At 57.1% G+C, this 168070-nt stretch carries 150 protein-coding genes and 14 pseudogenes (1 of these 164 running past the window's edge); 65 read left to right on the forward strand and 99 right to left on the reverse strand.

Annotation, left to right across the window (positions count from 1 at the left end; all coding sequences use genetic code 11):
• From ACXPVS_RS11220 to ACXPVS_RS11240, 5 genes and pseudogenes are all read right to left on the reverse strand, one after another.
• Nucleotides 1-208: the 5' portion of an aspartate aminotransferase family protein gene (locus tag ACXPVS_RS11220; RefSeq protein WP_458509992.1), read on the reverse strand. The gene continues 1073 nt to the left of window position 1, outside the view; the window shows 208 of its 1281 coding nt (coding positions 1-208); its start codon is at nt 206-208; its stop codon lies off the left edge, out of view.
• Nucleotides 201-1526, reverse strand: a complete 1326-nt coding sequence (locus ACXPVS_RS11225) for an amino acid permease (RefSeq protein ID WP_458509993.1) — start codon at nt 1524-1526, stop codon at nt 201-203. Before ACXPVS_RS11225 ends, ACXPVS_RS11220 begins: the two co-directional genes overlap by 8 nt.
• 303 nt (nt 1527-1829) lie before the next feature.
• Entirely contained in the window at nt 1830-2594 is a 765-nt protein-coding gene (locus tag ACXPVS_RS11230) for a methyl-accepting chemotaxis protein (protein ID WP_372241542.1), read from the reverse strand.
• A gap of 90 nt (nt 2595-2684) precedes the next feature.
• Nucleotides 2685-3956: pseudogene (locus ACXPVS_RS11235) on the reverse strand (HAMP domain-containing protein); the annotation flags it as partial.
• A gap of 53 nt (nt 3957-4009) precedes the next feature.
• Nucleotides 4010-5332 (reverse strand): hypothetical protein, encoded by a 1323-nt coding sequence (locus ACXPVS_RS11240; protein WP_458509994.1) that lies wholly within the window; start codon nt 5330-5332, stop codon nt 4010-4012.
• Nucleotides 5333-5610: 278 nt separating this feature from the next.
• Between ACXPVS_RS11240 and ACXPVS_RS11245 the strand changes: the two genes are divergently transcribed.
• Together ACXPVS_RS11245 and ACXPVS_RS11250 are read left to right on the forward strand one after the other, a co-directional pair.
• Nucleotides 5611-6000 carry a c-type cytochrome gene (locus ACXPVS_RS11245; protein WP_111449658.1) on the forward strand — a complete coding sequence of 130 codons (390 nt, stop codon included), beginning with the start codon at nt 5611-5613 and terminating at the stop codon, nt 5998-6000.
• Between the two features lie 47 nt (nt 6001-6047).
• Nucleotides 6048-7538, forward strand: a complete 1491-nt coding sequence (locus ACXPVS_RS11250; RefSeq protein WP_458509995.1) for an aldehyde dehydrogenase family protein — start codon at nt 6048-6050, stop codon at nt 7536-7538.
• 559 nt (nt 7539-8097) lie between these two features.
• Here the strand turns inward: ACXPVS_RS11250 and ACXPVS_RS11255 are convergent.
• Nucleotides 8098-8298 (reverse strand): hypothetical protein, encoded by a 201-nt coding sequence (locus ACXPVS_RS11255; RefSeq protein ID WP_458509996.1) that lies wholly within the window; start codon nt 8296-8298, stop codon nt 8098-8100.
• 191 nt (nt 8299-8489) lie between these two features.
• On the opposite strand from ACXPVS_RS11255, the gene ACXPVS_RS11260 reads away from it, so the two are divergent.
• Nucleotides 8490-8666 (forward strand): hypothetical protein, encoded by a 177-nt coding sequence (locus ACXPVS_RS11260; RefSeq protein ID WP_458509997.1) that lies wholly within the window; start codon nt 8490-8492, stop codon nt 8664-8666.
• Here ACXPVS_RS11260 and ACXPVS_RS11265 read toward each other — a convergent pair.
• From ACXPVS_RS11265 to ACXPVS_RS11300, 8 genes and pseudogenes are all read right to left on the reverse strand, one after another.
• On the reverse strand, nt 8663-8947 hold the full coding sequence (locus ACXPVS_RS11265; protein WP_458509998.1) for a hypothetical protein: 285 nt from the start codon (nt 8945-8947) through the stop codon (nt 8663-8665). The genes ACXPVS_RS11260 and ACXPVS_RS11265 overlap by 4 nt on opposite strands.
• Before the next feature lie 229 nt (nt 8948-9176).
• Entirely contained in the window at nt 9177-9407 is a 231-nt protein-coding gene (locus ACXPVS_RS11270; RefSeq protein WP_007946177.1) for a hypothetical protein, read from the reverse strand.
• Between the two features lie 125 nt (nt 9408-9532).
• The gene (locus tag ACXPVS_RS11275; protein WP_458509999.1) at nt 9533-9754 is read right to left on the reverse strand and encodes a hypothetical protein; all 222 of its coding nucleotides are present in this window, start codon (nt 9752-9754) and stop codon (nt 9533-9535) included.
• A 72-nt stretch (nt 9755-9826) separates the two neighbouring features.
• Nucleotides 9827-10738, reverse strand: a pseudogene (locus ACXPVS_RS11280) (DNA topoisomerase IB).
• 76 nt (nt 10739-10814) lie between these two features.
• Nucleotides 10815-11894 carry a molybdenum ABC transporter ATP-binding protein gene (gene modC, locus ACXPVS_RS11285; protein ID WP_458510000.1) on the reverse strand — a complete coding sequence of 360 codons (1080 nt, stop codon included), beginning with the start codon at nt 11892-11894 and terminating at the stop codon, nt 10815-10817.
• A gap of 3 nt (nt 11895-11897) precedes the next feature.
• Entirely contained in the window at nt 11898-12578 is a 681-nt protein-coding gene (modB, locus tag ACXPVS_RS11290) for a molybdate ABC transporter permease subunit (protein ID WP_458510001.1), read from the reverse strand.
• Nucleotides 12579-13346, reverse strand: a complete 768-nt coding sequence (modA, locus tag ACXPVS_RS11295; RefSeq protein WP_458510002.1) for a molybdate ABC transporter substrate-binding protein — start codon at nt 13344-13346, stop codon at nt 12579-12581. It abuts the gene before it with no gap.
• A 118-nt stretch (nt 13347-13464) separates the two neighbouring features.
• The gene (locus tag ACXPVS_RS11300) at nt 13465-14529 is read right to left on the reverse strand and encodes an NAD(P)H-dependent flavin oxidoreductase (protein ID WP_458510003.1); all 1065 of its coding nucleotides are present in this window, start codon (nt 14527-14529) and stop codon (nt 13465-13467) included.
• A gap of 189 nt (nt 14530-14718) precedes the next feature.
• Between ACXPVS_RS11300 and acuI the strand changes: the two genes are divergently transcribed.
• Together acuI and ACXPVS_RS11310 are read left to right on the forward strand one after the other, a co-directional pair.
• The gene (gene acuI, locus ACXPVS_RS11305) at nt 14719-15702 is read left to right on the forward strand and encodes an acrylyl-CoA reductase (NADPH) (RefSeq protein ID WP_458510004.1); all 984 of its coding nucleotides are present in this window, start codon (nt 14719-14721) and stop codon (nt 15700-15702) included.
• Between the two features lie 48 nt (nt 15703-15750).
• Nucleotides 15751-16024: pseudogene (locus tag ACXPVS_RS11310) on the forward strand (GyrI-like domain-containing protein); the annotation flags it as partial.
• Here ACXPVS_RS11310 and ada read toward each other — a convergent pair.
• The 6 genes and pseudogenes from ada to ACXPVS_RS11340 all read right to left on the reverse strand — a co-directional run bounded on the left by ada (nt 15988) and on the right by ACXPVS_RS11340 (nt 18825).
• Nucleotides 15988-17061, reverse strand: coding sequence for a bifunctional DNA-binding transcriptional regulator/O6-methylguanine-DNA methyltransferase Ada (gene ada, locus ACXPVS_RS11315; protein ID WP_458510127.1), 1074 nt, complete (start codon nt 17059-17061; stop codon nt 15988-15990). The pseudogene ACXPVS_RS11310 and the gene ada sit on opposite strands and share 37 nt — an antisense overlap.
• 87 nt (nt 17062-17148) lie before the next feature.
• Nucleotides 17149-17814: a DNA oxidative demethylase AlkB gene (gene alkB, locus ACXPVS_RS11320; RefSeq protein WP_458510005.1), complete on the reverse strand. Its 666-nt coding sequence runs from the start codon at nt 17812-17814 to the stop codon at nt 17149-17151.
• A 4-nt stretch (nt 17815-17818) separates the two neighbouring features.
• Nucleotides 17819-18038, reverse strand: a pseudogene (locus ACXPVS_RS11325) (2OG-Fe(II) oxygenase); the annotation flags it as partial.
• The gene (locus tag ACXPVS_RS11330) at nt 17990-18190 is read right to left on the reverse strand and encodes a hypothetical protein (RefSeq protein ID WP_458510134.1); all 201 of its coding nucleotides are present in this window, start codon (nt 18188-18190) and stop codon (nt 17990-17992) included. The pseudogene ACXPVS_RS11325 and the gene ACXPVS_RS11330, both read right to left, overlap by 49 nt.
• Nucleotides 18191-18316: 126 nt before the next feature.
• Complete coding sequence (locus ACXPVS_RS11335) at nt 18317-18487, reverse strand: hypothetical protein (protein ID WP_458510006.1); 171 nt, start codon at nt 18485-18487, stop codon at nt 18317-18319.
• A gap of 35 nt (nt 18488-18522) precedes the next feature.
• Complete coding sequence (locus tag ACXPVS_RS11340) at nt 18523-18825, reverse strand: DUF1883 domain-containing protein (RefSeq protein WP_309675837.1); 303 nt, start codon at nt 18823-18825, stop codon at nt 18523-18525.
• Between the two features lie 212 nt (nt 18826-19037).
• Between ACXPVS_RS11340 and ACXPVS_RS11345 the strand changes: the two genes are divergently transcribed.
• A complete protein-coding gene (locus ACXPVS_RS11345) occupies nt 19038-19394 on the forward strand; it encodes a hypothetical protein (protein ID WP_458510007.1) in 357 nt (118 codons plus the stop codon).
• Nucleotides 19395-19466: 72 nt separating this feature from the next.
• Nucleotides 19467-19697, forward strand: a complete 231-nt coding sequence (locus ACXPVS_RS11350; RefSeq protein WP_008155098.1) for a hypothetical protein — start codon at nt 19467-19469, stop codon at nt 19695-19697.
• Nucleotides 19698-19708: 11 nt separating this feature from the next.
• On the opposite strand, the gene ACXPVS_RS11355 is transcribed toward ACXPVS_RS11350, so the two are convergent.
• Both ACXPVS_RS11355 and ACXPVS_RS11360 read right to left on the reverse strand, forming a co-directional pair.
• Complete coding sequence (locus tag ACXPVS_RS11355) at nt 19709-19990, reverse strand: hypothetical protein (RefSeq protein ID WP_458510008.1); 282 nt, start codon at nt 19988-19990, stop codon at nt 19709-19711.
• 139 nt (nt 19991-20129) lie between these two features.
• A complete protein-coding gene (locus ACXPVS_RS11360; protein WP_458510009.1) occupies nt 20130-20318 on the reverse strand; it encodes a hypothetical protein in 189 nt (62 codons plus the stop codon).
• Between the two features lie 265 nt (nt 20319-20583).
• On the opposite strand from ACXPVS_RS11360, the gene galU reads away from it, so the two are divergent.
• Nucleotides 20584-21423, forward strand: coding sequence for a UTP--glucose-1-phosphate uridylyltransferase GalU (gene galU / locus ACXPVS_RS11365; protein WP_458510010.1), 840 nt, complete (start codon nt 20584-20586; stop codon nt 21421-21423).
• A gap of 129 nt (nt 21424-21552) precedes the next feature.
• The gene (gorA, locus tag ACXPVS_RS11370; protein ID WP_458510011.1) at nt 21553-22911 is read left to right on the forward strand and encodes a glutathione-disulfide reductase; all 1359 of its coding nucleotides are present in this window, start codon (nt 21553-21555) and stop codon (nt 22909-22911) included.
• On the opposite strand, the gene ACXPVS_RS11375 is transcribed toward gorA, so the two are convergent.
• Complete coding sequence (locus ACXPVS_RS11375) at nt 22908-23927, reverse strand: DNA-binding protein (RefSeq protein WP_458510012.1); 1020 nt, start codon at nt 23925-23927, stop codon at nt 22908-22910. The two genes, gorA and ACXPVS_RS11375, sit on opposite strands and share 4 nt — an antisense overlap.
• Before the next feature lie 178 nt (nt 23928-24105).
• Between ACXPVS_RS11375 and ACXPVS_RS11380 the strand changes: the two genes are divergently transcribed.
• The 3 genes from ACXPVS_RS11380 (at nt 24106) to ahpF (ending at nt 27444) form a co-directional block, all read left to right on the forward strand.
• Nucleotides 24106-25050: a site-specific integrase gene (locus ACXPVS_RS11380; RefSeq protein ID WP_458510013.1), complete on the forward strand. Its 945-nt coding sequence runs from the start codon at nt 24106-24108 to the stop codon at nt 25048-25050.
• A 145-nt stretch (nt 25051-25195) separates the two neighbouring features.
• Nucleotides 25196-25759: an alkyl hydroperoxide reductase subunit C gene (gene ahpC / locus ACXPVS_RS11385; protein WP_458510014.1), complete on the forward strand. Its 564-nt coding sequence runs from the start codon at nt 25196-25198 to the stop codon at nt 25757-25759.
• A gap of 122 nt (nt 25760-25881) precedes the next feature.
• A complete protein-coding gene (gene ahpF, locus ACXPVS_RS11390) occupies nt 25882-27444 on the forward strand; it encodes an alkyl hydroperoxide reductase subunit F (RefSeq protein ID WP_458510015.1) in 1563 nt (520 codons plus the stop codon).
• Nucleotides 27445-27514: 70 nt separating this feature from the next.
• On the opposite strand, the gene gloA is transcribed toward ahpF, so the two are convergent.
• A complete protein-coding gene (gloA, locus tag ACXPVS_RS11395) occupies nt 27515-28036 on the reverse strand; it encodes a lactoylglutathione lyase (RefSeq protein ID WP_458510016.1) in 522 nt (173 codons plus the stop codon).
• Nucleotides 28037-28181: 145 nt separating this feature from the next.
• Here gloA and ACXPVS_RS11400 point away from each other — a divergent pair, with 145 nt between their 5' ends.
• Nucleotides 28182-28706, forward strand: a complete 525-nt coding sequence (locus tag ACXPVS_RS11400; protein WP_458510128.1) for a DUF4946 domain-containing protein — start codon at nt 28182-28184, stop codon at nt 28704-28706.
• Between the two features lie 174 nt (nt 28707-28880).
• Here ACXPVS_RS11400 and ACXPVS_RS11405 read toward each other — a convergent pair whose 3' ends face one another.
• Nucleotides 28881-29246 (reverse strand): histone-like nucleoid-structuring protein, MvaT/MvaU family, encoded by a 366-nt coding sequence (locus tag ACXPVS_RS11405; protein WP_458510017.1) that lies wholly within the window; start codon nt 29244-29246, stop codon nt 28881-28883.
• Nucleotides 29247-29519: 273 nt separating this feature from the next.
• Nucleotides 29520-29666 (reverse strand): annotated as a pseudogene (locus tag ACXPVS_RS11410) (CSS-motif domain-containing protein); the annotation flags it as partial.
• Between the two features lie 44 nt (nt 29667-29710).
• On the opposite strand from ACXPVS_RS11410, the pseudogene ACXPVS_RS11415 reads away from it, so the two are divergent.
• Nucleotides 29711-30016: pseudogene (locus ACXPVS_RS11415) on the forward strand (EamA family transporter); the annotation flags it as partial.
• Nucleotides 30017-30268: 252 nt separating this feature from the next.
• Nucleotides 30269-31345 (forward strand): 4-hydroxyphenylpyruvate dioxygenase, encoded by a 1077-nt coding sequence (hppD, locus tag ACXPVS_RS11420; RefSeq protein WP_458510018.1) that lies wholly within the window; start codon nt 30269-30271, stop codon nt 31343-31345.
• A 58-nt stretch (nt 31346-31403) separates the two neighbouring features.
• On the opposite strand, the gene rarD is transcribed toward hppD, so the two are convergent.
• Together rarD and ACXPVS_RS11430 are read right to left on the reverse strand one after the other, a co-directional pair.
• The gene (gene rarD, locus ACXPVS_RS11425; protein WP_458510019.1) at nt 31404-32285 is read right to left on the reverse strand and encodes an EamA family transporter RarD; all 882 of its coding nucleotides are present in this window, start codon (nt 32283-32285) and stop codon (nt 31404-31406) included.
• A gap of 118 nt (nt 32286-32403) precedes the next feature.
• Nucleotides 32404-33417, reverse strand: a complete 1014-nt coding sequence (locus ACXPVS_RS11430; RefSeq protein ID WP_458510020.1) for an aldo/keto reductase — start codon at nt 33415-33417, stop codon at nt 32404-32406.
• A gap of 289 nt (nt 33418-33706) precedes the next feature.
• On the opposite strand from ACXPVS_RS11430, the gene ACXPVS_RS11435 reads away from it, so the two are divergent.
• The 3 genes from ACXPVS_RS11435 (at nt 33707) to ACXPVS_RS11445 (ending at nt 37447) form a co-directional block, all read left to right on the forward strand.
• A complete protein-coding gene (locus tag ACXPVS_RS11435; RefSeq protein WP_458510021.1) occupies nt 33707-34834 on the forward strand; it encodes a sugar diacid recognition domain-containing protein in 1128 nt (375 codons plus the stop codon).
• A 124-nt stretch (nt 34835-34958) separates the two neighbouring features.
• A complete protein-coding gene (locus tag ACXPVS_RS11440) occupies nt 34959-36107 on the forward strand; it encodes a glycerate kinase (protein WP_458510022.1) in 1149 nt (382 codons plus the stop codon).
• A gap of 152 nt (nt 36108-36259) precedes the next feature.
• Nucleotides 36260-37447 carry a pyridoxal phosphate-dependent aminotransferase gene (locus ACXPVS_RS11445; protein ID WP_458510023.1) on the forward strand — a complete coding sequence of 396 codons (1188 nt, stop codon included), beginning with the start codon at nt 36260-36262 and terminating at the stop codon, nt 37445-37447.
• A 20-nt stretch (nt 37448-37467) separates the two neighbouring features.
• Here the strand turns inward: ACXPVS_RS11445 and ACXPVS_RS11450 are convergent.
• Nucleotides 37468-37782 (reverse strand): annotated as a pseudogene (locus ACXPVS_RS11450) (NAD(P)-dependent oxidoreductase); the annotation flags it as partial.
• 58 nt (nt 37783-37840) lie between these two features.
• On the opposite strand from ACXPVS_RS11450, the gene ACXPVS_RS11455 reads away from it, so the two are divergent.
• Both ACXPVS_RS11455 and ACXPVS_RS11460 read left to right on the forward strand, forming a co-directional pair.
• Nucleotides 37841-38149, forward strand: a complete 309-nt coding sequence (locus tag ACXPVS_RS11455; protein WP_458510024.1) for a hypothetical protein — start codon at nt 37841-37843, stop codon at nt 38147-38149.
• 54 nt (nt 38150-38203) lie between these two features.
• Nucleotides 38204-38857 carry a DUF2931 family protein gene (locus ACXPVS_RS11460; RefSeq protein WP_458510025.1) on the forward strand — a complete coding sequence of 218 codons (654 nt, stop codon included), beginning with the start codon at nt 38204-38206 and terminating at the stop codon, nt 38855-38857.
• A gap of 357 nt (nt 38858-39214) precedes the next feature.
• Here the strand turns inward: ACXPVS_RS11460 and ACXPVS_RS11465 are convergent.
• Nucleotides 39215-39754 (reverse strand): annotated as a pseudogene (locus tag ACXPVS_RS11465) (MFS transporter); the annotation flags it as partial.
• Nucleotides 39755-39812: 58 nt separating this feature from the next.
• Between ACXPVS_RS11465 and ACXPVS_RS11470 the strand changes: the two are divergent.
• Nucleotides 39813-40211, forward strand: coding sequence for a hypothetical protein (locus ACXPVS_RS11470; protein ID WP_458510026.1), 399 nt, complete (start codon nt 39813-39815; stop codon nt 40209-40211).
• A 680-nt stretch (nt 40212-40891) separates the two neighbouring features.
• On the opposite strand, the gene ACXPVS_RS11475 is transcribed toward ACXPVS_RS11470, so the two are convergent.
• Nucleotides 40892-41671 carry a substrate-binding domain-containing protein gene (locus ACXPVS_RS11475; RefSeq protein ID WP_458510027.1) on the reverse strand — a complete coding sequence of 260 codons (780 nt, stop codon included), beginning with the start codon at nt 41669-41671 and terminating at the stop codon, nt 40892-40894.
• 238 nt (nt 41672-41909) lie between these two features.
• On the opposite strand from ACXPVS_RS11475, the gene ACXPVS_RS11480 reads away from it, so the two are divergent.
• Nucleotides 41910-44741, forward strand: coding sequence for a hypothetical protein (locus ACXPVS_RS11480; RefSeq protein WP_458510028.1), 2832 nt, complete (start codon nt 41910-41912; stop codon nt 44739-44741).
• Between the two features lie 230 nt (nt 44742-44971).
• Nucleotides 44972-47449, forward strand: coding sequence for an autotransporter outer membrane beta-barrel domain-containing protein (locus ACXPVS_RS11485; RefSeq protein ID WP_458510029.1), 2478 nt, complete (start codon nt 44972-44974; stop codon nt 47447-47449).
• 207 nt (nt 47450-47656) lie between these two features.
• On the opposite strand, the gene ACXPVS_RS11490 is transcribed toward ACXPVS_RS11485, so the two are convergent.
• Nucleotides 47657-50749, reverse strand: coding sequence for a multidrug efflux RND transporter permease subunit (locus ACXPVS_RS11490; RefSeq protein ID WP_458510030.1), 3093 nt, complete (start codon nt 50747-50749; stop codon nt 47657-47659).
• A 15-nt stretch (nt 50750-50764) separates the two neighbouring features.
• Nucleotides 50765-51922, reverse strand: coding sequence for an efflux RND transporter periplasmic adaptor subunit (locus tag ACXPVS_RS11495; RefSeq protein WP_458510031.1), 1158 nt, complete (start codon nt 51920-51922; stop codon nt 50765-50767).
• Nucleotides 51923-52143: 221 nt separating this feature from the next.
• Between ACXPVS_RS11495 and ACXPVS_RS11500 the strand changes: the two genes are divergently transcribed.
• Together ACXPVS_RS11500 and ACXPVS_RS11505 are read left to right on the forward strand one after the other, a co-directional pair.
• The gene (locus tag ACXPVS_RS11500) at nt 52144-52845 is read left to right on the forward strand and encodes a response regulator transcription factor (protein WP_008155184.1); all 702 of its coding nucleotides are present in this window, start codon (nt 52144-52146) and stop codon (nt 52843-52845) included.
• Nucleotides 52846-52849: 4 nt separating this feature from the next.
• On the forward strand, nt 52850-54151 hold the full coding sequence (locus tag ACXPVS_RS11505; RefSeq protein ID WP_458510032.1) for an ATP-binding protein: 1302 nt from the start codon (nt 52850-52852) through the stop codon (nt 54149-54151).
• Between the two features lie 90 nt (nt 54152-54241).
• On the opposite strand, the gene ACXPVS_RS11510 is transcribed toward ACXPVS_RS11505, so the two are convergent.
• From ACXPVS_RS11510 to ACXPVS_RS11575, 14 genes and pseudogenes are all read right to left on the reverse strand, one after another.
• A complete protein-coding gene (locus ACXPVS_RS11510; RefSeq protein ID WP_458510033.1) occupies nt 54242-55018 on the reverse strand; it encodes an anti-sigma factor family protein in 777 nt (258 codons plus the stop codon).
• Nucleotides 55015-55512, reverse strand: a complete 498-nt coding sequence (locus tag ACXPVS_RS11515; protein WP_458510129.1) for an RNA polymerase sigma factor — start codon at nt 55510-55512, stop codon at nt 55015-55017. The genes ACXPVS_RS11510 and ACXPVS_RS11515 overlap by 4 nt, the downstream gene beginning before the upstream one ends.
• 54 nt (nt 55513-55566) lie before the next feature.
• Nucleotides 55567-56103, reverse strand: coding sequence for a tetratricopeptide repeat protein (locus ACXPVS_RS11520; protein ID WP_458510034.1), 537 nt, complete (start codon nt 56101-56103; stop codon nt 55567-55569).
• 266 nt (nt 56104-56369) lie between these two features.
• Nucleotides 56370-57395, reverse strand: coding sequence for an alpha/beta fold hydrolase (locus tag ACXPVS_RS11525; protein WP_458510035.1), 1026 nt, complete (start codon nt 57393-57395; stop codon nt 56370-56372).
• An 85-nt stretch (nt 57396-57480) separates the two neighbouring features.
• On the reverse strand, nt 57481-57915 hold the full coding sequence (locus ACXPVS_RS11530; protein WP_458510036.1) for a YqaA family protein: 435 nt from the start codon (nt 57913-57915) through the stop codon (nt 57481-57483).
• Nucleotides 57915-58361 carry a DUF411 domain-containing protein gene (locus ACXPVS_RS11535; protein ID WP_458510037.1) on the reverse strand — a complete coding sequence of 149 codons (447 nt, stop codon included), beginning with the start codon at nt 58359-58361 and terminating at the stop codon, nt 57915-57917. The genes ACXPVS_RS11530 and ACXPVS_RS11535 overlap by 1 nt, the downstream gene beginning before the upstream one ends.
• Before the next feature lie 204 nt (nt 58362-58565).
• Nucleotides 58566-59093: pseudogene (locus tag ACXPVS_RS11540) on the reverse strand (methyl-accepting chemotaxis protein); the annotation flags it as partial.
• 333 nt (nt 59094-59426) lie between these two features.
• Nucleotides 59427-60557 (reverse strand): annotated as a pseudogene (locus ACXPVS_RS11545) (HAMP domain-containing protein); the annotation flags it as partial.
• Nucleotides 60558-60740: 183 nt separating this feature from the next.
• Nucleotides 60741-61766 carry a GNAT family N-acetyltransferase gene (locus ACXPVS_RS11550; RefSeq protein WP_458510130.1) on the reverse strand — a complete coding sequence of 342 codons (1026 nt, stop codon included), beginning with the start codon at nt 61764-61766 and terminating at the stop codon, nt 60741-60743.
• A complete protein-coding gene (locus ACXPVS_RS11555) occupies nt 61766-63055 on the reverse strand; it encodes an AMP-binding protein (RefSeq protein ID WP_458510038.1) in 1290 nt (429 codons plus the stop codon). Before ACXPVS_RS11555 ends, ACXPVS_RS11550 begins: the two co-directional genes overlap by 1 nt.
• A gap of 65 nt (nt 63056-63120) precedes the next feature.
• A complete protein-coding gene (locus tag ACXPVS_RS11560; protein ID WP_458510039.1) occupies nt 63121-65523 on the reverse strand; it encodes an acyl-CoA reductase in 2403 nt (800 codons plus the stop codon).
• A 1-nt stretch (nt 65524) separates the two neighbouring features.
• Entirely contained in the window at nt 65525-66655 is a 1131-nt protein-coding gene (locus ACXPVS_RS11565) for a LuxE/PaaK family acyltransferase (RefSeq protein ID WP_458510040.1), read from the reverse strand.
• Between the two features lie 21 nt (nt 66656-66676).
• Nucleotides 66677-67918, reverse strand: coding sequence for an MFS transporter (locus ACXPVS_RS11570; RefSeq protein ID WP_458510041.1), 1242 nt, complete (start codon nt 67916-67918; stop codon nt 66677-66679).
• A 251-nt stretch (nt 67919-68169) separates the two neighbouring features.
• On the reverse strand, nt 68170-68298 hold the full coding sequence (locus ACXPVS_RS11575) for a hypothetical protein (RefSeq protein WP_458510042.1): 129 nt from the start codon (nt 68296-68298) through the stop codon (nt 68170-68172).
• 150 nt (nt 68299-68448) lie between these two features.
• On the opposite strand from ACXPVS_RS11575, the gene ACXPVS_RS11580 reads away from it, so the two are divergent.
• A complete protein-coding gene (locus ACXPVS_RS11580; RefSeq protein ID WP_458510043.1) occupies nt 68449-68637 on the forward strand; it encodes a hypothetical protein in 189 nt (62 codons plus the stop codon).
• A gap of 19 nt (nt 68638-68656) precedes the next feature.
• On the opposite strand, the gene ACXPVS_RS11585 is transcribed toward ACXPVS_RS11580, so the two are convergent.
• On the reverse strand, nt 68657-69028 hold the full coding sequence (locus ACXPVS_RS11585) for a fe2+ zn2+ uptake regulation protein (protein WP_458510044.1): 372 nt from the start codon (nt 69026-69028) through the stop codon (nt 68657-68659).
• Nucleotides 69029-69272: 244 nt separating this feature from the next.
• On the opposite strand from ACXPVS_RS11585, the gene pvdQ reads away from it, so the two are divergent.
• Nucleotides 69273-71618 carry a bifunctional acylase PvdQ gene (gene pvdQ / locus ACXPVS_RS11590; RefSeq protein WP_458510045.1) on the forward strand — a complete coding sequence of 782 codons (2346 nt, stop codon included), beginning with the start codon at nt 69273-69275 and terminating at the stop codon, nt 71616-71618.
• Between the two features lie 55 nt (nt 71619-71673).
• On the opposite strand, the gene ACXPVS_RS11595 is transcribed toward pvdQ, so the two are convergent.
• On the reverse strand, nt 71674-72675 hold the full coding sequence (locus tag ACXPVS_RS11595) for a FecR family protein (RefSeq protein WP_458510046.1): 1002 nt from the start codon (nt 72673-72675) through the stop codon (nt 71674-71676).
• Between the two features lie 98 nt (nt 72676-72773).
• A complete protein-coding gene (locus ACXPVS_RS11600) occupies nt 72774-77597 on the reverse strand; it encodes a dermonecrotic toxin domain-containing protein (RefSeq protein WP_458510047.1) in 4824 nt (1607 codons plus the stop codon).
• Between the two features lie 231 nt (nt 77598-77828).
• Between ACXPVS_RS11600 and ACXPVS_RS11605 the strand changes: the two genes are divergently transcribed.
• Nucleotides 77829-78869: an Ldh family oxidoreductase gene (locus ACXPVS_RS11605; RefSeq protein ID WP_458510048.1), complete on the forward strand. Its 1041-nt coding sequence runs from the start codon at nt 77829-77831 to the stop codon at nt 78867-78869.
• Nucleotides 78870-78949: 80 nt separating this feature from the next.
• Here ACXPVS_RS11605 and ACXPVS_RS11610 read toward each other — a convergent pair whose 3' ends face one another.
• Nucleotides 78950-79267 carry a DUF883 family protein gene (locus tag ACXPVS_RS11610; protein ID WP_458510049.1) on the reverse strand — a complete coding sequence of 106 codons (318 nt, stop codon included), beginning with the start codon at nt 79265-79267 and terminating at the stop codon, nt 78950-78952.
• Nucleotides 79268-79432: 165 nt separating this feature from the next.
• Here ACXPVS_RS11610 and ACXPVS_RS11615 point away from each other — a divergent pair, with 165 nt between their 5' ends.
• Entirely contained in the window at nt 79433-79684 is a 252-nt protein-coding gene (locus ACXPVS_RS11615; RefSeq protein ID WP_008155229.1) for a hypothetical protein, read from the forward strand.
• On the opposite strand, the gene ACXPVS_RS11620 is transcribed toward ACXPVS_RS11615, so the two are convergent.
• On the reverse strand, nt 79659-80444 hold the full coding sequence (locus ACXPVS_RS11620; RefSeq protein ID WP_458510050.1) for a LysR family transcriptional regulator: 786 nt from the start codon (nt 80442-80444) through the stop codon (nt 79659-79661). The genes ACXPVS_RS11615 and ACXPVS_RS11620 overlap by 26 nt on opposite strands.
• Nucleotides 80445-80529: 85 nt before the next feature.
• On the opposite strand from ACXPVS_RS11620, the gene ACXPVS_RS11625 reads away from it, so the two are divergent.
• On the forward strand, nt 80530-81453 hold the full coding sequence (locus tag ACXPVS_RS11625) for a carbon-nitrogen hydrolase family protein (protein ID WP_458510051.1): 924 nt from the start codon (nt 80530-80532) through the stop codon (nt 81451-81453).
• 49 nt (nt 81454-81502) lie between these two features.
• On the opposite strand, the gene ACXPVS_RS11630 is transcribed toward ACXPVS_RS11625, so the two are convergent.
• From ACXPVS_RS11630 to ACXPVS_RS11640, 3 genes are all read right to left on the reverse strand, one after another.
• Nucleotides 81503-81976 (reverse strand): LEA type 2 family protein, encoded by a 474-nt coding sequence (locus tag ACXPVS_RS11630; protein ID WP_458510052.1) that lies wholly within the window; start codon nt 81974-81976, stop codon nt 81503-81505.
• Between the two features lie 57 nt (nt 81977-82033).
• A complete protein-coding gene (locus ACXPVS_RS11635; RefSeq protein WP_458510053.1) occupies nt 82034-83506 on the reverse strand; it encodes a nucleobase:cation symporter-2 family protein in 1473 nt (490 codons plus the stop codon).
• 121 nt (nt 83507-83627) lie between these two features.
• Nucleotides 83628-84521 (reverse strand): LysR family transcriptional regulator, encoded by an 894-nt coding sequence (locus ACXPVS_RS11640; RefSeq protein ID WP_458510054.1) that lies wholly within the window; start codon nt 84519-84521, stop codon nt 83628-83630.
• A 102-nt stretch (nt 84522-84623) separates the two neighbouring features.
• Here ACXPVS_RS11640 and ACXPVS_RS11645 point away from each other — a divergent pair, with 102 nt between their 5' ends.
• The 5 genes from ACXPVS_RS11645 (at nt 84624) to ACXPVS_RS11665 (ending at nt 89291) form a co-directional block, all read left to right on the forward strand.
• Nucleotides 84624-85715, forward strand: a complete 1092-nt coding sequence (locus tag ACXPVS_RS11645) for a polyamine ABC transporter substrate-binding protein (protein ID WP_458510055.1) — start codon at nt 84624-84626, stop codon at nt 85713-85715.
• Nucleotides 85716-85728: 13 nt separating this feature from the next.
• Nucleotides 85729-86688 (forward strand): agmatinase, encoded by a 960-nt coding sequence (gene speB / locus ACXPVS_RS11650; protein WP_458510056.1) that lies wholly within the window; start codon nt 85729-85731, stop codon nt 86686-86688.
• Between the two features lie 281 nt (nt 86689-86969).
• Complete coding sequence (gene zapE, locus ACXPVS_RS11655) at nt 86970-88088, forward strand: cell division protein ZapE (protein ID WP_458510057.1); 1119 nt, start codon at nt 86970-86972, stop codon at nt 88086-88088.
• Between the two features lie 16 nt (nt 88089-88104).
• Complete coding sequence (locus ACXPVS_RS11660) at nt 88105-88686, forward strand: DinB family protein (protein ID WP_458510058.1); 582 nt, start codon at nt 88105-88107, stop codon at nt 88684-88686.
• A 113-nt stretch (nt 88687-88799) separates the two neighbouring features.
• Complete coding sequence (locus tag ACXPVS_RS11665; RefSeq protein ID WP_458510059.1) at nt 88800-89291, forward strand: GNAT family N-acetyltransferase; 492 nt, start codon at nt 88800-88802, stop codon at nt 89289-89291.
• Between the two features lie 48 nt (nt 89292-89339).
• Here ACXPVS_RS11665 and ACXPVS_RS11670 read toward each other — a convergent pair whose 3' ends face one another.
• The 4 genes from ACXPVS_RS11670 to ACXPVS_RS11685 form a co-directional block, all read right to left on the reverse strand.
• The gene (locus ACXPVS_RS11670) at nt 89340-89543 is read right to left on the reverse strand and encodes a hypothetical protein (RefSeq protein WP_458510060.1); all 204 of its coding nucleotides are present in this window, start codon (nt 89541-89543) and stop codon (nt 89340-89342) included.
• 96 nt (nt 89544-89639) lie between these two features.
• Complete coding sequence (locus ACXPVS_RS11675; RefSeq protein WP_458510061.1) at nt 89640-91877, reverse strand: TonB-dependent siderophore receptor; 2238 nt, start codon at nt 91875-91877, stop codon at nt 89640-89642.
• A 168-nt stretch (nt 91878-92045) separates the two neighbouring features.
• Nucleotides 92046-93791 carry a phosphoethanolamine transferase CptA gene (locus ACXPVS_RS11680; protein WP_458510062.1) on the reverse strand — a complete coding sequence of 582 codons (1746 nt, stop codon included), beginning with the start codon at nt 93789-93791 and terminating at the stop codon, nt 92046-92048.
• A gap of 202 nt (nt 93792-93993) precedes the next feature.
• A complete protein-coding gene (locus ACXPVS_RS11685; protein ID WP_458510063.1) occupies nt 93994-94176 on the reverse strand; it encodes a DUF6026 family protein in 183 nt (60 codons plus the stop codon).
• Nucleotides 94177-94447: 271 nt separating this feature from the next.
• Between ACXPVS_RS11685 and gnd the strand changes: the two genes are divergently transcribed.
• The 3 genes from gnd to ACXPVS_RS11700 are packed head-to-tail and all read left to right on the forward strand — an operon-like array spanning nt 94448 to nt 97766.
• Nucleotides 94448-95428, forward strand: a complete 981-nt coding sequence (gnd, locus tag ACXPVS_RS11690) for a phosphogluconate dehydrogenase (NAD(+)-dependent, decarboxylating) (protein ID WP_458510064.1) — start codon at nt 94448-94450, stop codon at nt 95426-95428.
• Nucleotides 95425-96948 carry a glucose-6-phosphate dehydrogenase gene (gene zwf / locus ACXPVS_RS11695; RefSeq protein WP_458510065.1) on the forward strand — a complete coding sequence of 508 codons (1524 nt, stop codon included), beginning with the start codon at nt 95425-95427 and terminating at the stop codon, nt 96946-96948. The genes gnd and zwf overlap by 4 nt, the downstream gene beginning before the upstream one ends.
• Nucleotides 96945-97766 carry an HAD family hydrolase gene (locus tag ACXPVS_RS11700; protein ID WP_458510066.1) on the forward strand — a complete coding sequence of 274 codons (822 nt, stop codon included), beginning with the start codon at nt 96945-96947 and terminating at the stop codon, nt 97764-97766. The genes zwf and ACXPVS_RS11700 overlap by 4 nt, the downstream gene beginning before the upstream one ends.
• Nucleotides 97767-97817: 51 nt before the next feature.
• Here ACXPVS_RS11700 and nhaB read toward each other — a convergent pair whose 3' ends face one another.
• The 3 genes from nhaB to ACXPVS_RS11715 all read right to left on the reverse strand — a co-directional run bounded on the left by nhaB (nt 97818) and on the right by ACXPVS_RS11715 (nt 101196).
• On the reverse strand, nt 97818-99320 hold the full coding sequence (gene nhaB, locus ACXPVS_RS11705) for a sodium/proton antiporter NhaB (protein WP_458510067.1): 1503 nt from the start codon (nt 99318-99320) through the stop codon (nt 97818-97820).
• A gap of 78 nt (nt 99321-99398) precedes the next feature.
• The gene (locus ACXPVS_RS11710) at nt 99399-100688 is read right to left on the reverse strand and encodes a hypothetical protein (RefSeq protein ID WP_458510068.1); all 1290 of its coding nucleotides are present in this window, start codon (nt 100686-100688) and stop codon (nt 99399-99401) included.
• A 238-nt stretch (nt 100689-100926) separates the two neighbouring features.
• Nucleotides 100927-101196: a hypothetical protein gene (locus tag ACXPVS_RS11715; protein ID WP_458510069.1), complete on the reverse strand. Its 270-nt coding sequence runs from the start codon at nt 101194-101196 to the stop codon at nt 100927-100929.
• Between the two features lie 342 nt (nt 101197-101538).
• Here ACXPVS_RS11715 and ACXPVS_RS11720 point away from each other — a divergent pair, with 342 nt between their 5' ends.
• Entirely contained in the window at nt 101539-102864 is a 1326-nt protein-coding gene (locus ACXPVS_RS11720) for a sigma 54-interacting transcriptional regulator (RefSeq protein ID WP_458510070.1), read from the forward strand.
• 80 nt (nt 102865-102944) lie between these two features.
• On the opposite strand, the gene ACXPVS_RS11725 is transcribed toward ACXPVS_RS11720, so the two are convergent.
• The 9 genes from ACXPVS_RS11725 to ACXPVS_RS11765 all read right to left on the reverse strand — a co-directional run bounded on the left by ACXPVS_RS11725 (nt 102945) and on the right by ACXPVS_RS11765 (nt 111430).
• Nucleotides 102945-104225: a hypothetical protein gene (locus ACXPVS_RS11725; RefSeq protein ID WP_458510071.1), complete on the reverse strand. Its 1281-nt coding sequence runs from the start codon at nt 104223-104225 to the stop codon at nt 102945-102947.
• Nucleotides 104226-104271: 46 nt separating this feature from the next.
• Nucleotides 104272-105018, reverse strand: coding sequence for a hypothetical protein (locus ACXPVS_RS11730; protein WP_458510072.1), 747 nt, complete (start codon nt 105016-105018; stop codon nt 104272-104274).
• Nucleotides 105019-105052: 34 nt separating this feature from the next.
• Complete coding sequence (locus ACXPVS_RS11735; protein WP_458510131.1) at nt 105053-105733, reverse strand: C39 family peptidase; 681 nt, start codon at nt 105731-105733, stop codon at nt 105053-105055.
• A gap of 62 nt (nt 105734-105795) precedes the next feature.
• A complete protein-coding gene (locus tag ACXPVS_RS11740; protein ID WP_458510073.1) occupies nt 105796-107217 on the reverse strand; it encodes a heme utilization protein in 1422 nt (473 codons plus the stop codon).
• Nucleotides 107218-107268: 51 nt separating this feature from the next.
• Nucleotides 107269-107841: an adhesin gene (locus ACXPVS_RS11745; protein ID WP_458510074.1), complete on the reverse strand. Its 573-nt coding sequence runs from the start codon at nt 107839-107841 to the stop codon at nt 107269-107271.
• Nucleotide 107842: 1 nt separating this feature from the next.
• Nucleotides 107843-108280 carry a hypothetical protein gene (locus tag ACXPVS_RS11750; RefSeq protein ID WP_458510075.1) on the reverse strand — a complete coding sequence of 146 codons (438 nt, stop codon included), beginning with the start codon at nt 108278-108280 and terminating at the stop codon, nt 107843-107845.
• A 332-nt stretch (nt 108281-108612) separates the two neighbouring features.
• Nucleotides 108613-109137 carry an AAA family ATPase gene (locus ACXPVS_RS11755; protein ID WP_458510076.1) on the reverse strand — a complete coding sequence of 175 codons (525 nt, stop codon included), beginning with the start codon at nt 109135-109137 and terminating at the stop codon, nt 108613-108615.
• On the reverse strand, nt 109134-109697 hold the full coding sequence (pnuC, locus tag ACXPVS_RS11760) for a nicotinamide riboside transporter PnuC (RefSeq protein ID WP_458510077.1): 564 nt from the start codon (nt 109695-109697) through the stop codon (nt 109134-109136). The genes ACXPVS_RS11755 and pnuC overlap by 4 nt, the downstream gene beginning before the upstream one ends.
• 98 nt (nt 109698-109795) lie before the next feature.
• Nucleotides 109796-111430: a methyl-accepting chemotaxis protein gene (locus ACXPVS_RS11765; protein ID WP_458510078.1), complete on the reverse strand. Its 1635-nt coding sequence runs from the start codon at nt 111428-111430 to the stop codon at nt 109796-109798.
• Between the two features lie 291 nt (nt 111431-111721).
• Here ACXPVS_RS11765 and ACXPVS_RS11770 point away from each other — a divergent pair, with 291 nt between their 5' ends.
• On the forward strand, nt 111722-112552 hold the full coding sequence (locus ACXPVS_RS11770) for an undecaprenyl-diphosphate phosphatase (protein WP_458510079.1): 831 nt from the start codon (nt 111722-111724) through the stop codon (nt 112550-112552).
• Entirely contained in the window at nt 112549-112977 is a 429-nt protein-coding gene (locus ACXPVS_RS11775; RefSeq protein ID WP_458510080.1) for a DUF1294 domain-containing protein, read from the forward strand. The genes ACXPVS_RS11770 and ACXPVS_RS11775 overlap by 4 nt, the downstream gene beginning before the upstream one ends.
• Here the strand turns inward: ACXPVS_RS11775 and ACXPVS_RS11780 are convergent.
• Nucleotides 112974-113333, reverse strand: a complete 360-nt coding sequence (locus ACXPVS_RS11780; protein ID WP_458510081.1) for an MmcQ/YjbR family DNA-binding protein — start codon at nt 113331-113333, stop codon at nt 112974-112976. The two genes, ACXPVS_RS11775 and ACXPVS_RS11780, sit on opposite strands and share 4 nt — an antisense overlap.
• Complete coding sequence (locus ACXPVS_RS11785) at nt 113330-114238, reverse strand: LysR substrate-binding domain-containing protein (protein WP_458510082.1); 909 nt, start codon at nt 114236-114238, stop codon at nt 113330-113332. Before ACXPVS_RS11785 ends, ACXPVS_RS11780 begins: the two co-directional genes overlap by 4 nt.
• Nucleotides 114239-114367: 129 nt before the next feature.
• Between ACXPVS_RS11785 and ACXPVS_RS11790 the strand changes: the two genes are divergently transcribed.
• On the forward strand, nt 114368-114979 hold the full coding sequence (locus tag ACXPVS_RS11790) for an FMN-dependent NADH-azoreductase (RefSeq protein WP_458510083.1): 612 nt from the start codon (nt 114368-114370) through the stop codon (nt 114977-114979).
• A gap of 314 nt (nt 114980-115293) precedes the next feature.
• On the opposite strand, the gene ACXPVS_RS11795 is transcribed toward ACXPVS_RS11790, so the two are convergent.
• Nucleotides 115294-116883: an ABC-F family ATPase gene (locus ACXPVS_RS11795; RefSeq protein ID WP_458510084.1), complete on the reverse strand. Its 1590-nt coding sequence runs from the start codon at nt 116881-116883 to the stop codon at nt 115294-115296.
• A 432-nt stretch (nt 116884-117315) separates the two neighbouring features.
• Here ACXPVS_RS11795 and lpxO point away from each other — a divergent pair, with 432 nt between their 5' ends.
• The gene (gene lpxO / locus ACXPVS_RS11800; protein WP_458510085.1) at nt 117316-118215 is read left to right on the forward strand and encodes a lipid A hydroxylase LpxO; all 900 of its coding nucleotides are present in this window, start codon (nt 117316-117318) and stop codon (nt 118213-118215) included.
• Nucleotides 118216-118298: 83 nt separating this feature from the next.
• Here lpxO and ACXPVS_RS11805 read toward each other — a convergent pair.
• Nucleotides 118299-118765, reverse strand: a pseudogene (locus ACXPVS_RS11805) (Ku protein).
• A gap of 203 nt (nt 118766-118968) precedes the next feature.
• On the opposite strand from ACXPVS_RS11805, the gene ACXPVS_RS11810 reads away from it, so the two are divergent.
• Both ACXPVS_RS11810 and ACXPVS_RS11815 read left to right on the forward strand, forming a co-directional pair.
• Complete coding sequence (locus ACXPVS_RS11810) at nt 118969-119325, forward strand: hypothetical protein (protein WP_458510086.1); 357 nt, start codon at nt 118969-118971, stop codon at nt 119323-119325.
• A 50-nt stretch (nt 119326-119375) separates the two neighbouring features.
• The gene (locus tag ACXPVS_RS11815; protein WP_458510087.1) at nt 119376-120527 is read left to right on the forward strand and encodes a PQQ-dependent sugar dehydrogenase; all 1152 of its coding nucleotides are present in this window, start codon (nt 119376-119378) and stop codon (nt 120525-120527) included.
• Between the two features lie 22 nt (nt 120528-120549).
• Here ACXPVS_RS11815 and ACXPVS_RS11820 read toward each other — a convergent pair whose 3' ends face one another.
• Nucleotides 120550-120885, reverse strand: a complete 336-nt coding sequence (locus ACXPVS_RS11820; protein WP_458510088.1) for a DUF2834 domain-containing protein — start codon at nt 120883-120885, stop codon at nt 120550-120552.
• Nucleotides 120886-121133: 248 nt separating this feature from the next.
• Here ACXPVS_RS11820 and ilvA point away from each other — a divergent pair.
• Nucleotides 121134-122129: pseudogene (gene ilvA / locus ACXPVS_RS11825) on the forward strand (threonine ammonia-lyase, biosynthetic); the annotation flags it as partial.
• Between the two features lie 108 nt (nt 122130-122237).
• Here ilvA and eco read toward each other — a convergent pair.
• On the reverse strand, nt 122238-122720 hold the full coding sequence (gene eco, locus ACXPVS_RS11830; protein ID WP_458510089.1) for a serine protease inhibitor ecotin: 483 nt from the start codon (nt 122718-122720) through the stop codon (nt 122238-122240).
• 305 nt (nt 122721-123025) lie between these two features.
• Here eco and ACXPVS_RS11835 point away from each other — a divergent pair, with 305 nt between their 5' ends.
• Entirely contained in the window at nt 123026-123295 is a 270-nt protein-coding gene (locus ACXPVS_RS11835; protein WP_123365031.1) for a DUF1652 domain-containing protein, read from the forward strand.
• Here the strand turns inward: ACXPVS_RS11835 and ACXPVS_RS11840 are convergent.
• Entirely contained in the window at nt 123292-123600 is a 309-nt protein-coding gene (locus ACXPVS_RS11840) for a hypothetical protein (protein ID WP_458510090.1), read from the reverse strand. The genes ACXPVS_RS11835 and ACXPVS_RS11840 overlap by 4 nt on opposite strands.
• Nucleotides 123582-123851 carry a DUF2790 domain-containing protein gene (locus ACXPVS_RS11845; protein WP_458510091.1) on the reverse strand — a complete coding sequence of 90 codons (270 nt, stop codon included), beginning with the start codon at nt 123849-123851 and terminating at the stop codon, nt 123582-123584. The genes ACXPVS_RS11840 and ACXPVS_RS11845 overlap by 19 nt, the downstream gene beginning before the upstream one ends.
• A 241-nt stretch (nt 123852-124092) precedes the next feature.
• Between ACXPVS_RS11845 and ACXPVS_RS11850 the strand changes: the two are divergent.
• Nucleotides 124093-124354: pseudogene (locus tag ACXPVS_RS11850) on the forward strand (hypothetical protein).
• Between the two features lie 81 nt (nt 124355-124435).
• Here the strand turns inward: ACXPVS_RS11850 and ACXPVS_RS11855 are convergent.
• From ACXPVS_RS11855 to ACXPVS_RS11925, 15 genes are all read right to left on the reverse strand, one after another.
• Nucleotides 124436-126565 (reverse strand): lipase family protein, encoded by a 2130-nt coding sequence (locus ACXPVS_RS11855; protein ID WP_458510092.1) that lies wholly within the window; start codon nt 126563-126565, stop codon nt 124436-124438.
• A gap of 12 nt (nt 126566-126577) precedes the next feature.
• On the reverse strand, nt 126578-127372 hold the full coding sequence (locus ACXPVS_RS11860) for a hypothetical protein (RefSeq protein WP_458510093.1): 795 nt from the start codon (nt 127370-127372) through the stop codon (nt 126578-126580).
• A 10-nt stretch (nt 127373-127382) separates the two neighbouring features.
• Nucleotides 127383-128162, reverse strand: a complete 780-nt coding sequence (locus tag ACXPVS_RS11865) for a hypothetical protein (RefSeq protein ID WP_458510094.1) — start codon at nt 128160-128162, stop codon at nt 127383-127385.
• Entirely contained in the window at nt 128155-129006 is an 852-nt protein-coding gene (locus ACXPVS_RS11870) for a DUF4123 domain-containing protein (protein WP_458510095.1), read from the reverse strand. The genes ACXPVS_RS11865 and ACXPVS_RS11870 overlap by 8 nt, the downstream gene beginning before the upstream one ends.
• Nucleotides 129003-131075: a type VI secretion system Vgr family protein gene (locus ACXPVS_RS11875; protein ID WP_458510096.1), complete on the reverse strand. Its 2073-nt coding sequence runs from the start codon at nt 131073-131075 to the stop codon at nt 129003-129005. Before ACXPVS_RS11875 ends, ACXPVS_RS11870 begins: the two co-directional genes overlap by 4 nt.
• A 371-nt stretch (nt 131076-131446) precedes the next feature.
• Nucleotides 131447-132391, reverse strand: a complete 945-nt coding sequence (locus tag ACXPVS_RS11880; protein ID WP_458510097.1) for a carbohydrate kinase family protein — start codon at nt 132389-132391, stop codon at nt 131447-131449.
• A 13-nt stretch (nt 132392-132404) separates the two neighbouring features.
• Nucleotides 132405-133901, reverse strand: coding sequence for a xylulokinase (xylB, locus tag ACXPVS_RS11885; RefSeq protein ID WP_458510098.1), 1497 nt, complete (start codon nt 133899-133901; stop codon nt 132405-132407).
• 85 nt (nt 133902-133986) lie between these two features.
• A complete protein-coding gene (locus ACXPVS_RS11890) occupies nt 133987-135459 on the reverse strand; it encodes a mannitol dehydrogenase family protein (RefSeq protein ID WP_458510099.1) in 1473 nt (490 codons plus the stop codon).
• Between the two features lie 15 nt (nt 135460-135474).
• Nucleotides 135475-136578 (reverse strand): ABC transporter ATP-binding protein, encoded by a 1104-nt coding sequence (locus ACXPVS_RS11895; protein WP_458510100.1) that lies wholly within the window; start codon nt 136576-136578, stop codon nt 135475-135477.
• A 33-nt stretch (nt 136579-136611) separates the two neighbouring features.
• Nucleotides 136612-137442: a carbohydrate ABC transporter permease gene (locus tag ACXPVS_RS11900; RefSeq protein ID WP_458510101.1), complete on the reverse strand. Its 831-nt coding sequence runs from the start codon at nt 137440-137442 to the stop codon at nt 136612-136614.
• A 10-nt stretch (nt 137443-137452) separates the two neighbouring features.
• The gene (locus ACXPVS_RS11905; protein WP_458510132.1) at nt 137453-138352 is read right to left on the reverse strand and encodes a carbohydrate ABC transporter permease; all 900 of its coding nucleotides are present in this window, start codon (nt 138350-138352) and stop codon (nt 137453-137455) included.
• Between the two features lie 107 nt (nt 138353-138459).
• Entirely contained in the window at nt 138460-139770 is a 1311-nt protein-coding gene (locus tag ACXPVS_RS11910) for an ABC transporter substrate-binding protein (protein ID WP_458510102.1), read from the reverse strand.
• A 227-nt stretch (nt 139771-139997) separates the two neighbouring features.
• On the reverse strand, nt 139998-140903 hold the full coding sequence (locus ACXPVS_RS11915; RefSeq protein WP_458510103.1) for an AraC family transcriptional regulator: 906 nt from the start codon (nt 140901-140903) through the stop codon (nt 139998-140000).
• Between the two features lie 124 nt (nt 140904-141027).
• A complete protein-coding gene (locus ACXPVS_RS11920; RefSeq protein ID WP_458510104.1) occupies nt 141028-141891 on the reverse strand; it encodes a phospholipase in 864 nt (287 codons plus the stop codon).
• 147 nt (nt 141892-142038) lie between these two features.
• On the reverse strand, nt 142039-143334 hold the full coding sequence (locus ACXPVS_RS11925) for a glycosyltransferase (protein WP_458510105.1): 1296 nt from the start codon (nt 143332-143334) through the stop codon (nt 142039-142041).
• A gap of 318 nt (nt 143335-143652) precedes the next feature.
• On the opposite strand from ACXPVS_RS11925, the gene ACXPVS_RS11930 reads away from it, so the two are divergent.
• A complete protein-coding gene (locus ACXPVS_RS11930; RefSeq protein ID WP_458510106.1) occupies nt 143653-145998 on the forward strand; it encodes a hypothetical protein in 2346 nt (781 codons plus the stop codon).
• An 18-nt stretch (nt 145999-146016) separates the two neighbouring features.
• Here ACXPVS_RS11930 and ACXPVS_RS11935 read toward each other — a convergent pair whose 3' ends face one another.
• The gene (locus tag ACXPVS_RS11935; RefSeq protein ID WP_458510107.1) at nt 146017-146382 is read right to left on the reverse strand and encodes a response regulator; all 366 of its coding nucleotides are present in this window, start codon (nt 146380-146382) and stop codon (nt 146017-146019) included.
• 259 nt (nt 146383-146641) lie between these two features.
• Between ACXPVS_RS11935 and ACXPVS_RS11940 the strand changes: the two genes are divergently transcribed.
• The 5 genes from ACXPVS_RS11940 (at nt 146642) to ACXPVS_RS11960 (ending at nt 153186) form a co-directional block, all read left to right on the forward strand.
• Nucleotides 146642-150133 (forward strand): response regulator, encoded by a 3492-nt coding sequence (locus ACXPVS_RS11940; RefSeq protein ID WP_458510108.1) that lies wholly within the window; start codon nt 146642-146644, stop codon nt 150131-150133.
• Entirely contained in the window at nt 150133-150966 is an 834-nt protein-coding gene (locus ACXPVS_RS11945) for a CheR family methyltransferase (RefSeq protein ID WP_458510109.1), read from the forward strand. Before ACXPVS_RS11940 ends, ACXPVS_RS11945 begins: the two co-directional genes overlap by 1 nt.
• The gene (locus ACXPVS_RS11950; protein ID WP_458510110.1) at nt 150963-151556 is read left to right on the forward strand and encodes a chemotaxis protein CheB; all 594 of its coding nucleotides are present in this window, start codon (nt 150963-150965) and stop codon (nt 151554-151556) included. Before ACXPVS_RS11945 ends, ACXPVS_RS11950 begins: the two co-directional genes overlap by 4 nt.
• Nucleotides 151550-152731, forward strand: coding sequence for a hybrid sensor histidine kinase/response regulator (locus tag ACXPVS_RS11955; protein ID WP_458510111.1), 1182 nt, complete (start codon nt 151550-151552; stop codon nt 152729-152731). Before ACXPVS_RS11950 ends, ACXPVS_RS11955 begins: the two co-directional genes overlap by 7 nt.
• A 77-nt stretch (nt 152732-152808) precedes the next feature.
• Nucleotides 152809-153186, forward strand: a complete 378-nt coding sequence (locus ACXPVS_RS11960) for a response regulator (RefSeq protein ID WP_458510112.1) — start codon at nt 152809-152811, stop codon at nt 153184-153186.
• 39 nt (nt 153187-153225) lie between these two features.
• Here ACXPVS_RS11960 and ACXPVS_RS11965 read toward each other — a convergent pair whose 3' ends face one another.
• From ACXPVS_RS11965 to ACXPVS_RS11980, 4 genes are all read right to left on the reverse strand, one after another.
• A complete protein-coding gene (locus ACXPVS_RS11965; protein WP_458510113.1) occupies nt 153226-154158 on the reverse strand; it encodes a halovibrin HvnA in 933 nt (310 codons plus the stop codon).
• A gap of 170 nt (nt 154159-154328) precedes the next feature.
• Entirely contained in the window at nt 154329-155981 is a 1653-nt protein-coding gene (locus ACXPVS_RS11970; protein ID WP_458510133.1) for a response regulator, read from the reverse strand.
• Nucleotides 155982-155995: 14 nt separating this feature from the next.
• Complete coding sequence (locus ACXPVS_RS11975; protein WP_458510114.1) at nt 155996-157498, reverse strand: ATPase domain-containing protein; 1503 nt, start codon at nt 157496-157498, stop codon at nt 155996-155998.
• A gap of 116 nt (nt 157499-157614) precedes the next feature.
• Nucleotides 157615-158670 carry a tetratricopeptide repeat protein gene (locus tag ACXPVS_RS11980; RefSeq protein WP_458510115.1) on the reverse strand — a complete coding sequence of 352 codons (1056 nt, stop codon included), beginning with the start codon at nt 158668-158670 and terminating at the stop codon, nt 157615-157617.
• Nucleotides 158671-158792: 122 nt separating this feature from the next.
• Between ACXPVS_RS11980 and ACXPVS_RS11985 the strand changes: the two genes are divergently transcribed.
• The 11 genes and pseudogenes from ACXPVS_RS11985 (at nt 158793) to ACXPVS_RS12035 (ending at nt 167774) form a co-directional block, all read left to right on the forward strand.
• Nucleotides 158793-158927, forward strand: a complete 135-nt coding sequence (locus ACXPVS_RS11985; protein ID WP_458510135.1) for a hypothetical protein — start codon at nt 158793-158795, stop codon at nt 158925-158927.
• Between the two features lie 43 nt (nt 158928-158970).
• Nucleotides 158971-159562, forward strand: a pseudogene (locus ACXPVS_RS11990) (HlyD family secretion protein); the annotation flags it as partial.
• Between the two features lie 315 nt (nt 159563-159877).
• The gene (locus ACXPVS_RS11995) at nt 159878-160321 is read left to right on the forward strand and encodes a phage/plasmid replication domain-containing protein (protein ID WP_458510116.1); all 444 of its coding nucleotides are present in this window, start codon (nt 159878-159880) and stop codon (nt 160319-160321) included.
• A 244-nt stretch (nt 160322-160565) separates the two neighbouring features.
• Nucleotides 160566-160823 (forward strand): hypothetical protein, encoded by a 258-nt coding sequence (locus ACXPVS_RS12000; RefSeq protein WP_458510117.1) that lies wholly within the window; start codon nt 160566-160568, stop codon nt 160821-160823.
• 9 nt (nt 160824-160832) lie between these two features.
• On the forward strand, nt 160833-161120 hold the full coding sequence (locus ACXPVS_RS12005; RefSeq protein WP_458510118.1) for a propanediol utilization protein: 288 nt from the start codon (nt 160833-160835) through the stop codon (nt 161118-161120).
• Nucleotides 161121-161360: 240 nt separating this feature from the next.
• Complete coding sequence (locus tag ACXPVS_RS12010; protein ID WP_458510119.1) at nt 161361-161621, forward strand: hypothetical protein; 261 nt, start codon at nt 161361-161363, stop codon at nt 161619-161621.
• Between the two features lie 2 nt (nt 161622-161623).
• Nucleotides 161624-162832, forward strand: coding sequence for a hypothetical protein (locus ACXPVS_RS12015; protein WP_458510120.1), 1209 nt, complete (start codon nt 161624-161626; stop codon nt 162830-162832).
• Nucleotides 162833-163150 (forward strand): DUF5455 family protein, encoded by a 318-nt coding sequence (locus tag ACXPVS_RS12020; RefSeq protein ID WP_458510121.1) that lies wholly within the window; start codon nt 162833-162835, stop codon nt 163148-163150.
• Between the two features lie 3 nt (nt 163151-163153).
• Nucleotides 163154-164236 (forward strand): zonular occludens toxin domain-containing protein, encoded by a 1083-nt coding sequence (locus ACXPVS_RS12025; protein ID WP_458510122.1) that lies wholly within the window; start codon nt 163154-163156, stop codon nt 164234-164236.
• Nucleotides 164237-164239: 3 nt separating this feature from the next.
• Nucleotides 164240-165568 carry a type II secretion system protein GspD gene (locus tag ACXPVS_RS12030; RefSeq protein ID WP_458510123.1) on the forward strand — a complete coding sequence of 443 codons (1329 nt, stop codon included), beginning with the start codon at nt 164240-164242 and terminating at the stop codon, nt 165566-165568.
• 913 nt (nt 165569-166481) lie between these two features.
• The gene (locus ACXPVS_RS12035; RefSeq protein ID WP_458510124.1) at nt 166482-167774 is read left to right on the forward strand and encodes a tyrosine-type recombinase/integrase; all 1293 of its coding nucleotides are present in this window, start codon (nt 166482-166484) and stop codon (nt 167772-167774) included.
• The last annotated feature ends 296 nt before the right edge of the window (nt 167775-168070 follow it).

A 168070-nucleotide genomic window follows, 5' to 3' on the forward strand; every position in this document is an offset into this window, starting at 1 on the left:
TGGCCTGGCGGTGCATCGCTTCCACCACGTGAGGGTTGCAGTGGCCGACGCAAGGTACGTTGTTATAGACGTCGAGGTAGCGCCGACCGTCAACATCGAACAGCCAGACACCTTCACCGCGCACCAGGTGCAATGGCTTGTCGTAGAACAACGGTGAGGCGCTGCCGAGTACGCGGTGGCGGCGCTGCAAAAGCGTGTCTTCAGGCATGGTCTTGAACCTCGAGTACGGTGGTGCGGCCTTGCAGTCGGGCACGCAGCAGGAAGTTGAAAATACACAGGGCGAAGGTCACCGCGAGGGCGATCAGCATCAGTTGGTCGAGTTGGAAGCAGGCTGCGATCACCACCAGCGTCAGGGCCAGGCCTAGCCAGGCAATCACCTTGCCACCCGCCAGACGGAACGGACGCGGCAGATCCGGTTGGCTGCTTTTAATGCGCAGATAGGCGCCGAAAATGAACAGGTAGCAAACGTTGAGCAGCAGCACGACCGCGAGCATCACGGTCGCCGGTTCGACCGCTGACATCGGCAGGCCAATCACACCAATCAACAGCAGCGCCGAGAATGGAGTGCCGCGCTTGCCGGTTTTCCCCAGACACTGCGGGAACAAGCCATCGCGGGCCATGGCGAACAGCTGCCGGGAGGCGGCGTACACCAACGAGAAGAACGTAGCGATCAGCCCGAACACCGCGCCGCAGCCAATCACCTTCGCCAACCACGAGGCTTCGCCGTAGGCGTTGGTGCTGGTCATCGCGGCGTACAGCGGATCACCGGCCGACCCCACCAGCTCGACGCCGCCCGCGCCCGGTGCGCAGACCAAAACGACCAGCGCCGTCACCAGCAAAGTGCCGATGGCCGCGAGAATGCCGCGCGGCATGCTGCGAGCAGGATTGTCCGCCTCTTCGGCAGCCGAGCCGATTTGCTCAACGGTAATGAACAACCAGATGGCGAACGGAACACAGGCGAAGATGCCACCGAAACTGATCACTGGCGCTGAGTTAGCAGAAGGCATCTTCAACAGGTTGGTCAGCTCGACATGCGGCGCCATGGCCACGCCAAAGATGAGCAGGGCGACGACCGCGATGACGCCAGCGATCATGGTCAACCCCATGGCTTCACCGACGCCGCGCAGGTGGATGCCGATAATGACCGCGAACAAAGCGATTTTTACCGGCCAGCCGCCGAGGCCAAAAATCGACTCGGTATAGGCGCAAATGAAGGTCGCCGCCGCGCCAGTGCTGAAGGTCAGTGCCACCGCACACGCTACGCCCACCAGGTAGCCCACGAATGGTCCGAACGCGCTTTGTGCATAGACGAACACGCCGCCGGCACTCGGCAGCGCGGTCGACAGTTCTGCTACGCATAACGCCAGACCGCCGCAGAGCAAGGCCATCAACAATGTGGCGATCAACATGTTCAGCCAGCCGCCCGCCATCAGCCCAAAATTCCAGCCGGAAAACTGCCCGGCCACCACCAACGCAATTCCGAGGCCGGCGATTTTTGGCCAACCCAACGCATTTTTCTTAAGCACAGAAGTCTCCTGCGACCCTAAGGTCGATTTATTGTTTTTGGGGGTAGAAGAGGTCGGTTTTGATACTACGCGCGGCGGGCGGAGTGGCTTGTTTGCGCGCATGCCATCTGGTTGCGTGTGGGTGCCAGATTTGGCGTATTAGAGGAGAGCAGCGACACCGCGTTATCGTTCTTCGTCGCAATGCCGCCCGGAGCCGGCGCGCTCCCACAATGGATCTCCAGTGAACACAAAATTTGTGGTCGACAGACATCAAATGTGGGAGCGAGCCTGCTCGCGAAAGCGGTGTGTCAGGCAACGCCAATCTCAGATACGAAAACTCCCCACCAACTGATTAAGCCGATCAGCCTGCCGCTCCAGTTCTGTGCAAGCCTGCAACGTCGAATGCAGGTTTTCCACCCCTTGCTGATTCAGTGTGTTGATTTCAGTAATGTCCACGTTCAAAGCCTCGACCACCGCGGTCTGTTCTTCAGTCGCTGCCGCGACAGACTGGTTAACGCTGTCGATCTCACCGATACGCTGGGTCACGCTGCCCAACCGTTTACCGGCAAGGTTGGCGATGCTGACGCTTTCCTCGCTGTGCTGCTGGCTCTCGGTCATGGTGGTGACCGAGTCGCGCGCGCCCACTTGCAGCTCTTCAATCATCTGCTGAATCTCCAGTGCCGACGTTTGGGTGCGCCCGGCCAGGCTGCGCACTTCGTCGGCGACCACCGCAAAGCCCCGGCCCGCTTCGCCTGCCCGCGCCGCTTCGATGGCCGCGTTGAGGGCCAGCAGGTTGGTCTGTTGAGAGATGCCTTTGATTACTTCCAGGATCTGCCCGATGTTCACGGTTTTATCGTTCAGCACTTCGATGTTGACGCACGATGCGCTGATTTTTCCGGACAGTTCGTTCATCACTTGAATCGTGCGCTCAACCACCTGACGCCCGTCTTCGGCTTGTTGCCGTGCGGCAGAGGCCTGCTGTGAGGCATTGGACGCATTACTCGCTATTTCCTGCGCGGCGGCACCCAGCTCGTTGATGGCAGCGGCGACACTGTTGGTGCGGGTCGATTGTTCGTCGAAGTTGCTCATCGACGAGTTGGAGGTCAGCAGCACGCGCTTGGCCACTTCATTTACGCCAATCGCCGCCGAAGACACCTCGCGGATCGACTGGTGAATACGCTCGACAAAGCGGTTGAAGGCGGTCGCCAGTTGGCCGATCTCATCCCGGGATTGCACCTCAAGGCGCCGAGTCAAATCGCCTTCGCCCAGGGAGATATCTTCCATGACCCGGGTCAACACTTGCAGCGGCCGGGTGATGCGAAACGCCGTGTACCAGATCAACAGCAAGCCGAGCAGGGCGGAGCCGCCACCCAACAGCAGTTCCAGCGCCGTGCTTTGCACGCCTTGTGCATCGAGCTCCTTTTGCAGCGTGATGACCGGTGCCAGTAGCACCTCCTGCGGCACACCCACCAGTACGCCCCATGACGCAGCGCCGGCAATCGGTGCCAACGGTTCGAGCACTTTGATTTGCTGCTGATCGACAAACACTTTCGGTTGCCCCTGACGCAACGTGTCCAACACCTCGGCACTGTCCAACGGTTGGCCGAGGCGACTGGCGTCCTGGCTGTTGGCCGAAATCACCCCGCGCGGGCTGATGATGCTGATCTGCCCATGGCCATCGAACAGTTGATGCGCGCTGGCTTCGCTGTTTTGTTGCAGGGCGGCGAGGTTGATGTCGAGGCCGACCACGGCGATGACTTTGTCATTGTCCATCAGCGGAAAAGCGATGCTGGTGACCAGTTTGCGGCTGCCGGACGCTTCATCAAAATAGGGTTCCAGCACGCAAGCCTGACGGGTATCGCGAGCGCAGGTGTAGAAAGCGTTATACGGGGCGCCGCTGGGGCCGGGAGAGGTGTTGGCGAGCAGCGCTTCGTCGCCGATCACCGCTTGCAGTTCGCCGGGTTTGCTTTGTACCCAATAGAGGGAAAAACGGCCGGTCTCGTTGCTGCCCGTGGCGGCCTGGTCGACGAAACTGGCGTCGGCGCCGTCCAGTGCGTTGGGCTCGAAAATGACATAAAGCCCGAGCAGGTCGGGCTTGTCGATCAGGGCCTGGTGAAGCTGTGTACTCAGCTCCTGCCGCAGTTGTTGGCGGGTCAGAATGCCTTTATGTTGCAGTTGCCTTAAGTAGAGCAAATAGCGCGACAACCCCTGGCCGAACTCATGAGTCTGCATGAAGGTACGCTGCACCTGCATGGCCTGCACTTTGCCGAGGGCTTGCATGTGTTCCTTGGCGGCATCGGCCAGCATTTCGCTGCTGGCACGAGCTACTTGCTGGCTGCTTTGATGCGTTTGATAGAGCGACAAGCCCATCAGCAAACCCACCACCAACAGCAGGCATAGGCCGGCAAGCAGGGCGATCTTGCTCTGGATCGTCAGGAATTTTTTGTGCATTGGAAAGGCCTTTTTCCATAGGGACAGTGGATGCGCCACTGCCCCGGTCTGGCTTAGAACGTGGTGGCAAACACCACTTGGCTGTAGAGGTTCTTGTCGTTGCTGCCCAGCTGGGTGCCGCCTTCTTCGGCGCTCTTGTCCGGTTGGTAGAGGCCGATCAGCGGCATCACGGTCAGGTGCTCGTTGACGTGCCATTCGGCATACAGGTCGACTTCGTGACCGTCGGTATTGCCCAAGCTGCGGTCGATGGTGTCGTAGTTGAAATACATCGCGCCCACCGTCAGGTTTTCCAGAGGCGAGACTTTCAGTGTGACGTTCTGGATGCGCGAGTTGGTGTTGAACGGGCCTGCGTAGTTACCGGCGACTTCACCCTGGAACCAAGTGCCGTAACCGCGGCTGAAACCGTAGAACAGGGTGTCGTAGCCTTCCGAGAACCGGCTGAAGCGATAGCTGACATACGGCGTCCAGGCGACGTCGGCAAAGGTCCAGCCGGCTTCCAGGTACCAGGCATCTTCGGTAGCGGTGTGGGGTTTGTCCTGCTTGGCGTATTCGCCGGAGAGGAACAGGTTTTTCACCCCTGCGTTGCCTGTCGCGCGCAGGCTGTAGGTCTTCATGCCGTCGCGCTCAAGTTGCGCAGGGGAGGCGAATTGCTCGTCGACATCGGTGCTGTCGATGTAGGTCAAACCAACCGTGCCAGCTTCAGCGACGTGTTCAAGCGTGCCGACGTACATTTCGGTCTTGGCCTGGGCGCGATTGTCTGATTTCAACCACATCAGGTCGCCGCGCCAGCCTTCCTTGCCACCCAGACGCAACACGGCGGTCTCGTCAAACGCTTTGCGCGCGGCCAGCCAGTAGGCGCCTCCACGGTTGAATTCGCCGTCGGCCAGGCCTTTGCCCAAGTTGAGCGCGTCGCCATTAATCAGGAAACCGTCACCGACCACAATGTTCTGGCGGCCGAAGGACAGGTCCACGCCGTCTTCACCGAGCACATCAAAAAGTTTGCCCGAACGCCAGCCGAGGTAGGCGTCTTCGAACTTGGTGGTGCGTTCCGAACCGTCGCTGAAGCCCGCGGCATCGCCGTCGCCCCAGGTGCCGGAACTGAGCAGGTTCGCCGCGCCATACGCGGTGCCCACACCGGCGAGGCCTTTGTCGAAGCTCAGGCCATATTTGATGTAGCCCTCGCGCCACGACGACGAACCTTGGTCGAGGCGGCCGGACAGCGCGTAGTTTTCCTGGCTGTGGAAAACACCCAATACCGCTTCCAGGGTAGCGTTCAGGTGACTGTCGTCATCGGCATAGAGTTCGTAGGCGCCAGCCTGGCCGGCACTGATCATCAGCGCGAGAGTCGAGAGACGAAGCAAGGGGGACTTGAGCATATGTGGCATCCGTTCTTGTTCTTGAGCGCAGGTTTGCGGTCTTTTTCGATACTACGGCCCGGAACTTTTTCGCCCTTTTGTGTGGTTGCCAAAAAGTTGGCTGTGCTTGCCAGATTGGCCCGTTTGGCAGCCCTGGCAACACGACTGGCACGCAGGACAAAACCTGCGTGCCGACGACCATCGACAATCCGTACTAACCCCACCGATGCGATGCTGTATCGGTACTTTCAGTGTTGGCGCTCGTTTGACGAGCGCGCGGATTCCAAGGTCGTTTTCTTATGTTTACCTCCCTGCGATTACCCCTCATGGGTTTGCTCTCATTCACCCTGACGCACACCGCGCTGGCGGCCGAGTGCACACCCGATCAGGGCCATGGCGCCCAGGTCTTCGCCAATGAATGCGGTGTTTGTCATTCGGTGAGCAAGGGGATGGCGGGGATGATGGGGCCTAACCTGGCGGGTGTGGTCGGGCGTAAATCCGGTTCGCTGGAAGGCTTCAACTACTCCCAGGCCATGCGCAACAAAGACATCAATTGGCAAGCCGAAAACATCGCGCAACTCATCGCTCAACCCCAGGCCTTTGTGCCGGGGACCTACATGCCCTACATGGGGCTGGCTTCTGCAGACGATCGCCAGGCGGTCGTGTGTTTCCTTAAAGAACAACAGTAATCAGCCGGTTTTCTGGCTGAACAACTCGTCTGAACGAAAGGTGAATTATGAGCAACGTTGAAATTCTGCCGCAGGTGGCTGCATTCCTCGACCGCCGTCATGGCTGTTTCATCGACGGTCAGTGGGTGTTCGCTGAAGGGCAAAGCATTGCCGTGGTCAACCCTGCTACCGGGCAAACCCTCTGCGAAACACTGGATGCGCCGCTGGAAGTGGTCGAGCGCGCGGTGCAGTCATCCCATGCCGCCTTCAAGTCCGGCGTGTGGTCCGGTTTGCGCCCGGCGGACCGCGAACGCATTCTGCTGAACTTCACCCGCCTGGTTGAGGAACATGCTGAAGAGTTGGCCCAGTTGGAAACCTTGAGCCAGGGCAAGTCGATCAACATGGCGCGTGCGCTTGATCTGAACGCCACCGTGGAGTTCATGCGTTACATGTCCGGCTGGGCCACCAAGATCGAAGGGCAAACCTTTGATGTGTCAATCCCGCTGCCACCAGGTGCGAAGTTCACCGCCTTCACCAAGCGTGAACCGGTGGGTGTAGTGGTCGGGATTGTGCCGTGGAATTTTCCGCTGCTGATCGCCACCTGGAAGCTGATGCCGGCGCTGGCCACCGGTTGCACGGTGATCATCAAACCGGCGATGGAAACCCCGTTGACCGCCATGCGTCTGGCTGAATTGGCCATTGAGGCTGGCATTCCTGCGGGCGTATTCAACGTCGTGACCGGTGGTGGCGCCTCGGTAGGCGGCGCGCTGACGGCGCACCCGCTGGTAAGCAAAGTGTCCTTCACCGGCTCCACCGCTGTGGGCAAAAGTGTCGGCGTTGCGTGCATGGAAAACATGACGCGTTTTGCCCTGGAGTTGGGTGGCAAAAACCCGATGATCATTCTCGAAGATGCCGACATCGAAAAAGCCATTCAGGGCGCGATCCTGGGTGGCCTGCTGAACAACGGCCAGGTATGCGCAGCGGCCTCGCGCTTCTATGTGCATCGCTCGATCTACGACAAGTTTGTCGAAGGTCTCGCGGCAGCGGTATCGGCCATGCCGATCGGTGCGGGTATGAACTGCGACGCAGCGATCAACCCGCTGGTGTCGCGCAAGCAACAACAAAGCGTACTCAAGCACATCGAGCTGGCTCGCAGCGAAGGCGCGCGCGTGGTCTCGGGCGGTGAGTTGCTGGAAGGCGACGGCTTCTATGTGCAGCCGACCATTCTGGCCGATATCGACCACAGCATGGCGGTGGCCCGTGAGGAGGTGTTTGGTCCGGTGCTGGGCGTGATGGCGTTTGATGATGAAGACGCGGTGATCGCCCTGGCCAACGACAATCGTTACGGCTTGGCCGCCAGTCTGTGGACCAACGACTTGAGCAAAGCCATGAACATGGTGCCGCGTATCGAAGCGGGTACCGTTTGGGTCAACGCTCACGTACTGCTCGACCCTGCGATGCCGTTTGGTGGCGTTAAACAATCCGGTATGGGCCGTGAGTTCGGTCGCGCGGTAATTGAGGCTTACACCGAGCTGAAATCGGTGTGCATCGCGCACTGATTTAGCCGGCCTTGGAAGTGACACTTACGGCCCCAGCAACGGGGCTGTATACGGTGGTTCAGGCTAAAAATTGCCTACCCGAGATCGGAGTCTGCACTTGGTGTAGGGGCTTAGGTTTATTCCATTTTTGTTCTTGAGATACCCTTCGAACGAGTCCAGAATTGAGCCCATTCCTGCTTCAGGAATAAATGAAACCCTTTAGATTTCAATAGGTCGGACGCTAGATGCGAGTCTCGTTTCCCGCTCCAAATGTTGCTCCATGGAGGTTTGACTGAATTCTACGAGGAACGAAAAAACGATCGGGATATTTTCGTCTACTCGGTGCCCCGCCGCGTTCCAGTCGTACCATTGGAAAAGCCCAATGAGGGTACACATAGAGATAGAGAAAATTTCGAACTCAAAATTTTCCTTTATTTTCAGCGACAAAGAGGAAGGTTCGATTCCGGCTTCGGCACCATCTAAAATCAAGGGTTTGCGGGCGAAAGCTGATGCAAACCCTTGTTTGTTTCTGGCTTGCTGTTTTAAGCCCGTGGCAGTTATTGACCCCGGCCGCTAGCCGCTAGCCGCTAGCCGCTGAATTAGCGCCGCGTCGATCTTCGCCAGAAGGGTTGCCGGTATCGACAAGCCTTCTCTCGACCAAGACATTTTGAAGGGCCTGTCGGGCTGCCGGATCGAGCTGATGCTCTCGTTCTTTGAGTTCAAGCAAGATAGGGCTGGACCAAGTGCGATAGGTTTTCTCAGCGATACGAATAGGTGTCATCTGTCTCCTCCTTGATCAAGACCCGCCAATGCAGCCGGCGCCATTTCGATTCGATAGAACACTAGTCGAGAAATCTGTTTGCCGCCGAAAAATGGCAGGGTGCCGAGGGCTCGTTGCTGGTGCCGTTATTGGGTTCGTGAGCGAGTGTGGACTTGCCCCTACAACGCTGGACACCAACGTCTTTTGCGTCGATGAGGCCCGTTGACACCGTTTTTGACCGCCTGATCGGTGACGGCCTGAACTGTTTCGAGCGCGCCGGGGGACAGCGAATTCTAGCCGAAGCCTTCAAGCGCATGCCGTTGCTGGAAATCCTAGCGCCAGCGGCCGGATCGAGTGAATTCGATTCAGCCGCCGATGCTGTCAGCTAAACGAAAGGCTGGCCGGTGAAACCACGAGGCAATCGTTGCAGTCCTTCCATGGCGGTGAGCCGTTCGACCCAGGCCGCACGCCAGTCATTGGCAGTGTGCGTAACTTTGGCTTTGCGTGCGGCGCGGCGTGCAGCGTTGCGCTGGTCTTTGCGCGCATCCTTGAACGCGTCGGTGTTTCGGCAGCTTCTGCATTTCACCCGGGTTAGTTCGCTGGTTGAAATGAGCTTGCTACCTTTGTGACCGCAGGCCAGATGCCCGCCGACTTTGAAGTGAGTAACCATCAGACGCCTCCTTCGTGACGTGTAGTTGTTTGACCTCCATCGTACGGTGACGTTCGTTGCCGACGTAATGGGCCAAAAAAGGGCCCGCATGCGGGCGGGTCAGGGGAATTCTTCAAAAGAGCTGGGGGATGTAACAGGAAGCGCTCAGGCAAGGGCGCACCCGGTGACGATAAGGTCGCCGTTTATGCGTCCTGAATCAGGCCGTGTCCTTGAGGATGTCCAGATCGAATCATCTGAACCGCGGCAGGGGCGGGTCGACAGGTTTGAGCGACGACAGCGTATTGCGAATCAGTGGCGTGTCCTTCTCGATGTCGTTCAGACGATCACGGATTCTTAGAGCTGTCGGGTGCCCGCCTTGATGATCGACCCAGTCGGCAATTTCCTTGCATGCCGCTGCCAGTCGAGCCTGACGGGAGTCGAGCAGGGTGAGCAGTGTGGTGATGGACTCTTTTTCGGACATGGCAAACACCTCCGTTCAAGAAACCTGTAACTAGCAGCAAAAAGCCCGCAGGGGGCGAGCTGTCTGCCGATGGGGTCGCTAATCCTTCAGCTTTTTCAGTATAGACCCGTGAAAGGCAGGTAGCTTCAGCCTCCTCGGACCGTCACGTGCGACCTGGCATTCAACTGCCGGCATTCACGTCGGGCGTCTTCTTCACGGTCGTAACCGTCACCGATGAAGCCACGGGTCCGAGTATCGGCGATGCGATACCAGACGGCGGCATCGGGTGGTGGATGGTTGGTATCTCCCGCTCGGCGGCCATAGATGATGATCTTGTTGCAACGCTTCACAACGAAAATGTCTTCCATGGCGTCACCGCAGCTAATTCAGGTTCACATCAACTATAGAAGCCATTTGCAGTCGTGCAAAAAATAGACGGGTCAGTTCGTCGCTTCAACGGTTGCGATCATCTTCTCCAAAACCACCGCAAGCCCCATTTCCTCCGCCTTCAGCCCTTTACGCGCTCGATGGCTGGGCAGTTCAGCCAACTCACCCCCCCAAAAAAAATCAAGCACCGCCGGGTGGATGTAGCACTTGCGGCAGACTGCCGGAGTGTTACCCAATTGTTTGGCAACATTCTTGACCATCTCCACCACATGCCGCTTTGCATCCGGCTCGGGCTCCCACTGCAGTTCCCGCAAAAGCGCCAACGCCAACGCGCTGCCGGCCCAGGTGCGGGAGTCCTTGGCCGTGAAGTCGGCGCCGGTGAGGGTCTGTAGGTAGGCGTTGACATCGGAGGAACTGACGGTGTGTCGATCACCGTTTTCATCCAGGTACTGAAACAGGATCGCGTTGCCGTTGACCTCAACGTGACGGTTGCGCAGGGTGGTCAAGCCGTAGGATCGGTTTTCCCGAGCGTACCGGGTGCTGCCGACCCGGATCAGCGTTGCATCAAGCAAGGTGATGACCGTGGCCATGACTTTGTCGCGACTGAAGTCGGGAGCCGCCAATAGCGTTTCAAGCTGTTTGCGCCGTTTCGGCAGCGCCAGCCCAAAGTCCTGCAAACGTGAGTACTTGTTGGCATCACGCACTTCTCGCCAGCGCGGATGATAACGGTATTGCTTGCGACCTCAGGCGTCACGGCCGGTGGCTTGCAGATGGTCGCGCGGGTCTGCGCAGATCCACATATCGGTGTAGGCCGGGGGCACGGCGAGGGCATTGATGCGTTTGATCTCGTCTTGATCGGTGATGCGTTGACCCTGGGGGTCGAAGTAGCAGAACTTGCCGCTCTGGGTGTCATCGACGTAATGCAGGTCGGATGGCAGCACATCGGGCAGCGCGATATCGGGCATGGCAGTAGTCCTTTGGCGACGGACCGGGGGCCGTTACAGCCATTGACCGCACGCCGTTGCAGTCGTGCCAGCGGTTTTATGCCAGCACCGCCACCGCCTTGATTTGTGCCCAGAGTTGCTGGCCGGGGTGCACGGCCAACTGGTCCCGGGAGTAACGGGTGATCCGCGCCAGCAGCGGTGTGCCGCCCGCGTCCAGACGGATCAGCACGTGGGCGGCGTTGTCGGCGCCCATTTCACTGATCACGGTAACCGGCAGGCGATTGAGGATGCTGCTTTGCTCGATGCTTTGCAGGCTCAGGCTGACATCCCGCGCCTGAACCTTGCAGCGCAGTGCCTGACCCGGCGTCATCGTTGAGTGAGCCACCCGAATATTCAGGGTGGTATTCGGCAGTTGCAGGGTCAGCAACTGATAGTCAGGGTCATAGGCACTGACGTGCCCCTCGATCACCACGCCGGCGTCGTCGCCCAGCGCCAAGGGCAGGTCGAGACGGGCCAGCGTTTCGCCAATAGCGCCGCTGGCCAGCGCCTTGCCATTGCTGAGCAGAACGAGGTGATCGGCCAAGCGCGCGACTTCATCCTGTGAGTGGCTGACGTACAGCACCGGGATGTCCAGCTCATCATGCAGTCGTTGCAGGTAAGGCAGGATTTCGTTTTTACGCTGGCTATCCAGCGCCGCCAGCGGCTCGTCCATCAGCAACAGTTTCGGGCTGGTGAGCAGTGCGCGCGCGATGCCGACCCGCTGCCGTTCACCGCCGGAAAGGTGCGACGGATGGCGATCCAGCAAATGGCCGATCCCGAGCAGTTCAGTCGCGTGAGCCATGTCCACCCGGCGCTGTTGACGAGGAATGCGTTTGAGGCCGAACTCCAGGTTGGCCAGCACCGACAGATGGGAAAACAGGCTGGCTTCCTGGAAGACGTAACCCAGCGCACGTTTGTGTGGTGGTACGAAAATTTTCTTGTCGCTGTCCTGCCAGACTTCATCGTTGATCTGGATGAATCCCTGTTCAGCCTTTTCCAGGCCCGCGATGCAGCGCAGGCAGGTGGTCTTGCCTGAACCGGAATGACCGTAAAGTGCAGTGACTCCGCGACCGGGCAATTGCAGATCCACCTCCAGGGCGAACCCTGAATACTTTAGTTTCAGGCGCGTATGAATCATCGATCAGCTCCAGCCCGCTTGGGTTCTACGGCTGGAGTAGAGCGCCAGCAAGACTACAAAGGAGAACACTAGCATCGCCCCGGCGAGCCAATGGGCCTGGGCGTATTCCATGGCTTCGACGTGATCGTAGATCTGCACCGAGACCACCCGAGTCTTGTCGGGAATGTTGCCGCCGATCATCAGCACCACGCCGAACTCACCGACGGTGTGGGCAAAGCCGAGAATGGCGGCGGTGATGAAACCGGGGCGGGCCAGCGGCAGGATCACGCTAAAAAACGTGTCCCAGGGATTGGCGCGTAAGGTCGCGGCCACTTCCAGAGGGCGAGTGCCGATGGAGGAAAAAGCATTTTGCAGTGGCTGGACCACGAATGGCATCGAGTAGAGCACTGAGCCGATGACTAGCCCTGCAAAACTGAAGGTGAGGGTGCCGAGCCCCAGTGATTGGGTGAAGTGGCCGATAAACCCGTTAGGCCCGAGCGCGAGCAACAGATAAAAGCCAATCACCGTCGGCGGCAGCACCAGGGGCAGGGCGACGATCGCCCCGACGGGGCCGCGCAACCACGAGCGGGTGCGCGACAGCCATAACGCAATCGGAGTGCCGATGATGAGTAGGATGACCGTCGTCAGTGACGCCAGTTTCAAGGTCAGCCAGATGGCGGAAAAGTCGGCACTCGATAGCGTCATTTAGAGTTGGTAACCGTAGGATTTGATGACGGCGGCCGCTTTCGGACCTTTGAGGTAGTCAACCAGCGCCTTGGCGGCCGGATTGTCCTCGCCTTTGTTGAGGATCACCGCGTCTTGTTTGATGGGCTCGTGCATGTTGGCAGGAACGATCCAGGCCGAACCGCTGGTGACTTTGCCGTCTTTGTAGATCTGCGACAAGCCCACAAAACCCAGTTCGGCATTGCCGGTGGAGACGAATTGGTAGGCCTGGGTGATGTTCTGGCCTTCAACGATCTTGGCTTTGACCTTGTCGGTCAGGTCCAGCTTGGCGAGCACCTGAGTGGCGGCCAGGCCATAAGGCGCGGTTTTCGGGTTGGCGATGGACAGGTGCTGGTATTCGTACTTCTTTAGCACGTCGCCCTTGGCATCGACATAACCTTCCTTGGCCGACCACAGCGCCAGGGTGCCGATGGCGTAGGTGAAGCGCGAGCCCTTGACCGTGTCGCCTTCGGTTTCGAGTTTTTGCGGGGTGGTGTCATCCGCCGAAAGGAACACTTCGAACGGTGCGCCGTTCTTGATCTGGGTATAGAACTGGCCGGTTGCACCATAGGCGGCGATCAGTTTATGCCCGGTGTCTTTTTCAAAATCAGCGGCGATCACCTGAATGGGTGCAGTGAAGTTGGCGGCGACGGCAACCTGGACTTCGTCCGCCTGGGCGGACCCGAAAGCGAACACTGCGAGCAGGGTTGCCAGGCAGGTGGGGGCAAAACGTGAGGCACGAATGCTCATGAAAGGGCTCCGTTGTAGGCAAGTGCAGCGAGGGGAGTAAACGCTATATAGCAGAATATATAGCGAAATGCCTGCAAACGGAACGTCTTGGATGCGCCGTGTGTTACACGGCCATGCGTTACTGACGAACCAACTTGGCCAATCCTTCCTCAGCCAGGCGCCGAGTCAGTTCAGCCGTGGTCATTTCAACGCCCAGCGTGAATGCCTGACCCGCCCAGAGGTTGCTGAATTCCGCTTCTCCCTTGGCCCGCAATGGCATCAGCGCACCACCCGCCAGCGGAAAGGCCGGTGCTTTGGCGCTCATGGGTCCGAGTTCGCGCATCACCCTGTTGAGAATTCCACGCGCCGGGCGTCCGGTGAAAATGTTGGTGACGGCTGTCTGACTTTCCTTGGCGGTGCGTAACGCCTTGTGATGAGACGCGCTGACCTTGGCCTCTGGCGTGAACAAATACGCCGTGCCCACTTGCACCGCCGAAGCCCCCAACAGGAACGCTGCCGCGACGCCTCGTGCATCGGCTATACCGCCGGCAGCAATCACCGGTACTTTCACGGCATCAACGATCTGGGGCACCAACGCAAAGACCCCCACCTGGCTGCTCAGATCATCACTGAGAAACATGCCCCGATGGCCACCGGCTTCATACCCCATGGCAATGATTGCGTCACAACCGTGCTGCTCGAGCCAAATGGCCTCTTCCACCGTGGTGGCTGAGGAGAGCACTTTCGCGCCAGTGGCTTTCACGCGGTCCAGCAGGGACTTTTCCGGCAGGCCGAAGTGGAAACTCACGACTTCGGGGCGAAACTCTTCGATCACTTCGCAGGCCGCGTTATCGAAGGGCGCTCGATTGGACACCGGCGTCGGGGCGTCGAAATCCACGCCAAGTTCCCGGTAGTAGGGCTCCAGCAGATTCTTCCAGTCTCCAGCGCGTTGCTCATCGGCGGCGGGGGGCTGATGGCAGAAGTAGTTGACGTTAATTGGGCGCTGAGTGTGTTTTCGAATCGTTTTCAGCTCCGCGCGCAACTGATCGATGCTCAACATGGCGGCAGGCATCGAGCCCAGGCCGCCGGCATTACTGGCTGCGATAACCATGGTCGAATGGGTCGCGCCGGCCATGGGCGCCTGGATGATCGGCAGCTCAATGCCAAGCAAGTCAAGAATACGGGTGTCTGGCCATTTGCTCATTTGAAGGGTTCTCCGGCGTCATAACAGGGCAGGGACGGTAGAGCCGGATTTGTAGCAGCATTGATGGGCGCGGGGCCAGTCGAGTTTTCAGTTTGTATGCAGCTATTGGCTTAAAGTCGAGTACGGTGAAATGTTGCCATGTGTTATTTCAATTGCACCACAACTGAGTGATTCCAATAGGAGACAGCGATGTTTCAAGGCATTTTGATCGACAAAGATGACAGCGGTTACCGGGCCACACTGCAACAGATCAATGACGATCAACTGCCCGAAGGCGATGTGACTGTGCGGGTGGCGTACAGCACGTTGAACTTCAAGGATGGCCTGGCGATCACCGGCAGCAGCCCGGTGGTGCGAAAATTCCCGATGGTGCCGGGTATCGATCTGGCAGGCACTGTCGAAGTCAGTGGCCATCCGGACTACAAGGTCGGTGATCAGGTCGTACTCAATGGCTGGGGAGTTGGTGAAGGACATTGGGGCGGACTGGCGCAGAAGGCTCGTTTGAATGGCGACTGGCTGATTCCGCTTCCCAAGGCGTTCACCGCGGCGCAAGCGATGGCCATCGGCACGGCGGGTTACACGGCGATGCTGAGCATCCTGGCGTTGGAACATAATGGCGTGACGCCCGATCAGGGCGAAGTATTGGTCACCGGCGCCAATGGCGGTGTAGGCAGTTTCGCCATTGCCCTGTTGAGCAAGCTCGGTTATCGGGTGGTCGCGTCCACCGGTCGCACCTCCGAGCACGAATACCTCAAGCAATTAGGCGCCAGCGAAATTATCGACCGCGCTTTGCTGTCCGAACCGGGTAGGCCCTTGGCCAAGGAACGTTGGGCGGCGGTCATCGACTCGGTTGGCAGCCACACGTTGGCCAACGCTTGTGCCAGCACGAAGGCCAATGGCACCGTCGCCGCGTGTGGTCTGGCGCAAGGCATGGACTTTCCTGCTTCAGTTGCCCCGTTCATTTTGCGCGGCGTGACCTTGGCCGGGATCAACAGCGTGACTCAACCCAAAGCCAAGCGGATACTGGCCTGGAATCGTCTGGCCAAGGATCTCGACTTCACCTTGTTGCCGCTGATCAGCCACGAAATCGGCTTGAGCGAAGTGATCGAGGCCGCGCCGCGTCTGCTCGCCGGTCAATTGCGTGGGCGGGTGGTGGTCGACGTCGATCGTTGACAGTTTCACCATAAATCAAACGGACAAATTATAGAGACAAGGGCTATCGCCATGGGCCACTTCGATGTGACCGCGGGGGTGGCGGTCATCGCGCCCTTCGAGGACTTTCCGCAGATTCAGGTGGAGGGAGGCGATTACCTAGTGATCAGCGCCAAAGGGGTGATGCCGACAGCGTCATTCAGACGTGGGGCCTGATCTGGGCCTACTTTTAAGGACAACCCGCACGTTCGCCACAGACTTCGAGGTCGATACCCGCCCGAATTCAGTGTCGGTCTATATCGGCATTCAGGACTCAGACGGGTTTTCGCGTTCAAGCAACTGACGCTTGCGCTCCACACCCCAGCGATAGCCCGACAGGTTGCCGTCGCTGCGCACCACGCGGTGGCACGGAATCGCCACCGCCAGGTTGTTCGCGCCGCAGGCTTGAGCCACGGCGCGCATCGCTTTTGGCGCGCCGATTCGTTGAGCAATATCGGCGTAGCTGGCGGTGCAACCGACGGGAATCTCCCGCAGGGCGTTCCAGACCCGTTCTTGAAAAGCGGTGCCACGAACATCCAGCGGCAAGTCCAGTCCAAGGGCCGGCGCTTCGATAAAACCAACGACCTTGGCGATCAGTTGCTCGAACGTGTGATCGGCGCCAATCAGATTCGCCCGTCGAAACTTGTCCTGCAGATCGCAGACCAGTTGGTGCGGATCATCGCCCAGCAAGATCGCGCAAACACCCCGTTCACTCTGCGCCACCAGAATCGCCCCCAGGGAACATTGGCCGACAGCAAAACGAATGTCGTTGTTCTGACCGGCGGCGCGGTAATCACCGGGTTTCATGCCCAATAGCTGATCGGCGACTTCATAGAAACGGCTGTTGGAGTTGAAGCCGGCGTCATACAGCGCGTTGGTCACCGAGTCTCCGTCCGCGAGACGCTCACGGACCCTGCGTGAACGATGGGCCGTGGCGTAACCCTTGGGCGTCAGACCGGTCACCGCTTTGAACACCCGATGGAAGTGAAAGCTACTCAGGCCCGCAGTAGAAGCCAGCTCGCTCAGAACAGGCAGATTCTCCGCGGTTTCGATCTGGCGGCAAGCGGCGGCCACCGTCGCGGCATGTTGTGCGGCGACGTCGCTTTGATCTTTCGCGGTGCGTTTACTGGGGCGATAACCCGCCGCCTGGGCCTGTTCGGCAGTGTCGAAGAACTCGACATTCTGCGGTTTCGGCAAACGCGCCAGGCTGCTGGGGCGGCAGTAAATGCCGGTGGTTTTCACTGCATACACAAACTGTCCGTCTGCCTGGGGATCACGCGCGACGACGGCGGCCCAGCGAGGGTCGTTCTCGGTGGCGATCGTTGTCGAATGGCTTGTCATGGCTTCATGTCCGTTGATTCGTTTCATGCAGATTAACCAGCCGACGGGGCCGCTGCACCCCGGGTCTTGCGGTCGAATTCGAAGGCTTCATCCGGCGGTACGAAAGGTGAAGTTGATCCGTTGTTCGCCCAGTCGCGGGTGTTGGCCGTCCTTGATCGGCAAGACCCCGTGATACCGCAAGCGATCCACGCCACCCCAGACCACGATGTCGCCATGCAACAGCGGCACTCGTTGGCTTTTATCGCTGCGTTCGAAACCGCCGAACAGGAACATTGCCGGCAATCCCAGGGACACTGAAACAATGGGCGCGGCGTAGGAGACTTCGTCTTTGTCCTGGTGTAACGACATCTTGGCTCCGGGAACATAACGGTTGATCAGGCAGGAATCAGGCATGAAATCCGCAAACCCCGCTTGCCGCGCCGCCGCTTGCGCCAATTCTAGAAACACCTCGGACATTGTCGGCCAGGGTTTTCCGGTCAGCGGATCATGGCGGGTATAGCGATAGCCGCTGCGGTCGGTGGTCCAGCCCAGCGCGCCGCAACTGCTCAAGGCGACCGACATGGTAAAGCCCCCGGGCGTGATCATCTGCCGAAACGGTGCCGCCGCCAGAACTGCGTCCAGTGCGGGCAGCAACTGATCCAGCCAGGGCAGGGCAAAGCCTCTGAGGACGCAGGACTGTTCGCCGATACGATCGAGCCTGAGTTGCTGCTCGGGTTCCGCGTCGGCAAACAAGTCGAAGGTGATTGGGTTCATGGGGTCATGACGCGTCGTGAAAGATGCTTCCAAGGGTATGCCGTTTTCCACGGTGCCGGCGACTCACGCAGGGTCACTCGGTAATAGCCACGAAGGACTTTGACCGGTCGTTGGTTGACGGCAAGGATCAGCCCGTCACCTTTCTTTAGGCCGATGAACTGAGGGCGCGACTGCGTCAGCACGAACTCGCCACCAGTGAAATCGTCGTCTGGCTCTGACAGCAACCTGATAATTGCGTGCTGCTTGAGCATGACCAGTCCATCGTTGCCAGATCATCATCGATCAGCAGTGCGCACAGACCCTCGGTGCTGAACGCGAGCAGCAAGACGCCAAGGCTGGAAGTGCCGCTGATGAAGCGAATCGAAGAAGTAGACATGTTCTGACTCCTTAACCAACGGTTGAGGTGGCCAGTCTAGGGAGCGGGGATTTGGTTAACATTCCGGCGCTTGCGGTTGAGTTCCAGAGGCGGGAGCAGACGTCCATGTTGTCGCTCCGGATCCCGTTACAACGCTTTGCTGACGCTTATTTCGCTGATGACGTCTTCGCTCGAACCATGAAGAGCATCGAGCGCGGCCTTGGCTTCTGCTTCGGTGCCGTTTTCAAGTTGGGCAAATTCGAAGCGACGCTCACCATTGAGTTTGTATTTGATGACGTACTTGGTCGTTTGGGCCACGGTGATACCTGCTTGTCTTCGTGTTTGGGTGTCGCTCAGCTCAGTTTCGTGCTGGAGCGGCGGATGATCTTGATGGTGTGAGTCAGGGTCGGTATGCGAGTTACGCTGATCGGCCGACGGTTGACCGTGTCGATGGTGATGTTCCAGAAACCGGTGCTCGGTGCAGTAATCCGGGCAGGGAAAGTGTCGAATGCGCCACCATGGTAAGTGTGGCGACCGCCATTCTTGAAGCTGCGGAAATTGGCGTCGTTCATCAAGCGGATATTGCATGTTTGGGAGCATTGAATGACGACGATGTCGTCTTCGTTGAGGTGCTCGCGCTGGTGGATAAATTTCATGGGGCGCCTCCAGAAGGGCTTTTTCTACAAAATCAAAACGATAGCATGTGCGATTGGCGCAGTTTATCAGCCCGAACGGGTTATTATCCGGTCGTCGAGGTCTGCGTTGGCAATTAAAAACAGTTCTACGGAATTTTATGAGCGATAAACGCATCAAGCCTCGGAGAAAAACAGCATTTGTACTGTCGGAATGTCTTTATCGGAGGTGTTGTATGAACTGGGGTGTGCTGTTCCTGCCTGTGGCGATAGCGATGAGTGGTTGTGCGAGTGTCTCGGAGATCAATGAGTCGCTGCCGACCATGAACGTGATTTCAGGCAAGAAGCCTCATGAGTACGCGCAATGCTTGACCGAGAAACTCGCCAGCAGCCGGGGAGCCTTGCAAGTCGAGCCGCACAAGGACGGTGTGCGAGTCATCGTGCCGCAGAAGTTCTCCTCGGGGCCGGCCGCGGTATTTGATATCGAAGACCGCTCCACTGGCAGCAGCATCAAGTTGCATGAGCGTATCTCCAATGTGCCGTTGCGCCCCATGGATGTACGCAATGCTGCTACTGCGTGCATTTCCGGCTGATAGACTGTCGCGCGTCAGCACCGATGCCGCCAAAGCAGCGCTTTGGCGGCATTGTCATTTCTGGAGTCGAGCATGAAGCGAGAGCAGGTAAGGGAGCGCCATGCAGAGGGTCACATCTCTGCCACCCACGTGATTCAGAATCCGGCGAATCCGGGAGAATGGATCGTGTTTTTCAAGAAAAGCGCCGGGCGCAGCTATTTTCTGGTGGATGAAAACGATGAAGTCGAATCCTTCAGTAGCCTCGATGAATTGATCGAGACGGTGCGCGGCCTTGGGATCAAATTCGCCGAAATTCACATGTAGGGCAGGGCGCCTTACTTGCAGACCACTACGACGTTGCGGTTCTTGTAGTTGCCGACGTTGACACCCAGGGTCTTGTCGCTTTCCCTGGTCGAAGGCGTTTTGTCGGTACCGACGATTCGATAGCCGGTGCCGGCGCAAGAGGCATCGGCTTTTTCGTAGCAAGTCGCCCAGGAATTGGCTTCCCCGGAGCAGTCGATGGCCAGGCCTTGCTCGCCGTTATTCAGGTAGGTCGTTTCGGAAGTGGCGCAGCCGCTCATGCTCAGTGCCGCGATCAGTGGCAAAAATTTATTCATGTTGTTGTCGTCATCAGAGTGAAAGGTCTGAGCCTGTGACAGCGCTGGTATCAAAAGGTTATAGCGAATGGCCACTTGGTTGCAGGCAATCACAAAAAAGCCCTGCGCAAGGCAGGGCTTAGTCAAGATCGGGTTCAGATCAAGTCTTGTCTTTGCCGCGGCGTTTGACGGTTGGGTGTTCAAGTTGCAATACGGACGCCACTTCAATCGCCGACGCTTCGGTAGGGAAAGGCCCGGCGATATTTTCGCCGCCTGCGCTGTCTACCCACCACAGGCCGTCTTTTGCCTGATTGATCAGGTACCCGTTGACGCTTTTTGCTTCCGACATCTATCTGCCTCGTTGACTGGTTCAATCACGCAATGATAGCGCCAAATGAACTCAGCGGGGGCTGATGGTGTACGGTGGAGCGATTCGCGGACGTGCAGATCTGGCGGTCTGTGCTATCTATAAAGGCGCGGAGCTATATCGGGAACTATCCGCGAGAATATTTCTCTATGATGGCATCGGTTAGCCAGCGCGGAGCATTGTAAGGTGCACGCCGCCTGATTAGACTGCGCCGAAACTCGTACACACAGCCCTATCAAGGACTTATATGATCAAGAAATGCTTGTTCCCAGCAGCCGGTTACGGTACTCGCTTCCTGCCAGCGACTAAAGCCATGCCCAAAGAAATGCTGCCGGTGGTAAACAAGCCACTGATCCAGTACGGCGTCGAAGAAGCATTGGACGCTGGGTTGACCGAAATCTCCATCGTCACCGGTCGCGGCAAACGCGCACTGGAAGACCACTTTGACATCAGTTATGAGCTGGAAAACCAGATCAAGGGCACCGACAAGGAAAAATACCTGGTCGGTATCCGCAAGCTGTTGGACGAGTGCTCGTTCTCCTACACCCGTCAGACCGAAATGAAAGGCTTGGGCCACGCGATCCTGACTGGTCGCCCACTGATCGGTGACGAACCGTTCGCGGTAGTGCTGGCGGACGACTTGTGCGTCAACCTCGAAGGCGACGGCGTCCTGACCCAGATGGTCAAGCTGTACGAGCAGTACCGTTGCACCATCGTTGCGATCCAGGAAGTGGATCCGCAGGAAACCAACAAGTACGGTGTGATCTCCGGCGAGCTGATCGCTGATGATTTGTACCGCGTTCGCAACATGGTCGAAAAACCAGCCCCGGAAGACGCACCGTCGAACCTGGCGATCATCGGTCGTTACATCCTGACGCCAGATATTTTCGAGCTGATCAAACAAACCGATCCAGGCAAAGGCGGCGAGATTCAAATCACCGACGCCCTGATGAAGCAGGCGAAAAACGGTTGCGTGATTGCCTACAAGTTCAAGGGCAAGCGTTTTGACTGCGGTGGCGCTGAAGGCTACATCGAGGCCACTAACTTCTGCTTCGAAAACTTCTACAAGACTGGCAAAGCCTACTGATAGCGCCTGCCCCACTTGTATTGAAAGCCACCTTCGGGTGGCTTTTTCATTTTCCGTCCCCATATCGTTTGCAGCGCTTGCCCAACGGATGTCTGCGGGTATGCTTGTGGACTGCCGAGGAGATTGAAAATGGCCTACGATTTTGACCTTTATGTGATTGGCGCCGGTTCCGGCGGTGTGCGGGCTGCGCGTTTTGCCGCCGGTTTCGGCGCGAAAGTAGCGGTGGCCGAGAGCCGATACCTGGGTGGTACCTGTGTGAATGTCGGCTGTGTGCCGAAGAAGCTGCTGGTCTACGGCGCGCACTTCGCTGAAGACTTCGAGCAGTCGCAAGGTTTTGGCTGGACGCTGGGCGAAGCGAAGTTCGATTGGGCGACGCTGATCGCCAACAAGGATCGCGAGATCAATCGCCTGAACGGTATCTATCGCAATCTGCTGGTTAGCAGTGGCGTGACCTTGCATGAAGGTCACGCCAAAATCGTTGATCCGCACCAGGTCGAGATCAATGGCGAGCGCTACACCGCCAAAAACATACTGATTGCTACTGGTGGATGGCCACATATTCCGGAAATTCCGGGGCACGAACATGCAATCAGTTCCAATCAGGTGTTCTTCCTCAAAGAACTGCCCAAGCGAGTTCTGGTCGTAGGGGGTGGTTACATCGCCGTTGAATTCGCCGGGATCTTCCACGGTCTGGGCGCTGACACCACGTTGCTTTATCGCGGAGAGTTGTTCCTGCGCGGCTTCGACGGTGCGGTGCGCAAACACCTGCAGGAAGAGCTGACGAAGCGCGGCGTGGACCTGCAATTCAACGCCGACATCGAACGTATCGACAAGCAGCCCGATGGCAGCCTGAAGGTGGCCCTCAAGGACGGTCGTGAGCTGGAAGCGGATTGTGTGTTCTACGCCACCGGTCGACGTCCGATGCTCGACAATCTTGGGCTGGAAAACACCGACGTCAAACTCGACAAGAAAGGTTTCGTCGAGGTCGACGAGCAGTATCAGACTGCTGAGCCGTCGATCCTGGCGCTTGGCGATGTGATCGGTCGGATTCAGTTGACGCCGGTGGCGTTGGCGGAAGGCATGGCCGTGGCGCGACGTCTGTTCAAGCCTGAGCAGTATCGCCCGGTCGATTACAAGATGATCCCGACCGCAGTATTCAGCTTGCCGAACATCGGCACGGTCGGTTTCACTGAGGAAGAGGCACGGGCGGCCGGTCACGATGTGGCGATCTTCGAAAGCCGCTTCCGCCCAATGAAGCTGACCCTGACCGAATGCCAGGAGCGCACCCTGATGAAACTGGTGGTGGACGCCAAGACCGACAAGGTTCTGGGTTGTCACATGGTCGGTCCGGAGGCCGGGGAAATTGTGCAGGGCTTGGCGATCGCCCTGAAAGCGGGTGCCACCAAGCGCGATTTCGATGAAACCATCGGCGTGCACCCAACTGCCGCCGAAGAGTTTGTCACCATGCGCACGCCTGTAGCGGATTAATCGTTCTTTCCGGGCTCTGATGCGTCTGGCGCTGTCGCAATGACGGCCGCCAGGCGCAGGCTCTCATCGAGGCTCGCCTGAGTCTTGAGCCGCTCAATTTCCAGCGCTTTGTTTATCTGCGACAGCTCATCGATGCTCTGTTTCAGCGACTGGTTTTCCAGCAGGGCAGCGCGCAAGCTTTCCTGGAGGAGGGTGCGTTCGCTGTCAATACGGTTGACCTGTTCCAGTAGTTGATCCTGTCGAGCGTTGGTTTGCTTGAGTTGATCCTGCAGCAGGCTCAACTCTCTCAGAGTGCCACGGTTCTCCGTTAACAAGCGCTCGTTGTCACGGTGCAGTTGCGTGATCTCATCCTGACGCACCAATGCGCTTTGCTGGGCCTGGCGCAGCTCCATCTGAATCTGCTGCACCTGACTTTCGTGGCGGCGTTGTTCCTGCTCGCGCTGTTCTTTTACAGCGTTGCGATAGTGTTCCAGGGCATCGCGAGCGTGCAGGTGCTTTTCTTCCAGTGAGCGAATCTGCTCATCCTTGTCTTGCAAGCGTAATTCGAAATCGGCCAGCGCCTGGTTCAGCCCGGCGTTACGGGTTTGTTCGGTCTGCAGCATGGCGAGGGTTACTTGCAGAGCCTCGGACTCTTGAGTCAGTGCCAGGCTTTGAATCTCGTACTGCTGCTGCAGTTGCGTGTTGGCTTGTTGGGTTTCATGCAACTGCGTATCCAGCTGTTTTTTTTGCTGGTCGAATTGCTCGCGGGCCCGATCGATGGGCTGCTGAGCCTGCTCCTTGAGTCTTTGTGCCAGTCGTGAGACCAGCCCCGCCAACTCGTCGTCAATGGGTTCTGGCAGCACTTCGGCGCGCACGGGCCCGTCATCCAGCTCCTTCAAGTAGCGATGAATCGTGGTTTTCGAGCCCGTGTTGCCCATTTCGATCCGTACCGCATCAATGCTGGGGTTTTCGCCGCGAGCCAAAATTGCCAAGCGTGCTGCCTGGACCACTGCTTTATTTACACCGCCACGAGCCATGAGTTCTCCTACGATTTCGTACTGTGGTACATGCCACTTAGGTACACAATGTACCACGCTAAACAAAAACTTAAAATGCGATACTTAGTCATGCGGGATATACTGGTATTACCCCGTGTGATGAGCCCTGTGGCGCGATCTCACCCGCCAAAGCGGTACGTTTTAGAGAGTTGAGCCCATGACTGAGTTGGATCGTTACCTGCAAGCGGCCACCCGCGATAACACCCGTCGCAGCTACCGGGCGGCTATCGAGCATTTCGAAGTCATTTGGGGCGGCTTTCTACCGGCGACCAGCGACAGCGTGGCGCGCTACCTCGTCGCTCAGGCGGGTGTGCTGTCGATCAATACCTTGAAGTTGCGTTTGTCAGCGCTGGCGCAATGGCACAACAGTCAGGGTTTTCCTGATCCCACCAAGGCGCCGGTGGTGCGCAAGGTCTTCAAGGGCATTCGCGCGCTGCACCCGGCTCAAGAAAAACAGGCCGAGCCTTTACAGCTTCAACATCTGGAGCAAGTGGTTGCCTGGCTGGAGCAAGAAGCGCAAACCGCAAAATCCGAACACGATCAACCGGCCCTGTTGCGGGCCAGGCGCGACAGAGCGTTGATCCTGTTGGGCTTCTGGCGCGGTTTTCGTAGCGACGAGTTGTGCCGGTTGCAAATTGAGCACGTGCAAGCGGCGGCCGGCTCAGGCATTACGCTCTATTTGCCGCGAACCAAGAGTGACCGCGAAAACCTCGGCAAGACTTACCAGACGCCAGCGTTGCAGCACCTGTGCCCGGTGCAGGCGTACATCGACTGGATTACCGAAGCCGCGCTGGTCCGTGGGCCGGTATTCCGGGGCATCGACCGTTGGGGTCATCTGAGCGAGGAGGGGCTGCACGCCAACAGCGTGATCCCTTTACTGCGCCAAGCGCTGGAGCGCGCCGGCATTCCGGCCGAGCACTACACCAGTCACTCCTTGCGGCGCGGCTTTGCCACCTGGGCCCATCAGAGCGGGTGGGACTTGAAGTCGTTGATGAGTTACGTGGGTTGGAAGGATATGAAGTCCGCCATGCGCTATGTTGAAGCCAGCCCGTTTCTCGGGATGACACCGCTCGCGGAAAAAACCATTGGCGCTGCTAAGTAAGTTTTCTTCTATTAATACGTTCAGCTAATAGCGAAAACCAATGAGCAGCATGAGCTTTGCCAATGAGCCATCCGGCAATCGAGTCGGTAGGATTCACTCCATCAACTTCTCAACCAAACTTTTTAATCCTGACGGAGAGTCATCGATGCCTATCATCAACAGCCAAGTTAAACCGTTCAAAGCTGACGCCTTCAAGAATGGCGACTTCGTAAAAGTGTCGGACGCTGACCTGAAAGGCAAGTGGTCTGTCGTGTTCTTCTACCCTGCCGACTTCACCTTCGTCTGCCCGACCGAACTGGAAGACCTGGCTGACAACTACGGCGCGTTTCAGAAGCTGGGCGTCGAGATCTACAGCGTTTCAACCGATACCCACTTTGCTCACGCTGCCTGGCACAACACTTCGCCAGCCATCGGCAAAATCCAGTACACCATGATTGGCGACCCGACTCACGCCATCTCCCGCAACTTCGACGTACTGATCGAAGAAGCAGGTCTGGCTGACCGTGGCACCTTCGTGATCAACCCTGAAGGCCAGATCAAAATCGTCGAACTGAACGACGGCGGTGTGGGTCGTGACGCTTCCGAGTTGCTGCGCAAAATCAAGGCTGCACAGTACGTCGCTGCTCACCCAGGCGAGGTTTGCCCGGCCAAGTGGAAAGAAGGCGAGTCCACTCTGGCTCCGTCCCTGGACCTGGTCGGCAAGATCTAAGTCTGTGGATCGCATCATCAGGGTGGGTTTGCGCACCTAAGTAAGCTGCAACCGCCCTCAAAAACGCCCGGGCGAGATTCGCTCGGGCGTTTTTTTACGAATTCAAAAAGGAAATCGCCCGTATGTTGGACGCCAATCTTAAAGCCCAGTTGAAGTCGTACCTGGAACGGGTCACCCAGCCGATCGAGATCATTGTATCCCTCGACGACGGTGCGAAATCCCAGGAAATGCTCGCATTGCTCAAAGATGTTGCCAGTCTTTCCAGCCAAATTACCTTGCTCGACAACGGTGAAGATGCGCGTAAACCATCGTTTTCGATCAACCGCCCGGGTGCCGATATCAGCCTGCGTTTCGCCGGCATCCCGATGGGCCACGAATTCACATCCCTGGTGCTGGCCCTGCTACAAGTTGGCGGTCACCCTTCGAAGGCCAGCGTTGAAGTGATCGAACAGATCCGCTCGCTCAAAGGCGAGTTCAACTTCGAGACTTACTTCTCGCTGTCCTGCCAGAACTGCCCGGACGTGGTTCAGGCATTGAATCTGATGGCCGTGCTCAACCCGAACATCCGCCACGTCGCCATTGACGGCGCTCTGTTCCAGGCCGAAGTCGATGACCGTCAAATCATGGCCGTGCCAAGCGTTTACTTGAACGGCGTGAACTTCGGTCAGGGTCGTATGGGCCTTGAAGAAATCCTCGCCAAGATCGACACCGGCGGTATCGAGCGTCAGGCCGAGAAGATCAGCGCCAAAGAGGCCTTCGACGTACTGGTCATCGGCGGTGGCCCGGCCGGTGCTTCGGCCGCGATCTATGCTGCCCGCAAAGGCATTCGTACCGGTGTCGCGGCTGAACGTTTTGGCGGCCAGGTACTTGACACCATGGCCATCGAGAACTTCATCTCCGTGCAGGAGACCGAAGGACCGAAACTGGCAGTGGCACTGGAAGAGCACGTCAAACAATACGACGTCGACATCATGAATCTGCAGCGCGCCGACAAGTTGGTGCCGGGCAAGAACGGCGAGTTGCACGAAGTCCACTTCGCCAGCGGCGCGACCCTGAAAGCCAAAGCTGTGATTCTGGCGACCGGTGCGCGGTGGCGTGAAATGAACGTCCCGGGTGAGCAACAATACCGCAACAAAGGTGTGGCGTACTGCCCGCACTGCGACGGTCCGCTGTTCAAAGGCAAGCGCGTGGCGGTGATTGGTGGCGGTAACTCCGGCGTTGAAGCGGCCATCGACCTGGCGGGCATTGTGTCCCACGTAACACTGCTGGAGTTCGATGTGCAGCTGCGTGCCGATGCGGTTTTGCAGCGCAAGTTGCACAGCCTGCCGAACGTCACCGTGATCACCAGTGCGCAAACCACTGAAGTGCTGGGTGACGGCCAGAAGGTCAACGGCTTGCGTTACAAGGATCGTCAGTCGGACGAGTTACGTACCGTCGAGCTGGAAGGGATTTTCGTGCAGATCGGTTTGCTGCCCAACACCGATTGGCTCAAAGGCACCATCGAGTTGTCGCCTCGCGGTGAGATCATCGTCGATGCCCGTGGTGAAACGTCAATGCCGGGAGTGTTCGCTGCCGGTGACGTGACGACTGTGCCGTACAAGCAGATTGTGATTGCGGTGGGCGAGGGCGCCAAGGCTTCCTTGAGCGCATTCGATCACTTGATCCGCACCTCGGCTCCGGCCTAAAACCCGCCGCTGAAAACACAAAAAACCCATGAGCGATCATGGGTTTTTTTGTGCCTGAAACGGGTCGTTTTTACAGCGGTGCAGGCTGGATGATCTCAACCCAGTACGCATCCGGGTCTTTGATAAAGGCCAGGCTCTTCATGCGGCCGTCATTCAGGCGTTTCTGGAAGTCGCAGCCCAGCGCTTCGAAGCGCTCGCACGCAGCGACGATGTCCGGCACCGAGATGCAGATGTGGCCAAAACCGCGCGGGTCGGTGTTGCCGTTGTGGTAAGCGAAATCCGCATCGTTCTCGGTGCCGTGGTTATGGGTCAGTTCGAGAATGCCGGGGATTGACTTCATCCATTCAGTGCGGGCAGCAGCGTCGGCCGGGATCTGGTTTTTATCGACCAGCGCCAGGAAGTAAAGGCTGAACTCGGCTTCCGGGAAGTCGCGCTTTTCCACCAGCGAGAAACCCAAAATACGCGTGTAGAAATCCAGGGATCTAGTGATGTCCTTGACCCGCAGCATGGTGTGGTTGAAGACGAATTTCTGGGTGGCGGTGTCAGGCTGGGCAGTCACGCCTGGGAAGGTGTTCAATTCGTGCAGGCTCATGGGCCCTCCGGAAGATAAGTGGGGCTAACGAATGGCGACAATGATACGCAAGGGCTCTGACATCACCAAACCCAATGCGTCGGCTATTGCCTGACAGGCGGGCGAGGCTCAGACTTTACGGTTCAATCCGTGAGTGTTCATTGCAATGATTCGTTTGTGTAAATCGATGATTATCCTGATCTGCGTGCTTTCAGGTGTTAACAGCGCTGATGCAGGCGAGCCAATCATGACCTGGCCCAACGGCTGGGAGGTCGAAGCAGTCCTGCAAGATGACGCCAGCGCCCAAGTGTCTCGCCAGCGTGCGGTGAAAAACGATCAGGACGGCACGCCGATGATGGTGATGGAGTTGACCATGACTCAGGTGGAAAGTGATCATCAGGTGAACCTGCAAGGCGTGTTGCTGGAGATGCGCAAGTCGGTGCAGAAGGACTTCTTTCAAGGCGGTTATCAAAGTGTCTGCAACAAGATTCACCCGGCGACCTTGAGCCGTTTATCGGCGCTGGAAACTACCTGCACGATCACGCAGAACGGAAGGCATGTGCTCTCTCAAACATTGGTTGCCGCCGTGGATGGCGATAAGGCCTATGTTCTTTCCTACGCGGGGCAGGCTGAGGTTTATAAGGCAAGTCAGGATGAAATAGAGGCTGCCCGTAATAGCTTGAAACTTTAGTTAAAGATTTCAATGGCTGCCGGTTTCAGCGCATTCGGAAATTTTTAGATACCAAAGGGATTAAGCATAAAGTTACTCGGCAAGTAGCGAGTTAATCGACGCCAATCGCTGCATTTAGAAGGCATCCATGAAAAAGCCCTGCATTGGCAGGGCTTTTTTTGTCACCGTGAGTGCTTAGCCACGCAGCCAGGAATCAACGGTAGCTGCACCGTATTGTTCCTTCCACGTTTTCAGGCCGCGGTGGTTGCCACCCTTGGTTTCAATCAGTTCACCGGTGTGCGGGTTATGATAAACCTTGACCACGCGAGCGCGGCGGGTTTTAGGCGCTGTTGCCTGTTGCAGGCCGGACTTTGCCGGGTTCGGATCGAGAATGGCGATGATGTCGCGCAGGCTCTTGCCGTAGGTTTTCATCAGCCCCTGGAGCTTTTCTTCGAATTCGATTTCTTTCTTGAGCCCGGCATCATTCTTCAGGGTTTCCAGCTGCTTGAGCTGCTCTTGAAGGGCTTTTTCAGCTGCGCGAAATTCAGCGAGTCTGGACAATATCTTTACTCCAATAGTGTGTTTGGCTGATACCAACCGCAAACAAAGCTATAAGCCAAGCGCCTTGAAGCGACTCGGTGATAATGGCTCACCTGCCAATCTAGCGCAGGCATGAAAAATTGTAGTAGTTAATTGACCAAGAGTAAATCATGTCTTTTTCTTCATGTAACAACAGTCATTTTTTGATTCAAATGGGGGCACGACCTCCTTGCCTCGTCGTTTAGCGTCGTTAGTTAATGGTGACTTAATGCGTTCATGAAATCTGCGCCGGGCATTGGCCGACCGAACAGATAACCTTGCAAGAAGTTCACGCCGTGGGGCGGTTTGACATCATTGCAGTTTTTGGCCAGCCAGCGGCAGCAGCTCCTGAGCTGCTTGGGCAGTGTTGTCGAGCATCAATTCGAATTGACTAACAACTTTCGGATGCCCCGGTTTGCCTGGCTGTGTGTTTGGCTGGGGCGCTTATTCGCGGTGAGTTAAGTGTTACTGCACTCGCTGGCCTCTGACCAAAGCAATGGATGAGCCTGATGTACCTGGGCGTATTGGGTTCGGCGCTGGCCTATATCGGCTATTACGACGGCATTCGCAAAATCGGCGCGGCGCGTTCAGGCGTGTTCGTCGCCCTGAACCCGCTGACTGTGGTGATCCTCGGTGCGCTGTTGTTAGGCGAGCAGTTGACCCTGGCGAAGTGCCTGGGAGGAGGGCTGATCCTCGCGGGGATTTTCCTGTGCAACAAAGCCCTTGCGCGGGCAGGGGAAAAGGGGATTTGATACAGAAGGCGGACAAACCTATTTACGCTGTGTAGAATCGGGTTACGCATATAAGAATAATCGTCTTCTGGCAGCAGAAGCCTCGCCCACAAGAGCCTTGGGTCGACAATGAAGAGTTTTGGGTTTCAATTGATCTACGGTGACTTCCTCGCCCGCAGCGTGCGGGGCATCTCCTGCGCGCCACCCGCCGGTCTCAGCATTGCTAGCAACTAACGATTCGTTAATTGACAAGAAAATGATGAGGCGCCAACCATGGCAGATTTATACGAAAACCCAATGGGCCTGATGGGCTTTGAATTCATCGAGCTCGCATCGCCGACCCCGAACACTCTCGAGCCGATCTTCGAGATCATGGGCTTCACCAAGGTCGCGACCCATCGCTCCAAAGACGTGCACCTGTATCGCCAGGGCCAGATCAACCTGATCCTCAACAACGAACCCCACAGCGTCGCTTCGTACTTCGCGGCCGAGCACGGTCCGTCGGTGTGCGGCATGGCATTCCGCGTCAAGAATGCCCAGCAGGCGTTTGCCCGGGCCCTGGAACTGGGTGCCCAGCCGATTCACATCGAAACCGGCCCGATGGAACTGAACCTGCCAGCGATCAAAGGCATCGGCGGCGCGCCGCTGTACCTGATCGACCGTTTTGGCGAAGGCAGCTCGATCTACGACATCGACTTCGTATTTATCGAAGGCGTTGACCGCAACCCGGTCGGGGCTGGCCTGAAAATCATCGACCACCTGACCCACAACGTGTATCGCGGTCGCATGGCCTACTGGGCCAACTTCTACGAGAAGCTGTTTAACTTCCGCGAGATCCGTTACTTCGACATCAAGGGCGAATACACCGGTCTGACCTCCAAGGCCATGACCGCGCCGGACGGCATGATCCGCATCCCGCTGAACGAAGAGTCGTCCAAAGGCGCCGGGCAGATCGAAGAGTTTCTGATGCAGTTCAACGGCGAGGGCATCCAGCACGTTGCCTTCCTCAGCGATGACCTGATCAAGACCTGGGATCACCTGAAAAGCATCGGCATGCGCTTTATGACTGCACCGCCGGAAACCTATTACGAGATGCTCGAAGGTCGTTTGCCGAACCACGGTGAGCCGGTTGATCAACTGCAGTCGCGCGGCATTCTGCTGGATGGTTCGTCCGACTCGGGCGGCAGGCGTCTGCTGTTGCAGATCTTCTCGGAAACCCTGATGGGCCCGGTGTTCTTCGAATTCATCCAGCGTAAAGGCGACGATGGTTTCGGCGAAGGTAACTTCAAGGCGTTGTTCGAATCCATCGAGCGCGACCAGGTTCGTCGTGGCGTGCTCTCCACCGACTAAACCGCTACCGCTGTAAAACTGTGGGAGCGAGCTTGCTCCCACATTGTTTTGCGCAGCCTTAAGGTCTGCGTTGCCGGACCAGATGTTTAAACCCTTCGAACACCAGCACCACCACCGCCAACCAAATAGGGATGTAGGTCAGCCACTCACCGGGCTTGATGCTTTCCCCCAGCAGCAACGCGACGCCGAGCAACAGCACCGGCTCGACATAACTCAACAACCCGAACAGGCTGAACGGCAGCAGTCGGCTGGCGATGATGTAAGCCACCAGCGCCGAAGCACTGATCACGCCCAGTACGGGGATCAGCAGCGATAGCCATGGGTATTGATCGAACACGGCGAAACCCTGATCACCGCCCTGAACGAACCAGAACGCCACGGGCAACATCAAGGCCATGTCCATCCACAAACCGCCGAGGTTGTCGGTCCCTAGTCGCTTGCGCAGGATGAAGTAGAGCGGATAACCGATGACGACCAGTAAGGTTGCCCAGGAAAAACCGCCGACTTGATACAGCTCGTTGAGCACGCCGAGGGAAGCAAAAAATACGGCAACCTTTTGCAGGTAAGACAGTCGCTCGCCATAGGCAAACCGCCCGGTCAGCACCATAGACAGCGGCAACAGGAAGTAGCCCAGGGACACGTCGAGGCTATAACCGTTGAGCGGCGCCCACATGAACAGCCAGAGTTGCAGGCCAAGCAGCGTCGCGGAAAGGATCAGGCCAGCGAGCAATTTCGGTTGGTCAGCCAGACGCCGAGAAAGGGCGGCCACACGTTTCCACTCATTGGAGACCACCATGAACACGGTCATGCATGGCAGGGTCAGCAGCATTCGCCAACCGAAGATTTCCACGCCGCTCAAAGGTGTGAGCAACGACGTGTAGTAATACATGACGGCAAACAGCACCGAGGCCGAAACCGATAGAACGATACCTTTAGACAAACTGTCCTCGCGAAGTTGAACGTGGAGCGGGCACAGAGGATACGTGGTTTTCGAACTGAATATTGATCAACTGAACCTGATCGTTCCCACGCAGGGTGGAAACGATCAAACGATCATCTCAAGCCAAATACGGTTTACGCCCCGAGACAAAATGGCTCACATCATTAAACCCCGGCGTCGACGCATGCCCCGGTGTCACCAGCGAATCAACAAATGCTTCATCCTCCGCCGTAATCTCCACTGCCTGCGCCTTAGTGTAGGCATCCCATTGTTCTTCGGTACGCGGTCCAACGATGGCCGAGGTCACGGCGCTGTTGTTCAGCACCCAGGCGATGGCGAACTCCACGATGCCCACGCCGCGGCCCTGGGTGTACTGCTGGATCTGCTGAGCAATGCGCAGGGACTCGACGCGCCATTCGGTTTCCAGAATGCGTTTATCTGCGCGGCCGGCTCGGCTGTTGGCGTCGGGCTTCACGTCCGGCGCGTATTTACCGCTGAGCACGCCGCGCGCCAGCGGACTGTAAGGCACCACGCCCAGGCCATAGTTTTGCGCTGCGGTGATCTGCTCGGTTTCCGCCTGACGGTTGACGATGTTGTACAGCGGCTGACTGATCACCGGTCGGTCAACGCCCAATTGGTCGGCCACACGAATCACCTCGGCAATGCGCCAGCCGCGGTAGTTCGACAAACCCCAATAGCGAATCTTGCCCTGGCGGATCAAATCGCCGATGGCCGACACCGTGACTTCCAGCGGTGTGTTGTGGTCTTCGCGGTGCAGGTAATAGATGTCGAGATAATCGGTGCTCAGGCGCGTCAGGCTTGCGTCGATGCCATTGAACAGGTGCTTGCGGTTCAGGCCGCTGCGGTTCGGAACGCCGTCCACGGGACCGAAACCGACCTTGGTCGCCAGCACCCATTCGTGGCGGTTGCCGGCAATCGCCTCGCCGACGATCTCTTCGGAGCGGCCGTTGGTGTAAACGTCCGCGGTGTCGATGAAATTGATGCCCTGGTCCCAGGCCTTGTCGATGATCCGCAGGGAATCTTCGGTGCTGGTCTGTTCGCCGAACATCATGGTGCCCAGGGTCAGGGTCGACACTTGTAAACCCGAATGACCCAGCGTGCGGTAGCTCATGACGAAATCCTTTTTCCGGTAAGAAAGGCTCAATCAGATACCAGAATGGTGGCGCGGGGCAAACGGAAATATCGAACACCCCGAGACGATGGCCCGGCTAGCCGCGAGGCTCTGTGCCATGGCGGGCGCTCTCTTTATTATGATTTTTTGCGATGCAAGGGTAACGTTGACCGCCCGGTGAGTTTCGGCCACTGCTTGGGTCATGGTCTTTGTGCCTGAGCACGGGGTTTGCAACCAAGGCCTGTGCGGGTGAACAATCCGCTCCATCACGCTTTCAAGGATCCCCGCTATGTTCGAACTCGATCACGACCTGGCCCAGGACATCGTCGACCGGGCGATGGCTATCCTGCCGTACAACGTCAATGTCATGGACAGCCAGGGCCTGATTCTTGGCAGCGGCGAACCGGAGCGGGTCAACACCCGGCATGAAGGCGCGCAACTGGTGCTGGCCAACGGTCGGGTAGTGGAGATCGACGCCCAAACGGCGCTTCATTTGAAAGGCGTACAGCCGGGCATCAACCTGCCGCTGTTGCTCGATCAGCGTTTGATTGGCGTGCTGGGCATCACCGGTGAGCCTGCGCAATTGCGCACCTACGCCGAACTGGTGCGGATGACCGCCGAGATGCTGGTCGGCCAGCGCAATCAGCAGACCGAACAGCAATGGCGGCGCCAGCGTTGCGACGATCTGCTGGCGTTGCTGCTCAGCGAAGCCGGGGATTCGCAGCGGTTGATCGACGAAGCGCAACAACTGGGGCTAAAGCCGCAGCTGTCGCGGGTGCCGTATTTGTTCGAGTTAGGGATGGAACACGGTCCGGGGCAAACCGTCGAAGCGCTCAGCGCCTGGCTGACTTCGCGTTACCCGGACAGTTGGTGCGTGAGTTCGGCCAAGCCATCGTTACTCTGGTGCCGACCGGCGGCGCAGGCGATCGAGAATGAGCGACTGCTGGAAAAACTCGACGGCCTCGGCTGGAACATTCTGCGCATCGCCGTGGGCGGGCAGGCCGATGGGCTGTCGGGATTGCGTTGCTGCTATCGACGTGTTGGCGACTTGCTGGCGTATGGACGTGATGTGTTGCCGCGTTCGAGGTTGCTGACGCTCAATCGGTATCGGCTACCGGTGATGCTCTGGCGTCACCGCAATGACGACGCGCTGGACGAATTGCTCAAACCGCTGCGAAAAGTCATCGCCAAGGACGGCAATGGTCAACTGCTGGCGACCCTGCGCAGCTGGTGCGATCACGATGGTCAGAGCCAGGCGTGTGCTGATGCGCTGGGCATTCACCGCAATAGCCTGCGTTATCGGATGGAACGGATTGCCGAGCTCAGTGGTGTTGATCCGCTAAGTCTGGACGGGATGCTGGCTCTTTATCTCGGCGTCCAACTCCTCCCGCAAACTGACGCGCCCACAACGCTGTAGCTAGATCTGAAAACACGGACTTTGTGGAAATGAACAATAAACACCACACCGACTTGTGCAGCGGACCGGCGTTATTGTTCTTGCCTGCTGGCAGCATGGAGCGCATTGGAACAGGAGAATTCGCATGAAAATAGTCATCGCCCCCGATTCGTTCAAGGACAGCCTGAGTGCCCAGGGTGTGGCTGATGCCATTGCTCTGGGATGGACGCAGGTTTGGCCGGATGCGATCCTGGTCAAATGCCCGATGGCGGACGGCGGGGAGGGGACCGTTGAGTCGATTCTGGCAGCGTCTGAGGGCGAACTGCGCCGGACCCCTGTTCGTGGGCCGCTCGGGGCAACGGTTGTGGCCGCTTGGGGCTGGCTGCCCCAGAGCCACACCGCGATCATCGAAATGGCCGAGGCCAGTGGCCTGCAACAGGTTCCGCCGGGCAAGCGTGATGCCTGCATCAGCAGTACATTTGGCACTGGCGAGTTAATCCGCGCGGCGCTCGATGCCGGGGCGCGGCGGGTCATTCTTGCGATCGGCGGCAGCGCCACCAACGACGGCGGGGCGGGTGCAATGCAAGCCTTGGGCGTCAAACTGCTGGACGCTCAGGGCCAGATACTGGCACCGGGCGGTTTGGCCCTCGCGCAACTAGCGCGCATCGATATGAGTGAAATTGATCCGCGTCTGGCCGAGGTGCAATTTGATATCGCCGCCGACGTCAATAATCCACTGTGCGGCCCTCATGGTGCTTCAGCGATTTTCGGTCCGCAAAAAGGGGCATCACCCGAGCAAGTCCAACAACTGGATCGTGCGCTCGGGCACTTTGCCGAACGGTGCGCTCAGGTCCTGAACAAAGATGTACGTGACGAACCGGGTAGCGGTGCGGCAGGCGGCCTGGGGTTTGCTGCCAAGGCGTTTCTGGGCGCGCAGTTCAAGGCCGGGGTCGACGTGGTCGCCGAACTGGTCGGCCTGGACGATGCGGTCAAGGGTGCCGATCTGGTGATCACCGGTGAAGGTCGTTTCGATGCTCAGACCCTACGTGGCAAGACGCCGTTTGGTGTGGCGCGTATTGCTCGCCAGCACGGCGTGCCGGTGATCGTCCTCGCCGGAACACTGGGCGAGGGTTATCAGGCGCTGTACGAACATGGCATCGATGCCGCGTTTGCCTTGGCCAGTGGACCGATGACGCTGGAGCAGGCGTGTGCCGAGGCACCGCGGTTGTTGCGGGAGCGGGCGAGTGATGTTGCGCGGGTTTGGCGAGTGGCCGCTCGTACGAATCACCTGTAGATACTGGCCTCCCAGTCTGCCGCTGGCGCCAATCAGACCAGCGCCGCCACTCACGAACTGTCTTGCCTGGCCGTGGATTTAAATGCCATGGTGGCGCGTTTCGTGATTTGAGATAGGGTTGAGGTTTGGAACCCGCGCGACTGGAGAAGTACATGCGCTATTCAGCCTTGACCAAACGAATTGCCGGTGACGGCGCAGCGGCCTGGCAGATTCATGACCGAGCACTGGAATTACTCGAGCAGGGCGTTGATGTGCTGCTGCTATCGATCGGTGATCCCGACTTCGATACCCCCAAGCCCATCGTTCAAGCGTGCATCGATAGCTTGTTGGCCGGTGACACCCACTACCCGCCAGTACGGGGCAGTCGGGGGTTGCGCGATAGCATTGCCAACCGCCATCGACGTCGCAGTGGTCAAGCGGTGGATGCCGATCATGTGATCGTGCTGCCGGGCGCGCAATGTGCGGTGTATTCAGTCGTGCAATGCCTGCTCGATCCGGGCGATGAAGTGATCGTCGCCGAGCCGATGTACGTGACCTATGAAGGCGTGTTCGGTGCCTGCGCAGCCAAAGTGGTGCCGGTGGCGGTGCGCCCCGAGAACGGCTTTCGGGTCGATCCGGCGGATGTCGCAGCGCTGATCACGCCGAAAACCCGCGCCATCGTGCTCAACAGTCCGAACAATCCATCCGGCGCCAGTTTGCCGCTGATGGTCTGGCAAGAATTGGCATCGCTGTGTGTTCGTCACGACTTGTGGCTGATCAGCGACGAGGTCTACAGCGATCTGTTGTACGAAGGCGAACACATCAGTCCGGCGAGCCTGCCGGGCATGGCCGAGCGCACCGCGACCATCAATAGCCTGTCAAAATCCCACGCCATGAGCGGTTGGCGCGTGGGCTGGGTGATCGGGCCAAAACCCCTGGCCGAACACTTGGTGCACCTGTCGTTATGCATGCTGTTTGGTATTCCGGATTTCATTCAGAACGCCGCGCAATTGGCACTGGATGAGAATCTGCCGGAAGTGGCGCAGATGCGCGAGGAGTATCGCCAGCGTCGCGACCTGGTGTGCGAGAGCCTGAGTGATTGCCCCGGCATCCGGCCGATCCGGCCCGATGGCGGGATGTTCGTGATGATCGATGTACGCCAGACCGGGTTGTGTGCCCAGCGTTTTGCCGAGCGGCTGCTGGAAGGTTATGGCGTGTCAGTGCTGGCGGGTGAAGCGTTCGGCCCGAGTGCGGCGGGGCATATTCGGCTGGGGTTGGTGGTGAATCAGTTGAAGCTGGCGGATGCGTGCCAGCGGATTGCGTTGTGTGCGGCGGACCTTCTGGAGTCGCGTCGGGCCTGATTCGGTAGGCTGATCGTTCCCGCGCACGTGGCCATCGCCTCCCGCGTCTCATGCGTCGCCGAGCCAATGTGCGGCATCGCCACCACGTTGTTCAACTGCAACAGCGGCGAGTCAGCGTTCAACGGCTCGCGCTCGAACACATCCAGCCCCGCAGCGCGAATCTGCCCCTCACGCAAGGCCAGGATCAGCGCCGCCTCGTCCACCACCTTGCCCGGTGAAATGTTGATGAAAATGGTTCCTGGGCGCATCAGGGCGAATTGTTTAGCGCCGATCAGCCCTTCGGTTTCAGCGGTCAGCGGCAATGTCAGGCAAACGAAATCGGCCTGCTGCCACAGCTGGACGTGGGAAGTGCCATATCGCGCCACAGACAAGGACAACCGCAACCGAGCCAATATGAAATACGTTTATGCTGCTGTCAGCAGCCAGCGCGAAGGCCGCCGCGATTTGTCTTTGGTTTACTATCGAATCATGCGCGAACTTGCCGCCGCAAATGGCGTACCATTTGGCGAAATTGACGAAGGCGAACCCCGTCTTGCGCTACCCGCGGAACTCATCTCGATCTCGGAAAAATTGATGGCCTACGCGCAGGGCATAAGCAAAACGTCTGGGCTGAGCTCTCAAGAGGAGAGTTGCTATTCCAGCGGAATGTTCATATCTCCGATAACTGGAACGCCGCTAAAAATCGAAATAATAGCGATCTGAATATCGTCTTCATTAATCGACCAGACGAAAACTCTGTGCGCACGGTGCATCCGAATGAGTAATTTTATACGCGTCGCTCTTGTCGTTTTTCTGCTCTGTGGCTGCACATTTGCTAGCAGCAGCTCAATGCCTTACAAAGCATGGACTCTGGGGTTCTCGGCTCCTGACTACATGGAGGTCTGGATCGAAACAGCCGATGTCGTCGACATTCAGGACCATGTGTTTCCACGTGCGGCGAGTGGCATCGCGTCAATGCAAGCGCCTCCCAACAACGCCGGCAATCCACGTGGTTGGCCGAAAAGAGGGCCTGCTGGAGGCGGAAAACGTGTGACAGGGGCGGACTTGCCCCAACAGATCTATGTCCGCTGGCAGTCGCTGGCCGAACCGCAAACCTACCTGATGGTGATTAAAATCCCCGAGGCGACTCGGGAGATCATGCGCAAGGGCGAAAAAGTTTTCTGTGCATTTGATGGGAAATGGATCACTGGTTATCGTGATTCAATCGGCATAAGACTGGTCCCCGGAGGAATCGCCAGAGTCTGGGTAGGCGGTCCTTGCATGACACCGATCGAGGTGACGACGGTAAAAGCCGTGATTGATCCACGCGGCCCGTATGAAGGTAAGTCTGGCGGTGAGTACGACTCACTCTCTGATGTGTCCAAAGCCTATGTCGAGAAGTTTGGTGTGCCGTACGACTCTTGGAAGTAGGTCAGTGCTGGCCCTTTAAGTATCCTGGATGCGAAGGGCTAGCACGTCACACATCTTCCCTTTGAACACGGGCCTCAGTAGGTATCGAACAGTTCGGAAGTGGGGCTGACGAAGCTATGCCAGACTCTCGGCGTCGAGGCTGTCGATCAGCGTCACCTCGGTGCGCTCATGCAGGCGAGCAACAATGCCCGAGTTTACCGCGCGAGTGGACGACCGCTTAATCACGTGAACTGCGCAAAATAAATGGAAAATAGTTAGAAGCATTAAGCTATTGAATTATATGGAAAAAAAGCTAACTGTTATCTAGGGTCCAGAACTGTTGGAAGCAATCAAAAGCGGTGGCCAGACAAAGCGTTAGCGCTTCTGCAATTTGTCTGAGCCCCAGGACACCAGCAACATGCCGATCACCGCTGCCAGATACGGCAGCGCGGAGAGCCAACCGGCCTCGATCAAGTGCATTTGCGCCCCGGCCTTGAGGATCGACGGCAGCCAAAGCACAAAACCGTAGACACCAATGCTCCGGCAGAAAAACTGCAAGGCGAGGATGATCACTTTCGGCGAGCGGAAGGCTTCGGCGTAGTTCTTCACCGCTTTGATGCCAACCTGCTCGGCAGCCAGAGCGCTTTGCAGGTCCTGCTTCTTTTGATCGGTCAGCCACTTGGCTTGAGCCGGACGATCATCGGCCAGACGCCACCAGATAAACGCCCAAAGCACCGCCGGCAACCCTTCGATGATGAACATTCAGCGCCAGCTGAACTGCTGCACCAGATAGCCCCATACCACCGACATCCAAAGCATGGTCACGGGGTTGCCGAGGATCAGGAACGTATTGGCCCGCGAGCGTTCGGCACGGGTGAACCCGTGACACAGGTACACCAGCGTCGCCGGCATCACCGCGCCAGCGCATTTCCAACACATCGAACAACGCCATAAAGCATTGTTTGCCGACCGAGGCGTGTATCTCAAACGTTCAGTCAGCGGCACCTGGTTTGCCGATTACTATGACCTGGACACTCGGCACTGGTTAACCGAACTGGCCACTGGTTGCCTGACCGCCCAATGCATTCGTGCCCAGGGCGCCGAACAGTACGCCGACTACGTGCGGGCAGCCGATGGCGGCGCACTGACACAACTGTTTCGCGCCTGGACGCCCTCGCTCGATGCGGGCATTAACAACACCACTCGCTTGGGCGAGCTGATGGCCGCACTGGCCGCTGAGAATATCGCGGCTACCCATCAGGCACTTGCGCCACTGACTGCGCCGATTTTGGATGACCTCGCGAGCATGGCCCGAAACGCCCATAGCCCATGTCCAAGTGAGCATGGAACGAGTGTCCAAATGATCGTGGGCTGAGTGTCCAAGTGTCGTGGAATCCGCACGATTTCTGATTCGCTCAGCAGCGGCCCCAACCTTGACGCTGTTTGGTGGGGTGATTGGTGGATTGTCATTTAGCGCCGCCCTAAACGAATACAAGTCACTGCAACTACAACTGGAAAGCAGCCAGACGCATATCGATCCATGGTTGGAGATGCGCAAGACTGTCGTTGCGGGCCAGGTAACGGCCTATGGGGCTCAAGCGCTATTAGGCTTTGGTCAGACGGCGAGAGCCTTGGCGGGCTTAGTGGAAGTGGAGGCGGCGATCATGCGCTACTCGCTATGCATGGGCCCGCTCAACTGGGTCATTGCCGCACTGGGCGTGCTGTACCTGATCTCCTGGTTCTTTCAGCAAACCCCACTGCAAAACTTCCTCAACTTCTGCTGCTGGTCAAAAGCTCGAGCAGGCAATCTAGAGCCTATCGCGGCCAAGGCTCAACAAGACGAACTCAACCAACTGTACGGCATCCTGTATACCCCCCGCGTCAGAGCAGAAAGCAGCTCGGTGATGAGCCGTTCCAATGGCCCTTCCGGGCTGACCTCCGTAAGTGCCATCAATAGTCTGACCATTGACTTGCCTGGGGCCGAACCGGGCAGGGCCTACCTGGAACTGAGCCTGATCGGTGATCCGGTGGATACCCAAGGCTGCCGCGACTTGATCAAAAACAGCCCGACCAACAACTACCAACCGCCTCGCCCTTGGCGGGATATGGCACCTCATTGGCTGCCCGGCAGTACCTGTCGCTGGGCGCCCGCAACTTTATCGTCGACCCACGCACTATCAACTTCGCTGAAAAATCCAGGGTTCGAACTGGCCCGTCATCACCGCGCAAACGCTTGAGCAAACACTCGTGCGCACGGGCGCCAATTTCGGCCGTCGGCTGGGCGAGGGCGGTGATGCCGCTGCCTACCAGCGGATACCAATCCAGGTCATCGAAGGCAATCAGGCCGACGTTCTCGAACAGATTGCACTTCAATTCTCGCAATGAATGGGTGCTGGCCAACGCGGCGATGCCGTTGGCGCAGAACAGCGCTTTCGGGCCAGGGCCTGGCGTTTCGAGAAAGGTTTTCAGTTTAGCGGTCAGTTCACTGCCGGTTTCTAAGAGGGTGCCGCGCAGGGTCGGGCGTTGTTCAATCTGCGCCTCGAAGCTGCTGACCCTCTCAATCCGTGAACTGATGCCGTCATAGGGTTCTGTGACCAGCAGCACGTCGCGATGATGGCCGAGGGTGTTCACGATCAAGCCTTCGATGTTGTAGGCGCGCAGCAGGGTAGCCCAACTCGGCAATCGCCTGCGCGAGGCAGTGGCGTGGGAGAGCAGGGCACGGTCGTCGCCGATGAAGCGCGAGACGCTGGCCTTGGAGACCTTGGAGACCTTGGCGCGTTCGGCGACGTCGAGCATGGTCACGCGGCTGCGTTGGGCGGCAGAGAAATCGCTCACGGAATTAGTCTGCTTATGGTTTGAAACCGGTTTCAGAAGACGGCAGTTACTTTGGCTGCGTCAAGTCAAAATGTTTCCGACAACGGGCTAGACCCCCGGCGTATCCGACAGGCGGTAGGCAAACCTGTCAGATATGACAGTAGCCAACTTCAATGTACAAGCGCCTAATTTCCTCAACTGAACTGCAAACAAATACGCTAAAACCTTTCGATGTTCCGTATTCGTCGGTGATACAGAAATGAACTTGGTGCCTTTTAATCAACGACCCAACAGAGCCATAGGACCACTGGCACTGCCGCTTTCAGTGGAGGGCGTCAATGATAGTGATCCGGCAGGACATGTCTCCCACGAGATTCTTCTTAAGGGCACCCGTATCGTCATTCCTTATTGGGTCGACCCGGTGCCAAATGATGAACTCTGGGTGATGTTGCGTCAGAATCGCGTGGAAAACAGGCTTTACACCGTTTTTTATAAAAGTCCACTAAACGTTACTTTTTTATATTTCGATCTGACGTCACAACACTTGGCCGCTGACGGCATTGCATTCGTGTATTACAAAGTCTGGAAAGGGTCGGGTGGGACTGATGACCCCTCGCCAGAACGACAACTGACCATTGATCACTCGCCACTGTTAGTGTTGTTAGAACCTCGGTTTCGGCATGCCACACTTTGGGGGTATCTGAATAACAATACGAAACCTCCTTTGACAAGTGGCGCTACTGTTGTCATTCCCGCTTTCACGAACATTGCGGTGCCCGGAGACGTCGCAAAAATTCACTGGCGAGGATACTCGTCCCTGAACGGTAGTGCACCAGAAGTGCCTGGAACCTATGGTGTCTGGGATAAGACTCTCTCCGCTGCCGACATAACGAACGGATTTGATCATGTTGTGCCGTACCAGCCCCACATACGCCAATTATTTGATAATGACTCGGCGACGGTTATCTGCCAACTACTCCGGGGCGGGCGCCTTATTGCAGAGTCAACAAAAGCTTTGGTGAAAATCGACCAAGTAGTACCTGGTGAAAGTGGCCCGTCCGGGCTTAATGAAGGAGAAAGGGAAATGACTGCTCAACAAAAGGTGATATTTAAAGCTAGGGCTAACCCTCCACTATTCGGCGAGAGGATTAATGGTATTTATGCAACAGCCATTTCGGTGGATACGCTAACTGACGATTTCATTCCAAAGAGTCAGCTGGATACCGGGAAAGTCATTATCAAGTTGGCTTCCTTTGCACAGCCACTCGACGGTGATGAATGTGATATTTGGGCTGCTGTCGAGGGCGAACAGCTCAAGCAAATAGGTTTCAAGGTGCTTGGCCCGGTCGCTGGTCGTCCTGACCCTTTCTTGATTGAGCTGGACAAAGCGCTTTTGCCGGACTTGCCTCAGCCTGCTGGACCAACGGCGTATACAGTGCAAGTCCTGGTCTACAGGGACGGCGCCGGTAACGACGACCCTTCGAATGAAATCAGGCTCGTCATTGATGAAAAGCCGCCGTTCGGGCTCAAGTTTCCGACGAAAAGACTGACCCCACCAACGCCCGCCCCGGCTTTCACCAATGCGCCGACGGATTCGCAAAGGACCGTCAACGAAGCCTGGATGCAGTTGCCCGCAAATGCGAATGCAGAGCTGGTTTTTGGCATCGCTTATGCGAATCGTCGTATTGATGATGAGCTGGAGCTCCATCTGGTTTCAGGTGGCGTGGATATCGTTGTGTATACAGGCGCGGTTCCGGTTGATGGCTCAGTTTCCGTGCCCAACACTGAGCTGCGCAAACTCCAGAACGGCCGGGTTATGGCTCATTTTTTCTGGACGGACCATGTCGGAAACCGAAGCGTAAGTTCCGCTCCCGCCCCCCTCCTGACACTGGGTCTTGCATTGGACCCGATTTTGCGTAAGGCGCCGCTGGTGCCGGCGACTGACCCCAATGCCACCACCACGATTTATCTGGATAACTTCCTTGCAACAGGCAACATACAGGCGATCGTCGAACGCTCATTCATCGAAAACCTGGAACCAGGCGATGGCATACAGATCTACGTCGAAGATGCTACAGACCCTACGAATTTCAAAATGCTGGGCCCTGTCCCTATCACTAACGTGGATGTGCCATTCACCCTTGACTATCAGGCTTCTTTCAAAGATCTCTTTGGCGCGTATGAAGAAGCCATGGAGTTCAAAATATGGTCAGAGGTTGTTCGTGGAGCCGATACCTTTGCATCGCCAGAGTTATTTTTCTGGGCGGATTTGTATCCGGCAGGAGGGCTGTTTCCGGAACTGCCTGAAGATGTAAACCCGGCCTTTGCCTTGCCTGTAGTCACCGGTGCCTCCAATACACCGAATGACTTACAACCGGGTGATCGCGACAATCCAGGGAAAATCGAAGTAACGCTGGCACTGACGGATCCGCCGCTTAATTCGACTGAAACCGCCAAGTTTTACCTGAACGGCAAACCGGTAGGCGAGGTTTCACCGTTCAGTGACATTAATACGTTTAGTCATGAGATCACCGCTGCGGATATCGCGGCACTGCCGACACCGAGCGTACCTGCCTACTGGACACGCCAGAAGACGGGCATAGACAAGAATGTCATCAAGTCCAGTTCAGAAACCGTACTTGTCAGTGGCAAGAGAATCGATTTGCTCGCGCCGACCATCCGGATCCGTAACCCTTTAAAGGATCAGATGGACTGCTTCGCAATGAACAATGCGATGACTAACTGGCAGGTGGCAATCGGTATTCCAAAAGATGCAATCAATTTGCCGCAGGGTATCGTGATCACCGTGCACTTTGAAGCGTACAGCGATGAGGCGGGAAGTAATTTGATCCCGAATACGGCGGATTCCCAGCCATATACCATCCTGGCCCCCGGCACGGCGGATGTTGCAGGTGTTGGCAATGCAGCCATCTTCAAGCTTGCACAACCTAAACGGGGCGCGGAGGCCTGGGCCAAGTATTGGTACACGGTAAATATCGGGGGCGTTCAAACTTCGATTCCGATCATCAAAAAACTGGACACCATCACCTCGAGTGCCGAGTACTGCGACCGAACGCCTGTTCCGGCCTGAGTCGTAAGGGAAGTACATCGCGGGAGAGGTGTTTTGCTCCCGCGTATTCATTAGTCTCTGACGACTGGCAGTTATATTTCTCTTCACGTTTGCAGATAGATCCTACTGAACCGAGGATAACTCCTACATCTTGCCGAGAGATTGCTGATTAGTCTGTAGGACGTTTTTGGGGCGATTTTTTCTGTTTACCAAAAAGTCGCTTTTGGATTTGTTCGCTGTGCGGAGTTTTAATGCCTCTACCCTCTCGTTTCAACCAATGCGCAACTACTGGATACTTGCTTGCTGCGATTGTCCTCGGTACACCCACCGTGTATGCCAGAACACTGCTTCCCGGTGAGAGTTGGACCGTCACCAATCCATCGGCTCCGGAGGCGTGGACGGTTTCGCAGGGCGGAACGCTGACGATCAATAACGCAAGCACACTGTCAATTACTTCACAAGACGCCAACATCATTTTCAACGGTGGCCAGAGTGAGCGAATCGAGGCTCGTGACAACTCCAAGCTTTCGTTGTCAGGTGCAACTGTCAACAGCTCGACCGGCAGGGGGGGGGTATCACTCAGCGACAGTTCTGCGACCATCGACAAGTCAACGATTACCAGCACCAACAGTTTCGGGCTTTTGTTAGGACGAAACATCAATACCTCTGCGTCCTCCAGCGCGTCGGTGACCGGCAACAGCGTGATCACGGGGGCAGCCGGTGGCGCGAATGCCGTGGGTTTTGCGGTATTGAATCTCGCAAACTCAGAGGTTCGTGGCACGGGCGCCACCAGTTACGGTGTGCAGTTGGGCGGCGCAACGCTGAAGGCCGTCAGCAGCACCATCGCCGGAGTGCAGGATGGTCTGCAAATTGTCACCGATAACACAGGCGTCAATGCCAGCACCGTTACGCTCGACGGCACCCGTGTGACGGGCGGTACAGGCTCGGCGATTGTGCTCGGTTCTTCCGGGGACGCTGGCACGGTTGCCACCGTCAATGTGCTGGGTAATTCAGAGCTGCTCGGCGGCAACGGCACACTGTTGCAGGCGACCAATCGCTCCACCGCCAATTTAAACGTCGATGCCAGTATGTTGCGCGGCAATGTCATTGCCGATACGGGCAGCACCGTCGCGCTGTCGATGCAAAACTCAGCGTCCATCGATGGCAATCTTCAAAACGTTACGCGGATAAATCTCGACTCGCGCAGTCAATTGAACGGCAATGTGCTGGCCGTTGCAGGCACCAGTGCCACGGTCAACCTCAACAACGGTTCTACGATCAACGGCAATATTGAGAATGTCGCCAGCGTGCTGCTGGACAACGGGTCGGTAGTGACCGGCCAGATCAACAATTCCGGCAACCTCAATATCAACAACGCCGCGCAGTGGGTAATGACCGGCGGCAGTAACGTGCAACGCCTCGCCCTGAATGACGGCGTGGTTCGCATGGGTACCAACGAGCAGTTCCAACAATTGAACGTGGGTGATCTTTCCGGTAGGGGAACGTTTGTGATGGGCACCGATCTGGGCAACGGTGACACCGACTTCTTGAACGTCACCGGCAATGCGAGCGGGCAACATCAACTGCAGATCAGCGCGACCGGTACGACACCTGTCACGTCTGAAGCGGTGAAGGTCGGTAATATTGCTGCTGGCGACGCGAGCTTCACGCTGGGCGGTCGTGAAACCGTGGACGCAGGTACGTTTGTGTACCGATTGGCCAAAGAAGGTCAGGGTTTGTACCTGAATCCAGATAAGGAAACGGTCAGTACCTCAAGTAATACTGCGTTGGCCCTGGCTGGGAGTGCGCGCAGTGTGCTGAATGCTGAAGGGGCCATGCTTAGCGACCAACTGGGGGACCGGAGCCTGAGCGTACGACCGCAAGCCTCGATGCGCTCGATGAACGACCGCTCGGTGAAGAACCTCAGCAACAGTGTCTGGGTTCGTACTTATGGCAACCAGTACAACGTTGGTAACGCCTATGGAGATGGCTACACCCAGAATCAGACCGGAATTACGGGAGGGGCCGACACAACAGTGGATCTTGTTGGGAGGTCGTGGGTGCTGGGCGGATTCGTCGGAACAAGCCATACCAAAATGGACCTCAAATACGGCTCCAGCGCCACCGTCGACAGCCTGAATGCCGGTGTTTACGGCAGCACGTTCGATGTTCAAAGCGGTGTATTCGTCAATGTCATGGCCAAGGTCAATCAGTTCGATAACAAGGCTAAGGTCACCATGAGTGATGGCACTCGGGCCAAGGGTGACTACAAGGCCTTGGGCGCCAGTGGGTCGGTGGCCGTGGGCAAGCATATCCATCTCAAGGATGATTATTTTGTCGAGCCTCAAGTACAGGTCTCAACGGGGGTCATCCAAAGCAAGAGCTACAGGCTCGACAATGGGCTCGAAGTCAAAGCCGATACCATGCGTTCCTTGCAAGGCAAGGTGGGTGTTCGTGGCGGGCGTGTCATCACTCTCGACAACGGCGGCCTTCTAGAACCGAGTCTGTCCACAGCGGTCAATCATGAGTTTGTGAAAACCAACGAGGTCAAGATCAACGACGACAGCTTCGATGATGATCGCGCCAGCAGTTCTATCGAATATGGCGCCGGCTTGAAGTGGACACCGGCGCAACGCAACTGGCAGGTTTCCGGCCAAGTGGGTGGCAGCAAAGGTACAACGGTTAGTCAGGATTGGAACGGTAGCTTGAGGCTGAGTTACTTCTTCTAATCGAGGGAGTGTCTTGCGGTCATTCAATACAAAAATGCCCCGAATGTGTCGGGGCATTTTTGTACCTGTTGTGCTGGCGCCGTGCGTCAAGTCAACGTGAGAAACCACCTGCCAGCGACAGGCAAACCGTCGAGGATGGTCTGGCGCACGATTTTCATGCTGCACCTGCAAGACGGATGACCGACGTATTTAACGCCCCCCCCGACTTCATCCATGGCGTTTTTTTACCAGTTTCATCACCACCACAAAAAACACCGGCACAAACACCACCGCCAGCGTCGCCGTGATCATCCCGCCGATCACCCCGGTGCCGATAGCTTGCTGGCTCGCGGAGCTGGCCCCGGTGGCGATCGCCAGTGGCACCACGCCGAGGATGAACGCCAGCGACGTCATGACAATCGGCCGCAGTCGCAGACGTGCGGCTTGCAGCGTGGCGTCGATCAGGTCGTGGCCTTCGTCGTACAGGCTCTTGGCGAATTCGATGATCAGGATCGCGTTCTTCGCCGACAAGCCGATGATGGTGATCAGCCCGACCTTGAAGAACACGTCGTTGGGCATTTCGCGCAAGGTCACGGCCAGTACCGCGCCGAGCATGCCAAGCGGCACTACCAGCAGCACCGAGGTCGGAATCGACCAACTCTCATACAGCGCCGCCAGGCACAGGAACACGATCAACAGCGACAGCCCGAGCAGAATGGGCGCCTGACTGCCGGACAAGCGTTCCTGCAACGATAACCCGGTCCACTCTTGGCCCAATCCCGCTGGCCCTTGTGCCACCAAACGTTCGATTTCCGCCATGGCTTCGCCGGTACTGTGACCGGGCGACGGTTCGCCGGAAATGCTGATCGCTGGGTAGCCGTTGTAGCGAGTCAATTGCGCCGGCCCCTGAGTCCATTTGGCCTGGACGAAGGCCGACAGAGGCACCATTTTTCCGCTGCTGTTGCGCACGTGAATCTTCAGCAGGTCGGCAACCTGACTGCGCTGATCGCCTTCCGCCTGAACCACCACGCGCTGCATCCGCCCCTGATTGGGGAAGTCGTTGATGTAGGCCGAACCGACGGCAGTGGACAGCACATTGCCAATGTCGGCAAAGGAAACACCCAGCGCGTTGGCCTGTTTACGGTCGACTTCAAGTTGCACCTGCGGTGCTTCGGCCAGGGCGCTTTCGCGCACGTTCATCAGGATCGGACTTTTCTCGGCGCCAGCGAGCAATTCGCTGCGCGCCTGCATCAGCGTGGCATGGCCAAGACCGCCACGGTCCTGTAAGCGGAACTCGAAACCGCTGGAGGTGCCCAAACCGTCAACCGGCGGCGGCAGTACTGCAAACGCCACGGCGTCCTTGATCTGACTCAACGCGATGTTGGCGCGGTCGGCAATGGAGCTGGCCGAGTCGTCGCTTCCCCGGTCAGACCAGTCTTTGAGCGTGGTAAACGCCAACGCGGCGTTCTGGCCGCTGCCGGAGAAGCTGAAACCGAGAATTACCGTGCTGTCGCCGACGCCGGGTTCAGTCGCGTTGTGCGCTTCGATTTGTTCAACGACTTGCACTGTTCGGTTCTTGCTCGCGCCCGGTGGCAGTTGAATGTCGGTGATGGTGTAACCCTGATCCTCCACCGGCAGAAACGAGGAGGGCAGTCGACTGAAACACACGCCTAATCCGATCAGTAGCACGCCGTAGATCAGCAGGTAACGGCCAGTGCGTTTCAGCGCATAGGCGACCCAGCCCTGATAACGCTCGGTCAGTTGCTCGAAACGCCGGTTGAACCAGCCAAAGAACCCGCGCTTCTCGTGATGTTCGCCCATGGCAATCGGCTTGAGCAGCGTCGCGCACAACGCCGGGGTCAAGGTCAGGGCGAGGAACGCCGAGAACAGAATCGAAGTCGCCATCGACAAAGAGAACTGCTGGTAAATCACCCCGACCGACCCCTGCATGAACGCCATCGGAATGAACACCGCGACCAGCACCAACGTGATCCCGATGATTGCCCCGGTGATCTGCTTCATCGCCTTGCGCGTTGCCTCTTTGGGCGACAGGCCTTCGGTGGCCATGATTCGCTCGACGTTCTCCACCACCACAATCGCGTCATCCACCAGGATGCCGATCGCCAATACCATGCCGAACATGGTCAGCACGTTGATCGAGAAACCTAGGGCCAGCATGGTCGCAAAGGTGCCCATCAGCGCCACCGGCACCACCAGGGTCGGAATCAGCGTGTAGCGGATGTTTTGCAGGAACAGGAACATTACCGCAAACACCAGCAACATTGCCTCGCCGAGGGTGTAAACCACTTTGGTAATCGAGACTTTGACGAAAGGCGAGGTGTCATACGGGATCTTGTATTCCACGCCAGCCGGGAAATAGCGCGCCAGTTCGTCCATCTTCGCCCGCACCAACGTGGCAGTGCTCAAGGCATTGGCGCCCGGTGCCAACTGCACGCTGACGGCGGTCGACGGTTTGCCGTTGAGGCGGGTAGAGAACTGGTATTGCTGACTGCCGATCTCGACGCGCGCTACATCGCCGATGCGCACGGCGGAGCCATCGGGATTGGCTTTCAGGACGATGTCGGCGAATTCTTCCGGTGTCGACAACTGACCTTTGACCAGAATGGTCGCGGTGATTTCCTGGGTGGTGCGGGTCGGCAAGTCGCCGATGCTACCGGCCGACACTTGTGCGTTCTGCGCGACGATGGCGGCGTTGACATCAGCCGGGGTCAGGTTGAAACCGATCAGCTTTTGCGGGTCGATCCAGATTCGCATGGCCCGTTCGGCACCGTACAGCTGCGCCTTGCCAACGCCGTCCAGGCGCTTGATCTCGTTCATCACGTTGCGCGCCAGGTAATCGCTGAGCGCCACGTCGTTGAGCTTGCCGTCGCTGGAGGTGAGGGTGATCAGCAGCAGGAAGCCGGCGGAGACTTTCTCCACCTGCAAACCCTGCTGTGTCACCGCTTGAGGCAGACGCGACTCGACCACTTTCAAGCGGTTTTGCACATCGACCTGAGCCATTTCCGGGTCAGTGCCCGGCTGGAACGTCGCGGTGATGGTGGCACTGCCGAGGCTGCTTTGGGATTCGAAATACAGCAGATGGTCAGCGCCGTTGAGTTCTTCCTCGATCAGGCTGACCACGCTTTCGTCCACGGTTTGCGCCGAAGCACCGGGGTACACGGCGTAGATTTCGACTTTCGGCGGCGCGACGTTGGGGTATTGCGCCACCGGCAACTGTGGAATGGCCAGGGCGCCGGCCAACAGGATGAACAGGGCAACCACCCAGGCGAACACCGGGCGATCGATAAAGAACTGCGGCATAAAGAAGCGTCCTGCTTACTGACCAGAAGCCTGGGCAAGTGGAAGAGGGGTTTCGTCGATCTGTACTTTTTCACCAGGACGGGCGTGTTGCAGGCCTTCGGTGACGATGCGATCACCGGGCTTGAGGCCGCCGGTGACGATCCAGCGATCGTTCTGCACGGCGCCCAGCTCGACCGGTTGCTGGCCGATCCGCTGTTCGGCGTCGAGCAACAGCACTTGGGCGATGCCGGCACTGTCACGCTGAATGGCCCGTTGCGGCACGCTGATGCCTTGTTGATTGACCGCTTGCTCCAGACGCACGCGCACGAAGCTGCCCGGCAGCAAGTCGAGGTCCGGGTTGGGGAATTCGCTGCGCAGAATGATCTGACCGGTGCCCGGGTCGACGGTGATGTCGGCGAACAGCAACTTGCCCGGCAACGGATAGAGACTGCCGTCGTCCTGAATCAGTGTGGCTTTGGCCTGGTCCTGGCCGACCCGCTGCAACTGGCCGGAACGGAACGCCCGGCGCAGGTCATTGAGTTCGCGGGTCGATTGAGTGAGGTCGGCGTGAATCGGGTTCAGTTGCTGAATCAACGCCAGCGGTGTGGTTTCGTTCTGCCCGACCAGTGCGCCTTCGGTCACCAACGCGCGGCCGATGCGCCCGGAGATCGGCGCCGTGACGGTGGCGTAACCCAGGTTGAGTTTCGCCCGTTTCACGGTGGCTTTATTCGCGGCGACGTCGGCAGCCGTTTGCCGGGCGCTGGCCCGGGCGTTGTCATAATCCTGGCCGCTGATGGCGTTGCCTTCGATCAACTGCGCATATCGCTGCTCCTGCAATCGCGCCTGAAATGCGTTGGCTTCAGCCTTACGCAACGCCGCTTCGGCACTGTCCAGGTCAGCCTTGAACGGCGCCGGGTCGATACGGAACAACACTTCGCCTTTTTTCACATCGCTGCCTTCGCGGAAGACCCGTTGCAGCACCACCCCGGCAACCCGGGCGCGGACTTCGGCACTGCGTGGCGCAGCAATCCGCCCGCTCAACTCACTGGTGATCGACAGGGGCCGGGCTTGGATGGTTTCGATGCGAACCGTGGCCAGAGGTGCCTGTTCTTCGGCCGTGGAGGCCTTTTCACAAGCGCTCAGCGTCACCGCCAGTGCAATCAGGCTGAGCCTGGCAAGCAGATTCTTTGACATGTAATACCCCAATAATGACCCCCCGCATCCTACGGGGAGGCGAGGAGGGTAGCCGTGAAGCTTTGTAGGCGCTGTGTGAAATTGTGTAAGGGTTTTACTCAGGCGGGCGTGAGGGCGTATATCCTTCACGCCTTGATTTCTATTGCGACTGATAGAGTGCATTCGCGAGCAGACTCGCCAAAGCGGTCTATCAAACGCCACAGCACTTTCTGGAACACCCCATGCCCAACATCCTCCTGGTCGAAGACGACACCGCGCTCTCCGAATTGATTGCCAGTTACCTGGAACGCAACGGCTATAGCGTCAGCGTGATCAGCCGTGGTGACCATGTGCGCGAGCGTGCGCGGGTGAATCCGCCGGACCTGGTGATCCTCGACCTGATGCTGCCGGGGCTCGATGGCCTGCAAGTCTGCCGCTTGCTGCGCGCCGATTCGGCCACGTTGCCGATCCTGATGCTCACCGCCCGCGACGACAGTCACGATCAAGTGCTTGGCCTGGAAATGGGCGCCGACGACTACGTCACCAAACCCTGTGAACCGCGGGTGTTGCTGGCCCGGGTGCGGACTTTATTGCGGCGCAGCAGCCTCACTGAACCGCAGACGGCCAACGACCGTATTCTGATGGGCAATCTGTGCATCGACCTGTCCGAGCGCACCGTGACCTGGCGCGAGCAATTGGTCGAACTGTCCAGCGGTGAATACAACCTGCTCGTGGTACTGGCCCGGCATGCCGGCGAAGTGCTTAGTCGCGACCAGATTCTGCAACGTCTGCGCGGCATCGAGTTCAATGGCACCGACCGCTCGGTGGACGTAGCGATTTCCAAGCTGCGGCGCAAGTTCGACGACCACGCCGGCGAGGCGCGCAAGATCAAGACCGTGTGGGGCAAGGGTTACCTGTTCAGCCGTTCCGAGTGGGAATGCTGAGTCGATGTTCAGAATCCTGTTTCGCCTGTACCTGGTGACCATCGTTTCGTACAGTGCGGCGATCTATCTGGTGCCTGACGTGGTGATCAAGGTCTTCCAGGAGCGCTTTGTCACCTACAACCTCGATTATTCACGCGGGCTGCAAACCCTCATCGTTAAACAGTTTCACGCCGTGCCCCCGGAGCAGTGGCCGGCATTGGCCGCGCAGATGGACACGGAATTCCAGCCGCTGCACATCATCCTGACCGGTAACGACGATGCCGATTTCACCCCTGATGAGCGCAAGCGTTTACAGCGTGGCGAGAATGTCGTGCGCATTGGCGACTGGGGTTGGCGCACCTTGGCGGTGTCGCCGCTGAACGAGCGGACGGTGGTGGAGATGGTCGTACCGCCGGACCCGGTGGACGTCAGCTTGTTGTACTGGAGCATCAACGTGCTGATCGGCGCGACGATGCTCGCCTGCCTGTTGCTGTGGCTGCGCCCGCACTGGCGCGACCTGGAGCGCCTCAAAGGTACGGCTGAGCGTTTCGGCAAAGGCCACTTGAGCGAACGCACACAGATTTCCAAAAGCTCCAACATCGGCAGCCTGGCCAATGTCTTCGACACCATGGCCGGCGATATCGAGAACCTGCTCAACCAGCAGCGGGACCTGCTCAATGCCGTCTCTCACGAATTGCGCACGCCCCTGACACGACTGGATTTCGGTCTGGCGCTGGCGTTATCCGACGACTTGCCCGCCGCCAGCCGCGAGCGCCTGCAAGGTCTGGTTGCGCACATTCGCGAACTCGACGAGTTGGTGCTGGAATTGTTGTCCTACAGCCGCCTGCAAAACCCCGCGCGGCAGCCGGAGCAGGTTGAGGTGTCGCTGGATGAATTTATCGACAGCATCCTTGGCAGCGTCGACGAAGAACTGGAGTCCCCGGACATCGTTATCGATGTGCTCCTGCACGGACAACTTGAACGCTTCGTCCTCGACCCAAGGCTGACTGCCCGCGCTATTCAGAACCTGCTGCGCAATGCGATGCGCTACTGTGAAAAACGCATTCAGATTGGTGTTCGGGTATGTGCCAAGGGGGCTGAAATCTGGGTGGATGACGATGGGATCGGTATTCCGGATGAGGCGCGTGAGCGGATCTTCGAACCGTTTTATCGGCTGGATCGAAGCCGGGATCGGGCCACTGGCGGGTTTGGCCTGGGGTTGGCCATCAGCCGCCGGGCCCTTGAAGCTCAGGGCGGAACGCTCACCGTTGAAGCTTCGCCGCTGGGTGGGGCACGGTTCCGGCTGTGGTTGCCCTGCTCAACTTGACGCACACTCTGCAACTGCCTCGTATGTTCATTGGGCGTGGGGCAGGTCCAGATCCTTGTGCAACTCGGCACCGTAGATGACCGCCGCGGATCACGTGCTCAGTCGGCCTCGTAACAATTTCGCCATGTCCTCCAGATTCGCCACCGGGTTATGCCCGATCAACATCCAGGCATGTTGCATGTCAGCCCAATAGACAATGTTCATCCCGTACCGGCGCTCCAGGGCGAACTGTCGGCTGCCGCTGTTGGAGCGGGTGATGCACAGCGCCATGGGGCCGTGGACCGGGTCCAGGTAGGTGATTTGGGCAATGGCGACGCCGTCATACTCGAGGATTTGTGCGCGCTTGAACTCGGAGCGTGGCAAGACCAGTTGTGCGGGGGCAAGATTCAGGCCCAGACGTGCATCGAGGGTCCGCAGTTGCGCCCGCTGAGCGGCTTCGTCACTGGGCAAGTGGTCCAGAGTTTGCGGCACGTAGAGCGACATGTACTCGGCCACCAGCCCGCGCCAGTTTTCCTTTTTATGGCTCAACTGCCAACCGAGGAACAGCCGGTCCGCTACCACGCCACTCAGCACCAACCCGGCGGCCGCTGCGAGAAACCAGCGCCGATTCATGGCCGGCCGTTCGGGCTCAGGCAAGGTGTCGAGCATCGATTGCAAGCGGTCCACGGGCGCTTGTCGAGCCAACTCGTCGTAGGCCTCCTTGAACGGCAGGCTGCTGCGGGCCAGCCATTGCAGGCGCAGATTGAGCGCCGGGTCCTCGGCAATGGCCGCGTCGATGCGGGTGCGCTGTTCGCTGTCGAGCTGGTCGTCGAGGTAGGCCACCAGTTGCTCATCCGAGGGTATCGTCGGGCGTACGTGATCGTTCATCGACGTTCTCCAGTGGAAGGGTTCGGCACGGCGTGCAACGGCGGGTACTCGGCCAGTTTCGCGCGTGCCGCAGCCAGGCGACTCATGACAGTGCCGATGGGGACGTCCAGCACGTCCGCCACTTCGCGGTAGGACAAGCCCTCAACGTAGGCAAGAAACACCGTTTCGCGCTGGGTTTCGGGCAGGGCATCAACGCGCTTGATCACCTGAGCCGCGAGGACATGGGTTTGCGCCGCGTATTCACCATCGAACGACAAGGCGTTGTCGGCATCTACCAGCCCCTGTCCATGACGCACTCTTCGGGAGCGAACTTCGTTGAGCCATATCGAGTGCAGAATACTCAGCAACCAGCGGTCCATGCGGGTGCCCGGGACAAACTGCCCGGCACGCTCGAGTGCCCGCACGCAAGTCGCCTGCACCAGGTCTTCGGCGACATGCCGTTGCCGCGACAACAGCAGGCCGTAGCGCCATAAACGCGCCAGGTGCTGGCCCAGTTCTGCCCGTATTGCCTGATCGCTGGCGATGGCGACCTCCGTCTGCTCGGTGTGTCAGGTTTTCGAGGAATCGTTGATGGCTTCGACCAGGTCCTGATATTCCTCGCAGGTGGTGCTACCGCAGATGGATTTGATCTGCTGCAACTGTTCCTGAGCGAGGTCCAGCCGACCTTTGATCACATACGCTTCGCCGAGGTATTCGCGAACTTGCGCGTAGTGCGGGTCAAGTTTGACTGATTGCAGGTAATAACCGATGCCTTCGTCGGTGCGCCCCAGTTTACGCGTAGCGTAGCCGCGATAGTTCAAGGCCTTGGCGGTGTTTGGCTGTTTGAGGGTGTCGAGCAGGGCCAGTGCTTCTTCATAACGACCGTCCTTGGCCAGGCGATAGGCGTAATCGGTGCGGTCGGCGTCCGGTACCAGGTTGCTGGTGTGCTTGAGGCATTTTTGCGAGCGGGAGTCAAAGACCTGGCCTTTGGGGCAATTGGGTCTGGCGGGGGCGTCATCGCCACCCCCCTTGGCGAACGCCAGCGAACTGGACAATACGACTGCCAGCAATAACTGGACGGTTAACACAGCGAAACGAGTGTTCATGGGCGATGCTCCACAGGTTAATTCGCTTCAGTTCGTACCTCGCCCCGGCTTCAGGTTTGGGTTTTTTATCGGCGATTCTCAGGGGCGATAAAAGGTGAACACCGCAGGGTGAACAATTATTCATTTCGTTCTGGCGGTCGGTGTAAGGACAGCTCAAATCGAGGCGCCACGGGTGCGCTCGCGCATCACGCAGATCGTCTCGAACTCGCCCAACCGGGCCGGCAGTCATCAATCACCGCACTCTACCTTGCTCTCAGCCTGACTCATCAATGAACGGGATTGGTTTTGTTCAGCCAGGCGAGCAGGGCCTGGTGGAATTGCGCCGGTTCTTCCATTTGCGGCGCGTGGCCCATGCCGGGGAATTCGACCAGCGTCGACCGGGGAATCAGTTTCGCCACCTGCTTGCCGAGTACATCGTAATGACCGATTTTCGCCTTGACCTCCGGTGGTGCAATTTCTTTGCTGATGGCCGTGGTATCGGCGGTGCCGATCAGCAACAGCGTTGGAACTTTCAGGTCCTTGAACTCGTAGTACACCGGTTGGGTGAAAATCATGTCGTAGATTAGTGCGGAGTTCCACGCTACCTGGGTTTTACCCGGGCCTTTGCTCAGGCCCGCATACATGTCCACCCAGCGGTCAAATTCGGGTTTCCAGCGGCCGTCGTAATAGGTACTGCGTTGATAGTCATGGATGCCTTGCGCGGTGACCTTCAACTCGCGCTCATACCATTGATCAACGGTGCGATAGGGCACGCCGAGGGCTTTCCAGTCTTCCAGTCCGATGGGATTGACCAGCGCCAGTTGCTCGACCTGATCGGGATATTGCAAGGCATAACGAGTGGCGAGCATGCCGCCGGTGGAATGCCCAAGCAAACTGGCCTTCTGGATGCCGAGGGCCTTGAGCAGTTGCTGCGTGTTGGCCGCCAGCTGCTGGAAGCTGTACTGATAATTGTCGGGTTTGCTGGAGGTGCAGAAACCGATCTGGTCCGGGGCGATAACCCGGTAACCCGCTTCACTCAGGGCCTTGATCGAGGTTTCCCAGGTCGCACCGCAGAAATTCTTGCCGTGCATCAGCACCACGCTGCGTCCATTGGCTTTGCCGTCAGCGGCGACGTCCATATAACCCATTTGCAGAGATTTGCCCTGGGACTCAAAGGCGAAATGCTTGACCGTGTAGGGGTACTCGAAACCTTGCAACTGCGGGCCATATTCCGGGCCTTCGGCGTGGGCGATGACAGGCAATGCAGCGGTCAGCAGCAGGCCGGGCAGCCAGCGGGAGCGGGTGAGGGACATGGGTGAACTCCATTGGAAATCGGCCGATGCTGGATCGGCATGATTAGGGCGACATTAAACACAGGCAATCGCCACGGATAATCGTTCAGCCCATCCAACCCAATGTGGCCATGGCCAGCACACCATAACGGGCGCCTTTGGCAAGGGTCACGATCAGCAGGAATCGTCCCAGCGGCTCGCGCATCACACCGGCCACCAGGGTCAGCGGATCACCGATCACAGGCGCCCAGCTCAGCAGCAACGACCAATGACCATAGCGCTGATAATGGACCCGGGCTTTTTCCAGATGGCGCGGGCTGACCGGAAACCAGCGCCGATCACGAAACCGCTCGAGACTGCGCCCCAGCCACCAGTTCAGCAGTGACCCCAGAACATTGCCCAATGTCGCCACGGCGAGCAGCGACCAAAACCAATACTTGCCGCTGAGCAACAGCCCCACCAACACCGCTTCGGACTGCAAGGGCAGCAACGTTGCCGCGCCGAATGCGGCGAAGAACAGACCGATGTACGCACCGAACATCAATGGGCAGGGTAGTCCGCCACCACCACGTCAGTGCCGTCTTTTTTCAGACCGATCACTTGATACGCATCGCTCGTGCCGTCCATTTCCATGCCCGGCGAACCCATGGGCATGCCGGGGGCGGCAACGCCCAACAGATCGTCGCGCTTGCTCAAGGCCAGCACCTGATCGGCGGGGACATGGCCTTCGACGAACTTGCCGTTGATCAAGCCGGTATGACACGACGCCAGGCGCGGAGGCACACCGTGCTGTTGCTTGAATTGGCTCATATCGGCTTCGACGTGATCGTCGACTTTGAAGCCGTTGGCCTCCAGATGGCTGATCCATTTTTTGCAGCAACCGCAATTGGCATCGCGGTGAACCTCGATCGGGATCAGGTCGGCGGCTTGGGCCAGGGAGGAAATGAACAGGGCGCTCAGGGCGATCAGACGCAGGTGGGTTCGCATGGGGAATCTCGTTTCGAGTTGCGGCCAAAAAAATGCATTCTGACCATTTTTTTTGGTCAGGCATTCAAGGAGTGTTTCGAGTTAATACAAAACTGGGCAGCCTTGATCATCGTCGATCAAAGCTGTCAGTCAGATGAGGCGCACATTACAAGATTGTCAGGTTGCCCGCTGAGTGCCGGGGATGGCACTCAGGGTAGAGCAGAATTAACGAACCCTGAACCGTCCCATGATCGCGCTCACGCGACTGTTGGCTTCCAGCAACTGTTGGGTATTGAGCTCGCTGGCCTGACCGCTTTTCACCAGTTCGTCGACCATGTGGCGGATTTGCACCATGCTGCGGTTGATCTCTTCGGTCACCGCGCTTTGCTGCTCGGCGGCCGTGGCGATCTGGGTGCTGAGGCTGTTGATGTGGCTGACGTTGCCGGCCATTTCATCCAGACCGGTGTTGACCCGTGCCGTGGCATCAGCGGCCGACTGGCAGCTGGTCTGGGTGTTTTCCATGGCGGTTACTGACGAACTCACACCCTGCGTCAGGCGGGTGAGCATTTCATTGATTTGCGACGTACTGGCCTGAGTGCGGGCGGCGAGGGCACGGACTTCATCGGCGACTACGGCAAAACCGCGGCCCTGCTCGCCGGCGCGGGCGGCTTCGATGGCCGCGTTGAGCGCTAACAGGTTGGTTTGCCCGGCAATGGCGCCGATGACGCCGAGAATCTCGGTGATGCGTTGAGCGTCCTGTTGCATGCTTTCGACTTTATGGGTGGCGCTGGCCACTTCGTCGATCAGTGCAATCACGCTGTTCGACGCTTCGCCCACCACGACCCGCGAACGGTCGGCGTTTTCGTTGGCGCGTTGGGTGAAGGCAGCGGTTTCAGCAGCATTTTGCGCGACGCTTTCGGCGGTCGAACTCATCTCGGTGATGGCGGTGACGGTCTGATCGGTTTCCGAGGCGTGACGTACCAGAATCTGGCTGGTGTGGGCGGAGGTGCGTTGCAGGTTATCCAGGCTGGAGGCCATGGCGCCGGTGGCCAGGGTGACTTCGCCGATCATGTTCTGCAAGTAGGCGATGAAGGCGTTGACCGAGTGGCCGATGGCGCCCAGTTCGTCTTCGGCGCGAATGGTAATGCGTTTGGTCAAGTCAGCGTCACCGGCTGACAGTGCGTCGATGTTGGCCTTCAGGGCTTTCATGCGCTGGACCAGTTGGCGAATCGCATAGACCTGCAGCAACACCAGCAGGATTACCATCGGGATTTGCAGCAGGCTCAGGGTGCTGAGCACATCGTCACGCTGGGCGGTGATCAGCTTGGTCGGCAGGGCGGTGGCGAGGAACCAAGGCGTGCCTTCGATCGGGCGCATGAAGAAGGTGCTGGCTTCGCCGTTGTTGTCGAACTCGACCCGCTGCGACTGGTCACGGTTTTGCAAGCCGGCCTTCACCTGGGCGGCGAACGGCGAGTTGCCGGTCAGCTCGCTGATGTTCTTCAGCACGATCGCCCCGCTGATGCGCGAGCTGTTGCTGATGATCTTGCCGTCGGCTTCGACGATCAGCATTTCGGCGCCGAGGTCTTTCTCCTTGCGTGCCACCAGGTCATTGAAAAAGCCCAGGGTCACATCGATGGTCGACACGCCGTAGGCCGCGCCATTCTTCTGGATGGCCATGGCGCAGTTGGTGCGCGGCTCGGCGCTGGCGTCATCTTTATAGGCTGCCGCCCACGCGCATTGGCCGCGCGGGGTTTGCATGCCGCCTTTGTACCAGGTCTGGTCGTAGTAGTTGGGCGCGGCACCGCTGTTCCAGAAGGTGTTGACCGCCAGTTTGCCCGAGGCATCCCGGTGCCAGAACGTGCTGAACTTGTTGCGCCCGACTTCACGTTGGCCTGGCAGCGGCCAGATCCCGCCGCCGAACACTTTTAGCTCGCCGTACTGGTCGACCAGGCCCGGCAGGACGGTGTCGATGGCGGCGCTGTCGAGCAGGGGAATGGTCTGGGTGATGCTTCGCTGTTGCGCCTGAACCTTATTCAGTTCGCCCTGGATTTGCTCGGCGACTTCGGCGATTCGGTTGAGGACCACTTGTTCTTCGGTGTGACGCAGCTTTGGTGCGACCACTTGGCTGATGCCGACCACTGTCAGCACGGACAACAGCAGGATGAACAGGACCAGAAACAGCGTGTAACGAGCCTGAATGGTACGGAATGGGGGCATGGGACCGGTCCTTAGAGCAGCGTTCTTGTTGTGATTATCGGTATGAAATCGGCGTTTCCAAAGGCTATCGGCGTAGGAACGTCGAGCTTTAAGTACGATCGTGCAAGAACGCCGTGAGGTGACGGACGGTACACACTGACTAAACAAGGAACTTTTCAGGGTCGCCTCATCGGCACGTCTGCATCAAGTAGCGCAGTCGGGAGTTCGGTCATGACGATCGGCTATACCGGGGCCTGGACTTCCAAGGCAGGTTTGCTGCTCAGGGACACGGGCGCTGTTCAGTGCTTCGGCGCGACTCTGCGTGTTGGCGTTTTGCTGTAAATCGTCATGCAAGCGTTGCATGCGCGGGCAGAGCAGGTTGAGGTGTCGAGACTGCGCGCCTCGATGAAACAGTGCGAACCAGCCATTGGCGTTCGATGTAGGCATCAGCCCGGTAAAGGTGAAGCCAAGGGCCGCAAAATTGCGAAAGTCCTGAGCAAAGTGCCGTGACATCTGAAGTTTGGCCGAGATCAACCAGTGCCTGGGCAATTGCCGGGTCTGGTCGAGCAGACATTTAGTCAAGCGCGGAATGACCATTTCGAATCTTTTATGGTGTTGCTTGAGTTGCAACGGTAGAGAAGACAACGGCGTCGTGTCCGGATGAGCCCCGAACACGGAACACAAGTGCTGCATAAACTCCCGGCAGCTGTCAGGCCATGGGATGTCGGGGAGTGGACGCGTATGTCCTTCGTCGACGTAACAACCCATCACGATGGTTTCCGGCAGCGGTTGAGCAAAGGGCGAGGGGACGTAGTCAGGAAGCAGACCTGTGCTGTGGAAGCCGATGTTTGCTGCCATGCGTTGCGTATAGGGATGGTGTGTCACTTGTTTGATCGAGACGCTCTTGAACCCCATGGAACTTGACCGCGACAGCAACTCCCGTCCCAGGCGGGTTGCGATACTCTGCCCCTGCGCGGCGGGATGTACCACACTGAGGGCCAGTTCGGTGGTGTCCGCCGGTGTGTCATGGCACAAAGCGGCATGCCCTAGAACGCTTGCGTCGTCCACCGCCAGCATCGACTTCCAGTGCCCCTCGGCATTGTGCTGATTGATCATCTTCGGCAAGTAAACATCCGGTTGAACGTAATGATCGCCATAGACCTCGCGAAACAACTGGCTCACGGCACGTGCGTCGGATGGCCGATAGGGTCGAAAAATCAAATGCTGCATCATGCGGGCTCCGGCGACGGTGCGTCATACACGCGCAAGTCCAGGACCCGCAGTTGTTTGCCAGAGCGAGGGTGAAGCTTCAATGCGGTGACCGCACAAGACAACACCCGCAACTCCAACAGACCTTCGCGGCTCAGTTCCTCGATGGCGGGATAGTGTTCAACCAGGGTCTCATACAACTTTCGGCACACCGGTACGGTGGCCATTGATAGCGCTGAGGGAACCCACCTCACACTCAAAATATCTTTGTATCCGTCATGTTCGATCAGCAATTGCCATTGGTCGTTGTGGGCGATGCGCTGGACGATCCGCTGGATGTCATCGATCAGTAGCGACAGTACCCCGACGCGCACTCGCTGGCTGTGCACGCTACGGCCCTTGAGGGCGAATTTGCGCCTCGGGGTTGAGCCGGGTTCGCGCCAGCACGCGCGGTCGCCCACCGGATAACGCAGCAGCGGCATGAGCCGGCGAGTCAGATTGGTCACCACCAGTAATCCGATGCGATCGCATTCGTCGATGACGTCACCGGTGAGTTCATCGACGATCTCCAGCACGGTGTTTGGTTCAAACACCCGATGCTCGCCCAAGGCGCAGTCGCGACTGCTGGCCCCAATAAGGCCGGCGTCTACACTGGCGTAACCAATGGAAGCGATGCGCACGTTGGGAAATACGTCGGTGAGGATTGCCACCTGCGGGGCAAACAGGCTTTCGCCGCCATACAGCAACGTATCAACCCCGCACAGTACGCGCCGATGCTGGTTCAGGTAGGCCGCGAATCGCAACAGTTGTGCCGGTACGCCGACCAGCACGTTGATCCGATGCTGATCAATCGCATCGGCCAGTACGTCCAGTTCGACTTGCCCGGTAAACGGAAACTCGCAAATGGATCGCCTGACGTGTGCCAGGGCGTCGTGGATGAACAGAAAACTGGCATAAAGATCACCGGAAAAAAACAGATTGGCGAGACGGTCGCCGTCGTTCAGTTGAGAGGAGAAACTTTCTCCAAACGTCCTGACCAGTACTTGCCATTCGTTATAGGTGTACACCGCCAGTTTACCTTGGCTGGTCGTTCCGCCAGTTTTAAACACCAGGGCATCGTCGACCTGTCCGGTCAGGACCGGCCAACAACTCAAGTCATGGCTGTCAGCCCAATAGTCCGCCGCATGGGTCAGCGGTAGGTCTTGTAACGTCATGCCGCGCGGCGGTAAGTGTTCCAGTTGCTGGCGGTAGAAGTTTGAATGTTGCCTTATATAAGGCAGTAGTTGTTCGAGCGAATAAGTTGGTTTCACTGGGGTCTCTTTTTTATCAGGCGCCTGGAGGGTTTAAAACAAGTGGTGAGTCGTCGACGGTATGTTTATTTTCTTTTATCAATAACCAACGGTGTTTTGCCGCTGTGTTTGTTTCGAGTGAACGCTTGCTCCGTGCACACTTGAACGTCGACAGTTAACAGGTTGGCGTTTACGGCATTGGCCAGCGCTACATGGCTCAGCAATGCGTTGCGAACCTGGCTGATGTCTGCATCTGTTAGAACGTTCAGTCGCTCGACGCCATCAGGGGCGTGATCCAGAACAATCTGAATGGGCGCGCCGACGCTATCCTGCAGAGCCGACGGCGCAATAAACTCGGTGCCCATCCGCACCAGTTTTCCGTGGCGTTGGAGCAGTTCGAATCGGGGTGAGTCCAGCCCGCACGGACAGGTTCCGGGTAACCAGCGACCGGTGTCGCCCACGTCATATCGGCGCACGACCTGGCCTTGCCGTGCTCGTGAAGTAAACAGCAGGCGACCGACCTCATTGGCCTGAACCGGTACGTCCTGTTCAATCTGCACGATTTCCAGGTGCTGGGTATCGCACATCAAGTGAAACACTCCGTTCGCGGTAGCTGCGCACGCATGCCCCAAGGGACCCGCGTCGACGGAACCATAGATCGCCGAGCGGATCATCGAGACCCCGCAGCTTTCCATCAGGCTAAGGCTGGTTTGCCCTGGATGCTCGCCGCCGAGGAACACTTTGCCAATACCTGCGTACGTGCGGAGTCGGGCCTGCTCGTTGAAGAACAGACGATGCAAGGTGCTCGGCATGCCAATCAGCACGGTGACACGCTGGTCAACGATCAGTTGGGCGATTTCGCTGAAATCATCGTCCTGGGGCGCCCCCATGGGGAAATGGGTGACGGCCATCTGTTCCAGTATTTTGGTAAAGCTGAGGAAACCCCCGTACAGGCTGCCGCCGTAAAACAGGTTCATGACCCGGTCCTGTGAAGGATCGAGCCCGGCGGCGAACAGGCCGTCTGCCGCTGCGCGCATCTGCCGTTGAAAGTCGCGATAGCTGAAACCGGCGAGGGCCGCAGTGCCGCTGCTTCCTCCAGAGCGAAAATACAATTGCGCCGCGGTGCCCATCGGCTGGGTTGTGAAGGCGGTTTTGTCCATGATCGGCGCATAGGCGGTGTCAGGGGCGGGCGGGACCGGGTCGAGCGTTGCCTGGCCAGGCAAAACATCCGGCGACAGACTCACCGAGAGGCGGCGACTCAGACGCGTCAACGCGTAGACGCCATCATGGGGCTCACCGGCGTAGCCGTCATGAATCCCCGCGCAAGGCGCAATACGGGTGACCCCAGCGTTGACCAGCGTTCGCACAAGCCCTGGCGTTTCTGCTGGAGAGCAAATCAGTGCGCAGCTTTGCAGGACGGTGCGCCAGGGCAACAGCGTCTCGGCGATCAAGTGTTGCGGTACGGGTTTGAGTAGCACGGTACGAAACAGCGGCGAAGGTGCGAGCGTCTGGTGGTGCTCCCAGATGATCCGCCATCCGTGGCCGGCCCAGACCTGGCCGCTCTGGTTCGCAAAACAGTAATCCAGTTGCGCCATGGCCGTGCGGGTAGTGATCTCGCACGCTTGCTGGTCCGTGGGCACCAGCGCCGGCCAGTGCGACGCACGACGCGTGAAGGCTTCGCTCAAACGCTCTCCCAGGCCCTGCAGGATGGCCGGATCGGTGCTGTCCACCAGCACCCATTGCGGACTGGAACACGCTTGCTGATCCAGACTGCAAACCTCGTCTACCAGCGCATCCAGCGCTGAAGGGCTGGCCGCGTCAGGCGACAGATAAGCGAAACTGATCCTGTGCCCCCAATCGATCCAGCGACATCCGGTGGGGATCTGCTGACGAATCGCGTTGAGCGCTTTTTCACCGCCCCACGCTGACACGCCATCGGCCTGAGCGCAGAGTTCGGCTATCCGGGACGTGCCCACGGGCAGCACTGCGACGAACTTGGCAAGCCTGCCACGGGTGTCGCACTTCACAAAGGCAGCCAGCAATTGCGCAGTCAAACCCGCATCGCTGGTGCTGGGGCGTAACCAATTGATGTTGCCGGCCAGCAGGCTTTCGAGAACCGCGCAGAACGCCAGCATCGGCGCATTGCCAGGGGTCACATGCACCACGAGTCCCAACGGGTGCCAACTTTCAAAGTGTGACTGCGCGTAGTCGATACGCCTCAGCGAACGAGGTTGCGCACCCAGTTCCCGCTCAAGCTTGCTGCTCAAGTTGCTGCACTGGCAGAAATCGATCAACCCCTGACATTGATCGTCGTCAAGGGGCAGGTTAAGGCTGCGAGTCTGTAGGTGCGTGGCGAAACGAGCCGCGGCTTCGATGACGGTCTCGCTGTCGATCGGTGCAGAAAGCAACCTGGGTAATTGTTTTCGAAGGCGCTCCAGGGCGCTTTCCGGAGTAACGTCGTCACGCAGTTGGCCATTGATGAGGTACATATCAAACGCCTCCGAGCAGTTCTGAGGCCGCCATGGCGCAGCTGCGGCTGGCGGTGGTGCCAGCGCGTCCGTGCAACTCGAACCAATCGGTCGTCAGGCCGCATCCGCAATACGCGCCGGGATGTAATGTCGCCAGATCGCCCATGACCACCGCATGAGCAGGGCTTGAGGAAATGTACGGGGAGACGAATTCCAGCAAGCCGCGTTGGCCGTATGGCTGGACGGTGAAATCGGATGGGTTGCGCACGAAAACCTTCGAGTAAATGGGGGCATGAAAATGATGGTGGGCACATTGGATATAGGGCACGGCATGCTCGACGGCACCGTAGCCATCCCGACATCGGGACAGGTCGATACCCAATTGCCGGTTGATTCGCACATACAGCTCAAGCAGGGGAATCTCTTGTGCTACCTGGGTTTTCCAGCCGCCACCCAGAAACACCAATGACTGGGCGGGCAGCTTGAGATTCGGTGCGCAGGTGTTTTCCAAGTGCTGTAGCACGTGGGAAAGAAACGCAGGAAATCCGATAATCCGAACGGGTAAGCCTTCGTCGGCAAACTCCTGCAAGGCGCGAATAACACCAAACAGGTCGAATTCGTGACCTTTACTGGTCAGGCGCAATCCGTAGACGACCCGATTGACGGGCGCGTAGCTGCAGAGAAACTGGTCGGTAAAAGCGGTGCCCAAGGTGATGGCAGCCTCGGGCTCGTAGCTCAGGAGCAAATAATTGCAGGGGCTTTGCGGAGTATCCCAGCCGTAGTGCCGGAAAATGCGGCTCACCATGCCTTGAGCCGCTGCCATGCTGCGAGGGTCATAGCGCATGTGACTCTTCTGGCCGCTGGTGCCGGATGAAGTCAACTCCAGCGCGCCTTCGCCGGTGGGGCTCAACAACAAGTGACGTTTGAAATAGTGGGCGAAAATCGGTGGCAACCTGGACCAGTCATCCAGTGTCTCCAGGTCCTGCGCATCGAGCCCGTTGGCGTTTAGCCAGCGTTCGTAGCCAAGCGTGTGGTGACAATGAAACAGGCTGATTTCCCCCATCGCCTGGTCGAACAGACCCTCGGGTACGGAATCCAGGCAATAGGGTTGCGTTAACGCGCAGAGCGCATCGGTGTGGGGTAAATGGATCATCAGAAGACCTACTGTGTGGTGTCAGACGGCAAGCGCGATGTGAGAGCGCCGCAGAAACTGGCGTAGGGGCGCCAGGCTCAGAAGCCCCGCGATACCCGCCATCAAAGCGAAGGATTCGTGGCTGTCACCGGCACCGGCGGCGGCAATAAGCGAGCCGCCGCCGCCCATGACGGCGATCGAGATCATGCCGATCATGGCCCAGACCAGACCTTTGCTGTCGTCGCTGGCGAACAGCGCAAGCCGGTACAGCGCGGCATTGCTCATGCCAAGCCCAACAGCGTAAAGCGCCAGGCAGCTGATCAACACGACTGTCGAAGCACCGTAGAAGCTGACGGCGACTAGCGTGATCAGCCCGCCGCAAAACGGCCAAAGCGCGTATCGAATCAGTGATTGCAGTTCAATGTTGGCAATCAGTCGGTTGAGGATCAGATTGCCAAGAATGACTGCCGCGAACACCGGGATTTGCCACAAGCCATAGTGCAGAGTTGAAAGCCCCTGGTTGTGGATCAGCAAGAGCGGCGCCAACCCGATCCAGGCAATCAAGGGCAGGCTCATCACGCCCAGCGCGACGGCGGCGCAAAGGAATTGCGGGTTAGTCAGCAACGCGACATAGCGGCGCACGGTGCCGTGCCATTCAAAGCGTACGGCTTCCAGTCGCTGACCGTCGTGGCGCAGGGTGCCCACGGTTTCTGGCATGTACAGGTAAAGCCCAAGCCAGACCATCACGCCGCCGATTCCCAGCAATAAAAACAATTCCCGCCAGGACAACCACTCCAGCAGCAGGCTGCCGAGTAACGGCCCCAGAAGCGGGGAGAGCAGTGCAACGTTCCCTAACAAGGCCATGATTTTGACCGCGTAGGCTTCACAGAAAACTTCTTGCAGGGCCGGGTAGCTGACCGCGATGACAAACCCCAACCCCATGCCCTGAATCAGTCGCAAACCGTTGAACGCATAAATGCTGTGCACGTTGAACGCTGCGGCACAGGCCAGGGCGAATACCGCACAGCCGATGAGCAACATCCGGCGACGACCGAAATGATCGGACAGCGGGCCAATCAGCCATTGCACAAGCATGCCGCCGGCCAGATAAAGATTGAAGGCGTAGGGGACATGGTCTGGGCTGGCATCCAGTTGTCGGGTGACGGTCAACATAGCGGGCATCATCATGTCGCTGGCCATATAGGTCAGCAGTTCAAAAAAAGTTATTGCCAGGCAAAAGCCAAACAAATGGTGGGGGCTGATATTGATTAAAGGCTTGTGCATGGCATCCCTGTTCGTGCTCGTAGTTTAATAACGGGTTTGTTGCGATGCGCCGAGACTAATCATTGAGTATGCATAGCTCCAATGAACTATTGAGACTCAAGGTTTCAGTTATTGTCGCTATGTTTCGATATTCGATGGGTAGTAAAAGGTGAATAGGCACGTACGAAAAAATGCCCGCGACCGGGCGGGCATTTATTTATCAGTTATCGGGTGGGGTCGTTAGCTTACGAATAAAGGTTTAACTATTCCCGTTATCGGTGTTGGTAATAACCACCCGGCCCGCCACGGTCGTAATGGTGGCCGCCGTGGGGGAAAACGATGCAGCCGCTCAGGGTCAGGAGAGCGAGCAGGGGAATCAGCAGTGTGATTCGACGGTACATATCAACATCCTCATGGGGCAATAAAGCCAAATCTTTTGATCGGCTGTAACATGAGACCCCGTTTGTAGCGCCCCCTCCCCAGAGAACGGTTGAGGCTTGGCATGCATTTGGATACAAACCGGATACATTTTTCAGGTTCAGGAACTCGTAATGACTCAGTCGCAACGTTTGAAATACTCGATTCTGATCTCCCTCTTGGTGTTGGGGATCATGTTTGGCCTTTCGTATCTGCAAAACGCAGGCGTCATCAGCGAGAAGCTGTTTCAGTACATCGCCATCGGCGTGGCGGTGATTGTGGTGGTGATCAATGGCGTGATGCGCCGCAAGGTCAAACCCTGAACGACGCACCTTGAGCGGATCACTCGCGATGGAGCATGGCTGCAGCGTGCGGATGCAGGCTGTAGCTTTTGTCCGCATTGAACATGATCACGCCTTCGCTGCACAAGCGTTTCAACACTTCCCGCACACTGAGAAAGGACAGGGGAATGTCCAGGTCCAGCAAGTGGCTGTGCACGCCGCGCACGCCAAGGCTACGGTCGCTTTCAGCGGCAGTCAGCAAGGCGTCGATGACTTTTAGGCGGATCAGACTGGTTCGCAGACCAAAGCTTTTGAGCAGCAGCCTGATCCGCTCGTTGCCATTGCGCTCGCCCCGTTGACCGAAAACACCGGAGCCCATGGCAGAGCCATTTGGCGCATTGCTACCGTCCGTTGGCAGTTGCGAGTTGTACATGCAAAAACTCCTTATCCGAGCCGGCCAGGAAATGTGATGGGTGCTCTCAATCAATAGGACGTATGAGCAGGGCAAATAATGAAGCCTCAAATGTAGAAATTTTGTCGCCGTCACGTCAGCGGCCTGTGAGGTGTCCGTGAAAAGCGCCTTTCAGGGTCTAAATTTTTGTCATTTATTTCGTTTCCAGGGAAGGGCGCAGTGCGTGTATGACGCAGGGCGTTTGTCTTTTCGATCAGGAGCGAGCGTGATTATATCCAGGCAGTTAACCCGGTTGAGCCTTGCGGGCGTGTTGGTAGGCTTGAGTCTAGCGGCAAACGCACGCAGTCAGCCGCAGCAGGCGAGCGCCGACATTCGCCGGACCAGTTTCGGCGTGCCGCATATTCGTGCCGACAACGAGCGCGGGCTCGGCTATGGCATTGGTTACGCCTACGCTCAGGACAACCTATGCCTGCTGGCCAATGAGATCACCACCGTGAACGGTGAACGTTCACGCTATTTCGGCCCGGATCAGTTCACGCTCGAAGAACGCGAAAACCTGGTCAGCGATCTGTTTTTCAATTGGCTGAACACGCCACAGGCCGTGGAGGATTTCTGGCAGGCGCAAACCCCGGCAGTGCGCGATCTCATCGAAGGGTATGTGTCGGGCTATAACCGTTCGCTGACAGAGCGTCGAGCGCAGGGTTTGCCACAGCAGTGCCAGGGCGACTGGGTGCGCGAGATAACCGCCCAGGACCTGGTCAAGTTGACACGGCGTCTGCTGGTCGAAGGCGGAGTAGGGCAGTTTGCAGAAGCGCTGGCCGGCGCCACGCCACCCAAGGCCGTTACTCATGCGGCAGGCGACCCCGTGTCGTTCCAGGTGGCGGCCTCGCGCATGCAGCGTTTTGCCCTGGATCGCGGCAGCAATGCCGTGGCAATCGGCAGTGAGCGTTCTTTCAACGGCCGCGGAATGTTGCTGGCCAATCCGCATTTTCCTTGGGTCGGTGGGATGCGTTTCTATCAAATGCACCTGACTATTCCCGGAAAACTGGACGTCATGGGTGCGGCGCTGCCGGGGTTGCCGATGATCAACATCGGTTTCAACCAGCACTTGGCGTGGACCCACACCGTGGACTCATCCAAGCATTTCACCTTGTATCGCCTGCAGCTCGATCCCAAGGATTCGACCCGTTATCTGCTCGACGGCCAGTCATTGCCGATGAAGAAACAGACCCTGACCGTGAATGTGAAACAACCGGATGGCCAAACCAGACCGGTTTCTCATGTGGTCTACAGTTCGCAGTTCGGTCCGATCGTGCAATGGCCCGGAAAGCTCGACTGGGATAACCAGTTCGCTTACAGCTTGCGCGACGCCAATCTGGATAACGACCGGGTCTTGCAACAGTGGTATGCAATGAACCGAGCGGTCAGCCTCAAGGACTTGCAGGCCTCGGTGCACAAGATCCAGGGGATCCCGTGGGTCAACACCCTGGCGACGGATGATCAGGGGCAGACGCTGTACATGAATCTTTCGGTCGTGCCGAACGTCAGTGCCGACAAACTGGCCAGGTGCAGTGATCCGCGGGCCGGGTTGCAGATGATCATCCTCGACGGTTCCAACAGTGCTTGTGCGTGGGACATCGACCCGACAGCTGCACAAAAAGGCATTTTTGCGGCAGACAAGTTACCGCAGCTGCTGCGCAAGGATTTTGTGCAGCACTCCAACGATTCGGCCTGGATGGCTAACCCGGCGCAACCGCTCACCGGCTTTTCGCCCCTGATCAGCCAGGATGGCCAGCCATTGGGGCTGCGCTCGCGTTTTGCGCTGGATCGCCTGAGCGCGTTGAACAAGGCCGGCCCGATAGCAGCCACGGATCTGCAACACATGGTGATGGACGACCAGGTGTATCAGGTGGCACAAGTGATGCCGGACCTGCTGTTGTTCTGTGCGGCGGCACTGGGTACCGATGCGCCAGCGCTCGCGCCGCTGTGTGCCAGTCTCAAGACCTGGGATCGCCGTGCGAATCTGGACAGTGGTCTGGGGTTTGTGCATTTCCAGAATGTCATGGCGTCGCTACAGGAAACGCCTGATCTGTGGCGTGTGGCGTTCGATCCGAAAGACCCGCAACACACGCCGCATGGCCTGGCGATCGATCGCCCGGAAGTCGCAAAGGCGGTTCGCAAAGCGATGCAGGCATCGATAGCGAAGATCAACCAGATGGGGCTCAAGGCCGATAGCCGTTGGGGTGATATCCAGGTGGTCAGCAGCGGGGGCCAGCAGACGCCGATTCACGGTGGACCTGGCACTCTTGGTGTTTATAACGCTATTCAGAGCGTGCCGAGAACCGACGGTAAACTCGAGGTCGTCAGCGGCACCAGCTATTTGCAGGTGGTGACCTTCGATGACAAGGGACCGCAGGCCCAGGGGCTGCTGGCATTCTCGCTATCCAGTGACCCTGCCTCCAAGTACTCCAGAGATCAGACCGTGGCATTTTCCAGGAAGCAGTTGAGTGTGTTGCCGTTCAGCGAACAGCAGATCAGGTCAGATCCGCAGTACCAGGTTCAGACGATCCGCGAGCCGGATGAAAAGGCCAGGAAAGTCGCCGTACAGTAACGTTGATGGTGTTTGAACGAAGAATGAAGGGCGTACCTTGCAAAGGTCGCGGCCTTCATTTTTTTGGCGTTTGTTGCGGAATGGAGTTGAGGACCGGATTGCCATCTTTGTTGCGGGTCAGGTAGACCGGCAATACCTTGGGCAGGGACGCCACCAGCTTGTTGAGCTCTTTGATGTTGTAAATGCCGCCGATGCGAATCGAGCCAGTGCTGTGGTCGGCCACCATCACCGGTTTGCTCAAGTAGCGATTGATCAGTGGCAATGCGTCGGTCAGCGCCAGATCATCGAGCACCAGTTTTCCGCTGCGCCAGGCCAGTGAGTTGTCATGGTCGTACGTCTGACTGATCCGGGGAGTGAAGTCGCCGCGTCTATAGCTAGCCTGCATCGCTGGCTCGAGGCGCAAACCGTCCCCCGTAACGGCGTCATTACTGCTCACAAGCACCGAACCTTCTATCAGGTTCACGCGTACCTGATCTTCATACATCCAGACGTTGAATTTGGTTCCGGTGACCCGAATCCTGCCTTCGGCCGCTTTGACAATGAAGGGGTGCCGAGTGTCATGGCTGATGCTGAAGAAGGCTTCGCCTTTTTTCAACGTGACCCGACGCTGGTCTTTGTAATTGCTGAACGTCAGCTCACTGCCCAGGTTCAGTTCCACCTGACTGCCATCATTCAGGGTGACGTGGCGGACATTGTCGTTGGCTTCGAAATGTTGGTAGGAATTGGGTAGCCAGCCCAGATTCCAGCCACTATAGGCCGCCAGCGGCAACGCCATGGCGCAAACCGCGGCGGCGATACCCAAGCTGCGCCAAGGCGTAGCAGGTTTGGCGCGGACCCTCGGGATCACGGTTTCTGGACGTGGCAGGTCCCCCGCGACATCCCAGATCTGCAGCATGGCCTCGTACTCGAACGCGTGTAGCGGATGAGCGTCATGCCATTGCTCGAACGCCAGCTGCTCTTCAGCAGTGCAGTCGATGGCGTGCAGACGCATACACCAATGCGCAGCGGCATCGGTGACAGCGTCGTATTCGGCTTGCGAGAGAGCGTTGTCGGTCATTGACTCATCCTGATTTCCTGCATTCTAACCTTGTGAGGAAGTCTGCGAGAACAACCGTCATGGCAATTCCCCATCAAATGGGCGTTTATTTTTCTGATTCACGGGGTGCTGGTGTGCAGTTGGCGCCCCAGGTGAGTGATCAGCCAGGTCATGCTGTCGGCGTTAGCAAGTTGCACCGCCAGCCTGATCAGTGAGTCTTTTTTGAAGGCAGTGCGGGCACCGCTCAGGTTGTCCTCGCCGGTCAAGGTCAAGATGTGTTTCTTTATCCCGTCCGTATTTTCATCAGACGTATTACCCAGGTCCTCCCATTCACCGTCATCAGGGTTCTGGACTTTGAACAGTTGTGTATAAGGCGTCTTGATTGACAGTGCGCTGCCCTGAAGATCGCTTAAGGCAGTCTTGAGATCAGTGGCGACAGCACTGGCCGCTCCTATCAGGTCGACGAACGGTCTGCCGGAATCGAGATAAGAAATGTCTTCGGTGTTGCAAGCAATGTGCGAAACCTCGTGGATCAGGGTGGCCGCCCGGGCATGAGTGTTGATGGGGAAGGCGGTGTCGGACAGGTGTTCACGGTAGAAGTCTAAATGGGGAAAGAAGAATTTCTCTGTCAGGTAAATTTTCCGATTTAAGTCCTTTGGGAGGGTGAACCCGTAGGTGTTTTCCTGGTGATTGAGGAGCGTGCCGATCACAAAACGCTTGGTGTTCGGCTTTCTGAGTGAAGGGTCCAACAGGGCCGCAAAAATGTCGCCCAAGGCTTTTTCGAGCGTCTTCACATGTGCGTCCGAGACTGTCGGCACATCGATAAAATCCATGATGAGTTGGTGCACGGGCGTGACCGTGTCGTCAGAAGTCTTGAGCAGTTGCAGGTTTCGGAAGCTGTTCCATGCATAGGTGGTTGCCAGATCCAGCGCCTCGTCAATCTGACGAGCCTTTCGCGGAAAAAACTGACGGATCTTGGGCATTCCATGTGCTTCGATATTCATGCTTTCCCAAACCGTTATCGCGTTTTGCACCCGGTTGATAAGGCTGAAGCGGGGCGCCGGTGTTCCCCTGTCCAGAACCCATTGCTTCGATTCGTTCAGACGTAGATAAGGGCCATGGTTTTTTGTATCGCCGATACGCCAGCGAGTGCCGTGCTTTTCGACGGGATAGACTTTGCCTTCAACCGGCCCGTAATGTTTTTTTGACGACGGGTGAGCGTAGAGCCCAAGCGTGGGGTCGTGTGTCAGCGAACTCAGATCGACGTCAACACGCTCATGACGCTTCAACTGCGTGCGCTGGGGTGCGGTGACGTCGATGTCCTGCCATTTGAGTCGAGTGCCGGGCGTTTCTGGCGCGGGCGCGCGGGTCATCGCAGGCTCTTTCACGGGACCTGCCATCGATTGCCGCAACGAGGCCAGTTGTGCAATGCCGCTGATAAATTCCTTTATCGCCGCTCCCCATTTGTGCAGTTGAAGGTCCTCGGCGGACTGCTTGATGTCTTGGTAACTGCGCCACACCGTGATCGGATAGGCAAGCTTGCCCGTCAAGAACGTAAATGCCTCACGTAAATCTTCACCCAGCACATGCTTGATAGTGGCCCAATCAATCTGCTTGTTGTCATCGGCCTGACAACCGAGCAATCGGGTTAATAGCTCGACGTTGTCGTTGAACAAGTGTTTAAACAGATTCCCTTTGATCGGATTGGACGCCAGCGTCACCTCGGCGAGACGGTTACTGGAGGTCGCCATCCTCAGTTCAAGCAGTATTCGATCAGGCTGCGGGAGGTTCATGAGCGCCCAATCGAGTAGACCGCCGCGGGTCTTCAGTTCAGTCAGCAGTTGTGTTTCATTCTTGTATTCTTTTACCCCGTGCCGAGGACTGTGAGGCGCGAGAAGAACCTGTGGTGCTGCGTTATCGGCCGATGAGCCGATCAGATAGACACCGGGTACTTTAATCGTTTGCCCGCTCTTGATACCCAGGAGTTCAAGTGGGCGGATGATCCCGTGAGCACCGTCGACTGCCACGCGGGCGATAGCATCAGGCATGTCCATGACTTGACGTATCAGATCAAAGCCCGTTTCGCTCAGGCGTTCCTGCAGTTTTTCCGTATGAGCGTAGTGCATCAGTTGCCAGGGCAATTGCATGTAAAACCGCTTCCTGCGGTCCGCTGCATTCGCCTGGGTGTCAGCAAAGGCTTCGTTCAATGTTTTTTGTTGATGTTCACCCAGCTTCAAGTTTCGTATCAGGTCTCTGATGTAGCGTTGGTCCATGTCCTCGGGAATCTCGTTGGTATCAAGCGACACTATTTTGAAATGGGTTTTATCCAGATCCTTGAAATGGGCCAGTGCAAAGTCGGTCAGGGTTTGAGTGCTGGCCGAAGACCTCGAACGTCTGTCGATCTGTATCTGGACATTGTCCGGATCGATGTCAAAGGTGTCAGCCTTGAGTTGTTTTTCAAGCTCATGGTGCGCCGTGCGCGCCAGGGAGCGTATGCCGGTGAGGTAGTCCTGGTCGTCGGTGACGTTGTTGAGGTATTGCTGAAGCAACTCCCCATGCAGTATCTGGTCTTGAATGGACGCCTTGGCCAGCCATGTCGGCAGTTTTTGCTGGGTCGTCAGGGATTGGGCAATGTCCGTCGCACGGTCTAACCCCGTCATCGGTTGACGCAGTGCCACCAGCTTCAGAAGACTGACCAGGTTCGTCTCGGGAAGCTTTGTGGCCAGCGCACGGGTGACGCACACCTCGTCCAGTTGGACATAGGGTCTTTGCACGTGGTCGAGAAAATGCTCATCTATTCGCTGCAGTGGCACCAGAGCGTAAACCTGACCAGGCAACCGCTCGCTACGTCCAAGGTTCTCCAGAAGGGTGGTGCGAGCACCGTCGTCCTTGAGGCGCCGTCCCAGTTCCGTCAGCAACGGTACCAGTGCCTTGTAGGGTTCAAATCCAAACGCAGGCGTCCACAAAATCGCCTTGCCCGAATGCAACGGGTCCTGGCCTCCTCGTTCAGTCAGCACAAAACAACTGGCCAGTTTCAACGGGGCCGCCGCGTCGCCTGCCTTCAGCATCAAGGAAAATACGTCCGGCAAAAAACCGTTCAATGCAGCTCGCTGTAAGCGTGCCGGGGTATCGAGTACGGTTTTGATGATCGCCTGTTCAGTCGCACCCAGGGTGCGCATAACGGTGTGCAGCTTCAATTCACTGCGCAACGCCGTTGACAGAGTGTGAGTGAAACTCGATTGCAGGCTCCCGAGTGATGAATTGACGACACGCTGCACCTCGGCAATTGTGCGGGTTGCTGCAGGAATGACCGGGCGGTTTTCGAGGAGTTGGTCGAGCGCCACCTTAACGGAGGACAGCCGGGGCAGTTGCTCTTTGGCCGACTCGGCACGAACGGTCGCCGGTTGCGCGGTCCAGCGCTGGTCGGCGTGTGTGCTCCAGCGTCCTTCGGCATCGGCCGCCAGCAGTCGATCGTCGATCAGTCCCCGGACATCCAGTGCGTTGTCGAGTAAGGCATGGGGGTCCTGCGAGCCTTCGCTTCCACGGTAACGGCTCAGCGCATGGGACAGGTTCTCCCGTTGCTTGCCAAGGATGTCGTCCATCAACTGTTCAAACACTGGGCCGATGATCGGTTCACCGACAATGACACGCTCAGCGGGCTCTAATGAAAGAAGTAAGCCGCGTTCGTCCAAAGACATGAAGTTGAGTAGCGTGTCTTCATGCCCTTCGCTTTTCATCATTCTCAGGACGATGTCCCTGACCGCGGGCAGGTCGCTCGTTGCCTCGATGCCTCTGGACTGTGTGTACAGAAAGCCCAGGGTTTCGCGGCTGCCGATCATCAACGTCGAGGCCAGCTCCGCGCATTGCTTGAAGGGCGCGGTGAAACGCACTTTTTCGATGCGAAGAGGATCGACGGTTTCAGGTTCGAGGCTGACCTTCATCAGTCGCAGGTATTCCTGTGTCGTTAAAATGCCTTGCTGACGCTCGAGAAAAAGTTTCACGTGAAAGGTGTCGCGCAAACCCTCGGCAAAAAACTCCGAACGTGGCTGCCCGTTGATCATGGGGGTGTTCCAGAACGTCTTGAGCTGGCTCTGCAAGTGAGGGGTAAAGCTTTGCGCGATCTCTTTGACTGCGCTTTCCCAGGCCTGGTTATCGACGTTGCTGCTCACACGGTGTTCGGGATTGGAAAAAACTCTGGAATCGCCAGTCGGCCACTGGTTGGTCAGGTAGTAATGCAGCAGGGCATCGCTCAGTGAGTGCGAGGAAAGCATTTGCTGGTGATCTGCGCCGAAGGCTGAAGTCGTCGTGACAAAGCTCTTCAGTCGAGTAAGGCGTTGATCCAGTTTGGGGAACGGTTTGTACAACGCGTTGTTGAGTGTTTCGTCCAGCATCGATTGCAGCGTCGGCAGCTTGAGCAACTCGCCCATCATCGTTCTGATGTTCTGAGCCTGATTGCGTTCGAGGGTGAGCTCCTGGGTCTGGAACACCGCACCTGAGATGGCTTGCGTGGCAATGTCTGGCGTAGTGGCAGCGGATAAAGCGCTGCGTTGTTCGATGGAGAGAAAACGCAGCAGCTCACGGTTGCCGGTGGCCTGCGCCAACCATTCCCCGATTTTGCTTTTGAGGCTCTTCAAGTCCGCGAATTTGATCAGGCCTTTCCACGGTGTGTAGAGCGTGACTTCTCCATCGTTGGGCCGGCTCATGGCAAAAGCGCCAGCCAGGGGGATGCCAGGCGCATCAGGTACGCTTAAAAGCAACTGATCGACGTGCATGGGCGCGTTATTGTTATTGGCCGTACGGGCTGTTTGGGTCGGCAGATAAACAACCTTCAACCACTTCAGGTCATCAAGCGTGAAGGTCAGTGCCTTTTCGCGATCACCGGGCTGCCTGGCTTTGGAGGCGCGTTCTGCCTCGTCGAAAAAATACGGTAATGGACGAGTCATGGTTTTTTCTCGATGTGCTGCGATCGGGGAGCAATCGCAGGCCGTTAGGTTGAGAAAAAACAGTACGGACATTGGACGGGGCGGGTGCGGTACATATTGCTTGAGCTGAACAGGCTGTCGAGACTTGACAGGACGCTGGTAGAACAGCGCTTAATCGCCAACTGTTTAGGGTTGTCCTGCAACCTTGTTTCACCCTGTTGCCCGTACTCAATAATAAAACTGGAGCTTCAGATGACCGCAACGCCCGAAGTGGCCGTCAGTTCGAACACTCAAACGCTCGATTTCGACGCGCTCGTTCTTTTGCTTGAGCAGATTTTTCAGCGCCATGGCACCTCCGCCGATGTCGCCAGGACACTGGCCCTCAACTGCGCCGGCGCAGAACGCGATGGCGCCCATAGCCATGGTGTGTTCCGTATTCCCGGTTATGTGTCGACGCTCCAGAGCGGCTGGGTCAATGGTCAGGCCGTGCCGGTGGTCGAGGACGTGGCTTCGGGCTTTGTCCGGGTCGACGCCGGCAATGGTTTCGCCCAACCGGCCCTCGCGGCAGCACGCGCACTGTTGGTGGAAAAAGCCCGCAGTGCCGGCATAGCGGTGCTGGCGATTCGTAATTCTCACCATTTCGCCGCCTTGTGGCCGGATGTCGAGCCCTTCGCCTATGAAGGGCTGGTGGCGCTGAGCGTGGTCAATAGCATGACGTGCGTGGTGCCGCACGGTGCCGATCGCCCGCTGTTCGGAACCAACCCGATTGCTTTCGCCGCCCCTCGGGGCGACAGTGATCCGATTGTCTTTGACCTGGCGACCAGCGCCATTGCCCATGGCGATGTGCAGATCGCCGCGCGCAAGGGCGAGCGTTTGCCGCCAGGCATGGGGGTGGACAGCCTCGGCCAGCCGACCCAGGACCCGAAAGCGATTCTTGAGGGCGGCGCGTTGCTACCGTTTGGCGGACATAAAGGTTCGGCGCTGTCGATGATGGTCGAACTGTTGGCCGCGGCGTTGACTGGCGGCAATTTTTCCTTCGAGTTCGATTGGTCTAACCATCCCGGAGCCAAGACGCCGTGGACGGGTCAACTGTTGATCGTGATCGACCCGAGCAAGACGGCCGGGCAGAATTTTGCCGAGCGCAGCCAGGAACTGGTCCGGCAGATGCACGGGGTAGGGCTCAAGCGTTTGCCGGGTGATCGACGTCACCAACAGCGGGCCAAGGCCAACACCGAGGGTATCCCGCTCGACGCACAGACGTTGGCGAGTTTGCGGGAAATGGCCGGGCTCTGAGGTCTGCATAAAACCCGGGCATGAAAAAGGCGAGCTCAATGCTCGCCTTTTTGCCCTGTACTGATTAAAAACGGGACCGCTTAACGCCGACCCAACAACAACCCGACTACCAGGCCGAAACCGGCAGAGATCGCCACGGTCTGCCACGGATGACCGCCGATGTAGGTTTCAGTGGCTTCGACCGCAGGTTGGGTCCGGTCACGAACGCGGGTGACGGAGTCCCGAGCCTGCTGAAGTTTCTGGGCGATCTGCCCACGAAGTGTGTCCGCGTCCTCTCCGACGAGTGAAGCACTGCTTTTGAGCAGCTTTTCTGACTCGTCGATCAGGGCCTGAAGTTCGCTGAAGGCTTGATCCTTGATCTGGTCTTCGGCGACTTGTGCGGCGGTTTTTCGGGCCATTGAGGTACTCCTTGCAGATAAATGGACAGTGAACAGTGGAGTCTGACGTCAGCGAAAAAGTTGCAGTGGATTGGCGCCTTGACCCAACCCTGAGGAAAAATCCTGAGTCGGACATTTCTTCCCACAGTGTAAGATGTCGCCTATTTTACGCAGCAGGTAACCCCCATGAGCTTCAATCTGGCCGACAAACCCCTTGCCGAGCGCGCTGCGCTTGAAGATGAGAAATCCCGTCTGTTCGATCTCTGGCAAAGCAACCTGGGCAAGTCCAAGGGCGAAGCCGCGCGATTGTTCGGTGAACGCGCCAAGCGCAAAGGCAAATGGGCGGAGTGGGTCCGTGCCGAACTTGACGGCATGTCGCCCCCGGAATTCGCGAACATGGTGCGCAGCGAAGTCAATCGCCTGATGGCTGCCAAGTAGTGCTCGCAAAACTCGCGACAATCGCTTCCCGTACTTTCAGCACCACCGGATCGAGCTGCGCACTGGTACGCCAGCCCAGTTCGATCGGATAACGCGGCAACGCCAAAGGGCAGGGCAGCAGTGCCAGTCCGCTGAGCGCCGCAATGCTCCGAGCCGCGTGGGCCGGAATGGTCGCCACGGCGTGACTGCCCTTGAGCAAGTGCGGCAATGCCGCAAAATGTGTGGTCGAAGCGCATACCCGCCGAGTCAACCCCAGCACCTGACGGCTGAGCAAGCGCTCGGCAAACCCACCCGCGGTGATCGCCAGATCGATGCTGCGCTCCATCAACGCTCGCGCGACGATCTGACTGTGGGTCTGACGAAAGATCAGCCGCAGCTTCGGCGCGACGCGGGCGATTTCTTCGATCAGCCGGCGCCCATAAGCGATTTCGAAATCATCGGACATACCCACGGTCACCGAGCGGCCGTCGTAATGGTGGGCGGCCGGATCGACCATCGCCAGGCTCTGCCGGCATTTGTTCAGGGCATCGCTGACCACCGGTTTCAACTGGTTGGCCTTGAGTGTGGGCGCGAGTCCACGGCCGGTGCGCACGAACAACTGATCGCCATACACCTCGCGAAGCCTTCGCAATGCCGCGCTGACCGCCGATTGGGTCACGCCCAGACGCAACGCGGCCCGGCTGGCGCTGGACTCTTCATGCAGCGCTTCGAAGACTTTCAGCAGGTTGAGATCGACGGTGGCGATATTCATTCGGTTCATATCATTCAGCAGCAAACGGGGCTTTATTCATGATCCCGTGGCGCCTGAGAATGAGCAACACCTCATTGCTTTCGGAGTCACTGCGATGCCCAAGTCAATTGTTGCTGCACTGCAAATCGGCTCTTTGCCCGGCGGCACAGCCGAGACCCTGGAACAGATTCTTGCCTGGCAAAGCACGATTATCGAATCCGGCGCTGCGCTGGTGGTCATGCCGGAAGCGTTGCTCGGCGGTTACCCCAAAGGCGAATGCTTTGGTACTCAATTGGGTTATCGACTGCCGGAAGGGCGTGAAGCCTTTGCCCGGTATTTCGCCAATGCGATCGACGTGCCCGGCGCGGAAACCGAAGCGTTGGCCGGGCTGTCAGCGCGCACCGGCGCCAACCTGGTGATCGGCGTCATCGAACGCGCCGGCAGCACGTTGTACTGCACCGCGTTGTATTTCGATCCGCAGGCCGGGCTGGTCGCCAAGCACCGCAAACTGATGCCCACCGGTACGGAACGGTTGATCTGGGGTAAAGGTGATGGCTCGACGTTGCCGGTGATCGACAGTCAGGTCGGGCGGGTCGGCGCGGTGGTGTGTTGGGAAAACATGATGCCGCTGCTGCGCACCGCGATGTACGCCAAAGGCGTGGAGGTCTGGTGCGCGCCAACGGTGGATGAGCGGGATATGTGGCAGGTCAGCATGCGCCATATCGCTCATGAAGGACGCTGTTTTGTGGTCAGCGCCTGCCAGGTTCAGGGCTCACCGCACGCATTGGGCGTGGAGATCGCCAACTGGCCATCGGACCGGCCATTAATTGCCGGTGGCAGCGTGATCGTCGGACCGATGGGCGATATTCTGGCAGGACCGCTGCGTGACAGCGCCGGTTTGCTCACCGCAGAAATCGACACCGATGACTTAGTCCGCGCCCGATACGACTACGACGTGGTAGGGCATTACGCGCGCCCGGACGTATTTGAGTTGACGGTGGATGAGCGGGCCAAGCCTGGCGTGCGTTTCATCGCATGACCCTATGGGCGCGAGCAAGCTCGCGCCCACCTTGTTTTTCAGCGCTGCTTCACCAGGTGCCGGTCGTCGACGTTGGCAGGCTGAGTTTGCCACTGTCCACGAAACGCATCGTGCCGAACAAGCCGCCCGCGAGTTTGCCGCGCAGGACGTAGGGCAGGTTGTCGAGTGTTTGGGTTTTACTCAGGCCCAGCGTCTGACGCAGTACAGCGAACGCCGAAACGCTGACCGGCACCGTCAGCACTGTTTCGGAAAAACGTGCAATCGAACCCGATTGATCGCTGACGCCGGAGGCAAGTGGCTGGCCGTTGACTTCCAGGTCCAGGGCGACGCCGTTGTAACTGATGGTGGTCTCGTTAGGATTTTGCACGCGTATTTTCACGGCAAAGCGTACTTCCATGTCCTGGCTTTGCAACGGTTCGATGCCGACAACATTGATGTTCAGCGGGTCGCTATTGGGAAACAGGGCGCAGGCGCTCAGCGAGAGCAAAAGAAGGCAAAGAATAACGGCGTGGATACTGCGCATGAACGTGCTCTCTTAAAGAAAAGGCCGAACCGCCAGTGGCTCGGCCTCGAGCATTTTCTAGCGGTTCAAGGGTGCGACAGCGGCAGGCGAGACGGGTTCACCCTTGGTCAGGATATCCGGATTGTCCATGACTCGAAGGATCGAGGCTTGCGGGTCGAAATCGTCTTCTTCCAGTTCAATGAACTCTTCGGGCAGGAAGATATTTAGCACGATAGCGCACAACGCGCCGACGGTGATCGGCGATTCGAAAATGTTGTGCAGCGCCTTCGGCAACTCGCGCAGCACTTCTGGAACCGCCGCGACACCCAGGCCCATGCCGAGGGAAATCGATACCACCAGCATGTTACGCCGGTGCAGGCCTGCTTCGGCGAGGATCTTGATCCCGGCGACGGCGACGGTGCCGAACATCACCAGTTCAGCGCCACCGAGTACCGGTTTGGGCATCAGTTGCAGCACCGCGCCGATCATCGGGAACAACCCCAGCAGCACCAACAAACCGGCAATGAAGAACGCCACGTAGCGGCTGGCCACGCCGGTGAGCTGAATCACGCCGTTGTTCTGGGCGAAGGTCACCATCGGCATGCTGTTGAACACGGCGGCCATGGCGGAGTTCAGGCCGTCGGCGAGAAGGCCGGACCTGATTCGGCGGATGTAGATTGGGCCTTTGACGGGCTGCCGGGAAATCATCGAGTTGGCCGTCAAGTCACCGGCGGCTTCCAGCGGCGACACGAGGAAAATCACCGCCACTGGCACAAAGGCTACCCAATCGAAGTTAAAGCCGTACTTGAACGGCACCGGTACGCTCATCAGCGGTACGTCGGGCAGGCTGGCGAAGTTGACGTCACCCATCAGCCAGGCCACGACATAGCCGAGGGTCAGGCCGATGACGATTGCACCGAGGCGCAGGAATGGCACATCGACCCGGTTCAACACCACAATCGTTCCGAGCACCAATGCCGCCAGGGCCAGATGACTGGCCGCGCCGAGGTCCGCCGCACCGAAGCCGCCGGCGATGTCGGTCATGGCGACTTTGATCAGCGACAGGCCCATCAGCGTGATGATCGTGCCGGTCACCACTGGGGTGATCAGCATCCGCAATTTGCCGATGAACTGGCTCAACACCACTTCGATGAAGGCGGCGAAAAAGCACACACCGAAGATCGTCGACAGGATCTCATCGGTGCCGCCACCCCGGGCCTTGACCATGAAACCGGCACTGAGAATTACGCTGATGAATGAGAAGCTGGTGCCTTGCAGGCACAGCAGGCCGGAACCGATCGGGCCGAAACGTCGAGCCTGAACAAACGTGCCCAACCCCGAGACGAACAGCGCCATGCTGATCAGGTATGGCACTTCGCTTTGCAGACCGAGGGCGCCGCCCATAATCAGGGTCGGAGTGATGATACCGACGAAACTGGCGAGTACGTGTTGCAGGGCGGCGAAAACAGTGGCGGTCAGATGCGGGCGGTCGTCGAGGCCGTAAATCAGGTCGTTATTGCGCGCGGCAGGGGCTTTTTCAGAGGCGGTCATGGTGGTGTGCATGCCAGAAGGCGGGCCGGGTCAAAAAATGGAGGCGCAGGATGCCAGAAAGACTATTTTGTGGCGAGCGATGAGCCCGATACTTGCCCAATCCCTGTTGGAGTGTGGGTACTCAGGCGAACGCCGCCAACAAATCTACTTCAAAGGCTTTTTGCGCATCCCCCGGTATTTGGGCGCGATGGCGGGCCAAATGGAATGCCACGTCGAAACTCATATCGGCACCGCGCACGGTCCGCAGTAATCCCTTGTCTTCCCAGATACGGGCAAAGTGATTGGGTAGATAACCGACGTGCTTGCCGGAAAGAATGAAGGCGAGGGTGCCTTCGACTTGCTCCGAGCGCGCCGAACACATCGTCCCCTGGAAGGGCTCGTCGCTGCGCAGGAAACGGTAAGGGTGATCGACCCGATCGCAAGCCTGTAGCGCTTGATCGTCAGGCGCATCATTGCTGAACAACGGATGGCCGGCGGCGCAATACAAGTGCTGGGTTTCGGTAAACAGTTCGCGGTAGTCAAAAGCACTTTGCACTTGTGAGAAATAACCGATCGCCAGGTCCAGTCGTTGTTGCAGCAGCAACCGTTCCATTTCACCGGGCATGGCGCTGATCAACTCGATACGTACCGATTCGTCCCGTTCACGAAAGCGGCGGATGGCATCGGCCACCTGTTGCAACACGGATTGATCGAGCGCTTCGGACAGCCCCAGACGAACTTCGCCGATCAGGCGCCCGGCCACACCATTGGATTGATGGCGGAAGGCTTCGATGGACTCGAACAGGCTGCGAGTCGCAATCAGCAGTTGCTCGCCCTTGGGCGTGATCTTGAAACCACCCTTGCCGCGACTGCACAGGCGATAGCCGAGTCGGGTTTCCAGTTTGGCCATTTGCTGGCTGATGCTCGACTGGCTCAAGCCCAGCTCCCCCTGAGCCGCGCTGAAACCGCCGCACTCCACCACGTTGACGAACAGGCGTAGCAGTTGCAGATCAAGATCGTGGAGTTGGCCGAGCATAAAACATTACTCTGGGATAAAGTCAGGATAACTAACTTGGTATTTTACCAATGTATCCGACGACACATTCTGCATCCACTTTATCTGGTCAGGTGTTTCGTCATGACTCTCACGTTCAAGCGGTGTTTACCCGCGTTGCTCCTCGCGATGGCCACATCGGCTCAGGCTGAGGAAAAAGCCCTCAATCTCTACAGTTGGGCCGGTTACGTCGCGCCTGAAACGTTGCAGCGGTTCGAGCAGGAAACCGGAATTCACGTGCGTTACGACACGTTCGATTCCTCCGAGGTGCTCGAAACCAAACTGCTCACCGGTGGCAGCGGTTATGACGTGGTTGTGCCGTCGTCCAGTGTTCTGGCCCGTGGGCTGGCGGCAGGTGCATTGAAAGAGATTCCCCACGAAGGGCTCAAGGGTTATGCCAACCTCGACCCGGATTTGTTGGGGAAACTCGCCGCCGTCGACCCCGGCAACCGTTATGGCGTGCCTTACACCTGGGGCACTCTGGGCTTGGGGATGAATGTCGAAGCGGTGAAACAGCGCTTGCCAAATGTGCCGCTCAATAGCCTCGATTTGCTGTTTAAACCTGAGTACGCCAGCAAACTGAAAGATTGCGGCATCGCCATTCTCGATTCGCCCCAGGAAGTAATCGGCCTGGCGCTGCATTACCTGGGTAAAAATCCTTACAGCACCGACAAGGCTGATCTGTCAGCCGCCGAGGCGCTGTTACATCAGTTACAACCTAATGTGTTGTACGTCGCGACCGGTCGGCAGATCAGCGATCTGGCCAACGGGAGCGTGTGCCTGGCGTTGACCTACAACGGCGACGCCAGCTTGGCGGCCGATCAGGCGCGCAACGCCAATAAACCGTTCGAAGTGGCGTACCGGATTCCGAAAGAGGGCACGCTGGTCTGGCAGGACAACCTGGCGATCCCCAAGGACGCGCCTCATCCCGAAGCCGCACGCCAGTTCATTGAATTCATGTTGCGTCCGGAGTCCGTCGCGGCGCTGACCAACACCTTGTTCTTTGCCACCGCCAACCAGGCCGCCACGCTGCTGGTGGATGAGGCCGTGCGCACCGACCCGGACATTTACCCTCCCGCCGACGTGCGTGACCGGCTGTACGCCGACCGCAGCATGAGCCTCAAGGACATGCGTCAACGCACTCGCTTGTGGACCACATTCCGTAGCCGCCAATAATAAGGAACCTGAGATGGACGTCCCGATGCAAAACGATCAGGCCATGACCCGCGACAGCCTCTATGGCACCTCTGCCGAAAGTACCTACGCCGGTATCACCAGTTTCATGCGCCGACGCTACAGTCGCGACTTGCGCGGCGTCGACGTAGCGGTCAGCGGTGTCCCGTTCGACACCGCCACCAGCAACCGCCCCGGTGCGCGTTTCGGACCCCGAGGCATACGTGCCGCGTCCACCGGGATTGCCTGGGAACGCCATTGGCCGTGGGCCTTCGACCCGTTCGACCATCTGGCGGTCATCGACTACGGTGATTGCGACTTCGATTACGGTACACCGCAGTCGGTGCCGGAAAGCATCGAAGCCCATGCCGAACACATTCTCAACGCCGGTAGCGCGATGCTGACGTTCGGCGGGGATCACTTCATCACGTATCCACTGCTCAAAGCCCATGCGCGTAAACATGGTCCGTTATCGTTGATCCACTTCGACGCCCACAGCGACACCTGGCCGGACGAAGACGGCAAGCGTGTCGATCACGGCACCATGTTCTGGCACGCGGCCAAGGAAGGTTTGGTGGATCCGTCGCGATCGGTGCAGATCGGGTTGCGCACCACCAATGACGATCACCTGGGTTTTCAAGTGCTGGATGCGCGGCAAGTGCATCGACGGGGTGTTGATGCGATTGTCGAGGCCATACGGGCGCGGGTCGGTGATAACCCGGTGTACCTGACGTTCGACATTGACTGCCTTGATCCGGCCTTCGCTCCAGGGACCGGAACGCCGGTGTGCGGTGGCCTGAGCACGGTGCAGGCGCTGGAAATCCTGGGTGGCTTGCGCGGGATTAATCTGGTGGGAATGGACGTGGTGGAAGTGGCGCCGGCCTACGACAGTGCGGACATTACCTCACTGGCAGCGGCGACGTTGGCGATGGAAATGCTGTGCCTCTATGCAGCGAAGCATAAGGTCGACCGGTAACGCACACACAAAATGTAGGAGATTCTATGTTGCAGGGGAACCCTGCAGCCTTAAATCAGGTTGTATTCGCTCTGGTCTGTGGCCAGTGAGGAATTCGCCAGCCAGCGGCGACCATAACGTAGCGGCCGGGACCGAGGCTTCGGCCAGCAGATCGGCCCGCGCGATGCGCCACGATGTTGGTAATGTTCGCCGCCAAGGCGCTTTTCCTTGCGCGAGAGAAAGGCCGGCCACCGGCCTGATGGCTGCTCTCTCTAACCAGACCGCATGGCATACTGCCGCGCATGAATGTCGACTCCCCCCTATACGCCTGGCAGCACGCCATCGAACAGAAGGGCTTCGTCCAGGACGAAGCCCAGGAACATGCCGTGTGGGCGCTGCAAAAATGCTATGAGGCGCTGCATGAAGGGCGTACACCGATCACTGGCGTGTACCTCTGGGGCCCGGTCGGGCGCGGCAAAACCTGGTTGATGGACCAGTTTTACCAAAGTCTGAAGGTCCCGGCCCGCCGCCAACACTTTCACCACTTTATGGGCTGGGTGCATCAGCGTTCGTTTCAACTGACCGGCACCGCCGACCCGTTGAAGGCGCTGGCTCGCGAACTGAGCGAGCAAGTGCGAGTCCTGTGCTTTGACGAACTGTTCGTCAACGACATCGGCGACGCGATCATTCTCGGGCGTTTGTTTCAGGTGATGTTCGAGCAGGGCGTGGTGGTGGTCTGCACTTCCAATCAGCCACCGGATCAGCTGTATGCCGATGGCTTCAATCGCGACCGGTTCGTGCCCGCCATCGAAGCCATCAAGAAACATATGCAGGTGATTGCGGTGGACGGCGGCGAAGATCATCGCCTGCATCCAGGCAAAGGTTTGCAACGTTACTGGGTGGCGGCACCGGGGCAGCGCAGCGCTCTGGATGAAGTGTTCAAGGCATTGACCGTCGGCCAGTCGGTGTCCAGTGACCCGATCAAGGTCGGCTACCGCTCACTCAATGTCGTGCAGGTCAGTCAATCCGTACTCTGGACTCGTTACGCCGATCTCTGCGAACAGCCTTTTGCCGCCATGGATTTCATCGCCCTGTGCGACACCTTCAGCGCTATTCTGTTGAGTGACGTGCCCAACCTCAGCGCACAAAAGCGCGAAGGGCGCATCGCCCGAGGCACTGAAGACGGCGTCGAGCAGGTGGCGGCGGGCGATCGCGAGTTGCCACAATTGTCGGTGCATGACGACGGTGTTCGGCGTTTCATCGCCCTGGTGGACGAGTGTTACGACCGCAAGGTGCCGCTGTGCCTCGAAGCGCAGGTGCCCATGGAATCGTTGTACACCGAGGGTTATCTGGCGTTTCCGTTCCGCCGTACCCTCAGCCGTTTGCAGGAAATGCAGCTGCAACGTTTCGCCGACGCTTGAATAAGGAACCGCGAACATGAATCAGCCTTTGTCGCACCATTTGCTGACCATGGCCTATCAAAACGCCTGGGCCAATCATCGACTCGCCAAGGCCTGGAGCCAATTGAGCTCGGCCGATCTGGCGGCACCGCGGGTCAGCTTCTTTCCAAGTCTGTGCGCCACCCTCAATCACATCCTGACCTGTGACTGGTTTTACCTGGATGCGCTGGAGCGGGAGTTGCGTGGCGATGACCCGCATCCCGAATGCTCTGTGTTTTTCAATCAGGACGAGCCGTGTACGCACGCAGTAGACCTCAAACGCGAACAAGCGCTGGTGGACCTTCGACTGATCGCCTATTGCGAGCAAATGCGCGATGCAGACCTCGGCAAAGTCGTGACCATCGCCCGGGACACGCCGCAACATGACAGCCGCTTGCGCCTGCTGTCCCACCTGTTCGCGCACCAGATTCATCATCGCGGGCAGGTTCACGCCATGCTCAGCGCCACTTCGGTCAAACCACCGCCACTGGACGAGTTTTTCTGTGCCGGTGAGTCAAGCTTGAGGGCTGAGGATTATGCCGAACTGGGGTGGACCGAGGCGCTGATCTGGGGCGCTTGAGCGAAAAATTACAGCAGGATCGGGTTGTCGACACGCCTATGCCCGCGATATTGTCAGTCGGCCTTTCAGTGCCAGTTGCGCTGGGGCAACTTAATGTGTGAACGAGGGTGGAAATGGAATCCGCAGAAATTCTTGTACTTCAGGCCAGCTATACCAATCCGCTGCATGCCGAGGCTATTGGACGGGTGCTGAATGCTTACGCCGAAGACCCGATGGGTGGCGGCCACTCGTTGCCCGCTGACTTGTTGGAGCAACTGCCGGCGGAACTGGCCAAGCGTCCCCACGCGTTCAGCGTTCTGGCCTTTGTCGGTGGCGAGCCGGCCGGGTTGGTCAATTGCTTTGAGGGTTTCTCGACCTTCGCCTGTCGGCCGTTGGTCAATGTCCACGATGTGTCGGTGGTGCCGAAGTTTCGCGGCTTGGGGTTGAGTCAGAAGATGCTGCAAAAGGTCGAGGACATTGCCCGCCAGCGCGGCTGCTGCAAAATCACGCTGGAGGTGCTGGAAGGTAATGCAGTCGCCCAGGCGTCCTATGGCAAGTTCGGTTTTGCCGCAGGTATGTTCGACCCGGCGCACGGTCGGATGTTGTTTTGGACCAAGGCGCTTTAAGGTATTGCGAGCAAAGAAAAAGGGCGTCCGTCTGGACGCCCTTTGTCGTTACCGTTTGTAGTGCTCTGTCACTTGCGCGGTTTGATCATCCGCAACCTTGATTTCAGCGGTGCTGGCGTTACTTTGATTCACCTCTTGGCTCAACCGCAGGTTCTCAAAGTAATACCGCATGCGTTCAGCGCCACCTTCGGCAAATGCCGCTGTTGAACTGAACATCATCAGGCCGGCGAGGATTATGGTTGTACATTTCATGGTGTGCCCCATTACGAGTTGTCGGGTCCTTTCATCCATGAAGCAATGTCGAAGGGACATTATCCGCCGATTCCGTTAAATGGGAATTACCTGAGCCTAGAGCTTCCAGTCCAGACTCAGGGTCACCGTGCGTGGGTCACCCCAAAACACCCCGTTATAGAACCCGACGTTGTCGTAATACTTCTTGTCGAACAGGTTATCGACGTTCAGCGAAGCGGACAGGTGCTTGTCGAACTCATAACGCGACATCAGTTTGACCACGGTGTAGGCCTCCTGTCGGATCTTCGCGCTTTCGGTGATCAGCTCACCATCGACGTTGCGCCCAATCGGGCGTTTGGAGTTGCCAAAGACGTCGCTCTGCCAATTCACGGCGCCACCGACGGTCAGTGCCTGCCAGTCGCCGGGCAGGCGATAGGCCGTGGAGAGCCGGAACATATTCAGCGGCTGGTGGGTATTGGCGCGTTTCTTCTCGCCGTTGGCCGAGTGGGTGTAGGTGTAACCGGCCGTCATGTTCCAGCCGGCCATGACTTCGCCAGAGACCTCGGCTTCGAAACCCTGAACCTTGTTGCCTTTGCCGCCTGACTTGAAGAACGTCTCACCGGTCGCCGGGTCCGGTGGCACCGAATCGTCGCGTTCGGCTACGTTGTCCTGTTTGCTCCAGAACAGCGCGGTGGCGAGGTTCAGGCGTTCTTCAAGCAGGCTGCCCTTAAGCCCCAGTTCATAGTTGCTGCCCACCACGGGCTCGAGGTATTTGCGATTGCTGTCGCGATTGGACTGCGGATTGAAAATGTCGGTATAGCTGACGTACACGGTGTATTCGGGCGTGAGGTCGTAAAGCAGGCCGGCGTAAGGCGTCCAGATGTCGTTGTGTTGCTGGCGGGTAGCATCGACGCTGCTTAGTTGCAGGTTGTCGTCGTAGCTGTTGGTCGTGCTCGACGCTTCCCAACCGCCATAACGACTGCCGAGCACCGCGTGCAGGTCATCCGTCAAACTTAAGCGAGTGGCCAGATAGCCTGCCTTCTGGCGGGTACTGTCTTTTGAACCTGAAAGGTGGGTGACGGTGTCGGGATACTTGGCGATGCCGCCCATGTACTTCCAGTCGGGAATGTTCAAGGAACCCGACGGCCGCGCGCCCTCAATCAGGTAGGGGCTTTCTTCGATGCGTTCGGCTTCACCATACCCGAACATCAATTCGTGTTCCCGACCGAACAGCGAGTAGGGACCCGCCACGTTAAAGTCGTACGCGTTCATTTTCTGCGTCCCGAGCATGTGCCCCAGGTAGGCGCTCATGCCACTGCGGTCCTCATTCGGGAAGCCGCCACCGCCGTAATACAGCTTGCCGTCTGTATCGCTTTCGCGGTGGGTGTAGGCCGCTTTGAAGTGCCAGCCGGCGCCCAGTTGTTGGTCCAGAGTGGCGAACGCTGTCTTGTCCTTAAGCGGCCAGGAACTCCAGGACGTGGCCATGTTGGTGGAACGTCCCAGGTTCGCTTTGCCTGCCTCAGAGTTCCAATAGGGCGTGGTGCCATAAGAGGAGCCCTGCACGTGTTTGTTCTGATAGTCATAACCCACGGCCAACACGGTGTCATCGGTCAAATCGGCCTCAAGAATCCCGTAGCCGACTTCCCGTTGTTGCTGATATTTGTCCCGAAACGAATGGCTGTCGCGATAGGCCAGCACGCTGCGTCCGCGCAGACGTCCGTCGAAAGCCAGCGGGCCTGCGACATCCAGATAACTGTAGTAGTCGTCATAACTGCCACCGCTGGCACCTGTTTGGACTTCCCACTGCGACGTCGGCCGTTTGCGCACCATGTTGATGGTGGCCGAAGGGTCGCCCGCGCCCGTGGTCAGGCCGGTCGCGCCACGAACCACTTCAATGCGGTCGTAGATGATGGTGTCCGAGTCGGACTTCATGTAGCTGAAGGTGTTCAGCATGCCATCGACCTGGAAATTTCTGATCGTGTAACCCCGGGACGAATAACTGACCCGGTCCGAATCGTTGTGCTGAACGACCACGCCGGTGGTCTGGCTCATGGCTTCGGACAGCGTACCGAGTTTGAAATCGTCCATTTGCTGGCGCGTGACCACGGATACCGATTGCGGCGTTTCCTTGATCGACAGGTTCAGGCGAGTGGCCGTGTTCATGGCGCCCGTGGTGTACGACTGGGTGTTTTCGGTGGTGCTGCCCAAACCTTGGGCGGTCACATTGGTGGTGCCCAGTTCGAGGGTGCGGCGGGAGTCTTGATCAGGGCCGGTTTCAGCCAGCAAGTCGGGGCACAAGGCGGCACTGCACAGGCCCAGGGTAAAGGTCATGGAACGGGTGATAGGCGCGAACATCGCAGCCGACTCCTTGTCTTCGAGGGAAAATTTCCGTTTGTTCAAAGACGAAGAAGGAAGGAGGGATTTAGTGACTAACGAGAATAATTGTTATTTGTAAATATTTCGAACAGTGCAATTGCGGCATTGGCACAGTCAAAAAGGGGCCGGAACCGGCCCCTGAAAGGATTACTTCTGAACGACTTTCGGGGCGTTTGGCAGGGCCTTGGGTTTAATCAGACTGAAGTCGATCAATGCCTTTTGCTGGCGCTCATAAGGATTGCCGATCATTAATGGCCGTGGCTTGAAACTGTCGCTGACCAGGCTCTTGCTGCGATCCAGTTCATCGAAACTCAGACCCGCCAGATCAGCCCAGGTGTGGATCAGATGCGAACTGCTGTAAGGCCGCCCCAGATCACCGGCAATGTTCCAGTCATGGTTTTCGCGCCATTTCGGCGAGGCCCACGCCATGAACGGAATGGTGTACATCGGCGCCGTCGGTTTGTTTTCGTTGCGCCCAAGGGTGCTGTGGCCAGGAGAATCGAAAACGTCTTCACCGTGGTCGGAGAGGTACAGCAGGAACCCGTTCGGATCAGACTTGGCGTAATCCTTGATCAGGCTCGAGACCACGAAGTCGTTGTATAGCACCGCATTGTCATAGCTGTTGTAAGTCGACACTTGATCGTCGCGCACACCGTCCGGAACGCCTTTGCGGTCCTGGAACTTATCGAAGGACGACGGATAACGGTATTGATAACTCATGTGCGTGCCAAGCAAATGCACGACGATCAGCTTGCGCGGTGCAGCGTCGGCCAAGGCCTGGTTGAACGGCTCGATCACGTCGCCATCGTACTGGGCAGCATTCTGGTTGCGGTTGTTGTTCAGGTACGCCTGCTCGTCGGCCTGCTCGGAGAAGGTCGTCAGCATGGTGTTGCGCTTGGTCATGGTCTGCTGATTGGTGATCCAGAAGGTCTTGTAGCCTGCCTGTTTCATCATGCTGACCAGCGACGGGGTCGACAGATACAGGTCCGGGTTTTCTTCGTCGGCGAAGGTCAGAACCTGCTGCAACGCCTCGATGGTGTAAGGGCGCGGGGTGATGACGTTATCGAAGACCGCCAGTTGATCCTTGAGCTTGTCCAGCTCCGGGGTGGTTTCCCGAGGATAGCCGTAGAGGCTCATGCGCTGACGGTTGGTGGACTCGCCGATCACCAGCACGAGGGTCGCCGGCTGATTGGCCGTCGAATCGCTGAAATTGTGCAGGGGAGGGATCTTGCTGGCGTTATCGAGCATGGCTTGCATGCCGGCCAGGGTATCGAGGTAGCGGTGATAGGCCACGGCCATCTGCCAAGGCACTGCGGGCTCGATGCGGTTTTCGAACTTCTCGAAACCGCCGGCAAGACTGCCGGTACGCGCGGTTTGCTTGATCAGCGGGTAACCGACGACGGCGACCACAATCGCCGTTGCCGCCACCAGCGCCCGACCGCGAGGCATATACACCGGGCGCAAGCGAGTCCAGAGGAAGTAAGCGAAAGCGGTGTGAGCGAGGAACGCCGCCACCATCCACCAGGCAAAATACTGTGTCATGTACTCGCCGGCTTCAGAGATGTTCGACTCGAACATAATGAAGATGACGCTTTGGGAAAACTCCTGCTGATAGATGAAGAAGTAACCCAGACTGGCCATTGAGCAGGCCCACAGCACCACACCGATCAGTGCCGCCATGACACGTGTTTGTTTGGGGAACAGCAGCATCGGCGCAAGCCAGATGGCGCTCATCACAAAGGCCTGGCGGAACCCGGTAAACCCGGAGGTGCCCGTCAGTTGGATCAGCAGTTGGGTAATGCCGGAAAAATACCAGAAGAACAGGAACAGCCAGAGAAATCCTGTCCAGTCAAAACCTTTCGCAGACGTATTGCTGCGTTTAAACAAAGCCATTCAGCGCTCCAGCCAGTAGTCACTTCCATCGTCGGGACATCAATGTTACCGACGAGCGGGCACCGCACGGATACCGAGCGGCCATAATGAGCCGGAGTATCAACAAGCGGATGTGAAAACTTCGTGAGTTGTGGGGTTTGTCAAAGGGGGGGAATGGCAGGTCGGAAACAGCAGTGGGCGGCTTCCGAATCAAGCGAGGGGATCAGGCGTGAGGCGCACGGTGCGTGACGGGCAAAGGCTGTGCCTGATTGCTTTGTGTCAACGAGCGCAGTTGCGCGAGCTCCTGCTTCAGCTGGTCGCGCTCGTCTTTCAACTGGCGTAATTCATCGCGACGGATCGTGACGTAAAGGGTTTGTGCTGGCCGTGCTGCATGTAATGTGCCCATTGCTCACCTCGCAAATGGCTGTCTCAACTGTAAACCAGCCCCAAAATTGGATGCTGACTTACTATCGGTGCTGATTTTGATTTCTTTTGCTCCGGAAGGGAACTTTTTTATTTTTCATGGTCGTTGTGTCTTCGGCGCGATTACCGACGTTATCAATCTGGATCGGGCACAATGCCCGGAAACTATGTGCCCCGACGCTGGACTAAGTCGAATGAGTCGCGTTGGGCTATAACCTTTGACACACATTATTCGTAGTAGGGAGCATCAGCACATGCAACTCGGGATTATTGGACTGGGCCGCATGGGCGGCAATATTGCGCGGCGCCTGATGCTCAACGGGCATACCACCGTTGTTTACGACCGCAATACCGCCTTTGTCGACACCCTGGCCGCAGAAGGCGCTTCTGGGGTCATCGACCTGCCGGCGCTGGTCGCGGGCCTGGCCAAGCCCCGTGCGGTGTGGGTCATGCTGCCGGCCGGCGCACCGACCGAAGACACCATCGACACCTTGAGCACCTTGCTCGAAGCTGGCGATACCATCATCGACGGCGGCAACACCTTTTATAAGGACGACATCCGTCGGGCGAAAACGCTCTCGGAAAAAGGCCTGCACTATGTCGACGTTGGCACCTCCGGCGGCGTCTGGGGCCTGGAGCGGGGCTACTGCATGATGATCGGTGGCGAAGTCGAGGTGGTTAATCGCCTTGATCCGCTGTTCGAGAGCCTTGCACCGGGCCTGGGCGACATCCCTCGCACCAAGGATCGCAAGTCCGAAGACGATCGTGCCGAGCACGGTTACATCCACGCAGGCCCGGCCGGTTCGGGCCATTTCGTGAAAATGATCCACAACGGCATCGAATACGGAATGATGCAGGCCTTCGCCGAAGGCTTCGACATCCTCAAGACCAAGGCCAGCGCCAACCTGCCGGAAGATCAGCGTTTCGACCTGAACGTAGGCGACATCGCCGAAGTCTGGCGCCGTGGCAGCGTCGTGTCGTCCTGGTTGCTCGACCTGACCGCCGACGCGTTGGCCAGCGACCCGAAACTCGACGGTTACGCAGGTGAAGTGGCTGACAGTGGCGAAGGTCGCTGGACCATCGAAGCCGCCATGGAGCAATCTGTGCCTGTACCGGTGCTGTCGAATTCGCTGTTCTCCCGCTACCGTTCGCGCGGGCAAGGCACCTTTGGCGACAAGATTCTCTCAGCCCAGCGCTTCGGCTTCGGCGGCCATGTGGAGACTGCAAAAAAATGACTCGCTTGATCCGCAATAAATCCAAGGCAGAACCTGCACCACCGACCACGCTGTTTTTGTTCGGTGCCCACGGTGATCTGGTCAAGCGTTTGCTGATGCCGGCGCTGTACAACCTGAGTCGCGATGGTCTGCTCGGCGACGGACTGCGGATCATCGGCGTTGACCACAATGCCATTACCGACGACGCCTTTGCCCGCAAGCTTGAAGATTTCATTCGAGCCGAAGTGGCGAGCAAGGTGGGCAAGGGCGATCAAGCCCTTGATCCGGAACTGTGGGCCAAACTGGCCAAAGGCATCAGCTACGTCCAGGGCGACTTCCTGGACGACAGCACTTATCAAGCGCTGGCGGCGAAAATTGCCGCCAGCGGCACTGGCAACGCAGTGTTCTACCTGGCTACCGCGCCACGTTTCTTCAGTGAGGTGGTGCGTCGTCTCGGCGCCGCCGGCCTGCTGCAAGAGGCGCCGCAAGCGTTCAGAAGGGTGGTGATCGAAAAACCCTTCGGTTCCGACCTGCAAACCGCCGAAGCGTTGAACGCTTGTCTGCTCAAGGTGATGACGGAAAACCAGATCTACCGGATCGATCACTATCTGGGCAAGGAAACTGTGCAGAACATTTTGATCAGCCGGTTTTCCAACAGCCTGTTTGAAGCGTTCTGGAACAATCACTACATCGACCACGTACAAATCACCGCCGCCGAAACCGTCGGCGTGGAAACCCGTGGCAGTTTTTATGAACACACTGGCACCTTGCGGGACATGGTGCCCAATCACCTGTTCCAGTTGCTGGCGATGGTCGCGATGGAGCCGCCGGCCGCCTTTGGCGCCGATGCGGTACGCGGCGAGAAAGCCAAGGTGGTGGGTGCGATTCGTCCCTGGACAGTCGAGGAGGCGCTGGCCAACTCGGTGCGCGGTCAATACGCGTCCGGCGAAATCGACGGCAAGCCGTTGCCGGGGTATCGCCAGGAAAGCAACGTGGCGCCCGACAGCAAAACCGAAACCTACGTCGCGCTGAAAGTCATGATCGACAACTGGCGCTGGGTCGGCGTGCCGTTTTACCTGCGTACAGGCAAGCGCATGAGCGTGCGCGACACCGAGATTGTCATCTGCTTCAAACCGGCGCCGTATGCGCAGTTCCGCGATACCGAGGTCGAGGAGTTGCAGCCGACGTATCTGCGAATCCAGATTCAACCCAACGAAGGCATGTGGTTCGACCTGCTGGCCAAACGGCCCGGCCCGGCCTTGACAATGGCCAATATCGAACTGGGCTTTGCCTACAAGGATTTCTTTGAAATGCAGCCGTCCACCGGCTATGAAACCCTGATCTACGATTGCCTGACCGGCGATCAGACGCTGTTCCAGCGCGCCGACAACATCGAGAACGGCTGGCGCGCCGTGCAGCCTTTCCTGGATGCCTGGCAGCAGGACGCGAGCGTGCAGAACTATGCCGCTGGCGAAGACGGCCCGCAGGCCGCAGAAGACCTCCTGACCCGCGACGGTCGCGTCTGGCATAGCCTGGGATGAGCGACTTACCGCCGCCTCCCATCCGTTTTTTACTCAGTGATATGGACGGCACCTTGTTGCTGCCCGATCACAGCCTCAGCCAATGCACCATTGAGGCGGTCCGCTCCTTGCGTGAGGCGGGTGTGCTGTTCAGCCTGGCCACCGGTCGTCCACCCAAAGCCATGTTGCAGCAGATTGAAGCCTTGGGCGTCGACCTGCCGACGGCCGCCTTCAATGGCGGCACTATCGTCAACCCGGACGGCAGTTTACTGGTCGCGCATTACTTGCCGGCAACGGCGGCGCTGACCACGTTGACGTTGTTTGCCGGGCAACCGGACATCGAGGTTTGGGTGTTCAGCGGTGGCGACTGGTTAGTGAAGGACCCGACCGGTCCCATGGTTCCACGGGAGCAGCATGGCCTGGGGTATCCACCAGTGGTGGTCGAGGGTTTCGAGCCGTACCTGGAGCGCATCGACAAGATTGTTGCCGCCAGCAACAACACCGGGCTTTTGATTGAACTGGAGGCGCAGTTGTTGCTCAAGGTCGAGGGTCAGGCGCAGGTGTCGCGTTCACAACCGGTGTACCTGGACGTGACCGCGATGCAAGCCAACAAAGGTGAGGCACTGGCGACACTGGCCAAATTTCTCGGTGTGCCGCTGGAGCAGACCGCGGCGCTGGGCGATGGCGGCAACGACCCGGCGATGTTTCACCGCGCAGGCTTGTCGATCGCCATGGGGCAGTCGGAAGAGGCGGTGAAGCGCCAAGCGGACGTGGTGACGGGCGCCAATACCGAGGACGGTGCGGCCCAGGCAATCGAACGCTATATCCTCCCTCGATAACCACACCGCGCCCATGTGGGGGCAAACGCGCTCCCCTATTGCGTTCCGGGTTTACAGCAAGAAACTCACTGCATACCAACCAAGAACACCCATCACCGCGGTGTACGGCAACGCCATCCACACCATCCGTCCGTACGACAGTCGAATCAGCGGTGCAATCGCCGAGGTCAGCAGGAACAGAAACGCAGCCTGACCATTGGGCGTAGCGACGCTCGGCAGGTTGGTGCCGGTGTTGATCGCAATCGCCAGTGTCTCGAAATGCTCACGGTTCATTTGACCGGAGATGAAGGCCTGTTTGACTTCGGTGATGTAAATGGTCGCGACGAACACGTTATCGCTGATGGCCGACAGCACGCCGTTGGCAATAAACAGCATGCCCGGTTGTTGATCTGCTGGCAGCGCCAACACCCACTGGATCAAAGGCGTGAACAGTTGCTGGTCGTGAATCACCGTCACCACCGCGAAAAACACCACGAGCAGGGCTGTGAACGGCATGGCTTCCTTGAACGCGTTGCCGATACGGTGCTCGTCGGTGATGCCCGTGAAGGCGGTGATCAGCACGATCACCATCAAGCCGATCAGGCCGACCTCAGCAATATGGAACGCCAACCCCACAATCAGAATCAGCGCTGCCAATCCCTGCACGACCAGCGCTGCACGTTGGCGCGCGGTGCGTTCGACACTGTCTTGTGCAGCGTAATTGGCCAGAATCGCACGCACATTGTCCGGCAACGGGGTGCCGTAACCGAACCAGCGAAGTTTCTCCAGCAGGACGCAGGTCACCTGGCCTGCCACCAGGACCGGCAATGAAACCGGGGCGACTTCCAGAAAGAACTCAGAGAAGTGCCAGCCCATCTCCTCGCCGATCAGCAGGTTCTGCGGCTCACCGACCAATGTGCAAACACCACCCAGTGCGGTACCCACGGCGCCGTGCATCAGCAGGCTGCGAAGAAAGGCGCGGAATTGTTCGAGGTCGGTGTGATGGAGTGTGGACAAGTGCTGGTCATCGCCAAACCCGCTGTCCTGACGCGGATCGTTGCCGGAGACGACGCGGTGATATACCGCGTAAAAGCCCACGGCTGCACTGATGATCACGGCGGTCACGGTCAAGGCATCAAGAAACGCCGACAGAATCGCCGACAGAAAGCAGAACATCAACGCCAGCGCGGCCTTGGAGCGAATCCCGAGCAGCAGCCGTGAGAACAGAAACAGCAGCAGGTCTTTCATGAAGTAGATGCCGGCCACCATGAACATCAGCAGCAGGATCACCGGAAAGTTGTGCACCAGTTCGTCGTAGAGTGCCTGGGGCGTGGTCAGCTTCAGCAGCAGTGCTTCGATCAACAGCAGGCCACCGGGCATTAACGGATAACACTTGAGCGCCATGGCCAGGGTGAAGATGAACTCCAGCACCAGCAGCCAGGAAGCCACCACCGGGCCTACGGTCCACAGCGCCAATACGTTGAGAATCAGGAAGCCGACAATGCTTGCCTTGTACCAGCGAGGTGAATGCCCGAGAAAATTGTGCGCGAACGCCTGAGCCATTGAACCGGGCATCGGCTACTCCTTGTATTAAGAAGCGCGCAAATTGCCGCAAACGGCAGGGAAGATCAAGTGAAGGAAAACGGTGCCGGCCTACCCCAGATAGCGTACGACGATCGCTCGATAGTTGCCGTCCAGTGAATAGCCTCCGACGACAATGTTTCCATCAGTCTGCAGGACCACTGAAGTTGCGTTATCCAGGTTGCGGCTCAGGCGGGTGCGAACCCAGCCGGCGTCATTGCCGAAGCTACGATCGAGTTGCCCATCGGGTAGATGCCGCGCCAGAATGAAGTCCGCCTCACCGCTGCCGATCGTGGCCCCGACCGTCACCACGCGGCCGTCCGGCAGTGCTTTTGCGTCGGTCCACTGGCAGCCACTGTGGCCGATTTCCAGCAGTTGGGCCTGGCCTCCATTGCAATGAATGTCCGGGCGGCCGTTGCTGTGTACTTTCAGTGCCAGGCAATGCATCGGGTCGCGGCTGCTGCCAAAGCACTGTACATCGCCATTTTCCTGTTGGACGATCTGGCTGATCTGAGTGCTACACCCATGTGCCTTGAAGGTCATGAAACCATCCACGGCGAAACAATCGTCGAGCCTGCCGTCGGTTTTATAGCGGGCCAGCAGACCCTCTTCAGGGAAGTTGATTGACCCGCCCACCAGGATCCGCCCGTCTTGTTGCACCATCAGGCTGCTGAGCCAGGTGTTCATCAACAAGTGCCTGACAATCACGAAGCCACGCCCGTTGAAGGTGTCGTCCAGCGAGCCGTCGGTGTTGAGTCGTATCAGCATGCCGACATGATCGGACAGTCCGAAGTGATGATTGGCCAGCAGCAGGATTCGACCATCCTCCTGCACGCAGAAATCACAAGCTTCTGCACCCGATACGCCGGGGGGGAGCCAGGTATCACGCACGCCTTGGGAAAGACCGCCTGGCAGACGCACGACGCAGCGGCCATTGTCGCCAAAACATTGCACCGGCCGGCCATGCTGATCAAACAGGGCGAGGGCAGGCAGTGTCCGGTGAGCATTTTCGTAGTGCAGGCCGGCTATCAGAATGTTCCCGTCAGGCCGTATGTGGACTTTGCCGGCCATGGCCTCGAAGCCGTGTTCGAATTGCCCGATGACGCTGCCTTGATTGCCGAACGCCAAATCTGCCGAGCCGTCCTCGAGCAAGCGTGCCACGCCGAAGCGGCTACCGCCGGGCGTTCCTACCTTAGCCGCGACTAACAACCTGCCACGTGAATCAATCGCGACCCCGTTGGCCATGCTTGAGAGGCTACTTGCGAAATACACCTGGGTTTTGCCAGACGAGGCAAAGGTTGTATCAAGTTTTCCGGCGTTGTTCAGGGTTGCGGGTAATGCAAATGCGGTCTGGATTGACATGCACGCAACTCCTTGCGAGTCGTCCTGAACCGGGAGTTTGGGGGGCGACTGTATAAGGAAACATTCAATCCCTGAGCGCCTGGATGCACAACTGTCATAACTAACAAACGGAGGGTCGCTGTGTGCCAGAACAGTGTCTTTTCGACCCACTGACAAGCCTGCCAAGTAGTTGGGTGCATACAAGTTCGAATAATAATCGGGGAGGGTGCGGGTTACCGTTTAGTAACCCGCCAAACGCTTAGTGTGGCATCGACCACGATTGGAGTTTGTAACCCTCCTGGCTCAATTCCGCACGTGCCGCTTCAAGCAGGCATTCAAGTTGCGCAGGATCGGTATAGGCACTGCTGGGGATCTGCTTACGGCCGATGCTACGGGTGTTGGTGCGATCGATAACGGTCAGGCTGAGCTCGCCATTGCCGTCTTGTGGGGCCCAGGCCACGCATTGGAACGGTTGGAATGCGCGGTCGGCAATCAAAAGAGCTTCGTTGATGCGGAGCGAGGCGTTCATGGGGTTTTCTCTCTGTATGTCCAATCAAGTGATGTGCCGTCGGTGGGGCTTACCGTTCGGCTGGTTACTTGTACTGATGCCCGCAACCGGGGGGCGGGTCACATACAATTAAAAGAAATATCAACTTTCTTTCGTTGGCTTATGGTTCGGACAGGCTTTGAAAACTGTACGAAAGGCAGGACTCGTTAGGTGACTAACTAAGTCGCTTCTTATAACTAATAACGCAACTGCTCTATAGTCAAACGGTACAAGGTCACGTCAAATTATTGCTAACGTTACAGCCAGGTCCGCCAAACGGTTGTTTTTAATAATATTTCATAAATTTGGCGCCAAGGAACAGTCATGATCGAAGCGCCTGCCTTACGACGTCTGTTAGTAGTGGACCCTTGCGACGACTGTCATCGTCTGCTGCCGGTTTTGCGCTCTGTGGGTTGGGACGTTGACAGCTGCACCCTGGAGAAGGCTGTCGACAAAACCTGCGATGTCGGCCTGTTGCGTTTGCAACCGTTTCACCTCGAACGCCCGGACGCCGTCAAAGAGCTGATCAGCCGTAGCGGTACCGAATGGATCGCCGTACTCAACCAGGAAGTCCTGCGATTGCAGAATGTCGGGGACTTTGTCTGCGAATGGTTTTTCGATTTCCATACCTTGCCATTCGATGTGTCCCGGGTTCAGGTGACGCTGGGCCGGGCATTCGGGATGGCACGTCTGCGAGGGCAGGGCACGGTTCACATTGATCAGCCTGAACATGAGCTGCTTGGCGACAGTAAACCCATTCGCGAACTGCGCAAGTTGCTGAGCAAGCTGGCGCCCACCGAGTCTCCGGTATTGATCCGTGGTGAAAGCGGTACCGGTAAAGAACTGGTTGCCCGCACGCTCCATCGACAATCCCAACGTCACAGCAAACCCTTTGTCGCGATCAATTGCGGCGCAATTCCCGAACACTTGATCCAGTCCGAACTGTTTGGCCACGAGAAGGGTGCCTTTACTGGCGCCCATCAACGCAAGGTCGGGCGGATCGAATCGGCTAACGGCGGCACGCTGTTTCTCGACGAAATCGGTGATCTGCCCCTGGAGTTGCAGGCGAACCTGTTGCGTTTCCTCCAGGACAAGCACATCGAGCGGGTGGGCGGCAGCCTGCCGATTCCTGTGGATGTGCGGGTGTTGGCCGCGACCCATGTCGATCTTGAGGCCGCGATCGAGAAGAACCGCTTTCGCGAAGATCTGTATTACCGCTTGAACGTGTTGCAGGTCGCGACCGCCCCCCTGCGTGAGCGCAATGGCGACCTGTCGATGTTGGCGAACCACTTTTCCCATTTCTACAGCCATGAAACCGGGCGACGTCCGCGCAGCTTCAGTGAAGACGCCTTGATTGCCATGGGCAAGCATGACTGGCCAGGCAATGTGCGAGAGCTGGCCAACCGGGTACGTCGCGGGTTGGTATTGGCCGAAGGCCGGCAGATCGAAGCGCGAGACCTGGGGCTGATCAGCCAGCAGGCCGTTGCCGCGCCGATGGGCACGCTGGAAAACTACAAGCACCGGGCAGAGCGCCAGGCTTTGTGCGATGTACTTAACCGCCACAGCGATAATTTGAGCATCGCCGCCAAGGTGCTGGGGATATCCAGGCCTACCTTCTACCGCTTGTTGCACAAGCATCAGATACGTTGAGCTGCAGGTAAAAGCGCTGAAAGCTTGTAGCTATCGACAAAAAAACCCGCTGAAAAAGCGGGTTTTTTGTGGGTGGCGGATTAGAAGTAGTACGGGAATTTCAGGCTGAAGGAAAAGTCTGGCGAGTCGTCGGTCAGGCCGATGGCCAGGTTGGGAACGATCGTCAGGTTATTGGTGGCTGCCAGGGTCATGCCGATGTTGAAGTTGGCCGAGTTGTAATCGCTGTTGGAAATCGATTGCCAATTGCCTCCGTCCGGTTTGATCTTGCTCTTGCGGGCGAACTGATCAGTGAACGAGAACGACATACTCATCTTCTCGTTCAAGGCGAAAGCAATGCCGGCGCCGACCTGCCAGGAGTTGCCCAGATTCACCTTCCCGGGCACCTTGGAGTTGACCTGAGGGCTGATGTCGCTGAAAGAGTCTTCAACGTTGTAGGTGTAGGCCAGGCTGCCGAACAGCACCGCCGGGTCGAAGGTCTTGACCAGCGAGATACCCGGGGTGATCGACCAGACACCATTGCCGGTAGGCAAGTCTTCAGGTACTGCGAGGTTGTCGTTGCCCGGGACCTGGACCAGCTTGATGCCGTAAGGGTCATCTCCGGTCGGCGCCTTGACGCGCAGTGTAACGACCGCGTCGGGCAGATTGGCTGACTCATCCAGAAACTTGTAGGCAACGCCAACGTTCACATCGCCGATGGCCGGGTCGCGGGTAACGGTTGCGTCCGACGTCACCGGACCTGCGCCACCGGCGCCACCGGAGGAGTACGTGGATTCGCGATAAACCACGGGTATGTTGATATCGAACTGCCAGCGTTGTCCCGTGTTGTAGCGAGCGGTCAGGTCCAGGGTCCAGTTATCCGCCTTGATACGGTCGAGGTCGATGCTGCCGAGAAAAATTGAGTCCAGTGCCAGAAAACCATTGAGCGTCAGTGCCCGGGTATCGTAGTGCGTGTAGGTCACCCCGGTTTCGAGGCTGAACTTGCCGCCACCGAAAAAGCCGCTGGCTTCGTCATACAGGTTGGAAACGCTTTGCGCAGGTTCCGAATCATCCTTGAGCGATTGGCCGTATGAACTGCCTGTGGTGCCCGGCGTACCGGCGGCCACTGTCTGGCCACCCCTGGTCGTTTCGGCGGGGGATTTGGTCAGGCGTTTGGGAGCCGGTGTCGCAGGTGTTTCTTCGACTTGGCGAACGCGTTGCTCGAGTACCATCAGCGCGTTCTGTTGTGCTTCGTAACGTTGTTTCAACTCCATGAGTTCTTGTTTTAATAGTTCGACCTGGGGGTCCGGTGCTGCGTATAGCAGTGTCGCCGGGGCCAGGGTACTCAAACAAACGATAGCGCTGAACGTTAACGATCGGTGCATGGGTTAGCCGTCCCTTCTTAGTACCTCTGATGAGACTGAGCGTAGATCAGAATCCGCTGGTGCGAAGACCTTTGAGCTGGTCCAGGTTGCCGTTCAGTGATCCGCCTGTCGGTCCGTTGTCACGCAGCACGACATTGAGGGACGTGAGGTTGATGACCTGGTTGCCACCGCCGAGCACGGTCGTGTTCTGCGTCAGCCCGCCCTGGGCCAGGCGCTGTACGGTATTGCCCTGGTTGTTGTTGGCCACGATGTTGAGTTGCACACCCGTGCCGGTCGATGAAATGCTCAGCGAGCCCGCACCATTGGCGCCTGACAGCGTGGCGCCTGCGGCCAGTGCCTGACCCTGCTGTTGCGCTGCGGGTGCTTGGCTCGCTTTTGTGACGTTGATCTCAACGTTGTTGTAGGCAGTGTTATGGTCGCCGGCGGCACGTACGACTTGAGTGACGCCTTCGGTGCCGTTGAGGCCGCCGCCACCAGTGACGGTACCAGTGCCGGTGACTTGAGCACGCGCTGAGCCACTCCCCCTTTCGTCGATCATTGTCACGTAGAACTGCGGCTTGATGGTCGATTGTTGAATTTGCATCGAGGACGTTGCCCCGATCACTTCACCGTTGGCATTTTGCCAAGCGCTGGTCATGACAATGCCGAAACTGACGATCCGCCCCGGCATGACATAGCGGCCTCGCAGGATCGCCAATTCCTGATCGCTAAGTTCGATGGGTTTGAACGTCTGTGCCTGGGTCGGCAGGCTGGCGGCCAGGCAAACCACAGCCAGCCAGATTGGAGTCTTCATTGGAATGCTCCCGGAGCGTCGTGCTCCCTTGTTATTAGAAGAAGTCGCTTTGGATGAATCCGAAATCCATCAACTCTGCGTCTTGCACCGGGCTGAAGGTATTGATGCTGTTTTTGGCGGTCAGTGGAAGGGGTGGGTCGAGCAACGCATTGGTTTTGTCGTAGCCCTGGCCGATGACGGCAAAGATGATGCCGTTCCAGCCTTTGACAAAGTCGTCGACTTTGTAACGTTTATGACCGAGTACCGGATCTCCGATATAGACCCAGCCCTGATGGACTCTTTGCATGACCACAAAATGTTTGTAGCCACGGGTATCCATGAGTACAACAACCGGAATTCTGATTTCGCTCAACGTTTCCGTCGCTACCCGGTAGCCGCGGGCGCGCATGCCGATACTTTCCACGTAGCGCTTCATGTCGAGCATGGAGAAGCCCTGGACGCGGACAAGATCTTGATCAGAGTGCGACAGCATGCCTTCGATGATTTGTTCTTCATTCACGTCCAGCCAATAGGCCTGGCGCAATATCGTCGCCAGGGCAGCCGCGCCGCAACTGAAGTCGGTTTGCTGTTCCACCAGGTCGGAAAACTTGCGCTCACGCACGCTTTGGATCGGCTTGAACACCATCGCGCCGCCCGGCAGGATGGCAAGCGGCAGTTGTGCTGCCTCGATCACACCGGCCACGCAAAGCAAAAATGCCAAGGCGATAATGCGCATAGTGGGGCGCCTTCTGGTTGTGTTGAAAAAGGCCCCCATAAGGGGGCCTCCAGAGACAGCAGTTAGAACGATTGGTTGGCAATGGACAGCGAGTTGCTTTGTTGGTTACCCACACCAGCAGCCACGTTGACGCCCAGGTTGCCGCTGCCACCATTAACCGAACCGCTCAGGGTTGCAGTGTTGGTTACAGGGTTTGCCCAGCCAGTTGGAGTCAGCACTTGATAGGAGTAGGTGTTACTCAGATCATATGAGCTGCTTTCACTGTAGCTTTTCGCTTTGTCATACGCAGATTCGGACGACTTGCTGCCCGATTTATCGTACGAGGAGGCGGACGATTTCTCGTACGATTTATCGAACGATTTTTCGAACGAGGAATCGCGCGATCTGTCGTACGAGGAGTCGCGCGATCTGTCGTATGAAGAGTCGCGCGATACCTCGAACGATTTGTCTATCGATGCATCAAGCGTTGCGTCAAGCGATGCGTTAAGCGATGAGTCGGAACTCCTGCTGCGGGTGCGATCGCCAAAGCCATTATTGTAGGTAACGGAATTGGAAGCCGCCGCAGTAGCGTCCAAAGTAGCGTTCAAGGACGCACTCAAGGAAGCACTCGAAGAACCGCTTGCATTGCTGCTGTTGGAACCGCTCGCATTACTGCTGTTGGAGCCGCTCGCATTGCTGCTGCTAGAACCACTTATATCAACGCTTGAGGAACCGCTGGATGCAGAGTTCCTGGCGCCGGCGGCAGCCCAACTCGAAGAAGCGCTTTCACTGCCGCTAGCCTCGAATGACTTATCTTTAGAGAAACTACCGCTGGCCGAGTTGGTAACCGTAATCGTATCCACACGGTACGTCCGATCAGCGTTGTTATTCACTGTCAAGCCAGGGCCGCTTTGATTGGCAGAGGCGGTGGCTGTTGCGTTACCCAACGGAGAGTTGGAGTTGGCAATTGCCATGGTGTTTTTCTGTTGGTTGAGGTCGCCGCCAGCAATGTTTATCCCCATATTGCCGTTGCTGCCATCGGCCGATCCACTCATCACGGCAGAGTTTGTGGTGCCGTGGTTGTAGACCTTGTTGTTGTTGCTGTATTGCGTGACTCTAGCGCTGGCCTCGGCATTGCCGAACACGAAGCTGTTATCGAGACTGGAGTCGGAGCCAGCGTTTGCGATGGCGGCCGCGTTGTCTTGTTGGTTGCCGGCGCCTGCTGCCACGTTGATGCCGACGTTGCCGCTCGAGCCTGAGCCAGAGCTGCTCATTTCGGCTGAGTTCTGAGTCCCTTCGTTGTAGATGCGGTTGCCGGTACTGGTTTGCCTATCGCTCGCATTGGCAGTCGCGTCGGTATGGATCCATGTTGGAGGCGGGGTGTGTTGGCCGTTGTTATGACCATTGTGGTTACCACGTCGATCGTTTTGTCCAGCTTGTGCAGCAACAGCCAGGACCGCAGCGATTGCAAAAACCAGAGGCTTTATTGCCATCGAAGGTTTCATGGTGATTCTCCGTACTTATTTTAGGTTAAGTGTTGTACCTACCTGTTTGGGTCAATCCGTGACCCGTACGCTCAGGGTATTGGCCGTTCGGTTTCCCACCCCGGCGCTCTGATTCAACTGGATCACCCCACGGCTACCGGTGAAGGCCTGATCGCTGGTAGCGACCTGGCGATAGCCTGGTGCAGAGTCAGTTGGATCGGAGTTAGTGATCAGCGCCACGTTCTGTTGCCTGAGGACGCTGTCGTCGATGCTTTGCGGCTGTGTACCAATGCTTATCCGCAGGGCATTGGCTTGCTGGTTGCTGGCGCCCGCGCTCTGGTTGACGCCCAGTACGCCGCTGCCGTGGCTGAAGGAGTTGCCTTGAATGCTGGACCGAGCATCAATCCTGGGGTCGACCTGCGTACGCAGCCGTTGGCGAATCTGTGTGGTCGCGCTGGCTCCATGACCAACGGCGATGGCCCGGGCGTTAGCCTGCTGCTGTAGATCGCCGGCGGCCTGGTTGACGGCGAGGTTGCCCTGGTACCGGGCGCCCGAACCGTCGATTTCGGCGTTGTTGATGACGGGAGGTTGGGCAAAGGTCGATGCACTGCAAAACATGGCGATAATCAGCAGCGTACGATTCATCTTAACGGTCTCCCGTCATGACTTTCAGAGCACCCAGGCCTTGCTGGACGCTTGAATTGACCATGTTGGCAATACCGTTGCCCGAATTTCCTGACCGTCCAGCGGGGAGGTTGGCAAGCTGGGACTGATTGGTGATATTGCCGCCCAGGTTGTTGGAACCTTGATCGACCAGGCGTGTGATACCTGCACCACTGGAGACGTTTGCAAAGTCACCGTCGCTCAACTCGTTCGTTCGACTGAGGATGTGTTTGGACGGGTTGGCATTGGCGGTCGTGGGGCTAGGGTCGGGAATCATCGGCGCACGCGTTGCCATGCGCGGTTGGACATCACGCTTGATAATGATGATGCCGTTGTCAGCTTGTACGGGCAGGCAGACACTTGAGCTCAGTGCGCATCCGATCAGCAGGAGGCTATAGAAGTTGTTTTCAAGTTTCCCCACGGCGGCAATTCCTTCTGTAAGTGGAACGCTGGCCCTTATCAGCGTTGCGAAGAAGAGAGCAGAAGGTGTGCCGGTTTTTGTTTTTCTTTTAAAAACAGTTGGTTGACTTTAACTGTTGAGGTGGTAGATAAATTTTGTAAGGCCACTGAGACAGAGCCACGCAAAAAACGCCGTCCGTGATGGCGGTATTGCTCGCTAAGGGCGCTGAAGGCCGGTTGTATCAGTGGCTTAACATTTTCTTGCAAGAGTGCTTGAGCCGCTTTAGCTGGCGGGTTTGTGCAGGGGATGGTGTTTCAGGAATGGACATTTGCGGCAGGGCGGGGTAGCGCCTGTCAGGCCTTGAGCAAGCGCGTCACCGCCTCGAATGCCGCGTCCTTGCGCTGTTTCCAGTCACCTTGCAGCACCTGGTAAGGCTGGTGGTGCAGGTCAAGCCATTGGCGGCTGGCCTGGAAAAACGCCTGGCGTTCTGCCCGTTGCGGTTGGCAGCGCTGGCCGTCGTCATGCCAGGCCACGGTGTCGGGGCTCAGCAGCAAATGCAGGTCGTAGTGCCGTGCCAGCAATGCCTGCTCGATCCACGTTGGGCAGGCGCCAAACAAGGTCTGGCTCCAGAGGATGTTGCTCAGCAAGTGAGTGTCGAGAATCAGCAAGTGCGGCCGCCGGGCGCGTGCCTCGTCCTCCCATTTCAGCTGCCCTCGGGCGATTTCCGGAATGTCGGCCAGGCAGGTGTCTCGCGGGTTTTGTTCGATGAACCAGCGTACATATTCGTCTACCAGGACCCCGCCGAGGTTCTTTTGTAACTCGGCTGCCAGCCAACTCTTGCCGCTCGATTCGGGGCCTGTGAGAACCAGAACTTTCATGTGCGCAGCGCCGGATCAGCCCGCCATTCCCGCCAGCCTTGCACGGCAATCAGGGCGAATAGCGCGTAGAGCCCGGCGGTCAGGTACAGGTCTTTGTAGATAAACAGCCCGACGAAGATCACATCCAGGGTGATCCACAGCGGCCAGCATTGAACGCGTTTTTGCGCCATCCATAACTGCGCCACCAGGCTGAAGCCAGTCAGTGCCGCATCGAGCCAGGGTTGTGCAGCATCGGTCCAGTTCGCCATAGCAGCGCCCAGCAACAGACTGCCAACCGCGCCAATGAACAGACTGATAGCGACCGATTTACTGTCGAGCAGACTGACCTGCCGACCATGACGCGCGTGCCCCCCATGCGTCCACTGCCACCAGCCATAGAGCTGCAATGCGGCGTATATCACCTGCAGGAGCATGTCCGAGTAAAGCTTCACCTCAAAAAAGATCCAGCTATAAAGCAGCACCATGACCAGACCGATCGGCCAGCACCAGAGGTTCTGTTTGACCGTCAACCAGACGGCAATGACACCGAGGGTAGCGGCAAACAGTTCAAGCCCGGACATGGAGGTTCCTTGGGGGAAGTCGAAGAGGGTGCGGATTGTAACGGCAGGCGCTGCCAAGTAGAACCGGCGTGCGCCGCCCTTTGTAGCAGGGGCTGTCGTTACACCCGGAACTGCTTGAGCAGCCCGTTCAATTGCTCACTCAATTCCTTGAGGTGAACGCTAGCCACGCTCGACTGTTCGGCCGCCAGCGCGGTGCTGTGGGACAAACCGGCCGCCTGGGTGACGTTCTGGTTGATGTCCTCGACCACATGCGCCTGTTGCAAGGTCGCGCTGGCGATGGAGGCGTTCAATCCGTTGAGGTTGCGCAGGGCCTGGGCAATGGCATTCAGGCTTGCGCCGGCCAGGCCAGCCTGCTCGATGGTCAACTGCGATGCACGACTGCTGTCGCCGATCACTTTGACCGCCGCTTCGGAGTGGCTTTGCAGGCGTTCGATCATCGACTGGATCTCGGCCGTGGACTTCTGGGTGCGCTGGGCCAGCAGCCGCACTTCATCGGCCACCACCGCAAAACCGCGACCTTGCTCGCCGGCACGGGCGGCTTCGATGGCTGCGTTGAGGGCCAGCAGGTTGGTTTGCTCGGCGATGGAACGGATTACTTCGAGAACGCTGCCGATCTGCGTGCTTTCGGCGGCCAGGGTCCGAATCACTTCCACCGCCTGATCGATGGTCGACGACAGCTTGTCGATCTGTTGCAGGCTGCCATCGATGTTGACCTGACCTTGCTGCGCCTGAGACTCGGCATCGCGCATTTCACTGGCGGCGTGCTCGGCGTTTTTCGCGACGTCGTGCACGCCATACGTCACTTCATTGATTGCGGTGGCCACCAGTTCCATTTGCTGAGACTGTTGCTGACTGCGTTGCTGGGCCTGGGTGGCGTCGTTGCCCAGTTCGCTGGAGGACTGGCCCAAGGCACTGGCAGACACTTGCAGTTCTTTGATTACCAGTCGCAGCTTGGAAGTGAAGGCGTTGAAGTGGCGTGCCAGTTGCGTGACTTCATCCTGACCATGAGTGTCGAGACTGCGGGTCAGATCGCTCTCGCCGCTGGCGATGTTGGCCATGGCGTTCACGGTTTCCTGCAGTGGACGCACGATGCTGCGGGCAATCAGGATGACCAGCAGCGCCATGATCAGGGCAATCACCAGCCCTACGAACGTGGCCTTCCAGACCTGGCCATAGAACTCGGCCTGCATGTCATCGATATACACGCCCGAACCGATCACCCAGCCCCAGGGCTCGAAGAGTTTGATATAGGAGGTTTTTTCTACCGGCGCGCTGGCGCCCGGTTTCGGCCAGCGATAGTCGACCGTGCCGGCTCCCTTGGTCTTGGCGACGGCGACCATTTCGTTAAACAGGGCAAAACCGTCCGGGTCGCGGATCGCCGAGAGGTTCTGGCCATCGAGTTTCGGGTTGGCCGGGTGCATGATCATCACCGGCGTCAGGTCATTGATCCAGAAGTAGTCATTCTGGTCATACCGCAGACCGCGAACGGCGCTCAGGGCCTGCTTCTGCGCAGCATCGCGGGTGAGCGTGCCGGCGGTTTCGAGGTCGTGGTAATAGGTCAGAATGCCACTGGCGGTTTGCACCACATGCTGGGTTTTCTGGGCCTTGGCGTGGTACAGGTCGTCGTGAATCTGCTTGAGCATCAAGACGCCCAACGTCATTAGCATCAGGACGGCCACGATCAAGATGAGCCACAAACGTCGGCTGATCGACATACTGCGCAAGCTGTTCATAACGCTGTCACTCCGATTTCTTTTTCTTGTAATAAATGATCGCCAGCATCCAACCACACTTTTCCGATCGGTCATATCCGACCCACGTCCAATAACGCGGCAGCGCTAATCAGACTTGTCTGATAGGATTTCGGCCCCGCACGGAAAAACCTGAATCCAAGTTGATTTTTCACGGAATTTTTATGGTTCCGTCTGGATCCTGTGCGCGTGGGACTTCAGCTCGCTGATCGCAGTGAACGCTCTGACCAATATTAACGGGGCATGCCTGTGCGCATTGCCTTTGGGGGAATGATGGATCTTTGGACGGCCTTGCAGGCATTGATTTTGGGCGTTGTAGAAGGGCTGACGGAGTTTTTGCCGATTTCCAGTACCGGTCACCAAATTATTGTGGCGGACTTGCTCAACTTCGGTGGCGAGCGGGCCATCGCTTTCAACATTATTATTCAGTTGGGGGCGATTCTGGCGGTGGTGTGGGAGTTCCGCCGCAAGATCATCGATGTGGTGACTGGTTTGCCGACGCAGCCCGGCGCTCGCCGCTTTACCGCAAACCTGTTAATTGCGTTCATGCCGGCAGTGGTACTGGGGGTGACTTTTTCCGATTTGATCCACGAATACCTGTTCAACCCGATCACCGTCGCAGCAGCGCTGGTGGTAGGCGGGATCGTCATGTTGTGGGCCGAAAAGCGTCAGCATGAAGTGCATGCCGAAACCGTTGATGACATCACGTGGAAAGACGCCCTGAAAGTCGGCTTCGCCCAGTGCCTGGCGATGATTCCCGGGACTTCGCGGTCCGGCTCGACCATTATTGGTGGCTTGTTGTTCGGGCTGTCACGCAAGACCGCTACCGAGTTCTCGTTCTTTCTGGCGATGCCGACCATGGTCGCAGCGGCCGTTTACTCGGGCTACAAATACCGCGACCTGTTCGTTCCGTCTGATTTTCCGGTGTTCGCGATCGGTTTCGTCACTGCGTTTATCTTCGCGATGATTGCCGTCAGAGCCTTGCTCGTGTTTATCGGTAGCCACAGCTATGCGGCCTTTGCCTGGTATCGCATCGCGTTCGGCCTGGTCATTCTGGCCTCCTGGCAGTTCGGCTGGGTCGACTGGACCGCGGTCAATCCATGAATGACGCCAGCGCGCGCAACAACCCTGGTCGCAAACCCGCAGGAGAGATTCGTAATCTTCGGCTGAAACTGTTGGTGTTTGCGGCCCTGTGCGCGCTGCCGCTGTTCGGCTCGATATCGTTGTGGGTGCGCGGGGTTTGCGTGATTCCCTTGGCTGCGTACGGGGTCGTCAGCCTGCTGGCGTTCTTGCTGTACTGGAGTGACAAACGCAAGGCGCGCGCCAACCATTGGCGCACACCGGAGAACGTGTTGCATGCGGTGGAGCTCGCCGGAGGCTGGCCGGGCGCCTTACTGGCGCAGCAGTTGTTTCGTCACAAGACGCGCAAGCTCTCGTTTCAGTGGGTGTTCTGGATCATTGTGCTGATGCATCAGGTGTTCTGGATTGACCAGCAGTTTCTAGGCGCCCATCTTTTCGCGCTGCTTTAAAGCAGCAGCCCGACCTGGGTGCGCTTGGGCAACTTGCTCACCACCAATTGATGGGAACGCTGCAACAAGCGTTGCAGCTCGTCAGGGCCCAGCGGGTAGGGCGTTTCCATAATGATCCACTGAGCCCGCGCCAGATAAGGCGCCGGGCGGATTCCCGGACGGTCGCAATGACCGAGAAACAAGTCCTTGTCGACCTTGAAGGCCAGGGATTTGCCCCGCAGATTCTGCAAGGCAAACATCTTGCTCCCTGCAATCGAAAACACCCGTACACCCCCCCACTTGTAGTCTTCCCGCGCACCCGGCAGCGCGAGACAGAACTGCGCGACATCCTCTTCGCTCATACGTCCAGCCTTCATATCAGACGGTCCCCACAGGCATTGAATGATTCGATCAAATGGTCGAGCCAGGCGCGTACGGCCGGCATCACCCCGCGCCGATGAGGGTAGACCGCTTGCAGCCAGCCGCCAGGCAACGACCAGTCGGGCAGCAACTGCACCAACGAGCCGTTTTCCAGTTCCTGCTCGCAATACATCATCGGCAGCATGGTAAAACCCTGGCCGGCGAGGGTGCAGGCCTTGCGCACGATAAAGTCGTCGATGCCCAATCGCGCTTCGAGGGTGAGGTCGCAGCTTTTGCCGTGCTGGTCGAGCAGGCGGATATGCACCAAGCGATCGGCTTCCAGGGCGCCGAGCACGGGCATGCTTTTCAAGTCTTCGGGGTGGTTGATTTCACGTCCGTGCAAAAAACCGGGGCTGGCGACCATCACCATCTGCGCCTGGCGCAAACGTCGGGTGACCAGCAGCGGATCCTCGCCGCCCAACTCACGCACCCGCAACGCCACATCGACGCCCTCGGTCACCAGGTCGACGCGGCGGTTGAGTAACATCACCTCCAGTTGAACCTGAGGATACTTCTCAAGGAAATCGCTGATCACTGTTGGCAGAATTTGGTGGGCCAACCCGACGGGGCAGGACACCCGCAAACGCCCGCGAGGTTCGCTTGACATGCTAGCGACGGCTTCGTCGGCCATTTCGGCTTCCAGCAGCATTGCCTGACAGTGCCGCAAGTAACGTTCACCCACCGCGGTTAGCTTCAGTTGTCGAGTGGTGCGTTGCAGCAGGCGCGCGCCGAGACGCTCTTCCAGTTCGCCGATGCGCCGCGACAACCGCGACTTGGGAATTCCAAGCAAACGCCCGGCCGCGGCGAAGCCGCCGGCTTCAACGACCTTGGCGAAGTAGTAGAGATCATTGAGGTCTTGCATGGTGGGAGCTCGATTGTTCTATCAGTGGGACGAACTATCGCATTGTTGCAGTCTAATCAGCTATTGGTTTCGCCTGTAGGATTCTCCCCATCAGATCGCCTCGTAGCGATCCTCACTTGGAGATCCCACATGAAACTGCTGCATATCGATTCGAGCATTCTTGGTGACAACTCGGCTTCCCGTCAGCTGAGCAGCAAAGTCGTTAACGCCTGGCAAACCGCCGAGCCGACTGCTGTGGTGACCTACCGCGACCTGGCCGCCGATGCCATCAGTCATTTCTCCGCCACAACCCTGGTTGCCGCCGGCACCACCGCTGAACTGCGCAACGCCGCCCAGCAACACGAAGCCGAGCTGAGTGCCACTACCCTGGCCGAATTCCTCGCCGCCGATGCCGTGGTGATTGCAGCTCCGATGTACAACTTCACCATCCCGACCCAACTCAAGGCCTGGATCGACCGCATCGCCGTCGCCGGTCAGACTTTCCGTTACACCGAAGCGGGTCCTGAAGGCCTGTGCGGTGGCAAGAAAGTCATCATCGTATCGACTTCCGGCGGGCTGCATGCGGGTCAGGCGACGGGTGTTGCTCACGAAGAGTACTTGAAGGTGCTGTTCGGCTTCATCGGTATCACTGACATCGAGTTCGTCCGTGCTCATGGCCTTGCCTACGGTGATGACGTCCGCACCAAAGCCATGAGCGACGCTCACACGCACATCAGCGAGCAGTTGTTCGCCGCCGCGTAAAGCGGTCAAACCGCTCGGGCAACATCCCCAAAGCTCTGTATTCTGATCACGCGGCGTTTGAGTAATAAGGTCAGGGCCAACCCTGTTATTGACAACAACGCCGCGCTGAAGAAGATCCATGTGTACCCGAGGTGCAATGCCACCGCGCCCATCAACGGCCCGGCAACAACACAATCCCCGATAACCCGTAAACAATCGCCCGCTTGGTGCCGATAAAGAAAGCAGGCTAACTACTTTCTCCGGGGCGATCGATATAGATCTGAAATGCAAAAAGCCCCGTCACAAGGACAGGGCTTTTCAGTTTCAGCCGCTATTTAGAACACAACACCCTGGCTACGCAGGTAGTCGTCATAGGTGCCGCTGAAGTCGATCACGCCGTTGGCGCTCAACTCGATGATGCGAGTGGCCAGGGACGATACGAACTCACGGTCGTGGCTGACGAAGATTAGCGTGCCCGGGTAGTTCTCCAGCGCCAGGTTCAGCGCCTCGATGGATTCCATGTCCAAGTGGTTGGTCGGTTCGTCCATGATCAGCACGTTCGGCTTTTGCAGGATCAGCTTGCCGAACAGCATGCGACCTTGCTCACCACCGGAGATGACCTTGACCGACTTCAGAATTTCGTCGTTGGAGAACAGCATGCGGCCGAGTGTACCGCGAACGATTTGCTCGCCGCCCTGGGTCCACTGGCCCATCCAGTCGAACAGGTTGCAGTCGTCTTCGAAGTCATGGGCGTGGTCCTGGGCGTAGTAGCCCAGTTCCGCAGCGTCGGTCCACTTCACGGTGCCGGCATCCGGGGTCAGTTCGTTGACCAGGGTGCGCAGCAGGGTGGTTTTACCGATACCGTTCGGGCCGATGATCGCCACGCGCTCGCCGGCCTCAACCACAAAGCTGAAGTCCTTGAACAGCGGCTTGCCGTCGAAGCCTTTGGCCATGCGCTCGACGATGACGGCTTGACGGTGCAGCTTCTTGGTTTGTTCGAAACGGATGAACGGGCTCACGCGGCTCGAAGGCTTGACCTCGGCCAACTGGATCTTGTCGATCGCCTTGGCGCGGGAAGTGGCCTGCTTGGCTTTCGAGGCGTTGGCCGAGAAGCGGCTGACGAACGATTGCAGTTCGGAAATCTGTGCTTTCTTCTTGGCGTTGTCCGACAGCAGTTGCTCGCGGGACTGGGTCGCCACGGTCATGTACTCGTCGTAGTTGCCCGGGAACAGACGCAGCTCGCCGTAATCCAGGTCAGCCATGTGGGTGCACACGCTGTTCAGGAAGTGACGGTCGTGAGAGATGATGATCATCAGGCTGGAGCGCTGGGTCAGAATGTTTTCCAGCCAGCGGATGGTGTTGATGTCCAAGTGGTTGGTCGGTTCGTCGAGCAACAACACTTCAGGATCGGAGAACAGCGCCTGAGCCAGCAGTACACGCAGTTTCCAGCCTGGGGACACTTCGCTCATCGGGCCGAAGTGCTGCTCAATGCCGATACCCAGGCCCAGCAACAGTTCGCCAGCACGGGATTCGGCAGTGTAGCCGTCCATTTCAGCGAATTCGGTTTCCAGTTCTGCAACGGCCATGCCGTCTGCTTCAGTCATTTCCGGCATCGAGTAGATGCGATCGCGCTCGGCCTTGACCTTCCACAGCTCTTCGTGACCCATGATCACAGTGTCGATCACGGTGAATTCTTCGTAGGCGAACTGGTCCTGGCGCAATTTACCCAGACGCACGTTCGGCTCGAGCATGACCTGACCGCCGGACGGCTCGAGGTCGTCGCCGAGGATTTTCATGAACGTCGATTTGCCGCAACCGTTGGCGCCGATCAGGCCATAGCGGTTGCCCGCGGCGAATTTGACCGAAACGTTTTCGAATAGCGGCTTGGCGCCGAACTGCATCGTGATGTTAGCTGTAGAGATCAAAGGTTTTTCCTGCGAAGCATTCAGAGTAGCTAGGGTTGCGGCAGTACCGATTCAGTACCCGTTTCCGGTATTCGAACCATAGGAAATGCATCCCGGTCAGAAGCGGAAGGTCCATCTGGCAATAAGTGGACAGCTGCATATGGAGCGCTTGGCCCGAGTCGAAGTGCGCTGAGACGGGGTTCATTCCCGTCATCAACCAAGGGGGGCGCGTAATGTTTGGCGGCGATTGTACTGGTCTGGCTCTTTAAACGATAGGGCGTTAAGGCCGCACGGGCACTTTGGCTGCACCAGCGGACAGATTTTCACCGCTGAAGGTTAACTATTGGTTACAAACTGTGGCTAAATTGCGTATTCAGACGCTGCACAAGACCCTCGGGCCGATCGGCCGGCAAGGGACGCCATTTGTACATTTCTGACGTGTGACGATTTTTTGTGAAATTGATCATTGCCGCTATTTACGTTGTATCCATTGCGTACGTTCACTTGCGCGGACGCGTGCGCCACAGGCTGGGTCGCCAACTGAGCGACCACTCGACGTTTCTGGCGCCGATCAACGGCTTCCTCTATCTGTTCTCGAAAATCCCCAGCAAGCCTTATCTGAACCCGGCCGACTTTCCCGATCTGAGTCCGTTACAGGACCATTGGGAAGAAATTCGCGCCGAGGGCCAAAACCTGCTCAGAGCCGGGGAGATCAAGCGCTCGAATCAATACGACGACGTTGGCTTCAACTCGTTCTTCAAGACGGGCTGGAAGCGTTTCTACCTGAAGTGGTACGGCGACAGCCATCCTTCGGCCAGGAAACATTGCCCGCGCACAACGGCATTGGTGCAAAGCATCGGCTCGATCAAGGCTGCGATGTTCGCCGAACTGCCACCGGGCTCGAAACTGGTCCGTCACCGCGACCCGTATGCCGGTTCCTACCGATATCACCTGGGCCTGGAAACTCCGAACGATGTCGGTTGCTACATCAACGTCGATGGTGAGAGCTACCACTGGCGTGACGGTGAGGCGGTCATGTTCGACGAGACTTTCATTCATTACGCCGAAAACACCACCGAGCAGAACCGTATCATTTTGTTCTGCGACGTTGAGCGGCCGATGAAATATCGCTGGGCGGCCGCGCTCAATAGCTGGTTCAGCCGTAATGTGATGTCGGCGGCGGGCGCACCGAACGAAGCGGGTGACAAGACCGGCGGCATCAACCGCTGGTTCACCAAAATTTATAAAATTCGCCTGCGCGGCAAAGCACTCAAGAAGAGTAACCGCAAACGTTACTACCTCGAAAAGTGGGCGATTTTTGCTGGGTTATTGGCGGTTTTTGTCCTGATCTGAGTTTTGCGTAAGCTCGCAAGACGCCATCGTGCGGCAGCGAACGTCCCGCGCTGGGGCCAAAATGTTCACCACACAACCTTCAATCAGCCGCGAGAAGTCTTCGTGGCTTTTGTACTTGTCGCGGGTTTCGCGGCGGGCTCCGTTTTACCCGTGCTCTTGCCACCTTGGCTGCGTTTAAGCAGCTCGGTCAGATCGATAACGTCTGCGGTTTTGCGCGCCTCTTCGCCAGTCGCTGTTTCGATATCTTCGATTTTCCTTCGTTGGCCTTTTTCTCCACCAAGGCCATGATCTTGTCTTCAAAACTGTCGCGATAATCTTCGGGCTTCCGGTCGGCACTCATGTCCTGAACCAGTCGTTTGGCCATGTCGAGTTCGCCCTTGGTCGCTTCTTTGCCGGTGACCTTGTTGACGCGCTTGTAGCCCGCCGGGTCCATGCTGCGGCTGTCGAGCCAGTCGAAATCCACCCCTTGCGAGGACGTCGCCGAGACCAGCGCGACAGGGATATGCACCAGACCGAAACTGATCGCGCCTTTCCAGATTGCCCGTGCCATGGTCGTCTTCTCGCGAGTGATGTTCAGGTGACCTGTAACGCTGTGCGAAAATTTCAGCGGGCTGCGACCCGGTGCTGTGGGCGTATTGGCGGTCGGGTCAACTCGTGTTACATCTTGTGAGGGAGGTTTTAGTTAACAAATCCGAACCCCGGGCGTAGCGTGATATCGAAGTTCCTATCCACGCTGATGTCGAGAGGCTCCCCATGAACAGATTTGTGCTCGGCTGCATTGCGTTGGCGTTGAGTGGCGTGCTCAGCAATCTGGTCCAGGCTGACACCGCATCGCCACCTTCTTCCTTGCTGTTGGCCCAGAGCCCGACGGGCCGCACCAGCAATCCTTACAACAGCCCTATTCGCCGGGCCAATCCCAACAGCATGCAAGGCACGCAACCCAGCGCGCCAGCCATTCGTGGGCCGAACACCGTGCCGGTGCCGCGCCCTCCGACGCTTGACAAGGGTGGCATCGGCAACCACTACCCCCTGGATCGACCGCCTCCCGCCACCCCACCGAAATTTATTCCCAACCCGCCTCATCGAGACGCAGACACCAGCAACCGTTGAACGGCACGACAGCGTGCTGCCAGCCATTCGAACGACAAAAGGAATCGTGCATGTTGCGTAAAACCCTTCTGGCTACACTGTGTGCCAGCGCACTGATCACCGCCACGGCGCCTGTTTTCGCAGCGCCGATCCAGAATTTTAAAAGCGAACAGGGCACCCTTGAGGTGACGACAATGACCACGGGGCTCGAACATCCCTGGGCTTTGGCATTTCTTCCCGATCGTCAAGGGATGCTGGTGACCGAACGGCCCGGCAATCTGCGGGTGGTCAGCGCCGACGGTAAACTTTCCGCTCCGCTCAGCGGCCTGCCACAGGTCTGGGCCACGGGGCAGGGCGGCTTGCTGGATGTGGTGTTGTCGCCCGACTTCGAGCAAGATCGCACGGTCTACCTGTCCTATGCCGAAGGCGGTGGTGAGGGCAACAAGGCCGGGACGGCGGTTGGTCGCGGACGTCTGTCTGACGACCTGACGGCCATCAAGGATTTCAACGTGATCTTCCGCCAGGAGCCTAAGCTTTCGGTCGGTAACCACTTTGGTTCGCGCCTGGTGTTCGACCGCGACGGCTATCTGTTCATCACCCTTGGCGAGAACAATGACCGGCCGACCGCCCAAGACCTCGACAAGCTGCAAGGCAAGGTTGTGCGGATCTACCCGGACGGCAAGGTGCCGGATGACAACCCCTTTGTCGGTCAGGCCGGCGTACGTCCGGAAATCTGGCCCTACGGTCATCGCAATCCACAAGGCGCGGCGCTCAACCCCTGGACCGGCACCCTCTGGGAAAACGAACACGGTCCCCAGGGGGGCGACGAAATCAACATCATCGAGCGTGGCAAGAACTACGGCTGGCCGATGGCAACCCATGGCATCAACTATTCCGGCCAGCCGATTCCGCAAGCCAAGGGGAAATCCGCCGAAGGCACCGTCACCCCGCACCATGTCTGGGAAAAGTCCCCCGGCCTCAGCGGTATGGCGTTCTACGACGCTGACCGCTTCAAGGCCTGGCAGCACAACGTGTTTATCGGCGCGTTAGTGAGCAAGGAGTTGATTCGCTTGCAGTTCGATGGCGACAAGGTCGTTCACGAAGAGCGATTGCTGGGCGAACTCAACAAGCGCATTCGCGATGTGCGGCAGGGGCCGGACGGGTATCTGTATGTGTTGACCGATGAGAATGACGGGGTGTTGTACAAAGTCGGATTGAAGTAAAAATTCACCGCCCCCTCCAGGATCAGGTCTCTTGATGGACGGTTAAGGGTTTCTTTCGATCCTGCAGCCCGCGCACCACCAAGTACAACAACGGCCCGATGGAAACGAATATTGCAGTGATCAAAAGATAAGGAATCACTGCCCACCCTGACCGCCCACGCTTGCGGGCATCGTTGTACATCCAGATCCCGGCCAGCGTCGCCAGCAGATACAAATCAATTACCACCTGCGCCGTGTCGGGGCTCGACATCAGGCTGATGCCAAAGTCGATCAATGACTGTTCGGCCTGAAGCATCACCGAAACGGTGTAGCCGGCGAACGCGATCAGGGCAATGAGGGGCAGGGCGACAGACTTCATGGCTTCCTTCCTTGGGACAACGAACAGAGTCGCCAGCCTACAGAGGCCGAGTGAAATTGGCCATTGACTTGCCATCAGCGTCCGGCTAGTTTCCGGACATGACTTCCACCGTATTGCGCTGCCAGCCAAGCATTATTACCGCTATTCCTTATCTGGCGGGCTAGCTCACGACTGCAGCACCCAACCCGCCCTAGAGGCGGGTTTTTGCTTTCTGTCTCCTGGGCTCCGACCTAAGTCAGGAGACAACCATGAGTAGCACCACTGCCCAGCAGACCTTGCTTGAGCACTACGTGAAAAAGATCCTCGCCGCGCCCGTGTATGAGCTCGCGGTGCGTACGCCGTTGCAGGTAGCACCGGGACTGTCCGAGGTTTTGGGTAACCAGATCCTGCTCAAGCGCGAAGACCTTCAGCCGACCTTTTCCTTCAAGATTCGCGGTGCCTATAACAAACTGGTGCAACTGAGCGATGAGCAAAAGGCGCGCGGGGTCATCACCGCTTCCGCCGGTAATCATGCTCAAGGCGTGGCATTAGCGGCCCGTGAACTGGGAATTGCGGCGACCATCGTCATGCCGCGTACGACGCCGGAACTGAAGGTACTCGGTGTACGCAGTCGGGGCGCCGACGCCGTGCTGCACGGTGAGAGCTTTGCGTTTGCGCTGGAATATGCCCTGAACCTTGCGCGGCAAACCGGTCGCACCTTTGTCTCGCCCTTCGACGACCCGGACGTGATCGCGGGGCAGGGCACCGTCGCCATGGAAATTCTGCGTCAGCATCAAGGTCCACTGGACGCGATCTTCATCCCGGTGGGCGGTGGCGGCTTGATCGCCGGCATCGCGGCGTACGTTAAATACCTGCGACCAGAAGTCCGCATCATCGGTGTCGAGTCGGAACATTCCGCCTGTTTATATGCGGCATTACAGGCTGGCGAGCGAGTTGTCCTGCCGAACGTAGGCACTTTCGCCGACGGTGTGGCCGTCGCCCAGATCGGTGCTTATGGTTTCGAGGTCTGCCAGTTTTGCGTCGATGAGGTGTTGACGGTCAGCAACGACGAACTCTGTGCCGCCATCAAGAATATCTACGACGATACCCGCTCGATCACCGAACCTTCGGGAGCCTTGGCCGTGGCGGGAATCAAAAAATACGTGGCGCAAACCGGTGCCCGTGGTCAGACACTGGTAGCGATCGACTCGGGCGCCAATATCAATTTCGACAGTTTGCGCCATGTGGCCGAGCGCGCCGCATTGAGCGGCGCCCCGGCGTGAGCTGTGTCATGCCAGCAGCGGGCGCAGGAAGGTCCGCTCGTAACTGACGATAGACTTCTTCTCGACCGCTCCTGTAACGGGATAGAACGGTTATTCCTGGACGGCTTTCTCCACCTTGCTCGACGCCGACCAGATCCGGTAGCGGACTTCGACGTCTTTGGGCACGTAGAGCACGATCGGCAGCTTGCTGTTGTAGCGCAGCATGAAACCGGCACCGACCACCGGCACAAAGTCCTTTTTGCTTTTGCCGTCCGGGCAAGCCATCAGCGTACTCATCGGGCCGATGACTTTTTCCAGGCGGTAGAACGGGTAGCCCCAGCCTTCGAGGTTTTTCTCCTCGAGAATGCCGCCCAGACGTTGACGATTGCAGTCGACGGTCAGGGTTTTGCCAGCGAGGACTTCGACCTGGAAGCCGTCTTCCTGAGTCTGTGGGGCAAGGTGAATGACCTGGCGGGTGAAACCGCTCTCAGCTTTGGGGAACGGCGCAACCTCTTCGAGTTTCGCGGCGTGAGCCATGGTCGACAGCCCGGCAAGAATCAGCCCGACGGTAGTGATACAGGTCAAAAAACCCATGATGCCTCCTTGCGTGCGTGTGAGGTCAGCGGATACTGATTTAATTGGCCACATTCTTACTGGCGTCGCCGGCCAATGCAAACGTGTCGCTGGATGTATGCAAATTGCAGGGCTACGACGGGCCATTCTTGCAGATTGCATGAGGCCATTTGCGGATGGTTTCGCTAAATCGTTGATTTGCCGATGAACTGCAGGGCGAAATCCAAGGCATGTTTTATGCTTTAGCTGGTCTTAAGCTGACCGGGGATTTCATTGCGTCAGTATCGATACTCGATTGGCAGTCTCACATTAAGGAGAGGGTCGCCATGTTTCTTTCTGCCTTGGAACTTCGCAATATCATTGAAAGCAGTTTTTTGCCGAAACGTTGTCAATGCACGCTGTCGCCGGACCTGTCGATGACCGTTAAGGTGTATTCCGATCGGGAAACCGATCACCTCGATCTCATGGTGACCGGAATAAATGCCAAACACTTGAATGGTTGCCGAGAAATCAACGACTTGATTGCGGGACTGCGCTCTGACATGCAGCACCAAACCATTGCCCAGACGCTGCATCCAGACCGGAAAGCGCTTTAACCTGCGGTTTCGAGCTCCACCGACACGCGCTGGGTCTGGAGAAACACCAGACCCAGCGCCAGCTCGACCACCACCGCAAGCAAAATGCCCGGACCGGCATGGCCATTGAACCATTCGCCGAAGCCCAGTGCCGCCAGCCGCCAGCAACCGACCATGAAGCCATTGCTCAGTGCATGGCGGGGGATCGAAGGCGACTCGTTTCGAACCAGATAAAACATCACGCCCAATGCCGCGAACAGCATTGCACTGCGCCGCGCGACAACGCCCACCGATTCCGGCTTTTCAGTCAGTTCTGATAACTGCAAGCGTCGGACAGCTTCCGATAGGAGATTTGCGCAGGCTTGCCCGAGTTGCTATCGATGTACTTCATGTTGGCTGTGACCACTTTGCAGTCCAGCGTCGACGGTTCGGTCAAGGTAATGACCTTGCCCACGTGCAGCGGCATACCATAGTGGTACGGCACCGCCTGGGAGCTCGAAGTGTCATTGGCCTGGGCCAGACCGGCAAAGGCGGTGCAGGCGAGGCCTATGGTGATCAGCAAAGTGCGCATATTCATGAACGATCTCCGATGCAGGCTTAAAGTCAGCTCGACGTAGGCGTCGAACCTGCCGCACTGGCGCCAGAGAACTCTGAGGGCGTGCGGTCCAGTAAAGTTTTGGACCGCGGGGTTAAGCGATGGTTAACCCGACTGAATGCCGCCCGTCGTGAGGAGGTTTCTGTCAGAGGTTTCATGTAGGTAAAAAAACGGAGGGCGCTTCGGCGAGGTCGAGGCGATCTTCGAATTGGATACTGAAGCGATTCAAAGTTGCTTTCCATTCCCCGATCGCTATCGCTCAATCAAAAGCAGCGTTACCGAGACAAGCCCAATGGTCATCGACACCGAGGCCAATCCTCAAGACATACTCGAAGCCGCTTTGCAGCGCATTCGAGCCTCCAGCCAGTTGCTTGAAACGCTCCATTGCGCACATTACTCACGCGCTTTATTTGTTGACGCAGGATGGGTCCGATGTGCGGCTGGTTGCGCGGCAGCAGATGATGGGGTGGAAGGCGCCGGTCTGACGGCACCGCAGCCTAAACAAGCCAGTCTCCTGTGGAACTGGCTTGTTTTGCGGGGTCCACCGAGTAAATGTTTCCTGCGAACTACGCTGTTCTCAGGTCACTGCTGCGTACATCAGGAATCATCGCGAGCTGGACCTCGACTTTGTTTTCTTTTTTCGCCATCCACCGATCTACGTTGATTTTATGTTCCGGTGCCTGAGTGGCTGAACCGTAAACGTCCTCGGGCGTCAGTTTAAGAAAACTCATGGCATGAATCCGTTGTCGGGACGTATCCAGCCGTCCTATTTCCGCTCTCAACAGATTCGCCTCCTGCTGGTATTGCCGACGGTCAGCTTGAGAAGCGAACCTCAGTTCGGATTCCTTCGCCTTCAACCGGTCCTGCATCTCTAGTAGTTGGTAGTAAACTTGGTCGTACTCTGTTTTGGTCACCACCGTGGTTCCGCTTTCCTGGGTTTGCTGCCAACGGCGCAATGTTGCCCAGGCGTAGGGAATGTAGGAGGGCACCATGTAGTGATCGCTCATCTGGAACAGTTGCAGCACAAAAGCATCGCGGTCAGGCATGTCCCCGAACTTTTTTATTGCTTTGGTGCAAGCCGCTTCTTCGATGGAGTCGCAACCTGGATCCCAAAGAACAGCGGATTGCTCACGCCCTTTGAAGTGGACGGGCATGAAATGGTGCAAATTACCTTGATGCTCGTATGGCGCGCCGCCAGTTCGCGACAGACCTATAGCAAAGATCAGTGCGCCTAACGGTGCGGTGATAAAACTGATGATTACGCCGGGCACCCAGATACTTTTGCGAGTGTTCATCCAGGGGGCGGGAACACTTGGGATCGGGTCGTTGTTGTTGACCATGCGGTGATGGCCCAGATCTGCCGCGCCGTTGACGAAGTCTGCGTCGCCGGCTCGTGGGGAGCCATAGGTATAGAGAAGGACGTCATATTTTTTGGTGTTGCGCCGAAGCGCTTCCGCAAGCAATGTTGCAATGGCTCCTCCGAGACTATGACCGCAAACAATGACCTTTTGATCAGTGCGAAACTGCTGGAGGTAAACCTGAACAAATTCACTCATGGCCTTATAGGCTTCGTAGAAACCTTTGTGCGCTTTACCTACGCCCTCTTCAAATGGAACTTGCTCTGCATCAGTGTCTCGCACGAAGTCCACTAGTTCTAACGTTCCTCGGACGGAGATTAAAATGATTTCGTCATGGTGAGTTATGAACGCCTGGGTATTGGTGCCGCCTTCGGCTTTGCCATCATCGAAGAAGTGCCATTTGGCGGGGTGTTCTTGATTTGGGCCCAGTTCAGGTTTGTTTTGTTCGTACAACGTGGGGTCGAATGGCAGGATCTCAAAACGCTTCGAGTACGGCACATCTTCATAAAGCGGGTAGTAAGGAATGGTTTGGTTTGCATTGATTTTCCAGGTTTCCCTGAAACTGGAAAGGCCGTCACCAAACATATATCCGACGCTTGGGTCTAGAGGGAACGTGACAGTGTCGATAGGTTTTTCGGCTGGCTCTTGGCCGAAGTTACAGTAGCTCAAACTGGCAAATAAAGATAGTTGATACAAATTCAACGCGCTGAAATTTTTGTCTTTCGACAGCATGGGGCGAAAAGCCCGTAATGGGCGAACTTCAAGAACGGTGTGTTTGTTTGGAAGAAGAGCAACTCCCCGTAATTCCGATTGTTCCGGACCAAATCCGAGATCGCCCATTATTTTGAGCAGATTGTAATTTGGTGGGTGTGCGCTCTTTGATACAGGAGGAAGATGAGCGAATTTTTCAACCAGATCTCGTACTTCGACATGAAAGAACTGGTCTGCTTTTGCTTTTACGGGGTTATTTTCGACTCGCAGACCGTCCTTGCGCAGAAAGCGGGTTTTTTCGGCCCGCACCTGTAATTCGGTGATTTTTAGCGGGTAAGTTGGTCGTGTCATTAACCATTTATAGTCCTTCTCGTCTCCTTTGTAGGCACTGTCAACGGTGAGGGCTACGGGGCCCTCGTAAGTGTCACAAACTTTGGCGAAACCTTCAGAATCTAAAGTTCCTTCATGAGATTGATTGGTACTGTCTACAAGCTTGTAGGCTAAACCTGCATAGGGTTTACCATTCCCTGACTCATCCACCAGTTGAAAACTAACCCACGTACCCCTGAGTGGGCAGGCTTGTTTAGTGTCAGTCAGTAGCGGTTGTACTGGTTTCTTAGCCGGCATGTGTGAATTTCCTTATTCGGTGCAAGCCGGATAGACGGTGCAGTCTCGTCCATCCGGCATTTTGAAAGGTTTGAAATTAGTTTTATTGTCTCCGCAGAACGCGTAGGGGTCTTCAAGACTTTCTCCCATGCAGCGTTTCCAGCCAGCTGGGAACTTCACCCAGTTATCACCTACTGCAGGTCTTTCCTCGCTTGAAATGTCGAATACTACTTTTATCGTCTTTCCCGCAAACTGAGCACGAGGCATTGGACCTTTTGCTACTGGATCGCTTGCCAGTTCGGGCATGGCCACAGATTTACATTTTAAAATCTTTACGATGTAACGATCAGGTCCATCAGTTCGAAACAACCATTCACATTGCTTTTGCAATACCAAGACTGGTGGAGGAATTGGACCGTCTGCGGTTCCATCCCGGAACGAAACACCCGTGAAGGCCCTACCTAAATCGAGCCGGGCAGATCCGTACTTCGCGTCAACCTGATATCCGAAGGTGTCAAGTACCAAGGGGCAGCCACCTTCGTTACTGGTTAGTGGCACTTCGAAACGCGCTGTCTGAGCATCGTTATTAAGCTTTTGCTCAAAGAACTTTAAACCAGGATAGCTTCTGCTTTTTCGAGGAGGGACCGTGCAGCTCTCTCCCGTACGAGGTACGTAGGACGCTTCGCCTTTAATGCTGAATCCGGGTGGCAGTTCAGTGATCAGCGTGAAGCTATCCTGTTGTGCGACGGAGCAACCTGTAGCCCCAAGCGTCCCTAAACCGATGGTCGCTACTCGAACAAGTCCAGAAAAAAAATATCGAGAAACCATTTTATTTTCCTTATTCGGTGCAGTTGGGGTAGACGGTGCAATCACGTCCATCCGGCATTTTAAAGGGCTTGAAGTCGGTAGTATTGCCACTACAGAATGCATAAGGGCCTTCTAGGCTCTTACCCATGCAGCGTTTCCAGCCTTCCGGGAATTTGATCCATGTGTCACCCATGTATGGGGATTCTTCCTTCGAAAGTGAAAACTTCACCTTTACTGTCTTTCCCGAAAGTTGATCACGATTCACGACCCCTTGGGGCGCAGTGATAGTTTTACATTGCAAAATCTTGGAAATGTAGTTTTTCGGCCCGACTGTTCGGAACAACCATTGGCACTCTTTCTTAAATACTGTTGGATAGGTGGTTAATGAAGGGTTGGTGCTTCCATCCTGAAACGAAATTCCCGTGTAATCCCTACCTAAATTGAGCCGCGCAGCTCCGTACTTTGCGTCTACTTCATATCCGAAACTTTTTAGTACCAAAGGACAACCATCTTCCGTACTCGTCAGCGGAACTTCAAACTGCGCCGTTTGTGCACTATCACTCAGCTTCTGCTCAAAAAACTTCAGCCCCGGAGAGTTCCTGCCTTTCTTCGCAGGCACCGAACACATCTCGCCCGTACGAGGCACATAAGACGCTTCACCTTTAATTCTGAATCCCGGCGGCAGTTCCGTCAGTAACGTAAAACTGTCAGTAGGCCTGATGGCCGAACAGCCAGAAGCCGCCATCACACCCGCCACAGCAAAAAAACAAAGCACATGTCTAGCCCCGCCAAACGCCTCAACCTCACTCACGCTCTGACTTACCCAAGCTCGCATCAAACACCCGCTGACACCTTGCAAAATGTTGCTCTGGCGTCTCACCCGGCAATGGCTGCCAAGCCACGTCGTCCGCACATTTAGGATCAAGCCTCAGGCTAAGCATGAATTCCCGCTGTTCCGGCGTGTTCCATTGCCAGGTTTCGAGCAGGTCCATCTGTTCTTCCAGCCACTCGCGAACGTTGCGGGTTTCGGAGAGTTTGGCGGCGGCCTCGACGTGGTGCACCAGCAGCCAGCGCTTCAGGTTTTCGCGCAAGATGCTGCGTGTGCGGTCCGGCGAGTTTGGAATTCGCAACCACGGAGCTGGATTCGGCACTGGGTACATGCCGGGGCGGGCGTTATCGGCGCTTTTCCATTGTTCCTCGTCCCAATACAGCACGCTGCTGATCGGGCCCAATAACACTGGTCGCTCGGTCTCGCTCAGGTTGGCGAGGCAGCGGGCGATCACGCGGTTGTCCTGAAAACGGAACAACGAGCGCTCGCCGTCTTCGTCAATGACCATCCGCGCTCGCCAGTGTTGGATCAGGCCGTCGAGGTCGGCCTTGTCCATGCTGCCGATCCAGCCCCAGTTTCGCTGTGGGTCGTCTAGTAGTTTGCGGAAGGCGTCGGCGCTGGGGTTGGTCAGTTCGGTCAGCCATGGGCTGATGGGGGCGAACTCGGCGTACTGGGTGCCTCGATAGAGTTGCACCGAGCGCTGCATCAAGCCGGCGCTGTACAGCGAGGTGACCGGGTTCGGTTCGGCGAGGCTGTCGAGGGCGAGGATCAGGACTCGGTTGAGCCGGGTTTGTTCGCCGAGCCAGTTGTTCAGTGCGTCGCTCATGCTGCCGTCCCCAAATCACACTTGCCTTCACGGCAGGCTTCGCAGATCGGGCAGCGGATGTCGCCAGCCGCACGGGCGGCTTTGGCCATGGCCATTTGCACGGCGGCCGGGACGAGCAGGGCGCCTGCTTTATCCTGGGTGGCGGCCCATGGAATAACAGGAGGGAGAATCTGAATCCCCGTCCCCGCGCCGGGACCACCGCCGGAGTTAACTTTTACCTGCGCACCACTAATGGTCACGCCCCCCGCATCTACCTTGACGAAGCTCCCGCCAGCCTTGGCGGTCAGCTCCATCGCCGCCTCAACTACCACTATGTCGCCTGCGTGATAGTGAATCTCCTGGCCCGCCTCGACAAACTGCGCCGTCCCCACCTTCACATGTTGGGTCACGCCCACTGTCAGGTGATCATCCGCCCGCACTTCAGTCTTGCGATCCAAGTGGGTGATCCGATGCTCTTCAGCCTTGAACTCGCTGAACACATTGGCCTCAACCGTGTCATGCCGTTCGTTGCCGATGTGGATTTTCTGGTCATGCTCGATGTTTTCTTCCCAGTCACGCTGAGCGTGCAGGTAAATCTGTTCCGCGCCTTTTTTGTCTTCGATACGAAACTCGTTGTAACCCTTGCCGCCCGGCGAGCTGAGCGTCTTGAACGTGCTGCGGGTCTTGTTCGCCGGTAGGTCGTAGGGAACGACGCTTTCCTTGTGAAACAGGCAACCGGTGATCAGCGGCTGGTCGGGGTCACCTTCGAGGAAGGTGACTAGCACTTCCATGCCGACGCGTGGAATGGCGATGCCGCCGTAGGCGTTGCCGGCCCAGCCGGTGGCGACGCGCAGCCAGCAGCTGGTGTTGTCGTCGGCCTGGCCTTCGCGGTCCCAGTGGAACTGGACTTTGACGCGGCCGTACTCGTCGCAATGGATTTCTTCACCCGCAGGGCCGGTGACGATGGCGGTCTGGCTGCCGAGGACTTTAGGTTTCGGGTGTTCGAGGGCAGGGCGAAAGTGCGCGTCCCACGGGGTGGCGAGGAAGCGGTTGCGGTAGCCCTGGTGGAAATCGTCTTTGTTCTGGGTGACGTCGCTGGTGATGTTCTCGCCAAGCACTTGTGGCTGTTTACCTTCGTGAATCACTTCCAGCAGCAACCAGAGGTCGTTCCACTCGGCGCGCGGATGCTCGCTCAGGGCCAGGAAATGGCCGCTGACCAGCGTCGGCTCGTCGCCTTTGCCTTCGGCGAGTTGGTAGTCGCTGCGATGGCGTTCCAAGGCGCGGGTCGCCAGTTGTTTGCCGCGCGCACGGTTGGTGAAACGGCCGGGGTAGTCGTAGTCCTCCAAGTCCGGAGCAAAGGAGCTTTTGGCGGCGCCCTCGGGCAGGATACTTGGCTTTTCGAAATCGTAGTCGCGGCGGCTGACGCGGGTGGTGCGGGTTTCCAAGCTCAGGTTGAAACGCTTGATCACCGGCTTTTCGGCGGCCATGCCGGAGTCTTGTTGGTAGTTCACTGGCGCCAGTTTGCGGAACACCGTCTGGTCATCGCCGAACACCAGTTTGTGACCGCTGGCACTGTGCTGGAAGTGGAAGTGAATGCCTTCTTCTTCGCACAGGCGCTGGATGAAATGCAGGTCGGATTCATCGTACTGCACGCAGTAATCGCGTTCCGGGTAGATCGCACCAAGCTGGAAACTGTAGGCGTCAGCGAGGATGCCGCGCGCTTCGAGAACCTGCGCGATGATCTTCGGCACACTTAAATGCTGGAAGATTTGCTGGTCATGGTTGTGGCGCAGGTAGGCCAGTTGCGGGCAGAGGCTGATGCTGTAGCGGGTCAGGCTTTTACCGGAATCGCCTTGCTCGATGCGATAGACCAGGCCGTGGATGATGCCTTTGCCGGTCGCGCCGAAGGTCAGACAGCCAGGTTTGTACAGGATCTCTTCAAGTTTCAGGTCAGGGCGGGGACTGACCAGTTCGATGTCGAAACAGAACGGCTGGTTGAGGGCTTCACGGCCGACGAAGCTAAGTACCTGAAGGTCAACGGAAACGCCTTCCAGCGTCAGGGAAATATGGGTTGCATTCGCGTCCAGCATACCTTTAATTCCGTCCTTTGAATAAGCTGGTGCGGATGGTGCAGGATTAAAGCTCCTCGTTCAAGGCGCAAATGCCGTAGGCATGGATGCCCTGTGCTATCGGGAAAACCCCTAGATACACGGTTTCGGCCAATGAATGCGGGGATGTTTCGTCATCCGTACCTTGACATGGCAGCGTCACACCCTTGCGGCGACCGGGAATTGACAGTCATTTTCAGACTTTTGGAGTGGTGACCCTTAGATTGGCGGCGTGTGTTGCACCGCCATCGCGAGCAGGCTCGCTCCTACAGTGGATCGTTGTTGAGCACAAAACCTGTGTTCACTGATGATCCACTTTGGGAGCGAGCCTGCTCGCGATGAGGGCCTTACATTCAGCGCATTTCCAACTGCTGCCGATACGGCAAATCCGGCCCGGTCTTGCTGCAGGTCAGCGCCGCAGCCTGCACCGCAAATTTCAGTATCCCGTCGATCTGCTCGCGACTGAGCGATTGCACGCCCTCAACCGAGTCCAGCAGATGCTCGGTCAGCCAGGTAATCAACGCGGCCTGGAACGTATCGCCAGCGCCCACGGTGTCGGCGATTTTCACTGAGCTCGCCGGCACCGACCAAGCGCCATGCTTACGGCTGAACACCGTCGCCCCCTCGCCACCACGGGTCAGAAATACCAACTGACAGCGATGCTGCAGCCAACCTTCAATCACCCGTTGCGGGTCCTGCTCGGGGTACAACAGGCTCAGATCCTCATCACTGACTTTGATCAGGTCGGCCAGTTCAACCAAGGTGCCAATTCGCGAACGCCACAGGTCGATATTCGGCTCAGGATTGAGCCGCACGTTGGGATCAAGGCAGATCAAACGTTTACCGCTTTCCCGTTGCACCAATGCCAACAGCGTGTCGGCAATCGGTTGCACCACCAGCGAAAACGAACCGATGTGCAAGCCGCGCACTTCGGGGCCCAGTTCCGGCAGATGCTCGGTGTTCAGCTGACGATCCGCGCAGCCTTCACCCCGGAAGCTGTAATGCGGCGAACCATTGGCACCGACGGCCACCATCGCCAGGGTGGTAGGCGCAGCGAAATCCACCAGGTAATCCGGGCGCACGCCTTCATCCTGCAGGACCTGCTGCAAGCGTCGACCGAGATAGTCAGTCGACAACCCGGCAAAGAGTGCCGCGTCCACGCCCAAACGGCGCAAACCCACCGCAACGTTGAACGGCGAGCCGCCGGCAATCGCCTTGAAATTCACTTTTGAAGCCAGGCCGCTGGCGTCATCTTCACTGAAGAAATCGAACAGCGCTTCGCCACACACCAGGTACATAGTTATTCACTCTTTAAAGGGTTACGACATGCTGTTGATAGCGTTCGTAGGCGTGCTGACAGGCCGCCACATTGTCTGCGATCGGCAAGGTTTCGCTGGCCGGATCGAGCTTCACGCAACGCTCGCAAAGGTCCGCCAGGCTGTCTTCATGCCCGCTTTCCCAGGACTTGCACCACGCCGCCTGAATCGCAGCACCAAGGGCCGCGGCTTCGCTTTGATCGGTGCAGATGACTGGGGTGTTCATGATGTCGGCGACGATCTGTCGCCACACCGGGCTTTTTGAGCCGCCGCCGATCAGGCAGATGCGCAGGCTTTGTAAGCCATTCTGGCGCAGCAGGTCCAGCCCATAACGCAAACCGAAGGTCGTGCCTTCGACCACCGCGCGGCACAGGTTGGCCTGAGTCAGATTAGTCATCGTCAACCCCTGCACGCTGCCGGTGGCATGGGGCAGGGCGGGGACGCGTTCGCCGTTGAGGAACGGCAACATGCACACGCCTTCGGCACCGATGGGTGCTTGTGCGACGAGGTTGTTGAACTGTTCGATATCCAGTTCGAGCAACTCGCGAATCACCCCGGTCGCGTTGGTCAGGTTCATGGTACAGATCAGCGGCAGCCAGCCACCGCTAGAGGAGCAGAACGTGGCGACTGACGCGTCGGGACTGACTTTCGGCTGGTCGGCAAAGGCGTACACCGTCCCCGATGATCCGAGGCTCATGGTGATAGCGCCGGGCTTGATATTGCCGGTGCCAATGGCGCCCATCATGTTGTCGCCACCGCCGCTGGAGACCAGCGCCTGCGGGTTGATGCCCAGGTGTTCGGCGATGCTCGGCAGGATCGTGCCGACGGCTTGATGAGCGTCGATCAGCTCCGGCAGCGCGGCTTGCAGTCGCCCGGTGGCATCGATGTCGCGCAATAGTTGCAAATCCCATTGGCGGGTGCGCACGTTGAAGTACCCGGTGCCCGAGGCGTCGCCGTACTCACTGCAACTGCGGCCGGTGAGCCAATAGTTGAGGTAGTCGTGGGGCAGCAGAATGCGCGCAATGCGAGCAAAAATCTGCGGATGTTGTTCTTTGGTCCAGAGCAGTTTGGAGACGGTGTAGCCCGGCGCGATCACAACGCCGAGGCGTTCCAGCGAGCCATTTTCACCACCCAGATGAGCAAGCAGGCGGTCGTTTTCCGGGGTGGATTCGGTGTCACACCAGAGTTTGGCCGGACGGAGCACTTGGCCCTGATCGTCGAGCAGCACCAGCCCGTGTTGCTGGCCAGAAACGCCGATACCGAGGATGTCCTGGCCATCGACCTTTGCCGCGAGCAATGCGCGGTGGGTGGCAAGCGCGAAGGCCTCCAGCCATTGGGCGGTGTCTTGCTCGCGGTGGCCATTGGCGCCACTGATCAGGCTGTGCGCGGCGGCACCCTGACCTAACACTTGACCGTTGACGGCGTCGAGGATGATAGCTTTGGTGCCTTGGGTGCCGCAGTCGATGCCCAGGAATAGTTGTTGGTTTGCCATGGAAGATCCTTGGTGTGTCAGGTCGATCTCGGTGAAGCCATTCGCGAGCCGTCTCGCGAAGACGGAGTCAGAATCACCGCCGTGCTTAAGCCAGCACCCGCTCCAAGGTCCGCGACACGCCCACTTCCCGCAAGCTGTTACAGCACCACTCAAATGCCGCCACAAACTCGGCGGAGTGCGGGATCGCCGTACCAAAAATCTCCTCAACCGCCAGCAACCGCTGCGTGATCAACGCATCATCCGTCACCAGCGCCTGACAGAACGCCGCCCGCGGATCAGCAATGCTGTAGGTATCGCCATTTTCGTCCACACCCTTCAAATACAGCGCCCAAGCGGCGATCACCAACGCCGCCCGTTTCGTCTCCTGCCCATCAGCAATCAATCGATTGATCGTCGGCACCGTGAACTTCGGAAACTTCGACGAACCGTCCGAACACACGCGCTCCAGCTGATCGGCAATCGCCTGGTTGGAGAAACGCGCCTCCAGGGTGTTTTTGTACTCCGTCAGGTCAATCCCCGGCACGGGTGAGAGTTGCGGCGTGACGTCCAGGTCCATGTAGGCACGCATGTAGCGCGCGAACAGTGGGTCGTTCATGGTTTCGTGAACGAAGCGGTAACCCTTCAAAAACCCCAGATAAGTGAGTGCGAGGTGACTGCCGTTGAGCAGCTTGATCTTCATCTCTTCATAAGGCGTGACGTCGTCAGTGAACTGCACGCCGACCTTTTCCCAAGCCGGCCGACCGTTGACAAACTTGTCTTCCAGCACCCACTGAACAAACGGTTCGCAGACCACCGGCCAGGCATCGTCGATGCCGTGTTTATCGTGCAGTTGCAGCTTGTGTTCGGTGCTGGTCATGGGCGTGATGCGGTCGACCATCGCGTTGGGGAAACTCACGTGGGTGGCGATCCAGTCCCCTAGTTCGACATCGCGCAGGGCGGCGAACGCCAGTAACGCTTTGCGGGTGACCGCGCCGTTGTGCGGCAGGTTATCGCAGGACATCAAGGTAAATGCCGGCGTGCCGGCTGCACGACGTTTGGCCAGCGCGGCGCAGAGAAAACCGAACACGGTTTTCGGTGCGTTCGGGTGTGCCAGGTCGTGCTGGATTTGCGGCAGCTGGGCCATGAACTCGCCGTTGCTGTCGTCGATGCAGTAGCCGCCTTCGGTAATGGTCAGCGAAACGATACGGATCTCGGGGCTGGCGAGTTTGTCGATCAGCGTTTGTGCGCCGTCTTCGGCCAAAAGCATGTCGCGAATCGCGCCGATCACCCGAACGTCGGTGTCGTCGGTATCGCCCTGCTCAAACAGGGTGAAGAGGTAATCCTGCTCTTTGAGATCGTCCCGGGCGCGACGGTCCTCGGCGCGCAGGCCGACGCCGCAAATGGCCCAGTCCAGACCTTCGCCGGTATTGATCAATGCATCGGTGTAATACGCCTGATGCGCCCGATGGAAACCGCCGACTCCGATGTGCACGATGCCTTGGCGGGTGTCGCTCAGGGTATAGGCGGGCAGGGCAACCTCAGGGGCGAGGCGATTGAGGTTCTGTTTATTGAGTTTCATCAAAAGGTCTCGAATTCAGGCTGCGGCGCGCAACGGGCGGGTCAGCGCCACGCCGTCGGCATCGAATAAATGGCAGTGCTCGGCATCCAGGTGCAGGCTTAGCGACTCGCCGTAACGGCTGGCCAGGTCGCCGCGAACTCGCATGGTCAGCGCTTCGCCGGACGCGGTCACCACGTGGCAGAAGGTGTCGCTGCCCAGGCGTTCACTGACATCGGCCGTGACCTGCAAGGTGCAGTCGCCGTTTTGCGCAAGATTCAGATGTTCCGGGCGAATGCCCAGGGTGATCGCGCCACCGATGCTCAGGTTGGCACCGCTCAACGGCAACGCGATGCGGGTGCCGGCGTCCAGCAGCACTTCGCAGCTCTGGCTTTCGACGCGGGTGACTTTGCCCTTGAGGAAGCCCATTTTCGGCGTGCCCAGGAACCCCGCGACAAACAGGTTGGCCGGCTGGTGATAGAGGTCCAGGGGCGAGCCGACTTGTTCGATTTTGCCGCCATTGAGTACGACCACTTTGTCGGCCATCGTCATGGCTTCGACTTGGTCGTGGGTTACGTAGATCATCGTGGCTTGCAGTTCTTTGTGCAGTCGCAACAGTTCCAGGCGCATCTGCACCCGAAGGGCGGCGTCGAGGTTGGACAGCGGCTCGTCGAACAGGAAGATCTTCGGATTGCGCACGATGGCCCGGCCGATGGCCACGCGCTGACGCTGACCGCCGGACAACTGTTTCGGTTTACGGTCCAGCATCGGCCCGAGTTCGAGGATGCGTGCCGCTTCGCCAACTTTGTTCTCGACTTCGGCTTTCGGTACACCGGCCAGGTCGAGGGCAAACGACATGTTTTTGCGCACGCTCATGTGCGGGTACAGGGCGTAGGTCTGGAATACCATTGCCAGGTCGCGCTTGGCGGGGCTGACTTCGGTGATGTCGCGGCCATCAAGCTCGATGGTGCCGCCGCTGACTTCTTCCAGGCCGGCAATCAGGCGCAGCAGGGTGGATTTGCCGCAGCCCGACGGCCCGACGAACACCACGAATTCCTTGTCGCTCACTTCCAGGTCGATGCCTTTGATGATGGAAAAACCTTCAAAGCCTTTTTGCAGATTCTTGATTTTCAGGTTGGCCATGGTGGCGCTCCTTTTGTGCTTATTCTTTGAGGGCTATTTCACGGCGCCGAACGACAGGCCGCGAACCAATTGTTTTTGGCTGATCCAGCCAAAGATCAGGATCGGCGCGCAGGCCAGCGTCGACACCGCCGACAACTTGGCCCAGAACAGGCCTTCGGGGCTTGAGTACGACGCGATCAACGCAGTCAGTGGCGCAGCTTTTGATGAAGTCAGGTTCAAGGACCAGAACGCCTCGTTCCAGCACAGGATCAGCGACAGCAACACCGTGGACGCCAGGCCGCCCTTGGCGATCGGCAGCAGCACCCGGAGCATTTCCTGCCACAGCGTGGCGCCGTCGAGACGCGCAGCTTCGAGGATGTCCTTGGGGATGTCTTTGAAGTAGGTGTAAATCATCCAGACCACGATCGGCAGGTTGATCAGCGTGTAGATCACGATCAGTGCGATCCGCGTGTCCAGCAGGCCGAAACTCTTGGCCAGCAGGTAGATCGGCATCAACACGCCCACCGGCGGCAGCATCTTGGTAGAGAGCATCCACAGCAACGTGCCTTTGGTGCGCTTGGTTTCGTAGAACGCCATCGAGTAGGCCGCCGGCACTGCGATCAGTAGGCACAGAGCGGTAGCGCTGAACGAAATCACCACCGAGTTCCAGGCGAAGCTGAAGTAATCGCTGCGCTCGTTGATGTGCAGGTAGTTCTCCAGCGTCGGCGTGAAGATGAACTGCGGCGGTGTGGCGAAGGCATCGATTTCGGTTTTGAAACTGGTCATCACCATCCAGAAGATCGGGAAGAAGATCAGGATCGCGATGGCCCAGGCCAGGGTGCCGAGCAGCAGGCTTTGCAGGCGGCGGGATTGTTGAAGGGTCATGGCGCAGGCCTCAGGCTTTGTCTGTCAGGTTTTTGCCGATCATGCGCACCAGCACGATGGCCGCGATGTTGGCGATCACCACCGCGATCAAGCCACCGGCGGACGCCATGCCGACGTCGAACTGCACCAGCGCCTGGTTGTAGATCAGGTAGGCGAGGTTGGTCGAGGCATAGCCAGGGCCACCGTTGGTGGTGGTGAAGATTTCGGCAAATACCGAGAGTAGGAAGATGGTTTCGATCATCACCACCACCGCAATCGGTCGTGCCAGGTGCGGCAAGGTCAGGTGCCAGAAAATCGCGATCGGCCCGGCACCGTCGAGGCGTGCGGCTTCCTTCTGCTCCTGGTCTAGGGACTGCATGGCAGTCATCAGGATCAGGATCGCGAACGGCAGCCATTGCCACGACACAATGATGATGATCGACAGCAGCGGGTAGTGCGCCAGCCAGTCCACCGGTTGTGCACCGAACAGTTTCCAGACGTAGGCGAGAATCCCCGAGACGGGATGGAAAATCAGGTTCTTCCAGATCAGTGCACCAACGGTGGGCATGATGAAAAACGGCGAGATCAGCATCACCCGCACGATGCCGCGACCGAGAAACTCACTGGCCTCCAGCAGCGCACTGATCAGCACCCCGAACACCACGCTGATCAGCAGCACGCTGCCGACCAGCAACAAGGTATTGGTGGCGCCGGGCAGGAAACCCGAGTCACTGAGGAAGTAGCTGAAGTTCTCAAGCCCCACGAATTGGTTCTCGCCGGGGTACAGCAGGTTGTAGCGGATCAGCGAGAAGTAAGCGGTCATGCCCAGCGGCACGATCATCCACAGCAGTAACAACGCCACCGAGGGGCTGACCAGGAACCAGCCGGGATTGGCCAACCGGCTTTTACGCACGGGTTGGGGTATGTCCATGTGAACGTTGGTAGTTGAAATATTCATGGCGATAGAACCGATTGAGAACAGACAGATGAAGTTCAACTGTGGGAGCGACGGTACGGCGATCCCACGGGGGCTGCGGGTTACTTGGGATAACCGGCGCGCTTCATTTCACGTTCGGTCGTTTGCTGGGCCGCCGTCAGTGCCTGGTCGACCGTGGTCTGGCCGATCAGCGCTGCCGAAAACAGCTTGCCGACCTGGGTACCCACGGCCTGGAATTCAGGAATGGTCACCAACTGGATGCCGATATACGGCACGGGCTTGAGGGTCGGATGGCTCGGGTCCGCGGCTTTCAGCGATTCAAGGGTCACCTTGGCGAACGGCGCCGCCTTAATGTACTCATCGCTATACGTCGAAGCGCGGGTACCTGGCGGTACATTGGCAATGCCGTCTTTCTCGGCAACCAACGCCCCATACTCTTTGGACGTTGCCCAGGCGCTAAAGGTTTTCGCCGCGTCCTTGGCCTTGGAGCTGGTAGGAATCGCCAGTGCCCAGGAATACAACCAGGCCGAACCTTTGTCGGTGGTTTCATGCGGTGCGTAGGTGAAGCCGACATGATCGCTGACCTTGCTTTGGGTCTTGTCGGTGACAAACGAACCGGCAACGCTGGCATCGACCCAGATCGCACACTTGCCGCTGTTGAATAGCGCCAGGTTTTCGTTAAAGCCGTTGCTCGTGGCCCCCGGCGGGCCAGATTTTTTCATGGTGTCGACATAGAAGTTCAGCGCGTTCTTCCACTCGGGGCCGGTAAACTCCGGCTTCCACTGCTCATCGAACCAGCGCGCACCATACGCATTGGCGACGGTGGTGATCAGTGCCATGTTCTCGCCCCAACCGGCCTTGCCGCGCAGGCAAATGCCGTACTGTTCTTTATCCTTATCGGTGAGTTTGCTGGCGAACTCACCGATCTGGGTCCAGGTTGGGTGCTCGGGCATGGTCAGCCCGGCTTCCTTGAACAGATCGGTACGGTAATAGGTGATGGAGCTTTCGGCGTAGAAGGGCAAGGCATAGAGCGAACCCTTGACCGACAGGCCTTCACGCACCGATGGGAAAACGTCGTCGAGAGCATAACTGGCCGGCAAGTCCTTCATCGGCTCCAGCCAACCTTTGGCGCCCCAAAGTGCGGCTTCGTACATGCCGATGGTCAACACATCGAACTGCCCGCCTTGGGTGGCGATGTCGGTGGTCAGGCGTTGGCGCAGGACATTTTCCTCCAGCACCACCCAATTGAGCTTGATGTCCGGATGTTCAGCCTCAAAGGTTTTCGAGAGCTTTTGCATGCGGATCATGTCGCTGTTGTTGACCGTGGCGATGGTCAGGTCCTGGGCGCCGAAGCTGACACTGCTGAGGGTCATGCAGGTGAGGGCAAGCAGAGTTTTTACAGAAGGTTGCATCGTGCACTCCTTTTCTGCACCCGGCGGGTACAGACGGACAGTTATTGTTTTTGTGTCTTCCTGCGGAGGGAAGAATGTGCACTGATTACAGCCTTCAATTGATGACGTGACAAATCATCCGTCGCACTTCAATCGATACTATTTTGCACTGCTGTTTGGAGAGAGAGGTAAAGAGTATGGCTTTTCAGCGGTTGTGACCTATGGAATGCGTATAGGTTTTCAGGCGTTTAACCCAGATTTTGCTCAGTCAACCGCTGCACCGCCAATCGCCGGTAGTGCGATGGCGTCATGCCCTTGAGTTGCTGAAAACGCCGATTGAAGTTGGAAATATTGTTGAAGCCCGACTCGAAACACACGTCGGTTACTGGCTTGTTGCCATCGGCCAGCAGCTCGCAGGATTTGCTGATGCGCAGGCGATTGACGAACTCGATGAAGCAGCGGCCAGTGGCTTGCTTGAACACTCGGCTGAAATAAGTCGGCTTCATACCCAAGTGCTCGGCGACTTCCTCCAGCGGCAGTTCACGGGCGTAATGCGCAAAGATGTAATCCACCGCCCGGTTGGTGCGATCGATATTGTGCTCGTCGGCCAATTGCGGCGTCGTGGCCCCGGACAGCAGCTGATAGTCGTCAGACGTCGCCAGCAACTCCAACAGAATAAAAAAGTGCCCGAGGCGCGTCACGCCTTTGGTGTCGGCGATTCGCTGCATCAAGGTCATGGCCTGGCGGATGGTGCGCTTGCAGCGAAACTCGATACCGTACTGGGCGCGTTCCAACAGCGGCGCCAGCGCCTTGAGCTCGGCAAACACCAAGTGGCCGCTGTCGAACAACTCGTCCGTGAAATTGACCAGCATGTCGCGTTTGGGCACCACTTCGTCTTCGGCCACCTGGCTGATCCAGTTGTGGGGTAGGTTGGGGCCGGTAAGGAACAGCGATTCCGGATAGAAATTACCGATGTAGTCACCGATGAACACTTTGCCGGAGCTGGCGACGATCAGGTGCAGCTCGTATTCCTTGTGAAAATGCCAGCGCACCAACGGGCACGGAAAACCGTGCTGACGATAGATGATGGACAACCCGTTGTGGTCGTCCATCAGTTCGTAGGAGGGGTCTGTCACGCGGGCTGTTCGGGTCATGTCAGGACGCTTTTTTTGTTATCGCTGTCGAATCATGCCTCTTTTGGCGCCTTCTGTGCCAGCCGGTCACGACTTTCGCTTGGGCAGCTTCCCTTAATCCGCTTTCATGCTGGCGCGCAAATCACTAATTCCGCTTGCTCGCTTTGGTCAGGCTTACAATTCGGCAATAAGACACAATGTTTGACTCTTCAATAAAATCGACATTGATGATATTGCACTTTGACGCCCAGTCGCTTTTCTTCGGGTCGAACCAGGAATTAAGCGTGTCATGAATATCAACGGGGCCACCGAGAGCGCTGTAACTGGTGGCGGAAAGCGACCACGGCGCCCAGGTGCCCGGAGGGTTTTTTAACACGTTAATAATGTGCTTTTCCAAGTTCGCGGCACTGGTAATACCGCTGCCAGACCATTTGTGCTCGATTTGCTCGTGAAATACGTCCTGATCAAGTGCTCTGTGCCATGGGGCGGCGACTAAAATTCTTTGTATAGTGCTGATTTGTTTGAGTTGACGAAGACTCAAAGACCGGTTTTTGGTGGGGATTATGCGACGACCCAGAAAGAGCATCAACATGCTGTTGAAGTCAGCGAAATCAAACTGATCCCCCTTCAGTTCATGAACGTCCAGGATGATGAATTCGTTGGGGTTCTCCTGAAGAAATTGTTCCACGTCGGTTACAAGGTGCCCTAAGGTACGACCGTTGCGGTAACCGTTGTGATGAATGCAGAACTTCCCGAGCCCCTGCGCGCCACCGTCATACATTAAACGAATATCGAGTGCTCGAGAGCCATGGCTCAGTTGAGCATAAAACGATTTGTGCTGACAGGCGAGCCAGTGGGCACCTGGAATCAGCGGCCAGGATGCTTTCCAGTCGCTGCCTGCGTTGTGGGTGCCTGGTAACGTCAATTCGCAGAGCGACAACGTATCAATTGCCGGAGTAGCGGCCATCCAGTTGTTAAGGGCGTAACTATTTTGAACAACACTGTCCATTTAATGCATCCTTGCATTGGTTTATTAGAGGCGGCGTTCCGCCGAGCTTAACTAATCACGTTGAAGCTCGGCGGGTTATTTATAGGGATGGTATTAAGGCTGGTCAATAATCGTGATAATGCAAGATGTTTGTTGGTTGCGTAAGTGCTATAGCGGGTTTCGGTTCTTTGCCTCAATCCATTGCGCCATGTATTGCGTGCTTTTGTGATGGTGATGGCGCAGCATGCCTCCCGTAAAATTATCACTTCTAAGTTGCGCAAGGTGTTGTTGGCCGTGCACCAGCTTTTCGATCAATGCGGGGCCATGTTCAGACTGTCGATAACGATCAGCCAGTAATGTCTGACCCTGGGACTGGGCGTCTGCCCAACGTGCTTCATCCTGGTAGAGCTGAACCGCGAAATCGGCGAACGCCTGTGCTGTGCAGGTCACTGCACCGGGCCAAGGGTGTCCGCCATGCATCGCTTCGGCGCCGATTGGCGTTGTGATCGTCGGCGTGCCACACAACATGGCGTCAACAATCTTGCCTTTGATTCCGGCGCCGAAGCGTAGGGGGGCCAGACAAATCCGTGCGCCAGACATAACTTTTAACGCATCTTGCGCCCAGTTCAATACGTGAAAACCCTGGCCGGGGTTGTGCAACGCAGTCGCTTTGGGCGGTGTGTAAGCACCGTAAATGTGCAATTGAGCCTTTGGCAGTTGTTCGCGGATCAGCGGCCAGATAGTGGTTTTCATCCAGAGCACCGCATCCCAGTTGGGCGCATGACGGAAGTTGCCGATGCTGAGAAAGTGCGCTCGGTCTTCAAAGGAAACCGGTGGCACGCTCGGTAGATCGACCATCAGCGGGCACCAGTGCAGCAAGTAGCGTGGCAGCTTGAATTGCTCGACCAGCAACTCGATCTCTACTTCGGAAACCATCAGATTCAAGTCGCAACGATAAATCGCTGCGATTTCCCGTTTGGCCAGATCGGTCTTGGCCATGAACTCAAACTCTTCTCGTAACGCCGGGGCGAACAAATCGTTGAAGTCATTGGCGTCGTCACTGGCCTTCAAGCGCTCCTTCAGGCGTTGATGGCGGGCATCACGCAGGCTTTGCAGGTCCGAGGTTTCAAGCACGCGCAAGGCATTGGGGCAGTGTTGTTCAACTCGCCAGCCGAACTGTTCTTCCATCATGAACCGATCGAACAGAACGATATCCGGGGCTAGTTCGCTGATGAACGTGTCGAAACTGCTGTTGTTCAATTCGATCAGGACTTCGCGAATGCCCAGCTCCGTGAGGTCTGCCCGGTGTTCACCGTTGCCAGCCGGGCTACTGAACGTAATGTCCCAACCTTGCTGCAAGAAGGTCTCGAGTATTTGCATCATGTGCCCACCGGCCGCTGAAGAGCGGGGCTCGGGCCAGACGTAACCAATGACCAGGACTTTGGTTGCGTGGGGCTGACTCATGAGAGGCGTTCCTTGAAAAGAGCAGAGGGTTAAAGGTAAGCAGGATGAGATTAAACCACAGTCGACTGCACAGTTTTTCATCCCGTTAGCATGACGATGTTTTCTGAGCCTGACCCATTTGTAATGGGACAGATGTCGGCGCGTTACCGCGCGCGAGATTGTTTCGATTCGCCTTAAGTAATTGGCATGCCTGGCAATGATTAATAACAACTAATAGGTTCTACGTTTGTACTGGGTTGTATACGGTGCAATCTCTATTTTGTGAGATGAAAGTATGAATAGCTCTTTCCTCTCGATTGTTGGCATGGAGTGCTAGTAATGATGAGTTCTGTCAGTATCGATGAAAACATGGAAGACGAATATTCGTTGCTGTGGTTGCTGGATCCGCTAGACGAGTTTGCGCAGATCGAACCTGTGCCACACCTGGCCAGAACGATGACCGTTAAGGGGCCAGCGCCGGATGAAGAAGTCTTCGAGGATGTAAATATAAAGGCGTTGAGCAATAAAATACTCGAAGGATGTGTAAGTGCTACCGATCCAGCAAATTTCGATCCTGGCTACTTTATTCGGCGCCGTATTGAAGAGACAGTGCTTAACGGTGTATCGGACCCAGCGCTTCGTTCATTGATGACGTACGATGCGAAAATTCGGGTTGAATATATTGAATCTGCACCGGCTAAGCGTAGCGACTGGCTGAGCGCCGAAAAACAACCGGCTGACTGGAGGGGGAGAACCTTTACGCTGGCGGAAATCTGCACAGATTACCATCATCGCGTCCTGAAGGATAAAGGTTACAAGGCAGTAAGATGGCCGTCGCATTATCCTTCCGCGCTCGTTAAAACCTTTACCGATGCGGACTATCAAACCGACTTCCGGCAGCACGTCGCTGATAATCTGCAACATCCGGCAGCACACGCTTTTGGAAGCCTGATTAAAAAAACCGCACTCAACAAACTCGTGGTTAACTACATCCAGAGTGATAAAAACGCCATGGAAAATCGGATTATTGCCTTTGAGTACCTCAAAGGCATCATTCCGCCACGGACGCTGAACTTGCACAGCGATCCGGACCTGGCGGTTGATAATGCGGTTTTTATTGGGCGCAGTAATCTTGATCGAGGGATTTTGTTCTTTCTTGGTGCGCAGGACTACGCAATAGAATTTCCCGCAGGACATGACGAGCGAGGCCGCTTTTTAGAAAAAAACGCGCGGCTGCAGAAATTATTGTTAACGCGGGTCCCGTTGAGTGCGCAACAGAAGCCTTATGTTCGGGACTTCAACTACCGAGGGAAGGAGTTCCCGCTTTTCGCAACGCGCCCCAATTATCGGGAAGTTGTATTCAAGTCCAGTTCAGACATCGGCAAAGACCTCTTCGATCGACAGATCAAACGGGCGTTCGCAGATATCGATACATTGGTCTCGACACACTCTGAGCGCATGAGCGATATAGCCCTGGAGGCAGCCGGCTATCTGCTGCAGTGCGTGGCGTTCGCTGTTTCGCTGCCTTACGGTGGAACCGGTGCATTGGCGTCTGCGCCGATCAGGATGTTGATTCCTTTCCTTCTGGGTCTGGGGGCTTCTGCAACTGATCTGATTCGAGCCGAGCTGTCGGACGACCCAGCAGAGGCTGACCGTTTGAGGATCAGTGCCGCGATCGGTGCTTTGGCTGAGCTGGCTGGGCCGATTGCCGAGAAACTCCTCGGTAAAGCGCTGTCTATCGCCGCGAAGAAAAGAATCAGCCAAAGAGTGCTCGAGGCGCTCAACCGCTCAAATAGACCCTCATTGGTACGCAGTCCCGCAGGCAGTATCAGCCATCAACTGGCAAGCACTACCGGCAAAGAAATACCAGGGGCAGGGAAGGGGCCGGTTGTCGCCGGTTATCTATCGGAGTTGGCAGGCGGCCCTAATGTGGCTCAGAGCCTCGCGACGGATTCGCATGTGATCCGGCTTTCGGCGCCGGAAAAAGGTTACGTTTATCAAGGGTTCGTGTTCCGTGGCGACATGCGTGACCCATCGGTTCTCTTCGAAAAGGGCTTCACGCAGCGGACCCCGATCAAGGACATCAATCAGGTCAATGGCTTCAAGGGCGGTTATGGAGGTGCCCATGACGCGCTGGACCTTGACGGTGCCGGTATATCGACTTCAGCGTTCTACAAGAAAGACGGTGCCGGTGCATTTGTGTATGGCGGTCAAAAAGGCGGGTTTACCTATTTTATTGATGCTCGCCAGTTAGAGGGGTTTCATTTGTATGCCAATACTGAACTGGCGTTCCGTCCCAATTCCGGGTTGAAACAGCTACCCCCGCTGGAGATCAACTTCGCGGTCGATCTGCCACCCGCGTTGATTCTCGGCGCCTATGACCCCACAGGGAGGTTCATTCCCAATCCGAAAGCCATCGAACGGGCAATTAAAGCGAGCGGTGTCAGTCCGCTGGATGGTTTTGGACGAGATACAGGGAAGAAAATCGGTCAAGGGGGAGACGTTGTTTCAGAGTTGGCCGGTGTGGACTTTGGCAATGAAGGCGTGGCTGAGATCGAAACATCGTCCCCTGCGCCAGACACCACTACGACCACCTCACAACCGACTACTGCAAAAGTCGACATCAATGACATTATTGCTTTCAGGGAGCGGCAGGAAGCCAAACGTAAACGTCAGAATTCTTGAGCCGGTTCACCACTCAGGTCAAGCTGCATCCAAAATGGCTTTGACCTTGTCCCGTAGTTGATCAATCGAAAACGGCTTGCCGATCACTGCCATGCCTGTGGGCACATCAATGCTTTGGGCATAGCCGCTGGCAAACAGGATCGGCAACTCAGGGCGCAGCATCCGAGCCTGTGTGGCCAGTTCACGGCCGTCCATCACCGGCAAACCAACGTCTGTCATCATCAAGTCGATGTACTGATCTTCATCGTTGAGGAACTCCAGCGCCTGTTCGCTGCCGTCGGCCTCGAGCACCTTGAACTCGAGTTCCTCCAGCACATCGACAATCAGCATGCGCACGATGGCGTCGTCTTCGACTACAAGGATGATGGACGCGGTGGTGGGCATAGTGGGGTTCTCAAAGGTTGAATTCGCGATTGTCGGCCGATCGAAATCGCCGGGCTCTTGCTTGAGTAAGTGACGGCACCCGACAAGTTCCCTCGCGGTAGAAAAAAGAATAGCCGCACAAGCGCTGGCAGGATAACCGCTCCCTTGCTCTGGAGCAGTGGAATGTGGATTTTTACGGGAAAAGCTGTCAGAAAATTGGATCAAACCGGCGCTTTTGGGGCAAACTCCTTGGTTTTCAACAGCTCGACAAGGTTTCCCCATGACATCCGCGTCTTCGGTTGATGAGCAACGATTTCGTAAACTCCTGAGCCGCAACGTCAGCCTGCCGTTGGGTGTTGGCGTGCTCAGTGCAGTGTTCTTTGTCTCGCTGATCACTTACCTGTTGTCGGTGATCCAGTGGGTCGAGCACACCGACCGAGTGATCAATAACGCCAATGAATCGATCAAGCTGACCGTCGATCTGGAAACCGGTATGCGCGGTTTCTTGCTCACTGGCGACGAGCACTTCCTTGAACCCTACGAAACGGCCAAGCCGCGAATCGCTGTCGCCGTCAATACCTTGCTTGAACTCACTGCGGACAACCCGGTGCAGACAGACCGTCTGCACCGGCTCCAGGCCTTGCAGAATGAGTGGGCCACTTACGCGCAGGCAATAATTGAATTGCAGCGATCAAGCGGCGATTACCGCGGCGCGGTCAAGGCCGGGCACGGCAAGCGGCTGACCGATGAGATTCGCAAGCAATTTGAAGACGTGATCGACATGGAGCAGCAGTTGCGCACCACGCGTAACGAGGAAGTGCGCCGTACCACGATCTGGAGCATCAGCCTTTACCTGTTGTTCATCGCCGGGATCAGCGCCTTGTTGGCCTACATTGGCCGTCGGGACTTGCTCAACCTTTCACAAAGTTACAGCGCCAACCTTGCCTCGCAACAGGCCAGCGCCCAGCGTCTGGAGCAGCAGGCGTGGCTGCGCAATGGTCAGACCGAACTGGCCGAACAAGTACTGGGGCAACTGTCGCTTAATCTGCTGGGCCGCAACATTCTGCAGTTCTGTGCGCAGTACCTGGGCTCCGCCGTAGCAGCCATTTATGTGCGCGAAGAACATGGCGGTCTCAAGCGCGTTGCGTCGTACGGTTTCTCCCGCGAGCAGGAAGCGCGTGGACAGCAGATTTACAGCGATGAAGGCATTGTCGGTCAGGTGGCGAGCCAGGCTCGCTTGATCCGTCTTGATGACGTACCGAGCGATTACTTCAAGGTCAGCTCCGGCCTGGGCGAAGGGCTGCCGCATAGCGTGTTGGTGGTGCCGACCAGTGACGACGATCGGATCAACGGTGTGATCGAACTAGGCTTCCTGCGCCCGCTGACGGACCGCGATGTCGAATTGCTTGAACTGATTGCCGGCAACATCGGCACATCCATCGAGGCCGCTCGCTATCGTCAGCGCTTGCAGGAGGTGCTGGCCGAAACCCAGCAGCTCAATGAAGAACTGCAGGTCCAGCAGGAAGAACTCAAGACCGCCAACGAAGAGTTGGAAGAGCAGTCGCGGATTCTCAAGGAGTCTCAGGCGCACCTGGAGACCCAGCAGGTCGAGCTTGAACAAACCAATGAGCAACTCGCGGAGCAGGCGCAGATCCTGGCCGACCAGCGCGACGCCATGGACCTGAAGAACACCGAGCTCAATCAGGCCCAGATCCAGCTTGAAGAGCGTGCCGAAGAGTTGCAGCGCTCAAGCAAGTACAAGTCTGAATTCCTCGCCAATATGTCCCATGAGTTGCGCACGCCGCTGAACAGTTCGTTGATCCTGGCCAAGTTACTGGCGGAAAACCCTCAGGAAAATCTCAGCGCCGAACAGGTCAAGTTTGCCGAGTCGATCTATTCCGCCGGCAATGATTTGCTCAACTTGATCAATGACATTCTCGACATTTCCAAGGTCGAGGCCGGCAAGCTTGAGATGCGTCCGGAGAACACCAGTGTCGCGCGTCTGGTGGATGGCTTGCGCGGGATGTTCCAGCCCTTGACGACCGACAAGAAACTGGATTTTCAGGTCGAGGTGCAGGCCGGTGCGCCGATGATGATCTTCACCGACCGCCAGCGTCTGGAGCAGGTCATCAAGAACCTACTGTCCAACGCGGTGAAATTCACCGAAAAGGGCACGGTCAGCCTGACGGTCGCCAGCCAACCAGACGACGGTATCGCGTTTATCATTCGCGATTCGGGGATCGGCATTGCAGCGGATCAGCAGGAAAGCATTTTCGAAGCCTTCCGCCAGGCGGATGGCACCACCAATCGCCGTTACGGCGGCAGTGGTCTGGGCTTGTCGATTTCCCGTGACCTGGCCGCCTTGCTCGGCGGTTCCATCAGTGTCACCAGCGAGCCGGGGCAGGGCAGTGTGTTCACCCTGGTTTTGCCGCAGCAATACGTTGAACCAGGCGAAGAGCCTGTCGAGCCGATGAAAGCCACACTGGTTGCCAATACACCGAGAGTGACGCCCGCCGCGCAGGCACCGCTGATTGGCGAAGTCGATATCCCGCGTTTCGACGACGATCGCACCAAGGCGCCATTCGCCACCCGTTGCATTCTGGTGGTGGAAGACGAGCCGAATTTCGCCAATATTCTTTATGACCTGGCGCATGAACTGGGGTATCAATGCCTGGTGGCGCACGGTGCGGACGAGGGGTATGACCTGGCCAAGGAATTCATCCCGGACGCCATTCTGCTGGACATGCGTTTGCCGGATCATTCCGGGCTGACTGTGTTGCAACGTCTGAAGGAACACGCTGAAACCCGGCACATCCCGGTGCATGTAATTTCGGTGGAAGATCGGGTCGAAGCCGCGATGCACATGGGCGCCATTGGTTACGCGGTCAAGCCGACTACCCGAGAAGAACTCAAGGACGTGTTTGCCCGCCTTGAAGCGAAGCTGACCCAGAAGGTTAAACGCGTCCTGCTGGTCGAAGACGATGATGTGCAGCGCGACAGCATTGCCCGGCTCATCGGCGATGAGGACATCGAGATCACTGCCGTTGGTCTGGCACAAGAGGCGCTGGACCTGCTGCGCACGACGATTTTCGATTGCATGATCATCGACTTGAAGCTACCGGACATGCTCGGCAACGACCTGCTCAAGCGCATGTCCACGGAAGATATCTGCTCGTTCCCGCCGGTGATCGTCTACACCGGGCGCAACCTGACCCGGGACGAAGAGGCCGACCTGCGAAAATATTCGCGTTCGATCATCATCAAAGGCGCCCGCTCGCCCGAGCGTTTACTGGATGAGGTCACACTTTTTCTGCACAAAGTCGAATCCAGGTTGTCCCATGAGCGCCAGAGGATGCTCAAGACTGCGCGCAGCCGCGATAAGGTCTTCGAGGGTCGCAAGGTGCTGCTGGTGGACGACGATGTACGCAATATCTTCGCCCTCACCAGTGCCCTGGAGCAAAAGGGTGCCGCCGTGGTCATCGGCCGGAACGGCCGTGAAGCGATTGAAAGACTCAATGAAGTCGAGGACATCGATCTGGTGTTGATGGACGTGATGATGCCGGAGATGGACGGCTACGAAGCCACCATCGAGATTCGCAAGGACCCGCGCTGGCGCAAGCTGCCGATCATTGCGGTGACGGCCAAGGCCATGAAGGACGATCAGGAGCGCTGCTTGCAAGCGGGCTCCAATGATTACCTGGCCAAGCCCATTGACCTGGATCGCCTGTTCTCGTTGATTCGCGTGTGGTTACCAAAAATGGAACGCATTTAGTGGAACGCAATTTTTCAGTGGAGCGAAATAGCGAAATCGAAATTCGCTTGTTGATCGAGGCGATCTACCTCAAATACAGCTATGACTTTCGCGACTACTCCGGCGCTTCGATCAAACGTCGGGTCAATCACGCGTTGAGCCAGTTCGAGTGCAATACCATTTCGGCGTTGCAGGAAAAGGTCCTGCACGACCCGACGGCGTTCATGCAATTGCTGCAATTGCTGACGATCCCGGTCAGCGAAATGTTTCGTGACCCTTCGCATTTCCTGGCTATCCGTCAGGAGGTGGTGCCACTGCTCAAGACTTACCCCTCGATCAAGATCTGGATTGCCGGCTGCAGTACGGGTGAAGAAGTCTATTCGATGGCCATTGTGCTGCGCGAAGAAGGCTTGCTCGATCGCACCATCATCTACGCCACCGACATCAATCCGCGCTCGCTGGACAAAGCCAAGCAGGGGATTTTCTCCATGGAGAATGTCCGCGCCTACACTCATAACTACCAGCAGGCAGGTGGCCAACGTTCGTTTGCCGACTACTACACGGCGGCTTACGGCTATGCCATTTTCGACAAGACGCTGTGCGAGAACGTGACCTTCGCCGATCACAGCCTGGCGACTGACAGTGTTTTTTCAGAAACTCAATTAATTTCGTGTCGTAATGTTTTGATTTATTTCAACAAAAAGCTTCAGGATCGTGCTTTCAGTTTGTTTCATGAATCCCTTTGCCATCGAGGTTTTTTGGTGCTGGGCAGCAAGGAGACCGTGGATTTTTCGGCCTACGGTAACCAGTTCGAGCCGTTGGTCAAACAAGAACGGATTTACCGAAAATCATGAACAGTGCAGCGAACTTACCTTCTATAGAGGCCATCGTGATCGGCGCCTCGGCCGGCGGTGTGGAGGCCTTGCTGAATATCCTCAGCCCTTTGCGAGAGGGCTTCAGGCTGCCGATCATCGTGGTGTTGCACCTGCCGGACGAACGTCGCAGCCATCTGGCGGAGGTGTTCGCACGGCGAGTATCCATGCCTGTGCTGGAAGCCCGCGACAAGACGCTGGTCGAAGCGGGAACGCTGTATTTCGCAACACCGGGTTATCACTTGTCGGTGGAGCAGGACCGCAGTTTTTCCTTGAGCCTGGAAGCCCGCGTGCATTATTCGCGACCGGCCATCGATTACCTGTTCGAGTCGGCTGCCGATGCCTATGGTTGCGCGTTGGCCGCGGTGTTGTTGACCGGCGCCAACCGCGATGGCGCCCACGGCCTGGCCCAGGTCAAACGCCGTGGCGGCATGACTATCGTCCAGGACCCGGACGAAGCCCAAGTCGCGACCATGCCTCAGGCTGCGCTTGATATACATCGGCCGGATCACATTCTCTCTATTGGCGGCATCGGCCGTCTGCTTGTCGAGCTGGAACGAATCGCATGCTAAGTACTGTCCAAGCCAAACTGTTGATCGTCGACGATTTGCCGGAGAACCTGTTGGCGCTCGAAGCGTTGATCAAGCGCGAAGACCGTATCGTCTATAAAGCCTTGTCCGCCGACGAAGCCTTGTCGCTGTTGCTGCAACACGAATTCGCCATGGCCATTCTCGACGTGCAGATGCCCGGCATGAACGGCTTCGAACTCGCCGAACTGATGCGTGGCACGGAAAAGACCAAGAACATCCCGATCGTGTTCGTCAGTGCCGCCGGTCGTGAGTTGAACTACGCGTTCAAGGGCTACGAAAGCGGCGCCGTGGACTTCCTCTACAAGCCGCTGGATATCCACGCGGTGAAGAGCAAGGTGAACGTGTTCGTCGAGCTGTTTCGCCAAAGCAAGGCGATGAAACAGCAGGTCGAAGAGCTGGAGCAAAGCCGCCGCGAGCAGGAAGCGCTGCTCAATCAACTGCAGAGTACTCAGCTGGAGCTGGAGCAAGCGGTGCGCATGCGCGATGACTTCATGTCCATCGTTGCCCACGAAGTCCGCACGCCGCTCAATGGCCTGATCCTCGAAACCCAGTTGCGCAAGATGCACCTTGCCCGGGACAACGCGGCGGCGTTCACCCTGGACAAAATGCACGCGATGGTTGATCGCGATGAGCGGCAGATCAAAAGCCTGATCCGCTTGATCGAGGACATGCTCGATGTGTCGCGCATTCGTACCGGCAAGTTGTCGATCCGACCGGCGCGCTTCGATCTGTCGGCGCTGGTTCGCGGCTTGTTGCAGAACTTTGCACCGCAGATCGATGCTGCCGAGTCCTCGGTCACCTTTGAGGCCGAGCAACCGGTGGTGGGAAACTGGGACGAATTTCGCATTGAGCAGGTGATTTCCAACCTGCTGACCAATGCGTTGCGCTACGGCGCCAAGAGTCCGATCACCGTTAAGGTGTACAGTGAGAGCCATCAGGCTCGGGTGGAAGTACGCGACTTCGGGATCGGCATCGGTGAAGAGAACCAGAAGCGTATTTTCCAGCAGTTCGAACGCGTCACGGCCAAACACGCTGTCGCGGGGTTGGGCCTGGGGTTGTTTATTTCCGAGCAGATTGTGGCCGCCCATGGCGGTTCCATTACCGTCGAAAGCCGGATTGGCGAAGGCGCCTTGTTTCGCGTTTGTCTGCCGCTTTAGGAAAACAGCCTGATAAACGCAACCTCTGATCGCCCCCACGGTCGTATCAGCAGCTATTGACCGAACAAAGGCTTCCCATGAGTGAAGATGCACAAGACGTCGTATTGATCGTCGAAGATGACCCTTCGATTTTGATGGTGCTGTCAGCCTATCTGTCGGGTGAGGGCTACCGGGTATTGCAGGCCGAAAACGGCGAGCAGGCCTTCGAAATTTTATCGAGCAAACCGCACCTGGACATGATGATCACCGACTTCCGCCTGCCGGGCGGAATCTCTGGCGTGCAGATTGCTGAACCTGCCGTGAAGCTGCGGCCAGAGCTCAAGGTGATTTTTATTAGCGGTTATCCGCAGGAGATCCGTGAGACGGACAGCCCGATCACCCGTAAAGCACCGATCCTGGCCAAACCGTTTGATCTGGATGTACTGCAAGAGCTTATGCAGCAAATGCTTTCCTGATGCAGGACGCCGTTCCGTGACCGGCGCCCTTTCAGTGGCTCACCGTTTTACCTGATCCGCTGCAGTGTAGGTGAAGACAGCATCTGTCATTGCGGTGGGCATCGTCAGTTTTATGATCGGAACCACCGCGCCACTGGTTTTGGCGAAGTAGTCTGTCTGATCATGTTGTGCGCCAGGCAGCCCACCCGCAACGTAGAAAAACGCCTCGATGGGAAGTTCGCGTGGGATGTTTTGCGGCCAGGTGGCAAGGATCAATTCGATGTACTGATGCCGGCCTGCCATGAAACTGCCCAGGTTATGGGCTCGAATGGTTTGATAGAACGAGTCGGCACCCAGATTATTCATCGAATCGCGCACATCAAAACTACACAGCGCATTGTTTGTTCTGAAGTTGGCCAGCCATTGATCACCGGTAGTTATACCTTGTGATTGGCAGCGATTGCTGCGAGCGGGCCTAGGTTTGTAAGGACCGCAGCCAGGATCCTCTCGTTGGTCCGTTGCACCGTCTATAGGAAACGAACATAACACTTCGATCTGCCGCGTACCGGTGGGTCTTGCCAGTACCGGGGCCAATACGAAGCCATTTTTGTACATGTACACCATGCTGGCGAACTTGGCGTCCTTCCTCAAATATGAAAAAGATACGCCTCCGCTGGTTTGGGAGCGTGGGCTAGGGTTCCAGCTCGAATACTGGGTCGACGGCACTGTTGCGCGCAGCATGATGCCTGCGCACAGAAACGCAGGCATCGAAGCCTTGCCACAATTTTGGCGAGTATCGTTGTAACGACTGGTCAGGTTGGCGGCGACCGCTGCACCACTGGCCGTTGCTGCGGATGAATACATTTCTACGCTGGAACCCGATCTCATGGTCCTCGCGAAGGTCTGTTCGACTGGCGGTGGTGGTTCTTGTTGTTCGTGGACCTGGCAACCCGAAAGGGCAACCATCAATACAAGAGCGATTATCTTCTTCATGAGCTTTCATCCCTTGAAAGTTAACCTGCCTATGGCAGGCGAGCGCAAAGTTGCCTGCAAGCAGACACGCTGCGTAGTTCAGGGGGAATTAAACCCGTAAAGAAATGCTGCGAATAGCTGTCAGAGTTGACAGTTGACAGTTGACAGGCTCCAAAACCAGGCTTATCCGTTTATTGGCGGATCATCTCCCGCACCGTCGCCGTCAGCAGGTCGAAGGTGAACGGCTTGGTGATCATCTGCATCCCAGGATCCAGAAAACCACCGCGCACTGCCGCGTGTTCCGCGTAACCGGTGATGAACAATACCTTGAGGTCCGGCCGGTATTGCCGGCCGATTTCCGCCAGTTGCCGACCATTCATGCCGGGCAATCCAACGTCGCTGATCAACAAATCGATACGCTGCCCGGAATCGAGAATCGGCACCGCGCTGTCGGCATCGCCAGCCTCGACGAAGGCATAGCCCAGATCACTCAACACCGTACTGACCAGCATCCGCACCGCCGGATCGTCTTCGACGATAAGCACCGTTTCGCCATTTTGTGCGAACGAAGCGTGCTGGATGTCCATCGGGCTGTCCTGAGGCACGTCACCGCCGAATCGCGGGAGAAACAGGCTCACCGTGGTGCCTTCACCTACGCCACTGTGAATGGCGACGTGGCCGCGTGATTGTTTGCTGAAACCATAGATCATCGACAGTCCAAGGCCGGTGCCCTGGCCGATGGGTTTGGTGGTAAAGAACGGATCAAAGGCTCGGTTGATAGTGCTTTGCGGCATACCACACCCAGTGTCGGTGACACTGAGCACCACGTAATCACCCGGTTGAAGGTTGCTCTGCGCTTCGGTGAACTCAATGCCCAGATGCTGATTGCTGGTTTTCACTACCAGTTTGCCGCCATCGGGCATCGCATCCCGAGCATTGATCACCAGATTGAGCAGGGCGCTTTCCAATTGATTGGGATCGGCCTCGGCCACCCAGAGACGCTCGTTCAGTTGCATGTCCAACTGAATGGTTTCGTTGATGCTGCGCTGAAGCAACTCGCCCATGGAGACCACCAGGGTGTTCATCTCCACGGGTTTGGAGTCCAGCGACTGACGCCGTGAGAACGCCAGCAGACGGTGGGTCAGGCCTGCCGCGCGGTTGGCTGAGGTCACACCCAGATCGATAAGGCTGTCCAGATCGTCGGTGCGGCCACGGGCCAGACGTCGGCGCAGCAACTCCAGGCTGCCGATGATGCCGGTTAGCATGTTGTTGAAGTCGTGGGCAATACCGCCGGTGAGCTGGCCGACCGCCTCCATTTTCTGCGATTGGCGCAGGGCTTCTTCATTGTGTCGCAATTGGGCGGTGCGTTCTTCAACCTGCTGTTCGAGGGTTTCGAGGGTGTTTTGCAACCGCAGTTCGCTTTGACTCAGATCGACCAACCGGTCCCTGGCTTCGTACTGTCGTCGACGGCCGCGCAGCGCGGTGGTCACCAGGCTGATCAATGTTATCGGGTGAAAGGGACGCTCAAGAAAGGTCACGTTCCCCAACTGTGGGCCGTAACGCGACGCCGGGTTTTGTTCCGGGCCGCCATGATAGGTCATCAATACAATTGGAAGATCCGACCAGGCAGGCTGTTGCTCGATCAGTCCGAGCAGCGGTTCAAGATCACCGCCCAACAAGGCCTCGGAAGAGATCAACAGCAATCCTGCTCCTAGCACCAGCTCGCTGCATAACGCCACCAGGTCCCGAGCAATCACCCCGTCGTAACCCGCTTCATTGAGCATCATCAGCGCAATTTGGCTGTCGCGACCCAGCGGCGCGAGAATGATCGCGCGCTCGGACATCGCTTGCTGGGCAATCACGGGCTATGTTCCTCAAGTAAAGGATTGCTCGCACCCAAATAAGTCGGGACACCCCGCAATACCCCTTGAAAAGCATCCAACGGTTCACCAATGGTCATGCCCTGAGCGCTGATTCGGTATTCGCGAATGGTTGATTCATGGCTGCCCGTGCGTTTCTTGATGATCGAGATCGCCCGGCGAACCTTGCCCAATGCCTCGAAGTAGCGCAGCAGGATGACCGTGTCGGCCAGATAGGTGATATCCACGGGCGCTTGCATGTCTCCGACCAGTCCATGCTGGGCGACGGTCATGAAGGTCGCGGCACCCTGGCGATTGAGGTACAGCAGCAACTCGTGCATGTGCAGTACCAGCGCGTTTTCCTCTGGCATCGCCGCCTGATAGCCATTGATGCTGTCGATCACCACGGTCTTGATATTGCCCTCATCGACGCAGCGACGAACCCGGTAGGAAAACTCTCCTGGGGACAACTCGGCCGCGTCCACTTGCTCGATCAGCAGGTTGCCAGTGTCTTGCAGCGCCTTGAGGTCGATGCCGATGTTATTCATGCGCTCGAACAGCAAACCGAGCTCTTCATCGAAAATGAACAGCGCGGATTTTTCGCCACGCGCTACGGCGGCAGCAGCGAAGATCATCGAGATCAGTGATTTACCGGTACCGGCCGGGCCGAGGATCAACGTGCTGGAACCGGTCTCGATCCCGCCACCGAGCAGGGCGTCCATGGCCTTGATGCCGCTGGACAATTGCTGGCGGACATAGCGACCGCGATGCTCGGCGGCCACCAGACGCGGAAAAACATGCACGCCATCGCCCATGATAGTGAAGTCGTGAAACCCGCCTCGGTACTTCTGACCACGGTATTTCACCACACGGATCCGCCGCCGCTCGGCGCCATAGTTGGGGGTCAGTTCCTCAAGGCGAATGACGCCGTGGGCCACACTGTGCACGGTTTTGTCCAGGGCTTCGGTGGTCAGGTCGTCCAGCAACATCACGGTGGCGTCATAGCGCACGAAGTAATGTTTGATCGCGAGGATCTGGCGACGGTAGCGCAATGAACTTTGGGCCAGCAGACGGATCTCGGAAAGGCTGTCAAGCACCACGCGGGTCGGCTTGACCCGTTCGACCACTTCGAAAATCTGCTTGGTGGCTTCGCCCAGTTCAAGGTCCGAGGAATACAACAAGCTCTGCTGATGCTCGGCATTGAGCAGGCTTTCCGGGGGCGTCAGCTCGAAGATGTGGATGTTCTCATCCAGTTCCCAGCCGTGGGACAAGGCTCCTTGGCGCAGTTCGCGTTCGGTCTCGGACAGGGTGATGTACAACGAGCGCTCGCCGGCACGAGCGCCGGCCAACAGGAAATGCAAAGCGACGGTGGTTTTACCGGTGCCGGGTTCACCCTCCAGTAAAAAAACATGCCCGCGGGACAGGCCACCGGCCAGGATGTCATCCAGACCTTCGATGCCGGTGGCGGCTTTTGCACTGAATAACTCGTTTGATGTAGACAAAAAATGCCCTCTCAGGACTAGGGAAAGCGAGGCAGCAGGCCATAAGTGCCTGAATGGACTGCCTGTTCTCTTGACCCTTGGCCGAGACGACGAGTTCAACGAAATTTTTGCTGTGGTTAAAGCCCTTGCTGCAAGGCCGGGTCGTCGGGATTGAGTTGTTCAAGTTGCGCCAACAGAATCTGTACGTTCTGTAGCTGGCCGCTTTCTTTCCAGTAGTTGATCAATAATATCCGGGCTCTCCGGTCGGCCGGGTGTCGCTGGACGATCTCCTGTAACTGTTTTTGCGCTGCTTCCAGTTCCTGTTGATCGTGAAGCGTGGTGGCCAGGTCGTAGCGAAAACCCTTGTTGTCCGGCTCCAGTTCCACGGCTTTGGAAAGGCCAAGCAGGGCGAACTCACTTTGTTCGTGATGCAGCAGCCAGAGTCCCAGGGCATGTTGCAGATAGGCCGAGTCGGGCTGGGCCTTCAGTTGCTTGGCCAACAGTTGTCGGGCTGCATCGTTTTGGCCCAGGCGATCCAGCACGTCTATTTGCATCACCAGTGCGGGCAGGTTGCCGGGCGCAAGACGCAAGGTGTTCTCCAGTGCCTGCTGCGCCTCTTTCCATTGCGCGTTGTGAAGATGTAGCCGAGCCGATTGATAGTGGTTGTCGGCGCTTTGCGGTTGACTCTTCAGGTCCTGTTCCCAGGCCTCGATGGTTTGTTCCAGCGGCCCGAAGTACAAACCAAGATCGTCCGGCGATAGCCCCAGCAAGGCGTTCACGGCGGCATAGCGGACGCGCTGTTCGCTGTCATCGAGTAACGGGCCCAGCAGCAGACTGCGCTGACCGCTGGGCACCAGACCGCTGATGCTTTTGATCGCCGCAATGCGCACGTCCGGTGACTCATGCTGTAAGTCCACATCCGCCAGTTTCAGGGCCACGGAGCTGGGGTAGTTGGGCAGTTCGGCATGCAACCAGATGCGGCGTTTGACCGATATATCAGGGCGCCCCAATTGCTGGTAGAGGACCCGCGCTGCGCCCGGTTGGCCTGCGCGAGCCTGATTCAGCGCCTCGCTATAGCCGCGCTTGATCGCCTCCGGCACGGCCGGGGTTGTAGTGCGCAGGAAAAACCAGGCAACGCCGATGGCAAACAGGACGCAGAGGCCGATGAGCAGGAAGCGGCGGGGCTGGGGCATGCAGGAATCCGGGAGCTGGCAAGCTGTTGCAAAGTGTCCAGCTTCGGTCAGGCAAGGCTGTGAGTCAAACCAAGACTCAGTTCAATTGTCAGTCAGTCAATTCGAGGCGGTCTGGCCTTTCGATGATTTTTCCTACAGGTTGCGTCGACATTGAAACCCAGTTTGCGTTTGAAAGCCGCATGGTCGATCGCCTGACCATGATGCTGGGACTGTTGCCGGCCACCCACGACGAGCAATCCAGCGAGCTATTCGAATAGGAGGCTTGCGTGTTTTGGGCGATGAAATGCCTACTTGCCGCCGATTGTCGCCAGTGAAGCGTTGCTCCGCCAGCGTCAGAGTGAAGAGCGCCGACGGCGTACGCTCAAGCAGCGGTTTGCGATTTCTGGCGAGGAATGGGAGAAATCCAACACGGAAGTTGCAGTGGCGCAGGCCGAATTGGACTTGCAGCGTACGCGGGTCGAAGCGCCTGTGACGGGTTACGTCACCAATCTGCTGACCCGTCAGGGTGACTACGCTGTGGCCAGTGGCGCGCTGTTGGCGTTGGTGGACAGCGACTCGTTTTATGTCAGCGGCTACGTTGAAGAAACCAAGCTGCCGCGAATCGAGGAGGGCGACCGGGTCAGGATCGAATTGACGAGCGGCGATACCTTCGGCGGCACTGTGCAAACCCAGTTACACCTGGGTCAAACTGGCACAGCGGGTGCCGGTGCGGATACAGATCGACCCCGATTACGCGGCCAAAAACCAACTGCGTGCAGGGACCACCGCTACCGTCAAAGTCCTTACCAGATCCGACCATGGGCTCTTGGACGCAACAACTGGCTCTTCGCCGGCTCGCTCTGTTGACGGCCTTTCACTTGGTATGCGCGGACTTCAGGCAGTGTCGCTGTGATTGCTACGGACCCCTTTGGCATTGGCTGTAGCGCGTTCTCGGCATTAGCAGTGAGGAGGGCAGGAGTAACATATTCAGGCTTGTTGCAAGCTGTTCTAAGAACCTCAGTGAGCGATTAGCCTTACCATTGTTTAAATCCAAAAAGAAAGAAGTGACTGGTCTGCTCGTGACCATTATGAGAAGGCTTATATAAAAGCTCGCGCAATTGAGAAGTTTCTCTTTCCAAAGTGCAAAAGAAATTTCGGCCCAGAGTCCGAAGAATTCAAATACTTATTACAGCTCCGCGATTTTTGCGACGTGAATGGCGTCGTTCGTATGGAACAAGAGCTTAAAGCGGAATATTTAACCCGCGAAGGCCTCGACTGGTGGGGCTTATTAGACGAACGCCGATTTTACGGCATACATGAAAAATTCTTGGCGATAGACCAAAAACTACAGGTGACCGCGATGGAGTATGACTCTATAGCAGAACGTTTGTTGGCATCAGGTGTTGTGACTAACACCAAGGCGGCTAACTTAACTGCAAATGTCGCAATGCAGTGGATGCACAAGCATACATTTGATTTTTCTAAGTCCCAGACTCAGAAATATCGCGCTCGCCTTAATCGTATCGGGATTAACATTGCTCAGCCTTATGATGCGACCCGCAATACGTTAGTTTTTGTCCGTCGAGCAGAAGAGATTGTTACTTCCGACATTCTTGTTTTGCCTACTTGGTATCGTAAACCTGCTATGCACCTATCATTGGTGGCTGCATGATTCAGTCGGCACTGAAAACTGTGAGCATGCAAGGCACTCAACTTAGCTCGGGACAGCGTAGGCAACTGGCTTTTCAGCAACAGACTCATCAGTCGTTTATGAGTTCAGTACTTGCTAATCAGGTCAGAGAGACGTTGAAGGCTGTAGAAACTCTGAAAGAGCAGGGTGCTAAGCCAGAGCGTGTTTGGTTCATTGAACGTCAAGAGACGGGCACAATCTGTGTTGCCGAATGGATGGGATTCTAATGGATAAGAAGCAGTTTCAAGTTCTACGCTGGAATGTCGAAGCTGACATTCGCAACCATACTACTGACGAAGTGCTCGTTAAGAGTATTGCAAATGACGTTATGCGTACTGTCCTTGCTGACTTCTCAGCTCAAGCGGTCATTCGGCAGCGTAATAAACGTCAGTTTCTAACTTTCAGGCGTAATCCTGAACTCACCGCGCCCAGTTGGGCATACCGTAAGCCTGGCACTGTCCCTGGCTTTCCAACACTAAGATAAGGGCTTTATATGTCTTCCAATACTATTGTCGTTGAAGTAACTGGAAATTTTCGCAGCGGAACCGCAGCCAAATCAGGAAAGCCGTACTGCATGTTTGAAGCTTACTGCCATCTGCCAAACATTCCTTATCCGCAGAAAGCAACTTTTTATGCTGAGCTTCCGAACCAAGTGCCCAAGCCGGGTAGTTATGAGTGCGATGTTATTGCCTCCGTTCGTGATGATCGCTTGGTATTTGAAGTTGATCCACGTCAAGGCCGTCGTGTTGATTCGCCCATTCCTGAAAAACCACGTACTTAATGGATTCCTTATTTTTCAGTCAAATCACTCTCGGTGATTTATGGCTACTCCAGTTCGTGCAAGGCGTCGTAGCTTTATTGGCGCTTGGCATGATTCACGGTCATCAGAGGTAAGGTATGGCTATTTCTTTTAGTACATACCTTTATTTTCTGGGGGCTTTTCTCGGTGTCTTTGGACTTGGCATGGTTGTTGGCAAGTTCCTCTTAGGCATTAAACAAATTTTAGACGTAGGTATCTGATATGAAAAAAGTTCAACTGAGCAATCAACGTAAAATCTTGGCTAATGTTGCAGGGCTGACGCTTTTTGCGTTTGCTGGCCTTGCATCAGCAGCTGATGCTCCAGCATTTGATGTAAAAGCTTTTCTTGATCCCGTGGTTGCTACTTTGACAGCCAATATCCCGATCATCATTACATCAGTTGCAGGTGTTTTTGCTCTTGTATGGGGTGCGACTACTGGCATTTCCATTGTTAAGCGTTTCCTTTCTAAGGCAACGTCTTAATCATGTTGGGCAGGGTTAAATCAATCCTGCTTTTTGCCCTGGTGCTTTTAGCATCGGGGCAGTCTGCTTTTGCCGCCTTTAAGAATTCAGCATCTGATGAGCTATTTCCTAGCGCTGAGGCTGCTTGCTTATCTCGGATTCAAAACCTAAATCCCACTTACCAATTTCGTAACTTGGCGATTCTCCCGGTAGGCAGTTTAAAAGGTCGCTATAGATGCACTTATGAATACAGCAAGGAAAGCGCTCCTAATACTTGGCTTCGTAACGAAATGTCCGGCATTACTGAGGTTTCACAATGCACCGTAGGTGAGGTGCAAAGTTTTAAAGGCGCAATATCGTCTGTTATTTTTACCGAAAAAGAACAAAAGTATTTTGTACTTGGCAGCGCTCCAGCCTCCGGTTGCTACAGTAGTTGCACGTATGAATCAAAGGTTAGCAAAACCGACTCTTGTTATTTGTTAAAAGGCTCTACTACTCAGGGCTATTGTAATTATTCGTTAGTAAACTCCGGTCAATCTTGCTCTGCTAATACTTTGTCTCCTGCTGATCTTTCCGGCGACTCTTTAACACCGCCAGTGACAGACCCCGGCACCGGGACTCCTGATCCAGGCACAGGGACTCCTGGAACCGATCCAGGCACCGGCACACCTGGCACTGATCCAGGCACCGGCACTCCCGGTACTGACCCAGGCACCGGCACACCGGGCACTGATCCGGGCACGGGTACTCCAGGCACTGACCCAGGTACAGGCACGCCGGGTACTGACCCCGGCACTGATCCTGGCACCGGCAACCCCGGCACTGGGCCAGGAACGGGTACAGGCAGCGGTGAAGGTGATAAGTATGGTGCTGTCGGCAGCGCAGAATATTCTCGTGCTCAAGACTTAAATGCCGCGAACTCTGGAATATCTAAAGGTGTAGATCAGGCTCAGGACTCCTTGGGTGATGCTGCAAATAAGGCATTAAATGATGCTGGCAAGGAATCTAAGGATGCCGAACGTAGTGTTTCTGATCGGTTCAAGTCTTTTTTACCTTCGTCTTCAGCTTGCATAAATCCACAGCTAAGATTGCTCTCGTGGCTGTCTATTACCATAGATATTTGCCGATATATTTTTGTTAAAACATTACTTTCGTGGGTATTCAGCGTCTCTACTCTTTTTTATGTGTTTCGGGTATTGACGTCTTTGGGCTCCACTACCTCTGAGGTTTAAATGCCTGCTATCTATTTGTTGCTTTCCGGCATTAGTAGTTTTCTTGCCGAAACTTTTGGTCGTTATCTTTCAAGAAAGCTTGCACGTGTTACGGGCGCTCTATTGACACTTGGCGTCTTGTTTGCAGCGGCTTACGCTTCGTTGAATGCGCTTTTAAATGTGTTGTCGGTTCAATTTCCACCCGAGTTATCATCATTGTTGTCTGCATTCTTGCCGGACAACACGCTCGTATGTATTTCTACGATTGTTTCAGCTCGCTTCATTAAGGCGGCGTTTGATTGGCAAGCTCGTTTAACCGCCATTAGTTTGCAAGGATAATTTATGCCTGTATATGCCGTTACCGGAAAGTTAGGCTCTGGCAAGTCGCTGTATTCGGTATTCAAGATTCAGCAGTACTTGTTTCAGAAGCGACGTGTGGCGGCAAATTTTGATGTGAATATTTCAAAGCTTTTGCATCCTACCAATAAAACCGCGAATGTTTGCCGCCTCCCTGATATGCCTTCAGCCGATGATATAAAGGCGCTTGGCCGTGGTGACGGCATGCCCGATGATTCGGATTTTTACGATGAGTCTAGATTTGGTGTGATTGTCCTGGACGAAGCGGCACTTTGGCTGAACTCTCATGATTATAAAAAGAATGGTCGCCGAGAGCTGTTTGATCTCTTCATATTGATTAGGAAAATGTGCTGGGATGTTTATATTCTTATTCAGAATATTGACGTACTGGACACTCAGCTCAGGAAGAGTATTTGCGAGCACGTTGTTTATTTGATGCGCTTGGATCGCATTAAGCTACCTGGCATTTCTCAGCTAGGATTTATTTTGACGCTTGGTTTCTGGTCAGGACATTTACCACGAATGCACCATGCAGTAATTCGTTATGGTTACGGCGCTAATGCACCTCGTGTTGGTTCTGAACAGTTTCGTGGCACGTCCTTATACGGTGCATATAATACGCGTCAAAAGTTTTATGAGGTCTCGCAGATAGAAGGCACTTACTCTATCTTGCCTCCTTGGTATGTGCGCAGGCGTTTACCGTCTTCGCCTTTGAATGGATCTTTCTTTATGCGGCTCACCAAAATTTATTGGAAAAGACTTAACCGGATTCTTTGCTTTATTTTAGGGGCATTGCTGATTGCGGTTGCATTCACTTATTTCCGACCTATTGAGCCTGCTCAAATTTCTTCTTCGGTGCCGGTAGTTAAGCTCTCCCTTGAGCAGTATCGAGACTTCAAAATAGTTTCTTCACGTCTGTTCAATAGTCAGTGGTTTTACGTGCTAGGTAATGGTGATCGGCGTGTAACGTCTGACGACTTGATAAGTCTTGGATTAGGTGTTTATCCATTAGGAGCAGGGCAGTTAAGGCTTCATTCAGGCAGCGATTCTATTTTTATATTTAGGTGATCTATGCGTTATTTCTGGCTTGGGCTTCTCTTTCTGTTTTCCTCGTATTCTTATGCGGATCGTGTTGAGTTTTCAAATGCTCAACTGGGTGAAGTCGTGTCTTTTTTGGCACCTAAGCTCAATCGCACAGTCGTTATTGGTGCTGATTTATCATCTAAGCAGGTGTCTTTGTATGGCAGCTATGATTCGCCTGAGCAGTTAGAGATTTTGCTTCAGCGGGCTATTGAGTCTGTTGGATTGTATTATTCAGTGTCAGGGGAAGTCGCGACTATTAGTTCTGTTGTGAAGTCATCACCTTCCGCTTATTCGCCGTCTTCTGATGTTGACTCTCAATTCGCGGGTTCTGTTGATACGTCTGCACCGGTTCCTATCGATCGTTATGAGGTTAGCCATGTATTCAAACTGGCACATATTCAATCATCTTTTGCCGTAGATTCACTGATGCCATTTTTTTCGGCGGAGCAGGGTGGTACTAGGCCTTTATTGATGGCGTCACCTACAACAAATTCTATTATCTTCTCTGGCTCACCGTCTCAACTTGAAGTTATGACTATGTTGGTTGCTGAAATTGATCATCAGCGCGCCCAGGTGTTAATTACTGCCGTAGTCGCTGAGTTGTCCGATACTGACTTTGAAAGTCTTGGGGCTAATTTCAGAGCGGCCAATGATCGGTTGAACATTGGTAGTGTTACGCTAAAAAATCGCTCTGATCTTGGTGTCGAGCTGACGTTCTCAGGTCCGCGGCTTGGTGCGTTTGTCCAGGCTGTTCAAAACTCCGGTAAGAACAAGATTCTTTCAACGCCTCAGCTCCTGGTACTGAACCGCGAGAAGGCCAGTATCGTTGTAGGTCAAAACGTGCCGTTTCTGACCGGTACAACCACCAGCGCGGCCACACCGGCCGATAATCCTTACCAGACGATCACCCGTCAAGACGTAGGTTTGACGCTCGATGTAACGCCGTTTATTACGCCCAATGGTGATGTCGAGCTGGACATTAAACAGACCGCATCGAGCGTGTCGAATGACCGCACAGCATCGGACGTGATCACTAATACTCGACGTCTGAACACGAAAATAAAGCTTCACGATGGTGACGGTGTTTTACTCGGCGGACTTCGTCAGCAGACGACCGAGGACACGGTTTCAGGCATTCCAGGTCTTCGAAATATTCCGTGGATCGGCCGGTTGTTTGAGTACCGTTCGACTAATAACAAGTCGACCAATCTGGTTATTCTGATTTCTGCTCGCGTGTATCATGACTCGACACCGTCAAGGGCTCACGGCCTTGATAGCGCCTCAAAGCTCAACGGTGCTTTAGGTCATTTGAACTGAAGGCTACGAGCGACGGACGCACGCGCAGCGGGCGGCTGGCACACGTGGCCAGCGTCGGTATTTTTCTCAGTGTTCGTTACTGCAGGCGTTATCAACGGCCTCGAGGACTTTCTACCAGATCAAAAGCAGCAGCCCCGACGCCCAGGCTTCGTATCAGAGGGTTCGCATAATGTATATTATGTTAAATTATGTGTCGGAGCGGAACTTCTCCAAAGCATTCCGTTGATGTCAGCGACTATGGTTAGCCGGAATTTCCTCCTACGTCCTATCTATCTGTTTTAAAAAGAAAAAATTTTTCTGCATAGGTCGTGATTCCCTAACCAGGGCTTGTTCTCCGGAAACGGCCCCATAAATTTCTCGGGTTTAGACACAACTGATGCAACTCTGGTTGACCAAATACGTTTTTCCGGCTGATTTCCGTCGTTTTTCCGGCGATTTAGACTTATGCATTTCAGTGCCTATTCCCCTGGAACCCTTTAGGTGCGCTCCTTTCAATAATTTCCCCCAGTATGACCACGCCTTCTAAAAAATATCGATGGTTTGCATCTTTCCGGTCGATGACTACATCAAATCAGACAATAGCTGAGGTTCATTCCGTTGTCTGACTGCTCATAATCTTACATCCCAGCGTCACGATTGATGTCCGAGGAATCGTTGAACCTGTTTTGCCGACGGTTTCCGCACTCGAAGTGAGGATGCCTCCGGATAGGTGTTAAAATCTCTGATGTGCGCAGAACATTGAATTTGTCGTCAGCTTCTACTTACCTTCATCGTGGACATGGTGTGCGTCATACCCGAGGCGGAGAGAAGGATTAGGTGTGGTGTAATATCCGATAACTGTCAGACCCGGATATTGCATAACTCCGCTTAGCCGTCCAAGCTAATGCCATTCCAGTACCGTATTGGTCCATTCATGTCACGCATCCCTCAACCGCTGTTTGATACCTTCGAGTGCTTCCTCGAGCTCAACTTTCTCCAACTTAATAATGAGCGTGCAGCCGTCCAGCAATATCTCAAGAGTTTCGAGGATAATTGTCACGCCGTTGACAGCTACTTGGTCGTGCGGAGTTTTTTGAAATCGTACGCCGGCAACCAGTCCACCTTCAATTCTTTCAGGACACATGTCGAGCGCCTGTTGCTCTGGTCGCTGATTGTGGCGCGGAAACCGCTGTTGGAGCTTCGCCGCACTGATGCGGAGCAATTTATGGAGTTTTGTCTTAACCCGCCGGCGGACTGGGTTGGTCCTGTAGTCAAGTCCAGGTTCAAGCGCGTCGGCGGCCGGAAGCGTTTTGAGTCAGATGAGTACGTCGTTAATTCTGATTGGAGGCCTTTCTGTTACACCGTTTCAAAACGGGAACGCAAGCTTGGGAATGAGGCGATCAGTGAACTCTCCTCACGTCCTTACCATATGGCCCAAGGCTCGGTGGCTCAGGTCTTCGCTGTCTGCGGTAGTTTCTTTCAACACGCGATGGATGAAGGCCTTACAGAGGCTAATCCGTTCCGGGCCATCAAACAGAAGTCGATTTACAAACAGCGGAACATACAGGACGTCGCGTCCCGATCGCTCACTGAGCTTCAGTGGAGTTTTGTAATCGACACGGCAGAACAGATGGCTGACGAAGACGCTCGCCACGAGCGCACGCTGTTTGTGCTGGCCACGCTGTTCGCAATGTACCTCCGAGTGTCTGATCTGGTCGGCCGTGATAACTGGCGGCCGACTATGGGAGACATTCGACGAGACACGACGGGTAACTGGTGGTTTCACGTCGTCGGCAAAGGCAACAAAGGGGCCAAGATCAGTGTCCGGGACGAGTATATCCAGGAGTATCTAGTGCGTTATCGCCGATCATTGGAACTGTCTCCTCTTCCCTCACCACAAGAAAAAACACCGTTGATTGCGACGCTCAAAGGACGCGGCGGACTGTCGGATCGACACATACGATCGCTTCTTCAAACGGTGTTTGATCGGGCACTGCAACGTATGCAGTGTGAAGGTTGGAGTGAGGATGAAATCGACCAGCTTCGCTCAGCGTCTCTGCACTGGCTTCGCCATACCGCGGCTACGTTTGACGCGCCACTTCGTGACATGAAAGACCTACAAGCGGATTTGCGTCATAACAGCCTTAGCACCACACAAAATACTTACTACAACAGCCTTGATGAGCAAAGAGCTCGCTCAGTCAAAGAGCTCAAAATGCGCAGATAGCCTAAAGGCTTTTTTGTTCATGAGCTCATCCCTGCCCTGCTCCTTCGATTTGGATTCGGCACCGGCGCATTACAGGTTCAGCGTTGCCTCTGAAATTCCGGTTTATCGGGCTTGTGACTTCATGAATTTGAAACTTTTCCATCAGAAATGCCGGTAATGCGTATTTCGGCCCATCGTGACCGCCCGTTTCGGTACAACGTGACCGACCATTTCGCTAACGCGTGACCGCTCATTTCGCTAACAACGTGACCGATTTTCCGCCTGTTCCGAAACAGCCGGTCACGCTCTTACCGAAA

The organism is Pseudomonas sp. Ma2-10 (genome assembly GCF_054330215.1).

Excerpts from the sequence above, each read along its gene's own strand:
- ACXPVS_RS11230 (WP_372241542.1), bottom strand. The coding sequence starts at position 2,594 with ATGAGCAACTTCGACGAACAATCGACCCGCACCAACAGTGTCGCCGCT.
- ACXPVS_RS11240 (WP_458509994.1), bottom strand. The coding sequence starts at position 5,332 with ATGCTCAAGTCCCCCTTGCTTCGTCTCTCGACTCTCGCGCTGATGATC.
- ACXPVS_RS11245 (WP_111449658.1), top strand. The coding sequence starts at position 5,611 with ATGTTTACCTCCCTGCGATTACCCCTCATGGGTTTGCTCTCATTCACC.
- ACXPVS_RS11250 (WP_458509995.1), top strand. The coding sequence starts at position 6,048 with ATGAGCAACGTTGAAATTCTGCCGCAGGTGGCTGCATTCCTCGACCGC.
- ACXPVS_RS11255 (WP_458509996.1), bottom strand. The coding sequence starts at position 8,298 with ATGACACCTATTCGTATCGCTGAGAAAACCTATCGCACTTGGTCCAGC.
- ACXPVS_RS11260 (WP_458509997.1), top strand. The coding sequence starts at position 8,490 with ATGAGGCCCGTTGACACCGTTTTTGACCGCCTGATCGGTGACGGCCTG.
- ACXPVS_RS11265 (WP_458509998.1), bottom strand. The coding sequence starts at position 8,947 with ATGGTTACTCACTTCAAAGTCGGCGGGCATCTGGCCTGCGGTCACAAA.
- ACXPVS_RS11270 (WP_007946177.1), bottom strand. The coding sequence starts at position 9,407 with ATGTCCGAAAAAGAGTCCATCACCACACTGCTCACCCTGCTCGACTCC.
- ACXPVS_RS11275 (WP_458509999.1), bottom strand. The coding sequence starts at position 9,754 with ATGGAAGACATTTTCGTTGTGAAGCGTTGCAACAAGATCATCATCTAT.
- modC (WP_458510000.1), bottom strand. The coding sequence starts at position 11,894 with ATGATTCATACGCGCCTGAAACTAAAGTATTCAGGGTTCGCCCTGGAG.
- modB (WP_458510001.1), bottom strand. The coding sequence starts at position 12,578 with ATGACGCTATCGAGTGCCGACTTTTCCGCCATCTGGCTGACCTTGAAA.
- modA (WP_458510002.1), bottom strand. The coding sequence starts at position 13,346 with ATGAGCATTCGTGCCTCACGTTTTGCCCCCACCTGCCTGGCAACCCTG.
- ACXPVS_RS11300 (WP_458510003.1), bottom strand. The coding sequence starts at position 14,529 with ATGAGCAAATGGCCAGACACCCGTATTCTTGACTTGCTTGGCATTGAG.
- acuI (WP_458510004.1), top strand. The coding sequence starts at position 14,719 with ATGTTTCAAGGCATTTTGATCGACAAAGATGACAGCGGTTACCGGGCC.
- ada (WP_458510127.1), bottom strand. The coding sequence starts at position 17,061 with ATGACAAGCCATTCGACAACGATCGCCACCGAGAACGACCCTCGCTGG.
- alkB (WP_458510005.1), bottom strand. The coding sequence starts at position 17,814 with ATGAACCCAATCACCTTCGACTTGTTTGCCGACGCGGAACCCGAGCAG.
- ACXPVS_RS11330 (WP_458510134.1), bottom strand. The coding sequence starts at position 18,190 with ATGTCTACTTCTTCGATTCGCTTCATCAGCGGCACTTCCAGCCTTGGC.
- ACXPVS_RS11340 (WP_309675837.1), bottom strand. The coding sequence starts at position 18,825 with ATGAAATTTATCCACCAGCGCGAGCACCTCAACGAAGACGACATCGTC.
- ACXPVS_RS11345 (WP_458510007.1), top strand. The coding sequence starts at position 19,038 with ATGAACTGGGGTGTGCTGTTCCTGCCTGTGGCGATAGCGATGAGTGGT.
- ACXPVS_RS11350 (WP_008155098.1), top strand. The coding sequence starts at position 19,467 with ATGAAGCGAGAGCAGGTAAGGGAGCGCCATGCAGAGGGTCACATCTCT.
- ACXPVS_RS11355 (WP_458510008.1), bottom strand. The coding sequence starts at position 19,990 with ATGAATAAATTTTTGCCACTGATCGCGGCACTGAGCATGAGCGGCTGC.
- ACXPVS_RS11360 (WP_458510009.1), bottom strand. The coding sequence starts at position 20,318 with ATGTCGGAAGCAAAAAGCGTCAACGGGTACCTGATCAATCAGGCAAAA.
- galU (WP_458510010.1), top strand. The coding sequence starts at position 20,584 with ATGATCAAGAAATGCTTGTTCCCAGCAGCCGGTTACGGTACTCGCTTC.
- gorA (WP_458510011.1), top strand. The coding sequence starts at position 21,553 with ATGGCCTACGATTTTGACCTTTATGTGATTGGCGCCGGTTCCGGCGGT.
- ACXPVS_RS11375 (WP_458510012.1), bottom strand. The coding sequence starts at position 23,927 with ATGGCTCGTGGCGGTGTAAATAAAGCAGTGGTCCAGGCAGCACGCTTG.
- ACXPVS_RS11380 (WP_458510013.1), top strand. The coding sequence starts at position 24,106 with ATGACTGAGTTGGATCGTTACCTGCAAGCGGCCACCCGCGATAACACC.
- ahpC (WP_458510014.1), top strand. The coding sequence starts at position 25,196 with ATGCCTATCATCAACAGCCAAGTTAAACCGTTCAAAGCTGACGCCTTC.
- ahpF (WP_458510015.1), top strand. The coding sequence starts at position 25,882 with ATGTTGGACGCCAATCTTAAAGCCCAGTTGAAGTCGTACCTGGAACGG.
- gloA (WP_458510016.1), bottom strand. The coding sequence starts at position 28,036 with ATGAGCCTGCACGAATTGAACACCTTCCCAGGCGTGACTGCCCAGCCT.
- ACXPVS_RS11400 (WP_458510128.1), top strand. The coding sequence starts at position 28,182 with ATGATTCGTTTGTGTAAATCGATGATTATCCTGATCTGCGTGCTTTCA.
- hppD (WP_458510018.1), top strand. The coding sequence starts at position 30,269 with ATGGCAGATTTATACGAAAACCCAATGGGCCTGATGGGCTTTGAATTC.
- ACXPVS_RS11430 (WP_458510020.1), bottom strand. The coding sequence starts at position 33,417 with ATGAGCTACCGCACGCTGGGTCATTCGGGTTTACAAGTGTCGACCCTG.
- ACXPVS_RS11435 (WP_458510021.1), top strand. The coding sequence starts at position 33,707 with ATGTTCGAACTCGATCACGACCTGGCCCAGGACATCGTCGACCGGGCG.
- ACXPVS_RS11440 (WP_458510022.1), top strand. The coding sequence starts at position 34,959 with ATGAAAATAGTCATCGCCCCCGATTCGTTCAAGGACAGCCTGAGTGCC.
- ACXPVS_RS11445 (WP_458510023.1), top strand. The coding sequence starts at position 36,260 with ATGCGCTATTCAGCCTTGACCAAACGAATTGCCGGTGACGGCGCAGCG.
- ACXPVS_RS11455 (WP_458510024.1), top strand. The coding sequence starts at position 37,841 with ATGAAATACGTTTATGCTGCTGTCAGCAGCCAGCGCGAAGGCCGCCGC.
- ACXPVS_RS11460 (WP_458510025.1), top strand. The coding sequence starts at position 38,204 with ATGAGTAATTTTATACGCGTCGCTCTTGTCGTTTTTCTGCTCTGTGGC.
- ACXPVS_RS11480 (WP_458510028.1), top strand. The coding sequence starts at position 41,910 with ATGAACTTGGTGCCTTTTAATCAACGACCCAACAGAGCCATAGGACCA.
- ACXPVS_RS11485 (WP_458510029.1), top strand. The coding sequence starts at position 44,972 with ATGCCTCTACCCTCTCGTTTCAACCAATGCGCAACTACTGGATACTTG.
- ACXPVS_RS11490 (WP_458510030.1), bottom strand. The coding sequence starts at position 50,749 with ATGCCGCAGTTCTTTATCGATCGCCCGGTGTTCGCCTGGGTGGTTGCC.
- ACXPVS_RS11495 (WP_458510031.1), bottom strand. The coding sequence starts at position 51,922 with ATGTCAAAGAATCTGCTTGCCAGGCTCAGCCTGATTGCACTGGCGGTG.
- ACXPVS_RS11500 (WP_008155184.1), top strand. The coding sequence starts at position 52,144 with ATGCCCAACATCCTCCTGGTCGAAGACGACACCGCGCTCTCCGAATTG.
- ACXPVS_RS11505 (WP_458510032.1), top strand. The coding sequence starts at position 52,850 with ATGTTCAGAATCCTGTTTCGCCTGTACCTGGTGACCATCGTTTCGTAC.
- ACXPVS_RS11510 (WP_458510033.1), bottom strand. The coding sequence starts at position 55,018 with ATGAACGATCACGTACGCCCGACGATACCCTCGGATGAGCAACTGGTG.
- ACXPVS_RS11520 (WP_458510034.1), bottom strand. The coding sequence starts at position 56,103 with ATGAACACTCGTTTCGCTGTGTTAACCGTCCAGTTATTGCTGGCAGTC.
- ACXPVS_RS11525 (WP_458510035.1), bottom strand. The coding sequence starts at position 57,395 with ATGTCCCTCACCCGCTCCCGCTGGCTGCCCGGCCTGCTGCTGACCGCT.
- ACXPVS_RS11530 (WP_458510036.1), bottom strand. The coding sequence starts at position 57,915 with ATGTTCGGTGCGTACATCGGTCTGTTCTTCGCCGCATTCGGCGCGGCA.
- ACXPVS_RS11535 (WP_458510037.1), bottom strand. The coding sequence starts at position 58,361 with ATGCGAACCCACCTGCGTCTGATCGCCCTGAGCGCCCTGTTCATTTCC.
- ACXPVS_RS11550 (WP_458510130.1), bottom strand. The coding sequence starts at position 61,766 with ATGCAGCATTTGATTTTTCGACCCTATCGGCCATCCGACGCACGTGCC.
- ACXPVS_RS11560 (WP_458510039.1), bottom strand. The coding sequence starts at position 65,523 with ATGTACCTCATCAATGGCCAACTGCGTGACGACGTTACTCCGGAAAGC.
- ACXPVS_RS11565 (WP_458510040.1), bottom strand. The coding sequence starts at position 66,655 with ATGATCCATTTACCCCACACCGATGCGCTCTGCGCGTTAACGCAACCC.
- ACXPVS_RS11570 (WP_458510041.1), bottom strand. The coding sequence starts at position 67,918 with ATGCACAAGCCTTTAATCAATATCAGCCCCCACCATTTGTTTGGCTTT.
- ACXPVS_RS11575 (WP_458510042.1), bottom strand. The coding sequence starts at position 68,298 with ATGTACCGTCGAATCACACTGCTGATTCCCCTGCTCGCTCTCCTGACC.
- ACXPVS_RS11580 (WP_458510043.1), top strand. The coding sequence starts at position 68,449 with ATGACTCAGTCGCAACGTTTGAAATACTCGATTCTGATCTCCCTCTTG.
- ACXPVS_RS11585 (WP_458510044.1), bottom strand. The coding sequence starts at position 69,028 with ATGTACAACTCGCAACTGCCAACGGACGGTAGCAATGCGCCAAATGGC.
- ACXPVS_RS11595 (WP_458510046.1), bottom strand. The coding sequence starts at position 72,675 with ATGACCGACAACGCTCTCTCGCAAGCCGAATACGACGCTGTCACCGAT.
- ACXPVS_RS11600 (WP_458510047.1), bottom strand. The coding sequence starts at position 77,597 with ATGACTCGTCCATTACCGTATTTTTTCGACGAGGCAGAACGCGCCTCC.
- ACXPVS_RS11605 (WP_458510048.1), top strand. The coding sequence starts at position 77,829 with ATGACCGCAACGCCCGAAGTGGCCGTCAGTTCGAACACTCAAACGCTC.
- ACXPVS_RS11610 (WP_458510049.1), bottom strand. The coding sequence starts at position 79,267 with ATGGCCCGAAAAACCGCCGCACAAGTCGCCGAAGACCAGATCAAGGAT.
- ACXPVS_RS11615 (WP_008155229.1), top strand. The coding sequence starts at position 79,433 with ATGAGCTTCAATCTGGCCGACAAACCCCTTGCCGAGCGCGCTGCGCTT.
- ACXPVS_RS11620 (WP_458510050.1), bottom strand. The coding sequence starts at position 80,444 with ATGAACCGAATGAATATCGCCACCGTCGATCTCAACCTGCTGAAAGTC.
- ACXPVS_RS11625 (WP_458510051.1), top strand. The coding sequence starts at position 80,530 with ATGCCCAAGTCAATTGTTGCTGCACTGCAAATCGGCTCTTTGCCCGGC.
- ACXPVS_RS11630 (WP_458510052.1), bottom strand. The coding sequence starts at position 81,976 with ATGCGCAGTATCCACGCCGTTATTCTTTGCCTTCTTTTGCTCTCGCTG.
- ACXPVS_RS11635 (WP_458510053.1), bottom strand. The coding sequence starts at position 83,506 with ATGACCGCCTCTGAAAAAGCCCCTGCCGCGCGCAATAACGACCTGATT.
- ACXPVS_RS11640 (WP_458510054.1), bottom strand. The coding sequence starts at position 84,521 with ATGCTCGGCCAACTCCACGATCTTGATCTGCAACTGCTACGCCTGTTC.
- ACXPVS_RS11645 (WP_458510055.1), top strand. The coding sequence starts at position 84,624 with ATGACTCTCACGTTCAAGCGGTGTTTACCCGCGTTGCTCCTCGCGATG.
- speB (WP_458510056.1), top strand. The coding sequence starts at position 85,729 with ATGGACGTCCCGATGCAAAACGATCAGGCCATGACCCGCGACAGCCTC.
- zapE (WP_458510057.1), top strand. The coding sequence starts at position 86,970 with ATGAATGTCGACTCCCCCCTATACGCCTGGCAGCACGCCATCGAACAG.
- ACXPVS_RS11660 (WP_458510058.1), top strand. The coding sequence starts at position 88,105 with ATGAATCAGCCTTTGTCGCACCATTTGCTGACCATGGCCTATCAAAAC.
- ACXPVS_RS11665 (WP_458510059.1), top strand. The coding sequence starts at position 88,800 with ATGGAATCCGCAGAAATTCTTGTACTTCAGGCCAGCTATACCAATCCG.
- ACXPVS_RS11670 (WP_458510060.1), bottom strand. The coding sequence starts at position 89,543 with ATGAAATGTACAACCATAATCCTCGCCGGCCTGATGATGTTCAGTTCA.
- ACXPVS_RS11675 (WP_458510061.1), bottom strand. The coding sequence starts at position 91,877 with ATGTTCGCGCCTATCACCCGTTCCATGACCTTTACCCTGGGCCTGTGC.
- ACXPVS_RS11680 (WP_458510062.1), bottom strand. The coding sequence starts at position 93,791 with ATGGCTTTGTTTAAACGCAGCAATACGTCTGCGAAAGGTTTTGACTGG.
- ACXPVS_RS11685 (WP_458510063.1), bottom strand. The coding sequence starts at position 94,176 with ATGGGCACATTACATGCAGCACGGCCAGCACAAACCCTTTACGTCACG.
- gnd (WP_458510064.1), top strand. The coding sequence starts at position 94,448 with ATGCAACTCGGGATTATTGGACTGGGCCGCATGGGCGGCAATATTGCG.
- zwf (WP_458510065.1), top strand. The coding sequence starts at position 95,425 with ATGACTCGCTTGATCCGCAATAAATCCAAGGCAGAACCTGCACCACCG.
- ACXPVS_RS11700 (WP_458510066.1), top strand. The coding sequence starts at position 96,945 with ATGAGCGACTTACCGCCGCCTCCCATCCGTTTTTTACTCAGTGATATG.
- nhaB (WP_458510067.1), bottom strand. The coding sequence starts at position 99,320 with ATGCCCGGTTCAATGGCTCAGGCGTTCGCGCACAATTTTCTCGGGCAT.
- ACXPVS_RS11710 (WP_458510068.1), bottom strand. The coding sequence starts at position 100,688 with ATGTCAATCCAGACCGCATTTGCATTACCCGCAACCCTGAACAACGCC.
- ACXPVS_RS11715 (WP_458510069.1), bottom strand. The coding sequence starts at position 101,196 with ATGAACGCCTCGCTCCGCATCAACGAAGCTCTTTTGATTGCCGACCGC.
- ACXPVS_RS11720 (WP_458510070.1), top strand. The coding sequence starts at position 101,539 with ATGATCGAAGCGCCTGCCTTACGACGTCTGTTAGTAGTGGACCCTTGC.
- ACXPVS_RS11725 (WP_458510071.1), bottom strand. The coding sequence starts at position 104,225 with ATGCACCGATCGTTAACGTTCAGCGCTATCGTTTGTTTGAGTACCCTG.
- ACXPVS_RS11730 (WP_458510072.1), bottom strand. The coding sequence starts at position 105,018 with ATGAAGACTCCAATCTGGCTGGCTGTGGTTTGCCTGGCCGCCAGCCTG.
- ACXPVS_RS11735 (WP_458510131.1), bottom strand. The coding sequence starts at position 105,733 with ATGCGCATTATCGCCTTGGCATTTTTGCTTTGCGTGGCCGGTGTGATC.
- ACXPVS_RS11740 (WP_458510073.1), bottom strand. The coding sequence starts at position 107,217 with ATGAAACCTTCGATGGCAATAAAGCCTCTGGTTTTTGCAATCGCTGCG.
- ACXPVS_RS11745 (WP_458510074.1), bottom strand. The coding sequence starts at position 107,841 with ATGAATCGTACGCTGCTGATTATCGCCATGTTTTGCAGTGCATCGACC.
- ACXPVS_RS11755 (WP_458510076.1), bottom strand. The coding sequence starts at position 109,137 with ATGAAAGTTCTGGTTCTCACAGGCCCCGAATCGAGCGGCAAGAGTTGG.
- pnuC (WP_458510077.1), bottom strand. The coding sequence starts at position 109,697 with ATGTCCGGGCTTGAACTGTTTGCCGCTACCCTCGGTGTCATTGCCGTC.
- ACXPVS_RS11765 (WP_458510078.1), bottom strand. The coding sequence starts at position 111,430 with ATGAACAGCTTGCGCAGTATGTCGATCAGCCGACGTTTGTGGCTCATC.
- ACXPVS_RS11770 (WP_458510079.1), top strand. The coding sequence starts at position 111,722 with ATGGATCTTTGGACGGCCTTGCAGGCATTGATTTTGGGCGTTGTAGAA.
- ACXPVS_RS11775 (WP_458510080.1), top strand. The coding sequence starts at position 112,549 with ATGAATGACGCCAGCGCGCGCAACAACCCTGGTCGCAAACCCGCAGGA.
- ACXPVS_RS11780 (WP_458510081.1), bottom strand. The coding sequence starts at position 113,333 with ATGAAGGCTGGACGTATGAGCGAAGAGGATGTCGCGCAGTTCTGTCTC.
- ACXPVS_RS11785 (WP_458510082.1), bottom strand. The coding sequence starts at position 114,238 with ATGCAAGACCTCAATGATCTCTACTACTTCGCCAAGGTCGTTGAAGCC.
- ACXPVS_RS11790 (WP_458510083.1), top strand. The coding sequence starts at position 114,368 with ATGAAACTGCTGCATATCGATTCGAGCATTCTTGGTGACAACTCGGCT.
- ACXPVS_RS11810 (WP_458510086.1), top strand. The coding sequence starts at position 118,969 with ATGAACAGATTTGTGCTCGGCTGCATTGCGTTGGCGTTGAGTGGCGTG.
- ACXPVS_RS11815 (WP_458510087.1), top strand. The coding sequence starts at position 119,376 with ATGTTGCGTAAAACCCTTCTGGCTACACTGTGTGCCAGCGCACTGATC.
- ACXPVS_RS11820 (WP_458510088.1), bottom strand. The coding sequence starts at position 120,885 with ATGAAGTCTGTCGCCCTGCCCCTCATTGCCCTGATCGCGTTCGCCGGC.
- eco (WP_458510089.1), bottom strand. The coding sequence starts at position 122,720 with ATGGGTTTTTTGACCTGTATCACTACCGTCGGGCTGATTCTTGCCGGG.
- ACXPVS_RS11835 (WP_123365031.1), top strand. The coding sequence starts at position 123,026 with ATGTTTCTTTCTGCCTTGGAACTTCGCAATATCATTGAAAGCAGTTTT.
- ACXPVS_RS11845 (WP_458510091.1), bottom strand. The coding sequence starts at position 123,851 with ATGAATATGCGCACTTTGCTGATCACCATAGGCCTCGCCTGCACCGCC.
- ACXPVS_RS11855 (WP_458510092.1), bottom strand. The coding sequence starts at position 126,565 with ATGCCGGCTAAGAAACCAGTACAACCGCTACTGACTGACACTAAACAA.
- ACXPVS_RS11860 (WP_458510093.1), bottom strand. The coding sequence starts at position 127,372 with ATGGTTTCTCGATATTTTTTTTCTGGACTTGTTCGAGTAGCGACCATC.
- ACXPVS_RS11870 (WP_458510095.1), bottom strand. The coding sequence starts at position 129,006 with ATGAGCGACGCACTGAACAACTGGCTCGGCGAACAAACCCGGCTCAAC.
- ACXPVS_RS11875 (WP_458510096.1), bottom strand. The coding sequence starts at position 131,075 with ATGCTGGACGCGAATGCAACCCATATTTCCCTGACGCTGGAAGGCGTT.
- ACXPVS_RS11880 (WP_458510097.1), bottom strand. The coding sequence starts at position 132,391 with ATGTACCTGGTGTGTGGCGAAGCGCTGTTCGATTTCTTCAGTGAAGAT.
- xylB (WP_458510098.1), bottom strand. The coding sequence starts at position 133,901 with ATGGCAAACCAACAACTATTCCTGGGCATCGACTGCGGCACCCAAGGC.
- ACXPVS_RS11890 (WP_458510099.1), bottom strand. The coding sequence starts at position 135,459 with ATGAAACTCAATAAACAGAACCTCAATCGCCTCGCCCCTGAGGTTGCC.
- ACXPVS_RS11895 (WP_458510100.1), bottom strand. The coding sequence starts at position 136,578 with ATGGCCAACCTGAAAATCAAGAATCTGCAAAAAGGCTTTGAAGGTTTT.
- ACXPVS_RS11900 (WP_458510101.1), bottom strand. The coding sequence starts at position 137,442 with ATGACCCTTCAACAATCCCGCCGCCTGCAAAGCCTGCTGCTCGGCACC.
- ACXPVS_RS11905 (WP_458510132.1), bottom strand. The coding sequence starts at position 138,352 with ATGGACATACCCCAACCCGTGCGTAAAAGCCGGTTGGCCAATCCCGGC.
- ACXPVS_RS11910 (WP_458510102.1), bottom strand. The coding sequence starts at position 139,770 with ATGCAACCTTCTGTAAAAACTCTGCTTGCCCTCACCTGCATGACCCTC.
- ACXPVS_RS11915 (WP_458510103.1), bottom strand. The coding sequence starts at position 140,903 with ATGACCCGAACAGCCCGCGTGACAGACCCCTCCTACGAACTGATGGAC.
- ACXPVS_RS11920 (WP_458510104.1), bottom strand. The coding sequence starts at position 141,891 with ATGGACAGTGTTGTTCAAAATAGTTACGCCCTTAACAACTGGATGGCC.
- ACXPVS_RS11925 (WP_458510105.1), bottom strand. The coding sequence starts at position 143,334 with ATGAGTCAGCCCCACGCAACCAAAGTCCTGGTCATTGGTTACGTCTGG.
- ACXPVS_RS11930 (WP_458510106.1), top strand. The coding sequence starts at position 143,653 with ATGATGAGTTCTGTCAGTATCGATGAAAACATGGAAGACGAATATTCG.
- ACXPVS_RS11935 (WP_458510107.1), bottom strand. The coding sequence starts at position 146,382 with ATGCCCACCACCGCGTCCATCATCCTTGTAGTCGAAGACGACGCCATC.
- ACXPVS_RS11940 (WP_458510108.1), top strand. The coding sequence starts at position 146,642 with ATGACATCCGCGTCTTCGGTTGATGAGCAACGATTTCGTAAACTCCTG.
- ACXPVS_RS11950 (WP_458510110.1), top strand. The coding sequence starts at position 150,963 with ATGAACAGTGCAGCGAACTTACCTTCTATAGAGGCCATCGTGATCGGC.
- ACXPVS_RS11955 (WP_458510111.1), top strand. The coding sequence starts at position 151,550 with ATGCTAAGTACTGTCCAAGCCAAACTGTTGATCGTCGACGATTTGCCG.
- ACXPVS_RS11960 (WP_458510112.1), top strand. The coding sequence starts at position 152,809 with ATGAGTGAAGATGCACAAGACGTCGTATTGATCGTCGAAGATGACCCT.
- ACXPVS_RS11965 (WP_458510113.1), bottom strand. The coding sequence starts at position 154,158 with ATGAAGAAGATAATCGCTCTTGTATTGATGGTTGCCCTTTCGGGTTGC.
- ACXPVS_RS11970 (WP_458510133.1), bottom strand. The coding sequence starts at position 155,981 with ATGTCCGAGCGCGCGATCATTCTCGCGCCGCTGGGTCGCGACAGCCAA.
- ACXPVS_RS11980 (WP_458510115.1), bottom strand. The coding sequence starts at position 158,670 with ATGCCCCAGCCCCGCCGCTTCCTGCTCATCGGCCTCTGCGTCCTGTTT.
- ACXPVS_RS11985 (WP_458510135.1), top strand. The coding sequence starts at position 158,793 with ATGATTTTTCCTACAGGTTGCGTCGACATTGAAACCCAGTTTGCGTTT.
- ACXPVS_RS11995 (WP_458510116.1), top strand. The coding sequence starts at position 159,878 with ATGGAACAAGAGCTTAAAGCGGAATATTTAACCCGCGAAGGCCTCGAC.
- ACXPVS_RS12000 (WP_458510117.1), top strand. The coding sequence starts at position 160,566 with ATGGATAAGAAGCAGTTTCAAGTTCTACGCTGGAATGTCGAAGCTGAC.
- ACXPVS_RS12005 (WP_458510118.1), top strand. The coding sequence starts at position 160,833 with ATGTCTTCCAATACTATTGTCGTTGAAGTAACTGGAAATTTTCGCAGC.
- ACXPVS_RS12010 (WP_458510119.1), top strand. The coding sequence starts at position 161,361 with ATGAAAAAAGTTCAACTGAGCAATCAACGTAAAATCTTGGCTAATGTT.
- ACXPVS_RS12015 (WP_458510120.1), top strand. The coding sequence starts at position 161,624 with ATGTTGGGCAGGGTTAAATCAATCCTGCTTTTTGCCCTGGTGCTTTTA.
- ACXPVS_RS12020 (WP_458510121.1), top strand. The coding sequence starts at position 162,833 with ATGCCTGCTATCTATTTGTTGCTTTCCGGCATTAGTAGTTTTCTTGCC.
- ACXPVS_RS12025 (WP_458510122.1), top strand. The coding sequence starts at position 163,154 with ATGCCTGTATATGCCGTTACCGGAAAGTTAGGCTCTGGCAAGTCGCTG.
- ACXPVS_RS12030 (WP_458510123.1), top strand. The coding sequence starts at position 164,240 with ATGCGTTATTTCTGGCTTGGGCTTCTCTTTCTGTTTTCCTCGTATTCT.
- ACXPVS_RS12035 (WP_458510124.1), top strand. The coding sequence starts at position 166,482 with ATGTCACGCATCCCTCAACCGCTGTTTGATACCTTCGAGTGCTTCCTC.